The organism is Sphingomonas sp. BK235, from assembly GCF_004345855.1.
In the GTDB taxonomy this organism is placed as follows: Bacteria; Pseudomonadota; Alphaproteobacteria; order Sphingomonadales; family Sphingomonadaceae; genus Sphingomonas.
In genome coordinates this window covers 111,076-333,689 of the sequence record NZ_SLXN01000002.1, presented here as the reverse complement: position 1 = coordinate 333,689, position 222,614 = coordinate 111,076, and the positions used below count along the sequence as shown (strand labels likewise).

Genomic DNA, 222,614 nt, shown 5'->3' with positions numbered 1-222,614 from the left:
CACCGGCGAGGGCGCGCTGCATATCGTGGTGAAGCGCGGCGACTCGACCTATCTGCGCTATCTTCTCGCCAAGGGTGCCGATCCCAACCTGCGCGACCGCGACGGCGAGACGCCGATGATGCTCGCGGTGCAGGGCGGCCAGCCCGAGCTGGTGCAGATCCTCGCCAATGCCAAGGCCAATGCGAACCTCGCCGACAGCAGCGGCGAGACGCCGCTGATCCGCGCGGTGCAGCGCCGCGACATGGCGCTGGTGCGCGCGGTGCTGGCCGCGGGCGGCAATCCGGATCAACCCGACAATCTCGCCGGCATGTCGGCGCGCGATTATGCCAAGCGCGACACGCGGTCGACCGCGATCGCCAAGGTGCTCGACGAGACCCCCGCCAAGACCCAGCGCGCGGTGGCCGGGCCGCGGATGTAAGCGGCGCGGCGCTGGGCGGCGCGGCCGCTCCCGCCGCCGACCGCCCGCTCAGAAGCCCTGTACCGCTTCCGGGTCGTGCGCCGCGATCAGACGTCGCGCGGCGCGGCGCGCGAAGGCGAGCGTGCAGCGCTTGCGGACGTGCGCGGCGAGCGGCTCGGTTCGCGCCTCGCGCACGATCGCGGCGTCATAACGGTCCGCCACGATCAGCCCGGTGCGCTCGGGCAGGAAGGCGGCGCCGTCGATCGGCGCGGCATCGAAGCCCGCCGGCACCGCCCAATAGAAGCGATCGCAATGCGCGAGGTAATCCTGCCACTTGCCGTCACCGAGCAGGTCAGCGCGCGACACCTTGATCTCCACGATCACCAATTGGCCGCGCGCATCCAACGCCATCAGATCGGCGCGGCGCCCCCCGTCGAGCGGGACTTCGGCGATCGCGGTCAGTTCGTGGCGCAGCAGCATCCGCGTGACGCCGCGCGCCACATCCGCGGCGCACAGCACGCCGGGGTCGTCGCGGCAGGAATCGGGTTGGGTCAGCATCGTCGCACGATAGAACATCCCGCGAACGGAGGCAAAGCCCCGCGCGCGCGCCGGATAGCATGCAAGCGGTTGATCGGCCGAACGCTCTCGGGCAAGGACGCGTCATGGTTCCCGTTCCGTTCGCCACGCTCCACTTCGCCGGCCATGCCTGGTGCGTGCTGCCGCAGGGCGCGCTCTACTGGCCGGCGCGGCGCGCGCTGCTGGTGGCGGACCTGCACCTCGAGAAAGCGAGTTGGTACGCGCGCGGCGGGCAGATGCTGCCGCCCTATGATTCGATCGCGACGTTGAGCGACCTCGCCGCGCTGGCGGACGCGCTCGCGCCCGAGGAGATCTGGTGCCTCGGCGACAGCTTCCACGATGTCGCGGGTTGCGACCGCCTGCCCGAGGACGCGCGCGCGCTGCTCACCCGGCTCACCGCGACGACGCGCTGGACCTGGATCACCGGCAATCATGACCGAAGCTATGTCGATCGCTGCGGCGGCGCGGTGGCGGACGAGGCGTTGGTCGACGGCGTGGTGCTGCGCCATGAGGCCGAGCGCGGCGAGGCGCGCCCCGAGCTGTCCGGTCATTTCCATCCCAAGCTGCGCGTGCGCGTGCGCGGGAAATTGGTGGCGCGGCGCTGCTTCGTCGCCACCGCGACCAAGCTGATCCTCCCCGCTTTCGGCGCGCTGACCGGCGGGCTCGACGCCACCCATCCCGAGATCCACCGCGCCGCGGGTCGCCCCGCCGAAGCGCTGGTGGCGCTGCCCGACCGGCTGCTGCGCTTCCCGCTCGCGGCCTGACGCGACTGTCACGACGGCGTCACCGATCACGCCGAGAGCGCGGGCGACACCGCACTCGGGGACACAGGATGACGCTCACCTTTTCCCGCCGCTCGCTGCTCGCCACCGGCACGCTGGGGCTTGGCGCCTTCGCGCTACCGGGATTCGCCGCGGCGCAGACGATCTTGGCGGCGCGCGGTTTCACCCATTCGGTCGCGAGCGGCGAGCCCGCGGGCGACTCGATGCTGCTGTGGACGCGCTACGTGCCGAACGCGGGCGACTCGGCGCGGCTGGTGGCGGAGATCAGCGAGACCGCCGATTTCGCGCGCGTGGTCGCCTCGGGCGCGTGCCTCACCGGGGCGTGGCGCGACTGGACCGCCAAGGTCACGCTCGACGGGCTCACCCCGGGGACCGACTATCATTATCGCTTCGTCGCCGCCGACGGCACGCGCTCGCCCGTCGGGCGCACGCGCACGCTGCCGGGCGATGGCGCGCGCGCCTTCCGCGCCGCGATCTTCTCCTGCTCCAACCTCGGCTATGGCTGGTTCAACGCTTATGGCCATGCCGCCGAGCGCGACGACATCGACCTGGCGATCCACCTCGGCGACTATTTCTACGAATATTCGCCGGACCATTATCCGCCCAAGGAGGCGCAGCTGGCGGGACGCGTACCCCAGCCGCTGGCCGAGACGATCCATCTCGCCGACTATCGGCTGCGGTTCGCCAGCTATCGCGCCGATCCCGACCTGCAGGCGCTCCACGCACGCGTTCCCTGGGTGGTGCAATGGGACGATCACGAGAGCGCGAACGATTCCTGGGAGGGCGGCGCGCAGAACCACGATCCCGCGAGCGAGGGCGACTGGAACACGCGCCGCGACGCCTCGGTCCAGGCCTACCGCGAGTGGATGCCGGTCAGCGACGAGCCGTGGAAGGCCTATGATATCGGCACGCTGGCGACGCTGTGGCGCACCGAGACGCGCCTGTTCGCACGCTCGCGCCAGCGCGAGATCGCCGCGCTGCTCGGCGCGCCCGATCCCGCCGCCGCGCTCGTCGCCTTCCGCGACGGCGCGTGGCAGGACGAGGCGGTGACGATGATGGGGTCGCAGCAGGAGAGCTGGCTCGCGCACGACCTGCGCCGCTCGGTGCGCCAGGGGCAGCGCTGGCAGGTGGTCGGCTTCGGCACGATCATGGGGCATCTTCAGATCCCCGTCGCCGCCGAATCGCTGCTGGGCAGCGCCAACCCGCGCGCGCGCGACTATATCCGCGGCGGGATCGCGGCGACGCGCGCCGGGATCGACTCCAACCTCGATTGCTGGGGCGGCTATCCGGCGGCGCGCGCGCGCTTCCTGCGCTCGGCACAGGCGGCGGAGGCCGAGCTGGTGGTGATCTGCGGCGACAGCCACAATGCCTGGGCGTTCGATCTCGCGCAGGACGGTGCCGCCGGGGTCGAGTTCGCGGGGCAGGCGGTCACCTCGCCGGGCTATGAGGCGTCGCTGACCGCCGACCCCGCGACGGTCGCGCGGCTGATGGTGGCGGGGAACCGCGAGCTGACGTGGTGCGACACGTCGCGGCGCGGCTATATGGCGCTGACGATCACCCCCGAGACCGTCCGCAACGAATGGCTGTTCGTCGATACGATCCGCCAGCGCGATCCGCGCGCGCGCGTCGGCCATGTCGCGACGGTGGCACGCGGGCGGCGGCGGATCGCCGCGGCGTGACGCGGTCGGCTCGGTCGGGTCAGGGCGCGAAGGTGAAGACCACGATCGAGAAGACGATCGTGCCATGTTCGTTGACCAGCTCCACCCGCCAATCCTCACCGCTGAGCAGCGCCGCGGTCTCGTCGCGCATCACGTCGGCGGCATAGCGCACCGCCGCGGCGCGCGCGTCGGCCAGGCTCGCGAACTCCTGGCCGACCGCATCGAGATATGAGGCGCCGTCGCGCACGTTGAAGAAATAGCGCTGCATCGCCGCCTCCTTTTGGCGCGCCCTAGCCTTGATCTGAATCAAGTTCGCCAATGAAGGTTAGGAAGACTCACCTTTTCCGTCCTCCCTCACCGCGCGCGGCGCGCGCTCAGCCGTAGGCGCGCCAGAAGAACACCGCGGTGGTGGCGGCGGTGACCAGGATCGTCCAGCCGCGCACCACGCCCGCGGGCAGTCGCTTGCCGACGCTCGCGCCGGCCCAGCCGCCGAGGATCCCGCCCAGCAGCATCGGCGCTCCGGCCTGCCAGCGCACCAGCCCGGTGGTAATGAACACCAGCGCCGCCGCGGCATTGGCCATCGCCAGCATCAGCGTGCGCGGCGCGAACAATGCGCGCGGGCTGGCGCCGGCGAGCAGGCCGTAGGTCGCGGTCAGCATGATCCCGACTCCGTCGCCGAAATAGCCGCCATAGGTGCCGAGCAGCGCCTGTGCGACGAACAGGCTGCGCCGCCCGATCGTGACCCGCCGCGCCAGCCACGCCGCCCTGGCCGGGCCGAGCACGATCGCAACCAGCGCCACCAGCAGCAGCCACGGTACGATCAGGTCGAAGGCGCGGCTGGGCGTCACCACCAGCAGGGTGCTGCCGACCAGTCCGGCGAGGAAGGTCACCGCCGCCAGCCGGCGCAACGAGACGCCCGCCACCGGGCCGAGCTCGTCCCGGAAGCTCCACACGCTCGCGCCCGCGCCGGGCAGCAGCGCGACGTTGGAGGTGGCGTTGGCGACATTGGCGGGCAGGCCGAGGCCGAGCAGCGCCGGCAAGGTGGCGAAGGTGCCGCCGCCCGCCAGCGCGTTCATCGCGCCGCCGACCGCGCCCGCCCCGGCCGCCAGCGCGACCGCGCCCCACTCAGCCAAGCGCCGCCTGCTTCTCCGCCGCGATCCGGTCGAGCTCGGCGCGGCTCTTCTTCTCGGCCGCGGTCTTGAGCTGGCCGCAGGCGGCGTCGATGTCGCGGCCGCGCGGGGTGCGAACCGGCGCCGAGATGCCGCCCTCGAAGATGATCTCGCTGAAGCGCCGCACGCGCTCGGGCGTCGACGTCTCGTAAGCCGCGCCGGGCCAGGGATTGAACGGGATCAGGTTGACCTTGGCGGGCAGCTGATAGTGGCGCAGCAGCCGCACCAATTCGTGCGCCTCGGCGTCCGAGTCGTTCTTGTCCTTGAGCATCACATACTCGAAGGTGATGCGGCGCGCGTTGTTGGCGCCGGGATAGTCGGCGCAGGCCTGGAGCAGTTGCTCGATGCCGTATTTGCGGTTGAGCGGCACGATCTCGTCGCGCACCTCCTTGGTCACCGCGTGGAGCGACACCGCGAGATTGACCCCGATCTCCTCGCCCGCGCGCGCCATCATCGGCACCACGCCCGAGGTGGAGAGCGTGATGCGGCGCTTGCTGAGCGCGAGGCCATCGCCGTCCATCACCAGCTTGAGCGCGTCGCGCACCGCGTCGAAATTGTAGAGCGGCTCGCCCATGCCCATCATGACGATGTTGGTGAGCATGCGTCCCTCGGGCTGGCTCGGCCACTCGCCGAGCGAGTCGCGCGCCAGCATCACCTGGCCGACGATCTCGCCCGCGGTCAGGTTGCGCACCAGCCGCATCGTGCCGGTGTGGCAGAAGGTGCAGTTGAGCGTGCAGCCGACCTGGCTCGACACGCAGAGCGTGCCGCGATCGGCGTCGGGGATGAACACCGCCTCGTAATCCTGCCCGTCGGGCGAGCGCAGCAGCCACTTGCGCGTGCCGTCGCTGGAGACCTGCGCCTCCACCACCTCGGGCCGGCCGATCACGAAGCGGTCGGTCAGCCACGGGTGCTGTGCCTTGGCGATGTTGGTCATCAGCGCGAAGTCGGTGGCGCCGCGATTGTAGATCCAGTGCCAGACCTGCTTGGCGCGCAGCTTGGCCTGGCGCGGCTCGAGCCCGGCGGCGGCGAGCGTCTCGCGCAGCTGGTCCTTGGACAGGCCGATCAGGTCGATGCGGCCGTCGGGGCGCGTCACCGCGCCACGCGGGACGGGCACGGGATCGATGTGCCCGGGGATGGGCATGGCGGCGGCCGGCTCTGTCAGCATCGCGCGCACATAGGCGATGTGCGTGGGTTTTTCCAGTTCGGTGTGGGTGCCGACTTCTTACCTTGGCTTCGCACGATCGTCGTCTGAACGCCGCGTCGAACCAACCATCGTCATCCCGGCCTTGAGCCGGGATCCATGGCGCCGCCAGAGCAGCCATCGGCGCGCGCGCGACACGATGGATCCCGGGTCAAGCCCGGGATGACGGTTAACGGCTGGGATCATCGAGCGTCGGACGGGCCTATTCTGCTCGATGGCCCTTACCCGCCCGCGCACCCCAGCTGCGCCGCGTCGATCGCGGTAGGGGCGCCGGCGAGCGTGTAGCTGTCCGCGATCACGCGCCCGGCGCGGTCCGCGGTCGTCAGCGTCATCAGCCGCGCCGCGCGCAGCGCCGCGACGATCGCGGAATTGGTCGCAGCGTCGGGCGCGCGCGCGCTCGTCGCGTCCCCCACCAGCGCGAAGCGACGCTCCCCCACCGCCAGCGTCAGCCGTGCGCCCGCGCCGCGCGCGCGCGACAGATGGAAATAGATGCTCGGCCCGCGCGTCGCCCCCGCGCGCGCCACCACGCTGGCGAAGCCACCGCGGCGATCGGTGGTGCCGTCGTCGCGCACGGGCTGCGCGATCGCGAAGCAGCGCGGCGGCGCGCCCTCGCGCAACGCCGCCCAGCGCTCCCACACGCCGAGCGACCCGCGCTCGACCGCGAGCGCCAGCGAAGCCACGATCAGCATGGCTCAGCCCTCATCCGCGCTTCTCATCGCGCATCACCTAAGAACCGCTGTTGCTCGAAGGCAACGGTTTTCGCTGTTTATGTGAGGTTCATGCAACGAGCGCGGCGTTAACTAATTGAGCAGCCACGCCCCAGGGTCGGGGCATGAGACTTGGAGTGAGACATGCGTAAGCTTGCATTTGCCACCGCCGCGGCCGCGTTCGGCCTCGCGCTGGCAACCCCCGCGCTGGCACAGAACGGCGACTTCGGCGGCGGCCGCCTCGAGGCGCTGGCCGGCTACGACAATCTGCAGGACGGCGGCGACGGCGAGTCCGAGGGCCGCGAGGGGTTCACCTATGGCGCGCTGCTCGGTTACGATTTCCAGCGCGGCAACATCGTCTACGGGATCGAGGGCGAGGTCACCGACGCCACCACCAAGAGCCGCAGCTACAACGAGCTGGCGGCGGGCGACCGCTTCTCGCTCGAGGCGGGACGCGACCTCTACGTCGGCGGGCGGCTCGGCTATGTGATCTCGCCGGCGGCGATGGTCTATGCCAAGGGCGGTTACACCAACGCGCGTGTCGAGAGCCGCTATCAGGCGACCACCGGTGCCGAGAACGAGCTGGTCGACAAGGCCGATCTCGACGGCTTCCGCGTCGGCGCGGGGCTGGAGTTCAAGATCACCCCGACCGCCTTCGTCAAGGGCGAGTATCGTTACTCGCATTACGGCGACGTCGATGGCTATGACATCGACCTCGACCGCCACCAGCTGATGGCGGGCCTCGGCATCCGCTTCTGACGATCGTCCTGTGAGGCGAGGCCGGTACCGCGGTGACCGTGCTCCTGCGCAGGCAGGAGCCCAGAGCCGAGAGCGCCGGCCCGCGTGCCCCCGTGTTCCTGCTATGCGGGAACACGGGGCGCACCACGAACTCATATAGACGCGAAGGGTCGGGGCGCTTGCTCCGGCCCTTCACTTTTGGCTAGGACGGGTCGGCCAATTGCCCCTGGTGAGTGACCTGCGGGCCCGGGGGACGTGACGATGAAGGCGACGATCGAACGCGCGACGCTGCTCAAGGGGCTGAGCCACGTGCAATCGGTGGTGGAGCGCCGCAACACCATCCCGATCCTGTCCAACGTGCTGCTCGAGGCCACCGCCGAGGGCCAGTTGCGGCTGATGGCGACCGACCTCGACCTCCAGATCAACGAGAGCGTCGCCGCCGCGGTCGACCAGCCCGGCGCCACCACCGTCTCGGCGCACACCCTGTTCGACATCGCGCGCAAGCTGCCCGAGGGGTCGCAGGTGTCGCTCGCCGCGGCCGAGGGCCGCGTCACGATCGTGGCGGGGCGCGCGCGCTTCTCGCTCGGCACGCTGCCGCGCGACGATTTCCCGGTGATCGCCGAGGGCGAGCTGCCGGTGCAGTTCGAGCTGCCGGTCGATACGCTCAAGCAGATCATCGACAAGACGCGCTTCGCCATCTCCACCGAGGAGACGCGTTACTATCTCAACGGCATCTTCCTCCACGTCGCCGAGGGCGTGCTCAAGGCGGCGGCGACCGACGGCCACCGGCTGGCGCGCGTGACGGTCGACCAGCCCGAGGGCGCGTCGGGCATGCCCGACGTGATCGTGCCGCGGAAGTGCATCGCCGAGCTGCGCAAGCTGCTCGACGAGGTGGACGGCTCGGTCGGCGTGTCGCTGTCGGGCACCAAGATCCGCTTCGACCTGGGCAGCGCGATCCTCACCTCCAAGCTGATCGACGGCACCTTCCCCGATTACAGCCGCGTGATCCCGACCGCGAACGACAAGATCCTCAAGCTCGATCCCAAGAGCTTCATGCAGGGCGTCGACCGCGTCTCGACCATCGCCACCGAGAAGACCCGCGCGGTGAAGATGGCGCTGGATCGCGACAAGATCACGCTGTCGGTGACCAGCCCGGAGAACGGCACCGCCGCCGAGGAAGTGCCGGGCGACTATGCCGCGATGCCGTTCGAGATCGGCTTCAACAGCCGCTACCTGCTCGATATCCTCGGTCAGATCGACACCGACCTGGTCGAGGTCCACCTCGCCGACGCCGCCGCGCCGACGCTGATCCGCGAGAACGACAAGAGCCCCGCGCTCTACGTGCTGATGCCGATGCGGGTGTGACGGGCGGGGCGCGGCCGAAGCCGTCGCGCCTGGACCGACTCACCTCATTGATTTCTATCAGTTTGATTTGCCGGAACGATTCATTGCTGCCGCCCGTATCGACGGCCCTATGCCCGCGCCCGAGACACCCCTCTTCCGCTGGACGCATCAGGCGCAGGACGAGCTCGAATCGCTCCTCCACGCCCATGTCGTCGAGAAGTCCTTTCCCTGCGTCGGCGCCAAGGCGGCGCTGGCGCGCGGCACGCTCGACGTGCTCGCCTGCTCGCGGATCGACAGCGCGTGGGACGACCTGCGCATCCACGACGGTCTGGTGCGCTTCGCCGCCGCCTATCGTGCCGAGCCGACGCTGTTCCGCAGCTACGCCGTGGTGTTCGAAGGCCCCGACGGACTCGACGAGCCCAGGTTCGAGGCGGCCTTGTGGCAACGCATCCAGTCGCTCTCGGACAAGGACGTCTGGCGCGGCCAGCAATATGACCAGCGCGTCAGCCACGACCCCGACAGCCCGCATTTCTCGCTGAGCTTCGGCGGGGAGGCGTTCTTCGTGGTCGGTCTCCACCCGCAGGCCTCGCGCCCGGCGCGGCGGTTCGCGCGCCCCACGATGGTCTTCAACCTCCACGACCAGTTCGAGCAACTCCGCGCCGACGGCCGCTATGAGACGATGCGCGAGGCGATCATGGTGCGCGACGAGAAAGTCGCGGGGTCGCGCAACCCGATGCTCGCCCGCCACGGCGAGACGAGCGAGGCGCGCCAGTACAGCGGTCGCGCGGTCGATGCGGGCTGGCGCTGTCCCTTCCATTATGCCGGGGCGGGTGACCCGGCGTGAGCGAGACGGTGGAGATCGCGCCGCGCAGCGGCACCGCCTTCCGCCTGCGCGCGGGGCAGCGGCTGACGGTGATCGATCCGCGCGGGGTGCAGGTGGCCGATCTGCTCGCGTACAATGCGGAGGACGTGCGCGAGGTGATCTCCTCGGGCCGCACCCTGGATTATGCCGAGACGATCCGGCTCACCGCCGGCCACCTGCTCTATTCGAACCGCTCGCGGCCGATGCTGGCGATCGTCGAGGACACGGTGGGGCGCCACGATTTCCTGCTGACGCCCTGTTCCTATGACACGTTCCACCATTTCTATCCCGAGCTGCCGCCGCACCGCGGCTGCTTCGGCAATCTCGCCGAGGCGCTGGCGCCTTATGGCGTCAGCGAGGATATGATTCCGGTGGCGTTCAACTGCTTCATGAACGTGCCGGTCGACGGTGCCACTGGACGGCTGGAAGTGCTGCCGCCGACCAGCCGCGCGGGGGATCACCTCACGCTCGAGGCGCGGATGGACCTGATCATCGGGCTCACCGCCTGCTCGGCGCCCGCGTCGAACGGCGGCAGCTTCAAGCCGATCCACTATCGCGTGGAGTGAGCGCGGCCGTGCGCGCTCAGATCATCCGCGGCGCGGCGGCCAGCACCTCCGCCTCGGCGATCCGAGCGGCATAACGCGCGGCAAGATCGAGATGGACGCGCCGGATCGGACCGCCGCGGGCATGGCGTGCCGCCTCATGTTCCTGGGCCGCACGGCGTCGAAAATAGTCGATATCGTCTATCACATGCACGGCGTGGTCCTCCCGCTCCGGAAGATGGCTTCACGATACGCTGCGACTCGCCCAACCATTGTGCGCCGATTCGCGCGGCATGCACCAACATTCGTCAGTCCGGGCGCCACGACTCGAAAAGAATCAGCAATTACTTCGGCGCGGCCCGCGACGACTCGGCTCCGCTGCGCGATAACGGACGCAGTGGCGCGTCGACGCCCGCTCCGGCATGGAGGATCGGATGGACCGTGACTTCCGCCGCGTCGCCGCCGACGCCACCGAGTCGCCGCTACGCCGCGCGGTGATCGCCGAGCATCCGGTCGCGATCGAGATCAACGGGCTCGGCTATGCGGTGATGATGGCGACACCCGCCGATCTCGCCGACTTCGCCACCGGTTTCGCGCTCTCCGAGCGGATCGTCGCGGACGCGCGCGAGATCGAGGCGCTCGACCTCGTCGACACCGATCAGGGGATGATCGCGCGGCTCGCGGTGCCGCCCGCGCGGGCCGCGGCGGTCGCCGACCGCGTCCGCCGCCGCGCCAGCGACAGCTCGTGCGGCCTGTGTGGGATGGACAATCTCGACGCGATCCACCGCCCGTTGCCTCGGGTCACCGCCACGCCGGTAGTGCCCGACGCGATCTTCGCCGCGCTGGCGGCGATGCGCGACCATCAGCCGCTCAACCGCGCCACCGGCGCCGCGCATGCCGCGATGCTGTGCGATCGCGCCGGCGCGGTCCGGCTCGCGCGCGAGGACGTCGGGCGCCACAATGCCTTCGACAAATTGATCGGCGCGATGGCGCGCGAGCGGCTGGATTGGGACGATGGCTTCGCCCTGCTGTCGTCGCGCTGCTCCTACGAACTGGTGGAGAAAGCCGCGCTCGCCGGCTGCGCGACGCTGGTGACGGTATCGGCGGCGACCAGCCTCGCGCTCGACCGTGCCGCCGCGGCGGGGCTGACTTTGGTGTCGCTCGCGCGCGCGGATGCGGTGCTCTTTTCCGCGCCCGCGCGTTAGGGGCGGATGACCGAGCAGCACGACGATCGCCCCGATTTCACGCCCTATGACGGCCCCGCCGGCGGCTGGGGCTCGCTCAAGTCGCTCGCGGACATCATCCCGCGCGAGAAGAATGCGGCGCAGACCTCGGCCGAGCTGCTGCGCCAGAACAAGCCCGATGGCTTCATGTGCGTGAGCTGCGCCTGGTCCAAGCCGCACCCGCCGCATACCGCCGAATTCTGCGAGAATGGCGCCAAGGCGACCGCCTGGGAGATCACCAGCCAGCGCGTCACCCCCGACTTCTTCCGGGCGCATTCGCTTTCCGAGCTGCGCAGCTGGCGTGACTATCGGCTGGAGGAAGCCGGCCGGCTGACGCACCCGATGAAGTACGACCGCGCCACCGACCGCTACGTCGTGGCCCCATGGGAGGAGGCGTTCGCCGCGATTGGGGCAAGGCTCAAGGCGCTCGCGCCGCGCTCGGTGGTGTTCTACGCCTCGGGCCGCGCCAGCCTTGAGACGTCATACATGTACCAGCTGATGGCGCGGCTGTACGGCAACCAGAACCTGCCCGACAGCTCGAACATGTGCCACGAATCGACCTCGGTCGGGCTCAAGGCCGCGATCGGTGTGCCGGTGGGCACCACCACGCTGGAGGATTTCGACCACACCGACTGCATCCTGCACTTCGGCCAGAACGTCGCCACCAACAGCCCGCGCATGCTCCATCAGCTCCGCTCGGTCCATAAGCGCGGCGCGCAGATCATCGTGTTCAATCCCTTGCGCGAGCGCGGGCTGGAGCGCTTCACCGACCCGCAGAACCCGATCGAGATGGCGACGCGCAGCGAGACGCCGATCGCGACGCAATACCATCAGGTGAAGGCGGGCGGCGACCTCGCGGCGATGATGGGCATCGCCAAATGGGTGATCGAGCACGGCCATGTCGACCGCGACTTCGTCGCGACCCATACGCACGATTATGCCGCGTTCGAGGCCAGGGCGCGGGCGACCGGCTGGGACGAGATCGAGCGCGAGTCGGGGCTGACCCGCGCCGCGCTCGAACAGGCTGCCGAGGCCTATGCGCGCGCCAAGGCGACGATGGCGATCTACGGCATGGGGCTGACCCAGCACGTCAAGGGCGTCGACAATGTGCGGATGCTGGTCAACCTGCTGCTGCTGCGCGGGAACATCGGCAAACCCGGCGCCGGACCTTGCCCGGTGCGCGGACACAGCAACGTCCAGGGCCAGCGCACCGTCGGCATCACCGAGAAGACCGAACTGGCGCCGGTGGAGAAGCTCAAGGAGATCTACGGCTTCGACCCGCCGACCGAGAAAGGGCTCGACACGGTCGAAGCCACCGGCGGGATCATCGACGGGACGGTGAAGGCGTTCGTCTCGCTCGGCGGCAATTTCGTCCGCGCCGCGCCCGAGACCGAGCTGCTGGAACAGGGCTGGGCCAGGCTCGACCTGTCGGTCCAGATCGCCACCAAGCTCAACCGCAGCCACCTCATCCCCGCCGCGGGCGAGACCTGGCTCCTGCCCTGTCTCGGCCGGATCGAACGCGACCTGCAGGCGAGCGGCCCGCAGCGCGTGACGGTGGAGGATTCGACCAGTGTGATCCACCCGTCGCTCGGCAAGGTCGAGCCGGCGAGCCCGCACCTGCTGTCCGAGCCCGCGATCGTGGCGGGGATCGCCAAGGCGCTGCTGCCGCCCAACCCGGCGATCGACTGGGACGCCTGGGTCGGCGACTATGCGCGGGTGCGCGACGAGATCGCCAAGGTGTTCCCGCACTTCTTCGCGCGCTTCAACGAGCGGTTGCAGGAGGAGAAGGGCGGCTTCTGGAAGGGCAACAAGGCGGCCGGACGCGAGTGGGACACGCCCAGCGGCAAGGCCGAGTTCCTGGTGCCCGACGTGCTCAACGCCACCGGTTTCGGCGAGAGCGAGGGGCGCTACCGGCTGCTGACGCTGCGCTCGAACGACCAGTTCAACACCACGGTCTACGGCTATTCGGACCGTTTCCGCGGCATCAACGGCACGCGCAAGGTGGTGCTGATGAACCGCGAGGACATTGCGCGGGCGGGGCTCAGCGCGGGCGCCAAGGTGACGCTGGCGAGCGACGCCGGCGACAATCACCAGCGCCGCGTCGGCGATCTCATCGTGGTGGAATATGACGTGCCGCCGGGCTGCGTCGCGGCTTATTATCCCGAGTGCAACCCGCTGATCGCGCTGGCCCACCACGCCGAGGAGAGCCACGTCCCCGCCGCCAAGTCGGTGCCGGTGCGAATCCTGGCCTGACCGAGCGGCGCCCGGTGGGGTCGTCACCCCGCCGGGCGCCGCACTCACTCCATAGCGGCGCGGATCGCCGCCCCGGCGGCGACCGGGCCGCCGACCAGCAGCACCAGGCTGGTCGCGGCGAGCAGCTGGAGCCCGCCGCCGTCTCCCGCCAGCGCGCCCGCCCCGAAGATCAGCAGCGGCACCGCGAGCGGCAGCATCACCAGCCCCGCCACCGCGCCCGCGCCACGCACCCCCGCGGTGAGCGCCGCGGTCGCCACCGCGAGTGCGGCCAGCCCCGGCGTTCCCAGCGCCAGCCCGGCCAGCACCAGCAGCAGTCGCTCCGCCGAGAGGTCGAGCAGCGCCGCCGCGACCGGCGCCGCGACCAGCAGCGGCGGTGCGAAGGCGAGCCAGTGCGCGGCGGTCTTGGCCGCGGCGACCGTCACCGGCGTCTGCCCGCGCACGACGAGCTGGTCGATGACCCCCGCCTCCAGATCGGGCGCGATCAGCCGCTCGACCGGCAGCAGCGCGGCGAGCAGCGCCGCGGCCCAGACCACCCCGCCGCCGACGCGCGCGAGCAGCGCGGCATCCGACCCGATCGCGAAGGGGAACAACGTCGCCACCAGCAGGAAGAAGGCGACCAGCAACGTCGCGCCGCCCCCCGCGTAGGACCGCCGCACGTCGCGCCAGATCAGCGCGGTCACAGCGCCACCTCGCTGGCGCCCGCCAGCACGAGCGGCTGGTGGGTCGCCACCACCACCGCGCCGCCGCCGCCGCGATGCCCCTCCAGCAGCAGCTCGAGCCGCGCCACCGCCGCCGCGTCGAGCCCGCTGGCGGGCTCGTCGAGCAGCCACACCGGCGCGCCCGACGCGACCACGCGCGCCAGCGCGGCGCGGCGGCGCTGCCCGGTCGAGAGCAGCCGCACCGGCACATCGGCGAGATCGTCGAGCGCCACCGCCGCCAGCGCCGCGGCGACACGGGTCGCGGCGGCGGGCACCCCGTCCTGCGCCGCCCAGAAAGCGAGCGCGGCGGCGAGCGGGCGATCGGCGTCGAGTGCGGCGGCCTCGCCCATCCAGGCGATCCGCGCGTCGCGCGCTACCGTGCCCGCGGCGGGGGCAAGCAGCCCCGCGAGCACGCGCAGCAGTGACGACTTTCCCGCGCCGTTCGCGCCGGTGACCAGCACCGCCGCGCCGCGCGCCAGCTCGAGCGTGATCCCTTCGGCGAGGACGCGCCCGCCGCGCGCCACCGCCAACCCGCGCGCCGCCAGCAGCGTCAATCCGCCACCGCGTCTTCCAGCGCGTGCATATCGTCGTCGCTCAGCCCGAAGTGATGCCCGATCTCGTGGATCGTCACATGCGCGACGAGATCGTCCAGCCGCACCCCGGTCTCGCACCATTCGGCCAGGATCGCCTGGCGATACAGATGGATGCGGTCGGGCAGCGCGGCGGAGTCGAACGCGCTCTTCTCGCCGATCGGGCGACCGTGGTAGACGCCGGTGAGGTCGAGCGGATGCTCGATCTCCAGCGCGGCGAGCGTCTCCGCGTCCGCCTCTTCCTCGACCAGCAGCACGACCTCGCCGAGATGCTGGCGGAACGCGGCGGGCAGGCGCGCGATCACCGCGCGCGCCTGCGCCTCGATCGCGTCGGCGGAGGGCGCCGCGCCCATCGGGTCTTGCTCGTTCATCCCCAGCGCCATACCGCTCGCGCTCGGGCCACGGCAAGCGCGCCGGCGGGCGAGAGGGAGCGCGACATGGCGGCGATCGAACAACTCAGCGAGGCGGAGCGCGCCGACGCGCTCGATGCGCTGCCCGAATGGGATTATGACGACGCGCGCGACGCGATCACGCGCACGATCGTCTTCACCGACTTCGCCGAGGCGTTCGGCTTCATGGCGCAGGTGGCGCTGCTCGCCGAGCGCGCCGATCATCACCCCGAGTGGAGCAACGTGTGGAACCGGGTGGAGATACTGCTCACCACGCACGACGCCGGCGGCCTGTCCGAGCGCGACGTCGAGCTGGCCACCGCGATCGACGCGATCCTAGGGGGGTGAGATAGGCCCTTCCCCTGCCGGGGAGGATCTACCGCATCACCCGCCGCCGCATCGATCGGCGCAACCGTCCCGGCAGCCAGCGCGCCGCGAAGGCGAGCCGCCGCGCGGTCGGCCCCACGAGCGTATGGACGCGGTCGCCCTGCACCGCCGCCCAGGCCTTGTCCGCCACCACCTCCACCGGGGTGAACTCGAGCCCCGCCGCCACCACCGCCTCGCGCGCGGTGCGGTTGGAGCCTCCGACCGGCGCCGCGAGCAGCGCGGTGTCGATGAACCCCGGCATCAGCGAGCGAACCCGGATCCCGTCGCGCGCCCACTCGCCATCGAGCGCTTCGGTGAGGCCGCGCACCGCGAACTTGGTCGCCGAATAGGCCGCCAGCCCGGACGAGCCGTAGATCGCCGAGGCCGAGGCGGTGTTGAGCAGGCACGATCCCGCCGTCGCGCGCAGATAGGGATAGGCCAGCCGCGCGCCATAGGCCACGCCGCGAAAATTGACGTCGATGACGCGGTCGAGCGCCTCGATCCCGATCTCACCGAACGCGCCGCTCGCCGCCACGCCCGCGTTGTTGAACAGCACGTCGAGCCGGCCGTCGCTGATCGCGGCGAAATCGGCGAGCACATGCTCCCATTCGGCCGGGTCGCGCACGTCCATCTGATGCGTGCTGGTACGGTCGCGCGGCAGCAGCGCCGCGGTCTCGGCCAGTCCGCGCTGGTCGATGTCGGCGAGCCCGACGCTCCAGCCCTCCGCGGCGAAGCGCTGCGCCACCGCGCGACCGATGCCCGAGCCGCCGCCGGTGACGAGTATCGCCTTCATCCCACCCTCTCCCGCTTCTTCACGCTTGTTCGTGGCGCAGGCTTCCCGCATCGTCGCGCGCGATGCCAGCACAATCGCTGCCCCTGCCGGCCAGCGGCCCGGCGATCGCGTTCGAGCGCGTCGCCAAAGTCTATGCCGACGGCACCGTCGCGCTCGACGGCGTGTCGCTGACGGTCGCGCCGGGCAGCTTCGTCGCGCTGGTCGGCCCCTCGGGTTCGGGCAAGTCGACGCTGCTGCGCACGGTCAACCGGCTGGTGGCGCCGAGCGACGGCCGCGTGACGATCGACGGCGAGGATGTGGCGGCCGGGCCACCGCACCTGCTGCGCCGCCGGATCGGCTATGTGTTCCAGGAGGTGGGGCTGTTCCCGCATCTCAGCGTCGCGGAGAATGTCGCGCTGCCGCTGCGCGTGGCGGGAAGGCGCGATCCGGCGCGGGTGTCGGCGATGCTCGACCTCGTCGACCTGCCCGCGGCGCTGGCGTCGCGGCTCCCCGCCGCGCTGTCGGGCGGGCAGCGCCAGCGCGTCGGCGTCGCGCGCGCGCTGGTCACCGGGCCGCGGCTGCTGCTGATGGACGAGCCGTTCGGCGCGCTCGACCCGGTCACGCGCGAGGCGCTGATGCGGTCGGTGCTGCGGCTTCACCGCGAGCTGGCGCTGACGACGGTGATGGTGACCCATGACATGGCCGAGGCGCTGCTCGCCGCCGACCGCGTGCTGGTGATGGAGCGCGGCCGCCTCGTCGCGGACGAGACTCCGGCCGCGCTGCTCGCGGGCGCGGGCGGCGCCACCGCCGCGGCGCTGGTGGCGGTGCCGCGCGCGCAGGGCGAGCGGCTCGCCGCGCTCGCGCGCGGGGCGCAGGCATGAACGCCGCGTTCGCGCGCGTCCCCGCGCTGGCGGCACAGCATCTGCTGCTCGGGCTCGCCGCGCTGCTGCTCGCGCTGGCGCTGGCGCTGCCGCTCGGTCTGCTCGCAGCGCGCCGGCGCCACCTCGGCGCGGCGGTGCTGGGGTTCGCCAGCCTGGTGCAGACGATCCCCAGCCTCGCGCTGCTCGCGCTCTTCTATCCGGCGCTGCTGTGGCTCGGCGCGCTGCTCGGGCGCGCGGTGCCCGCGCTCGGCTTCCTGCCGGCGCTGCTCGCGCTGACGCTCTACGCTCTGCTGCCAATCGTGCGCAATCTCGTCACCGGACTCGCCGGGATCGACCGCGCGCTGCTGACCGCGGCGGACGGGATCGGCATGACCGCGGGGCAGAAGCTGCGCTGGGTGGAGGCGCCGCTGGTGCTGCCGGTCGCGATGGCGGGGGTGCGCACCGCCGCGGTGTGGACGATCGGCGCCGCGACGCTCTCCACCACCGTTGGCCAGCCGAGCCTCGGCGACCTGATCTTCGCCGGCCTGCAGACCCAGGCGTGGACGCTGGTGCTGGCGGGCTGCGTCGGCGCGGCGGCGCTGGCGCTCGCGGTCGACGCGGTGCTGGGCATCGCCGAGCGCGCCGCGGGGCGACGGCAGTGGCGGCGGATGGCGGCGGCGCTCGCGCTGCTGGTCGCGGCGGGCGCCGCGGCGAGCGCCCCGCTGTGGCACAGCGACGGCGGCGAGCGATCGGTGGTGGTCGGCGCCAAGAACTTCTCCGAACAATATATCCTGGCGCGGCTGATCGGCGCGCGGCTGGAGCGCGCGGGCTATCGCGTGAGCTATCGCGACGGGCTCGGCTCGGCGGTGGCGTTCGGCGCGGTGGCGAGCGGCGCGATCGACGTCTACGTCGATTACGCGGGCACGCTGTGGACCGGCGCGATGGCGCGGCGCGAGACGCCCTCGCGCGCGCGGCTGGTGGCAGAGCTGGCGCGCTGGACCGAGACGTCGCGCGGCGTCACTTTGCTGGGGTCGCTCGGCTTCGAGAATGCTTATGCCTTCGCGATGCGCGGCGACGACGCGCGCGCGCGCGGGATCGCGACGCTCGACGATCTGGTCGCGGCGGCGCCGGGGCTGCGGCTGGGCGCCGACCTCGAGTTCCTCGACCGACCCGAATGGACCGCGATCCGCTCGGCCTATCCGCTGCGCTTCGCGGCGGCGACGCCGTACAGCCCGACCTTCATGTATCGCGCGCTGGCGAGCGGACGCGCCGACGTGATCAGCGCCTTCTCCTCGGACGGGCGGATCGCGGCGGAGCGGCTGACCGTGCTCGGCGACCCCCGCGGCGCGATCCCGTCCTACGACGCGGTGCTGCTGGTCGCGCCGGCGCGGCGCGACGACGCGCGCTTCCGCGCCGCCTTGGCGCCGCTGGTCGGGCGGATCCCGGTGGCGACGATGCGCCGGGCCAATTACCTGGTCGATCGCGACGCCGACAAACGCTCGCCCGAACAGGCCGCGGCCTGGCTCGCGGCCGCGGTGGGGCTGAGCGCACGCTGATTACGACCTGACACGAAGGGACGAAGAGTCGTCCTCAGTAGAACAATTTGCGCAGCGACAGCCGCACGGTGCGCCCGATCGGGTCGAGATAGCCCGGCTGGAAGCCGATCGGCACCTCGCCCGCCTGGTCGGTGACGCGCTGGCGCGTGTTGAACAGATTGTCGAGCTGGAGGCTCACGCGCGTGCCGCGCATCCACGGATGCGCGCGGACCCAGTCGATTCGCCCGCCCAGATCGGCGAACAGCCGCAGGTTGGCGGTCGCGATGCTGCCGAAATCGAGCGTCTCCGGTGCCGCCGGGGTACCGCCGTTGACCCGCGTGGCGCTCTGGAAATTGACCGACAGCCGCGCCCCCAGACCGTTGTTGGTATAGCCCGCCTGCCCCTCCAGCTCGTGGCGCGGCTGTCCTCCCGCGCTGCCGATCGCATCGCCGTCGAGCAGGTCCAGCACCGGGCCGGTGTCCGCCACCGTCACGCGCTCGGTGAGGTGCCAGGTATGATAGAGCGCGAACTGGAGCCGCCCGCCCGCCTGCGCGCCGCCGCCGCGGCCGAACCGACCGAAGCCACCCCCGCCGGGTCCACCGGCGCGACCGTTCCCGCCGGCCGCCGGCGCGTCCGCGCCCTGCGTACTTGCGGCCGGCGCGGCGCCCGTGGTGTCGCCACCGCGCGTGGCGCTGCCGTCGGGGCGGGTGCGGTCGCGGTCGCGGTCGCGGTCGCGGTCGCCGCGCCGCTCGCCCGGCGGGCGCATCCCCGCGAAGGGATTGGGTCCGGTACCCGCGCGATAGGCCTCCAGCTCCTTCTGGATCTTCGACTTGAGCCGGAAGGACAAGTTGACGCCGTAGCGGAGCTGCGACGTCTCGCGCTTGGCGAAGTTGATCGGGCGGGTGTCGATCCGCAGCAGATTGCCCTGCGCGTCGCGCGAATAACGGTCGGGGAAGGCCGCCTCGATCGCCGCGGTCGCGCTGGGGAAGCTGGCGATCGGTTCGTCGGTCGACTGGCGCGTGTAATCGGCACGGAAGCGGATGTCGCGCCCGCCCCACGGCTTGACGTCGAGCCCCAGCTTGAGCGCGTGACGATTGTCGCCGATCAAGGTGGGGTTGCCCCCGGTCACCGTCGTCACCGTGGCGGTGGTGCCGCGGACATAGTCGAACACGCGCACGCCCGGGGTGGATACCACCGGATTGCCGAGCTGCGCCGCGCTGGGCGCCTCCTCCTGGTCGGTCACCGAGGCGATCAGCCGCACGCCCTCGATCGGCCGCCAGTTGGCGCCATAGCCGAAGGTCCACAGCGTCCCGAAGTCGGAGAGCCGATCGGCCGCGACATTGCCGTTGAACGACAGGTTCCCGAGAAAGGCGAGCACGCCCTCGGCGCGGCTCGCGATCGGCAGGTCGAGGTTGAGCTGCGAGGAGGCGATGTCGCGCCCGATATCGGCCGCGACGGGCGTGCCGAACCGCACCGAGCGGCTGGTGAAGTCGCTGGTCGAGGCCCCGATGCGCAGGCTGGCATTGGCGTCGCCCGCGGGCAGCGCGAACAGCGGCCCGCTCGCCAGCGCGTCCAGCCCCGCGCTGGTCGCGGTCGAGCGCGCTTTATTGTCGCCGGCGCGCGCGAGCGTCAGCGGCGCATAAGGGTTGGCGAGCGGGTCGAGCGCGGTCAGCCGCGCCTGGAGCGCGCTGCCGTCGAATCCCGTCTGCGTCACGGTGTCACTGGTGTCGCGGTCGAGGTTGCCCGTCACCGACCAGCGCCAGCGCCCCTTGTCGCCGTTGAGCGTCCCGCCGAGGTGGAGCTGGGTGGTCTCGACCTGCTGAGTCAGCGGCGGCAGCGTGTCGAATGCGCGCGTCAGTGTCACCGGCACCGCGAAGGGCGAGAAAGGGCTGCCCACCGGCAACGCGAGGTCGAGCTCGGCGAGCCCGCGCAGCGCCTCGGTTTTGCTATGGTCGACCGTGGCGTTCAGCGTGGCGGCGACGTCGCCGAGGATCGTCGTGGCATAGGTGCCGTTGGCGGAGAAGGTGCGCTGCTCGGGCAGCAGCGTGCGATAGGTCGACTGGTCGGTGACGTTGCGCGTCGCGCTGAACTCGCCCAGCAGCGGCGCGCGGGTCGCCGCCACCGCCGGAACGCCCAGAGAGGTGGCGGCGCCGAACAGCGGATCGATCGCGAGCCGCCCGCGCGTCGCGATATTGCCGTCGATCGCGGCGGTGTTGGTCGCCTGGCGAATGTCGCGCTCGGCCTCGGTGAGCGAGTCGGCGCGGTTATATTCGAGATGGAGGTTGACGCGGCCCTGATCGCGGATGCGCAGCAGGTCGAGTTCGGCACCGGGCGCATTGCGGCCGCCCTCGGTGGCGAAGCGGTCCTCGATCTCGGCGGTCACCGCGCGGAAGCGGCGGCGCAGCACGAAGTTCACCACGCGCTGGTCGGCGCGATAGCCGTATTTGAGCGCGACCTCCTCGGGCAGGATGTCGACGCGCGCGATCGCCTCGGTGGGCAGGTCGCGGATCTCGCGAAAGCCCGAGATGCGCCGGCCGTTGAGCAGCACCACCGGCGCGCCGCCGGCGCCGCGCCCGGAGCGCGTCTGCGGGCTGAGCTCGTTGAGCAATTCGGTGACGGAGCTGACGCCATAGCTGCGGATGTCGGCCTGGGAGAGCTGCTCCTCCGGGGTGATGTCCCCCACCACCGCGCCGCGCTGGCCGCGCGAGCCGGTGACGACGATGTCGGCGGGCTCGTCCTCGCTTTCCCCTTCTGCCGCCGCTTCGGCGGGGTCCGACTCGGGCGTGGCCTGGCTCGACTGCACCGCGGTGGTCGCGGGTGGCGGCGGGGTGGCGGCGGCGCTCCCGGTCGGTGCCACCGTGCCCGCGCTCGCGTCGGGCGGCGGCGCCTGCTGCGCGATGGCGGGCGGCACCGCGCCGGGCAGCGCGGTGGAGGCCAGCAGAAGGTACAACACGCGCATCACTTGCTCCCTCGCGCCGCGATCGGGCGGGACAGCCCGCTACGGCGGATTTGTCGCACAATTATGCCGGGCGGGCGGCGCGGCTCACTCCGAGTCGATCCCCCAGTTGAGCCCGCGCGAGATCGCGGGATCGGCCACGGCGGTCAGCGCATAAGCGACGAACTGCTTGGCCCGCTGCCACCAGCCGGTGGCGGCGCGATAGGCCTCGGGCGTGATCGCGGTGGACTGCGCGATCTCGCCCTCGACATAGGCGCGCACGTGCGCGGCGAAGGCGGCGTCGTCGATCCGCAGCATCAGCTCGAGGTTGATGAAGAGACTGCGCATGTCGAGGTTGGCGCTGCCGATCCAGGTCGCGTCGTCGACGACATAGAGCTTGGTATGCAGCTTGGTGGCGGCATATTCGAACAGTTCGACCCCGCGGCGCAGCAGCCCCGCGTAGGTGAAGCGCGCCGCGGCGATCGTCACATTGTTGTCGGATGTCGCCGCGGTGACCACCCGCACCGCGGCGGCGCGACGCCCGGCGCGTTCGAGCGCGCGCAGCAGCGTCGGACTCGGGGTGAAATAGCCCGCGATCACGTCGATCCGCGCGGCGCGGCGCATGTCGTCGCGGATCGCGCGGGCCCAGGGCGACAGCTCGCGCGTCGGCCCGCCGATCAGCCAGCGCAGCCGCCCCTCGTCCTCGCTCCATCGCGCCAGCGCGCGGTTGAGCCGGCGCACGCGTCCACCGCCGTGGATGCCCTGCTCCAGCGCGTCGAAATAGCCCGCCATCCGCGCCGCCGCGGGCCCTTCCACCAGCAATCCGAGGTCGCGCCACGCCTGCTCGCGCGGCGTGCCGAAATAATCGTCCTCGATGTTGAAGCCGCCGATGATGATCCGCGCGGCGTCGTCCTCGGCGTCGGCGAGCGCCAGCTTCTGGTGGTTGCGCAACAGGTAGCGCCGCCCGAACCGGGCCGAGAAGCGGCACACCGACACCCCCGCCTGCTCGAGCGGCGCGAAGAATTCGGGCTCGGCGGCGTCGCTGCCGAAGCCGTCGACGATCAGCGCGACTCGCACGCCGCGTGCCGCCGCAGCGGCGAGCGCGGCATTGACGCGCCGGCCCGAGGCATCGTCCGCATAGATATAATAGAGCACGCGCAGCGAGCACCGCGCGCCCTCGATCAGCGCGATCAATCCGTCGAGCCGGCGCGGGCCGGTGTCGAGCAAGGTCAGCCGATTGCCCTCCACGGTGAAGGTCGGCTGCGCGGGGGCGTCGTCCATCGCTCCCAGATGCCGGCTCGCGACGGCCCGGGCAAGCGCGCGGGCGACTCGGCGCGGCGGGCGGGTTCCTTGACGGCTGGCCGGTGCTCGACTAGAGGCGCACTCTTCCCTGAGTTACCGACAAGAGGATACGCGATGGCGCGCGTCACCGTCGAGGATTGCGTCGACAAGATCCCGAACCGCTTCGATCTGGTCCTGCTCGCCGCCCAGCGCGCGCGGCAGGTGTCGGGCGGTGCCGAGCTGACGATCGATCGCGATCGCGACAAGAATCCCGTGGTCGCCTTGCGCGAAATTGCCGAGGAGACGGTGCGTCCCGACGACCTGCACGAGTCGGTGGTGCAGAGCCTCCAGCGCGTCCAGATCGACGACGAGGAGGAGGCCGACGCGATCGGCAGCCTCGCCGCCTCGGCCGAAGCGCTGCGTCTCACCGCGGTGGCACCGCCGCGCAACCAGAATCTCGGCGCCGATTACGACGGCTGAGGCCGGACGGGGCACCGCCCCGTTCCTCCTCCCGGGCGACTCGCCGCGGCGATGTCGCCCGCGCGGTCTTCCCCGTCGGGCCGCGATAGGTTAGCGCCGGGTCATGCCCGCCACCCTGAGATGCGACCTGGCGATCGTCGGCGGCGGGCTCGCCGGTGCCCTGATCGCGCTCGCGGTCCATCTCCGCCATCCGCTGCTCGACGTGCGGTTGATCGAGGCGGGTGAGCGGATCGGCGGCAACCATCTCTGGTCCTTCTTCGCGGGCGACATCGCGCGCGCCGACCGCCATCTGATCGCGCCGCTCGTCGCGCATGCGTGGCCCGGCTATGACGTGCGCTTTCCCGCGCACGCGCGCCAGCTCGCCCAGGCCTATTACACCGTCCGCTCGACCGGGCTCGACGCGCACGCCCGCGCCACGCTGCCGCGGCGCGCGCTGATGACCTCGCGCCGCGTGCTCGCCTGCAGCCCGACCGCGGTGGTGTTCGCCAACGGCGAGCGGCTGACCGCGACCGGGGTGATCGACGCGCGTGGCGCGGGCGATCTCGCGCTGCTCGACTGCGGGTGGCAGAAGTTCGTCGGCCACGAAGTGCGCACCACCGCGCCGCACGGGGTGGCGCGCCCGATGGTGATGGACGCGACCGTGCCGCAGATCGACGGCTATCGCTTCGTCTATCTGCTGCCGTTCAGCGGCGACCGGCTGCTCGTCGAGGACACCTATTACAGCGACACGCCCGCGCTCGACGTGCCCGCGCTGGCCGCGCGGGTAGAGGCCTATGCCGCGGCGAGCGGCTGGACGATCGCGGAGACGCTTCACCGCGAACAGGGTGTGCTGCCCGTGGTCCATGGCGGCGATTTCGAGGCTTATTGGCGCAGCGGCGGGAGCAAGCTGGCCAAGGCGGGCGTTCGGGCGGGGCTGTTTCATCCCACCACGGGCTATTCGCTGCCCGACGCGGTGCGGCTGGCGCAGCTGGTCGCGGCGCAGCACGACTTCTCGGGTGCGGCGCTCCACGATCTCACTTACTCCTATGCGGCGCGGCTGTGGGCGGCGCGGCGCTTCTATCGGATGCTCGACCTCATGCTCTTCAAGGCCGCCGACCCCGACCAGCGCTATCGCGTGCTGGAACGCTTCTACCGCCTGCCAGCGCCTTTGGTGGCGCGCTTCTACGCGGCGCATTCGACCGCGCTCGACAAGGTGCGCGTGCTGAGCGGGCGCCCACCGGTGCCGCTCGGCCGCGCGATCGCCGCGTTGCGGGGCGCGGCATGACGCGCGCGGTGGTGGTCGGTGCCGGCTTCGGCGGGCTGGCGCTGGCGATCCGGCTGCAATCGGCCGGGGTCGAGACGATCGTGCTCGAGTCGCGCGACAAGCCCGGCGGGCGCGCCTATGTGTGGCAGCGCGACGGCTTCACCTTCGACGCCGGGCCGACCGTGATCACCGACCCGGCCTGTCTGGAGGAGCTCTGGGCGCTCTCTGGCCAGACCATGGCGAGCGATGTCGCGCTGGAGGCGGTGCAGCCCTTCTACCGGCTTAACTGGCCCGACGGGACCAATTTCGACTATACCAACGACGACACGGTGCTGCGCGCCGAGATCGCCAAGCTCAACCCGGCCGATGTCGCGGGCTACGCGCGCTTCCTCGACTATTCCGCCGGCGTCTACCGCGAGGGCTATGAGAAGCTCGGCCACGTCGCCTTCCTCGACTTCGCGTCGATGATCAAGGCGGCGCCGGCGCTGGCCAAATATCAGGCGTGGCGCTCAGTCTACTCGATCGTCTCCAAGTTCGTTGCCGACGAGCGGCTGCGTCAGGCGCTGTCGTTCCACACCTTGCTGGTGGGCGGCAACCCGATGACGACCAGCGCGATCTACGCGCTGATCCACAAGCTGGAGCGCGACGGCGGCGTGTGGTTCGCGCGCGGCGGCACCAACCGGCTGATCGCGGGCATGGTGGCGCTGTTCGAGCGGCTGGGCGGCACGCTGCGGCTCAACGACGCGGTGACGCGGATCGAGACGCTGGGCGACCGTGTCACCGCGGTGGAGACCGCCAGCGGCTGGAACACGCCGACCGACATGCTCGCCGCCAACGCCGACATCCTCCACGTCTACCGCGACCTGCTGCCCGGCTCGGGCGCGGCCAAGCGGACCGCGGCGCGGCTGGAGCGCAAGCGCTACTCGCCGTCGCTGTTCGTGGTGCATTTCGGCATTCGCGGGACGTGGCCGGGCATCCCGCACCACATGATCCTGTTCGGCCCGCGCTATAAGGGGCTGCTCGACGACATCTACGATCACGGCGTGCTGAGCGAGGATTTCTCGCTCTACCTTCACCACCCCACCGTGACCGACCCGAGTCTCGCGCCCGAGGGCTGCTCGACCTTCTATGCGCTCGCGCCGGTGCCGCACATGGGCAAGTACACCGGTGACTGGGAGACGGTGCGCCCGATCCTGGAGCAGCGCATCCTCGACGAGGTCGGGCGCCGGCTGATCCCCGACATCCACGACCGGATCGTGACGAAGTTCAGCTACGCGCCGAGCGACTTCGCGGCGGACCTCAACGCGCATCTCGGCAGCGCCTTCTCGCTCGAGCCGGTGCTGACGCAGAGCGCCTATTTCCGCGTCCACAACCGCGACGACGCGATCCCCAACCTGTATTTCGTCGGCGCGGGCACGCATCCGGGCGCGGGCATACCCGGCGTGGTGGGCAGCGCCAAGGCGACCGCGGCGCTGATGCTGGGTCGCTAGGCCGAGGTCGCCTCGGCCGCGCGGCAGATGGCGGCGAGCATGCGACGGCGCAGCAGCCCGCTGACCGGGCGGATCACGCACCAATATGGCGCGAAGCGAAGGAGCGCAGCGCGGTCGGCACAGGCGACGCGTGTCTCGGTCACCAACTCGACGCGTCCTTGGCTGATCGGTCTGACGGCGAGGTTCAGCGCCAGCTTGACCGTGCCGGGGTCGCACTGCGCGAGGAATGAGGGCGCATCGGCCAATGGCACCAACTCGATCGTTGGGCGCCACAATCGTCCCGCCAGTCCGTAGACGATCTCGTCCGCCGTCTCCTCGATGAGCGTGAAGTCGTCGATGCCGAAGGACGACGCCCGGCTTCGCGAGGTCCGTCCCGGCTGTGATCGAACGAGACGCGTTATCTCGCGCAGCGCGATCAGTCGCCGGAAGAGTGGGTCGTCCTCGGGTCTGAAGGAACGAGCAGCGGCCATGACCGCGGCCGCGGAAGCCCCGCTTCGCCGGTGGTGGCGTTCCCGGAAGAGGCCGACGGGGACGTAACGGTCGATCAGCGACATACGTCACCTCCGAACCCTCAGCTTAGCGAAGGTCGCGAAGTCCTGCGGATGTGGTCTGACCCGCTTCGGCGAACTGCCCCGCCGACGACATCGCTCGCGCCACTCACGGCCGCTCGCCGCGCGCTCGTCGTTGCGTGACCGACGCGCGGTCCCACCAGGCCCGCTTCAGCAGCAGCGCAATCCGTGCATCGGCGTCGGTGCCGTAGCGCACCAGCACCGCGGGCCAGCCACGATAATGGTCGGTCTCCCAGAAGGTGGCGGGATCGGTCTCGATCAGCACCTCCTTCTCGATCAGCGCGACGTGGAGGACGAAGCTGCCCGGGTCGGGCGCGGTGGTTGCCGCCAGCATCTTGCCGCGCAGCAGCAGCGCCGGCTTGCCGTAGCTGGTGCTGACCACCACCTGCGGCAGCGCGCGCCCGGTCGCGACGACATCGTCCCAGTCCCTCATGGATTACTCTACAAAACTCGTCCGTCATCCCGGACCTGCTCCGGGATCCACCCTTCCACAACGACAACGGGTTAGGAGTGTGCGGCGCGGTAGACCGCGGAACAAGTCCGGGGTGACGGAAGGTGAAGAGCGTTCCGGACGTGTCACAGACGAGTCCTCATGGCGCGCCAATCCTCGGAGAAGGGTATCGATCGACGGCCGCGATCTGGCGACGCCGAGGTGACGAGCGCCGCCGCATCTGCTTCGCTGCGCGCCGAAGGAAACGGTGATGCCGGCCACGCTGTTGTCCGCGATGCTGCTGACGACAACCACCGCCGCGCCGCCCAGCTGCGGCGCGCGCGGTGCCGCGGTCGAGACGATGCGCGCGCTGCCGGCGGCGGCGCGGCTCGAGCTGGCGCGCTACCTCGCCCCGAGCGGCATCGCCGACGCGGGGCCGCGCCATGACGCGATCGACGTCCGCCACCCCGGCGCGCCGCGCCAGCGCTTCATCCGCGCCGATCGACGGGGCGACGAGTGGGTCGTCCGCTACGAGTCAGGCGGCATCGCCGCGTGCTGGCACAATGTCACGCTGGTGCCCGTCGTCGTCGACGGTCGTCCGCCGCGCTACGTCGCGCGCGCGGGTGACGGCTGCCCGGCCCCGCCAGTCGCGACGGCATCGCGCCGCTGAGCGCCGGAGCGGCCGCGCGCGCCATTGCCCCCGGCCCGCGCTTCCCCTAGCGCTCGCGCCATGAAGCGCCTCGCCATCTACTGCGGCTCCGCCACCCCCGCCGATCCCTTCTACCTCGAGCTCGCGCGCGCGGTCGGCCGCGGCCTCGCCGAGCGCGGCATCGGCGTCGTCTATGGCGGCGGGCGGCTCGGGCTGATGGGCGCGATCGCCGACTCGGCGCTGGCGGCGGGGGGCGAGGTGATCGGGGTGATCCCGCAGGCGCTGGTCGATGCCGAGGTGGCGCATCGCGGTCTCACCGAGCTCCACGTCGTGCCCGGCATGCACCAGCGCAAGCAGCTCTTCACCGACCTCGCCGATGGCTTCGTGACTCTGCCCGGCGGCACCGGCACGATGGACGAATTGTGGGAGGCGCTGAGCTGGGCGCAGCTCGGCTATCACGCCGACCCGGTCGGGCTGCTCAACGCGCGCGGCTATTACGACGAGCTCGTCGCCTTCTGGGCGAAGATGGGCGAGGTCGGCTTCCTGCGCGCACAGCACCGCGACCTGTTGATCGTCGGCGAGACGCTGGAGCAGCTGCTCGACGCGATGGCGGCGCACGCGCCGACTCAGCCGATCGTCCGCATGGCCGCCAGCGACCTGTGAGCGCGCGTCGGTGAGGTGGGACGCGTGACCGACGCGCGCGCCGCGCTGGTGGCGACGGCGCGCGAGTCGATCGCGCGCGGCTCGAAGAGCTTCGCCGCCGCGTCGCAGCTGTTCGCGCCCGACGTGCGCGAGCGCGCCTGGCTGCTCTACGCCTGGTGCCGGCGCTGCGACGATCTCGTCGACGGGCAGGATCACGGCCATGACCGCCACGTGGTCGCCGACGCGCCCGCGCGCGTCGCGGAGGTGCGCCGGCTCAGCGCCGCCGCGCTCGCGGGCGAGCCGACCGGCGACCCGGCGTTCGACGCGCTCGGCGTGGTCGCGCGCGAGACGCGGCTGCCGCACCGCTTCGTCACCGACCTGATCGACGGATTCCAGCTCGATGCCGACGACTGGCACCCGCGCTCGGAAGCGGACCTGTACCGTTATTGCTACCATGTCGCCGGCGCGGTCGGCTGCATGATGGCGGTGGTGATGGGGGTGCCGCCCGAGGACGAGGCGACGCTCGACCGCGCCTGCGACCTCGGGCTGGCCTTCCAGCTCGCCAATATCGCGCGCGACATCGAGGAGGACGATCGGGTGGCGCGCTGCTACCTCCCCGACGAGTGGCTCGCCGAGATGGACGTGCCGCCCGGACAGCACATGAAGCCGCCGTTCCGCGACCGGCTGGTGGTGCTGGCGCGTCGGCTGGCGACGCGCGCCGAGCTGCACGAGGCGAGCGCGCGCGTCGGCACCAAGGCGCTGTCCTACCGCTCAGCCTGGGCGGTGCTGGCGGCGGCAGGGATCTACGGCGACATCGCGCGGCGCGTGGCAGCGCGCGGGGCGCATGCCTGGGATCATCGCGTCACCACGAGCAAGCGCGAGAAGCTCGGCTGGATCGCGCGCGCGGCGTGGCAGGCGGCCAGGCGACAGCGGATCGCCGACGTGCCGCGCGACCCGCGGCTGTGGACACGGCCACGCTGACCGCGCGGGCGAGCGGCCCTATGCGGATTGCGGCGATCGACCTGCCACCGCGCGACACGCGCTGACGCGCACCGAGGCGCCACGTCTCGCCATGCTGGGCCAGTCGCCTCGGGCCTTAGGGGGTTGATCGAGGTGAGCGCGGGCGTATGCCGCAGGGCGTCCGCGCACCCCGCGCGCGACTCGGAGAAACGCGCACCGATGCCCCGATCTAGTCCCACGTCCGACGACGGAGACAGTCGAAGCTCCCGCTTCGCCGTCACCGCACGTCAGCGCACGGGGCCGTCGGTGGCTCGCTGGGTCCGCACGCGCTGACCTGAGCCGACCGCCGCCGGGTCCCGTCACCGGAACCCCGATGGAGGTCGCCATGACCCGACATGACCCGCGTGCCGTCGCGCGCGCGCCTGAATTCGACCTGTTCTCGCCTGATGGCCAGCGTGCTGCTGCGCACGCAGGAGCCCAGCGCCCGCGGGACCTTTGTGACACCGTCCGTCATCCCGGACTTGGTCCGGGATCCACGGTGCCGCAGAACGACGGTGCGTTGCCCTCGCGGAAGCGTGGATCCCGGAACAAGTCCGGGATGACGGTAGTGGCGGCGCGTTGCGCGGCTCTTTCAAGGGTGTCGCCTTCACCGAATCATGGCGCGGGCCGGACCGATCCAGCTTCCGCCGCGCACGCGCCCGACCGGCGTCTGCTCGCCCTTCGCGCCGCCGCGCGCGGGCGCGCGATCCGGGCCGCGCTCGCCGCCGTGCCACTCCATCGCGCGCGACTGCTGCGCGCGATGGTGGCGGCGCACCGCCGCGCCGCCTGACAGGACCGCCTGATGCTGTCCCGCCCGTTCGGCCGCGCCGCCACGCCGCCGGGAGCGCGTCGCATCGCGCTCGGCTGGCCCGATCTCGCGCTCTTCGCGCTGCTCGCCGGACTCGGCGCGGCGGTGGCCGCGGGCGCGCATGACGCGGTCGAGCCGCTCCGCCGGCTCCAGCTCGAGCCGATCACGCCCGATCCGCGCGCCTTGCCTTATTATGCGCTGCTCACCACGCTCCGACTGTTCGCCGCGCTCGCCGCCTCGCTGCTGTTCAGCGTCGTGGTCGCCACCGCCGCGGCCAAGAGCCGCCGCGCCGAGCTGGTGATCGTTCCCGCGCTCGACATCCTCCAGTCGGTGCCGGTGCTGGGCTTCCTGACGTTCACCGTCACCGCCTTCATGGGGCTGTTCCCGGGCAGCCGGCTCGGCGTCGAGTGCGCCGCGATCTTCGCGATCTTCACCAGCCAGGCGTGGAACATCGCGCTGAGCCTCTACCAGTCGCTGCGCCAGGTGCCCGACGATCTCGCCGAGGTAGCGCGCGGCTTCGGCCTGTCGCCGCTGCGCCGGCTGCTCCGCGTCGAGTTGCCGTTCGCCGCGCCGGGATTGGTGTGGAACGCGATGCTGTCGATGTCGGGCGGCTGGTTCTTCGTCGTCGCCTCGGAGGCGATCAGCGTCGGGCGGACGCAGGTGATGCTGCCCGGCGTCGGCTCGTGGCTGGGGCTGGCGATCGAGCGGCGCGATCTCGGCGCGGTGGCGCTGGCGGTGGCGACCATGGCGGCGGTGATCCTGCTCTACGACCAGCTCGTGTTCCGGCCCGCGATCGCCTGGGCGGACCGGTTCCGCGTCGAGCAGACCGCCAGCGTCGCGCCGCCGCGCTCCTGGCTGTTCGACCTGCTGCGGCGCGCGCGGCTGCTCCCCGCGCTGGTCGCGCCATGGCGCGCGCTGGCGAGCGCCGTGTTGCTGCTCGATCCCGCGCCGCGCCCGGTCCGCCAGCGCCGCGTCTTCGGCGAGCACGACGTCGCCACGCGACGCGCGGCGCGGGCGCAGCGCGTGTGGCAGGTGGCGGTCGCGCTCGCCGCGGCCGCGGCCGCGCTGCTCGCGGCGCGTTATCTGGCGGCACGGCTGGGGCTCGGCGACGCGCTGCTGGTGGCGCGGCTGGCCTTCTACACGCTGGTGCGCGTCGCGGTGCTGATCGTGGCGGCGAGCCTCGTCTGGGTACCGATCGGCGTGTGGATCGGGCTGCGCCCGCGCTGGACCGCGCGTGTCCAGCCGGTCGCGCAGTTCCTCGCCGCTTTTCCCGCCAACGTTTTGTTCCCCGTCGCGGTGGTGCTGATCGTGCGCTGGCACGCCGACCCCGACATCTGGCTGACCCCGCTGATCGGACTCGGCACGCAATGGTACATCCTGTTCAACGTCATCGCCGGCGCCAGTGCGATCCCGAGCGACCTGCGCGAGGCGGGGCGGCTCTTCGGGCTCAAGGGCTGGGCATGGTGGCGGCGACTGATCCTGCCGGCGATCTTCCCTTATTACGTCACCGGCGCGCTGACGGCGAGCGGCGGCTCGTGGAACGCCAGCATCGTCGCCGAGGCGGTGAGCTGGGGTAGCACGCGACTGACCGCGGCGGGGCTGGGCAGCTATATCGCCGAGGCCACCGCCGCGGGCGACGAGGCGCGCGTGCTGCTCGGCATCCTGGTGATGTCCGCGCTGGTGATCGCGATCAACCGGGCGCTGTTCCGCCCGCTCTACCGGCTGGCCGAGCGCCGGCTGCGGCTGTCGTGAAGGAGGCGCAGATGGCGCAGCAATCCCCCCCGCTCGTCACCGTCGCGGCGCTGAGCCACCGCTATGGCGGCGCCGACGGCCCGCCGATCCTCGACGACGTCGCGCTGACGGTCCACGAGCGCGAGGTAGTGGCGCTACTCGGCCGCTCGGGCTCGGGCAAGTCGACGCTGCTGCGCTCGATCGCCGGCTTGGTGACGCCCGACGCGGGGACATTGGACTTCACGCCAGGCGCGGATGGCCGCCCGCGCTCGGTGGCGATGGTGTTCCAGTCGTTCGCGCTGATGCCGTGGCTGACCGTGCTCCAGAACGTCGAGCTCGGGCTCGAGGCGCGCAAGGTGCCCGCGGCCGAACGGCGCCGGCGCGCGCTCGCCGCGATCGACCTGATCGGGCTCGACGGTTTCGAGAACGCTTTCCCGCGCGAGCTGTCGGGCGGCATGCGCCAGCGCGTCGGGCTGGCGCGCGCGCTGGTGGTGGAGCCGTCGCTGCTGCTGATGGACGAGCCCTTCTCGGCGCTCGACGTGCTCACGGCGGAGACGCTGCGCAGCGACCTGATCGAATGGTGGGGCGACGGGCGGCTCGGCATCGCCGCCATGCTGATCGTCACGCACAATATCGAGGAGGCGGTGCTGATGAGCGACCGCGTGCTGGTGCTCTCCTCCAACCCCGGCCGGATCGTCGCCGAGTTCCGCATCGACCTGCCGCAACCGCGCGACCGGCTCGATCCGGCGTTTCGCGCGCTGGTCGAGCGGATCTATGCGCAGATGACGCAGCGGCCCGCGCCCATGCGCGAGACCGCGCAGGCCGCGGCACCGGCGATCGCGCGCGCGCTCGCACCGGTGTCGGTCACCGCGCTCGCCGGGCTGATCGAGGAGGTCGAGGCGGCGCCCTTCGCGGGAAGTGCGCCGCTCGCGGCGCTGGGTGACACGCTCCAGTTCGAGGTGGACGAGCTGTTCCCGATCGTCGAGACGCTCCAGCAGCTCGGCCTCGTCGCGCTGGCAAACGGCGAGGTGGCGCTCACCGCGGCGGGGGCGACCTTCGCGCAGGAGGACGTCGACCAGCGCAAGGCGTTGTTCCGCGCGGCACTGCTCGGCCACGTCCCGCTCGCGAGCGCGATCCGCGAGGCGCTGGACGCGCGGCCGGGCCATCAGGTGCCGGCGCGGTTGTTCCGCGACACGCTCGAGGAGTCGCTCTCGCCCGATTTCGCCGATCAGACGCTGCGCGCGGTCACCGAATGGGGCCGCTACGCCGAGCTGTTCGCCTATGACGAGGCGGGCGACCTGTTCACGCTCGACGATCCGGGCTGACGCTCGGGTCTTACAGTAAAGCCTCAAGGTAAACGCTAGGTTCATTGTCCTGATACGAAGCAGATCGGGATTTTGTACAAGTCATCGTCGCTTCGGCTGCGCCGCGGTGCGGTGGTAAGGCAATCCTGTCCGGTGAGAGAATCGTCGCACGATTCGACCGCCCGGCGTGCCTGATCTCTGGGGTGGGGAAGCTGCTGTGGTGAGCGACGACGGCCGCGCGAGCGGCACGCCAGGCCATATCGCGCCGCTCGACGGCATTCGCGCCGTCGCGGTGGCGATCGTCATGCTCTCGCACGCGGGGCTGGAGCGGATCGTGCCGGGCGGGCTGGGCGTCTCCGCCTTCTTCTTCCTCTCCGGCTATCTCATCACCACGCTGATGCGGGTCGAGCAGACGCGCACCGCGGCGGTGAGCCTGCGCGGCTTCTACGCGCGGCGGGTGCTGCGGATCGTACCGCCGATGTGGATCACGCTGACCATCGGGCTCGTGCTCACGCTCGCGGGGGTGATCGAGGCGGTCAACCAGCCGGGGCTGTCGGCACCCGCGGTGGCGGCGCAATATCTGTTCCTCAACAATTACACCGACAGCTTCGGCTGGAACGGCGGGATCGCCAGCATGCCGATCTGGTCGCTGGCGGTGGAGGAACATTATTATCTCGCCTTCCCGCTGCTCTATATCGGCGTGCTGCGCAAGTTGAGCCCGGCGCGCGCGGCGCTGCTGTGCGCTGGCCTGTGCGCGGTGGTGCTGCTGGTGCGCGGCGGCCATGCGCTCGCGGGCGACCCGCTCGACCAGCTCTATTACTGGTCGCACACGCGGATCGACAGCATCCTGGCCGGATCGTGCCTCGCGCTGTACCGCAACCCGGTGCTCGACGGCACGGCGGCGTGGCGGCCGCGCCGGCGCGAGGTGGCGGGCGCGCTGCTGCTGCTCGCCGCGACGCTGGTGATCCGCGACGAGCTGTTCCGCCAGACGCTGCGCTATTCGCTCCAGTCGCTCGCCTTTTTCGTGCTGTTCGCCGCGGTGCTCCAGTCGCGCGGCCTGGTGGCGCGGCTGCTCGCCGCGGCGCCGATGAAGCGCGTCGGCGATTATTCGTACAGCCTCTATCTCTCGCACCTGCTGCTGCTGGCAGTGGTGATGCAGCTCACCGGCCTCGGGCGCGGCGCCGGGGCGGCGATCGCCTATCCGCTCTCCTTCGGCTATGCCGCGCTGATGTTCCACTACGTCGACCGCCCGCTCGCGCGGGTGCGGCGCGCGCTGCACCGTGGCGGCTATCGCTGGCGTGGCACGGCGCGCTGCGCCGCCGCCTGAGCGCATTTTGCGGGCCGGCGGTTCGACTCAGGCCGCCGCACGCGATAGCGCAGAGCGGCGCGCGGGCGACGGGCCTCAGCGCGGCGGCTTCGCGCTGCCTCCCGGCACGATCACCTTGACGACATCGTCGGGCGCGTCGTGGAGCTTGAGGTAGAGCGCGCCCGCGACCGGGTGCGGCACCGCCAGCTCGCTGCCGACGAAGCCGAGCGGCACCGTCTGCGCCTTCTGGAACGCCGCGTCGCTCGCCACCGCCGCGATCAGGAACAGCTCCTGCCCGCGGAGCGTGCAGTCGGCGCCCTCGCACGTCACCCCGGTGAGGTCGGGAAGGCGGACCACCCGCGCCAGCGGCTGCCAGTCACCGACCAGCTCGCCCTGCACCAGTCGCATCTTGATCGCCCCCGTCGCCGCGGCGCCCAGCGCCTCGCGCGGCGCGAAGCTGGCGACCGCGACGTCGCTGCCGATCAGCTGGAGCTTGCCGCTCGCCACGCTGAGCTTGGCGCTGGCATTGTCGTCGGCCGTCGCCACCTCGATCAGATCGCCCGCGCTCAGCCGCGTGTTGACCGCGCGCGCCGAGAAGGTGAGCGTCGCCTCGGGGGCGAGCGCGAACTCGGGCAATTCGAGCGCGAGCCGATCCGGCGCGGTGGGCGCGGCGACGCTGCGGTTGACCAGCTCGAGCCGTGGGCGCGGCGGGGTGATCGTCGCGCGGACCTCGGTGGTGCGCCCGTCCTTGAGCGTCACCTTGGCATCCGTCGTCCCGGTCGCGACCATCTCGGTATTGGCGTCGGTGGTGAGCGCGAGCCGGTCGCCGCCGCCCATGTCGCGGGTCAGCGCGCCCGCGGCGAAGCGCAGCCCCGCCACCTCGAGCGAGGCGACCTGATCGAGCCGCGCGCCGACCAGCCGCCCCTCCTTGTCGCCGGTGTAGAGCGTGAAGCCCTCGAGCCGGCTTGCCTCGCTCTGCCCCTTGAGCGTCAGCTGCGCGGGCGCGGCGGCGCCGTAATGCGACACCAGCACGGTAAGGTCTCCCGGACGCGCGCGCTGGAGCGGCAGCGTCGCGGTCAGTTCGTCCGACGCGCTCGCCTTCCACGTCACCGCCCGGACCGATCCCGCGCGGTCGCGCAGCGACACCTGCTCGACACAGGAGGCGGCACCGCCCTGGAGCGTCAGCGGCGCGTCGCGGCCGACCACCACCGTGTCATCGGGCTTGGGCTGCCACGCCGCGGGGGCGCCATTCTGCAGCGGGAAGCGCGGGCCGGTGAAGCTGTCGAAGCCCCATCGCCCGGTCAGCGTCGCCTCGCCGATCGTGCTCGCGCCCAGCTTCTGCGCGTCGGGCCCGACCACCAGCCCGCCGCGCTCGGCATCGGCGGTGACCGGCAGTTCCACCGTCTTGCCGTCGGCCAGCGCGAGCCGCAGCGTCAGCGCGCGCGCGTAATCGGTCGCGAACACCAGCGGCGCGTCCTCCAGCGGCAGCACGAGGCCGGGCTTGGCGAGGCACACCGCGTCCTTGAGCGCGGCGCGCAACGGGGGCGGCGCGGCCGAGCCGATCGGGGGCAGCGGCGCGACCAGCACCGATTTGGGATTCTGGAACGACGGCGGCGTGTTGAGCTGGAGCCGCAGCCGGTCGTTCTGCCCCACCGCCAGCGCGGGGGCATATTGATAGTCGGCGCTGCGGAACACGCCGAACAGCCGCGCGAAATCCCGCGCCAGCGAGATATAGGGGCTGAACTCGCCCGCGCCGCCCTCCTTGGTGGCGGCGAGGCTGTAGGCGAATTGGGTGGTGGTGCCGCCGATCACGTCGATCATCGAGGCCGCGCCGCCGCCGGTCTGGAGCACCATGCCGTCGCGGTTCTGCGTCAGGCACGCGGCCTGGAGCGCGCGGCTGCGCGCGAGGCAATCGGCGTTGAGCTTGATCCCCAGCGTGCTGGCGAGCGCGGTGGAAACGGGGACGAGCCGCTCGGGCGCGCTCTCCTCGGCGCGCGCGACCCCGGTGACGAAGGTCTCCAATCGGGCGCGGTCGAGCGAGGCCTGATACAGATCCTGCGCGGCGCGGACGAACACGCCGGGGCGGCCGCGCACCGCCTTGACCAGCGCGTTGAACCCGCCGCCGGTCTCGGGCGCCATCAGCGCGATCGCCTGCTGCGCGCCCTCGGGCACCTTGACGCTGAGCGTCGCCTTCTTGGGGTTCCACGTCTCGGCCTCGTAGAACCAGTTCTTGGGCGGCGGGTTGGTCGCGCCGCGCAGGAACACGAGGACGAGCAGGTAGCGCGCCGCCTGATCCTCGGGCAGGTCGGCCTTGAGCTCGAGCTGGTCGCCCGCGCGCAGTCCCGGCACCTGGCCGATCGGCAGCGTCACCTTGTCGCGCGTCACCGACATGGTCAGCGCGGGGCCGACGAGATCGAAGCTGTTGCCCTGCGCGCTCGCCGCCACGGCCGAGAACAGGAGCGAGGCGAGCGCCAGCAGCGCCGGCAACCGGTGGAGAAGAAGCCGCATCACCCCTCGCTATAGACCAGCCGCGCGCGACCGCGCCACCGCCACCGTGGGTGGCGCGCGATCTGGGCGGGGATGCGGCGGCGAGATGGGGATGATGGGGCGAGGCTATCGCGGTGTCGATAAGGTGCGAAACATGCTCCCAAAGAGATGCGGCACGGTCATTCTAGAGCGGGACCTAAACCGCTTGAGCCGTGCTCCGGCGAACGCCGGAGCCTAGGGCCGCAGGCGCGACGCTCGCGGCTCTGGGCTCCTGCGGCCGCAGGAGCACCACGCTGGTTCACACCAGAGGGATCGGTGATCGACAATCTGCCCGGGCCCGATGGTGCGATGTGCGAAGACCCGATGCGGCGCGATGGAGTAGAGGATGCCGTCTCCTCGCCAAAAACGGCGGCGGATGCGCGGAGCCTCGGGAAAGCCGCGGCGGCATCGCCCGTCCGGCGCGCGGTCTCGCGCAGTTCGGCGACGAGCGACAGCGCACGCGCAGAATGATCATGAGCGAGCTAAGTCACGACCCAAGCGACCTCCTACGTCGTTAACCGTCCATCAACCAAATTCCGGCATCTCCTCGCCATCACGGGTCACAGGATCGGGCGAGGACGATGGCGGGTTCTGGGGCTGGCGCGACGGGAACGGTGGACGTCGCCATCATCGGTGCCGGTCCAGCGGGGCTCACCGCGGCCTATCTGCTCACCAAGGCGGGCTTTAGCGTCGCGGTGCTGGAGAAAGACCAGCGCTACGTCGGCGGGATCAGCCGTACCGTCGAGCACCAGGGCTTCCGCTTCGACATCGGCGGGCACCGCTTCTTCTCCAAGTCGAAGGACGTGGTCGATCTCTGGAACGAGATCCTGCCGCACGACTTCATCGAGCGCCCGCGGATGAGCCGCATCTATTACGAGGGCAAGTTCTACAGCTATCCGCTGCGCGCGTTCGAGGCGCTGGGGCATCTCGGCATCGTCCGCTCGGCGCTGTGCATGGCCAGTTTCGCCAAGGCGCAGCTGTTGCCGCGACGGCGCGTGCGGAGCTTCGAGGACTGGACCGTCAACGCCTTCGGCCACATGCTCTACTCGATCTTCTTCAAGACTTATACCGAGAAGGTCTGGGGCATGCCGTGCGACGAGATGAGCGCGGACTGGGCGGCGCAGCGAATCAAGGGCCTGTCGCTCGGCAAGGCGGTGATCGACGGGGTCAAGCGCTCGCTCGGGCTCAACAAGCGCCCCAATGACGGGATGCAGGCCAAGACCCTGCTCGAGAACTTCCGCTACCCGCGGCTCGGGCCGGGGATGATGTGGGAGGCGGCGCGCGACCGCGTCGTCGAGCGCGGCGGGCACGTGCTGATGGGGCACGCGCTGCGCCAGATCCACCACCATGCGCCGAGCGGGCGCTGGACGGTGAGCGCCACCACCCAGACGGGCATTACCACGCTCGACGCCGCGCACGTGATCTCCTCGGCACCGATGCGCGAGCTGGCGAGCCGCATCCATCCGCTGCCCGCCTCGCTGCCCGAGGCCGCGAACCTGAAATATCGCGACTTCCTCACCGTCGCGCTGATGATCCGCGCGCCCGAGCTGTTCCCGGACAACTGGATCTACATCCACGATCCCAAGGTGAAGGTGGGGCGGATCCAGAACTTCCGCTCCTGGTCGCCCGAGATGGTGCCCGATCCCACGATCGCCTGCGTCGGCCTGGAATATTTCTGCTTCGAGGGCGACGGGCTGTGGACCTCCAGCGACGAGCAGCTGGTCGCGCTGGCGACGCGCGAGATGGCGGCGCTGGGGCTGTGCGACCCGTCGCACGTCGTCGGCGGCACCGTGGTGCGGCAGGAGAAGGCCTATCCCGTCTACGACGAGGACTATGCGCAGAACGTCGACATGCTGCGGCGCGAGCTGGAGGGGCGCTACCCCACGCTCCACTGCGTCGGCCGCAACGGCATGCACCGCTACAACAACCAGGACCACGCGATGATGACCGCGATGCTGACGGTCCGCAACATCCAGGCCGGCGCGCGCGTGTACGACACCTGGGCGGTCAACGAGGACGCCGAATATCACGAGAGCGGCACCGAGGGCGAGGCCGCCGCGCTCGCCAGCCTGCGCCAGGTTCCCGGCCGGCTCAAGGCGGCGTGACGCGGTGATCGCGACGCTCGGCGGCAGGGTGCGGCGCCACCCCGTCGCCATCGTGCTGGCGGGCTGGGGCGCGATCGCGCTCGCACTGGTGGCGGCGAGCTGGGAGGCGATCGCGGGGCGGCAGTTCATCGACGCCGACGACGCGATGCGGCTGCTCGAGGTGCGCGACTGGCTCGCGGGCCAGAGCTGGTTCGATGTTGCGCAGCACCGCCTCAACCGCGGCGATTTCCCGATGCACTGGTCGCGACTGGTCGACCTGCCGCTGGCGGGCACGATGGCGCTGCTGCACCCGCTGCTCGGCACCGCGCGGGCCGAGACGGTGGCGCTGGTGGCGGTGCCGCTGATGACCTTGCTGGCGGTGATCGCGCTGGTCGCGCTGGTGACGCGGCGCCTCGCGGGGCGCGCGCTGGTGCCGCAGGCGGTGCTGCTCGTCGCGCTCGCCGCGGGGTTGCTGTTCCAGTTCCGCCCGTTGCGGATCGATCACCACGGCTGGCAGATCGCCGCCGCGCTGGCCGCCGTCGCCGCGCTGCTCGGCGCGCCGACGCGGCGCGGCGGGGCGATCGCCGGGGCGGCGCTGGCGGTGCTGCTGACCATCTCGCTCGAGGGGCTGCCGATCGCCGCCGCGATCGGTGCCGCCGCGGCGCTCGCCTGGGCAGGGCGCCCCGCGCGCGGCGCGATGGTGCGCGCGCTCGGCTGGACGCTCGCGCCGCTCGCCACCGCGCTCCATCTCGTCACGCGCGGGCCGCTCTGGGCGCAGCCGGCTTGCGACGCGATGGCGCCCGCGTGGCTCGCCACCTTATGGCTCGCCGCCGCGGCGCTCACCGCGGCCACCGCGCTGGGCGGACGCGGCCTCGCGGTCCGGCTCGCCGGGCTGAGCGCGGCGGGGGCGCTCACCGCGGCGGCGCTGCTCGTCGCCGCGCCGGATTGCCTGGCCGGGCCGTTCGCGACGCTGCCGCCGCTGGTCTATCGCGACTGGTACCTCAAGGTGCTCGAAGGCCGTCCGCTGTGGGAGCAGCCGCACACCCTGGTCGTCGCGGTGCTGGGTCTGCCGGTGGCGGGGCTGATCGGTGGGGTGCTGGCGTGGCGCCGGCTGCCGCCGCGTGCGCTGACCGCCGCCGCGCGCGAGCGCTGGGCCGTATACCTGTTGCTGCTGGTGGCGTCGATCGCGGTGGCGGTCGCGGTCGGGCGCGCCACCGCCACCGCCAACGCGCTCGCGGTGCCCGGCGCGGCGGTGCTGCTCGCGACGATGCTGCGACGCGCGCGCGCGCTCCGCACCGCGCCGGCGCGCGTCGTCGCGACGTTGGCCGCGCTGCTGCTCGCCTCGCCGGGGCAGGTCGCCGGGGTGGCGCTGATCCTGCTGCCCGGCGCGGTCGAGCGCGCACGCCTGCCGGGACATCGCGCGCCCTGCAACGCCGCCAGCGACGTGCGCGCGCTCGCCGCGCTGCCGCCCGCGATCGTCTTCGCCCCGCTCGACGTCACCCCCGAGCTGCTGGTCAGCACGCGGCATCGCGCCGTGGCGGGCGGCTATCACCGCGGCGCGCGCGCGATCGAGCAGGTGCTGCTCGGCTTCACGCTGCCGCCCGAGCGCGCGCGCCGCGCCGTGGCGGCGAGCGGCGCCTCCTATCTGGCGGTCTGTCCGGGGTTGCCCGAGGCCGAGCAGTTCCGCCGCACCGCGCCCGACGGACTGTGGGCGCGGCTGGAACGCGGCGAGCGCATCGCTTGGCTCACGCCGCTGCGGGTGCGCGGGCCGGTGCTGGCGTGGCGGGTGGAGCGCGCGCCCGCGCGCGTCACCGCTCCGCTCACGCCGCCCGCCCCCTTGCCCGCGGGGGTCGCCCGCCACTAAGGCGCTCGCGATGCAGGCAGAGCGGCTCCATTGGTGGCAGACGCGGTGGTTCGTGCTCGCCGCCATGGTGGCGGCGTGCGTGCCGCTGCTGTGGCCCGACATTCCCCCGATCGTCGACCTGCCCGGTCACATGGGACGCTATCGCGTCCAGCTCGACCGCGGCGCGCACCCGTGGCTGACCGACTGGTATCAGTTCCGCTGGGCGCTGATCGGCAACCTCGGGGTCGATCTGCTGATCGAGCCGCTCACGCCGCTGATCGGGCTGGAGCCCGCGGTGAAGCTGATCATCCTCACCATCCCCGCGCTGACCGTCGGCGGGCTGCTGTGGATCGCGCGCGAGGTACACGGCCGCATCCCGCCCACCGCCCTGTTCGCGCTGCCGCTGGCCTATGGCTATCCGTTCCACTTCGGCTTCGTGAACTTCGCGCTGTCGATGAGCTGGGCGCTGTGCCTGTTCGCGCTGTGGCTGCGGCTGGCGCGGCTGGGGCGGTTCACGCTTCGGGCGATCGTGTTCGTGCCGCTGTCGTGCCTGTTGTGGGTGGGGCATACCTTCGGCTGGGGCGTGCTGGGCGTGCTGGCCTTCTCGAGCGAACTGATCCGCCAGCACGACCGGCGCAAGGACCGCCCGAGCGAACCGTCGAGCGGCGGACATTGGCTGGAGAGCTGGGTCCGCGCCGGGCTCGGCTGCGTCCCGCTCGCGCTGCCGATGCTGCTGATGGTGGCGTGGCGCTCGGGCGCCGACGTCACCGGGCAGACCGCCGACTTCTTCTACTGGCGCACCAAGATCGCCTGGATCGTGATGGCGCTGCGCGACCGCTGGCTGTGGTTCGACGTCGCCAGCATGGCGGTGATCTACCTCGTGCTGTTCAAGGCGGTGCGCGATCCGCGGATGGGCTATTCGCGGCATCTCGGGCTGTCGGCGCTGTTCATGCTGCTGGTCTATGTGCTGCTGCCGCGGATCGTCTTCGGCTCGGCCTATGCCGACATGCGGATGGCGCCGTTCATGATCGCGGTGGCGGTGATCGCGATCCGTCCGAAGCCCGGCGCGGACCTGCGCCATGCCGCGCTGCTCGCGGCGGCGGGGCTGAGCTTCTACGCGGCCCGGCTGGGCGCGACGACGATCAGCTTTGCGCGCTTCGACGCTGACTATGACGCCGAGCTGGCCGCGCTGCCGCACGTGCCGGTGGGGGCGCGGCTGATCAGCTTCGTCGGGCACAATTGCGTCAACGCCTGGCGCATGTCGCGGCTGGAGCATCTGCCCGCGATCGCGCTGGAGCGGCGGCTGGCCTATACCGACGATCAATGGTCGATGGCGGGGGCGCAGTTGCTCACCGTGCGCTATCGCGAGGCGGGGCCGTATGCGCACGATCCGACGCAGATCGTGACCTCGATCAAATGCCCGCTCGAATGGTGGCGGCCGATCAACTACGCGCTGGCGCGCTTCCCGCGCGACGCCTTCGACTATGTGTGGCTGGTGCGACCGCCGGCGTACAATCCGCGCTTCACCGCGGGGCTGATCCCGGTGTGGCGCTCGCCGACGAGCAACTCGGCGCTGTTCCGCGTCGACCATGACGCCGCCGCGATCGAGGCCAGCGACGAGGAGCTCGGCGTGCCCAAGTGGCTGATCGCGCGGATGCAGCGTCGCAAGGAGCGGCTCGAGCGGCTGCGCGAGCGGCAGGAGCGAGAGCAGGAGCGGCTCGAGCGGCTGCGGGTCGAGCAAGAGCGGTGACGGGCCGGAACGTGACGCCGCTCGGCCGCTCCTCCGCCTGACCGGGGAGGATCGGGTCACCCGCGGCGGAAGGGGGTCATCTCTCCCAGGAAGGCCTGTTCCTGCGCCACCGCGGCGCGCTCGCGCACGAGGAAGTCGGCCACCGCGCGGCGGAACGACGCGTCCGGGATGTAATGCGCCGACCAGGTCGGCACCGGGACATAGCCGCGCGCGAGCTTGTGCTCGCCCTGCGCCCCCGCCTCCACCCGCGCCAGACCGCGCGCGATCGCGGCGTCGATCGCCTGATAATAACAAAGTTCGAAGTGGAGGAACGGCACCTCCTCGGTGCAGCCCCAGTAACGGCCGTACAGGGCGTCCGCGCCGATCAGGTTGAGCGCCCCGGCGACCGGCACGCCGTCACGCTCGGCCAGGATCAGCAGCACGCGGTCGCCCAGCGCCTGCCCCAGCAGCGGGAAGAAGCCGCGGGTCAGATAGGGGCGCCCCCATTTGCGGCTGCCGGTGTCCTGGTAGAAGCCCCAGAAGGCGTCCCACTCGCGCGTGCCGATCGCGTCGCCGACGAGATGGCGGATCGTCAGCCCCGCCACCGCAGCGGCGCGCTCCTTGCGGATCGCCTTGCGCTTGCGGCTCGCCAACGCGCCGAGAAAGTCGTCGAACGTGGCATAGCCCTGGTTCTGCCAGTGATATTGCGTGCCCTCGCGGATCAGCCAGCCCGCGCGCTCGAAGTCCGCCACCTGATCGTCGACGACGAAGGTGGCGTGCGCGGACGACAGGTCGTGGCGATCGGTCACCGCCTCCAGCGCGGCGATCAGCGCGGGCGCCGCGGCGGCGTCGCGCAGCAGCAGCCGCGCGCCCGGCACCGGGGTGAAGGGCACCGCGACCTGGAGCTTGGGATAATAGGCGCCACCGGCGCGCTCCCACGCGTCGGCCCAGCCATGGTCGAAGACATATTCGCCCTGGCTGTGGCTCTTGGCATAAGCGGGCGCGATCGCCGCGGGGGCACCGTCGGCGCCGTCGACCACCACCGGGATCGGTTGCCAGCCACTGCGCCCCCCGACGCTGCCCGACCCTTCCAGCGCCGTGAGAAAGGCGTGGCCGAGGAAAGGGTTGTCGGGGCCGGCGCAGGCGTCCCACTGGTCGGCGGGGATCGCAGCGACGCCATCGGCGATACGCGCGGTGAGCGGGGTCATCGCGCCCTAGGTAAGCGCGCGCACCGCCGGGTTAAAGCGCGGCTCGTCACCCCGAGTTGCGCAGCGCGGTGGCGATCGCGTTGATCGAGAGCAGGATGCCCTCGCGCACGCGCTCGTCGGCCTCGCCCGAGCGGTGGCGCTTCATCAGCTCGATCTGAAGCAGGTTGAGCGGCTCGATATAGGGCAGCCGCAACCGGATCGAGGCGTCGAGCGCCGCATGCTTCTCGAGCAGGTGCGACTGGCCGGTGACGTCGAGCAACCCGTCGTGGGTCTGCTGCCAGCCGTCGCGGATGCGCCCGAACACGCTGTCGCGCAGCCCCGCGTCCTCGACCAGCCCGGCGTAGCGCGCGGCGATCCCCATATCCGACTTGGCGAGCACCATCTCCATGTTAGCGAGCGTCGCGGCGAACAGCGGCCAGCCCTGCGCCATCTCGCGCAGCAGCGCGCGATCCTCGAAGTCGGCGATCGCCTGGCCGACGCCGTACCAGCCCGGCAGCATCACGCGCGCCTGGGCCCAGCTGAACACCCAGGGGATGGCGCGCAGATCCTCGATCGCGTCCGACTGTTTGCGGCTGGCGGGGCGGCTGCCGATCTTGAGCCCGGCGATCTCGGCGATCGGCGTCATCTGGCGGAAGAATGTGCGGAACCCCTCGGTCTCATAGACCAGCCCGCGATAGGCGCGGAAGGCGGCGCCGGAGAGCCGGTCCATCGCCGCGGCGAAGCTGGCATTGTCGCTGTTCGACAGCTGCTCGGGCTCGAGGCTGGCGAGCAAGGTCGCCGAGGCCATCGCCTCCAGGTTGGTGGTGGCGCTCTCGCGCGTGCCATATTTGCCCGCGATCACCTCGCCCTGTTCGGTGATGCGGATGCGGCCCTGCACCGTGCCCGCGGGCTGCGCGCGGATCGCGGCGAAGCTGGACCCCCCGCCGCGCCCGACCGCGCCACCGCGGCCGTGGAACAGCTGCATGCCGACCCCGGCGGCGTCGAACACCGGCTTCAGCGCGGTCGAGGCGCGCGACAGCTGCCACGTCGAGGTGAGATAGCCGCCGTCCTTGTTGCTGTCCGAATAGCCGATCATCACTTCCTGATGGCCGCGCGCGCGCGCGATGTCGCGCACTTCGGGGATGGCGAACCACTCGGTCATGATCGCGGGCGCGGCCTCGAGATCCTCGATCGTCTCGAACAAGGGCACCGCCATCACCGCGGCGATCGCGGGCGAATCCTCGACGGCCGGGCGGTACAGCCCGACCTCCTTGAGCAGCAGGTGGACCTCGAGCAGGTCGGACACCGACTTGGTCATCGAGACGATATACTGGCGGATGCACGCCGCGCCGTAGGTGGCATGCGCCTCGGCCGCGGCCTGGACGATCGCCAGCTCGGACGCGGTCTCGTCCGAATAGCTGGTGAAGCGGCTGGTCAGCGGGCGCGGCGTCGCCAGCTCCTGGCGCAGCAGCATGACGCGCGCGTCCTCGTCGAGCGCGGCATAGTCGGCGCACACGCCCGCACGGCGCAGCATCTCGGCGACGACGCGCTCGTGCACCGCGCTGTTCTGGCGCAGGTCGAGCGTGGCGAGGTGAAAGCCGAACACCTCGACCGCGCGGATCAGCCGCCCGATCGCGCCGCCGCTGCCGAGCAGCCCGGCGCCTTCGGCCGAGAGCGGGCGCGCGATGGTCACCAGATCGGCGCGCAGCGCGGCGGGATGCGGATAGGGCTCGCCGGCGAGCTTGCCCGGGCGCGGCGCGGGCTCGCCGGTCAGCGCCGCATAGGTCGCCGCGGTGCGCGCGTAGATACCGCTGATCGCGCGGCGGTAGGGTTCGTCGCTGCGCGTCTCGGAGATGTCGCCGCTCGCCTCGGCGAGCGCGAGCACGCCCTCGTCCACCGCGGCGTGATGCGCGGAGATCGACAGCTCGGCGCCCATCGCGTGGAGCTGGTCGAGATAATAGCCCAGCACCGCGCGCGAGGCCCGCGCCAGCGCGGCGCGCAGGCTGTCCGCGGTGACGAAGGGGTTGCCGTCGCGGTCGCCGCCGATCCAGCTCCCCGGACGCAGGAAGGCGGGGACGCGCGCGCCCAGCGCACGGTCCCAGCGCTGGTAGAGCGCGGGGATCACGGGGAGGAAGACGTCGCGCAGATAGCTCAGCGCGGTCTCGACCTCGTCGGTGACGTACAGCCGCTCGCGCCGCAGCACGCGCGTCTGCCACAGCAGCGCGACCTGGCGCACGATCGCCTCGTCGACCTGATCGCCCTCGGGGGTGATGTCGATGCCGCGATCGCGCAGCGCCATCAGCTGTGCGACGCGGTTGCGGTGGTCGATCATGCTCTTGCGCCGCACCTCGGTGGGGTGGGCGGTGAGCACCGGCGCGATCAGCGCGCGGTCGAGCAGCGCGAGCACCGCGTCGCGGTCTACCCCTGCCCCATCGAGCCGCCCGAGCGCGGCGGCGACGTCGGCGCCATCCTCGGCGGCGATCCCCTGGCGATCCTCCGCGAGATTGGCGAGCATCGAGAAGAGCATGAAGCCGCGCACGAAATCGAGCGTCTCGTCGAGGTCGAGCGCCCCCAGCCCGAAATCGGGCGATCCCTGATGGTTGCCGCGGTGACGCTCGACCGAGGCGGAGCGGATCGCCTCGGTCCGCTCGTACAACGTCTCGCCGCCATAAGCGCGGATCACGTCGCCGAGCACGCGCCCGAGATAGCGGACGTCGGGATTGTTGGTGATCGGGGGGAGTGTGGCCATCGCGCGATGCTGCGCTGCGGAAGCCCTGGGGTCAACCGCTTGCGGCGCCGTGGCGACCGCGCATCGGGTCGCGAGAGGATTGATCCGGGGCGCGGCGTGCCGCTACGGAGCGGGGCCGGCGCGCGCGGCGGCGCGACCAAGACGAAGGTGACGAATGACCGATACCGACGAGCTCCAGACCCACCTGCTCGCCGCGATCGCCGCGGCGGCGGGGCTCGACGCGCTCGAGGCGGTGCGGGTCGAGGCGCTCGGCAAGCAGGGGCGCGTCACCGCTCTGCTCAAGACGCTGGGCGCGCTCTCACCCGAGGAGCGCCAGGCGCGCGGCCCCGCGATCCACCAGCTCCGCGAGGCCGTCACCGCCGCGATCGCCGCGCGCAAGGCGGTGCTGGAACAGGTCGCGCTCGACGCGCAGCTCGCCAGCGAGGCGCTCGACATGACGCTCCCGGTCGACCTGCCCGCGGGCGGCACGGTCCATCCGGTCAGCCAGGTGATGGACGAGCTGGCCGAGATCTTCGCCGACCTCGGCTTCGCGGTCGCCACCGGGCCCGAGATCGAGGACGACTGGCATAATTTCGGCGCGCTCAACATCCCGGACACGCACCCGGCGCGCGCGATGCAGGACACGTTCTACGTCGCGCAAGCCGAGGGTGCCGAGAGCGCGCCGCTGGTGCTGCGCACGCATACCTCGCCGGTGCAGATCCGCACCATGGTCGAGGTCGCGCGCCGCCAGAACGGCGCGGGCGCGCCGATCCGCATCATCGCGCCCGGCCGCGTCTATCGCTCCGACTGGGACGCGACCCACACGCCAATGTTCCATCAGGTCGAGGGGCTGGTGATCGACAAGGGCATCACGCTCGGCCACCTGAAGTGGACACTCGAGACCTTCCTCAAGGCCTTCTTCGAGCGCGACGACGTCGTGCTGCGGCTGCGGCCGAGCTATTTCCCCTTCACCGAGCCCTCCGCCGAGGTCGACGTCGGCTTCTCGGTCGAGAAGGGCAAGCGCGTCATCGGCGGTAGCGAGGGATGGATGGAGGTGCTCGGCAGCGGCATGGTCCACCCGCGCGTGATCGCCAATTGCGGGCTCGATCCCGACGAGTGGCAGGGCTTCGCCTTCGGCTGCGGGATCGACCGGCTGGCGATGCTCAAGTACGGCATCGACGACCTGCGCCCGATGTTCGAGGCCGACACGCGCTGGCTCCACCACTATGGCTTCGCCGCGCTAGACGTCCCGACCCTGTCGGGCGGCGTCGGCACCCCCGCCTGACCTTCCTTCAGCTCCGGACGAACCGATGAAATTCACGCTCTCCTGGCTCAAGGACCATCTCGACACGAGCGAGCCGCTCGACTCGATCGTCGCCGCGCTCACCCGCGTCGGGCTCGAGGTGGAGGGGGTCGAGAATCCCGCCGCGCGGCTCGGCGGCTTCCGCGTCGCGCGCGTGCTCACCGCCGCGCCGCACCCGCAGGCGGACAAGCTCCAGGTGCTCACGGTCGAGGCCGGCCCCGAGGTCAACGGCGGCGCGCCGCTCCAGGTGGTGTGCGGCGCGCCCAACGCGCGCGCCGGGCTGGTCGGCGTGTTCGGCACCGCGGGCGCGACCGTCCCCGCCAACGGCATGGTGCTGCGCGTCGCCGCGATCCGCGGAGTCGAGTCGAACGGCATGATGTGCTCGTCGCGCGAGCTCGAGCTGGGCGACGACCATGACGGCATCATCGAGCTGCCCGCCGATGCGCCAGTGGGCACCGCCTTCGCCGATTACGCCGGGCTCGACGACGCGGTGATCGACGTGTCGATCACGCCCAACCGCCCAGATTGCATGGGCGTGCGCGGCATCGCGCGCGATCTCGCCGCGGCGGGGCTCGGCACGCTCGTGCCGCTGACCGTGCCGGACGTACCGGGCGACGGCCCCGGCCCCGACGTGCGGATCGAGGATGGCGCGGGCTGCCCCGCCTTCTACGCGCAGGCGGTCTCAGGCCTCAGCAACGGCGAGTCGCCCGAGTGGATGCGGCGCCGTCTCCGCGCGATCGGGCAGAAGCCGATCTCGGCCCTGGTCGACATCACCAATTACCTCACCGTCGACCTCGGCCGCCCGCTGCACGTCTACGATCGCGCGCATCTCTCCGGCGGCCTCGTCGCGCGCCAGGCGCGCGACGGCGAGAGCGTCGAGGCGCTCAACGGCCGGACCTACGTGCTCGCCGCGGGCATGACCGTGATCGCGGACGACGCCGCGGTACACGATATCGGCGGCATCATGGGCGGCGCGCACTCGGGCGTGTCCGCGACGACCACCGACGTGATCATCGAGTGCGCCTATTTCGCGCCCGACGCGATCGCGCGCACCGGCCAGAAGCTGGCGCTGACCAGCGACGCGCGCCAGCGCTTCGAGCGCGGCGTCGACCCGGCGTTCCTCGACGACGGGCTCGCGATCGCCACCTTCCTCGTCCGGGAATATTGCGGCGGCACCGCCAGCAATGTCACGCGCGTGGGAGCGCCGCCGGTGGCGATGCCGAGCTATGCCTACGACCCGGCGCGCGCCGCGACGCTCGGCGGCCTCGACGTGCCGGCCGAGCGGCAGCGCGCGATCCTCGAGTCGCTCGGCTTCACCGTCTCACCCGAGTGGCAGGTCACCCCGCCGACCTGGCGCCCCGACGTCGACGGCACCGCCGACCTCGTCGAGGAGGTGATCCGGATCGAGGGGCTCGACCGCGTCGAGTCGGTCGCGCTCCCGCGCCTGTCCGGTGTCGCGCGCCCGACCGCCACGCCCGAGCAGAAGGTCGAGCGCTGCCTCCGCCGCGCCGCCGCGGCGCGCGGGCTTGGCGAGGCAGTGACGTGGAGCTTCGTCGCGCAGCGCCACGCCGCGGTGTTCGGCGGGGGCGCCTGGACGCTCGCCAACCCGATCAGCGAGGAGCTCAAGGTGATGCGGCCCTCGCTGCTCCCTGGGCTGCTCGCCGCCGCCGAGCGCAACCTGCGCCAGGGCGCGGAGAGCGTGCGGCTGTTCGAGCTGGGCCGGCGCTATCTGGCGAAGGACGGCGCGCCGCACGAGCGCGCGACGCTTGGGCTCGTGCTCGCGGGCGACCGCCGCGCGCGCGGCTGGCGCGAGGGCAAGGCCGCCGGCTTCGACGCCTATGATGCGAAGGCCGAGGCGCTGGCGCTGCTCGCCGCGGCGGGCGCGCCGGTCGACAATCTCCAGGTGATGGGCGAGGCGGGCGACGCCTTCCATCCCGGCCGCTCGGGGACGCTGCGGCTCGGCCCCAAGACGGTGCTGGCATCGTTCGGCGCGGTCCATCCCGCGGTCCTGCGCGCCTTCGACCTGTCCGGCCCGGCCGCCGCGGTCGAGCTGTACCTCGACTCGCTGCCGGCGAAGCGCGGCAACGGCTTCATGCGGGCGGCCTATGCGCCGCCAGCGCTCCAGCCGGTGCGGCGCGACTTCGCCTTCCTGGCCCCCGCCGCGCTCACCGCCGAGGCGCTGACGCGCGCCGCCAAGGGCGCCGACAAGGCCGCGATCGTGCGCGCGCGCGTGTTCGACGTGTTCACCGGCACGGGCGTGCCCGAGGGGCAGAAGTCGGTCGCGCTGGAGGTGGTGCTCCAGCCGGGCGAGAAGAGTTTCACCGACGCCGAACTCAAGGCGATCGCCGACAAGGTGGTCGCCGCGGCGGGCAAATTGGGAGCGACCCTGCGTGGCTGAGTGGATCCGACTCTCGAACGGGGTGCTGGGCGCGGCGATCGACCCGCACGGCGCGCAGCTCTCGTCGCTGACCGACGCCGACGGGCGCGAGCTGATGACCGACGCCGACCCGCGCTTCTGGAACGGGCGCGCGCCGATCCTCTTCCCGGTGGTAGGCGCGCCCTCGGGCGAGACGATCCGCGTCGACGGCGTCGACTATCCGATGCGCAAGCACGGCTTCGCGCGCCGCAGCGACTTCGCCGTCATCGAGGCGACGCCGACCCGCGCGGTGTTCGCGCTGACCGACGATGCCGCGACGCGCGCGCGCTACCCGTTCGCCTTCCGGCTCGAGCTGGCCTATACGCTCGATGGCGCGACGCTGGCGATCGAGGCGACCGTCGCCAACCCCGCGGACGTGCCACTGCCGGCGAGCTTCGGCTTCCACCCCGCCTTCGCCTGGCCGCTCCCCTATGGCGAGCCGCGCGCCGACCACCGCATCGTCTTCGCCGCGGACGAGCCGGCGCGGCTGCGCAGCATCGCGGCCGACGGCACGATCGCGGCGGAGACGGTGCCCTCCCCGCTCGACGGGCGCGTGCTGCGGCTCGACGACGCTCTGTTCGCGCATGACGCGCTGGTGTGGGACGAGGTAATGTCGCAGTCGGTGCGCTACGGCGCGGACGCGGGTCCGCAGCTCGAGATCGCTTTCCCGGATACGCCCAAGCTGGGGATCTGGACCAAGCCGGGGGCGGCGTTCGTGTGCGTCGAGCCGTGGCACGGCATCGCCGACCCCGAGGGCTATACCGGCGAGTATCGCGACAAGCCCGGCGTGTTCGAGGTCGCGCCCGGCGGCGAGAAGCGCATCACGATGAGCGTGACGTTGGTGGGTTGACCCACCCCCGCACACCTTAGACGCCGTTCATCCCAGCAGGTCGCGATATTCCGGGTGCCGCTCGATGAAGGCGCGAACGAAGCGGCATTGCGGCACCACGCGCAGCCGCTGGTCGCGCGCCGAATCGAGCGCCGCCCGGATCAGCCGCGAGCCCACGCCGCGCCCCTCGATCGCCGGTGGCACCAACGTGTGCGTGAAGACGATCGTGTCGCCCTCGAGCTGATAGGCCGCGACCGCGCGTTCGCCGGCCACCTCCAGCTCGAATTCCTGCTCGGAGCGATTGTCGCGGACGCGCTCGACGCTCATGACACGGGCGCCGCGGCGGGCGCATCGGGTGCGCGTGCGACCGGGGAGGCGGGCGTGCTCTTCGGCCCGGCCCCGGTCGCGCCGGCAGGCTCGCGCTCGCACGCCGCGAGCAGCACTGTCGCACCTAGGGCAATCAGCGCCGCGTGACGGCGCGGGATGGTCGATCGTCCGGGAAACATGCGGGCACTACGCCCCGCCCCCGCCGCGCGTTCCCGCGCGCGCCGCACGATCGCCGTAGCGGGCCGTGTGGTGGCGGCAGCGAACGAGTCGGCGTTTCGTGAAGGACGCGTGCGCCGGCGCGCCGATCAGACTCCCCCCCCGCCCCGTCGCGTCACTGCGCCGGTTGCCCTCTGCGGTGCGCGCGCCTAGGTCGGGCACGCCCATGGCGCTCGACCCGCTTCCCCAGCTCCAGACGATCTTCGGCTTTCCCGCCTTCCGCGGCGTGCAGGAGCAGGTCGTCACGCGCGTGCTCGCGGGCGAGCGAACGCTCGCGGTGATGCCGACCGGCGCGGGCAAGTCGCTCTGCTACCAGCTGCCCTCGGCGATGCTGGAGGGGACGTGCGTGGTGGTCAGCCCGCTGATCGCGCTGATGCACGACCAGCTCCGCGCCGCCACCGCGGTCGGCCTGCGCGCCGCCACGCTGACCAGCGTCGACGAGAACAAGGCCGAGACGCGCGGGCGCTACCTCGATGGCGGGCTCGACCTGCTGTACGTCGCGCCCGAGCGCGCCTCCACCGCCGACTTCCGCGACCTGCTCGAGCGCGGCCGCCCCGCATTGTTCGCGATCGACGAGGCGCATTGCGTCAGCGAGTGGGGCCATGACTTCCGCCCCGACTATCGCCTGCTGCGCCCGCTGCTCGACGCCTTCCCCGAGGTGCCGCGGCTGGCGCTGACCGCCACCGCCGACGCGCACACGCGCGCCGACATCCTCGAGCAGCTCGGCATCCCGCACGACGGCATGATCGTCGCGGGGTTCGACCGGCCCAACATCCGCTACGCGATCCGCCCCAAGGACAACAGCACGCGCCAGATCGCCGACGTGGTGCGCGACACGCCCGGCCCCGGCATCGTCTACGTCCAGACCCGCGCCGCGACCGAGAAGATGGCGGCGCAGCTCACCGCGCTCACCGGCCGCCCGGTGCGCGCCTACCACGCCGGGCTCGATCCCGCGGTGCGCGCGCGCAACCAGGCCGATTTCGTCGCCTCGGAGGACATGGTGATGTGCGCCACGGTCGCCTTCGGCATGGGGATCGACAAGCCCGACGTCCGCTTCGTCGCGCATGCCGGCCTGCCCAAGTCGATCGAGGCTTATTACCAGGAGACCGGCCGCGCCGGGCGCGACGGCGACCCCGCGGTGGCGCATCTCTTCTGGGGCGCGGAGGATTTCGCGCGCGCGCGGCAGCGCATCGGCGAGGTGGAACAGCACCGCCAGCCGGGCGAGCGCCAGCGGCTCGCCGCGCTCGGCGCGCTGGTGGAGACCGCGGGCTGCCGCCGCGCCATCCTGCTGCGCCACTTCGGCGAGCATCCGCCCGAGCGCTGCGGCAATTGCGACAACTGCCTGTCGCCCCCCGCCGCGCTCGACGCCACCGAGACCGCGCGCAAATATCTCTCCGCGGTGTTCCGCACCGGGCAGATGTTCGGTGCGACCTATATCGAGCAGGTGCTCACCGGCCAGTCGAGCGAGCGCAGCCTGATGAACGGGCACGAGCAACTGTCGGTGTGGAACATCGTCGACGGCGAGGAAGTGGCGCTGCTCAAGCCGGTCGGGCGCGCCCTGCTGCTCAAGGACGCGCTGCGCACCAACCATCACGGCGGACTGGAGTTCGGCCCGGCGGCGCGCGCCTTGCTCAAGGGCGAGGCGACGCTGCCGCTGGTCGAGCCGCCCAAGCGCGAGCGCCGTCGCGGCGGGCGCGCGGGGGCGACGCCCAACCCGGTCGACGATCCGCTGTTCGAGGCGCTGCGCGCGTGCCGGCGCGAGCTGGCGAAGGAGGCGGGCGTGCCGCCCTACGTGATCTTCCACGATTCGGCGCTGCGCGAGATGGCGGCGCTGCGCCCGACCTCGCTCGCCGCGCTCGGCCGGATCGCGGGGGTGGGCCAGCGCAAGCTCGACGCCTACGGCCAGGCGTTCCTCGACGTGCTGAAGGGGGCGGGGTGACTCTCGATCCTCCCCTGCAAGGGGAGTGCGGGCTTTGGCTTGCCCCCGGCGAGCCAAGATGGTGTCCGGGGGACACCATCTCGCCCGCACTGTCAGCGCGTCAGCGCTGACGGAGGGGTGACCCGGCGGGCGAGGGTCGGTGGACTCACCACCGGCGACACCCCTCCGTCAGCCCTGCGGGCTGCCACCTCCCCTTGCAGGGGAGGAACGTCAGGCCATGTCCCTCGCGGCGCCGGCATATTTGCGGTGTTGTCTTCCCCCTCACCGACCCCCCGCTCTTGCCCCTCGCCGTCGCGCCCGCTTCGCGCTAAGGCGCCGCTCTCCCGCGACGGGACGATCGGGATCAGTGACGCGGCGATCCGGCCGCGCTAGAGGCACTTTCCTATGTTGCGCATCATCGACGAGACGATCGCGGTCGCGCCGCAGATCCGGCCCGAGGACCTGCCCGCCATCGCCGCCGCTGGCTACAAGGCCGTCGTCAACAACCGCCCCGACGGCGAGGAACCCGGCCAGCCCGCCGGCGAGTCGATCCGTGCCGCGGCCGAGGCGGCGGGGCTGCGCTACACCGCCATTCCGATCACCCATGCCGGCTTCTCGCTGCCGCAGGTCGAGGCGATGAGCGCGGCGCTGGCCGAGGCGGGCGGCCCGGTGCTGGCCTATTGCCGCTCGGGCACGCGCTCGTGCAACCTGTGGGCGCTCGCCGGCGCGGCGCGCGGCGACGACGCCGACTCGCTCACCGCCAAGGCGGCGGCGGCCGGCTATGACCTCACCAACCTGCGTCCCCTGCTCGACGCGGTGGCGCGGCGCGGCTGAGCCGGCACGATGGGGCTGTCGGCATGGCTCGGCCTCGGCCGGGCGCACCGGATGATGCGATCGGTCGACGAGGCGATCGAGGCGGTCGGCGTCGCGCTGCCGCGCTTCGCCGCCTTCGACGCGGTGATCGCGGAGGACGGCCGCGCCGCGCTGGTGATCGACTCGACCGGTGCGATCGCGCTGGTGCTGGTTCGGGGCACGCGGGTGCGCGCGCGCGCGGTCGACTGGGCGATGATGCGCCAGACGCACGCGGGCATCCTGGTCGAGACCGGCGACCGGCGCTTCGGCGAGGTGCTGCTGGCGGGGGTGACCGCGATCGACATCCGCCGCCTCGGCATGCCCCCGCTGCCGCAGCGCGAAGCCGCGACGATCGTGGGCGTGCTGGAGCCGGCCTGACTTCCGTTATGTCACCAGCCGCTTGAGCGCCGCCAGCGTGTCAGCCTCGGCGGCGGGCTTGTCGGTACGGATCCGCGCGATCCGCGGGAAGCGCATCGCCAGCCCGGACTTGTGCCGCTTCGACTCGTGGATCGAGTCGAACGCCACCTCCAGCACCAGCGACTTCTCCACCTCACGCACCGGGCCGAAGCGGTTGAGCGTGTGCTGGCGCACGAAGCGGTCGAGCTGCGCGATCTCCTGGTCGGTGATGCCCTGATAGGCCTTGCCGACCGGCAGCAGCTCGCCCTCCCCGGCCTGCTCCCCGGTCCAGCAGCCGAACGTATAGTCGCTGTACCAGCTCGAGCGCCGGCCGTTGCCGCGCTGCGCGTACATCATCACGCAGTCGGCGGTGAGCGGGTCGCGCTTCCATTTGTACCAGAGCCCGGCGCGGCGCCCGGCGACATAAGGCGAGTCGCGGCGCTTGAGCATCACGCCCTCGATCGCGGCGTCGCGCGCGCCGGCGCGGATCCCCTCCAGCGCGGTGAAATCGTCCGCCGCGATCACGCTGCTTACGTCGAAGCGAGTCGGGTCGAGCCGCGCCGCGAACGCCTCCAGCCGCGCGCGCCGCTCGGTCCAGGGCAAAGCGCGCAGGTCCTCGGCGCCATCGAACAGGATGTCGTAGAGCCGGACGAAGGCGGGCGCCTCGGCGAGCATCTTGGCGGAGACCACCTTGCGCCCGAGCCGCTGCTGCAGCGCGTTGAAGCTGCCCGCGCCCTCGCCCTCCGCGATGCCGCCGCCCTGTGCGTCGCCGCGCACCATCAGCTCGCCGTCGACCACGCCATAGGTCGCGAACGCCGCGGCCACGTCGGGGAAGGCGGCGGTGACGTCGTCACCGGTGCGGCTGTAGAGCCGCGTCGCGCCTGCGACATGGACGAGCTGGACGCGGATACCGTCCCACTTCCACTCCGCGGCATAGTCGGCAAGGTCGACCCGCAGTTCCTCGAGCGGATGCGCCAGCATGAAGGGGCGGAACACCGGTACGTCGGCGGGTGTCGGCTGCGCCCCCCTGCCCTCGGCCCAGGCGAACAGGGTCGGGTAAGGTGGCGCCAGCCCGTGCCACACTTCCTCCACCGCCTCGACGTCGAGCCCGAACGCGTCCGCCAGCGCCTGTTTCGCCAACCGGGCCGAGACGCCGACGCGCAGCGCGCCAGTGGCCAGCTTGAGCAGGGCGAAGCGCTCCTCGGCATCGAGCCGGTCGAGCATCTCCGCCAGCGCCGCGGGCGCGTCCGAGCGCGACAGGTGCATCAGCCGGTCGACCACCGTGCCGACGGTCAGCGGCGTGACGTCGGTCGGCGGCGCGTCCGGCACCGGCCAGAGCAGCGCCACCGTCTCGGCGGTATCGCCGACATAGTCGCGGCTCATGCGGAACAGCACCGGGTCGACGCGCGACTCGATCAGCGCGCGGATCAGTGCCGGCTTGACCGCTGGCAGATCGAGGTCGCCGGTCAGCGCCGCCATCGCCCAGCCGCGGTCAGGGTCGGGCGTGGCGCGGAGATAGTCGCCGATCAGCTTGAGCTTGGCATTGCGCCCGCGGGTGTAGATCAGCGAGTCGAGGAGCGCGGCAAAGGCGTGCATGAAGTGCTAACGCTCGATCCGCCCCGCGCGCCTCAGTCCAGCGTGTCCTTCACCTTCTTGCCCGCGGTGATGCCGAGCACGAGGACGATCAGGAACAGCGCCAGCGCGATGAAGAACAGGATCTTGGCGATGCCGACGAAGGCGCCGCCGATGCCGCCGAAACCGAGCGCGCCGAGCAGCAGCCCGACAACGAGGAAGATCACGGCCAGTTTCAGCATCGCTCGGCTCCTTCTACGATCGGCGGGGGTCAGGCCTTGCGGCTGGCCTCGAACAGGAACCAGGCGCGCTCCTCGGCCTGGTCGGTCCAGTCGTCGACGATGCCGCTGGTGGCATTGTCCTTGGCCTCTTCGGCGGCTTCCTTGACGTCGCGGAAGCGCTGGACGAGCGTGAGATTGTCGTCGCGCAGTTCGGCGAGCATCTGCTCGGGTGCGACGAAATCGGCGTCATTGTCGCGGATCGAGCTGCGGCGCGCGATGTCGCCGATCGAGCGCAATGTGGTGTTGCCGGTCTTGCGCACGCGCTCGGCGATCGCGTCGGTGGCATCGAGGATCTGCGCCGCCTGGTCGTCGAGCAGCAGGTGATAGTCGCGGAAGTGCGGTCCCGAGACGTGCCAGTGGAAGTTCTTGGTCTTGAGATACAGCGCGTAGCTGTCGGCGAGCGCGGCGTTGAGCGCGTCAGCGACGCTGCGGGTGTCGTTACGCGCGAGGTCGGTGGGGGTGTCGAGGGCGGGATTGGTATCGGCCACGAGCGGCTCCGTCGTTTCACTGATCGGGAGCGAAACGATGTGGGGCGCGATTGGGTCCGGTCAAGGCGAGGGATGGGAGTCGTGCGATGCAAATCCACCCGGGTACAGGGAGGGTAATCGCCTATGGCAATCTGAACGGCTTGCGCTCGCCCCATGCCGCCCCGTCATCCCGGGCTTGACCGGGGATCCAAAGCGCCGCGCACGCATGCGCCGTTGGTCTCGCGGAGACATGGATCCCGGCTCAAGGCCGGGATGACGGCGGGGCGTGAAGCCTCGGTGCGTCACACCGTCATAGGCGATAGCCCTCCCCGCGAGCGGTGAGGATCAAGAAGGTCGCCGGCGCCCTACGCCGCCAATCGCACCGCGCAGGCGGCGGCGAAAGCGCGCGACGTGGCCTCGTCCTGCGTGCCGCTGGCGACCGCCTCGCCGAGCAGGCCGAGCCAGTCGTGCACCAGCACGCCGCGCTCGCCGCGCCCGATCGCGGTGCCGAGCGACTGCGCCACGGTGACCACGGGGAGCAGCCGGTGCTGCTCGGCGGCGACGCGGATCTGGTCCAGCTCGGGCGCGAGCCGCGCCGGGCCGGCGCGCCAGTCGATCGCGGCGATGCGCCGCGCCAGAAGCGCCTTGATCGCGAGGATGTCCATGTCGTCCATGTGCCTGATCCCGAAGCGGTGAATGGCTGTTACCGCTGTGCGCCCAGGCATCTTACCTTATGCTTAATGGCGCCCCGCGCTTGACTCCGCGCGCCACATGCGCCAAGCGCCCGCGTCTGACGCGGCGAGGCGAGCTTCGCCGCTTTCTTGTTTCATTCGCTTAGGAACCGGTCATGGCCAAGCCGACCACCGTCAAGATCAAGCTCGTCAGCTCGGCTGACACCGGCTTCTTCTACGTCACCAAGAAGAACCCGCGTACCAAGACCGAGAAGCTGAGCTTCAACAAGTACGACCCCGTCGTGCGCAAGCACGTCGCGTTCAAGGAAGCCAAGATCAAGTAAGCGCCGCGGGGCGGCGTTCCGCCCTGTCCGCTCGCGTGAGTCGTGGGAGCCGCGGGCGGTAGGCGCCGGCGGCTCTTTTCGCGTGCGTGGCGGATCCGCCGCGCGGCGGCGAGCGGGACGGCGGATCCGAGCCCCTGTCGCACATCGACGCGCTTTGCTATCGCGCGCGGACCCGCCACGCTCTCACCTCCGACCCGACTCAACATGCGCGATCGGCGGGTCGGTCCGCCGCGCGACACCATCGAACCAGCGCCACGGCGGCGCGCCGATCTCGCGCCGCGACTCAATTCTCTCCCCATTCGCGCCCCGCGCGCCCGACCCGGATCCCCGCATGACCTCGCCCCGCCGCACCTTCGCGATCATCTCCCACCCCGACGCGGGCAAGACCACGTTGACCGAGAAGCTGCTGTACTTCGGCGGCGCGATCCATCTCGCCGGCGAGGTGAAGGCGCGAGGGCAGAACCGGCGCGCGCGCTCGGACTGGATGAAGATCGAGCAGCAGCGCGGCATCTCGGTCACCTCCTCGGTGATGACGTTCGAGCATGACGGCATCACCTTCAACCTGCTCGACACGCCGGGCCACGAGGACTTCTCGGAGGACACGTACCGCACGCTCACCGCGGTCGATTCGGCGGTGATGGTGATCGACGCCGCCAAGGGGATCGAGCCGCAGACGCGCAAGCTGTTCGAGGTATGCCGGCTACGCTCGGTGCCGATCATCACCTTCGTCAACAAGGTCGACCGCGAGGGACGGCCGGTGTTCGAATTGCTCGATGAGATCGCCGACATGCTCGCGCTCGACGTGTCGCCGATGAGCTGGCCGATCGGCATGGGGGGCGAGTTCGAGGGTGTGCTCGACCTCGCGTCCAACCGGATCAGCCGCCCCGAGGGCGATAGCCGCGCCTTCCTCGGCACGGTCGAGGACGCGCCCGCTCTGTCCGAGCGCTGGCAGGAGGAGATCGAGCTGGCGCAGATCGGCTATCCCGCCTTTGACCCCGAGGCGTATCGCCACGGCGACCTCACCCCGGTCTATTTCGGCTCGGCGCTCAAGGACTTCGGCGTGGCCGAGCTGATCGCGGCGCTGGCCGAGCACGCACCGCCGCCGCGCCCGCAGCCGGCCGAGCCGGCGCCGGTCGCGCCGGAGAATGATGAGGTCACCGGCTTCGTCTTCAAGGTCCAGGCCAACATGGACCCCAACCACCGCGACCGCATCGCGTTCATGCGGTTGTGCTCGGGCACGTTCAAGCGCGGCATGAAGCTGACGCCGACCGGCCATGGCAAGCCGATCGCGGTCCACTCGCCGATCCTGTTCTTCGCGCAGAACCGCGAGGTGGCGGACGAGGCCTTCCCCGGCGACATCATCGGCATCCCCAACCACGGCACGCTGCGGGTCGGCGACACGCTGAGCGAGCGCGCCGACGTGCGCTTCACCGGCCTGCCCAATTTTGCGCCCGAGATCCTGCGCCGCGTCCAGCTCAAGGACCCGACCAAGACCAAGCAGCTGCGCAAGGCGCTCGACGACATGGCCGAGGAGGGCGTGACGCAGGTCTTCTACCCCGAGATCGGCTCCAACTGGATCATCGGCGTGGTGGGGCAGCTCCAGCTCGAGGTGCTGCTGTCGCGGCTCGAGGTGGAATATAAGGTGGCGGCGGCGCTGGAGCCGGCGCCGTTCGATACCGCGCGCTGGGTGTCGGCAGAGGACCCCGCCGCGCTCAAGGACTTCATGGACCTGAACCGCGGCGCGATGGCGAAGGATCGCGACGGCAACCCGGTGTTCCTGGCGAAGAGCGCGTGGGAAGTCGGCTATATCGCCGATCGTTATTCGAAGGTGCGCTTCGCCGCGACGCGGGAGCGATAGGCGACGCTGGTTTCACGTGGAGCCAACGCCGGTGCGTGGAGGCGTGCGTAAACGACGCCCCACTCGCTGCCGTCATCCTGAGCTCGTCTCAGGATCCACCGCGCCGCACGACCAACCGCCCTGGTGCCCGCGGACGGGTGGATCCTGAAACGAGTTCAGGATGACGCCGAGCGGGCGATGCCCGTCGGCGTCAGTCCTTCCAGCCCCAGTAGAGCTGCGCCGGCGGCACGTTCCACCATTCCATGTCGTGGTCGATGCGCGGGAAGTGCGGTGCGATGAAGTCGCGCACCTTGGGGCTGAACTGGTAGACCAGGAAGGCGCCGCCGGTGCGGATCACGCGCTGCGTCGCGGCCGCGATCGCGGGGCCGACCCCGTCGGGCAGCGTCGAGAAGGGCAGGCCGGAGAGAACATAATCCGCCGCCTCATGGCCGTGCTCGCGGACGATCGCCTCGACATCCGCGGCCGAGCCGTGGACCGCGACGAAGCGCGAGTCGGTGATCGTGTGGTTGAGATAGCGGATGAAATCGGGGTTGGTGTCGATCGCGATCAGCGTCGCGTCGGGCGCCATCTTCTCGAGGATTGGGCGGCAGAAGGTGCCGACGCCGGGGCCATATTCGACGAAGAGCTTACAGGTCGCCCAATCGACCGGGCCGAGCATCTTGGCGATCAGCCGGTCCGACGAGGGGATGATCGACCCCACCATGACGGGATGCTTGAGGAACCCGGTGAAGAACATCTGCCAGGGACCGGGCACGCCGGCGGCTCTGCTGCGGCTGCGCCGCATGGCGTTGGTCGAACTAGGCATGTGGAAAGATGTCGCTCCCGAACCCTGTAAGGTGACAGTCGCGTGTCACCCCGATGACGAACGCCTTTCAAGCGCGCGGGTTGCCATAGCGGGGTTGCGGCCTGCCCCCAAGCGCCTATTCGCCCGGCCGTGGGCGCAGCGGGAGCGGGCGAATGCGAGACGGCGAGCGGGTTGGGCAGGTGGTGGTGACGTTCGTGTCGCGCCGCAACGGCCGCGACGTGGCGGGCTATGCCGCGGCGGCAGTGCGGATGGACGCGCTCGCGGCGGCGCAGCCGGGCTATCGCGGGGTCGACAGCGTGCGCGACGCGGACGGGCTGGGGATCACGCTCAGCTTCTGGGCCGACGAGGCGAGCGCGATCGCCTGGCGCGACCATCCCGAACATGCCGCGACGCGTGAGCAGGGGCGGGAGCGCTGGTATGACGACTATGCGGTGACGGTAGCGTCGGTGACGCGGGATTACCGCTGGCGAGCGGGGGACAACTAGATCCTCCCCGCCCGGCGGGGAGGATCTCGAACTCAGTCCGTTCCCTTCGGCCCACGCGGGGTGAGCTGGCCCGGCATGATGAAGCCGAGCGGCTGAATCGCATTGGCCTCCTGCTTCAGCCGCGCCGCCATCTGCTCATAGTCGCGCTCCACCTCGGGCGTGACGCTGGCGCGGCTCTCCTCCAGCGCGCGGTCGAAATGCGCCGCGGTCACCTGCCGCGACTCGAGCGACTCGCGCAGCGCGATCAGGCCGGCGCGGCGCACCACGTCCTCCAGATCGGCACCCGTGAAGCGCTCGGTGCGGCGCGCCACCGCGTCGAGGTCGACGTCGTCGGCGAGCGGCATCTTCTGCGTCTGGATCGACAGGATGCGCCGCCGCCCGGGCTGGTCGGGCACCCCGACATAGATCAGCTCGTCGAATCGTCCCGGTCGCAGCAGCGCCGGGTCGACCAGATTGGGCCGGTTGGTCGCGCCGATCACCACCACCGATTGGAGCTCCTCGAGCCCGTCCATCTCGGCGAGGATGGTGTTGACCACGCGTTCGGTCACCTGCGGCTCGCCCAGACCGCCGCCGCGCGCGGGGACGAGGCTGTCGAGCTCGTCGATGAAGATCACGCAGGGCGCCACCTGCCGCGCGCGCTGGAACAGCCGGGCGATCTGCTGCTCGCTCTCGCCATACCATTTGCTCAGCAGGTCGCTCGACTTGGTGGCGATGAAGTTCGCCTCCGCCTCGCGCGCCACCGCCTTGGCGAGCAGCGTCTTGCCGGTGCCCGGCGGCCCGTAGAGCAGGAAACCCTTGGCCGGGCGGATGCCGAGCCGGCGGAACGCGTCGGGATCCTTGAGCGGCAGCTCGACGCCTTCCTTGAGCCGCATCTGCGCGTCGTCGAGACCGCCGACGTCGCTCCACTGCGTGGTCGGCGCCTGTACCATCACCTCGCGCATCGCCGAGGGCTGGACCCGCTTGATCGCGCCGAGGAAATCCTCGCGCGTCACCGCCAGCGTGTCGAGCACCTCGGGCGGGATGCTGCGGTCCTCGAGGTTGAGCCGCGGCATGATCCGCCGCACCGCCTCGATCGCCGCCTCGCGCGTCAGCGCGGCGAGGTCGGCGCCGACGAAGCCGAAGGTGGTCCGCGCCAGCTCGTTGAGGTCGACCTTGTCGCCCAGCGGCATGCCGCGGGTGTGGATGCCGAGGATCTCGCGCCGGCCGCGCTCGTCGGGCACGCCGACGATGATCTCGCGGTCGAACCGGCCGGGGCGGCGCAGCGCCTCGTCGATCGCCTCGGGGCGGTTGGTCGCGGCGATCACGACGAGATTGGCGCGCGCTTCCAGCCCGTCCATCAGCGTCAGCAGCTGCGCGACGACACGCTTCTCCGCCTCGCCCGAGACCTGACCGCGCTTGGGCGCGATCGAGTCGATCTCGTCGATGAAGACGATCGAGGGCGCCGATTTGGTCGCCTCCTCGAACACGCTGCGCAGCCGCTGCTCCGATTCGCCATAGGCCGAGCCCATGATCTCGGGGCCGTTGATCAGGAAGAACTGCGCGTCCGACTCGTTCGCCACCGCGCGCGCCAGCCGCGTCTTGCCGGTGCCGGGCGGGCCGTGGAGCAGCACGCCCTTGGGCGGGTCGACGCCGAGCCGCTGGAACAATTCGGGGTAGCGCAGCGGCAGCTCGACCATCTCGCGCAGCTGGTCGATCGTCCCCGCCATGCCGCCGATATCGTCGTAGGTGACATCGGCGCGGCGCGCCGCGTCGGGCTCCTCATATTCGGGGCGGAGCTCGATCTCGGTATTCTCGTCGATGTGGACGACGCCCTTCGGGCTGGCCGAGACGACCGACAGCCGGATCTCCTGTAGCGCATAAGCGGGCGCGTTGACGTAGCGCTCCATGCCCGGTGGCATGTTCGACACGCGCTGGTGCCCCGCCGTGGCGACGACGTCTCCCGCGCAGAGCGGGCGGCCGAAGAAAGTGCGCTTGAGCGCGGTGGTCGAACCCTGAAGTCGCAGGTTCTGTTGCGCCGGCGCGAACACCACGCGGGTCGCCGCCTTGCTCTCGACGCGGCGAACCTCGACGAAATCGCCCGACCCCACACCGGCATTGGCGCGCTGGAGACCGTCAATGCGGATGATCTCGAGTCCCTCGTCCTCGGCATAGGGACCGACCGCCCGCGCGGGCGTGGTCTTCTTGCCGACGATCTCGACGACGTCGCCGTCGGTCAGCCCCAGCCCCGCGAGGACGGCGCGCGGCAGATGCGCGATGCCGCGCCCGCTGTCCTCGGGGCGCGCGTTGGCCACCTGCAATTTGATCACTCGGGGTTCGGCGTCCGCCATCCTGCTGCCCTTCCTCGCTCGCGCGGTCGAGCGCTGGAGATAGGGCCAGGGTTCCCGATTGCGAGCCAAACCATCGGCGCGACGATCGCCAGCGGACAAAAAAAAGGCCGCCCAGAAGGACGGCCGTGGAAAGTTTTTAGGAGAGGATGCCTGAAAGGCAGGGCTTATTTGCGATGCGGCCGGTTATTGTGCAAGTGCGAATGTTAGCGCTACACTTGCACAAATTGCAATTTAGGGTGCCGCCGGGGTTGCGCCGCCGCGCGTAGGTTGCATCATGCGGCGCAGCACCAACCATGGATCCGCGATGCGCCGCCTACCTCCCCTCACCGCGATCGAAGCCTTCGTCGCCGTGGCGCGCCTCGGGTCGATCAAGGCCGCGGCGCAGGAGCTGGCGCTCTCCCCGCCCGCGCTGAGCCGTCGCATCCAGACCCTCGAACGCTTCCTCACGCGGCCGCTGTTCGATCGCCGTCATCAGGCGATGGTCCCCAACGCCGACGGAGAGCGGCTGCTCGGCGCCATCGCGCCGGTGCTCGACGGCCTGTCCGACGCGATCGACGCGATGACGAGCGGGCACGAGGTATTGCGGCTGCGACTCGGCGTGCTGCCGCTCTACGCGTCGCAGCGCCTCTTCCCGCGGCTGGGCGAGCTGCGCACCGCGCACCCCGAGCTCCACCTCGACATCGATACCGGGGGCAATGCGCTGGGGCGACTCGGCGAGGGACTCGACGCGGTGATCGTGGTGGCGCGCGACATCGATCCCCTGCTCTATTCGGAGCGACTCGACCGCAACATGGTCTATCCGATCGGCGCGCGCTCGCTGGTGGAGGGGCCGAGCGCGCTCCGGGCGCCGACCGATCTGGCCGGCCACACGATCCTGCTCCACCGCGACATGCCCGATACCTATGCCGCCTGGGCGCAGGCCGCGGGCGTGCCGGTCGTCGATCCGCTCGCGATCGACTATTTCGACTCGGGCGCGCTGATCCTCGAGGCGGCGGCGCAGGGGCTGGGTGTCGCGTTCATGCACGAGAGCCATTTCCAGGACGCCAATGACCCCCGGTTGGTCAAATTGTTCGGCATCGATGTGACGAGCCCGTACAGTTACTGGTTCGCGTGCCGCCCGCGCGCACTCCAGACCCGACCGGTGCGGCTGTTCCGCGATTGGCTGATGCGCACGCTGCGGCAGGCGTGAGCGGCACGCGCCGTTCTGCCGCGGGGAGGGTTCGGCCCCGCTGCGCGACGGGCGATAGCCCGGCATGGCCATTCCCCTGAGAAAAGGGGGCGGCCACCGGCTCGCCCCCCGCGGTGTCTCGACGCGTTACGCCGCCTTCATCGCGACGATCTTGCCCGGGTTCGCGGGCGGCTCGCCCTTGGGCAGCGCGTCGATCAGCTCCATGCCCTCGGTGACCTCACCCCAGACGGTGTACTGGCCGTCGAGAAAGCGCGCGTCGTCGAAGCAGATGAAGAATTGCGAGTTGGCCGAATTGGGGTCCATCGTCCGCGCCATCGAGCAGGTGCCGCGCACGTGCGGCTCCTTGCTGAACTCCTGCTTGAGGTTGGGCTTGTCCGAGCCGTGCATGCCGGTGCCGGTGGGATCGCCGCCCTGCGCCATGAAGCCCGGGATCACGCGGTGGAACACGACGCCGTCGTAGAAGCCGTCATTGGCCAGCTCGGCGATGCGCGCGACATGCTCGGGCGCCAGGTCGGGGCGCAGCCGGATGGTCACGTCACCGCCCTCGAGCGTCATCGTCAGCGTGGAGTAAGTGTCGGCCATGGAAGATCCTTTCGGTACGATGCGGGCGCGTTAGTGGCTGGGCGCGCGGCTGGCAAATGCCGCGAACGCGCGGTAGGGCGGTGCGGTCCGGCACGATCAGGAGAAAGCGGCGCATGAGCGAGAGCGAGCTGGCCGACCCGATCGAGCCCACCGACGATCAGCTCGACGAGGACGACCGGCTCAAGCCCGAGTTCGTGCGCGCGGTGATCGACGCGGTGCAGGCGGGCGACGTCGAGCAGGCGCATGCGCTGGTCGAGCCGCTTCACCCCGCCGACATCGCCGACCTGTTCGAGCTGACCCCCGAGGACTGCCGTCGCGACCTCGCCGCGGCGATCGCCGATCTGGTCGACGCCGACGTCTTCGCGGAGATGAACGACTACGTCCGCGAGAGCCTGATCGACGCGCTCGATCCGCGCCAGGTCGCGGACATCGCGAGCGAGCTCGACACCGACGACGCGGTCGCGATCATCGAGGACATGGAGCCTGAGGACCAGCGCGAGGTCCTCCGCGCGATGGAGCCCGACGATCGCGCCGCGATCGAGGAGGCGCTGTCCTACCCCGAGGAATCCGCGGGCCGCCTGATGCAGCGCGACCTGGTCGCGGTGCCCGAACATTGGACAGTGGGCGACGCGCTCGACTATCTGCGCCACGACGACGCGCTGACGACCGATTTCTGGGAGATCTATGTCGTCGACCCCGCGCACAAGCCGGTCGGCACCTGCGCGCTGAGCTGGGTGTTGCGCGCGCCGCGCTCGGTCGCGATCGCGGACGTGATGCAGCGCGAGCAGACGCTGATCCCGGTCGACATGGATCAGGAGGAAGTCGCGCTCCGCTTCCAGAAATATGCGCTGATCTCGGCCGCGGTGGTCGACGGCGCGGGGCGGCTGGTCGGGATGATCACGGTGGACGACATCGTCCACATCATCCAGCAGGAAGCCGGCGAGGACACGCTGCTGCTCTCCGGCGCGGGCGAGGGCGACATCAACGAGCCGATCCGGCTCACCGTCCGGACGCGACTGACCTGGCTGGTGGTCAATCTCGCCACCGCGATGGTGGCGGCCTCGGTGGTCGGGCTGTTCCAGGGCGCGATCGCGCGCTACGCGGTGCTCGCGGTGCTGATGCCGATCGTCTCGGGCATGGGCGGCAATGCGGGGACGCAGACGCTCGCGGTGGTGGTCCGCGCGATCGCGACCAACCAGCTGACCGACACCAACACCGCGCGGATGATCGTGCGCGAGCTGCGCATCGCCGTGGTCAACGGTGCGACGCTCGGCTGTCTCGTCGGGCTGGGCAGCTATATCGTCTACGGCGACCACGAACTGTCGCTGGTCATGGCGCTGGCGATGGTCATCAACAACCTGCTCGCGGGTCTGGGCGGCGTGTTGGTGCCGGTGACGCTCGATCGTTTTCGCGTCGATCCGGCGGTCTCCTCCGCGGTGTTCGTCACCACGCTGACCGACACGGGCGGCTTCCTCTCCTTCCTCGGGCTGGCCACCTTGTGGGGACTGGGGGGCTGACCCACATCGGCGAGCGAATGCCGCTTCATCTCACCAAGGTCGCGTTCGGCGCGGCGAGCGTCGACCTGCTCGCCGAGCGGCTGCGCGCGCGCGCCGCCGCTGGACCGGTCTTCCTGACGACGCGCTACCTGCCCAAGCGCCACGAGGAAGTGGCGGGGCAGGGATCGCTCTACTGGATCATCAAGCACCAATTGGTCGCGCGCTCGCCGATCCTGCGCTTCGGCGAGGCCGAGGCGGGGCGGGTCGCGATCCACATCGACCCCGAACTGCGGCTGGTGCTGGCGATGCCGCGGCGCGCGCATCAGGGCTGGCGCTACCTCGAGGCGGGCGACGCGCCGCAGGATCTGGGCGGCGCGGCGACCGCCGGGCTGGAGGCGATGCCGTCGACGCTGTTCGCGCAGCTGAGCGCGCTGGCGCTGATCTGAGCTGCCGCGCGCGGGCGCAGGCACGCCATTGCTCGATGATGTCGGATCTCTGACGGGAGAGCGAACCTATTCACGCGGCGGCCGCATCCCTGACGATCAGAAGCGGAAGGCCGTCCCTACATAGACCGCCTGGCTGTCGCGCCGCTCGTCGTCGATCCGCGTCAGCCGGTCGCGCTCGCTCTTCAGCCGCATGCCCGCGGTCAGGTCGAGGTTGCGCGTGATCGAATAGCTGCCGCCGACGTCGAGCGAATAGGTCTGCGGCTCGGCCACCGCGCGCGTGGTGCCGGGCAGCGCGCGGTCGCTGCTCGCACTGACGCGGCCGGTCCATTTGCTCGCCGAATAGCTCAGCGCCACGTCCGCGGCCTCGCGCCCGCCCGGCAGCGCGCCCAGATCCACCTTGGCGAGGTCGCCCGAAACCGCGAAGCGCTTCCAGCCGACCGCGACGCCCAGATTATAGGCGATCGGTGCAACGCCGACCGTCGGTGCCGGAGCGGCGAAGCGCGCATTGTCACGCGCGGCGAGCGACGAGCGCGCGCGCACCGCGACGGTGACCGCGCGATTGCCCGTGCGCGACTCGGCCGGGGTGAAGCGAAGCCCGCTGGCGTCGAGCCCGCCACGCGCGAACAGCGCCGCCAGCTTGGGGTCGGCGGCCGATGGTGTGAACGATCCCGCGAGTCGTGGCAGCGCCGAATCCCGTCGCGCCGACTTGGGCGCGGCGTCGGGAGCGCCGAGCGCGGGGACAGCCGCGATCACGGCGACCAGCGTGGCCCCCGTGACACATGCAGCGATGTGGCGACGTGCGGCCACGATCTTGTCCATCCCCTTTTGCCCGGCGAGTCTCTCGCCGGCTGCTGGAGCGGGCGTAACAGGATTCGGTTCCTTGTCCATCAGGGGCACGGCTCTTTTCGAAGGCCTGTTGCATTATGTCCACAATGTGGCGTGCTTGCTCGCCGCCGGGGGCGCGGGTAGAGCAAGCGCGATACGCTTTCCTGCCCTGAAGGACCTTGCCGATGCTCCGCCCCTCGCGCCTCGCGGTTGGCCTGTTCGCCGCCCTCGCTTTGTCCGCCTGCGGCGGCAAGGCGGCGCGTCCCGAGGGCGATCTCGCCGCCTCGAAGGTGACGACGATCGGCGTCAACAGCTATCTGTGGCGCGCCTCGCTCGACACGCTCAGCTTCATGCCGCTGTTGCAGACCGATTCCAACGGCGGCGTCATCGTCACCGACTGGTACGTCAACCCGCAGGTGCCGACCGAGCGGATGAAGGTGACCGTCTCGATCCTCGACCAGGACCTGCGCGCCGACGCCGTTCGCGTCGCCGCGCTGCGCGAGATCAGCCGCAGCGGCCAGTGGATCGCCGCGCCGGTCGAGGCCGCGACGACGCAGAAGCTGGAGGACATCATCCTCACCCGCGCGCGCGACCTGCGCCGCGGCGCGATCACCGGCTGAGGCGCACCCAGCCGATGGCGTCACGCTTCAACGCGCTCAAGGCCGACACGCACTGGCAGCAGGTGTGGGACGAGTCGCAGACCTTCGCGGCGCGCGACGACAGCCCCAAGCCGCGCAGCTACGTGCTCGAGATGTTCCCCTATCCCTCGGGGAAGATCCACATGGGGCACGTGCGCAACTACACGATGGGGGACGTGCTCGCGCGCTTCCGGCGGATGACCGGGCATGAGGTGCTCCACCCGATGGGGTGGGACGCGTTCGGCATGCCCGCCGAGAATGCCGCGATGGAGAAGAAGGTCCACCCCGGCGAGTGGACCCGCCAGAACATCGCGGCGATGAAGGCGCAGCTCAAGCGGCTCGGCTTCGCGCTCGACTGGTCGCGCGAGCTCGCCACCTGCGACCCGAGCTATTACGGCCACGAGCAGTCGCTGTTCCTCGACTTCTACCGCGCCGGGCTGGTCTATCGCAAGGAATCGGCGGTCAACTGGGACCCGGTCGACATGACCGTGCTCGCCAACGAGCAGGTGATCGACGGGCGCGGCTGGCGCTCGGGTGCGCTGGTCGAGAAGCGCAAGCTGTCGCAATGGTTCCTGCGCATCACGCGCTTCGCCGACGAGCTGCTCGACGGGCTCGGTTCGCTCGAGCATTGGCCCGACAAGGTTCGGCTGATGCAGGAGAATTGGATCGGCAAGAGCCAGGGGCTGCAGTTCCGCTTCAGCTTGAGCGACGGCGACAGCGTCGAGGTCTTCACCACGAGGCCGGACACGATCTTCGGCGCCAGCTTCGTCGCGGTCGCGGCGGACCATCCGATCGCGCAGGCGCTCGCGGCGCGTGATCCCGACGCCGCCGCCTTCGTCGAGCGCTGCAAGCAGGGCGGCACCACCGCGGCCGAGCTCGAGACGCAGGAGAAACTCGGCTACGACACCGGGCTCACCGCGGCGCACCCGCTCGGCGCGGGCGAGCTGCCGGTGTACATCGCCAATTTCGTGCTGATGGAGTACGGCACCGGCGCGGTGTTCGGCGTGCCCGCGCACGACCAGCGCGACTTCGAGTTCGCCAGCAAATATGCGCTGCCGATTCGCCGCGTCGTCGCCGACGGCGAGCGCACCAACCCCGCGTTCGACGGCACCGAGGCCTATACCGGGCCGGGCCATCTGGTGAACTCGCACTTCCTCGACGGTCTCGCGGTCGAGGAGGCCAAGCGCGTCGTGATCGAGCGCGCCGAGCGCGAAGGCTGGGGGCAGGGCTCCACCGTCTACCGCCTGCGCGACTGGGGCGTCAGCCGCCAGCGCTACTGGGGCACGCCGATCCCGATCATCCACTGCGCCGCCTGCGGCGAAGTGCCGGTGCCGCGCGAGCAACTGCCGGTGGCGCTGCCCGAGGACGTCAGCTTCGACGTGCCGGGCAACCCGCTCGAGCGCCATCCGACGTGGAAGCACGTCGCCTGCCCGCAGTGCGGCGGCGCGGCGGTGCGCGACACCGACACGCTCGACACCTTCGCTGACTCGTCCTGGTATTTCATCCGCTTCGCCAGTCAGCCCGACGATCGGCCGTTCGATCGCGAACAGGCCGAGCGCTGGCTGCCAGTGGGGCAATATATCGGCGGGGTCGAGCATGCGATCCTCCACCTGCTCTACGCGCGTTTCTGGACGCGCGCGCTGCGCCATGTCGGGCTGATCGACCTGGCCGAGCCGTTCACCGGCCTGTTCACCCAGGGCATGGTGACGCACGAGACCTACAAGGCGGCGGACGGTCGCTGGCTCGCGCCCGAGGAGATCGGCGGCGGGGTCGAGCTCGCCACCGGCGCGCCGGTGACGGTCGGTCGTGTCGAGAAGATGTCCAAGTCCAAGAAGAACACGGTCGATCCGGCGCCGATCGTGGATCAATACGGCGCGGACGCGGTGCGCTGGTTCATGCTCTCCGACTCGCCGCCCGAGCGTGACCTGGAATGGAGCGAGAACGGTATCGAGGGCGCATGGCGCTTCGTCCAGCGGCTGTGGCGGCTGTTCGACGCTCTAGGCGAGCAAGCGGCCGGCGAGGGCGTGGACGCCGCGCTCGACCGCAAGCTCCACCAGACGATCGCCGGGGTCGCCGCCGACGTCGAGGCGCTGTCCTTCAACAAGGCGGTCGCGAAGCTGTACGAACTGGTCAACGCGATCGAGAAAGCGGCGCCGTCGGCCTCGCGCGACGCCGCGGTGCGCACGCTCGTCCAGCTGGTCGCGCCGATGGTGCCGCACATCGCCGAGGAAGCCTGGGCGCGGCTCGGCGGCGCGGGGCTGGTCGCCGACGCGCCCTGGCCCGCGGTCGACGCCGCGCTGCTGGTCGAGGACGAGGTCACGGTGGCGATCCAGGTCAACGGCAAGCTGCGCGACACGCTGACGCTGCCGAAGGGGCTGGCGCGCGAGGACGTCGAGGCCGCCGCGCTCGCGAATGACAAGGTCGCGCGATTGCTCGAGGGGCGCGCGCCGCGCAAGGTGATCGTGGTGCCCGACCGACTGGTCAACGTCGTCGCATGACGCGTGCGCTGCCCGCCCCTCGTCTGGCGGCCGTGCTCGTCCCGGTGGCGCTCGCGCTGTCGGGCTGCGGGCTCAAGCCGCTGTACGCGGGTGGCAAAGCCAGCCCCGTGGCGGCGACGCTCGGCAACGTTGAGATCGCGCCGATCGAGGGCAAGTCGGGCTGGCTGGTGGCCAATGCGCTACGTGATCGCCTCGGCGCGATGGGGCAGGGCGGCAGCGCGTCGCGCTACCGGCTGACCGTGCGGCTCGCGGACGACATCGTCGGCCTGGGCACGCGCAGCGACGATTCGGTCGCGCGCGAGCGGCGGTCGCTGCGCGCGCGCTACCAGTTGGTCGACGCGGCACAGGGCACGGTGCTGCTCGACGCCACCGCCGGATCAGACGCCGGGATCGACGTGGTCGGCTCCGAATATGCCACGATCGCAGCGGAGAACAGCGCGCTGGAGCGGCTGTCCGAGACGGTGGCGGATCAGATCGTGGCGCGGCTCGCGCTCTACGCGCGGCGGACCCAGCCGCAGCAGCCATGAAGGCGACCGAGGCGCGGCTCACCGCCGCGCTGGACCGCCCGCCCGCCGACCTGCGGCTCTACCTGCTCCACGGCCCGGACGAGGCGACCGCGCAGGCGCATGCGGCGCGGCTGGCGCGGGCGCTGGGCGCCGGGACGGAGCGGGTCGATCTCGACGGCGCGACGCTGCGCGGCGACCCGGCGCGGCTGAGCGACGAGGCCGCCGCCATCTCGCTGTTCGGCGACACGCGCTACATCCGGGTCAGCGCCGCGGGCGAGGAGATCCTCGACGCGGTGCTCGCGCTGCTCGACGCCGACACGGCGGGCAACCCGGTGGTGGTGATCGCGCCGACGATCAAAGCCACCGGCAAGCTGGTGAAGGCGGCGATCGAGTCGGACCGTGCGCTCGCTTTCGCCTGTTATCCCCCTAACGCTCGGGACGCCGCGGCGGTGGTGGGGGAGCTGGGGCGCGCCGAGGGGCTGCGGATCGCGCCGGCGGCGGTGCAACGGATCGTCCGCGCCAGCGACGGCGACCGCGCGGTCATGGCGCGCGAGGTGGAGAAGCTCGCGCTCTTTCTCGACGCGGCGCCGGATCGCCCCGCCGACGCCGACGAGGACGCGCTCGACGTGGTCGGCGCCGACATCGCGGAGGGGGAGATCGGCGACGTGGTGCTCGCCGCGACCGGGGGCGACGTACCCGCGCTGGTCGACGGGCTGCGGCGCATGGCGGGGGCGGACACGTCGCCGATCCCGCTGCTGCGCGCGCTGGGGCGGCGGCTGCTGTCGCTCGCGGAGATGCGGGCGGCGATCGACTCGGGCGAGGGCGTCGATCAGGTGATGAAGCGGCACCGCGTCTTCTGGCGCGAGGAAGCCGCCACTGCCGCCGCGCTGCGCCGCTGGCGGCTCCCCGCGCTGGCGGCGGCGCTGGCGGCGGCGCGGCGCACCGAGCGCGAGGTGATCGCGGCCGGCCCGGCGGGGCGGGTCGTCGCCGAGAGCTTCCTGCTCCGCCTCGCGCAGCGCGCCGCGCGCTGACGCGGCCGGATCAGGCGGGGTTGCCGTCGGTGTCGCGCAGCACCTCGCGGCGCCCGACATGGTCGGGCCGGCTCACCACGCCTTCCTTCTCCATCCGCTCGATCAGCCGCGCCGCCGAGTTGTAGCCGATGCGCAGCTGGCGCTGGAGCCACGAGGTCGACGCCTTCTGGCTGCCGCACACGATCGCCACCGCGGCGCGATATTGCTGGTCCTCGGCCGAGTCCTCACCGGTCGGCGCACCTTCCAGCGCGAAGCTCTCCGCCGGCTCCTCGGTGACCGACTCGATGTAATCGGGCTGCCCCTGCGCGCGCCAGTGATCGGTCACCGCGCGCACCTCGTCGTCGCTCACGAAGGGGCCGTGGACGCGGACGATGCCCTTGCCGCCGGGCATGTAGAGCATGTCGCCGCGCCCGAGCAGCTGCTCGGCGCCCTGCTCGCCCAGGATGGTGCGCGAGTCGATCTTGCTGGTGACGTGGAAGGAGATGCGCGTCGGCAGATTGGCCTTGATCACGCCGGTGATGACGTCGACCGACGGGCGCTGCGTCGCCATGATCAGGTGGATGCCCGCGGCGCGCGCCTTCTGCGCCAGCCGCTGGATCAGGAACTCGACCTCCTTGCCCGCGGTCATCATCAAGTCGGCGAGCTCGTCGACGATGACGACGATCTGCGGCAGCACGTCATAGTCGAGCTGCTCCTCCTCGTAGACGGGCTGGCCGTTCTCGCCATAGCCGGTCTGCACGCGGCGGCCGAGCGGCGCGCCCTTGGCGCGCGCGGCGCGCACCTTCTCGTTGAACGAGGCGAGGCTGCGCACGCCCACCGACGACATCTGGCGGTAGCGGTCCTCCATCGTCTCGACCGCCCATTTGAGCGCGCGCACCGCCTTGGCCGGATCGGTGACGACGGGGGAGAGAAGGTGCGGGATATCGTCGTACATGCTCAGCTCGAGCATCTTGGGGTCGATCATGATCATGCGGCACTGGTCCGGCGTCAGCCGGTACAGCAGCGACAGGATCATGCCGTTGAGCCCGACCGACTTGCCCGACCCGGTGGTGCCCGCGACCAAAAGGTGCGGCATCGGCGCGAGATCGGCGATGACGGGATCGCCCGCGATGTTCTTGCCCAGGATCACGGGGAGCTGCGCCGACTGGTCCTCGAACGCCTGGCTCGCCACCAGCTCGTGGAGTGAGACCATCTCGCGCTTGGTGTTGGGCAGCTCGATGCCGATCACGGTGCGCCCCGGGATCGTCGCGACACGCGCCGAGATCGCCGACATGTTGCGCGCGATGTCGTCGGCGAGCGAGATCACGCGGGTCGCCTTGATCCCCGGCGCGGGCTCGAGCTCGTACATCGTCACCACCGGGCCGGGGCGGACCTCGGTGATGTTGCCCTTGACGTTGAAGTCGTCGAGCACGGTCTCGAGCAGCCGCGCGTTGCGCTCCAGGGCGGCCTTGTCGATCGGGTTGCTCTGGTTGGCGGGGGCGGGGGTGAGCAGGTCGAGGCCCGGCAAGGTGTAGCTGTCGCGCAGGTCGAGCCGCTGCTGTGGCTTGGGCCGTGCCGCCGAGGGCGCGAGCGTCCTGTCGCTGATCACGGGGGCGGGGCGGTCGTTGGGCTCCGCCACCGCGCGCGGCGCGGGGCGCCGTGCCAAGGCGGGCGCGTCGTCGCGCGCGAACGGGGCGTCTGCCTCGTCGAACGCCTCGTCCGCGTCGCCGCGCGCGCGGCGCAGCCCGCCGCGCGGCGCGAGCCGGGCGAAGTCGATCTCTAGGCTGCGCCCCCACAGGAAGGCGCCGCCGATGCCGCTCACCACGCCGAGCGCGACCACGCCCCACCAGCGTACCTGCGCGTCGCCGACCAGCCCGAGTGCCCAGCGCGTCGCCGCGACCACGCCCAGCCCGACAGCGCCACCCCAGCCGAACGGCAGCGCGGGCACCGCGCCGGGAGCGGCGCAGCCGAGCGCCACCGCCATCAGCGCCACCGCCACCGCGGTACCGCGCAGCATCCGCGGCCATGCGCCGGCGGGCTGCTCGCGCCACAGCCGCGCTGCCACCAGCGGCGGGACCGGCAGCAGCAGCGCCACCGCGGGGCCGAACAGCGTCAGCGCGAGATCGGCGAACCAGGCGCCCGGCGCGCCGAGCAGATTGCCCGCGACGCCGCCCGCGGCGGTGTTGAAGGCGGCGTCGCTCGGGCGATAGCTGGCGAGCGCGAGCGCCATCGCCAGCGTCAGCGCGACCAGCGCCACCGCGACGATCAGCGCGCCGCTGCGCCGCACCCCCGCCTTCACCGTCTCGCGCCACAGCGGCGCGTCGGCCCTGCTCGCCATGTCTCCGTCCTCAACGATGTCCGATATGCCCGGCGCGCATTGTCCGCCGCCGGCGAGTCCGCGTCAAGAGAGCCGCCCTTTCGCGCCCGCGCGCGACCCTGTAGGGCAAGGGCCATGGACCACGCAGACGTGCTCATCCTCGGCGGCGGGCTGGTCGGCAGCGCGCTCGCGGTCGCGCTCGACCGCCACGGCCTCTCCGCCATCGTCGTCGACCCCGCCGACCCCGCGGTGATGCTCGCCGCCGGCTTCGACGGGCGCGCCTCGGCGGTGGCGAGCGCGAGCCATCGCATGCTCGACGCGATCGGGGTGGGGGAAGCGCTGCGCGGCCAGGGCTGCCCGATCCGCCACATCCGCGTGAGCGACGGGCTGGCGCCGGGCAAGCTCGATTTCGTCCCCGCCGCCGACGACGCCGCGCTCGGCACGATGTACGAGAATCGGCTGCTGCGCCGCGCTTTGTACGAGGCGGTGTCCGCCGCGCCGCTGATCGACCTCCGCATGAACACGCGCGCGACCGCAGTGGAACGCGACCAGGACGGCGTGCGCGCGACTCTGTCCGACGGACGTACCGTCACCGCCGACCTGCTCGTCGCCGCCGAGGGGCGCCAATCGCCGACGCGCGAGGCGGCGGGGATCGCGGTCGCGCGCTGGCAGTACCACCATGCCGCGATCGTCGGCGCGTTCCACCACGAGCGCAGCCACGAGAACGTCGCCTACGAGATCTTCTACCCCGCCGGCCCCTTCGCGCTGCTGCCGCTGCCCGACGACGAGATCGGCCACCGCTCGGCGATCGTGTGGACGGTCGCGGCCGATCAGGCTGCGGGCATGCTCAAGCTCGGCGACCGCGGTTTCCTCGCCGAGGCGGAGCAGCGCATGGGCGGCTTCCTCGGCGCGCTGTCGCACGCCAGCCCGCGCGCGAGCTACCCGCTCGGCTTCCACCATGCCGCGCGGGTCACGGGCACGCGGCTGGTGCTGGTCGGCGACGCGGCGCATGGCATCCACCCCATCGCGGGGCAGGGGGTGAACCTCGGCTATCGCGACGTCGCGGCTCTGGTCGAGGTGCTGGTCGAGGGGCGGCGGCTCGGCCTCGACGCCGGCGACGCGCAGCTGCTGCGCCGCTACGAGGCGTGGCGCGGGCTCGACACCTTCATGGTGGCGGCGGCGACCGACACGCTGACGCGGCTGTTTGGCATCTCCGGCAAGGCGGCGAGCGCGGTGCGACGTTTCGGCATCAGCGCGGTCGACCGCATCCCGCCGCTCAAGGACCGCTTCATGAGCGAGGCGCGCGGCGAGAGCGGCGACCTGCCCAAGCTGCTGATGGGCGCGACGGTCTGAACGGGGCGCCGCTCTGGCTCGCGGGTCGAAACATATCGGTGAGCCTTAGCGCCTTCAATGTCCCCCGAAGGTGACATCGGCGCTGTCGCGGCCGATCGGCGCGCCGTGACGTCTCAGAGCGAGGGCGCGACCTCGACGATCGCATCGACCTCCACCGCGGCGCCGAGCGGCAGGGCCGCGACACCGACCGCGGAGCGCGCATGCTTGCCCGCATCGCCGAACAGCTTGACCATCAGTTCGGAGGCGCCGTTGGCAACCTTGGGCTGATCGGTGAAGTCGGCGGTGGAGTTGACGAACACGCCGAGCTTCACGATCCGCGTCACTTGCTCGAGATTGCCGAGATGCGCCTTGAGCTGCGCCACCAGCATCAGCGCACAGCGCTGCGCCGCATCCTGCCCCTGCGCGAGCTCGACGTCGTCACCGAGCCGCCCGGTCACGACCGCGCCGTCCTTGAACGGCAACTGCCCCGAGACGTGGAGCAGCCCGCCCACGGCGACGACGGGGACATAGGCCGCCACGGGGGCGGCTGCCTCGGGCAGCGTCAGGCCGAGCTCGGCGAGCGCGCGGTCGATACGATCGGTCATCCGCGCTCCCTGCGGCGCACGACCGGTGCGGTCAAGCCCGCGCCGGCTCATCCTGCCCTGCGGGAGCGGCTAGGCCCTCGGTGAAGCGCGCCGCGATCCAGTTGCGCGCGTCGCGCCAATCGTCGATGCGCGCATGCGCCTGGGGCGCGCGTGGTACGCCCGCCGCGAGCGCGGGCTCGGCGATCATGTGCAGCCGCCACACCGCGGGCGCGTGGCGCGCGACCGATTCATGATGATGCGGCAGATCGTCGACGAACACCGTCACCGGCGCGCCATGTTCCTCCACCAGCCGCGCCACCGGCGCGCCCTTGCCGCCCCGGTTGCACTCGACACGATGCGCGATCCCGAACCGCTCCAGCTGCGCGACGCGGTGTGTGTGACAGGCATCCTCGAGGTTGGTGAGGATGACGATATCGGCGCGTTCGGCGAGCGCGGCCAATGCCTGACCGGCGTGCGGCACCAGCGTCTGGCGCGCCATCTCGGCCGGGAAGAAGCCGCCGAGATAGCCGAACATCTCCTCCTGCGTCAGCGGTGCGCCGCCGCGCCGGCGCATGTTCTTCGCCAATTCCCAGCTATCGTAACGGAACTCGATGTCGTGCGCTTCGTCGAGCCAGGTGGCGAAGTGGCGCACCATGTGCAGCAGCACTTCGTCACAGTCGCTGATCAGCAGCGGCCGGGTCATCGCGCGGCGCCCTCCAGCTGCGCGTGTGCCGCGACGAGCGCGGCCGGACTGGTGCCGATCGCGGTCGCGCAGGCGACGAGATCGGGCTCGTGCGCCGCGAGAAAGGCGAGGCAGGCGGCGAGAACGGCGGGATCGCCGATCCGCGCGCGCAGATCGTCCGGCGCGAGCCCCGTCACGCCGATAAGTCGTTCGGCGCGCAAGGGTTCGTTAAGCGTCCAGGCGAGAGCGTCGAGCGCGATCGTGGCCGCGTCGGGCTGGTTTGGATCGGTTCGGACCATTATCTATCGGGCATCATAGGGAGATAGCGGCGCGTGGCCAAACGGGTGCTCGTTGTCGAGGACAATGAACTCAATCTCAAGCTGTTCTGTGACCTGTTGCGCGCGCACGACTTCGCGGTCGAGCCGGTGCGCGACGGACGCGAGGCGGTGGAGCGTACCCGCGCGTTCATGCCCGACCTGATCGTGATGGACATCCAGATGCCGCACGTGACCGGTTATGAGCTGATCCTCGAGCTCAAGGCCGACGCGGCGTTGCGCCACATCCCGGTCATGGCGGTCACCGCTTATGCCGGGCGCGAGGACGAGGAACGGATCCGCACCGCCGGGGCGGACGCTTATGTGTCCAAGCCGATCACGCTGGCGCGCTTCATCGCCGCGGTAGGTGCCCTCGTCTGAGGCCGACGGCGCTGGCGGGCTCAGTCCGCCGTTTCTTCGCCGCGCCCCTTGAATCCTTGCGCCACGACGAACCATTCCACCGATCCCTTGCGGCTCGACGGCGGCTTGGCGTGCTTCACCGTCGTGAAATTCCGCTTCATCTCCGCCACCAGCGCCGAATCGGCACCGCCCGCGAAGACCTTGGACACGAACGCACCGCCGGGGCGCAGCACGTCGACCGCGAAGGCCAGCGCGGTCTCGACCAGCGCCATCGTGCGCAGCGCGTCGGTCTGCGGATGGCCGACCGTGTTCGCCGCCATGTCCGACAGGACGAGGTCGGGCGCTCCACCCAGCGCCGCCATCAGCTCGCCCGGCGCGGCATCGTCCATGAAGTCCATCTGGAAGATCGTCACGCCGTCGATCGGATCGACCGGCAGCAGGTCGATGCCCACCACCGCCGCGCCCGGCGCCTGGCGGCGCACGACCTGGCTCCACCCGCCCGGTGCGAGCCCGAGATCGACCACGCGCCGCGCGCCCTTGAGCAGCCCAAACCGTTCGTCCAGCTCGATCAGCTTGAACGCCGCGCGGCTGCGATAGCCCTCCGCCTTGGCGCGATGAACATAGGGATCGTTGAGCTGGCGCTCGAGCCAGCGGGTCGATTGCGCGCTGCGATTGCGCGCGGTCTTGACGCGCTGTCGGCCCGCGCCGGTGCCCCTCACGCCTCGGTCTCCATCAGCCGGCGCAGGATGCCCTCCCGGATGCCACGATCGGCCACACCCAGCCGCTCCGCCGGCCAGAGATCGAGGATCCCTTCCAGGATCGCGCATCCTGCCACCACCAGATCGGCGCGCTCGCGGCCGATGCACGGCAGCTGCGCGCGCTCGCCGAGCGACATCGCCGCGAGTTCCTGGCTGATCTGGCGCATCGCCGCGGCGGGGGCGATCAGGCCGTCGACCTGCGATCGATCGTAGCGTTCCAGCCCAAGATGGACGCTCGCGAGCGTGGTGACCGTACCCGAGGTGCCGAGCAGCCGCGGCGGGGTCGCAGGGCGCGGCAGCCGCGCGGCGAAGGGGGCGAAGCTCTCCGCCACCAAGGCGCGCATCCGCTTGTAGGCGCGCTCGCGCTCCTCGGCCGAACTGCCACCGCCCGCGCTCTCGGTCAGCGACACCACCCCCCAGGGGGCGGAATGCCAGTCGCGCACCTTCGGGACGGTGGTGTCGGCATCGACCAGCACCAGCTCGGTCGAGCCGCCGCCGATGTCGAAGACCAGCGCCGGGCCGGTGCCGGGCTCGAGCAGCGCGTGGCAGCCCAGCACCGCGAGCCGCGCTTCCTCCTCGGCCGAGATGATGTCGAGATGGATGCCGGTCTCGGCGCGCACGCGCGCGATGAAATCGGTGCCGTTGCTCGCGCGGCGGCACGCCTCGGTCGCGACCGAGCGCGCCAGCGTGACGTTGCGGCGGCGCAGCTTGTCGGCGCAGACGCGCAGCGCCGCGATCGTCCGCTCGATCGCGGCGTCGGACAAGGCGCCATTATGGGCCAGCCCCTCGCCGAGTCGCACGATCCGCGAGAAAGCGTCGACCACGGCGAATCCGTCCCCATGCGGCCGTGCGATCAGCAACCGGCAATTGTTGGTGCCGAGGTCCAGCGCGGCATAATGGCGTGCGCCGCCGCGCGCCGGGCGCGGCTGGCTTCGGGCCGAACGGGCAGGGGCGGGGCCCTGCCGGCGCGGCAATTGGGCGGGGAAATCCACCATTGCCGTCAACTCTCTCATCTCTTCCGCCGCGGCGGCGCGACGGCGCCACCACCCGGTGCTCGGCAGGAACGCTACACGCTCGCGATATCACCGGCAAGGCAGGCGTTGACACGCACGCGGATCGCTTCTAGTTGCGCGCCCCTGTTGCCCCGTCGTCTAACGGCAAGACTACGGACTCTGACTCCGTCAATCGTGGTTCGAATCCACGCGGGGCATCCAGCCAAACTCGCTCACCGCCGTCACGCGGACGTACTCAGCGCGCCTCGGCGAACAGGCGGTTGAGATAGGCGGCGAGCCGTACCCCGCCCTTCTCGAGCTGACGTTCGACCCGCGGCGTGTTCTCGTAGACGTAGCGATAGGACAGTGCTCTCTCGTCCGCCGCAGGGTAGATCTGATCACGCAGCGCGCTGCTCTCCGCCACCCAGGTCTCGGGCGCAGCCGCGGCCCAGTCGCGGGCCTGCGCGCGCGTGATCCGCGCGCCGAGCCATGTCGCCATCTCGGTGAACGAGAGTTGCTGCTCATCGACGAGTGCGGAGTCCCACACCGTGTGGAGGTTGGTGGCGCGACCGAAGAAGGTGACCTGCCGATCGTTGCCGCCGCGGTCGCTGCCGTTCCCGGCGTGGAGCGGCTGGTGCAGGTCGCCGACGAGGTGGACGACGAACCGCAGCGCCGCCTGCCGCTCGGCGATTGAGGCGCGCTTGTCCCGCAGCGTCGCCGCGAACCGCGCCAGTGCGGTGATCGCGTCGCCCTCGGGCGGGGCGCCGGCCTGCGCGTACGTCTTGCCGGACGGCACGGTGACATAATGCCAGGGCGTCGACTCGCGCTGCCAATAGGGCGCCGGATCAGAGCGCATCGTGTCGGGCCAGTTCGACGCTTCCGCGAGTGTCTCGACCCCCAAGATCGCCGTCACGGCGCGATGCGCCCGCGCGGTCAGCCGCGCGTCGGCGATCTGCGCGACGACGCGGTGCCCGGTCTTGCCCCAGGCGAGGGCGGGCGTGGGGAGGCTGGCCGCGAGCGCGGCGACGAGCGCGACGAACGCGCGCGAGGGGAGGGCGGGCATGCGCCGCCTGTGCCTAGGGTTACGCGCATAGTAAACGTGCTTCGCTTGGACGGGCAGGAGGTTAGCTGAACCTGGCTCAGCTCCTGGACTGCCCGCCGGCGTCATGCTGGACTCGTTTCGGGACCCAGGGTGACCCGTTTCGTTCGCGGCGCAGTGGATCCTGAGACAAGCTCAGGATGACGCCGGGAGGGTGACCGCGAACGATGGGAGCGGAGCAGTAGCGCCGATCAGTTGGGCGACTGCCCCGGCGTCTCCGCCGCCGACACCGCGCCCCGTGCCGGCGGCGCGTCCGAGCGCGCGACTGCGAGCGCACGGTCGTACCAATCCGACAGGTCGCGCTTCATCGCCACCAGCGCCTCGGGGTTGAGGTACGTCATGTGCCCCGCGGGATAATAGACGAAGCGCAGGTTCCCGCGCTGGCTCGGCTCGAGCATCATATGGCCGAGGTCGTTCTCGGTGCCGAAGAAAGGCGTGGCCATGTCGTACCAGCCGTTCATCGAAAGCACCTGGAGATAGGGGTTGCCGCGCATCGCTGCGGCGAGGTCGATCGCGGTGTTGGGGTTGTTCTGCGGCCCCGCCCCGCGCAGCGGCGATTCGTGCTTCCAGTTCCACGTCCAGCCCGCGGCGTCGCGCGCCGAGAGACGATAGGGCATGTCGGTCTCGTAGCCGAGCTGGTGGGTCACATAATCGGTGAAGGTGGCGATGAACGCGCCCGAGATCGCGTCGGACGAGACGTCGGTCTCCGGGCGCTCGCCGGCGGCGTCGCTGTCGGAGCCGATGTAGCGCGAGTCGAAGCGGCCGACCGTCTGGCGCGTGCCGCGCAGCAGCTCCTTCTGGAAGCGCGGCAGGTCGATCCGCAGATTGGCGCGGCGGATGAAGTCGGGGGAGAGGCCGATCAGCTCGCTCATCCGCTGTGCCACCTGATCGCGCTCGGCGTCGGAGATATTCTGCCCCTTGGCCAGCGCGGACATGTACGGCCCCACCGCGAAGTCGCGCGCCTGCTGGACGATCGTGGCGACGTCGGCGGGTCGGTTCGCCAGCCGGTTGTGGTACCAGGCGGTGGCGGCATAGCTCGGCAGATAGTTGAGATAGACCTGGTCGAGCCCGGGCTGGCGATAGCCGTAGTTCATGATCGAGCTGAGCAGCACCACGCCGTTGAGCGCCATGCCGCGGTCCTGCAGCTGATAGGCCAAGGCACCCGAGCGCAGCGTGCCGTAGCTCTCGCCGAAGATGAACTTGGGTGAATTCCACCGACCGTATTTGGTGGCGTAGCGCAGGATCGCCTTGGCGAAGGCGTCGGCGTCCTCGTCGACGCCGTAGAAGGCGCCCGGCTTCATGTCGCCGAGCGGGCGCGAATAGCCCGCGCCGATCGCGTCGAGGAACACCATGTCGGTCTTGTCGAGCAGGGTGTAGGGATTGGGGCCGAAATCATAGGGCGCCGGGCGGATGAACTCGGGGTTGCCGGTCTGCAGTCGCACCGGCGCGAACGAGCCCATGTGGAGCCAGAAGGTCGGGCTGCCGGGGCCGCCGTTGTAGAAGAAGGTGATCGGCCGCTTGGTGCCCGGCTTGGTCCCGTCGAGCGTATAGGCGGTGTAGAACATCGAGGCGGTCGGTTTGCCTTCGAGGTCGCGCAACGTCAGCGTGCCCGCGGTGGCGGTATAGCCGAGCTTGCGGCCGCCGACCGTCACCGCGCCCTTGGAGCGCTCCTCGCGCTCGTCGACCGGCGCATTGGCATAGGCGCCCTCGACCGCGGCCTTCTGCGCCTCGGCGTTGGTCTTGGCAGACTGCTTGGACGGGGCGAGGTCCTTGTCCTGCGCGGCGGCGGGCAGAGCGGCGGCGGCGAGCAGGGCGGCGGCGAGACCGAGGCGCATGGTGTTCCCCCATTTTTACGTGAGCCTCGCTGTCTAATCGGCTGATGAGGGCAGCGGCAAGGTGGAGGAGCGTGTGCTCCGGCGAAGCATCCTCGCGTTCGCGTGATCCTGTCGCGTGCTCCCGCGCACGCGGGAGCCGGGATGATGGCGGGCGACGGTCAATTGTCTGGTGTGATGCTGGCTCCCCGCATCCGCGGGAATACGAGGGTGAAGGGCCGACGCCCCCTCAGTCGTCCTCGTCCTCGAAGCCGGACAGCGCCAGCGCGCGCGCGCGGATCTGGCGCGTCATGCACCAGTGGACCAGCGCCTCCTCGCGGCCGTGCGTCACCCACACCTCCTTCGGCGCGATCTCGGACAACGTCGCGGTCAGCTCGTCCCAGTCGGCGTGGTCGGAGAGGATCAGCGGCAGCTCGACATTCTTCTGCCGCGCGCGCTGACGGACGCGCATCCAGCCGCTCGCCATCGCGGTGATCGGATCGGGCAGGCGACGCGCCCAGCGGTCGTTGAGCGCCGAGGGCGGGCACATCACGACGTGTCCCGCCATCTCAGCCTTCGATGCACCAGTAGCCGGCCGCAGCTCGCCGAGCCGCACGCCGAGCTCCTCGTAGAGGTCGCACAATCGCTGGAGCGCGCCGTGCAGGTAGATCGGCGCCGCATGCCCGCGCGCGCGCAGCTCGGCGATCACGCGCTGTGCCTTGCCGAGCGCATAGGCGCCGACGACGACGCAGCGCTCCGGGTTGGCGTGAAGGCGCTCGATCAGCTTGTCGATCTCGTCCCCGGTGTCGGGATGGCGGAAGACCGGCAGGCCGAAGGTGGCCTCGGTAACGAAGACGTCGCACGCCACCGGCTGGAACGGCGCGCAGGTCGGGTCGGCGCGGCGCTTGTAATCGCCCGAGACGACGACGCGCTCGCCGCGATGATCGAGCACGATCTGCGCCGAGCCGAGCACATGGCCCGCGGGAACGAAGCCCACCTCGACCTCGCCCAGCCGGATCGTCTCGCCGTAGCCGACCGGGCGCCCGGTCTGCTCGCCGTAGCGCGCCGCCATGATCGCGAGCGTCTCGGGGGTGGCCCAGACCTCGCCGTGACCACCGCGCGCGTGGTCGGCATGACCGTGGGTGACGAGCGCGCGCGGCTCGGGCGTGGAGGGATCGATCCAGGCGTCGGCCGGGCGCACGTAGATGCCATTTGGGTGCGGCTCGAGCCAGTCGCCGAGCGTCGGTGCGCGGGTCGCCATGGCGGAACAACCGCGGCGGCGGATCGAAGTTCACCGCGGGGACGTTGGCGGAGGCAAGAAACAGCGAACGGAGAGTGACATGGCGGGCGATGGCCTGTGGAGCTTCGTGGTGATCGTCGGGCCGATCATCCTGGTCGCGGCGCTGTTGTTCGCGATCCTGCGCAACCGTCGCAGTCGCCACGAGGAGGCGCGCACCGAGGACGCCACGCGCACCTTGTACAAGGAACAGTCGGCCGAGGATCGCGCGCGCACGCCGTGACGCGGGTGATGGGGGGCAAGCGGTAGGCGGAGCACCTTGCCCCACCCCGGCGCGTCGCTACATCTCACGCACCTTGGCCGCGCTTCCCCCGCTCCTCTCCGACTGGTTCGCGCGCCGCGGGTGGCAGCCGCGTCGGCATCAGCTCGACATGCTCGACCAGGCGCGCGCCGGCCACCACACGCTGCTGATCGCCGCGACCGGCGCGGGCAAGACGCTCGCGGGCTTCCTCCCGACGCTCGCCGAGCTGATCGAGACTCCGCGCGATGGCCTGCACACGCTCTACGTCTCGCCGCTCAAGGCGTTGGCGGTCGACATCCAGCGCAACCTCGTCACCCCGATCGACGAGATGGGCGCCGACATCCGCGTCGAGACCCGCACCGGCGACACGCCGTCCGACCGCAAGGCGCGCCAGCGCGTCCGTCCGCCGCAGATCCTGCTGACCACGCCCGAGTCGCTGTCGCTGCTGCTGAGCTACCCGGACAGCTTCACCATGTTCGCGGGGCTGCGCACGATCGTGGTCGACGAGGTCCATGCCTTTGCCACCGGCAAGCGCGGCGACCTGCTATCCTTGTGCATGGCGCGGTTGCAGACGATCGCGCCGGCGTGTCGCCGCGTCGCGCTCTCCGCCACGGTCGCCGACCCCGACGGCTATCGCGCCTGGCTCGCCCCCGACGGCGACATCGACCAGGTCGCGCTGGTCGAGGGCGAGCCCGGCCCCGACCCCGACATCGCCATCCTGCTGCCCGAGGACCGCGTGCCCTGGGCGGGCCACTCTGGTCGCTACGCCGCCGAGCAGGTGATGGCCGAGATCGAGACCCACCGCACCTCGATCGTCTTCTGCAACACCCGCAGCCTCGCCGAGCTGATCTTCCAGGACCTGTGGAAGGCCAATGCGATGCAGCTGCCGATCGGCATCCACCACGGCAGCCTCGAGAAAGAGGCGCGGCGTAAGGTGGAGGGCGCGATGGCGGCGGGGCGGCTGCGCGCCTTGGTGGCGACCGCCAGCCTCGACCTCGGCGTCGACTGGGGCGACGTCGATTGCGTGATCCAGATGGGCGCGCCCAAGGGCTCGTCGCGGCTGCTGCAGCGGATCGGGCGCAGCAACCACCGCCTCGACGTGCCCAGCGAGGCGATCCTCGTGCCCGGCAACCGCTTCGAATATCTCGAGGCGCGCGCCGCGCTCGACGCGGTGGAGGCGGGCGAGCTCGACGCCGACGTGTTCCGTATGGGCGCGCTCGACGTGCTGGCGCAGCATCTGATGGCCTGCGCCTGCGCCGCGCCGTTCGACCAGCGCGCGATGCTGGCCGAGGTGCGCTCGGCGCTGCCGTATTCGGCGCTGACCGACGAGCTGTTCGAGCGCGTGCTCGGCTTCATCCGCGACGGCGGCTACTCGCTCAAGGCATACGACCGGTTCAAGCGACTGACGCAGGATGCGGACGGGACGTGGCGCGTCAGCCACCCGCGCTTCGTCGCGCAGCACCGGCTCAACGCCGGGATCATCGTCGAGGCGACGATGCTCAAGGTGCGCTTCCGCAACGGTCGCGCGCTCGGCAAGGTGGAGGAGGGGTTCGCCGCGACGCTGAGCCACGGCGACACCTTCTTCTTCGCCGGGCTGAGCCTCGAGGTCGAGAAGATCGACACCGAGGACTTGATTGTCCGCGCCACCAGCCGGCCGGCGCGGATCCCGACCTACGGCGGCAGCCGTATGCCGCTCTCGACCAATCTCGCCAGCCGCGTACGCCGCTTCCTCGCCGAGCCGGGCGAGTGGCACCGCTTCCCCGCCGACGTGCATGAGTGGCTCGAGATCCAGTCGCGCCGCTCGACTCTGCCAGCGCCCGAGCAACTGCTGGTCGAGACCTTCCCGCGCGAGGGGCGCCACTACATGGTCGCCTATAGCTTCGAGGGCTGGAACGCGCACCAGTCGCTCGGCATGCTGGTGACCAAAAGGATGGAGACGCTCGGGCTCAAGCCGCTCGGCTTCGTCGCCAACGATTATGCGATCGCCTGCTACGGGCTGGAGCGCGTGACCGATCCGGCGGCCTTGTTCTCGGCCGACATCCTCGAGCATGAGTTCGTCGAATGGGTCGAGCGCTCGCACCTGCTCAAACGCGCCTTCCGCGAGGTGGCGGTGATCGGTGGGCTGGTCGAGCGCCAGCACCCGGGCAAGCGCAAGACCGGGCGGCAGGTCACCTTCTCGACCGACCTGATCTACGACGTGCTGCGCCAATATGAACCCGGCCACGTGCTGCTCCAGGCCGCCTGGGCAGATGCGCGCGCGCGCATGACCGACGTCGGCCGGCTCGCCGACCTGCTCGACCGCGCCGCCGACACGATGGTGCACGTCGACCTACCGCGCGTCACCCCGCTGGCGGTGCCGGTGCTGACGCTGATCGGGCGTGAGAAGGTGGCGACGGGCAGCGCCGACGACTCGCTGCTGATCGAGGCCGAGGCGCTGGCGGCGGAGGCGATGCGGATCGATTAAGCGGCGCAGCAGATGGGTGCCGCGTCGCCGATCAAATCCGCTCTCCGCTCAGCCGCTGACACACCATGTCGAGCTGCTCCAACGAGCTGTAATCGAGCGTGATCGAGCCCCTACCATCGTCGTTGAAGCTGATATGGACGCGCAGCCCCAGAAGGTCGGCGAGCTGACGTTCGAGCGCTTCGATGTCGGCGCTGCCCGTGCTTGCAGGCGCGACGCGGCGCGGCTCAGAACGTGTCTCGCCGCTGTCGCGCGTACCGCGTTTGCCTTGGCTTGCCAGCTTCTCGGTCTGCCGCACCGACAGACCCTGGGCGACGACTTGATCCGCCAGCGCGCCGGGATCGTCCGCCCCGATCATCGCCCGCGCATGGCCCATCGTCAGCGTGCCTTCGACGACCCGCGACTGAACATCTTCCGGCAAGTCGAGCAGGCGCAGCAGATTGGCGACATGGCTGCGCGACTTGTGAACCGCACGGGCGAGGGCGTCCTGCGTATGGCCGAACTCGTCGATCAACCGCTGATAGGCGCGTGCTTCCTCGATCGCGTTGAGATCCTGCCGTTGGATGTTCTCCAGCAACGCGATCTGGAGCGTCTCGCTGTCGCTATAGTCGCGGACGACGACGGGCACTTCATGCAGGCGGGCGCGCTGCGCCGCACGCCAGCGTCGTTCACCCGCGACGATCTGGTAATCATGGCCATGCGGACGAACGATGATCGGCTGGATCAGTCCGCGCTCGCTGATCGAGGCGGCGAGTTCGTCGAGCGCGGCCTCGTCGAAATGCCGCCGCGGCTGATCGGGGTGGGGGGCGATCGCCGAGACCGGGATCAACCGTACCGCACCCCTCGTCGGCGCGTCCTTCGCCTCCCGCTCGTCCTGTGCCACGTCGCCCAGCAGCGCGTTCAATCCGCGGCCGAGGCCGCTCTTCGGTCGGCGCGCTCCTGCGTCACTCATGCCGCTACATTCTCCTCTTGGGGTAGTCGTTTGATCAGCTCGCGCGCGAGCGCCATATAGGCCTCTGACCCGCTGCATCGATGGTCGTAGATCAGCGCTGGCAGTCCGTGGCTGGGAGCTTCTGACAGGCGAACGTTGCGCGGGATGACGGTGTCGAACACCACTTTGCCCAGTACGGCGCGGACATCTGCCGAGACCTGCTCCGTCAGCCGGTTGCGCCGATCGAACATGGTGAGCGCCACCCCGAGGATCGACAGCGCAGGGTTGAAGCGTGAGCGGATCCGCTCGACGGTGTTGAGCAACTGACTGAGCCCCTCGAGCGCGAAAAACTCACACTGAAGAGGAACGAGCAGGGCGTCGGCCGCCACCATCGCGTTGATGGTGAGGAGCCCGAGGGAGGGGGGGCAGTCGATCAGCACGACGTCCCATCGATGCTCCGACCGATCGAGCGCGCGGCGAAGGCGGTGCGTACGATCACTCGACTCGACCAGTTCGATCTCAGCGCCGGACAGATCAACGGTCGCTGGGATAACGTCGAGTAGCGGTATACCACTCGCGACCGCGGTCGCCGACAAATCTGCCTCGTCGAGCAGAACGTCATAGCTCGACCGCTCACGTTGCGCCTGGTTGATGCCGAGTCCGGTCGAGGCGTTACCCTGTGGATCGAGGTCGATCAGGAGAACGCGGTGGCCAGAGGCCGCGAGTGCGGTCGCGAGATTGATCGCGCTCGTGGTCTTACCCACGCCGCCCTTCTGGTTGGCAATAGCGATGCAGAACATCAGGCGCGAACTCCATCCGCGACGACAATCAGCGACTCCGGATCAGTGAGGCTATGTTCCACGTGGAACACTCCCTTCCATCGCGCTGCCGCTGCATCGATCTCCGTAGCAGCATTTCGCCCGCGGGGGAGCACGTACCGTGTCCCGCTATGGCGAAGATGCGAGGTGCTCTCGAGCAGGGTGTCGAGTGGCGCGACTGCGCGCGCAGATATGACGTCGACGGCGCCGGTCTCAACCGACTCAACCCGTGCTTTAAGCACGACGGTCTCGCTAAGATTAAACCGCGATATCACAGCGTTCAAGAATTCTACGCGCCGGGCCCGTGGCTCTGCCAACCATATTCTTCCGTTCGTCAGGATGGCGACGACCAGCCCAGGCAAGCCCGCTCCGGTACCTACGTCCAGCCATGTTCCCCAAGATCGCGGCGCGAGCGACAGTAGCTGTGCGGAATCAAGGATATGCCGAGCCCAGATCGTCGGCACCGTCGCCGGAGCAATGAGGTTCTGCTGCTCGTTCTCTTCAATCAGAAGCTGGACATAAAGCTGCAAACGATCGACCGCGCCGTCGCCGAAGCTCCTTCTCAACCAAGCCAGCGCGTCGTCCTCGGTCATGCGATCATCTTGCGCGTATGTAGCCAAAGAGCAGAAAGCGCGGCTGGCGTCACGCCGCGGACGCGCGATGCCTCATCGAGGGTGGTGGGATCGGCCAGTGTCAGGCGATCGATCATCTCGTTTGACAAGCCCGCGATTGCATTCAACGCAGTGCCTCGTGGGATGGGCACGGCGCCATCTCGCCGCATCCGCTCGATCTCGTCCGACTGGCGGGCGAGGTAGGGGGCGTAGCGGCGATCTTCCTCCACCTCTTGGATCAGTGCTGCCTCCATGTCATCGACGTGCCCCGCGCGGATCAACGCTCGGTCGCGCTCCCGCCGAACGAAATGACGTAGGCGTTTTTCCGAGATCAGGCCTCGCTCCAAGCCCAGCGGCGTCAATCTCGTTTCGGCATTATCGGCGCGTAGCAGCAACCTGTATTCAGCCCGAGCGGTGAGCATGCGATAAGGCTCGCTCACTCCCTGGAGAACGAGATCATCGATCATCACTCCAAGGTAACTGGAAGTGCGATCCAGGATCAGCGGCTCAAGGTCACAGGCGCGAGCCGCCGCGTTGGCACCGGCGATCAGGCCCTGCGCGGCAGCTTCCTCATAGCCAGTGCTGCCATTGATCTGACCCGCGCAGAACACCCCGTCGAGTGCCGTTAGCGCCAAGCGTCGATCGAGCGAGCGCGGATCGATGAAGTCGTACTCCACCGCATAACCATGTGCGACGATCTCTGCCCGCCCGAGTCCGTCGATACTCTTGATCATCTGTTCCTGGATGGCTGACGACAACGACGTAGAAATACCATTCGGGTAGATGAGGTGATCATCCAGACCTTCGGGCTCCAAGAAGATCTGGTGCCCGTCGCGATCCCCGAACCGATTGATTTTGTCCTCGATCGAGGGGCAGTAGCGTGGCCCTTCACCCGTGATCGCCCCTGTCAGAAGCGGCGACGATGCCAGGCCATCACGGACGATCGCGTGGGTTCGTTCGTTAGTGCGAGTGATCGCGCAATGAAGCTGGGGCAGTCGGGACGAGCATGGCATGAACGACATGGACCAGTGCTCGCGATCGGAAGGTTGCGGCGCGAGAGCAGCCCAATCGATTGTACGTCCGTCAAGCCGAGGCGGCGTCCCGGTCTTCAACCGCCCCATCGGCAACCCGAGTGCTCGCATTTCAGCGCCAAGGATCGTCGCAGCTCGTTCATCGATCCGACCGCCGACCTGACGATCATCACCCCGAAAAAGTCGCCCTCCTAGAAAGGTTCCGGTCGCTATCACAAGCGCGCGCGTCTGAATTGTATCCCCGTCGTCCAACTCGACGCCAACAAGCACTCCACCTCGAAGCACGAGCTTCGTGGCTTCCCCCTGAACGATCGTGATCGCCGGCATATGCGATAGCTGCTGAATGATGCTGTGGCGATATCGACGTCGGTCGGCCTGGACGCGCGGGCCATGGACGGCCGATCCTTTCGATCGGTTGAGCATGCGCCAGTGGATCGCTGCGGAGTCGGCTGCTCTCCCCATGAGCCCATCCAGCGCGTCGATCTCGCGTACTAAGTGTCCTTTGCCAACGCCGCCAATCGACGGGTTGCATGACATCACTCCGATCGTTGCGGCGGAGTGGGTGACTAGCCCGACTTTCGCGCCGCGTCGGGCCGCAGCGGCGGCTGCCTCCACGCCCGCGTGCCCGCCGCCGATGACGAGAACATCGAATTGTTTCACGTGGAACATCTCACTTGCCGAGGCAAAATCGCCCGAACAGCGCATCCAGCAGCGCTAGGGTCGCGTCTCGCCCGGTTAGCGCGCCAAGCGCTTTCCGTGCAACTCGCAAGTGGTCCGCTTTGATGAGGATGTCAGCCTCGGCCGAAGCCGAGGCAAGCAGCGGAAGAACATGGCTGACGATATCTCGCTGCCGCTGACTCAGGGAAAGATCATCGCCTGCCGACAACATCGATGATCCATGCTCGACCAGTCGCGACCAGAGCGCGGCCACACTCTCTGGCTGATGGATCGACGTCGGCATGCCAGGACCGGTGCAAAGATCAGCCTTGGCAGCGATCAGCCAAGCTCCAGCGGGCGCGTCGGTCACGCTACCCAACCACAGGAGAATGTCAGCTTCCCCAATGAGGCCGCGTGCGCGTGCGATACCGATCCGCTCGACAGGATCATCGGTCTCCTCGACGAGGCCGGCCGTATCGACCAGCCGAAAAGGGACGCCCGCCCTGACCACCTGCGCCTCGAGCGCATCCCGCGTCGTACCGGCGATCGAGGTCACGATCGCTGCCTCGCGTTCTACCAGCGCGTTGAACAGTGAAGACTTGCCGGCGTTGCGCGGCCCCGCGAGGACCACCACCAAGCCATCGCGCAGCCGTTCGGTCGATGGCTGATCCAAGAGGCTCTGCATATCGGCCTGTACGCGGTCGACGATCGCAGTGGTTCGATCCATATCGACCTGGCCAACTTCATCCTCTCCATCATAATCGATCGCGGCTTCTACCATCGCCGCCGCATCGCTCAACGCCGTCATCCAGCGATCGGCTCTCTGGCTCAGCACCCCATCTGACAACGCTAAGGCATTGCGCCGTTGCGCGTCGGTCTCCGCCTCAAGCAGGTCCGCCAAACCCTCCGCCTGAGCGAGATCGATCCGGCCGTTGCTCAGCGCGCGACGGGTAAACTCGCCCGGCTCCGCGCGCCGGAGCCCAGGCATGTGACCGAGCGCCGTCTCGACCGCGGCCACGACGGCACGCCCGCCATGAAGATGCAGTTCGAGCAGATCCTCTCCTGTGGCGCTGCCAGGCCCCGGAAAAAACATCACCAGCGCGCGATCGAGCGCCTGTCCCGCATCATCGCGCAACGTGCGGAGTGTCGCCCGGCGCGGGGAGGGGAGGGCGCCGCTCAACCTAGTCGCGACACGCGCCACGGCCGGCCCGCTGACGCGCACTACTGCGATCGCCGCGGGCGGCCGGCCGCTGGACAGAGCGTAGATCGTATCGTCACTCATCCGCCGGTCTTCGTCACGCCGCCGGACGCGAACATCTGGCGCCAGAAGTCCATACCCGCCTCAGGTGACCAGGTCCGCATCAACGCGGTCACGAGCTCCGGCGACACCTTCCCATCGAGCGCCTCGCGCATCCGATCGACATAAAGATCGTGGAGCGGGGTGAGGTCCGGCAACCCCATCATGCGGCGCGCCTCTTCGGGGGTACAGTCTAGCTCGATCGTCACCTTCATTGCCGCTGCTCCTTGAGTACGCCCGCGACGCGCCTTAGCGTAAGCCTCGCTTATGCCCCGGTCCGCACGCGTGTCGCAACGCCACGACGCACCGGCGCGCGGAGACATGCTGATGACGGCCTCGACCACGATTGCCACCTTGGACGGCGCCACGATGCCCGTGTACCGCGCCGATCCTGGCCGTCCACCGCGCGCCGCGATCGTCGTGATCCAGGAGATCTTCGGGATCAACGCGGGTATCCGGCGCAAGTGTGACACGCTGGCGGAAGCGGGCTATCTCGCGATCGCCCCCGACCTGTTCTGGCGCATCGCTCCCGGAACGGAACTCGACCCCGATATCCCTGAGCAGATGGAAGCGGCGTTGGCCCTGATGGGGCGGTTCGATCAGGACACCGCGATCCGCGATATCGAAGCGACGATCCGCTACGCGCGGTCGGAGAGCAACGGCCGCGTCGGTGCCGTGGGATATTGCCTCGGCGGTCGGCTAGCCTATCTCACCGCGGCGCGCACCGACGTGGACGCGAGCGTCGGCTATTATGCCGTGGGCATCGATCAATTGCTGGGGGAGAGCCACGCGATCGCCCGACCGCTCATGCTGCATATCGCGGGCGCCGACGGCTTCGTCGATGCCAAGACGCAGCGCGCGATGCACGACGGGCTCGGCTCACACCCGCGCGTCACACTATATGATTATCCCGGCGAGGATCACGGCTTCGCGACCGAGTTCGGGCGGCGACGCTCCGATGCGGCGGCGGTAACCGCCGACGCACGAACCGCCGCCTTCTTCGCCGAGCATCTCGACGGAGACGAAGGGAAGGGGCCATCCCACACGTCGATCCCGGCATAGCCGGCGAAACCGAGAGAGCGGAGCCGGCGGAACGAGCGGGGATCCATCCCGCCGAGCGCGATCGGCGTCAGAGGAAGACCGCGGGTAAGCAACGACGCGCGCAAAGGTCCTAGGGTGGATGCACCAGGATGCGAGCGCGTGGCGAACACGGGCGAGACGAAGGCGATCGCCGCTCCCGCACGGGCAGCCGCGATCGCCTCACGCCGATCATGGACGGGCCACGTCACGAGTCCGCGCCCGCGTCGACCATGCGTGCCGTCCTCCCCACGCAAGGCAGTGCGACCCGCGCGAACGAGGATCAATCGACGGCGGCGCGCGATCGCGCGAAGACGCTCGAACAGCCGCGCGCGCTCCGCCGCGGGCGTGGCGTGATGGCGGAAGACGATACCCGCGCCGCGCGGCAACCGATCGACCGCCTCCCATAATCGATCGCCGAGCCGTTCGTCGGTCATCAGCCAGCGGTCGGGGTGGCGGCGGTGCATCCGCGACCGTATAGCGCGCGGCATGATCGACGACGACCTTTCCCGCACCGCCACGGTCACCCAACTCGGCGCGGTGCGCGACCGGATCGCGCATGCCGCCCGTCTCGCGCGCCGTGATCCCGCCGACATCACGCTGATCGCCGTGTCGAAGACGCAGGACGCCGCGGCGATTCGCCCACTGCTCGCCGCGGGCGTACGGGATTTCGGCGAGAATCGAGTCCGGGAAGCGCAGGCAAAATGGCCGGGGTTGATCGCGGACTATCCCGACACCCGGCTCCACCTGATCGGGCAGTTGCAGTCGAACAAGGCAGCCGAGGCAGTCGCTATCGCGCAGGCGATCCACTCGATCGATCGTCGCTCGCTGATCGACGCGGTGGCGCGCGCGATCGAAGCCAGCGGGCGCCAGCCCGATTGCTACGTGCAGGTCAATATCGGGGACGAGCCGCAGAAAGGCGGCTGCGCGATCAGCGACCTGCCCGCGTTGCTCCGGGTCGCGCGCGGCGCGGGGCTGACGGTGGCGGGGCTGATGTGCCTGCCCCCTGCCGAGGTGGAAGCCGCACCCTATCTCGCGCTCTGCGCCAAGCTGGCGCGCGATAACGGGCTGGCGGGGTTGAGCATGGGGATGTCAGGCGACCTCGATACCGCGGTGACGCTGGGCGCGACTCATGTGCGTGTCGGTTCGGCGTTGTTCGGGGCGCGGCCGTGAGCGGGGTCGGACGAGTGGACGCGCTGTTGTTCGACTTCGACGGCGTGCTGATCGAGAGCGAGGCAAGTGGCAACCGCCATCTCGCCGCCTATCTGACCGACATCGGTCACCGGATCACGCCCGAACAGGCGATGGCGACATTCATGGGATTGTCGGGGCGCGATTTCACCGGCGCAGTCGAGCGGTTCATCGGCGGCCCCTTGCCCGATGATTTCCGCGCCGCACGGATGGAGGAAGACGAACGCTGTCTCGCCGAAGGCATCGAAGAGGTCGCCGGTGCGGTGCGCTTCGTGCGCTCGCTGCCGGTGACCTTGCCGCGCGCGGTGGTGTCGTCGAGCCGCGTGCGCTGGATCCGGGCCCATCTCGCCCATCTCGGCTTGGCGGACGCATTCGGTGAACACCTCTATTCCGGCGCCGAGCACGTCGAACACGGCAAGCCCGCTCCCGATCTCTACCTCTACGGCGCGGCCCAGCTCGGCATACCGATCGAGCGCTGCGCGGTGATCGAGGACTCACCCGTCGGTGCGACCGGTGCGGTGGCCAGCGGCGCCTATGTCATCGGGCTCGTCGCGGCGACTCATTGCGGCGCCGACCATGCCGAGCGCCTGCGCGCGATCGGGGTGAGTGCCATCGCGCGTGACTTCGACGAGGTGGCGCGGCTGCTCGCCTGAACGACACGGCGGTCAGAACTGGTGCCCGGTGCGATCGCGTTTGGTCGCGAGATATCGTTCGTTGTGTGGATTGGCCGGCAGCGCATGCGGGACGCGCTCGACGACCGTCACCCCGGCCGCCTCCAACCCCGTGACCTTGGCAGGATTGTTGGTCAGCAGTCGGACCCGATCCTGCCCAAGCAGGACCAGCATCCGCGCCGCCACGCCGAAGTCGCGCGCGTCCACCGCGAAGCCGAGCCGCATATTGGCGTCGACGGTGTCATAGCCTTGATCCTGCAACGCATAAGCACGAAGCTTGTTGACCAGCCCGATCCCTCGACCTTCCTGTCGCAGGTAGAGGAGGATGCCCCAGCCGGCCTCGCGGATCCGGCGGATCGCGGCGTCGAGCTGCGGACCGCAGTCGCATTTGAGGCTGCCGAGCACATCGCCGGTGAGACACTCGCTATGCAGCCGCACCAAAGGCGGCGAGCCATCGGGCTGCCCGATGAGGAGCGCGACATGCTCGTCGGCGCTCTCGGGCGAGCGGAAGGCGACAATCTCGCTATCCTCCACCTGTGCGACGGGAAGTCGCGCACGCACCGCGATCGCGAGTCGGGTCGCGTCCTCGTGCGCGTCGATCGCGGCGACGTCGATCGCTACGGCGGGCTTGACTCCGTTGGTGAAGAAGGCGGGGAGTAGCCCGGCCACCCGCGCTAGCCGCAGCGCCGCGGCGCTCGCGATCGGGCTCGCCAGCGCGGCGGTACGAAAAGGCCCCTTGAGTGGCGTGGCGAGATCGAGCTGCGGGTCGGCGAGGGCGGTGGCCAGTGCCATGCCGAACCATGGCGCGCGCTCGATCAGCACCGGCTGGTCGGGGGCCGCGGCGGCACGCTGGTTGGTCAGCGTCAGCGTCTCGGCGCGCCCGGCCGAGATCAGCACCGCATAATCTTCATCGGGCGCGAAGGCGGCGAGCCGCGCGGCGTCGGCGGTCTCTACCGCGAGCAGCACCAGCGGCGGCTCGCCCAGCGCATGGAGCGCGATCGGCCAGCCGCGCCGCATCGCGTCGATTGCACGCGCCGCATCGCGCGGGTCGGCGCTCGGCTCGTTCACCAGGCGAACTCGGTCATGATCGGGACGTGGTCGCTCGGCTTGAGCCAGCTGCGGCACGGCTCGAAGACGGTGTGCGAGACCGCGGTGCGGGCCACGTCGGCGGTTGCCCACATATGGTCGAGACGGCGGCCGCGATCGTTCTTGGTCCAGTCGGGCGAGCGATAGCTCCACCAGGTGTGGAGCCGCGCCGGGGCGGGATGGAAGTGGCGGCCGAGATCGACCCAGTCGTTCGACACGCGCAGCCGCTCGAGCGCCTCCACCTCGACGGGAGTGTGGCTCACCACCTTGAGCAGCGCCTTGTGGCTCCACACGTCGCTCGGCAGCGGCGCGATGTTGAAGTCGCCGGTGAGGATGGTGGGCACGTTCAGCGTCTCGGACCAACGCGTCATCCGTTCCACGAAGTCGAGCTTCTGCCCGAACTTGGGATTGACGTCCCGGTCGGGCACATCGCCGCCAGCGGGGACGTAGACGTTCTCCAGCCGCACGCCGCCGGGCAGCCGTACGCCGAGGTGACGCGCCTCGCGATTGGCCTGCCAGTCGAGTCGCTCGTCCGCCTCGATCGGGACGCGGCTGATGATCGCGACGCCGTGGTGCATGCGCTGGCCGTTGAGCAGGACATGGTCGTAGCCGAGCGCGCGGAACCCGGCGACCGGGAAGTCCGCGTCGATCACCTTGGTTTCCTGCAGGCACAGGATGTCGGGGGCGGCCTCGCGCAGGAAGCGCTCGACGATGTCGAGGCGGAAGCGGACCGAGTTGATGTTCCAGGAGACGATCTTCACGCCGCGCGACATAGGCGGTCGATCGCGTCGCGCAAACACCTCGCCGGCCGGAACGTGAAAGGCCCCCGCTCCGGGGGCATGGAGCGAGGGCCGACACAGCGTTCATCACGCAAGCGGGGAAGAAGGGCTCAGGGCAACAGGGGGAAAATCCCCGAGGCGTCCGCCCCCGCAACCTTCATTTAGGACAATTTAGCTGTCAGTCAGATGAACGGATTGGAAAAATTATCAGCCGCTGCGACCCTGGCGACGGGGGTCGGTCCAGCGGAACGCGCTGTCATTGACCGGCACGTTGAACTTCTGTCCGCTCAGCCGGATCGTGGTGCGGTTGCCCTGGCTGTCGAGCGCGACCCAGCCTTGTAGCATCAGCCCCGCCGGTGCCGCCGAGTCGCGGGCGAACACCATCGTGATCCGACCGAACTCGGGGTGTTTGGGATCATTCGCCTCGACCGACAGCACGTCGGGGTTGGGCGAAGGCACCACCTTGGCGTAGCGCGAGATGTCGCGGCTGGGGTCGATCAGCACGCCGAGCGGCGAGTTGCCGATCGGCCAGCGCTGCACCTGCTTCACCGAATAGTCGATGAAGGTGAACGCCTTGCCGTCGCTGACGATGAGCAGCGGCACGCCCTTCTGATATTGGAAGCGGATCTTGCCCGGCTTCTTGAGCGTCAGCGCACCGGTCAGGACGCGCCCGTTGCGATCGGTCTGGCTGAAATCGGCGGTCATCGTCTCGGCCGCGGCGAGGAAGCGCTGGACCGCGGCGAGATCGTTGCCCTGCCCGGCGGCCGGTGCGGCGAACATCGCGATCGCCGCCAGCGGCACGAGGAAAGTACGCATCGTCACTCCGTTGTCAGACTGGCCGGTGATGCCGCGGCGGCGTTGAACGCGCCCTGAACCCGACGCGATCCGATCAGCCGAGCAGCGAGGCGATGCCCGGCGTGTTCTCGGCGCCGACCCAGCCCTCGTAGATCATCCGCCCGGCGACGAAGAGGATGACCGCGAGGCCGACATAAGCGATCCAGCGGTAGCGATCGATGATCCGCGCGATGAAGTTGGCTGCCAGCCCCATCAGCGCGACCGACAGCAGCAGGCCGACGACGAGGATGCCGGGATGCTCGCGCGCCGCGCCCGCCACGGCGAGCACGTTGTCGAGGCTCATCGACACGTCCGCGACCGCGACCGCCCAGGCCGCGCCGACGAAGCTGCGCGCGGGCGCGACGGCGGCGTCGCCGTTGCCCTCAGCGTCGGGCTGGTGGCCGCCGGCGCGGATCTCGCGCCAGAACTTCCAGCTCACCCACAGCAGCAGCAGGCCGCCGGCGAAGATCAGCCCGACGATCCCCATCAGCCAGGTGACGATCAGCGCGAAGAAGATGCGCAGCACCAGCGCGGCGCCGATGCCGATCAGGATCACCTTCCTGCGCTGGTCCGAGGGCAGGCCGGCGGCCAGCGCGCCGACCACGATCGCATTGTCGCCCGCCAGCACCAGGTCGATCATCAGCACCGAGCCGAACGCGGCGAGCGCGGCGGGATCGCCGAGGTTCGAGAAGTCGGCGACGATATGCTGCCAGATGTCGCCGAGCGAGCCGGGTCCCTGGGGCGCGACGGCCGCCCCCGCGGCGGCCAGCATGGCGATCAGGCTCACGACGTCACTCCCCTGAAGATACGAACGGGCGGCACGTCCAACCAACGCACCGCCCGCGAAAAGTTACCGCCTGCTACGCAGAGCGAGCCTTCACCCGCCTGTCACGCCCGCTCCGAAGACCGCGGGTGCGACCGCGGCTCACTGGTTCATCGAGTCGAAGAAATCGTCGTTCGTCTTGGAATCCTTCATCTTTCCGAGCAGGAACTCCATCGCGTCGACGGTGCCCATCTGCATCAGGATGCGGCGCAGCACCCACATCTTGCTGAGCTTGTCCTTCTCGACCAGCAGTTCCTCCTTGCGCGTGCCGGACTTGCCGACGTCGATCGCGGGGAAGATGCGCTTGTCGGCGACCTTGCGGTCGAGCACGATCTCGGCGTTGCCGGTGCCCTTGAATTCCTCGAAGATCACCTCGTCCATGCGGCTGCCGGTATCGATCAGCGAGGTCGAGATGATGGTGAGGCTGCCGCCTTCCTCGATGTTACGCGCCGCGCCGAAGAAGCGCTTGGGGCGCTGCAGCGCGTTGGCGTCGACACCGCCGGTCAGCACCTTGCCCGACGAGGGCACCACGGTGTTGTAGGCGCGGCCGAGGCGGGTGATGTTGTCGAGCAGGATCACCACGTCCTTCTTGTGCTCGACCAGACGCTTGGCCTTCTCGATCACCATCTCGGCGACCTGCACGTGGCGCGTCGCCGGCTCGTCGAAGGTGGACGAGACCACCTCGCCGTTGACCGTGCGCGACATGTCGGTGACTTCCTCGGGGCGCTCGTCGATGAGCAGCACCAGCAGGAACACCTCGGGGTGGTTGTGGCTGATCGCGCGCGCGATGTTCTGCATCATGATCGTCTTGCCGACGCGCGGCGGGGCGACGATGAGGCAGCGCTGACCCTTGCCGATCGGCACGACCACGTCGAGCACGCGGCCCGACCGGTCTTTGATCGTCGGGTCCTCGATCTCCATCTTGAGCCGCTCGTCGGGGTAGAGCGGCGTCAGATTGTCGAAATTGACGCGGTGGCGGACGCGCTCAGGGTCCTCGAAATTGACCTGGGTGATCTTCACCAGCGCGAAATAGCGCTCGCCGTCCTTGGGCCCGCGGATCTCGCCCTCGACGGTGTCGCCGGTGCGCAGGCCGTGCTTCCGCACCTGGTTGGGGCTGACGTAGATGTCGTCCGGCCCGGCGAGATAATTGGCCTGCGCCGAGCGGAGGAAGCCGAAGCCGTCGGGCAGCACCTCGATCGTGCCCTCGCCCATGATCTGCTCGCCGTTCTCGGCCTGGACCTTGAGGATGGCGAACATCAGATCCTGCTTGCGCAGGGTCGACGCGCCCTCGACCCCGAGCTCCTCTGCGAGCTGCACGAGGTCGGCCGGGGCCTTCTTCTTCAAATCCTTGAGATGCATGTAGACGTGTCCGATGTGCTCGGGAGTGGGGGGAAGCTCGGCCGGCGAATACGCTCGAGATACGAAGCTGTAGAGGAGGCGGGAGACCGGGACCGATCGCGCCGTAGCCGCGAGGTAAGAGTCGGCCGCGGCTTAGTCAAGCCGGCGCGCGCGGTCTCAGAACGGCTTCACGATCACCAGGATGACGATCAGCACCGCGGCGATCGCGGGCACCTCGTTGACCAGCCGCAGCGCGCGGTTCGAGAGCGTCGCACGGCCAGCGGCGAGCTTGCGCGCATAGCCCACCGCCCAGCCGTGATAGCCCGACAGCAGCACGACCAAAGCGATCTTGGCGTGGAGCCAGCCCAGCCCCGGCGTACCGTCGGCGATGCCGGCGTTGAGCGCGAGCGCGATGCCGAGCACCCACACCAGGATCATCGCGGGCGTGAGGATGATCGCGCGCAGCTTGCCCTCGCGCTCGACCCAGCGCGCCGCCTCGGCCGGGTCGGCGAGACCCTCCTGGTGATAGACGAGGTAGCGCGGCAGCATGAACATGCCTGCCATCCAGAAGATCACGAAGATGAGGTGCGCCGCCTTCACCCAATCGTAGGTCGCGCCGAGGAAACCCGCCATGGTCATGCTCCGCCCTTACGCGCCGCGGACGCGCGCGACCAGATCCTCGACGTGCGCCACCGGCGTGTGCTGGCCGATGCCATGGCCCAGGTTGAACACGTGCGGCCGCTCGGGGAAGGCGGAGAGCACGCGGTCGATCCCGCGGTCGAGCGCGGCGCCGCCGATTCGGAGCGCGAGCGGGTCGAGGTTGCCCTGCACCGGCAGCCCCGGCGGTAGCACGCGGTCGGCCCAGGCGGGGTCGACGGTCTCGTCGAGCCCGATCGCGTCGACGGCCGTGCCGGCGGCATAAGCGGGGAGCTTGCCGCCCGCGCCCTTGGGGAAGCCGATGATCGTCGCGCCGGGGCGGCGCGCGCGCAGGCCGTCGACGATGGCGCGGTTGGGCGCGATCACCCAGCGCTCGAACTGCTCGGGCGAGAGGCTGCCCGCCCAGCTGTCGAACAGCTGCACCGCCTCGACCCCGGCGTCGAGCTGCGTGGCGAGATAGTCGATCGTGAGCGCGACCACCGCGTCGATGATCGCCGCGAAGGCCGCGGGGTCGCGATAGGCGAACAGCCGCGTCTCCTCCTGGTCGCGGCTGCCCTGGCCCGCGACCATGTAGGTCGCCACCGTCCAGGGTGAGCCAGCGAAGCCGAGGAAGGTGGTCGCGGGCGACAGCGCGGCGGCGACGCGGCGCACCGTGGCGTAGACCGGATCGAGCCGCGCCGGCACCGGCGCGAGCGACGCCAGCGCGGCGTCGACCAGCGCGGGCGCGAGCCGCGGCCCCTCGCCCGCGCCGAAGCTGAGCTCCTGCCCGAGCGCCCAGGGCACCATCAGGATGTCCGAGAACAGGATCGCGCCGTCGAAGCCGAAGCGGCGGATCGGCTGCAGCGTCACCTCGGCCGCGGCCTCGGGATCGGTCGCGAGCGCGAGGAAGCCGCCCTTCTCGGCCCGCAGCGCGCGATATTCGGGAAGGTAGCGCCCGGCCTGGCGCATCAACCACAGCGGCGGCCGCTCCTGCCGCTCGCCTCGGAGCGTGCGCAACAGCGGCTTGATGGTCTCGATCGGGGGAGTGGGCACGGGTGAGATCGTCCTCGCCCCCTTCAGAGAAGAGAATCTCGAAGAAGGCTGTTGATGCGGATGGCGCGTGGGTTGCGGTGGCTTAATCCGCCGTCACCGGAAATGCCAACAGCTTGACGGTGCGAGTCCGACGCAGGGTCAGGGATTCGCGGCTCCTCATCCCCGCTATCCACAGGCTGTGGAGGAACATCGCGGCTGCGGACGAGATTGTGGATGGAATCGGATTCATCCACCGTCGAGGCACTCGCTTGGCGGCGCGGGCGAGTTGCGCTAGCCCGCGTCCCCATGTTGTCCACAGTTCGATCCCCAGGCGGCTGAGGATGGTGCGCCTCCACCTCCATCTGCTCTCCGACTCCACCGGCGAGACGCTGGAGAACATCGCCAAGGCGGCGCTGGCGCAATATGACGACGTCGAGACGGTGCGGCATTTCTGGCCGATGGTGCGCACCGAGATGCACCTCGACCGCATCCTCCAGGAGATAGCGCAGAACCCCGGGCTGGTCGTGTTCACGCTCGTGAACCCGGTCACCCGCGCCGCGCTGGAGAATCGCTGCCGCGCGCTCGGGCTGCCGACGGTAGCGCCGCTCGACCCGGTCAACGATGCGCTGTCGATGCTGCTCGGCCAACAGGCCAAGGCGCGTCCGGGCCGCCAACACGTGCTCGACGCCGCCTATTTCGCGCGCGTCGACGCGATCCAGTTCACCATCGCGCACGACGACGGGATCGCGCACGAGGACTGGGAGGAGGCCGATATCGTCCTCGCCGGGGTGAGCCGCTCGTCCAAGACGCCGACCTCGATCTATCTCGCCAATCGTGGCTACAAGACCGCCAACATCCCGATCGTGGTGGAGAGCCCGCCGCCGGCCTCGCTGTTCGCGCTCGACTATCCGCTGGTGGTGGGGCTGACGACCAGCGCCGACCGGCTGATCCAGGTGCGGCGCAACCGGCTGCTCTCGCTCAACCAGGCGCCCGAGACCGATTACGTCGACCAGGACGCGGTGGCGCGCGAGATCGCCTTCGCGCGCCGCATCTTCGCCGACAACGGCTGGCCCGTGATCGACGTCACGCGCCGCTCGATCGAGGAGACCGCGGCGGCGATCATCGCGTTGGTCAACGAGCGCCGCGGTACCGCCACGCGCACCACGGACTGACCGACATGCTGATCCTCGCCTCGCAGAGCGCCTCGCGCACCGCCATGCTCTCCGCCGCCGGCGTGCCGTTCACCGCCGAGCCGGCGTACGCCGACGAGGCCGCGCTCAAGGCGGCGATGGCCGGCGCGCGCCCGCGCGACCTCGCCGACGCGCTCGCTGAATTGAAGGCGCTCAAGGTCTCGGCGCGCCATCCCGGGGCGCTGGTGCTCGGGTCGGACAGCCTCGCGGTGCTCGACGACGGCAGCGTGCTCGACAAGCCGACATCGCGCGACGAGGCGCGCGATCATCTCAAGCGCATGTCGGGGCGTCATCACGATCTGGTCAGCGCCGCCGTGATCGCGGAGAATGGCCGGCCGGTGTGGCGCGTCGTCGACGCCGCGCGGATCGTCGTGCGGCGGCTGTCCGACGCGTTCATCGAGACCTATCTCGACGCCGAATGGCCCGCGATCGCTGGCTGTGTGGGCTGCTACCGGATCGAGGGGCCGGGAGTGCAGCTCTTCGCCAAGGTCTCGGGCAGTCAGTTCACCGTGCTCGGCATGCCACTGCTGCCGGTGCTCGACTATCTCCGCACGCGCGAGGTGCTGCCGACGTGACGATCCCCTATGCCGAGGTGATCGGCGACCCGATCGCGCATTCCAAGTCGCCGCTGATCCACCGTTTCTGGCTGGAGGCGCTGGGGATCATGGGCGACTATCGCGCCGAGCGGGTGGCCGCGGACGATCTCGGCCGCTTCTTCGCGGCGCGCGCGCGCGACCCCGACTGGCGCGGCTGCAACGTCACCGTGCCGCACAAGGTGGCGGCGCTCGACCATGTCCCCGATCCCGGCGGGGTGCGTGGCTCGATCGGCGCGGCCAACACCGTGTTCCGCGACGAGTCGGGCAAGCTCGCCGCGACCAACACCGACGCCGCCGGCTTCCTCTCGCCGATCGCCGACCTCGATCTCGCCGGCGCGGCGGTCACGGTGGTCGGTGCTGGCGGCGCAGCGCGCGCGGTGCTGTTCGCGCTGTCGAAGGTGGGGGTAGGGCGCGTGACCCTGCTCAATCGCACGCCGCTCAAGGGTGCCGCGCTGCTCGCCGGCTTCGGGCTCAAGGGCGATGCGCTCCCGCTCGAGGCGCGGCTGCGCCCCGATACCACGCTGCTGGTCAACACCAGCGCGCTCGGCATGGCCGGGCAGCCGCCGCTGACGCTCGACCTCGATCCGTTGCCCGACGATGCGATCGTCTACGACATCGTCTATGCCCCGCTCGAGACGCCGCTGCTCGCCGCCGCGCGCGCGCGCGGCCTCGACACGGTCGACGGTCTGGAGATGCTGATCGGCCAGGCCGCGCTCGCGTTCGAGCTGTTCTTCGGCGCCGCGCCACCGCGCGAGCGCGACGACCAATTGCGCGCGCTGCTGCTGGCGTGAGCGCGCGATGATCGTGCTCGGGCTCACCGGCTCGATCGGCATGGGCAAGACCACGGTGGCGCGGATGTTCGCCGAGGCGGGCGTGCCCGTGTTCGACGCCGACGCGGTGGTCCACCGCTTGCAAGGCCCGGGCGGCGCGCTGGTCGCGGCGATCGCCGCGCGCTTTCCGGGGACCACCAGCGCGGCAGGGGTCGACCGCGCCGCGCTCGGCGCCGCCGTGCTGGGGGACGAAGTCGCGCTGCGCGACTTGGAGGCGATCGTTCACCCCGCGGTCGCTGCCGAGCGCGCCCGTTTTCTCGCGCGCCACGCCGCCGCGCCGCTGGTGGTGCTCGACGTCCCGCTGCTCTTCGAGACCGGAGGCGACGCCGCGGTCGATCAGGTCGCGGTGGTGTCCGCCGCGCCGGCGGTGCAGCGCGAGCGCACGCTGGCGCGACCCGGCATGACCGCGGCCAAGCTCGACTCGATCCTCGCGCGCCAGCTGCCCGACGCCGAGAAGCGCGCGCGCGCCAACGCGGTGATCGCCACCGACGTGCCGCTCGCCGAGACGCGCGCGGCGGTGCTGCGCCTGATCGCTTGCGCCCGCGCCGCGGCGGGTCGATAACGCTGCGCATGCGCGAGATCGTCTTCGATACCGAGACCACGGGGCTGAGCTTCGTCGGCGGCGACCGGATGGTGGAGATCGGCTGCGTCGAGCTGGTCAACCGCTGCGAGACCGGGCGCACCTTCCACGCCTATTTCCACCCTGAGCGCGACATGCCCGAGGAGGCCGCGCGCATCCATGGGCTGCGCATTGACTTCCTCTCCAAGCACCCGGTGTTCGCGCTCGGGGTCGAGGCGTTGCTCGAGTTCATCGGCGACGCGCCGCTGATCGCACACAATGCGGGGTTCGACTTCTCCTTCCTCAACGGCGAGCTCGAACGCTGCGGCCGCACCGCGGTGTGCCGCTCGCGCATGGTCGACACGCTCCAGCTCGCACGCACGCGCCACCCCGGCGCCAAGCACACGCTCGACGCGCTGTGCAACCGCTACGGCATCGATCGCTCGCATCGCGTGCTGCACGGCGCGCTCCTCGACGCGCAGCTGCTCGCGCAGGTCTATGTCGAGCTTCAGGGCGGTCGGCAGATCGGGCTCGGGCTGGTGAGCGAGCCGATCATGGTGACCGCCGCGACCGCCAGCAGCGTGCCGGCGCCGGCGCGCGCGCGGCCGCCGCGGCTCTTTTCGGCGAATGCGGCGGAACTGGCCGCGCATGCCGCGTTTCTGAAGGGGGTCAAAGAACCCCTGTGGGGGGCCGACGCGTCCGGATGACGCGCTTAGCACCAGCCGGGCAGGGGCTCGACCGGCAACGATGGAGAAGAACGTATGGATATCCGGGTATCAGGTCACCAGGTGGCGATCGGCGACGCGCTGAAGGCCCATGTGCAGGACCGGCTCCAGGGTATCGCTGACAAATATTTCGCGCGCGCCATCTCGGCCGAGACCACCTTCGGCAAGGGCCCGCACGACAATGGCTTCACCTGCGACATCGTCGCGCACGTGACGCGCGGCCTGGTGCTGAAGGGGCGGCACGACGCGCATGATGCGCATCTCTCGTTCGACGGTGCCGCCGAGAAGATCGAGAAGCAACTGCGCCGCTATGTCCGCCGCCTCAAGGATCGCGCCCCCGCGCACGCCGCGGCCGAGGCCGACAAGGACAGCAACGGCTATGACAATGCCGGCTACACGCTGTTCGCCGAGTCGACCGACGAGGACGAGGCCGGCGACGCGCCGCTGGTGATCGCCGAGACCCGTGTCGACGTGCCCGAGGCGAGCGTCTCCGACGCGGTGATGATGCTCGACCTGCGCAACACCCAGGCGCTGCTGTTCCGCAACGCCGGTACGGGTTCGTACAACATGGTCTATCGCCGCGGCGACGGCACGATCGGATGGGTCGAGCCGCAGCGCGCTGGCTGAGGCGCGCGCGGCCACCTACCTGGCACCGATCATGGCGACCGACCTGAGCGACCTGCTCGTGCCCGAGCTCGTCGTCGTGGGACTGCCCGCGGCGTCGAAGAAGGCCCTGTTCACCCAGCTCGGCGCGCTCGCCGCGCCCTGGGTGGGGCTGGACGCGCGTGCCATCGCCGAGGGGCTGGCCGCGCGCGAGAAGGAGGGGTCGACCGGCTTCGGCGGCGGCGTCGCGATCCCGCACGCGCGGCTCGCGGGCATGCAGCGGGTCGCGCTGATCGTGGCGCGGCTGGCGCAACCGCTCGGCTTCGCCGCGGTCGACGACGTCGCGGTCGATGTGGTGGTGGCGATGCTGTCGCCGCCCCACGCCGGCGGGGAGCATCTCAAGGCGTTGGCCCGCGTGGCGCGGCGCTTCCGCGACCGCACCTTGGTCGCCAAGTTGCGCGGTGCGGGCTCGCCCGACGCGATCTACGCGCTGCTCACCGCGGACGACACGCGTGACGCCGCCTGAGGGAGCCGCGGCGCATCACCGCGCGCTGGAGTCGCTGTACGCCGCGGCGCCGATCAACCGCCTGTTCGACTCGCGGCTCGAGATCGTCGAGCCCGGCGTGGCGCGGATCCGCTTCCGCGTCGATCAGCGCCACTTTCACGCCGCCGGGGCGGCGCACGGCACCAGCTATTTCAAGATGCTCGACGATGCCGCCTTCTACGCGTGCAACAGCCTGGTGACCGACCGCTTCCTGCTCACCACCCAGTTCAGCCTGCTGCTCACGCGCCCGCTCGGCGAGGGCGAGGTGGTGGCGGAGGGGCGCTGGGTCAGCGGGCAGCGCCGCGTCTTCGTCGCCGAGGCGCGGTTGATCGCGGTCGACGGCGAGGAGGTGGCGCGCGGCACCGGTACTTTCATGCGCTCGCGGATCGCGCTTGCCAGCCTGCCCGGCTACGCGGCGACCGCGGCGTGAGCGCGCGGCTGCCCACCCATCTCGCGGTCGGCGCGCTGCTCAGGCGAGTCAACGACAGCGGGGGCATGGCGGTGGTGCGTGCCTCAGGTGAGGCGCAGTCCGGGGCGGTGCTGGTGCTGCTGTGCGACGGCCGTTCGATGCGTGCGGTGGAGCGGATGCGCGGGATGGACGACCGCGACGTGCTGATCGCCGCGGGTCCGAGCGATGGCGACTCGGCCGCGGTGGAGGATTACTGGCGTTTGCGACGGCGTCGTGACCCCGACCTATGGGTGATCGAACTGGACATCCCGGACGCCGAACGGTTCGTCGCTGAAACGATGCTGGTCGATTGACGCTGTTAACCCCTCGACCGTAGCGGGGTGGGATCGACAACAGGCGTTGTGCCGATGCGGGGTGCGATCCCGAACGGTGACGCAGTCGGGGGGGCACCCGGTCGGTCATTTGAGCAGCTAACGCTGGTTCAGCGACCGTCTCCGCGTACCCACCGCATAAACAAGACGTGGAATGCCTTTAGGTTCCCGCGCTGCCGCTTTCGCAGCGTTCACTGCCTCGATCGTCTCGCTGGCCCTGCAGAGCGCGCCCGGCCTCGCCGCCGAAGTGCCGACGCTCCCGGGTGTCACCGCGAGCCAGCTCGCTGTCACCGACGCGGTCCCCGCGACGGCGACGCCGGCGTCCGATAACGCCGACCAGATCCTCGACCAGGCCGCCGCCGACCAGGCGGACGAGCAGGTCGCTTATCCCACCCTCGCCGCCGCCGTCGCCGACCAGTCGATCCCGTCGAACACCGACGAGGACCTGCGTTGCCTCGCCGGTGCGATCTATTTCGAGTCGCGCGGTGAGCCGCTGAGCGGACAGCTCGCGGTCGCCGAGGTGATCCTCAACCGCACCAAGTCGCGTCGCTTCGGTGGCAGCGTGTGCGACGTCATCACCCAGAAGGGCCAGTTCTCCTTCGTGCGCGGCGGCGTGATGCCGTCGGCACCGTCGAACGACGACTGGCGCACCGCGATGGCGGTGGCCAAGGTCGCGATGAAGGACGCGTGGGAGACCGACGCGTCGAACGCGCTCTATTTCCACCACCGCAGCATGGGCCGCGCCGCCGGTGTCCGGGTCGCCTCGATCGGCAACCACGTCTTCTTCCGCTGAACGCCGTCGCGCTTGCGAGAGATAGGGTAAGCGGGGCCAGACCTCGCTGATCCGGCCGGATGGGCTCCGACGACATCGTCACCCCGGCGAAGGCCAAGGGTTCAGCTACGGAGCGGTCGTGAGTCTCACCACGGCCTTTGCCGCTCGGTTCCGGCTTCCACCCAGCCTTCTCGACACTCCTGCCGTCATCCCGGACTTGTTCCGGGATCCACCGTTCCGCGCACGCATCGGGCGTTAATCTCGCGGAGGAGTGGATCCCGGAACAAGTCCGGGATGACGAGGGGGAGGCCGTTTGTCATCATCCTGCGCCTTCAACCAGCATACGCCTTCGCCAGGTCGTACAAATAATCTCGCGCGGCATAGAGCGACGCCACCCGGATCCGCTCGTTCAGCCCGTGTACGCCGTTGAAATCGGGATCGAGGAACGTGCCCGGCACGCCATAGACCGGGATGCCGATCGCTTCGAGGAACACGCCGTCGGTGGCCCCCGTCGACATCGTCGGCAATAAAGGCACGCCGGGGAAATGCTTCTTCGCCAGTGCTTCCATCGGGCCGATGATCTTCGGGTCGAGCGTCGGCGGCACCGCGGTGGGGCGGATCGGCTGGTTGGCAATGACGGTCACCTTGCTCCCCGCCAACTCGCGCAGCTTGTCGAGCGTCCCCTCGACCGTCTCGCCCGGGAAGATGCGGCAGTTGACGTTGGCGTTGGCGCGCTGCGGCAGCGCGTTCTCGGCATGGCCAGCGCTCAGCAGCGTCGCCACGCAGGTGGTGCGCAGCGTCGAGTGCATCACTTTGTCGCGGCTGACGATCACGTCGGCGGCGCGGTCCTGCGGATCAGCCAGCAACCGCGTGATCGCGGTCGCCTGCTCGCCGCCGACGCGCTTGGCGGTGGCGGTGAAATAGGCGCGGGTCGTGTCGGTGAAGCGTACCGGAAACTCGTAGTTCTGCACCGCCTTGATCGCGTCGGCGAGCTCGTAGATCGCGTTCTCCGGCACGGGCGTGGAGCTGTGGCCGCCGGGATTGGTCGCCAGGAAGGTGAAGTTCTGCGCCGCTTTCTCGCCGACCTGGACGGCGAGCAGCTGGCGCTTCCCCTGCGAGTCGAGCCGCCCGCCGCCGCCCTCGTTGAGCGCGAACTCGGCCGCGATCAGCTCGGGCCGGTGCTGCGCCAGCCATTGCGCGCCGTTGAAGGCGAAGGTGGTCTCCTCGCCGCAAGTCAGCGCCAGCTTGATCGTGCGCTTCGGCCGGAAGTTCTGCGTCCGGAAGCGGATCATCGCATCGGCCCAGATCGCCGACATGGCTTTGTCGTCCACCGCGCCGCGCGCGTAATAATAGCCATCCTCCTCGACCAGCTTGAACGGGTCGCGTTGCCAGTCGGCGCGCTTCGCCTCGACCACGTCGAGATGCCCGAGCAGCAGCATCGGCTTGAGCGCGGGGTCGCTGCCGCGCAGCAGCGCCACGATCCCGCCGTCCTTGGGATGATCGGGGGTGGAGAACAGCGTGACATCGGCGTCGGCATAGCCCGCGCGCTTGAGCCGCGCCGCGACCTGCTCCGCCGCCTGGGAACAGCTGCCGACGTTCACCACCGTGTTGGTCTCGACCATCTCGCGGTAGAGATCGAAGAATGCCTTCTCGTCCGGACGTGACTGCGCCGACGCGCCGCCCCCCGTCACGGTTCCCGCCACGAGCCCGGCGATCAGCGCCGCCCTACCCAAAATGCGCATTCGTCTCCCCCGATCGTTCCGATGGGAGCCTCGCAGCGATGCGGGCGCGGCGCAACCGCGCTCAGCCGGTGCGGCGCAGGTCGCGCGGCAGGAGGAGCCGCAGCTCGCGATTGGCGAAATCGATGTGGACGCGACGGAACAGCCGCAGCGCGTCCATCCCCAGCATCAGCGCAGGCTTGTCATCGATGCCGAAGACGCGGAACGGCGCGGCGTCGGCGAAGGCGATCGGCAGCGATCGGATCTTGGCGGGGCCGAGCGTCATCTCGGGCAACAGCGCGTAATCGGCGGCGAGCTGGACGCCGAGCACGCTGGTGAGCAGCGTGGTCTCGCGCTTGCGCACCGAGAGCAGGCGGCGCAGCGCGAGATTGCCGAGGCTGACGCTGGTGCCGGTATCGAGCACCACCCGCACGCGCCGCCCCGCGACCGTGGCGCTGGTGACGACGAGCTGGCCGAACAGGCTGCGCGCCTGGATCACGATCTCGCCGGGCTCGCGCTTGAGCCGCTCGCGCTTGCTCGACGGTGTCACCTGCATCCGCTGCGCGTCGAAGTCGATCGTCAGCGCCTGGCCTTGGAGCGTGTCGATGCCAAGCATCCCCGGTGCGCCGAGATGACGCGCCTCGAGCGCGGGCGCCTCGATCTTCGCGCCGCCGACGCGGCCTACCGGCTTGGGACTGACCGAGATGGCCGGGATGATGACCGTGTCGACGTCACTCGTCCCCGCCATCGCGACGAGCCGGACACGGCGCCCGGCGGGGAGGCCAAGATGGGTCGCGAGCTGGCGCGAGATCACGCTGCGTTGCGCGCCGGTGTCGATGATGAAGGGGAAGGGACCAGCGCCCGCGATCTCGACGGGCACGGTCATGCGATCATCGGCGTTGAGGAAGGCGAGTTCGTCCGACGGAGTCGCTGGGGCCTCGGTGGGCAAGTCCACCCGGGTAATCGCAGACGCGTCCGAGGGTATCCCGACCTGCGCCGCCGCGGGCAGGGCCGCGCCCCCCAACAGCAGCGCGAGCAACCTCTCCATGTCGCGGAGAATACGCCCGTTTCGGGTCGAACACCAGCGTGACGCAAGCACAACAAAGGGTATCGACAAATAAAACTACCATGCGGTACAAAAAGGCGGTTGACCAGCGTAGGGCGGCTTTCTATACCAGTCGGTATCGAAAGCATGACGGCTGCGCGCGCCGTCGAGCGTTCGACGGAGCCTTATGGATCCTCCTCTCACCAGGCGGCGCGCCGGGACCTGACCGGTCGACGCCGCATGACGATCTTTCTTCCGCTTGCCCGACGCGCTGCGTCGCGGTGAGCGCCACCGTCCGTCCTCCTTCGGCGTGCCGCGTATCCCGCGCGCCGGGTGCGGCCGGCCGCCCATCGCACAGGACCTTCTCGCCATGGCCCATCGCGCCTGCCTGACCCTCTCTCCCCGTCTGACCGCGGAGACCCGCCGATGAACATGCACAGCACGATCGACCCGGCCGACTCGGTCGAGGCCGCGCCCGCGTCGCGTCCCAGCACCGCCAAGCGCGCCGCCTGGATCGGCGTCCCGCTCGTGGCGGTGATCGGCGCCGCCACCTTGCTCCACCGCGAGCAGCCCGCGGTCGCCGCGCCGCCGGCTCCCACCGTCACCGTCGCGCCGCCGCTGCAGCGCACCGTTGCCGAGTGGGACGATTATGTCGGCCGCTTCGAGCCGAGCCGCTCGGTCGAGGTGCGCCCGCGCGTCTCGGGCGCGATCAGCGCGGTCCATTTCACCGACGGCGCCACCGTCCGCGCCGGGCAGCTGCTCTTCACCATCGACCAGCGCCCCTTCGCCGCCGCGCTCGCCGAGGCGCAGGCGGGTGTCGCCACCGCGCGCAGCGACCTGCTGCTCGCGCGCGCCAACCTCGACCGCGCCGGCCGGCTCGTCGCCGAGGACGCGGTTTCCAAGGGCGAGCTCGACCAGCTCACCGCGCGCGTCCGCGCCGCCAGCGCGCAGCTCGCCGCCGCCGAGGCGCGCGTCCGCGCGCGCGCGCTCGACATGGAGTTCACCCAGGTGCGCGCGCCGATCGCGGGGCGCGTCTCGGACCGGCGCATCGATCCCGGCAACCTCGTCGCCGGCGGCGACACCAGCGGAACGTTGCTCACCACGATCAACGCGCTCGATCCGATCTACTTCGCCTTCGACGGCTCGGAAGCGCTCTTCCTCAAGAACAAGCGCGCGCGCGCCGCGGGCGTCTCGGCGCCCGACGTCGACGTGCGGCTGCAGGACGAGGGCGACTATCGCTGGCACGGCCGGCTCGACTTCACCGACAACGGGCTCGACTCGCGCTCGGGCACGATCCGCAGCCGCGCGGTGCTGCGCAACCCGGACCAGTTCCTCACCCCGGGCATGTTCGGCAACATGCGGCTCGCCTCGGGCGCGACGACGCGCGCGCTGCTCGTCCCCGACGCCGCGGTGCAGACCGACCAGGCGCGCAAGACGCTGCTGACCGTCGGCGCCGACGGTACCGTGACCGCCAAGCCGGTGACGCTCGGCCCGGTGCTCGCCGGCCTGCGCATCGTGCGCAGCGGGATCTCGCCGAGCGACCGCGTCGTGATCAGCGGCACCCAGATGGCGATGCCGGGCACCAAGGTGCAGGTCCGCGCCGGTAAGATCGCGCCGGCGAGCGGCGGCGACGCCCCGCCGGGCGCGGCGCCGATCACCGGCGAGGCCACCTTCACCTCCTGATCACGGCGGCGTCGGCGCCGCCTCCGATCCGCCGCTCCCACAGCGGCCCCCCTCCATCCTCGCATCCGGGGAGCCTGTCATGCGCCTGTCGCGCTTCTTCATCACCCGCCCGATCTTCGCCGGCGTCATCGCGGTGATCATCACCATCGTCGGCGCGATCGCTTATTGGGGTCTCCCCGTCGCGCAATATCCCGACATCGTGCCGCCCACGGTGACCGTCACCGCAAACTATCCCGGCGCCTCGGCCGAGACGGTGGCGGAGACCGTCGCCGCGCCGATCGAGCAGGAGATCAACGGCGTCGACGACATGCTGTACCAGTCGAGCCAGTCGACCGGTGACGGCAATCTGACGATCACCGTCACCTTCAAGATCGGCACCGACCTCGACGCCGCGCAGGTGCTCGTGCAGAACCGCGTCGCCGTGGCGGTGCCGCGGCTGCCCGAGGAGGTGCAGCGGCTCGGCGTGGTGACGCGCAAGACCAGCCCCGACTTCCTCATGGTCGTCAACCTGATCTCGCCCGACAAGTCGCTCGATCGCGGTTACATCTCCAACTACGCGCTGACCCAGGTGCGCGACCGCCTCGCGCGCATCGACGGCGTCGGTGACGTCCGCCTGTTCGGCAGCCGCGACTATGCGATGCGCGTGTGGATCGATCCCGGCCGCGCCGCCGCGCTCGACCTCACCGCGGGCGACATCGTCGCGGCGCTGCGCGCGCAGAACGTCCAGGTCGCCGCGGGCTCGCTCGGCCAGCCACCCTATGGCAACGGCAACGCCTTCCAGCTCAACGTCGAGACGCAGGGCCGGCTGGTCGATCCCAACCAGTTCGCCGACGTGGTGATCCGCACCGACGACAATGGCCGCCAGGTGCGCGTGCGCGACGTCGCGCGGGTGGAGCTCGGCGCGCAGGACTATAATTCGAACACCTATCTCTCGGGCCAGCCGACCGTGATCGCGGCGGTGTTCCAGCGCCCCGGCTCGAACGCGCTCGCCGCCGCCGAGAAGGTGACCGCGGAGATGGAGGCGATGTCCAAGTCCTTCCCCAAGGGCCTGGAATATCGCGTCATCTACAACCCCACCGAGTTCATCGCCCAGTCGGTCGACGCGGTGATCCACACGTTGTTCGAGGCGATGGTGCTCGTCGTGCTCGTCATCCTGGTGTTCCTCCAGAAGTGGCGCGCCGCGATCATCCCGATCGTCGCCATCCCGGTCTCGCTGGTCGGTACCTTCGCGATGCTCGCCGCGGTCGGCTATTCGCTCAACACGCTGTCGCTGTTCGGGCTGGTGCTGGCGATCGGCATCGTCGTCGACGACGCGATCGTCGTGGTCGAGAATGTCGAGCGCAACCTCGAGCAGGGGCTCTCCCCGCTCGAGGCGGCCAAGGTGTCGATGGACGAGGTGTCGGGCGCGCTGGTCGCGATCGTGCTGGTGCTGTGCGCGGTGTTCGTGCCGACCTTGTTCCTCACCGGCCTGTCGGGCGCCTTCTACCAGCAGTTCGCGGTGACGATCGCCACCGCCACGGTGATCTCGCTGGTGGTGTCGCTGACGCTCTCGCCCGCGCTCGCCGCTTTGCTTCTGCGCCCGCACGAGTCGCACGATTCGGGCAATCGCGTCACCCGCGCGCTGCGCTCCGCCGGCGATTCGTTCAACCGAGCGTTCGAGCGGCTGAGCCTGCGCTATGCCAACCTCACCGCGAGGCTGGTGCGCGCGCCGAAGCGGATGATGGCGGTCTATGCCGGGCTCATCGCCGCGACCGTGGCGCTGTTCTGGGCGACGCCGACCGGCTTCATCCCTGCGCAGGACCAGGGCTATTTCCTCACCGTGGTGCAGCTGCCCGCGGGCGCCTCGGTCGAGCGCACCGACGCGGTGGTGCAGAAGGTGGCCAAGCGCATCCTGCCGCTCGCGGGGGTGAAGGGCGTCGTCATGCTCGCGGGCTTCGACGGCCCGTCGCAGACGCTCGCGCCCAACACCGCCGCGGCGTACGTGCCGCTCCAGTCCTTCGCCGAGCGCGAGAAGCTCGGCGTCACCTTCGCCGGCCTGATGCAGAAGACGCGCGAGGTCACCGCCGACATCGACGAGGCGCGCATCCTCGTCGTGCCTCCGCCCTTGATCCAGGGCATCGGCTCGGCGGGCGGCTATCGCCTGATGGTGCAGGACCGCCAGGGCGCGGGCTATCAGGCGCTCGGCGCGGAGGCGGGCAAGCTGATCGGCACCGCCAACCAGACCGAGGGGCTGGCGCAGGTCTATACCTTCTTCAACACCGCCACGCCGCGCATCTTCGCCGACGTCGACCGGGCGAAGTCGGACCTGCTCGGCGTGCCCCCGGCGCGCGTGTTCGAGGCGCTCCAAGTCTATCTCGGCAGCGCCTTCGTGAACGACTTCAACCTGATCGGCCGCACCTACCGCGTCACCGCCCAGGCCGACGCGCCGTTCCGCTCGACCCCGGCGGACATCGCCAACCTCAAGACCCGCTCGGCCTCGGGCGCGATGGTGCCGATCGGCTCGGTCGCGACCTTCCAGGACCGGACCGGCCCGTATCGCGTCACGCGCTACAACCTCTACCCCGCGGTCGAGGTGGATGGCGACACCGCGCCCGGTTACTCCTCGGGCCGCTCGCTGGTGACGATGGAGAAGCTCGCGCACGACACGCTGCCCTCGGGCTATGGCGCCGAGTGGACCGGGATCGCCTTCCAGCAGAAGGCGGCGGGCAACACCGCCGGGATCGTCTTCGCGCTGGCGGTGGTGTTCGTCTTCCTGGTGCTCGCGGCGCAATATGAGAGCCTGCTGCTGCCGCTCTCGATCGTGCTGATCGTGCCGATGTGCCTGCTCGCCGCGATGGCGGGGGTGAACCTGCGCGGCATGGACAATAACGTGCTGACGCAGATCGGGCTGGTCGTGCTGATCGCGCTCGCCGCCAAGAACGCGATCCTGGTGGTCGAGTTCGCCAAGCAGGCGGAGGAGCGCGACGGCCTCACCCCGGTCGAGGCCGCAGTGCAGGCGGCGCAGGTGCGGCTGCGGCCGATCCTGATGACCAGCTTCGCCTTCATCCTCGGCACCGTGCCGCTGCTGATCGCGACCGGCGCGGGCGCCGAGCTGCGCCAGGCGCTGGGCACCGCGGTGTTCTTCGGGATGATCGGGGTGACCGGCTTCGGGCTGATCTTCACGCCGACCTTCTACGTGGTGTGCCGCGCGCTCGGCGCGCGGCTCGCCCGCCGCCGGCCGGCGCGCCGCGACGACGACGCCGCGCTCCAGCCCGCCGAGTGACTCCTGCTACGGAAACGAGAGAGACGATGATCAAGCATTGGCTCGCCGCCACCGCCACGCTGGCGCTCGCCGCCTGCGCCGCCGGCCCCGACTATCGCGCCCCCGCCACCGCGGCGAGCGCGGCCGCTCCCTTCCTCGGCACCGGCGGGCCGACGCTCGCCGCCGCGCCCGACGATCACTGGTGGCGGCTGTACGACGATCCTGTGCTGAACGGGCTGGTCGAGGCGGCGCTCGCCGCCAACACCGACGTGCGAGTCGCCACCGCGCGGCTCGAGCGCGCGCGCGCGTCGCTCCGCGAGGTGCGCAACGATCGGACGCCGCAGGCGACGCTCGGCGCCAGCGGCACCTACAACCGCTTCTCGCTGGCACAACGCCCGCCGGGGGTGAGCGGCGAGACCTGGCTGATCGACGGCGGGTTCGACGTCTCCTACGAGGTCGACCTGTTCGGCCGTGTCTCGCGCGGGGTCGAGGCGGCGCGCGGTGACGTCGCCGCCGCGGCGGCCGACGCCGACGCGGTGCGGGTCGCGGTGGTGGCGGACACCACGCGGGCTTATGCCGACGCTGCCGCCGCGGCGGCGCGGATCGCGGTGGCGGAGCGGATCGTCGCCTTGCTCGACCGCCAGGTCGGCACCACCGAGCGCCGCACCGAGGCCGGGCTGACCACCCCGCTCGACACCGCGCGGATCGCCGCGCTGCGCGACCAGCGCCGCGCCGACATCCCCTCGCTCGTCGCCGAACGCCAAGCGGCTTTGTTCCGACTCGCGACGCTGACCGGGCGCACCCCGCAGGAGTTGCCGCCGGTGGCGGGCGAGCGCGCCACCGCGCTGCGGATCGAGCAGGCCATCCCGGTGGGCGACGGCGCGGCGCTGCTCGCGCGCCGCCCCGACGTGCGCGCCGCCGAGCGCCGCCTCGCCGCCGCCACCGCGCGGATCGGGGTCGCCACCGCCGACCTCTACCCGCGCATCACGCTCGGGGGGTCGGTCGGGCAGACCAGCACCGGCTTCGGCAACCTCTTCGGCGCGGGGCCGCTCAACTTCCTGCTCGGGCCGTTGCTCAATTGGGCGGTCAACCCGGGCAAGGCGCGCGCGCGAGTCGCTGGCGCCGAGGCGGACACGCGCGCCGCGCTCGCCACCTTCGATGGCACGGTGCTGACCGCTTTGGGCGAGACCGAGACCGCGCTGTCCAATTACGCGCGCTCGCTCGAGCGGCGCGCCGCGCTCCAGCAGGCGCTGGGCCAGGCCGACCGCGCCGCGCGGATCACGCGCGCGCAGCGCCGCGAGGGGCAGATCGACAGCCTGTCGCAGCTCGACGCCGAGCGCACCCTCGCCGACGCCCAGGCCGCGCTCGCGCTACAGGACCAACTGGTCGCGGACGCGCAGGTCGACCTGTTCCGTGCGCTCGGCGGGCGCTGGACGGCGGCTTAAGGAGACGCGAGCCGGCTCAGTCGTCGCTCGTCTTGCCCAATCTGGCGCGCAGGCCGGCGAGCGCGCCGAACGGGCCTGCCTCCTCCTCGCTCATCACGCCCGCCTCGCGCAGCACGGCCTCCGCGCGTGGGCTACGGGGAAAGGGGTCGAGCGCGAGCGCCATCGTCTCCGCAGCGGTCTCGCCGAGATCGACTCCGCCGCCCTCCAGCTCGACCGTATCGATCGAGTCGCTGCCGAGCTCGATCTCGTCCTCCCCGCCCGTGCCGGGCGCGACGAAGCGCAACGCGACCGGCTCGTCGATCGTCGCGGGCAGCGGGTCGCCGGTGACCGAACAGGCCTGGATCACCGCGGCGCGGACGGAGCCATGCACCAGCACGCCGGCGGCGTCGCGCCGCACCGCGAACTCGCCCTCCAGCCGGTCCACCGCGATCAGGTCGAAGCGCCGCGCCAGTGCGGCGCGCTCCTCGGCGTCGGCCGCGATCGTCACGCGCCGATCCTCTCCGCCGATCGTGTCGAGTCGCTCGACGCGTGAGAATTCGATGGTCACGCCAGCCGTCCCTTCATCATCTCGCCGAGGTTTAGACCGTCGAGCGCGGCTCGTACGGCGATCAATTGCTGCCGCACGTGCGTCAGCGCTGCCTGATCCGGTGCGCTGCCGCGATACAGGTTGCGTACCAGCGCGGCGTCGAGCGCGGCGGGATCGGTCGCCGCCAGGCCGTCGCGATAGGCGCCGAGCCGCCCGCCCAGCATCCCCATCATGCGGCCGACATGCTTGCCCACGACCATGTCGCCGAAGCCGATCTGGCGCACTTGCGCGTCCATGTCGTCCACGAACCGCTCGGTGAGGCGGATCGAAGCATCGGTCGCGTCGCGCATCTGCTCCAGCCGCAGCAGCACCATCGCGAGCACCGCCGCGACCATGTCGAACCGGCCGTCGAGCGTGTCGGGGACCGCGCCGTCGAGATACCAGTGCGGCGCACGCGCGCGCGCCACCACCGCGTCGTACAGCGGCAGTGCCTCGTCCCGTGATCCTCGCGGCCGCAGCCACCCGCTCAACCAACCCACCTGTCGCGCTTCCTCTCAGCCGTCCGGCGCGGCGCTTGTCTCGCCCCGCGCGTCGGCATATTGAGGCGCGAGGCCGCAATGTCCACGCGCGCGTGACGCACGGGGTCCGGCTGGGTTTCCGCGGAGTATCGATGCGCCCCCTTCTTCCCCTCCTTCTGGCTGCCGGCACGCTTGCCGCCGGGTGCACGCCGCTGCGGTCGCACCAGGGCTATATCGTCGACGCCGATCTGGTGAATTCGGTGCAACCGGGGGTGGACAACCGCCAGTCGGTGCTCGCCACGCTCGGCACGCCGAGTTTCGCGAGCCAGTTCAACCAGGGCGACTGGTATTATGTGTCGCGCGACAGCCGCAATCTGGCGTTCACGCCGCCCAAGGCGCGCGATCAGCTGACGATGCAGATCAGCTTCGACCAGGCCGGCAACGTGACCGCGGTGCGCAAATCGGGCGCCGAGCAGATCGCCGCGGTCAAACCGGACGGGAAGACGACGCCGACGCTCGGGCGCAAGCGCGGCTTCTTCCAGGATCTGTTCGGCAACATCGGGACGGTCGGCGCCGCGGGCGCGGGCGCGGGCGGCGGCGGGGGGCCGGGCGGAAGCGGCCCTTGATCGCGTCATAACGGGCCACCTTTCCGCTCTCGCCGCGAGTCGGCGCGGCTGACCCGTCTATCCAGAAGAGGTGGGGGAGCGAACGGCGAGCCACATAGCCGATAGGCTCGGTTCGGCCGCGTCGCCACGAACGCCGCGACGCGGCCAGTACCGGCTTGGGGTCGGCACCGGTCCCGAAAGGGGGAAAGGGACCGCCGCGGCAAACGCCCGGTGCGCGACTTTGTTCGGCGCGGCTACCGCTTCTTCGCCGCCGTTGCCGATCGGCCACACTATGTCGGTCAGGGCGGACGCGAGCGGGGTGACAGCATGACCCTCGCGCTCGCTCTGCTCGACGGAGTGCGGGGCGAGCTTCTGCTGTTCGCGGCAGTGACGATAGCGTTGCTCGGGCTGGACGATGCGCTGCTCGACTTGATCGCCGCCATGGTGCGGCGGCGCGATTGCGCGATCGACGGCGCCGCGCCGGTACCGCGGCTTCGCTTCGCGATCTTCGTGCCCGCCTGGCGCGAGGAGCGGGTGATCGGCGCGATGATCGCGGCGACGCTGGCGCGCTACGATCATCCTGCCTATCGCCTGTATGTCGGTTGCTACCCGAATGATCCTGCGACCGCGGCCGCGGTGGCCGCCCTGAGCGACGAGCGGGTGAGGCTCGTCATCGGGCGAAGCGACGGGCCGACCACCAAGGCGGACTGCCTCAACACCTTATGGCGCGCGCTGCGGGCCGACACGCGCTTTGCGGCCGACGCGGTCGTGCTCCACGACGCCGAGGACCTCGTCCATCCCGCCGAGCTGCGCGCGCTGGAACAGGCGATCGCAACCGCCGCGCTCGCGCAACTGCCCGTCGTCCCGCTGATCGACCCCCGGCGCTCGCTCGTGTCCGGCCATTATGCGGACGAGTTCGCCGAGGCGCATGCGCGCGACCTGGTGGTGCGGCAGGCGCTGGGTGCCGCGCTGCCGCTGGCGGGGGTAGGGTGTGCGATCCGGTGTGAGGCGCTCGCGCTGCTCGGCGGGGACGAGGACGCGCCCTTCGCCGCCGACAGCCTGACCGAGGATTACGAACTGGGTCTGCGCCTGGGCGCGCTGGGACGGACGGGTCGGTTCCTCCGCGTGCGCGACGCCGATGGTACGCTCGTCGCCACTCGCGCTTACTTCCCCGATACGTTGCGCGGCGCGGTGCGGCAGAAGGCGCGCTGGGTCGGCGGGATCGCACTGGCGGGCTGGGATCGTACCGGCTGGAGCCGCGGGATCGCCGAGCGCTGGATGCGCTGGCGCGACCGTCGTTCGCCACTGGCGGCGGTTGCGCTGGCGTCGGGTTATGCGAGCGCTGTGGTGGAGGGGATCAGCGTTCTCGGCCATCGTTGGTTCGGCACCTCGCCACCCGCGCCGGGAAACATCGTCATCTGGCTTCTGACGCTCAATGCGGTGCTGCTCGGGTGGCGCCTGCTCGTGCGCGCGGGGCTGACGGCCGCGTCTTATGGCGGCGCCGAGGGGCTGCGCGCCATCGTGCGGGTACCGGTCGCCAATCTCGTCGCGGTCCTGTCGACCTGGCGCGCGCTGCGTCTGCACGTCGGCGCCTTGTCGGGCACGCCGGTGCGCTGGGAGAAGACCGCGCATCGTTTCCCCGATTTGCCGTGATCCGGGGGCGGGCCTTGCGCTGCTGGGGCATCGGTCTGGCGCTCTGGGTGGGCGCGCGCGTGCTGTGGCTGTGGCCGCGCGAGCATGAGCGCGTGGAGCGCATCGCCGCGCTGGCGGGGCGACATCCCAGCGGACCGACTCGCGCGCACCCCCTGGCACCGCCACCGCGCGGGGTGGACGAGCGCCAGCCGATCGACAGGTCGGCGCCGCGCCCGTCGGCGGCGCTGATCGGGCGCGCGGTCAAGGACGTGCCGGTCCGCCACGACGCGGCGGCGGCTGTCGCGATGCTCCAGACCGCCAGCGAGGTGTCGCCGCCGGCGTCGGCGCGTGACGACGACCGCATCGTCGTCACGCCTGAACCCCTGATGCTCACCTCCCTCCCGCCGCTCGACCGTGATGCGGTTGACGCTCCCGCGGCCCCGCATTGGTCGCAGAGCGGTTGGATGTTCCTGCGCGCGACCGGGCCAGCGCGGATCGCGACACCGCAGCTCGGAGGGTCGCAGCTCGGCGTCCGGCTCGCCCGCGCGGTCAACGCGTCCGGTCGGCTGACGGCATCGGTGCGGCTCGTCTCCACCCTTGAGGCGTCGGAGCGCGAGGCGATCGGAGCGCTCGAATGGCGCCCGACCGCACTCCCCGTCCGCCTGCTCGCCGAGCGGCGTTTGGACCTCGCGGGATCGCAGGGCGGCTGGGGCGTCGGTGCGGCCGGCGGCCTGGACGAAGTCGCCATCGGCGGTGATTGCGTCGGCGAGGCCTATGCGCAGGCGGGCGCGATCGAGCGGCGCGGCGGCTATGTCGATGGCGCGATCGGCGCCGAGCGCAGGATAGGATTGCCGGGGCATGCGCGGCTGGGGCTCGGGCTCGGCGCCTGGGGCGCGGCGCAGCGAGGTGCGGCGCGGCTCGACCTGGGACCGACCGCGACGATACGGCTGGGAGCCGCGCGCGCGACGCTCGCTTGGCGCACGCGCGTCGCCGGAACGCCAAGGCCCGGATCGGGGTTGGCGCTGACGATCGGAGTCGCGCATTGACCGCTTGCGATCGGGCGATCGCGGGACGGCCCCGCGCGATCGTCGCTGTCGCCACGCTGACCCGGTGGCTAGGATCGGTGGCGTCGCGGTGGCGTCATCGCGTCGAACCGGCTAGCGGCTGGGAGCGAGATGGACATCTACCTGCCGATCGCGAATCTGTCGGTGAACGCGCTCGTGATGATCGCGCTCGGAACGGGCGTCGGGCTGCTCTCGGGCATGTTCGGCGTCGGCGGCGGCTTTCTCACCACGCCGCTGCTGATCGTCTACGGCATTCCGCCCACCGTCGCCGCCGCCTCGGCCGCGACCCAGGTCACCGGTGCGAGCGTGTCGGGGGTGTTCGCGCACTTCCGCCGCAACGGCGTCGACACGCGCATGGGAACGGTGTTGGTGATCGGTGGCGTGCTCGGCTCAGTGTTCGGCGCCTGGCTGTTCCGCCTGCTCCAGCGCTGGGGCCAGATCGATACCACGATCGCGATCACCTATGTGATGCTGCTCGGCTCGATCGGGCTGATGATGCTGCGGGAGGCGGTGATAGCGATCCTCGTCGCGCGCGGCCGCCGCGCCGCGCCACCACGGCGGCGGCGACATCATCCGCTGGTCGCCGCGCTGCCGTTCCGCATGCGCTTCTATGGCTCGGGGCTGTACATCTCGCCGTTGGCGCCGCTGCTGCTGGGGTTCTTCACCGGCATCCTCACGATCCTGCTCGGCGTCGGCGGCGGCTTCGTGCTGGTGCCCGCGATGATCTATCTGCTGGGGATGGCGACCGCGGTGGTGGTCGGCACCAGCCTGTTCCAGATCCTGTTCGTCACCGCGGCGGCGACCATGGTACACGCGACCACCACCCGCGCGGTCGATATCGTGCTCGCGGGTCTGCTTCTCGTCGGCTCGGTCGTCGGCGCGCAGGTCGGTGCGCGCTTCGCCGCGCGGGCGAAGCCCGAATATCTGCGGCTGGCACTGGCGCTGATGGTGCTGCTGGTGGCGGGACGGATCGCGCTGGGGCTGGGCTGGCGCCCCGACGAGATCTATTCGGTGGAATTGTCGTGAGGCACCGCCGCCTCGCCGCGGCGCTGCTGCTCGCCGCGCCGCTGCTCACCGCCCAGACCAAGCCCGTCCTCGTGCCCGACGTGTCGCAGCGCGATATCGAGATCGCCTATAGCTTCACCGGGGCCGAGCTGCTGCTGTTCGGCGCCATCCTCTATCCCGGCGGGCGGGTGCCGACCGGTGAACGACCCGCCGACATCGTCATCGTGGTGAAGGGCCCGACCCAGTCGATCACGATCCGCGAGAAGGAGAAGGTGGCCGGCATCTGGGTGAACGCCGGGCGGCTGCGCTATCGATCGGCACCGTCCTTCTACGCACTGGCCTCGTCGCGGCCGCTCGGCGAGTTGGTCGACGCGCGCACGCGTGCGATCTACGAGCTCGGGCTCGACAGCCTGCAGCTGTCACCTGCCTCGGCCGCGCCGACCGAGGTGCAGGATCGCTTCACCCGCGGCCTGGTCGAGCAACGTCGCCGCGCCGGGCTGTTCTACGAGGCGCCCGGCGCGGTCGAGATCACCGACGGGGTGCTCTACCGCGCGCGCGTCGCGATCCCGGCGCGCGTGCCGGTCGGGCGATTCACCGCCGAGACCTTCCTGATCCGGGACGGCCGCGTCCTCGCCGCCGCGGTGCGCGACATCGACATCCGCAAATCGGGTTTCGAGCGGTTCGTCGCCGCGGCGGCGCAGCGCCATGAGATCCTGTACGGGCTGGCGGCGGTGACGCTGTCGGTGCTGCTCGGCTGGGGGGCAGGGCGGCTGGCGCGGCGGAGCTGACCGCCTCCATCCAATCTTTACGAAGCGATCGTACCGCTGGTCCCGCTGAAACGCAGGGAAAAGCACCGCAGATGAACGACATCACGGGTCAGGGTGAGTTTCGCGCGGCGCTCGCGGCGGCCTTTCCGGACGCGTCGCCGGCGCGCGCGGCCGGGCCGGAGCCGATCGGCTATGTGCTCGAGATCGCGGGCGGCCAAGGCGAATTGGTGCTCGATGCCACCGCGCTCGCCGCACTGGCGGGGCACGCCGACCCGCTCGTCGCCACCGCGGGGCAGGTCGGAGGCCAGCTCAAGGTGCGCGCGGGCATGACCTGGCTGGTGGCGACGGTGCGCTCGGTGCGGCTGGCGCGCGGGCAGGCCGATCAGATCATCGTGGCGGTCGACTTCATCGGGGAGGGCGAGGTCGAGCGACTGACCGGCCACCTCCACCATTTCCGCCGCGGCGTCACGGCCTATCCGCTGCCGGGCACCGAGGTGTTCGCGATCACGGGCGCCGATCTCGAGCAGGTCCATGCCGCTTCCGGGCGCGCCTCGATCGCGATCGGCACGGTCCATCCGACGCGGGACGTGCGCGCCGCCCTCTATGTCGACGCGATGCTGGGCAAGCATTTCGCGCTGCTCGGCTCGACCGGCACCGGCAAATCGACCGCGACCGCGCTGATCCTCCACCGCATCTGCCGCCTCGCGCCACAGGCGCATGTCGTGATGATCGACCCGCATGGCGAATATGGCGCCGCCTTCGCCGACGAGGGCGCGCTGTTCGACGTGACCAATTTGCAGATGCCTTATTGGCTGATGAACTTCGAGGAGCATTGCGAGGTGCTGCTCACCAGCACCGGGGCGGAGCGCCAGGTCGACGCCGACATCCTCGCCAAATGCCTGCTCGCCGCGCGCGGCAAGAGCCGGCTCGGGCAGGAGATCGCGCGGCTGACGGTGGACGCGCCGATCCCCTATCTGCTCAGCGACCTCACCCAGATCCTGTCGCAGGAGATGGGCAAGATGGACCGCGCCGGCGACACCGCGCCCTATCTGCGACTCAAGAACAAGCTGGACGAGCTCAAGGCCGACCCGCGTTACGGCTTCATGTTCTCCGGGCTGCTGGTGGCGGACACGATGGCGGCCTTCGTCCAGCGCATCTTCCGCCTGTGCGGCGACGGCAAGCCGATCTCGATCATCGACGTCTCGGGCGTGCCGAGCGAGATCACCGCGGTAGTGGTGGCGGTGCTCAGCCGCATGGTGTTCGACTTCGCGATCTGGTCGCGTCACGAGCCGCAGCGTCCGATCCTGCTCGTCTGCGAGGAGGCGCACCGCTACGTCCCCGCCGGACGCGAGGATCGCACCGCGGTAGGGCGGATACTCGGGCGGATCGCCAAGGAAGGGCGCAAATACGGCGTGTCGCTCGGTCTCGTCACCCAGCGCCCGTCCGATCTCGCCGAGGGCGTGCTCTCGCAATGCGGCACGATCATCTCGATGCGGCTCAACAACGAGCGCGACCAGGCCTTCGTCCGCGCGGCGATGCCCGAGGGCGCGCGCGGCTTCCTCGATGCCTTGCCCGCGTTGCGCAACCGCGAGGCGATCGTCTGCGGCGAGGGCGTGGCGATCCCGATCCGGGTCGCCTTCGACACGCTGGAAGACGGCAAGCGCCCCGCGTCGGACGATCCGATGTTCTCCGCGCTGTGGCGCGAGAGCGGCGGGGAGGAGCAGATCGTCGCGCGGACGATCCAGCGCTGGCGCGGCCAGGGACGGTGACCGCCGCCTGCGCCGCTTGGCGCGGGATCGCGCTACGGCGCGATCAGGCGCAGCGTCGCTGGATCGGGTGAGTCGAAGAAGGCGTCCAGCGTCTCGCGCACGGGGTGCGGCGCACCCGCGCGGTCGAACAGGGTCAGCGAGGAGCGCAGCTTGATCGCGTCGATGCCGCCCATGATCGCGGTGGCGTCGCGGCCGCGGTGCGACAGCAGCGCCGCGCAGCACGCCAGATAGCGCGGGCCGAGCAGCGGATGCGCGAGATAGGCACGCGCCTCTGCCATGTCGCGGATCGCATAGCGCCGTGCCATGTCGCTGTGGCCGAGCCCGGCGATCTGCGGGAAGACGTACCACATCCAGTGGCTCCGCTTGGCGCCGGCATGAAGCTCGGCGAGCGCGGTGGCATAAGCGGTCGCCTGGGCGGTGACGAATCGGTCGAGGGAAAGGTCGTTCGTGGCGGGATCCATGCCGCGGGCAACGCCTGCCGCGCGGCGCGGTGCCGTGATCAGGCGATCACGGCACTCGCGACGTCGACGTAGATCAGCAGCGCGGTGGTGGCGAAACTCGCGGCGGTGAGCAGCAGCGAGTGGCTCAGCGAGGGCAGGCGGGCCATTGTCGTGTCTCCGCTCAAGCGATCGGCAGGACGGGGACGGCGGCACCGACCATCATCGCGGCGACGGTGAAGGCCGCCACGACAGTGAGGAGCGGGCGGGCGAGATCGGTGAAGCGAGCGGTCATCTGAGGTCTCCTGGCAGTCGGCGGCGGGACCGTCCCGCCGATGCCAGGGTCTCTGCAGCTCGCGTGCCAAATGAGGATTTCGGCGGAAATCCGAGCATCTTGCGCCAGCATCCGCGAAGGTTGGCGCGTCTTACCAGCGCCGCCGCGCGTCATCCGCCAACTGTTGGCGCGGCCGCGGTTCAGCCAAGCCGGTCGCGCAGGTCGAGCAGCGCCAGCGCCGCCTTGGCCGCGGCGCCGCCCTTGTCGAGCTGCGCGGGATCGGCGCGAACGATCGCCTGCGCCTCGTCCTCGGTGGTCAGCACGCCGTTGCCGATCGCCACGCCGTCCATCGTCAGCGCCATGATGCCGCGCGCGCTCTCATTGGCGACGATCTCGAAATGATAGGTCTCGCCGCGGATCACCACGCCGAGCGCGACGAAGGCGTCCCAACGACCGCGCTCGGAGGCCAGCGCGATCGCGCCGGGCACTTCGAGCGCGCCGGGTACGGTGAGAACCTCGCAGCTGTGCCCCGCCGCCTCGATCGCGCCGCGCGCGCCCGCCACCAGCAGGTCGTTGAGATGGTCGTAGAAGCGTGCCTCGACGATCAGGATATGCGCCACGCCGGGCCTCCGTCCGCAGTGAGAAGAAAAAGTCAGTCGATCTCGCGCTCGCCGACGATCGACAGGCCATAGCCGTCGAGCCCGACCAGCGTGTGATGCGTGTTGGTGAGCAACACCATGTCGTGGACGCCGAGCTCGGCCAGGATCATCGCGCCGACGCCATAGTCGCGCAGTTCCTCCATATCGACCGTCACCGCCTCGCCCGCCTTCATCCGCACCGCGGTGGTGAAGGCGTCGGCGCGCTGGCGGTTGATCACCACGATCACCCCCGCGCCGGCCGTGCCGATGAGCTCCATCGAGCGCGACAGCAGGTGGCTGCGCTGGCTATCCTCGCCGAACATGTCGGCGAAGGGGGACAAAGCGTGCATCCGCACCAGCGTCGGCTTGGTCGGGTCAACGCGGCCCTTGACCAGCGCGATCTGCTCGGTGCCGGTCGCCTTGTTGCGATAGGCGCGCACCGTCCAGTCGCCGCCCCAGCGGCTGGTGAAGGGCGCCTCGCTGACCAGCTCGACGAGATGGTCGTGGCGGCGGCGATAGGCGATCAGGTCGCGGATCGTGCCGATCTTGAGATGGTGGAACTGCGCGAAGGTGACGAGATCGTCGAGCCGCGCCATCGTGCCGTCCTCGTTCATGATCTCGCAGATCACGCCCGAGGGGTTGAGCCCGGCGAGCCGCGCGACGTCGACCGCCGCCTCGGTATGGCCGGCGCGCACCAGCACGCCGCCGTCGCGCGCCACCAGCGGGAAGACGTGGCCGGGCGTGACGATGTCGTCGCGCGCCTTGGTCGAGTCGATCGCCACCGCGATCGTGCGCGCGCGGTCGGCGGCGGAGATGCCGGTGGTGACCCCCTCCTTCGCCTCGATCGAGACGGTGAAGGCGGTCTCGTGGCGGGTGCCGTTGTTGCGGCTCATCAGGTCGAGCCCGAGCTGCTCGACGCGCGACTTGGTGAGCGCGAGGCAGATCAGCCCGCGGCCGTATTTGGCCATGAAGTTGATCTTCTCGGGCGTCGCCATCTGCGCGGGGATGACGAGATCGCCCTCGTTCTCGCGGTCCTCGTCGTCGACCAGGATGAACATCCGGCCGTTGCGCGCCTCGTCGATCAGTTCCTCGGGTGAGGAGAGATAGCCGTGGCGCAGCCGCGCCAGCGCCGCGGGCTCAGCGACCACGATAATGCTCCATCCGCTGGAGATAACGCGCGAGCACGTCGATCTCGATGTTGACCGCCTCGCCCTCGGCGAGCGCGCCGAGCGTGGTGACCGCCTGGGTGTGCGGGATCAGGTTGACGGTGAAGCGCGTGCCGCCGGCCAAATCCTCCACCGCGTTGACGGTGAGCGAGACGCCGTCGACCGTGACCGAACCTTTGGGGGCGAGGAACGGCGCCAGCTCGCCCGGCACGCGGAAGGCGATGCGGCGCGAGTCGCCGTCGGCGGTGATCGCCTCCACCGTCGCCACGCCGTCGACATGACCGGTGACGATATGCCCGCCGAGCTCGTCGCCCAGCTTCATCGCGCGCTCGAGGTTGAGGCTGCGCCCCTCGGCCCATTGCGCCGGAGCGGTGCGGCTGCGCGTCTCGTGCGACACGTCGACCGCGAACCAGCCGCCCGCGCCGCTCTCGTGCGGCGCCTTGTCGACGACGGTGAGGCACACGCCCGAGCAGGCGATCGACGCGCCCAGCTCGATCGTGGCGACGTCATAGGCGGTGTCGATCACCGCGCGGGTGTCGCCGCGCTGCGCGATCTGGCGGATGGTGCCGATGTCGGAGACGATGCCGGTGAACATGATGACCTCTCAGCCGCGCTCGTAGACTTCGAGCCGATCGCTGCCAAGCTGGCGCGAGTCGGCGAGCCGCCAGCGCGCGTGCGCGTCGCGGAGAGTGGCGAGGCCGATGTCGGGCAACGTGCGGCCGCCGCCGATCAGGATCGGCGCGCGGTAGAGCAGCAGGCGGTCGACCAGGTCGGCGCGCAGGAAGGCGGCGGCGGTGCGCGCGCCGCCCTCGATGAGCAGGTGATCGGCGGGGAGCGAGGCGATCTGCGGGGGGGTATCGATCCAGCGCGGGTTACGCTCGTCCGCGGGGAATGCCTCCGTTGACAGCACCACCCGCAGGGGTACCCTCGCCTCCAGCCCCGCGAGCCGGACGTCGAGCCGCGGCCGGTCCGCTTCCCAGGTGCCGCGCCCGACCAGGATCGCCTCGTGGCGGGCGCGCTCGAGATGCGCGTGCGCGCGCGCTTCCGGCCCGGTGATCCACTGGCTGCGCCCGTCCGCCATCGCCGCCGCGCCGTCGAGCGACAGCGCCAGCTTGAGCGTCACATGGGGCCGCCCCAGCGCGCGCCGCGTGAGGAAGCCCGCCATCGCGCGCCGCGCCGCCTCCGCGCCTATGCCCACCGCGACTGCGATTCCCGCTCCGCGAAGCCGCGCGAGGCCGCTGCCGTCGGTGCGCGGGTCGGGATCGCCGAGCGCCACCACCGCGCGCGCGACCCCCGCCGCGACGAGCAGGTCGGCGCAGGCGGGGCCGCGCGGGCTGGCGTGGGCGCAGGGCTCGAGCGTGACATAAGCGGTGGCACCGCGGGCGCGCTCCCCTGCCTGATCGAGCGCCATCGCCTCGGCGTGGGGCCGGCCGTCCGGCTGGGTCCAGCCGCGGCCGACCGCCGCGCCGTCGCGGACGAGGACGCAGCCGACGTTCGGATTGGGGTAGGTGCGCGCGCGCGTCCGCTCGGACAAAGCGAGCGCGGCGTTCATCCAGCGGCGGTCGGCGGCGGGGGAGTCAGTGGGGAGCATGCGCGGTCAGTGAGTCATCGTGCGCTGTCGTGCGCCCCGTGCCACAGGCTCCCCACCCAATCGGACTCGTTCCCCGGCGAAGGCCGGGGTCCAGTTGGGGAGCGGCAGTAGGTTCCACGATGTTCCCCCACCTGGACCCCGGCCTTCGCCGGGGAACGAGCATCCGCCGACAACAGCAAACACCACACCCCGCTCAGCTCAGATCCCCATCGCGTTGAGCTTGTCGTCGAGTCGCTTGAAGCCCTGGCGCAGCTTCTCCTCGCGCGCGCGCTGCTCGCGCTGGGCGATCTCGCGCTTGGCCTGGTCGATCTTCTGCTGCGCGATGATCTGCGCGTCGGTGCGATCGAGCGTCCATTGCTCGAAATAGACGATGTTGGGCTTATACTCCTTCTCGAAGTAGGAATCGTGGAAGAACGCCCAGACGAAGAAGCCCGTGATCGCCACCGACAGCGCCAGGAACCCCCATTCGTAGCGCTCGCGCGTCTGGAAGAAGAAGCGGAGGTCGCGCGCGGCGCGCAGCGGCGACAGTCGGGCGAAGAACTGCATCGCGTGGATATAGGGCCTCAGCCGCCGCGGTTCGAGTCCGCCGCGGCGTCGAGCCGTGCCAGCGCGCGGTCGCGCCCGATGAGCGGCAGCAGCGCGGCCATGTCGGGGCCGTGGTCGCGCCCGGTCAGCGCGCGGCGCAGCGGCAGGAACAGCGGCTTGCCCTTGCGCCCGCTCTCCGCCTTGAGCCGCCCGGTGAGCGCGTGCCACGGGTCGCCCGTCCAGTCGATCGCGCGCGCCGCGGCCGCGGCCTGAGCGAGATAGGCGCCATCCTCGGCGGCGGCGGGTGGGTCGATCGGCCCCTCGATCACGCCCCACCAGTCCGCCGCCTCGGCGACACTGGCGAGGTTGGGCCGCACCGCGTCCCACGCCGCGGCGTCCATCCCTGCGGGCAGCCGATCGGCCACCGCCTCGAACGGCAACTGGTGGACGATCCGCGCGCTCACCTGCGCCAGCTCGGCCTCGTCGAAGCGCGCCGGCGCGCGGCCGAACTGCGCGAAGTCGAGCGATTCGATCAGCGGCGTCGGGTCGACGAGCGGCTCGACCGGCTGGCTGGTGCCGATCCGCGCCAGCAGCGACAGCACCGCCGCCGGCTCGATCCCGCTCTCGCGGAAATGGTCGACCCCGAGCGATCCGAGCCGCTTGGACAATTTGCCCTCGCTCCCGGTCAGCAGCGCGGCGTGCGCGAAGGCGGGTGCGGGCGCCCCCATCGCCGCGAACATCTGCAGCTGCAGCGCGGTGTTCGAGACATGGTCCTCGCCGCGCACGACGTGGGTGATGCCCAGGTCGGCGTCGTCGATCGCCGAGGGCAGCATGTAGAGCCACGAGCCGTCGGCGCGGCGCACCACCGGGTCGCTCATCGTCGCCGGATCGAAGCGCTGCGGCCCGCGCACCAGATCGTCCCACTCGATCGCCGAGTCGTGGTCCAGCTTGAAGCGCCAGTGCGGGCGCACGCCGTCCGCCTCCAGCGTCGCCCGGTCGGCGTCGGAGAGGCGCAGCGCGGCGCGATCGTACACCGGCGGCAGTCCGCGGCCGAGCAGCACCTTGCGCTTCAGGTCCAGCTCCTGCGCGCTCTCATAGGCCGGGTAGATCCGCCCCGCTTCGACCAAAGCGTCGAAGCGCGCCTGATAGAGCGCGAACCGCTCCGACTGGCGCACCTCCTGGTCGGGCACCAGCCCGAGCCAGGCGAGGTCGGCGCGGATGGAGTCGACGTAGCGCTCCTCGCTGCGCTCGGCGTCGGTGTCGTCGATGCGCAGCACGAAGCGCCCGCCGTCACGTCGCGCCAGCATCCAGCTGTGCAGCGCGGTGCGGATGTTGCCGACGTGGAGCCGGCCGGTCGGCGACGGCGCGAAGCGGGTGACGACGGGGAAGGAAAGGCTGGTCATGGCCCGCCCGCGCTTACGCGCCGCCCCTTCCCCTCGCCAGCCCCCCAGCCTAGAGCAACGAGCGCGAAAGGGTGTTCTCGATGAAATTGATGACCGGCAATTCCAACCTGCCGCTGGCGCGCGCGATCTCGGACTATCTCGAGGTGCCGCTGACCGAGGCGCTGGTACGCCGCTTCGCCGACGAGGAGATCTTCGTCGAGATCATGGAGAATGTGCGCGGCGAGGACGTCTTCGTCGTCCAGTCGACCAGCTACCCGGTCAACGACAATCTCATGGAGCTGCTGATCTCGATCGACGCGCTCAAGCGGGCGTCGGCGAAGCGGATCACCGCGGTCCTCCCCTATTTCGGCTATGCGCGACAGGATCGCAAGCCGGGTCCGCGCACGCCCATCTCGGCCAAGCTGGTGGCCAATCTGGTCACCACCGCGGGCGCCGACCGCGTGCTGTCGGTCGACCTGCACGCCGGGCAGATCCAGGGCTTCTTCGACATCCCGACCGACAATCTCTTCGCCGCGCCGGTGATGTCGCAGGACATTCGCGCGCGCTTCGGCGAGAAGAACCTGATGGTGGTGTCCCCCGACGTCGGCGGCGTGGTGCGCGCGCGCGCGCTGTCGAAGCGGCTCGACAATGCTCCGCTCGCGATCGTCGACAAACGCCGCGAGCGCGCCGGCGAGTCCGAGGTGATGAACATCATCGGCGACGTCGAGGGGCGGTTCTGCATCCTGATCGACGACATCGTCGACTCGGCGGGCACGCTCTGCAACGCCGCCGCCGCGCTGAAGGAAGCGGGCGCGGAGGACGTCGTCGCCTATGTCACGCACGGCGTGCTCTCGGGCGGCGCGGTGGCACGGGTCGAGGGCTCGGCGCTCCACGAGCTGGTGATCACCGATTCGATCGGTAACCACGAGGCGATCGGCGCGGCCGCCAAGATCCGCCACCTCACCATCGCGCCGCTGCTCGCCGAGGCGATGCGCCGGATCGCGGACGAATCGAGCGTCAGCAGCCTGTTCGACTGACGTCGCGCGCGGTCACGCCGCCGCAACGGTGCGCGCGCGGCCCTGCTCCTTGGCGCCGTACAACGCCGCGTCGGCGCGCGCCACCAGCGCGGCGCGCCCCTCGCGCGCGAGACCCACGGTGATCCCGGCGGAGAAAGAAACGGTGCCGATCGGTTCGCCGGTCTCGCGCACGCGCAGTCGCCGCGCCCCGATGTGACCGCGTACCCGGTCGATCCGCGCCACCGCCTCGTCGATCGAGACGTCCTCGAACAGCATCGCGAACTCCTCGCCGCCATAGCGGGCCACGAGGCAGCCGCCCTCCTCGGCCAGTGTACGCGCGACCGTGCGGATCACGCGATCGCCGACCGGATGGCCGAAACTGTCGTTGATCCGCTTGAAATGGTCGATGTCGCACATCGCCACCGCGACGCGCGCGCCGGGTGCCAGCGCGGCGAAGGCCTCGTCGAAGGCGCGGCGGTTGGGTAATTCGGTCAGCGGATCGGTACGCGCCGATCCGCGCGCCTCGTCGAGCGCGGCGCGCAATTCCTCGGTCTCGCGCCGCGTGCTCTCCAGCTTGGCCTCGGCGTGCTGGACGCGCTCGATCATCGCCGCGGTGAGCCGGCTGATCTCCTCGACCCCCGCATCGGCGCCGACATCGCGCATCTGCGCCGCCGAGCGCGCGAGGTCGCGGCCGAAATCATTGGCCTCGGCGTGCGCTATTCGGACGGTATCGCCGAAGCCGTCGAGCTGATGGAGCATCCGCTCGATCATCGCCTCGTGCGTGGCGGCGTCGGCGGCCATCTCACCGTCGGCGGGCAGCGCTGGCCGCGCGCCGCCGATCGCGGCGCCGCCGAGTTGCTCGATATCGCGTGCGGTCAGTCGCACGCCACCGTCGGTCAGCTCCGCGACGCGCCGCGCGATCAGGCCATCGGGGCAGGCGATCACCTCATAGGCGAACGCGTAATGCGCCGGATCGGGACTGAGCCGATGCGCGGACAGGAACGCGCCGACGCGCGTGAACAAGCGGTCGCCTGCCGTCGCCTGCCGCACGTCGACTGCCTTGCTCGCCACCCGTCTGCCCCCTCTCGGCCGCTCGGCCGCCGCCGCCCGCGCCGCCCCCGCGACGCGGGCGCGCGGCGACGCGACCCGTCATGGAGGGAACGCTACCGTCCGACTCGCTAAGATATGGTGACTCGGGATTGACCGCGCCCGGTGAGACGCGATCAGCCCTGCTTGAGCTTCTGCACCGCGGCGAGCGTCAGCGCGACATGCTCGGCCGGGTTCATGTCGTCGTGGACGAACACGACCTTGCCGTCGCGGCCGATGACATAGCTGGTGCGGCTGGTGACGCTCTTCCCCTTCACCGCACGGCCGAGCGCGACATCATAGCCGGCCACAACCTTCGGCCCGGCGCTCGCCACCGCGAACTTGCCCGCGCATTCGCTCGACGAGAAGCGCTGGAGATCCGCGACATTGTCCGCCGACATGCCGATCACGGTTGCGCCCGCGGCGCGGAAGGCGTCCACCTTCTCGGCGAAGGCGCGCGCCTCGGCGTTGCAGCCCGAGGTGAAGGCGGCGGGGAAGAAATAGAGCACCACCGGACCGCGGCGGAGCTGCTCGCGCAGGCTGATCGGCACCACCTTGCCCGCGATCGCGCCGCGCGTGGTGAAATCGGGCGCGGCGGCGCCGGGGGCGAGCGTCGCCGCGGCGGGCGTGGCCAGCGCCAGCATGGCGGAGAAAGCGGCGAGGACGGCGATGCGCATGACGAGCGGCTCCAACGGGTTGGTCCGCAAGCTTGTAGCGCGCCGCGAGACACTCGCCCAGAGGCGCGCGTGCCGGCGTCACGATCCGTCGACCGGTCCCGCTACGCTTCGGTGTCCGCGGGCAAAGGCTCGGCCGCGACGCTCGGGCCGCTCGGCGACGCCGTCAGGCGGCGCGCGCCATCCGCCAGGCCGCGGCGATCTCCTCCAGCTCGCCCGCGACGGCGCGGAACGGCTCGCCGTCGGTGCCGATGCTGGCGTCCACCACCTGGCGGCGGCAGCCGGCGTAGAAGCGCGCCAGCGTGCGCGAGACGTCGCCGCCGCGCTCGAAGTCGAGGTTCGCCTCCAGCGCGAACAGGATCGCGGTGGCGCGCGTCACGCGCTCGCTGCGCGTGGCGAACTGGCGGTTGTCCGCCGCCCAGGCGGCGACGCGCAGCGCCTGGGTGAGCTCCTCGTACAATAGCTGGACGAGCGCGGGCCCGTCGGCCGCGGCGGTGCGGCCGGCGAGGTCGATCTCGCGATAGGTGCGCGCCGGATCGCGCAGCAGGGCGGAAGCATAGGCCATGTTCGTCTATCTCTCGCTCAACCCGTCGACTTCGTCCAATTGTCGATCTGCTGCTGCATGAACGACTGCGTGGCTTTGTAGGCGGAGACGCGCGCGTTCATGCTGGAGAACTGCTGCGTCAGCCGCGTCGTCATCTTTGTCGCCTGGTCGTCGACGTTGCTCTTCTGCTTGCCCAGGTCCGACTGCGCCTGGAGGAAGCGCTTGGACGAGGCGCCCAGGCCGTAGATCGTGCTGCCGGTGTTGAGATCGAGCGACTTCATCGCGGCGTACAGCCCGGTCGCGCCGCTGCTGCTCTTGGTGAACATCGCCTCGACCGCCTCGGGCGCATTCTTCATCGCGCTGGTCAGCGCGTTGTCGTCGACCTCCAGCTCGCCGGTGCGCGTGGTGCGCACGCCGATCGCGGCGAGCGTCGCGGGCGTACCCGTCGCGGCGCCGGGCAGCAGCACGCGGCTGGTCAGCCCCTGCAACGTGCGCAGCAGCGTCTTGGCGGCGGGGTCGGCGCGGAGCTGGCCGTTGATCGCGTCGGTCTGCTCCTTCACCACGCTGAGCACCTGGTTGTAGGTGTCGACGAAGTCCTTCACCGCGCTCGACAGCGCGCTGTCGGGGCGGGTCGAGGTGAGGTTGGTGGTGCCGGTGCCGGTGAGGCTGAGCTTCACGCCCGCGATCAGGTCGCTGACCTCGTTGCTGCCGCGCTCGACCGCGACGCCGTCCACCACCAGCTTGGCGTTGCCCGCCTGGCTCGAGACGGTCGTCTTGTTGCCGGTGCCGAAGCCGGTGTCGAACTGCGCCAGCGCGCTGCCTGAGTCGCTCGCCGCCAACGTGAAGGCCTGCGCCGCGCCGGTGGTGCCCTTGAGCGAGAGATAGGCGCCGCCGTCGGCGTCGTTGATCACCGTGGCGGTGACCCCCGCTTTCTTGGCGTTGATCGCGGCGGCGATACCCGACAGCGAGTTGTTGCTCGAGTCGATCGAGATCGCGAACGACTTGGCCGCGCCGTCGCTGTTGGTGCCCGCGGCGAAGCCGGTCATCGCGCCGCCGCTGGTGGTGGCGGTGCCGAGCGTCAGCGTCAGCGTGCCGGTGCCGAAGGTGGCGGTCGATGGCGAGGCGATCTTGGCGCTGGTGGCGATCTGCGCGGTGGCGAGCGCGTTGACGGTGACGCTGCTGTTGAGCCCCGAGGCCGAGGTGCCCGCGATCGGGCTGGCGGTGGCGACGCCGCTCATCGAGCTGTTGGGCTGGGTCGCCAGCGTGCCGCCCTCGACGAGGTTCTCCAGCGCCTTGGTGAAGTCCGAGATGGTGCTCTTGAGCGTCGCCACGCCCGAGATCTGCGCGGTGAGCGTGTCGCTCTTCGAGGTGAGCTGCGCGCGCTTCTGCGCGAACTGCGCGTCGACCAGCTGGGTGACGAGCGCGCCGGTATCGACCCCCGAGCCCGAGCCGAGCGAGGTGAGGACCGAGTTGGCCGCCGACTGGTTGACCGACGAGGTCGACGACGTCTTGGTCGTCGACGTCGTGGCGGTCGTCGCCGTGCTGCTGCTGGTGCTGCTGATCGTCGCCATGATGCCTCTCTAAACGACCGCGGCCGGCGGAGCTTTACCCCTGTTTCTTGCCGTTCTCGTCGAACCGCGCGGTGAGCGGCACGTCGACCGGCGGCAGGCGTCCGCCGGCGCGCTCGTTGAGGCCGAAGACGAAGGCGAGCACGGTGGCGATCGCGACATAGAGGTCGTCGCGCACCTCCTGCCCCTCGCGGCTGGTGTAATAGACCGCGCGGGCGAGCGCCGGATATTCGAGCACCGGCAGGCTCATCTCGGCGGCGGCCTCGCGGATCGCCAGCGCGGTGGCGTTGCGCCCCTTGGCCACCACCACCGGCACCTGGTCGCGCCCGCGGTCGTAGCGCAGCGCCACCGCGAAGTGCGTCGGGTTGGTCAGCACCACATGCGCCTCGGTCAGCGCCTGGCGCATGCCGCCCGAGAGCATCGCGCGCTGCTTGGCGCGCAGATGCCCCTTCATCTCGGGGTTGCCCTCGCTCTCCTTGTGCTCGTCGCGCACCTCCTGCTTGGTCATGCGCAGCTTGCGCAGCAGCTGGAGGATCTGCGTCGGCACGTCGACCAGCGCGATCGCGACCAGCCCCATCGCCATGACGAGCAGCACGTTCGTCATCGTCGCGCCCAGCCCGGCGAGCGCCACGGGCAGGTTGGAGGCGGCGAGGCCGAAGCTGAAGTGCGCGGTCTTCCACAGCATCCAGGCGCCGATGGTGCCGAGCAGGATCACCTTGAGCAGCGACTTGCCGAGCTCGATCCAGCCCGACATGCCGACGATGCGCTTCAGCCCAGAGGCCGGGTTGATGCGCGACGCCTTGGGCGCCATCAGCGATCCGTTCCAGCCGAAGCTGCCGAGCCCCGCCTGGCTCACCACCGCGGCGACCATGCTGATCGCGAACAGCGAGCCGAGCGGCACCGCCAGCTTCCACCCGGCCTCGACCAGCGGGCGCCACGGCGCGAAATCCTCGACGTCGGCGCGCCCGAAGGTGAAGCTGGACGCCATCACCGCGCGGCAGGCGGCAAGCAGGCCGGGGCCGAAGAACAGCAGCCAGGTCACGCCCGCCAGCACCACCAGCGCGGTGGCGAGGTCGCGGCTCTTGAGGATGTCGCCCTTCTCGCGTGCGTCCTTGCGACGCTTGTCGGTCGGGGCTTCTGTCTTGTCGCCACCCTCCGACATCAGCGCGCCCCCGCGAGCACGAGGCTCTGCGCCGCGGCGAGGCCCTCGCGGATGATCACCTGCATGTAATCACCCATCGCCGGCAGCGCGATCGCGAGGCTCACCACGCCGACCGCGAGGCTGACCGGCAGGCCGACCGCGAACAGGTTGAGCGACGGCGCCGAGCGCGACACCATCCCCATGACGAGGTTGAGGCACAGCAGCAGGAAGCCGACCGGCAGCGCCAGCAGCAGCCCGGCGAGGAAGGCGTAGCCGCCGAACAGCGCGATGTCGCGCAGCTGGCCGGCGGCGAGCCAGGAGGCGCCGGGCGGCAGCGCGCGGTAGCTGCGCACCACCAGGTCGACCAGCACCAGGTGCCCGTCGAGCGAGAGGAAGAGGAGCGTCAGCAGGATCGACAGGAACTGGCCGATCGCGGGGCTGGAGCGGCCCGAATTGGGGTCGATCATGTTGGCGAAGCCGATCCCCATCGAGCCGCCGATGATCTCGCCCGCCACCAAAGGCGCGGCGAAGGCGACCTGGAGCACGAAGCCGAGCGCCAGCCCCACCAAAGCCTCGGCCGCGACCGCGACGAAGGTGGCGAGCGCGAACACGGTCTGCGGCACCTGCACCGGCGTGGTGCCGAGCACCAGCACCGCGATCGCGCCCGAGAGCGCGACGCGGACGGTGAGCGGCACCGAGACGTTGCTGAACACGGGCGCCGCGACGAACGCCGCGCCGACGCGGATCATGACGAAGATCATCGCCCACAGCTGGGGCTCGATCGCGAGGCCGAAGCCGAGCATCTAGCGCGCGGCCTCGACCTGCCGTGTTCCTGCGCACGCAGGAACCCAAGTCCGCGAGCGGTGCGCTGTGCGGCCCTGGGCTCCTGCGTCCGCAGGAGCACGGCGCCTGCGGCGGAGCGCGCGCGCCCCACGCACGCCGTTCCCCGGCGAAGGCCGGGGCCCAGTCGGGTGGAGCGGCGTGGCTGACACGCGACGTCCCCCACCTGGGCCCCGGCCTTCGCCGGGGAACAGGAAGAGGGAAGGGGAGCGCATCGCCGGTTCCTTCACCGCACCAGATCGGGGATGCGCGCGAAGATCTCGGTGGTGAAGTCGCTCAGCAGCCCCAGGATCATCGCGCCGAACACCATGATCGACACCGCCACCACCACCAGCTTGGGGACGAAGCTCAGCGTCTGCTCGTTGATCGAGGTGGCGGCCTGGACCATGCCGAGGATCAGCCCCGACAGCAGCGCCGGGATCAGCAGCGGCGCGGCGACGAGCGCGAGCACCCACATCGTCTGGTTGGCGACGGTCAGGAAATAATCGGCGTCGACGAGCGGGTGCATGCGGGCTCTCTATGGCGTCACCCCGACGGCGGGGTGTGGGACAGGTACGCTATGGCGGAACTTGGTTAACGCACCTCTACCGCTAGGTGGCGAAACTGTTGGCGAGGCTGCCCATCGTCAGCGCCCAGCCGTCGACCAGGACGAACAGCAGCAGCTTGAACGGCAGCGAGATGATCGTCGGGCTCAGCATCGCCATGCCCAGCGCCATCAGCACGGTGGCCACGACCAGGTCGATCACGATGAAGGGCAGGAAGACGAGGAAGCCGATCTGGAAGGCGGTCTTCAGCTCGGAGGTCACGTACGCCGGGAGCAGCACCGAATAGGGGATGTCGCGCGGGCTGGCATAGGGGCCGGACTTGGCCATCTCGGCGAACATGGTGACGTCCTTCACGCGCGTCTGCTTCTCCATGAAGGCGTGGAGCGGCGCGCCGGCGGCCTGGATCAGCTGCGTGCCGCCGATGCGCCCCTGCGAATAGGGCTGGATCGCGGTCGTGTTGATCTGGTTGATCGCGGGCGCCATCACGAAGAAGCTGAGGAACAGCGAGAGGCCGATCAGCACCTGGTTGGGCGGGGTCTGCTGCAGCCCCATCGCCTGGCGCAGGATCGACAGCACGATGATGATGCGGGTGAAGCTCGTCATCATCAGCACGATCCCGGGCAGGATCGTGAGCAGCCCCATGATGATGAGCACCTGCAGCGACAGCGACAGCGAGCCGTTGCCGGGCGTGCTCGAGGCGTCGCCGCGCGAGAGCTGGCCGAGCGCGCGGTCGACCGCGTCGCCGACGCCCGGCGCGGGCGCCGCGGGCGCGCCCGGGGGCGGCGCGGCGGGTCCCGTCTGGGCGAGCGCGGGGAAGGCGACGCACAGCATTACCGCGATGGCGGCGAGCGCGAGCAACACGCGCCAGGCGTGCTGGCGCTTGGCCGCGCGCGCGCGGATCAGCGCCGCGGTGCCGCCGATGCGCGTGACGGTGTAATTCTGTTGCATCAGTGGCATCCGCGTCCTCCCCCCCAGCGTCATCCTGAACTCGTTTCAGGATCCACGTCGCCGATTATGCCGCGGCTTCGATCCCTGCGGCACGGTGGATCCTGAAACGAGTTCAGGATGACGGAAGGAGAGGGCGCGCATAAGATCCTCCCCGCTTGGCGGGGAGGGGGACCGCCGCGCGTCAGCGCGGTGGTGGAGGGGGCTCGCCACGAAGCACAGCGTCTGCGGAAGCCCCCCTCCACCACTCGCTGCGCGAGCGCGCGGGCTTTGGCGTGCTGCCAGCACGCCAAGATCGTGTCCGGGGGACACGATCTCGCCCGCACGCCCCTTCCCCGTGCCGGGGAGGATTTGCTCGGATCCGCCTGCCACGCTCGCGCCCCCGCTCACCGGCGGAACTCCCGCGCCAGCGCGCGCGCCGCCTCGACCGGGTCGGCCGGCGCGGCGGCGGCCTCGCCGGTCGCCGGCGTCTTGTCGACCAACGTCACGCCGCCGCGCCCGACCGAGACGAGCAACCGGCTGCCCTCGAAGTCGATCACCGCGAGTCGCAGCCCCGGCGAGATCATCATCGTCTCGCGCACCGCGATCATCCGGGTCGCGGTCTTGCCCGGCAGCCGCGTCTCGAGCCGCCGCCACAGATACAGGCACCCGATCATCAAGCCGCAGACCAGCGGCAGCAGCACCACCAGCTTGAGGATATAGGTCCACATCATACGCGCGTCGCCCTTCAGCCCCGCTTCTCGGGCGCGACCAGCTCGGTCATCTTCACCCCGAAGCGGTCGCCCACCGTGACGACTTCGCCGCGTCCGATCAACGTGCCGTTAACCAGAACATCCAGCAATTCGCCCGCCTGGCGGTCCAGCTCGATCACGCTGGCCTCGCCGAGCGCGAGCAATTCGCGCAGCGACAAGGTGGTGGAGCCGATCTCCACCGTCAGCTTGACGTCGACGTCCTGAAGCATGCGCAGGTTGGCGGCGACCGCCGCGTCGATCGTGAAGCCGCTCGTCATGTCGTTCATAGCAGGGGTCCTTCGAGCTTGGAGATGCGGATCGCGGCGCGTCCGTTGGAGGTGCCGACCGTGCCCATGCCGAGCGCGACGCCGCCGATCACGATCGGCACGTCGGGGCCGAAGCTGATCGGGATGACGTCGCCTTCCTTGAGATCCATCAGCTTGGCGAGCGAGATGGTCGGCTCGGCCAGCACCGAGCGCACCGGCAGCCGCACGCCCATCGCGGCGCGGGTGAGCTGGGTGCGCCACTCGGCGTCGACCTCGGCGGGCTTGGCCACCACCTTGCCGGTGAGCGCGACGGTGTGCGGCTTGAGCGTGGCGACGGGATAGAGCACGTCGACGAACAGTGGCTTGGCGCTGCCGCGCGCGAGGCCGAAGCGGGTGGAGATCACCACGTCGTCGCCCTCGATCCCCTGGATCAGGTTGGAGCCCAGCTCGCAGCGCTCGGCGCCGAAGCGCGCGCGCGCCAGCGGCTCCCACGCGGCCTGCAGCGTGCGCGCCATCGCGGCGGCGACTCGCTGCGCCAGCACGTCGGCGGCGGGGGTGAACTCGAGCGCGAGCATCGGCGAGACGTCGCCGGTGCCGCCGAAGAACAGGTCGAGCAGCTCGGCGACGAACTGCGAGTCGAGCACCACCAGCACGGGGCGCCCGTCCATCGTCAGCGGCAGATAGGCGGTCAGCTTGTCGCCGCGTGCGGCGCGATAGTCGGCGAGACGCAGCACCTCGAGCGGCTCGGCCCAGGTGCGCGTCTCGCTGCGCCAATAGCCCTCGAACACCTGGCGCACCCCGCGCGCGGCGCGCGCCGAGAGATGTTGCAGCGTGTGGAGGTCGCCGAAGGGATGCAGCTTGCCCGCCGCCCCCGACCCGGCGCCGAGGTTGGTCACGCCGACGGGAGAGTCGGTGCGCCCACGCCCGCGCCGCTCGGTGGCGTCGGGCTCCAGGCCGAAGTCGGAGAGGTCGGGCTCGTTAACCATGCCAGGTCACTGAACCACGAAGTTGGTAAAGTAGACGTTAGCGATGCCGCCGAATCCCTCTTTTTCGCGCAGAGTCTGATTGATCGATGCGACCAGCCGCTTCTGGAGCTGCTGCTTGCCCGCGCTGGTGAAGACCTGGTCCTCGGTGGTGTCGCCCAGCGTCATGAGAATCGCCGAGCGAATCGCGATGTCGTTGGTCTTCAGGTTGTTGATGACCTTGTCGTCATAGGGCGTCGACACCGCGATGCCGACCTGGACGAAATGCACCGAGTCCTGGAGGTTGGAGGTGAACTCCTTGTCCATCGCGTAGTAGTTGGAGGCATAGGGCTCGCCGCCGGCGCCCTCGGGGGTGGGGGCGCCATGGTCCTCGCTCTTGGCCTCGCCGTCCTCGGCGCTCTCGCCGCCGCCGTGGTCGCCCTCGCCGCCCTCGCCGCCTTCACCGTGCTCGCCGCCCGCGCCGGAACGCTTCTGCTCGCTCTTGGGGACGAGATGGGGCTTGTTGGGGTCTTGCTTGAGCGCGGGGTGCGCGCTGCCGCCGCCCATCAGGCCCGAGTTGGCAGCATAGAGGCCAGCGCCGACGCCGCCGCCCAACAGGACGACAACGCCGACGGCGCCGACCAGGATCATCTTCATCTTGCCCTTCTTCTTGGGCGCGGCGGCTTCGGTGTCACTCATCGGTCAAATCCTCGATCTCAGGCGATACGGTCGTCGGTGGAGGCCGCGTCATCGACGCGGCGCGCGGAAACGGGGGCACGCGGCGGCGCGGCGCGCTGCTGCTGCGCCTGCGGCTGCGATTGCTGGCGGTCGGGTTGCTGGCCGGCGGTGCTGCCGTGCGACGGCGTGGACGCCGACTGGCCCGCGGACGACGCGCCCGGTTGCGACGGGCTGGACGACGATCCGCCAGCGGTCGAGCCGGTCGCCGTGTTCCCGCCGGTCTGCTGGAGCTTGATGCCACGCTGCTCGGCCATCTCCTGCAGCCGCGGCTGCGCCTCGGCGAGCAGCGCGCGGGTCTGCGCCTGCTCGGCGACGAGCTGGACCTGGACGGTATCGCCGTCGCGCTTGAGCGACACGTCGATCGCACCGAGCGCGTCGGGGACGACGCGGATCCGCATGTCATGGGCATCGGCCATGTCGCGCAGCATCTCGATCCGCTGGATCATCGCCTCGGGCCAGCGCTGGTGCGTCATGTCGAGCGGCGACTGGCTGGCGGCCTGCGGCGCGGCGACGGCGGCGGCGGTGATCGCACCGGTCGCAGGCTGCGCGAGCGTGGGGCCGGCGGGCGACTCGGCCGCCGCGCGATCCTCCGCGGTGATCGCGCGATGGATCGCGTCCGCGAAGGTGCGCGCGGCGCTCGCGATCGCGGGCTGCGCGGGGAGGGCAGGCGCCGCCGCCGTCGGGGCGCTCCGCGCCGCCGCGCCGTCACGCCCAGGTGCCGCGACGGCGCCGCCAGGGTCGCGTGCGATCGTGTCCACGGCTGCCGCCATATCGGGCGTCGCGGTGGTGACGGGCGCGGCCGTCGTCACCGGCACGTCGAGCGGTGCCGGCGCCGCGGTCGCGAGGGGTACGTCGACCCGCGCGGGCGCGGACGCCGCGATCACCGGCGATACCGGTGCAGCGTTCGTCGGCGCGGCGAGCGTGGTCGGCGCCGCGGGGGCCTGCGCGGCGGCCGTGGATACGACGGTCGGCGCCGGCGCGATGCGGTCGGTGAATCGGACGGTGGCGTTCTGAGGTGCAGCGTCCACGGCCGATACGCCGCCCGCGATCGCGCGCGCATGGACCGGCTGTGCAGCCGCGCGGTGATCGGGCGCCTTGGCGACGGGGAGCACGGCCGAATCGGTTATGGCCGACCCCGCTTTCGGCGGGGTCGACGCGACCGGCGCGTCAGCCGCCCGAGCCGCGACGATCGGCCGCGCTGCCGCAGCCAGGGTCGACGTCGCGCCGACCGGCACCACGATCGCGTCGGCCGCGGGCGGGGCAGCGACGGCGGCGGACGCTGCCGGTGGCGTGGGAACGGGCTGGCCAGCGCCAGCCAAGCTCGCCGTGAGCCGGTCGCGCGCCACGGCCGTCTCTGCTCGAGCGGCGCGAGCTGGCGACGTCGGGACCGCGACATCGACGGTCTCGCCGTCACGCGCGGGCGACGAGCGTCCGCGCGACGGCGTGGGGAGTGCCTCGGGCGCGGGCAACGTCACCCCAACGGCGGCCGCGGGCGCGTCTGACGAGGGAGTCGGGACGGTCACGGCCGGTTCGGGCCGCGCCCCGGGCGCCGACGCGCGGCTGCGAGCGGGTCGGGTCGCCGGGCTTGGGCTGGCGCCCTCGACGCGTCCGATCGCGGCCGCTGCCTGCTGCTCTTCGCGCGATGTCGCAGGCGTCGGTGTGGTGGAAGCCGTCGGCGGGACAACCGCGGGCGCGCCCGTGACATCGACGGGCGGCGCGATGTCCGTCTGCTCGGCCTTGGCGCTGGGTGCCGCCTTCTCGCCGGCCGTGGCGGACAGCGGCGACGCGACGGCGACACTCGGCTTGCCCGCGTGCGAACGCTGCGGCGCCGTCGCGGCGGCCACGTCCGGCACCTTCTCCTGTGGCGTCGCGGCACGTGGAGCTGTCGGGAGAGGCGATGGCGCGCTCGCCGCCGGGCTCGGGCGCACGAGTGGGTCCACGCTGGAGACCGGGCTCGCCGCGGCGCCGGCCACGAGGGCGAGCGACTCCTCGTCCTCCTTGCCCTCGCTGGCGGACTCATCGAGCGGTATCGATCGCGCCGGCCGCTCGCCGCGACCGATCGGCAGCGTCCGCACGGGCTCCGGCGCCGCGTTGCGCGAGGCCAAGGCGGTGACCGGGGCGTGGGCGTCGACGTCGGCAGGATCGGGCAGGGTGATCGCGGGGGGAGCGGGGGGCACCTCGATCCCGGTCGCGTCGGCGAGCCAGGCCAGCGCCGCAGCGCCGGCCGGATCGGCGCCGGCGTCCGGCAAAGCGGTGCCGGCGGCGGCAAGCTCCTGCCGTGCGGCCATGGGCGCGAGCGCGCCCGGCGCGGTATCGGGTGCGGGGACGACGAGGTCGAGGAAGGCGCCGTCGACCGCGGCGCGCTTGGTGCGCCCGCCCGAGCCCGCGGGCGAGTCGCCCACCGACACGCCAGGCGTCGCCAGCGCGCCCGGGGCGGTGGTCAGCAGCAGGCTCGCGATCGTGGTCAAGACAGGCTCCGGGCGCTGGTGAAGGATGTGCGTGTGAGGCTCCGCAAGAAGCGTGCCGTTTCGGCTGTGCGGCGGTCGGGGTTTGCCTCGGCGGTGCAGCACGGCCGGGGGCGGGCTCGGAAAGGGCGGCGTTGGGAGACGCGCCGAGCGCGCTGGCGCGCATCGGCCGGCGCTCCGTTCGATCGCGAAAGCCGCTTCGGGCGAGGCGATCGAAGCGTCCGCTAGCTTGTGATCCACCCGGTTTGAACCAGCGGAGTGCTCCTGCGGACGCAGGAGCCCAGAGCCACGAGCGTCACGCCTGCCGCGCTGGGCTCCTGCTTCCGCAGGAGCACGGCACGCCTCGTTCGCCCTTCGGCGCTTGCCCGCGCCGCCACAGGGGGGTCAGCGCCGCGGCAGCGGCGCGGGCGCGTCCTCCAGCGCCTTCATCTCGGCGCGCACGTCCTCGGCGCGCTGGCGGTCGATCAGTTTCTCCACCGCATTCTGGTCGCGCCTGGCCGATCGGGTGGCCTCGCCGCTGCGCTCGGCGTGCTGCTCGGCCATGCGCACGCGGTTCACCGCCGCCTCGGCCGAGCGCTGCAGCCGCTCGCGGAAATGCGCCGCGGCGGCGAGGTTGACCGCGCCCGTCGCCGCGGTCGGCACCGGCGCCACCGCGTCGACCAGCTGGCCGATGCGGTGCGCCAGCTGAGTCTCGCTCGTCAGCTGCGCCCGCGCGCGCGCCTCGTCCGCGCGCGCCAGCCCGAGCTGGAGCGTGCGCACGCGGTGCAGCCGCTTGAGCCGCGCCGCGTCAGCCATCGCCGAACACGCCGACCAGCTCGGCCGCGGCGTCGGCCAGCGGCACCACCTGCGAGGTCTCCTGGCGGATGAACTCGGTGATCGCGGGGTGATAGGCGATGGCATTGTCGATCGCGGCGTCGCTGCCCGAGCGATAGGCGCCCATCAGCACGAGGTCGCGATTCTCCTCATAGGTGGCGAGGTGGCGGCGCAGCGCGCGCGCGGCCTGCTGGTGCTCGGCGGGCACGATGTCGTTCATCACGCGGCTGATTGACTTGGAGACGTCGATCGCGGGATAGACCGCGCGCTCCGCCATCGCGCGGCTCAGCACGATATGGCCGTCGAGGATCGAGCGCGCCGAGTCGACCACGGGGTCGTTGCCGTCGTCGCCGTCGGCCAGCACGGTGTAGATGCCGGTGATCGACCCGCCGGTGTTCACGTCCGAGCCGGCGCGCTCCAGCAGGTTGGGCAGCATCGCGATCGCCGAGGGCGGATAGCCGCGTGCCGAGGCGGGCTCGCCCAATGCCAGCCCGATCTCGCGCCCGGCGTGCGCGACGCGGGTGAGCGAGTCGATGATCAGCAGCACCTTCTTGCCCTCGGCGCGGAACGCCTCCGCGATCGCGGTGGCGCGCAGCGCGCCGCGGATGCGCAGCACCGGCGAGTGGTTGGCGGGCACCGCGACGACCACCGCGCGCTTCCGTGCCTCGCCCGCCACCTTGGTCTCGAGGAAGTCGGCGACCTCGCGCGAGCGCTCGCCGATCAGCCCGATCACGATCACGTCGGCCTGCGCGGCGCGCACCATCATGCCGAGCAGCACCGATTTGCCGACGCCCGAGCCCGCCATGATGCCGACGCGCTGGCCTTGGCCGACGGTGAGCAGCCCGTTGATCGCGCGCACGCCGACGTCGAGCGGGGCGAGCACGCGGCCGCGGTCGAGCGGCGACTGCATATGGCCCGCGAGCGGCCAGCGCCCGGCGCCGCGGATCGGGCCGAGCCCGTCGATCGGCGCGCCCGAGCCGTCGACCACGCGCCCCAGCAGCGCCGCGCCAACCTCGGCCTCGCCCGGCGCGCCGAGCGGGCGCACCGGCGCGTTGGGCAGCAGCGCGGCGGGGCCGCCGAGGTTCATCATCAAGGTGCGGCCGTTGCGGAAGCCGATCACCTCGGCCTCGACCTGCGCGGTGCCCGCGGCGCCGATGCGGCACACGGTGCCGACCGGCAGCGACAGGCCGACCGCCTCCATCAGCAGCCCGTCGTAGGACGACAGCCGCCCCGAGACCTTGGCGGCGAAGCGCGGCGCGGCCTCCGCCAGCGTGGCGAGGTAATCGTCGGCGAAACGGTTCAGCACGCCGGCACCGCCGCGCGCTCGATCGCCGCCGTCAGCTGCTCCATCCACAGCGCGGGGCCGTCCTCGACAATCGTCGAGGCCGCTTCCATGACGAAGCTGCCGCGCGCCACCGCGGCGTCGCCGACTGGAAAGATCGTGTCGGGGAGCAGCCCGGCGAGCAGCGCGACGTCCTCGGGGTTGACCCGCAGCATCGCCGACTCGCTCGCGTCGGCGAGCAGGTCGACCGCGGCCTCGACGCGCGCGGCGAGCAGCGGACCCGAGACGCCGGTCTCGCCCACCACCGCGGTGACGAGCGTCAGCACGGTGCGGCGCAGCGTCTCGGCCAACGCGGCGCGGTCGATCGCGCCGCCGGCGCGCAGCTGCGCGGCGACGCCGTCCAGCAGCGCGCGGTCGCGCGCCGCCTCGGCCTCGGCGGCATGCGTCGCCGCGGCGAAACCTTCCTCATAGCCCTCCGCGCGCGCGGCCTCGACCTGCTCGAGGCAGGGCAGCGGCTCCGCCGCGGGATCGAGCATGTCCCAGCCCGCGGTCGGGTCGCTCGCCGGATCGGCCGGCGCGAAGTGGCGCGGCTGCTCCGCGGTCGCGGCGGTCTCGGGCGGGCGGGCGCCGAAGGCCTGCTCGATCCGCGCGATCAGGTCGGCCGGGGTGAAGCCGCCGGTGGACTCGGACTGCGCGCGCGCGCGCGTGGTGGCGGCCGCGTCGGCACGTGCCGGCAGCCCGATGACGAACGTCGCCTCAGACATAATCGTCGTCACCTGCCCCCATGTTGATCGTACCGTCCTTGGCGAGGTTGCGCGCGATCTGGATGATCACCTTCTGCGCCTCGAGCACCTCGCTCAGCTTCATCGGGCCGCGCGCCTCCATGTCGTCGCGGATGCCGTCGGCGGCGCGCGCCGACATGCAGCCGAGGATGCGGTTGCGCGCCGCCTCGTCCACGCCCTTGAGCGCGCGCGTCAGCGTGTCGCCGTCGACGTTGCGGATCAGCGTGCCCAGCGACTTGTCGTCGAGCTCCAGCAGGTTGTCGAAGACGAACATCGCCTCCTCGATCTGGCGCGCGATGTCGCGGTCCATCTTGAGCAGCTTGGGCATCACGCGCTGCTCGGTCGCCTTGCGCGCGCCCTGCAGGATCTTGGCCGCCTCGCGCGCGCCGCCGAGCTGGAGCCCGCCGACCGGGCCGCCGCCGCTGCCGCCGCCGCCGCGCGACGCGATCAGCGTGCGCAGCGTCTCGACCGCCTCGGGGGTGATCGGACCGAGCTTGGCGATGCGGTGGAGGATGTCGGGCTGGACCGCCTCGGGTAGCAGTTCGAGCACCTGGCCGCCGACCGCGGGGTCGAGGTTGGCGATCAGCACCGCGGCGATCTGCGGGTGCTCCTTGTCGAGCATCGTCGCGATCTCGCTGGCGTCGAGCCAGTCGAGCAGGTCGATCTCGCACACCGCCTCGGGCGGGGTGATCTGCGCCAGCACGCTCTCGGCCTTCTCGCGGCCGAGCGCGCGCGTCATCACCGCCTCCACCTTGGGGCCGGGGTTGAAGGTGATGCCGGTGCGCTCGCGCGCGCGCCCGACGAAATCGTCGAGCACCAGCTCCACTTCCTGCTCGCTGACGTCGGCCACCGCGAACATCGCGCTGCCCAGCTTGCGGACTTCCTCGGGATCCAGCTTCTGCAGGATCGCGGCGGCCTCGTCCTCGCCGACGAGCATCATCAGCACCGCGGCGCGCTCGACGCCGGTGAAGGTGCGCGGGGCGGCGGCGACCGCGCTCACGACTTGGCCTCGGCGGTGATCATGTCACGCACCGCCAGCGCCGCGCGCGCGGGGTTGTCGCGGGTGAAGCCGCGCACCGCGCCGATCCGCTCCTCGTAGCTGCGGCTGGTCTCGATCTGGTCGAGGCTGACCGGCGGCGCCACCGCGATGCCGGCGTCGCTCATCAGCGGCTGCCCGTCGGCGCCGAGCAGCGGCTGGCCGTCCTCGCCGAGCAGCGGGGTGCCCGCGGTGGCGGCCTGCGCCGCGATCGCCGCGGGGCTGGCGTCCTCGCGCTTCTTCATCAGCGCCTTGGCGATCGGGCGCACGCCGAGCAGCAGCACCAGCAGCGCGATGATCAGCGCGGTGACGTTGCGCGCCAGCACCGGCAGCCAGGCATTGTCGTACCACTTGGGCGCGTCGTTCGCGTCGGTGGCGTCGGCGAACTTGCGGCTGATCACGGTGACATTGTCGTTGCGGGTCTGGTCGAACCCGACCGCGCTCTTCACCAGATCGTTGATCTGGTTGATCTCCATCGCGGTGCGCTTGCCCTTCTCGGGGTCGCGCAGCAGCACCGCGACCGACAGCCGCTTGATGTTGCCCGGCGCCGCGCGGGTGACCGAGACCTCCTTGTTGAGGTCATAGGCGCGCTGGAACGAGTCGCTCTGCTTGGCCGGGTCGGGCGCGGGGCCGCCGGCGACGGGCTGCGCTTGCGGCGTACCGGGCGCGCCGGTGGCGGGCTGCGGCGTCGACAGCTGCGAGGCCGGCGGCGGCGTGTTGCTCAGCGCGCCGGGGATGCCCGCGGGCGCCTGGCCGGTCGCCATGTTGCCGGTCCAGTTGCCGGTCTCGGCGCGCAGGCGGCCGTCCTTGTCATAGCTCTCGCGCGTCGCGCTGGTCTCGTCGAGGTTGACGTCGGCCTGCACCTCGGCGGTGAAATTGCCCGCGCCGACCAGCGGCGTCAGCAGCTGGATCAGCTGCTGGCGGTACTTGTCCTCGACGCGGCGCTGGAACTCGATGCGCTTGTCGTTGGCGGCGTCGGCGCCGTCGCCCGACTTGGTGAGCAGACCGCCGAGCTGGTCGACCACGGTGACCGCGTCGGGCTTCATCCCCGGCACCGAGGAGGCGACCAGGTTGACGATCGAGCGGACCTGCGCGTCGCTCAGCGAGCGCCCGCCCTGCAGCTTGAGCACCACCGAGGCCGAGGGCGCGGCATTGTCGCGCACGAACACGCTGGCCTCGGGCATGGCGAGGTGGACGCGCGCCTCGGCGACCGAGTCGATCTCCTGGATCGAGCGCGCGAGCTCGGTCTCGCGCGCCTGGCGCAGCCGCTCGCCCTCCACCGCGCGGCTGACGCCCATCGGCAGCTGGTCGAGGATGGCGTAGCCGCCCGGCGCCGCCTTGGGCAGGCCCTGGCCGGCGAGCAGCATCCGCGCCTTGCTGAAATCCTCCTCGTTGACGGTCAGCGCGTCGGACGAGGAATCGATGTGGCTGGTGATGTTGGCGGCGCTCAGCGCGCTGGTCACCGCGGCCTTGTCCGAATCGGGCAGGCCGGAGAACAGCACCTTCTGCGGCGGGGTCGACAGCGCCGACCAGGCCAGGCCGGCGGCGCCGATCAGGCCGACCATCAGCGCCATCGGGCCGGCGCGGCGCACCGCGGGCTGCGCGAACACGCCCTGGATCTGGCGCAGCGGGTTGGCGAACTTCTCCGGCACCAAGGTGATCGGCGCGGGGTTCTGCGGCGAGGGGGTGAGAGCGTTGCTCATATCAGACCGGCATGCTCATGATGTCCTTGTAGGCGGACAGGATCTTGTTGCGGACCTGCAGCGTCGCCTCGAAGCCGACCGAGGCTTCCTGGCGCGCCAGCATCACCTTGGCGATGTCGACGGTCTCGCCGCGCTCGTACTGTTCGCTCAGCGCCGAGGCCTTCTGCTGGCCGTCGTTCACCTTGGCGAGCGCGGTCTGCATCGTGTCGGCGAAGCTGGTCGCGTTGGCCGAGGCGCTCTGCGGCGCGGCGGCCGGCGCGGCGGCACCGGCGCGGCTCAGCGCGGCGTTGCGCTCGAGGATCTGCGCGCGCAGCGCCATCACGCGGTCGATGCCGCCGACGCCTCCCACCGCGCTCATGCCGAGATCGCCCGCTGCGTGCCGGACGCGAGATCGTCACCCTGCTCGCGCGCCTTGGCGAGGCGGTAGCGCAACGTCCGCTCGGAGATGCCGAGCCGCTTGGCGGTCTCGATCCGGCTGCCGCCGCACGCCGCCAGCGTCTCGCGGATCGCGGCGAACTCGGAGAGCTGGACCACCTGGCCGAGCGTGGCGTCGTCGACCGGCGCCGCCGCGGCCGCGAGCCGCGGCGCGCTCGGGCGGTCGAACACGATGTGCGCCGCCTCGATCGTGTCGCCGCCGCAGAACAGCAGCGCGCGCTGAATTACGTTCTCGAGCTCGCGGACGTTGCCGGGCCAGTCGTGCGCGACCAGCGCGGCGATCGCCTCGTCGCTCGGCCACGGCACCACCGCGCGGTTGCCGGCGTGGCGCAGGATCATCGTCGCGGCGAGCGCGGGGATGTCCTGCGCGCGCTCGGCCAGCGCCTTGGTGGTGAGCGGGAAGACCGACAGGCGGTAGTAGAGGTCGGCGCGGAAGCGGCCCGCCGCCACCTCCTCCTGGAGGTCACGGTTGGCGCAGGCGATGACGCGCACGTCGACCGGCTGCGGCATGGTCGCGCCGATCGGCACGACCTCGCGCTCCTGCAGCACGCGCAGCAGCTTGGCCTGGAGGTTGAGCGGCATCTCGGCGACCTCGTCGAGCAGCAGCGTGCCGCCGTTGGCGGCGCGGAAGAAGCCCTCGCCGCCCGAGGAGGCGCCGGTGAAGCTGCCCTTCTGATGACCGAACAGCATCGCCTCGAGCATCGTCTCGGGCAGCGCGGCGCAGTTGATCGCGATGAACGGGCCGTCGCGCCGCTCGGACTGGAGGTGGATGGTGCGCGCCAGCACTTCCTTGCCGGTGCCGGTCGGGCCGTTGATCAGCACGGTGATGTCGGCCTGGGCGACGCGCTCGGCCAGTGCCAGCAGCGCGAGCGACTCGGGGTCGGTGGCGGTTGGCAGCTCGGGGCCGCCGATCAGCGCGCGGGCGAAGGCGTTGCCGACCGCGGCGTCGTCATGGCCGTAGGCGATGCGCGCGGGCTGACCGTCGCGGAAGGGAAGTACCTCGCGCGCGCCGCTGCCGACGATCAGCGTGCGCGCCGGCGCCGGGATCGGCTCGCCGGCGGCGACGAGGTAGCTCACGCCCGCCTGCGGACGGGCGGCGGCGGGCTGGATGGCGAAGCCCTGCGCGCGCAGCGAGGACACGAGCGTCAGGTGCTCGCGCTCCACACTGACTGACGGCATGATCGAACGCATCGGAAATATCCCTCGAATCTCGAAGGCTTGAATGCGCCGCCAGTGGTTAACGCGGAGTATAATTGCCGGTGGCCGGCAGGTTTTTTCCGGGGGCGCGAGCGTCCGCGCCACGCGCGCGCGTACGTAGGGGAGGGGATCGGGGCGCCGGCGGCGGCTCGCCGATCGGGGCCGAAGTTTTTCGCTAAAGGTCCGGCGATGGCGGTCGTTTGAGGCGGTGACGGCGCGGCCACCTGCTCATTCGGGGGCGGCGGGACGGGCCGAGCAGACGGAGATTTTGCCATGACCGTGATCAACTCGAACACCTCGGCGCTGCGCGCCACCACCGCCTCGAACAGCGCGAACAAGGCGCTGTCGGTCTCGATGGAGCGCCTGTCGACCGGCAAGCGCATCAACTCGGCGAAGGACGACGCCGCCGGCCTCGCGATCAGCAACTCGATGACCTCGCAGATCCGCGGCATGAGCCAGGGCATCCGCAACTCGAACGACGGCATCTCGATGGCGCAGACCGCGGAAGGCGCGCTCGGCGAGGTCTCGAACATGCTGCAGCGCATGCGCGAGCTGACCGTGCAGGCCGCCAACGGCACCTATTCGTCGACCGACACCGACTCGATCCGTGCCGAGCAGTCGGCGCTGAAGGACCAGATCAGCTCGATCGTCACCACCACGTCGTTCAACGGCAAGAAGCTGTTCGACGCGACCGCGGCGACGGGCTTCTCGATCCAGACCGGCGCCAACACCGGCGACACCGTCACGCTGAAGTCGGTCGACTTCTCCGCCACCGGCAGCTCGAAGCTGAAGGACGTGACCGCGCTGACCTTCGCCGATGCCGCCACCAGCGCCACGCTGGCGAACTATGACGACGCGATCGCCGAGGTCTCGGGGGCGCGCGCCTCGCTGGGTTCGGCGCAGAACCGCCTCGAGTCGGCGGTGAACAACGCCACCGCCAACGTCACCAACCTGACCGACGCGCGCAGCCGCATTGAGGACGCCGATTTCTCGACCGAGACCACCGCGCTGGCGAAGTCGCAGATCCTCAACCAGGCCTCGACCGCGATGCTGGCGCAGGCCAACCAGTCGCAGCAGGGCGTGATGAAGCTGCTCGGCTAAACGCCGACGCCCGGCGCCGGCCCCTCGCCCCCGAACATGGCGGGGCCGGCGCCGGGTTGAGATGAGCGACATCGCGGAACCCCCGTCAGCGCGGCTGGCGGGGGTTCTCGCTTGTGGCGGGGGAGACGAGGGCAGCGGCAGGCAATCCTCCCCGGCACGGGCAGGGCGATCGCATATGCCTGTCGCGTAGTGGTTCGGCGCGTGAGACCTGTTTCGTCATCCCGGGCTTGACCCGGGATCCATCGCGCCGCGAGAGCCGCCCGCGTTGCTCTCGCGGCACCATGGATCCCGGCGCGAGGCCGGGATGACGGTGATGAAGAGCAAGCCGCCTTTTGGGTCCGTCCTAATGGATCCCGGCTCAAGCCTGTCCTGAGCGACGCCGCAGGCGGCGCCGAAGGGGCCGGAAGGACGGCGTAACGCCGCGGTCGGACACAAAGCCGTATGCGATAGCCCTGCCGGCACGGGGAGGGGGACCGCTCGCGCAGCGAGTGATGGAGGGGGCTTTCCGCTCACGCACCGGCTCGTATGCGCGCCCCCCTCCACCACGCCGCTGCGCGTCGCGGTCCCCCTCTCCGTGAGCGGGGAGGATCTGCGAGTTCCCCCACGAAAGCGCTAAATCTCCTGCCGCATCGGTCGTTTGAGTGAATGACGGCACGGCCACCTGCGGTTTCGGGGGCGGCGAGCGGGCCGGGCAGATGGAGATTTTCCCATGACCGTGATCAACTCGAACACCTCGGCGCTGCGCGCCACCACCGCCTCGAACAGCGCGAACAAGGCGCTGTCGGTCTCGATGGAGCGCCTGTCGACCGGCAAGCGCATCAACTCGGCCAAGGATGACGCCGCTGGCCTCGCGATCAGCAACTCGATGACCTCGCAGATCCGTGGCATGAGCCAGGGCATCCGCAACGCCAACGACGGCATCTCGATGGCGCAGACCGCGGAAGGCGCGCTGGGCGAGGTCTCGAACATGCTGCAGCGCATGCGCGAGCTGACGGTGCAGGCGAGCAACGGCACCTATGCCGCGACCGACGTCTCGTCGATCCGTGCCGAGCAGGCCGCGCTGAAGGACCAGATCAGCTCGATCGTCACCACCACCTCGTTCAACGGCAAGAAGCTGTTCGACGCCGCCGCGGCGACCGGCTTCGACATCCAGACCGGCGCCAATACGGGCGACAAGGTCACGCTGAAGTCGGTCGACTTCACCGCCGCGGGCGGCCTGAAGACCGTGACCGACCTCAGCTTCGCCGACGCCACCGCCGCCAACAACGCGACGCTGGACCAGTATGACACCGCGATCGCGCAGGTCTCGAGCGCGCGCGCCGCGCTGGGTTCGGCGCAGAACCGCCTCGAGTCGGCGGTGAACAACGCCACCGCCAACGTCACCAACCTGACCGACGCGCGCAGCCGCATCGAGGACGCCGACTTCTCGACCGAGACCACCGCGCTCGCCAAGTCGCAGATCCTCAACCAGGCCTCGACCGCGATGCTGGCGCAGGCCAACCAGTCGCAGCAGGGCGTGATGAAGCTGCTCGGCTAAGACCGCGAGCGGACAAAGGGTGTAAAGGGGAGAAGCCCCGTCGGCCACGCGGCCGGCGGGGCTTCGTTCATCGGCTCACCAATCGCCTGCGGCCGCCATCCACAAGGCGACCGCCGCCGCGGCGGCGGTGTCGGCGCGCAGGATGCGCGGGCCGAGCGTGATCGCCACCGCCTGGGGCAGCGCGCGGATGGCGGCGCGCTCCTCGTCGTCGAAGCCACCTTCGGGGCCGATCAGGATCCCTGCCGGCCCCGCGTGCGCGCGCATCGCCGCGGCGGCGGGAGCACCGCCGGTCTCGTCGGCGAAGAACAGCGTGCGCCCGGCGGGCCAGTCTCGCAGCAGCGCGGGCAGCTTCACCATCGCCGCCAGCTCGGGCAGCGCGGTGCGGCCGCATTGCTCCGCCGCCTCGATCATATGCGCGCGCAGCCGCTCGGCATTGGGCTTGTCGACGACGGTGCGGCGAGTCACCACCGGCACCAGCCGCGCCACCCCCAGCTCGCAGGCCTTCTCCGCGAGCCAGTCGACCCGGCCTTTCTTGAGCGGCGCGGCGGCGAGCCACAGGTCGGGCACCGGCTCGCGTTCGGCGAGCCGGTCGGTGACGTCGAGCATCAGGTCGCGCTTGGCGACGCTCGCCGCGGTGGCGAGCCACTCGCCGCTGACGTCGTCGAACAGCCGCACCGGATCGCCGACGCGCAGGCGCATCACCGCGATCAGATAATGCGCCGGCGGTCCGCTCAACGCGAGCGTCCCGGGCGCGAGCGGCTGTTCGACGTAGAGCCGCGGGGTCGAGCGCGGCGGCCAGGCCGGGGTGGCGACCATCAGCGGCGCCCGCGCGCGAGCAGCAGCCGCGCCACCAGGAAGGCCACCGCGCCCACCGCGGCGAGTGCGATCACGGTCAGCGCGATCGTCCCGGCGACGCGCAGGATCGCGTAGAACAATGCCTCGAAGAATCGGCCCAGCGCGACCGAGAGATGAATCACCGCCCCGCCACGCGGGTCCAGCGTTGCTCGCGACAGCCGAACCCGGCGAACAGGCAGCCCTCCGCCACCAACGTGTCGCGCCCCTCGAGCCGGAGCGTGCCGTCGACCTCGCTGCCGATGTCGGGCACGAACACGCTGCCCGCCCAGCTATCGTCGTCGCCGCGCTCGAAGCCGCGGAACAAGGTGGTGCCGACGAGCCGGTCGGTGCCGCCCGCGGCGGCGTCGGCGCGCGCCTTCTCGTTCGCGCTCACCACGGTGCCGCACATGCCGCGCGCGCCGCGACAGGGCGCGACGCGGATGCGCACGCTGTCGCGTGCGTTGCGCCAGACACCCGCGAGCGGGTCGGCCGCGGCGGCGGGAGCAGGGGCGAGCGCGAGGAGCAGGGCGAGCGGGATCATGCGGTCAAGGTAAGCGAGGAAGCGGGCGGTTGTAAGTCCGCCGCGCAGGCGCCCGGCGTCAGGCGGCGATCCGCAGCGCCACCGCCTCCGCCACCTTGATCCCGTCGACCGCGGCGGAGAGAATGCCGCCGGCATAGCCCGCGCCCTCGCCCGCGGGATAGAGTCCCGCGGTGTTGAGGCTCTGGAAATCGGCACCGCGGGTGAAGCGCACCGGCGACGAGGTGCGCGTTTCCACCCCCGTCATGACGGCGTCGGGATGGTCGTAGCCGCGGATCTGGCGCCCGAACACGGGCAGCGCCTCGCGCATCGCCGCGATCACGAAATCGGGGAGGCAGGCGGCGAGATCGGTCGGCGTCACGCCCGGACGGTAGGAGGGCGTCACGCTGCCCAGCGCGGTGGAGGCGCGGCCGTCGAGGAAGTCGCCGACGCGCTGTGCCGGAGCGCAATAGTCGCTTCCGCCCGCGACGAAGGCGCGTTCTTCCCAATGGCGCTGGAGCGCGATCCCCGCGAGCGGCGTGCCCGGATAGTCGCGCGCGGGATCGATCGCGACGACCAGCCCCGAATTGGCGTTACGCTCGTTGCGCGAATATTGGCTCATGCCGTTGGTGGCGACGCGCCCTTCCTCCGAGGTGGCGGCGACCACGGTGCCGCCCGGGCACATGCAGAAACTTAGACCGTCCGCCCGTTCGAGCAATGGTGGGAGATATGATATTCGGCGGCGCCGAGCACCGGGTGGCCGGCATCGTCGCCGAAGCGCGCGCGATCGATCCAGGATTGCGGATGCTCGATCCGCACGCCGAGCGAGAAGGGCTTGGCCTCGGCATGGACCCCCGCCTCGACCAGCATTGCGAACGTGTCGCGCGCGCTGTGCCCGACCGCGAGCACGACATGCTCCGCCGCCAGATAGGAGCCGTCGTGGAGGTGTAGTCCACGCACGCGCCGCACCCCCTGCGCGTCGGGTTCGAGGTGAAGCCCGTCGACCCGCGTCGAGAAGCGATACTCCCCGCCGAGTGCCTCGATCGACGCGCGCATCGTCTCGACCATCGTCACCAGCCGGAAGGTGCCGATATGCGGGTGCGCCTCGGTGAGGATATCCGCCGGCGCGCCGGCGGCGACGAATTCCTCCAGCACCTTGCGGTTGAGGTGCCGCGGATCCTTGATCCGGCTGTAGAGCTTGCCGTCGGAGAAGGTGCCCGCGCCGCCCTCGCCGAACTGGACGTTCGATTCGGGCACCAGCACGCTGCGACGCCACAGACCCCAGGTGTCCTTGGTCCGCTCGCGCACCACCTTGCCGCGCTCGAGCACGATCGGGCGGAAGCCCGCCTGCGCCAGGATCAGCGCGGCGAACAGCCCGCACGGGCCAGCGCCGATCACCACCGGCCGCTGCCGCGCCTCGCCCGGCGGCGCGGAGACCGGCGCGCGATAGCGCGTGTCGGGCGCGGGGCGGACGTCGCCATCGCCGCTCAGCCGCGCCAGCACCGCGGCCTCGTCGCGCAGCGTCACGTCGACCGAATAGACCAGCGCGATGCGCCCGCGACCGCGCGCGTCATGCCCGCGCCGCGCCACCTGCCAGTCGAGCACCTCGGCGGGGTCAACCCCGAGCCGCGGCGGGATCGCGGCGGGCAGCGCCTGGTCGTCGTGGCGCAGCGGCAGCCGCAGATTGGTGAGCCGGATCATCCGCGGCGCCTTACACCGCGTTCTGATCCTTGGGGAGTCGCGCGCGCGCCGGGGTCAGACCAGCGCGTCGAGCAGCAGCACGAACACCAGCCCGAACGTCCCCACCAGCGTCTCCATCAGTGACCAGGAGCGGAAGGTGTCGCGCAGGCTGAGCCCGAAATACTCCTTGAACATCCAGAAGCCCGAATCATTGACGTGGCTGCACATCAGGCTGCCCGCGCCGATCGCCAGCACCATCAGATTGGGGTTGGCGTGGCTGGTGGCGAGCAGCGGCGCGACCAGCCCGCCCGCGGTGAGCCCCGCCACCGTCGCCGAGCCGAGCGCGATGCGGATGACGCAGGCGAGCAGCCAGCCCAGCACCAGCGGCGGTACCGGCAGCGTCGCCAGTTCGGCGGCGAGGACGCGGTCGGCGCCGCTCTCCACCAGCACCTGCTTGAGCGCGCCCGCGCCCGCGATGATGAGCAGGATCGGCGCGATGTCGCGCGTCGCGCCCGCGAAACTCTCCATCATCTTCGGCACCGGCAGGCCGTTGCCGAGGCCGAGCGCGAGCATCGCGATCGCGATCGCGACCAGCAGCACCACGGTGGGGTTACCGACGAAGCGCACCGCCGCACCGACCTCGGGCGAGAGCGCGAGATAGCCCAGCGCGGTGGTCCCCGCGATCAGCCCGACCGGCAGCAGCGCGCACAGGAAGCTCACCGCAGTCCCCGGCAGCGCCCGACCCGTCTCCGCCGCGGTGCCGAACAGCGTCGAGGGCGGTGATTCGATGCGCTTGAGCGTCATCGCGAACAGCGGCCCCGCGATCAGCAGCGTCGGCACGCCGACGATCAGGCCGTAGATCAGCGTCTGGCCGAGATCGGCGCCGAGCTGGCTCACCAGCGCGGTGGGCGAGGGGTGCGGCGGCAGGAAGCCGTGCGCGATTGACAGGCCCGCGAGCAGCGGCATGCCGACATGGACCGGCGGCAGCTTGGCGCGCGCGGTGATCGAGAAGATCAGCGGCACCATCAGCACGAAGCCGACATTGTAGAACAGCGGTATGCCGACCAGGAACCCGGTCGCCGCCATCGCCAGCGGCAGCCGCGACGGACCGAACAAGGCGATCAGCGCGTCCGCGATCCGCCGCGCCGCGCCGCTGTCGGCGATGAGCTTGCCCGCCATGGCGCCGAGCACCACGATCACGACGAGCGGCCCGATCGTGTCACCGATCCCCTTCTCGATCGCCTTGGGGATCGATTCGAGCGGCACGCCCAGCAGCACGCCGGCCGCGAGCGCGGCGATCACGAAGGCGACGAGCGGGGGCGTCTTGGCGAGCGCCACCAGCAGCACCAGCAGCACGATGACGGCGACGATGGCGAGCAGCGTCATGCCGGCCGGGCGACCATGATTGTTCCTCTCCCGCGGGGGACGTTCCCGACGACCATGGCGCCGGCGCGCGCGCACGGCAACCACGGCTTTCGTCGCGGGGGCAAGCCGCGCTACAGCGCGCGCGTGACCGACATCGTTCCCGACAGCCAGCATCGCGGCCTAGTCGCCGCGCTCCCGCCGCTGCCGCGCGCGCTCGCGCTGCTCGCGCGGCTCGACCGGCCGATCGGCTGGTGGCTGTTGTTCTGGCCCGGCGCGTGGTCGGTGGCGCTGGCGGGGGGTGCGGTGACGCGCTGGCCGCTGTTGCTGTGGCTGCTGCTCGGCAGCGTGGCGATGCGCGGTGCGGGCTGCGTCTACAATGACATCGTCGACCGCGAGCTCGACGCCAGCGTCGCGCGCACGCGCCACCGCCCGCTCGCCAGCGGACAGGTGTCGCTTCTCGCCGCCTGGGCGTGGCTGGTGTTCCTCTGCCTGATCGGGCTGGTGGTGCTGCTCCAGCTCCACCTCTATGCCGCGATCGTCTCGCTCGCCGCGCTCGCGCCGGTGGCGGCCTATCCCTTCATGAAGCGGATCACCTGGTGGCCGCAGGCGTGGCTCGGGCTGGTCTTCTCCTGGGCCGCGCTGGTCGGCTGGAGCGAGACCTGGGGCTGGCTCACCGCGCCGGGGCTGCTGCTCTACGCCGGATCGGTCTTCTGGGTGATCGGCTATGACACCATCTACGCGCTGCAGGATCGCGAGGACGACGCGCTGATCGGGATCGGATCGTCGGCGCTGGCGATGGGGCGGCACGTGCGCGGCGGGATCGCCGCCTGCTACGCCATCGCGCTGGCGTTCTGGGCGGCGGCCTTCTGGCACGTCCGCGCCGACCCGCTCGCGCTCGCGGCACTGCTCCCGGTGGCGCTCCATCTCGGCTGGCAGGCGGCGACGCTGCACCCCGACGACGGGTTGGGCGCGCTGCGGCGCTTCCGCAGCAATCGCTTCGCGGGGCTGCTGATGCTGCTCGGCTGCGCGGTGGTGGGGACTCCGCTGTAGCGCGCATCCAATCGCGTGCGCGCGGCGTTGGCCGGGGACTAGCAACGCACCGGACCCCAGGCCTACAGGATCGACATGCTCACTCCCGACCAGGCGCAGGATCGCGCCGCCGACATCGTCCGCCGCGCGCGTGCCGCCGGAGCCGACGCCGCCGACGCGGTGTTCGCCGCCAACGCCTCGAGCGAGGTGTCGGTGCGGCTGGGCGCGCTGGAGGACGTCGGCCGCTCGGAAGGGTCGGATCTCGGGCTGCGCGTCTTCGTGGGGCAGCGATCCGCGAGCGTCTCGACCTCGGACCTGTCGGCCGACGCGGTCGCGACCTTGGTCGACCGTGCGGTGGCGATGGCGCACGAGGCGCCCGAGGATCGCTGGGCCGGACTCGCGCCCGAGGGCCGGCTGCTCCGCGGCACCGCGCCGCTGCTCGACCTCGCCGATCGCGACGAGCCCGAGCCGCCCGCGCTGCGCGACGCCGCCGCGCGCGCGGAGGAGGCCGCGCGCGCGGTCGCGGGAGTCACCAACAGCGAGGGCGCGGGCGCGGCCTGGGCGCGCAGCGTCTGGGCGCTCGCCACCAGCCACGGCTTCGCGGGCGCCTATGAGGCGACCAGCCACACGCTTTCCGCCAGCGTGATCGCGGGCGGTGCGGGGTCGGGCGACGGCTCGATGCAGCGCGACTATGCGTTTCACGCCACGCGGCACCGCGCGCATCTCGACTCGCCCGAGCTGATCGGCCAGACCGCGGGTGAGCGCGCCGCGGCGCGCGTCGGCGCCGGCCGCGCGCCGAGCGGGACGATGCCGGTGGTGTTCGACCCGCGCGTCGGCGCCAGCCTGCTCGGCCATCTCAGCGGCGCGATCTCGGGCAGCGCGGTGACGCGCCGCACCAGTTTCCTGCTCGACTCGCTGGGCCAGGCGATCCTTCCGCCGGGCGTCACCGTGATCGACGATCCGCACCGCCCGCACGGGCTGCGCTCACGCCCGTTCGACGGCGAGGGGCTGCCGGTGTCGCCGGTTTCGATCGTCAGCGGGGGGATGCTCGAGACGTGGCTGCTTGACAGCGCCTCGGCGCGTCAGCTCGGGCTCGAGCCGACCGGTCATGCCGCGCGCGGGATCGCGGGGGCACCGGGGGTGTCCACCACCAACCTTTATATGGAGGCGGGGCATGTCCCGGTGGAGACGCTGATCGACGACATCGCCGAGGGCATCTATGTCGTCGAGCTGATCGGCCAGGGGGTGAACCCGGTGACCGGCGATTATAGCCGCGGCGCCGCCGGCTTCCTGATCGAGCGCGGCGCGATCACCCGCCCGCTGGCGGAGTTCACGATCGCGGGCAATCTGAAGGACATGTTCCGCGCGCTGACGCCGGCGAACGATCTCGTCTTCCGCCACGGCGTCAACGTGCCGACGCTGCGGATCGAGGGCATGACGGTGGCGGGTGGCTGACGCCGCGCTGGCCGAGGCGGTCGCGGCGGTCGCGCGCGAGGCGGGGCAGATGGCGTTCGCGCGCTGGCGCACCGACTTCGCGCGCTGGGAGAAGTCTCCGGGCAGCCCGGTGTGCGAGGTCGATCTCGACGTCGATCGCATGCTCCACGCGCGGCTCGGCGCGCTGTTGCCCGACGCCGGCTGGCTATCGGAGGAGACCGCCGACCGCCCCGACCGGCTCGCGCGCGACCGCGTCTGGGTGGTCGACCCGATCGACGGCACGCGCGACTATATCCGCGGGCGCGCGGGATGGTGCGTGTCGATCGCGCTGGTGGAGCACGGCCGCCCGGTGATCGGCGTGCTCGACGCGCCCGCGCGCGGCGAGGTCTGGCGCGCGCGCGATGGCGCGGGCGCGACGGTGGCGCGCGAGGACGGCAAGCGCTTCGACCTGGCGGCGGGTGACCGGCGCGACTTCGAGGGCGCGCGCGTGCCGGTGGACGCGTTGCCCAAGACCGATCGCACCTTGGTCGCGGTGGAGAAGCCCAACTCGATCGCGCTGCGCATCGCCATGGTGGCGAGCGACCGCGCCGACCTCGTCGCCACGCTGCGCTGGGGCAACGAGTGGGACATCGCCGCGGCGGTGCTGCTGGCGAGCGAGGCCGGCGCGACGGTGAGCGACGCGCTCGGCGCGCCGATCCTGTTCAACAAGCCCGACCCGCGCGCTTATGGCGTGCTGGTGACCGCCCCGGGCATCCACGCCGCTTCGGTGAAGCATCTCGCCGGGCGGGCGCGCGCGGTGATCGGGTAGCGGCGGTCGGGTCGGTCCGCGAAGGGGGAGTGAGACGCCCTTACCTACACTGCCGTCATCCCGGACTTGGTCCGGGATCCACTCCTCCGCAAGAGCAACCGGTGCAGAGCACGCGGAACGGTGGATCCCGGACCAAGTCCGGGATGACGGTAGAAAAGGGGGATGACGGTAAAGGAGGGGGGAAGCGGGCGCTCGTCCCTCCTCTACCGTCTCACCGCCGCTGATCGCGCCGGTGCATCGGGCGCCAGCGTACCGCGACACAGATCACGGTCGGCCAGAACAACGTGTTGATCACGTCGGGGATCGTGTCCCACCACCGCCACGAATGATAATGGAGCCGGTCGAGCACCTCGTTGGCGAGCTCGGCCAGCGCCACCACCGACAGCGGCACGAAGGTGCCGAGCGAGCGCCGCGTCACCACGCGCGCGAGGATCAGCACCGCCATTCCGGCATGGATGTGGAGCACCGTGTCGGTGGTGCCGGTCCCGTCGCCGATCGAGGTGACCAACCGCGCGTAGAGCGCCGGGACATCGATCATCGCGACGGACCCTGGACGAGTCCGCTCAGCCCTGCTTCTGGCACGCGACGATCGCGGTCACCACGCTGATCGTCTCCTGCGGGTCGCGCACGCGGACGCAGTCCACCCCGGCCTCATGCGCCGGATAGTCGTTGCCGCCCGGGAAGATCGCATCGCCGATGAAGAGCATCTCGCCGAGCTGGATGCCGCTCTCCGCCGCGAGCTTGCGCAGGCCATAGCCCTTGTCGACGCCCTCGCGGGTGATGTCGATCGAGGTGGCGCCGCCCATGTTGATCGCGAGGCCCGGCAGCCGCTGGCGCAGGTCGGCCTGGATCACCTTGCGCTTGGCGAAATCGGGATCCCAGGTCTCCTTCGCCTCGAGCGGGGCCTGCTGGCCGAGCGCGGAGAAGGTGATCTGGCTGCCGCGGTCCTCGATCCGCTCCCCCCAGGTCTGCTCGGGGACGAAGCCGGTCGCCTCGAGCGACTGACCGAACGCGTCGATGATCTTCCGCTTCTCGGCGTCGTCGAACAGCTCGGCGTAGACCGTCTTCCACGCGCCGTCGCGGTGGACGTACAGCTTGGTGCCGGTGGTCGGCATCAGCCACAGCCGGTCACGGTCGGCGCGCTCGGGCAGGCGGCTCGCCACCTGCTTCTCGAACTGCGGCCAGTCGCCGCCCGAGATCACCGCGACGTCGGCGACCGTCAGCAGGTCCGCCAGCGTCTCGCCCATATCGTCCTTGAGCGCCTGTTTGCTGAGCGCGAGGGTGCCGTCGAGATCGAAGGCGACGAGCTTCTTCATTCAGTGTCTCCGCGGCAGAACAATCGTTTCGATGGCGTGCGCTACGCCATCCTGGTCGTTCGCGCGAGTCACCTCGTGCGCCGCCTGTCGCACCGCCTCGGGCGCGTTGCCCATCGCGATCGGCAGGCCGGCGCGGCGCAGCATCGGCAGGTCGTTGGCCTGGTCGCCGATCGCGGCGGTGTCCTCCAGCGCGATGCCGAGCGCGCGGCTGAGCGCGGCGATGCCGTCGCCCTTGTTGGCGCCCTTGGCGGTGACGTCGAGATAGTAGACCTGCGACTGCGCCACGGTGGCCCGGTCGCCGATCGCGGTGTGGACGCGCGCGTAGAGCGCGTGGAGCATGGCCTCGTCGTCGCTGACGAAGGTGAGCTTGTCGGCGCGGTCGAGCAGCGCGACGAGGTCCTCGGCCACCACCGGCTCCTGCGCCGAGCTGCGCCGCTCGCTGCTGGTGTGCGGCCCGTCGGGGTCGGTGGCGTACCAGCGGTCGTCGGCGAACAGCCAGGTGTCGACCTCGAACTCGGCCGCGATCGTCAGCGCCTCGCGCGCGACATCGACGGGCAGCGTCTCGTGGTGGACGATCGTGCCGTCGCGCCGGAAAATGATCCCGCCGTTGAAGGCGGCGACGTCGCCGTCGAAGCCGAGCTGGTCGAGCAGCGGGCGGATGCCCGACATCGGCCGCGCGCTGATCAGCGTGAACGCGACCCCCTCATCCTGCAGACGCTTCACCGCGGCGATGGTCGCCGCGGTGAGCTGCTTCTCCTTGTCGACGAGCGTGCCGTCGACGTCGGACACCAGCAATCGGACCGGCATTATTGCGGCATCTCGACGTGGCCGCCGAAGCCGAAGCGCATCGCCGACAGCGCCTTCTCGCCGAACGTATGCTCGACGCGGCTGCGATAGCGCGCGAACAGAGCGGTGGTGAGGACGTTGACCGGCACGGCCTCCTCCATCGCCGCCTCGATCGTCCACTGACCCTCGCCCGAATCGGCGACATTGCCGCTGAACTTCTCGAGATGCGGGTCGCTCGCCAGCGCCTGCGCGGTGAGGTCGAGCAACCAGGACGAGATCACGCTGCCGCGCCGCCACACCTCGGCGATGTCGGCGAGGTTGAGGTCGTAGCGCTCGTCCTCCGGCAGTTTCTCCGAGGCCTTGCCCTTGAGCACGTCGAAGCCCTCGGCATAGGCCTGCATCAGGCCATACTCGATGCCGTTGTGGATCATCTTGACGAAATGGCCCGCACCCGCCGGGCCGGCATGGATGTAGCCGCGCTCGGCGCGGTCATCGATCCCCTCGGCGCGACCGCGCGTGCGTTCGATCGAGCCCGCACCCGGCGCCAGCGCGGAGAAGACGGGATCGAGATCGCGCACCACCTGGTCGGGACCGCCGATCATCATGCAATAGCCGCGATCGAGCCCCCAGACGCCGCCCGAGGTGCCGACGTCGACATAATGGACGTTCTTCTCGGCGAGTGCCTTGGCGCGGCGGATATCGTCCTTGTAGAAGCTGTTGCCGCCGTCGATCACGACCTCGCCCGCGCTCGCGCCGCCGGCGATCTGATCGATCACGCCGTCGGTCACCGCGCCGTGCGGCAGCATCACCCACCAGATCGCGGCGGCACCGCCCTCCTGGCAGCGCGCGCGCGCCGCATCGAGCGAGTCCGCCGCGATCGCGCCGTCCGCCACCAGCTTGGCCACCGCATCGGCATCGCGGTCATAGGCGACGATCTCATGTCCCGCGCGCATCAGGCGGCGTGCCATGTTGCCGCCCATCCGGCCGAGGCCGATCATCACCAATCGCATCCGTCTGTCTCCTCGCTCGCCGCTGAATCGCGCGGCACGCCTGCTAGGTTCCGCGCCGCAACATGCATCCTCCCGCTACAATAAGAGGACATGCGCGCGGCGCCCCGCCTCCTGCTCTTATTCGGTACGCGACCCGAGGCGATCAAGATGGCACCGGTGATCGCCGCGCTGCGGCGCCGTCGCGGCCTCGAACTGCGCATCGCGTCGACCGGCCAGCATGGCACCCTGCTCGACGGGGCGCTCGCCGCGCTGGAACTCGCGCCCGACGTCGATCTGAGGCTGATGCGGGCCGGGCAACCGCACCGCCAGCTGCTCGGTGCGATGATCGACGCGGTCGGCGCGCTGCTCGCTGAGGAGCGCCCCGCGCGGCTGGTGGTGCAGGGCGACACCTCGACCGCCTGGGCGGGGGCGATGGCGGCCAATCTGTGCGGCGTACCGGTCGCTCACGTCGAGGCGGGTCTGCGCAGCGGCGATCTCGCCGCGCCGCGGCCCGAGGAAGGCTGGCGCAAGGCCATCACCGCGGTCACCGACTGCCATCTCGCGCCCACCGCGGTCGCCGCCGCGGCGCTCGCCGCCGAGAACGTGCGGCCGGACGCGATCCACGTGACGGGCAACAGCGGCGTCGACTCGGTGCTCGCGATGGTGGCGCGGGTCGCCGCTACGCCCGCGCTGGGCGGTGCGGTCGCACCCTTCGTCGCGGCCGCATCGGATCGGCGGATCGTCACGGTCACGTTGCACCGTCGCGAGCAGGGGCAAGCCGCGGTGGCGCGGGTGGCGCAGGCGATCGCGGTGCTCGCGCGGCGCGATGACGTGGCGATCGCGCTGCTCACACATCCCGCGCCGGCGTCGCGCGCGCTCGCGCATCGGCTCGCGCGCGAGCCGCGGGTCACGCTCTTCCCGCCGCTCGACTATCCCGCGATGGTGCGGTTGCTGGCGATGAGCCACCTGCTGCTCACCGATTCGGGTGGACTGCAGGAGGAGGCGCCCGCGCTCGACCTGCCGGTGCTGGTGCTGCGCGACACCACCGAGCGGCCCGAAGGCGTCATGGCGGGCTGTGCGCGGCTGGTCGGCACCGATCCGGCGCGCATCGTCGCGACCGCGACATGGCTGCTCGACCAGTCGGCGGCGCACGCGGCGATGGCGCGTGCGCGCAACCCCTATGGCGACGGTCGCGCCGGCGACCGTATCGCCGCGGTCATCGCCCGGCTGCACGGCGGCTGAGCCTCGGCGCGCCGGCCGGCAACGCGCGCCGACGGCTTGAGCGCGCCACCATCCCGCGCCGGTGATGCGCCCGGCGCCACGGCCGGCCCAAGCATTTCTGCGCTTGCCGGCCGGCCCCTCGGCGTCGCACAGCGGGTGCGATGACGCCGGGACATGCGACAAGGGGACGCGCGACGTGGACTGGTTGAGCACGCTCGCGGGATTTCTCGTCGGGGCCATCGTCGGGTTGACCGGGGTCGGCGGCGGGTCGCTGATGTCGCCCGTGCTGATCCTGCTGTTCGGCGTGGCGCCCGCCACCGCGGTAGGCACCGATCTCTGGTTCGCCGCGATCACCAAGCTCGTCGGCGGCACGGTCCACCATCGGCAGAACAATGCCGACTGGGCGGTGGTGCGGCGGCTGTGCCTCGGCAGCCTGCCCGCGGTGGCGGTGACGCTCTGGTGGCTGTGGAGCCACCACGAGCGCGCCGAGAGCGGTGGGCTGATCGTGCGCGTGCTCGGCGCGACGCTGGTGATCTCGGCGGTGCTCACGCCTTTTCGCGCCGCGCTGGCGCGCCGTCTCGCGCGGCGCGACGGGGCGCGGACCGAGACGATGCTGCGCTATCAGCCGGCATTGACGGTGGCGGCGGGGGCGCTGCTCGGTGCGCTGATCACGCTGACGTCGGTCGGCGCCGGCGCGCTGGGCGCGACCTTGCTGCTGCTGCTCTATCCCTTTCGGTTGACCGCCAAGCGGCTGGTCGGGACGGACATCCTTCACGCCGTCCCGGTCGCGTTGCTGGGCGGGATCGGCCATGCCGTGATCGGCAACATCGATCTGCGGCTGCTCGGCGCGCTGCTGCTCGGTTCTGTCCCCGGCGTGATCCTGGGCGCGCGGCTGACCGACCGGCTGCCCGAGCGCATCGTCACGCCCGCGCTGGCGCTGGTCCTGCTGATCGTCGGCGCACGATTGTTCCTCTAAACGCTCGGTCCACGGCGGCACGACGAACGGCGCGCGGCGGATTCGCCGCGGCAGCGGGACGGTGCCTTCTGCGCCACGGCTCGCGGATGGAATGCGATCGGGGCGGAGTGGCGGCGCCCGCGCGGGCCGCTGGCGCCACGCCCTGCGGGGGAGACAATGGCGCCGCGGTCCGGCCGCGTCAGGCGAGGGCCAGGCCGACGTCGATGTTGCCGCGGGTCGCGTTCGAGTAAGGGCAGATCTGGTGCGCCGCCGCGACGAGCTTCTCGGCCGCGTCGCGATCGATCCCGGGAAGGTCGACGAGCAGGTCCGCGGTAATCCCGAAGCCGCCTTCGGAACGCGGCCCGATGCCGACCGTCGCGGTCACCTTGGTGTCCGCGGGCACCTTCACCTTGAGCTGTTGCCCCGCTACCTTGAGCGCGCCGAGGAAGCAGGCCGAATAGCCCGCGGCGAACAATTGCTCGGGGTTGGCGCCGTCGCCGCCCGCGCCGCCCAGCTCCTTCGGCGTCGCGAGCGACACCGCGAAATTGCCCTCGATAGTCCGTGCCTCGCCGTCGCGACCGCCGGTCGCGGTGGCGCTGGTGCGATATTTGACGTCGACCGCCATGATCTGCTCCTACTTCTAATCACGCGATAGATTATCGCGATAACAAATAGGTAGGATGGCCGACGGTGTCTGTCCAGCATTATTTGTATCGCGATATCTAAATCGCTATATGCCGGAAAACGGAGGTCTTCGTGCCCGTGCCGCTGCCGCTCGACCAACAGCTCTGCTACTCGCTCTATGCCGCCAGCATGGCGGTGGGCCGCGCCTACAAGCCGCTGCTCGACTCGCTGGGCATCACCTACCCGCAGTATCTCGTGCTTCACGCGCTCTGGGAGGAGGACGGCCGCAGCGTCGGCGCGATCGCCGAGCGGCTCGCGCTCGAGTCGAGCACGATCACCCCGCTGGTCAAACGGATGGAGGCGGCGGGGCTGGTCGACCGGCGGCGCAACCCCGACGACGAGCGGCAGGTCCGCGTCTTCCTCACCGAGGCGGGACGCGGGATGAGCGAACGGTGCGGCTGTCTCGGCGAGCGGCTGATCGCGCGCTCGGGCATGGCCCCGGCGCAGCTCGCCGCGCTCAACGCGCAGGTGCGCGCGCTGCGCGACGCGCTGGGCAGTGCCGCGATGGAAGAGCCGGGCGCGGCCGCGTGACGCGACCGCCGCGCCTCAGCGCAGATAGGTGAAGAGCGAGAGCTGCGACAATTTGGAGAAGCTCGCCTGCGTCGCCGACAGGATCGTCATCGTCTTGGACAGCTCGGTATACGCTTGGGTGACGTCGGTGTCCTCCAGCGTGGAGCGCAGCTCGGCGCGATCGACGCCGGCGTTGGTCAGCAGGTTCTGCTGCAGGTCGACCCGCGCCGCGCGCGCGCCGACCGAGGCCTGCACGGTCGAGACCTGGTCGCTCGCCGTCTTGAGCGAGTCGATCGCGGCGCGCGCCTTCTCGCCGGTCGGCTCGCCCGCCTGCAACGCGGTGGCCAGCGCCGACAGCATCGCCAGCGTGTCGCCCTTGCTCGACGTGAAGATGCGCGCGGCGGTCTCGGTCGGCTGGATCGACAGACCGTTCTCGCCGATCGGCACCTCCGACAGGCTCGGCGCGGTATTGTAGGTGAAGGTGCCGTCCTTGTTGTCGATCACCGCGGGCGTGCCCGCCGCGCTGCCGAACAGCGGCTGGCCGCGCAGGTCGTTGGTGTTGCCGAGCGACACCAATGTCGCGATCACCGACTGGAGCTGGTCGCCGATCACCTTGCGGTCGGAGGCGCCGAGCGTGTCGGTGGCGGCGTTGTTCACCAGCTCGGTGGCGCGCTGCATCTGCTCGGTGATCGAGTTCATCGTGCCGTCGGCCTGCTGGAGCAGCGAGCCGGCGAGGTCGAGGTTGGTCTTGAACGCGGCGGCGTCGGCGTCCTTGCGGTCGAACTCGGCGAGCTGCTGCGCCACCGCGACATTCTCGGACGGCGAGCTGATCTTCTTGCCGGTCGCGATCTGGGTCTGCAGCTTGGTCGCGGTCGTCATCAGCGCGCCCATCCGGGCGGCGGAGCGATCGTAGAGGAGGTTGCTGGAGATCTGCATGGCGGCTTACCTGATCTCGAGGATCGACTGGAAGGTCTCGCGCGCGACCTGGATCACGCGGCTGGACGCCTGATAGGCCTGCTGGAAGCGGACGAGGTCGACCGCTTCCGAGTCGAGGTTGACCCCCGAGGCCTCGGACCGCGCCGTCACCGCGCCGTCGTAGATCGCGGTCTGCGCGTCGCCCACCAGCCGGCGCTGCTTGAGCGTCGCGGCATTGTCGGTGGTGAGCGCCTGGACCTTGCTCTCGAACTGGTTGCCGGTGCGCAGCGCGGCGAGCGCGGCGAGGTTGGAGGAGTCGCGCACGCCCCCGCCGGCCTTGGCCGCGGCGATCTGGCTGCCGTCGGTCAGCGCCACCGAGAAATCGGCGGGGTCGCTGGTGTTGGCGAAGAAGGGCTTGCCCTGCGCGCCGGTGAGATCCTGCCCCTGAGTCTGCAGGTCGTTGACGCTGGTGGTGAGATCGGTGGCGATCGCGCCGAGCTGGTCGCGCGTGGCGGCGATTCGCTGCGCGCCCTCGATCATCCCCGCCAGCGCGCCGCCCTCGGGATTGGCCTGGACCGCGACGCCGCTCGGCTTGAGCACGTTGAGCACCGCGTTGCCGCCGGTGCGCGCGTAGCTCATCTCGCTCGCTTCCTTCGGATCGACCAGCACCGGGCCGTTGCTGGCGCCGGCGCGCACGGTGGCGCGGCCGAAATCGTCGACCTGGACGTTGACCTCGGTCAGCGCGCTCATCTGCTGGAGCAGGTCGTCGCGCTGGTCGGCCAGCCCCGCCGCCGCGGCCGAGCCCGGCTGCGACTTGACGATGCCCTGGTTCACCTTGAGCAGCGCCTGGCTCAGCCGGTTGAGCTCGCCCACCGTCTGCTGCGCCTTGGTGTCGAGCTCGGCCATGCCGTCGTCGAGCGCCTTGGCGGTGACTTTGAACGAATCGGCCAGCGTCGCGGCGCTGCCCAGCATGCCGGCGCGCAGCGCGCTCGAGGTCGGCTCGGCCTGGAGCGCGGTGCTCGCCGCGAAGAAGCCGGTGAGATTGGTGGACAGCGCGCCGCCGGTCATCGCCGACTCGATCCGCTCGAGCCAGACCGTGCTCGCCTCGGTCTTCTTGGCGTCCGAGCTGGCGCTGCGCACCGATGCTTCGAGATACGGGCTGCTGTTGCGCGCGATCCCGTCGACCACCGCGCCCATGCCGTTGAGCGACGAGTTCCAGCCGTTGCTGGTCTGCACCTCGCGGATCGTCGCGCTGCGCCGCACGTAGGACGCGTTGCCGGCGTTCGCGATGTTCTCCGACGTCGTCGTCAGCGCGGTCTGGTACGCGCGGACGCCCGAAGCGCCGATGGAGAGCAGATCACTCATTCCACCGGCGTGCCATGATTCCCGTTAAGATCCGGTTGAGATTGCGCCAGGAACTTGCTCATCGCGGCGCCGATGCCGATCGGTTTGTGGCTCGCCATCTCCTGCACCACCTTCTGGTCGGACATGTCGCGGAAGGTGGTGAGCGCCTTGCTGTCGAAGAGGGGATCGGCCAGCTTGGCCTGGCGCATCGACTTCAGCATCATGCCGGTGAAGACCGATTCGAACTGCTGCGCGGCCTTGTCGAGGTTGGCCTTGGTCGCGGTGCGGCCAAGCCCGGTGTCGAGCCCCGTCTTGCCGGTGATCGCGACGCCGACTCCGCTGGTTGGGGTGTCCGCCATCAGAGCACCACCAGCTCGGCCTTGAGCGCGCCGGCCTCCTTGAGCGCCTCGAGGATCGCCACCAGGTCGGCCGGGCTCGCGCCGATCGCGTTCACCGCTTTCACCACGTCGGCCAGCTTGGGGCCGGGGTTGAGCAGGAACATCGGCTTCTTCTCCTCCGACACCTGCACGTTGGAGCGGTTCTCCAGCGCGGTCTGGCCCTGGCTGAGCGGCGCGGGCTGGCTGATGCGCTGGTTCTCGTCGATGCGGACGGTGAGCTTGCCGTGCGTCACCGCCGCGGCGCCGACGCGCACCGCCGAGTTGATCACCACCGTGCCGGTGCGCGCGTTGACGATCACCTTGGCGGGCGGCTCGGCCGAGGCGACGTCGAGGTTCTCGATCTCGCTCATCAGCGTGGCGCGCACGTCCGCGCCGGTCGGCGCGCGCACCGCGACCGACACGGCGTCGATCGCCTGCGCGGTGCCGGCACCGAACTTGCGGTTGATCGAGGCGGCGACGTTCTGCGCGGTGGTGAAGTCGGCGCGCTGGAGATTGTAGGTGACGAAGGGCGTGTCGGCGAAACCGGTCGCGACCGCGCGCTCCACCGTCGCGCCCTCGGGGATGCGGCCGGTAGAGGGAATGTTGACGACGATCTTGGAGCCGTCCGCGCCCTCGGCGCCAAGCCCGCCGACCGCGAGATTGCCCTGCGCCATGGCGTAGACCTGCCCGTCGGCGCCGAGCAGCGGGGTCAGCACCAGGCTGCCGCCGCGCAACGACTTGGCCTTGCCCATCGAGGCGACGGTGATGTCGATCCGCTGGCCCGGCTTGGCGAAGGCGGGCAGCTCGGCGGTGATCATCACCACCGCGGCGTTCTTGAGCCCCGGGTTGACGCCCGCGGGCAGCTGGAGCCCGAAGCGCGACGCCACCGCCTTCACCGACTGGACGGTATATTCGAGATTGTCGTCGCCCGTGCCGGGCAGGCCGACCACCACGCCATAGCCGGTCAGCTGGTTGGCGCGAATGCCCTGGAAGCCGCCGAGATCCTTGATCCGGTCGGCGTGGGCGGGGCCGGCGATGGCGGCCGTGAGCGCGGCGAGCGCGAGGAGCAGCTGGCGGATCATCAGAACGGGCTCACGACCTGGAAGAAGCGGGACAGCCAGCCCTGCCGGCTGGAGCGCGCGACGTCGCCCTTGCCGGTATAGGCGATCTGCGCGTCGGCGACTCGGGTGGAGGGCACGCGATTGTCGCGGTCGACGTCGGCGGTGCGGACGATACCCTTGATCTGGACGAACTCGTCGCCGCGGTTGAGCGTCACGCGCTTCTGCCCGCGCACCAGCATCGTGCCGTTGGGATAGACTTCGGCGACGGTGACCGAGACCTCGCCCGAGAGCGAGTTGGCCTGGTCCGCGGTGCCGGTGCCGTTGAAGCCGCGCTTGCCGCTCGAGCCCACGTCGGTGCCGCTGACGATCCCGCCGAGCGGGCCGGTCGACGGCGGGGTGAGCGAGAAGCTGCCGTCCGAGGCGAGCTTGGACGAGGCCGACTTGGAGGCGGCGGTGCGCTCCACCAGCACGATCGTCAGCGGGTCGCCGACGCGGCGCGCGCGCCAGCCCTCGTAGAGCGCGGCATAGCCGTCGGCGACCTGGAAGATCGAGCCGTTGGCGGCGGGCGGCGCGGGCGGCTGGGCGGGTGCATGAACCGCGGAGAAATCCTCCGCCGGCTTCTTCTTGAGCACCTTGCCGAGCAACCCGGCGTGCGCCGGAGCAGGCACCAGCGCCGCGGCGGCGATCGCCCCCAGAGCGAGGTGCAGCGCGACCCGCGCGCGGCGGCGGAGAGACATGGTCGAGGTCATCGCCGAGTCTATGACAGATTTTGGTTAACGTATTTCAGCATGTCGTCGGTGGCCGAGATCATCTTGGAATTGACCTCATAGGCGCGCTGGGTCTCGATCATGTCGACCAGCTCTTCCACCACGTTGACGTTGCTCGCCTCCAGCGTGCCCTGGCGGACGCGACCGCGGCCGTCCTCGCCCGGCACGCCGAGGTTGGCGGCACCGCTGGCGGCGCTCTCGGTGAGGAAATTGTCGCCGGCGGAGGTCAGCCCGGCCGGGTTGGGGAAGCTGGCGACCTGGATCTGGCCGAGGTTCTGCGCCTCGTCCTGCCCCGGCACGGTGGCCGAGACGGTGCCGTCGAGCCCGATCGTGATCTGCGTCGCATTGGCCGGCACGGTGATGCCCGGCATCACCTGATAGCCCTGGCTGGTGATCAGCAGCCCCTCGGGCGAGCGCGAGAAATTGCCCGCGCGCGTGTAGCCGAGCTGGCCGCCGGGCATCTGCACCTGGAAATAGCCGCCGCCGTCGAGCGCGAGGTCGAGGCTGTTGCCGGTCTGGTTCATCGAACCCTGCGTCTCGGTGCGCGACGTGCCCTGCACGCGCACGCCGGTGCCGAGATTGAGCCCGGTGGCGTAGCGGCTCTCCGCGGTCGACTGCGCACCCGCGGCGGTGACGACCTGGTAGGACAGGGTCTCGAACGAGGCGCGGTCGCGCTTGAAGCCGGTCGTGCTGACGTTGGCGAGGTTGTTCGAGATGACTCGCATGCGCGTGTCCTGGGCGTCGAGCCCGGTACGCGCGATGTGCATGGCGGACGTGGTCATGGTCTAATCCTTCCTCAGCCCGGCAGGCGCATCACCGATGCGCTCGACTCGTCCATGGATTTGGCCTCCTTGAGCAGGTTGGCCTGAAGCTCGTAGCTGCGCTGGTTCTCGATCATGTCGACCAGCGCCTCGGTCATGTTGACGTTCGATCCCTCGAGCGCGCCCGCGGTGACCTTGCCGTCGAGGTTCTCCGGCAGCGTGCCGCCGCCGCGCACGTGGAGTAGGTTGTCGAGCCCCTTCACCGTGTCGGACCCGGCCGAGGAGACCAATTTGAGCCGGTCGATCACCTGCGGCTGGCCGCTCTTGTCGCCCTGCGGCACGATCGAGACCGAGCCGTCCGAGCCGATCGACACCGACTCGTACGGCGGCAGCGTGATCGGGCCGCTCGCCCCCATCACCAGGAAGCCGTCGCCGGTCTGGAGCGTGCCCGATTCGGAGACGGTGAAGTCGCCGCGGCGGCTATATGCCTCGCTGCCGTCGGCGCCCTGGACGGTGAGCCAGGTGTCGCGGTCGCCCAGCGCGACGTCGAGCGGGCGGCCGGTCTGCTGCATCGCGCCCGGCGCGCGGTCGGCGTCGCGCACTTCTTCCGAGGTGGGCGCGCGCGCCGACAGCTGCGACGTGCCGTCGGAGAGGATGATGCGGTCGAACGAGACGCGGTCGGCGCGGAAGCCGGTGGTGGACGCGTTCGCCATGTTGTTGGCGATCGCGGCCTGCGCCTGCATGTGCGCGCGCAGTCCGGTCGCCGCGGTGTAGACCAGCTTGTCCACTTACGTCCTTCCTTATCCGCTTCTCCGTCATCCCGGCCTTGAGCCGGGATCCATGGCGCCGCACGAGCTGCGGCCCGTGCGTGCGCGGCACCATGGATGCCGGGTCAAGCCCGGCATGACGGAAGGTCTTACGACGGCCCTTCGTCGCTCGACCCCGCCCCCGCGCTTACGCGCGGATGTTGAGGATCGACTGCGACACCTGAGTCGCCGTATCCAGGGCCTTCGCGTTCGCCTGGAAGTTGCGCTGTGCCGCAATAAGGTTAACAAGCTCTTCGGTGATATCGACGTTGGAGCCCTCGAGCTGGCCCGACTTCAGGCTGCCGAAGCCCTCCGCCGCGGCGAAGCCGAGCGTCGCCTTCCCCGAGATGCCGGTCGCCTGCCAATAGTTGCTGCCGGCCTGGCGCAGCCCGGTCGGCGCCGAGAACTTCGCGATCGCCACCTTGCCGAGCGGCACGATGTCCGAGTTCGAGTAGCTCGCCTTGATGATGCCCGCGTCGTCGACAGTGATGCCGACCAGCTGGCCGACCGCGACACCGTCCTGCGTGCGCGCGCTCACCGCCGCCGCGGCCGCGGTCTGGGTCGAGCCGGTGAGGTCAAGCGAGATGCCCTGCGCCGCGGCGCCCGAGGCGGGGATGAAGTCCTCGAACTGGATCGTCTGCGCGCCGGTCAGCGCGCCCTTGGTGTCGTACACCTGGGTGATCGGCCCGGCCTGCGCCTGGCCCTGCGGCGTCAGCATCTGGTCGCCGACGTACGTGAAGACCTGCCACGTGCCGGTGTTCGGCGGCGTCGCGTTGGGCTGTCCCTCCGCGGTGCGGACGTAATAGCTCGTCATCGTCATCGGGTTGCCGTTGGCGTCGTAGATGCGCGTGGCGACCGAGTTGTTGTACGTGGTGGTGTCGGTGCGCTTGAACTCGGCCGGATCCTTCACCGTGGCGGTCGACGGGATCTGCACCTTGGTGGCGACGTTGTTGGTCATCTTGGGCGTGCCGCTGGTCGGCTGGATCTGCAGGTTGGTCAGCGACTTGTCGCCGGTCGCCGTGACGTTCCCGTCATTGTCGACCGGGTAGACCATCAGGTAGCTGCCCTGCGCGTCGATGACGTTGCGGCTCTCGTCCACGGTGAAGGCGCCGGTGCGGGTGTAGTTAACCTGGTCCGACAGGCCGGTCGACTTCACCACGAAGAAGCCCTCGCCCAGGATTTGCATGTCGAGCGCGCTCTTGGTCTGGTTCGACGAGCCGTCGCTGAACTGCTGCACCGTGCCCTTCACCGACACGCCCGAGCCGACCATCTTGCGCGGGTCGGTCGACACGTTCGACGAGATCACGTCAGCGAAGGCGGTCCGGCTCTTCTTGAAGCCGTTGGTGGAGACGTTGGCGAGGTTGTGGCTGATGACCGACATGTCGGTCTGCATGGCCTGGAGACCGGAGAGCGAGGTGAAGAAGGACATGGTGCGTGCTCCTGGGGAATGGGGAAGGAGAGGAAGAAGGGGTTAGGCGACCTTGCGGACCGCGGCGGGATCGACCGTGCCGAGCCCGGTGACGTTGAGGACGGGCGCGCCGCCGGCGGGCAGGCTGGCGCTCTCGACCGGCGCCCACACCAGCGAGGTGGCGTCGACCAGCGTCGAGCCCTTCGCCGCCTCGACCGAGATCGTGTACGGGCCGTTCTCGATCTTGTTGCCGGCGTCGTCGGTGCCGTCCCAACTGTAGCTGGCCTCGCCCGCCGCCTGGGCGCCGAGCTGGATGTTCTTGACGACGCGGCCGTCCTTGTCGGCGATCGAGACGTCGACGTCGGTCGCGTCGCCGGCCAGCTCGACCGCGCCGGCGATCCCGCCCGACGTGCGCTCATAGGCGGTCTTGCCCGCGGTCAGCACGGTGCGGCCGACATAGCCCATCGCGTCGGTGGCGGTGGTGGAGTTGAGCCGCCCGCTGATGCCCGACAGCGTCTGGTTCATCTCGCTGATGCCCGCGACCGACGAGAATTGCGCCATCTGCGCGACCATCTGCGTGTTGTCGACCGGGTTGAACGGGTCCTGATAGGCCAACTGCGCGGTCATCAGCGCGATGAAGTCCTTCTGCCCCAGCGTCGACTTGCCGGTGGTGGCGCTGACGCCCGCGGCGGTGGTGGTGTTGGAGCGCGCCACGCCGGCCGAGGCGAAGATCGCGTCCTGCGTGGCCTTGTCGGTGGCGGAGGTGTTGGCGGTGATGCTGGTCATGATCAGCGGCCCATCTTGAGGGTGTCGAGGATCAGCGTCTTGGCGGTCTGCATGACCTCGACGTTGTTCTGGTAGGTGCGCGCGGTCTCCATCATGTCGACCAGCTCGCGCGATTCATCGACCGCGGCGTCGAAGACGTAGCCGTCCTTGTTCGCCATCGGGCTGCCGGGGTCGTAGCGCTTGGTCGGCGCCTCGCCCGCGGTGACGATCTGCTGCACGTCGGTGGTGGAGAGCCCGCTGGCCGCGTCGAAGCTGGTGCGGAACACCGGCTTCATCGTCTTGTACGCGGCCTCCTCCGAGCCGGCGACGCCGCCGGCGTTGGCGAGGTTCGAGGCGGTGGTGTTCATGCGCGTCAGCTGCGCCGACATGGCGCGGCCGGCGACCTGGAAGATGGTGAGCGGCGAGCCGGACATCGTCTTACTCCCCCTTCAGCGCGCGCGTGATCTGGCCGATGCGCCCGTTGAGGAACGAGAGCGTCGTCTGATACTGGACCGCGTTCTCGGCGAAGGCGGTCTGCTCGGTGGAGAGTTCCACCGTGTTGCCGTCCATCGAGGGCTGGGTCGGCACGCGATACTTCAGTGCGTCGCCGACACCGTCCGCGCCGCGCTGCTCGACCGCGCCGAGCGCTGCCTGGAAGTCGATGTCGCGGGCCTTGAAATTGGGCGTGGACGCGTTGGCGATGTTCGACGCGAGCACGCCCATGCGCTGGCTGCGCACCTCCAGGGCTGCTCCGTGAACTCCGAACAAACTCTCAGCCACTGGCCGAACCTCCATGCGAGACGGGGATCGCCCGTCGCCTCGCGGGAATGTGAGCAAGCGGCGTGCCAATTGCTTCGTGTGGGGCGGAACGGGGCCGGAGAAGCACGGAGCGGCAAGGGCTTGCCGGTTGGCGGCGGGGTTTGCCGGCAAGTGGCGTTGCCGGGTGGTGGGTGGTGGTCGGGTAGCTGTCGGATAGGTGTCGGCGGCGCGTGGCCGGTGGCCAGGAGTTTGCAGGGCCGCGAACGCTACCGTGCTCCGGCGAAGGCCGGAGCCCAGTTGGGAGGCGGTGGTGAGACCCACGAAGGTCCGCCCAACTGGACCCCGGCCTCCGCCGGGGCACGCGGAGGATGGGGGTCCCCTCACTTCCCTCCCTCCCTCCTTCCGTCATCCTGAGCTCGTCTCAGGATCCACCCTGCCACCTACTCAGACGCCGAGGCGCCTGCGGACCGGTGGATCCTGAGGCGAGCTCAGGATGACGCTGGTGGAGAGGGTGATCTCTCCCCGCTCGCCGCCACCCCGGCGAACGCGGGGATCCAGTTGGGGGACGCTGGTGGATCTCACCGCGGCTCTCCCACCTGGACCCCGGCGTGCGCCGGGGTGGTCTCAGGAAACGGGTGCTCCTATCCTCCGCCACCCCCAATCTGGCCCGCCCCTTGCATCACAGGCGGGCATGACTCCCGGCATGTTCCTCGACCCCGCCGCGCTCGCCATCGTGTTCGGCGGCACCGCGCTCGCCGCGGCGCTGCGTACCCCCGCGCGCGACCTCGGCCGCGCCGCGCTCGCGCTGCGCGTGCTGCCGCGCCGCCGCTTCCGCGCCGACACGCGGCTCGACCAGATCGCCGCGCTCAGCCGCATCGCCGCGCGCCACGGCGTCCACGCGCTCGACCGCAGTGTGATCCACGACAAGGACGTCGCCGCCGCGGTGGCGCTGATCGTCGACGGCGCGCAGCCGCAGGCGGTGATCGACTCGCTCGACACCGCGCGCCGCGCCCGCATCGAGCGCCACCGCCTCGTCACCGACTGCTGGACCGGCGTCGCCGAGGCCGCGCCCGCGCTCGGCATGGTCGGCACGTTGGTCGGGCTGGTCGCGATGTTCACGCGGATGAGCGACCCCAGCGCGATCGGAGCGGCGATGGCGGTCGCGCTGCTCGCTACCTTATATGGCGCGCTGCTCGCCAACCTTGTCGCCATGCCGATCGCCACCCGGCTGCGCGCCGCCGCGCGCGCCGAGGCGATCGAGCGCGCCCGCCTCATCGCCCCGCTGGCCGAACTCGCCGCGCGCGAGGCGCCGCGCGTGCGCGCCGGCGCGCGGCTCCATCCCGCGCCCGAGCCGGTCGCCGTCGCGGACGACGATCCCGAGGACGCCGAGCCCGCGCCGCACGAGCGCGCGGCATGAGCGACGACGAGCTCCTCGCCGACGAGGCACCGGCGCGCGCGCTCTGGCTGATGACGCTGGCCGATCTCGCGCTGCTGCTGGTCGGCTTCTTCGTGCTGCTTCAGGCCAACCAGCAGCTCGATCCGCGCGCGCTCGCCGCCGGGCTGGCGGAGGGCTTCGGCGCCGAGGCGCCCGCGGCGATGCCGGTGGCGAGCTACGGCGTCGCCGGCTTCGCGCCGGGCAGCGCGACGCCCCCCGGCACCCCCGCCGGGCTCGCCGCCTGGGCGCGCGCCGAGCTGCGCGACCCGCGCGTGAGCCTCACCGTCACCGGCGCGACCGACGGCACCGCCGCCGACGTCGACCCGCGCTCGCGCAGCGCCACCCTCCTCGCCGCCGATCGCGCGCGCGCGGTCGCCGCGCCGCTGGCCGCCGCGGGCGTGCCCGACGCGCGGCTCGGCCTCGCCACCGCGGTGCGCCCCGGCCGCCGCCAGGTACTCGTCACGCTCGCCTTCGCGGGCGAACAAGGGAAAAAGCCATGATCGCCGCCCTCCTCCTCGCCGCCGCCGCGACCGGCGCCGGCTTCCAGGACACCGACGCGCTCGACCGCGCCGTCGCCGCCTTCACCGCGCGCCCGATCGGCAGCGAGGGCGGCGCGCGCGCCCCGGTCGACGCGCGGCTGCGGCTCGCCGCCTGCCCGATGGTGGCGATGTCGTGGCGCACCGAGGCGCATGACGCGGTCGTGATCGCCTGCGCCGGCCCGTCGTGGCGGCTGTTCGTCCCCGTGATCGCGCCGCCGCGTGTCGCCGGCGCGGTCGCACCGCGCACCGCCGCCGCCGTAGTGCCGGTGCGCGCCGACCCGGTGATCCGCCGCGGCGACGCGGTGACGATCGAGGCGGGCAGCGACGGCTTCGCGATCACGCGCGAGGGCGTGGCGATCGGCGACGCCGCGCCCGGCGCGCGCGTGATGATCAAGGTCGACGACGCGCCGCGCGCGGTGCAGGCGGTGGCGGTCGAGGCGGGGCGCGCGACGCTGCCCGGCTGGTCCGAATGAGCCCCGATAAAAAAATGCTAAAGTCGCGCCACGGCCTGTCGTTTTCTCCGATGTCAGCGGAGGCCGACAGGTGCAGTCATGGTGGAATCGGTAGGACCCTCAACGATCAAGGCGAACGACCTGCGGGTCGCCAGCGTGGCGCGCGTCAGCGCGCCGGCGCCGGCCGCCCCGCTGGCGGCGAACAATGCGACGACCGCCACCGCGGCGCCGCAGACGCTCGCCAAGTCGCTCGCCGCCGAGCCGCCGGTCGACGGCGACCGCGTTCAGCAGATCAAGACCGCGATCGCCAACGGCACCTTCCCGCTCTCGCCCGCGACCATCGCGGACCAGTTCATCGCACTTCGTTTCGACTGGATGGCCAATGAACAGGCGTGACGCGCTGGTGCGCGTGATCGACATGCTCCACGCCGAGATCGCGGCGCTGAAGGCCAACGACATGGCCGGGCTGGAGCGCGCCACCGGCAACAAGCTGCGCGCGATCGAGGCGTTGCGCGCGCTCGGCGACGGCCCGGCCGACGCCGAGCTGCGCGGGCTGGTCGAGGAGGCCGACCGTCTCAACGACACCTGCCGGATCTACGTCAACCTGATGGCGGCAAATGTCCGCCGCCGCCTGCAACTTCTTTCCGGCCAGAGCGGCGGCGCCTACGGCCGCGCCGGCGTGGCGTACGCGTAAGGGGCGCGCGCCTTTATATCACACGCTGTTCCCCGGCGAAGGCCGGGGCCCAGTTGGGTGAACCTCAGCGAGATCCACGACGGTCTTCCCAGCTGGACCCCGGCCTGCGCCGGGGAACACGTTAGCGCTCGGGGCGATCCGCACCCTCCCCCATCTGGCACGCCTCTTGCTCCAAGCCGGGCATGACCGTCTCCGCGCTCACCCCGGCCACCGGCCGCGTTACCTCCGCGATCCAGCGCGCGGCGCAGCGCACCGGCGTCGACTTCAACTATCTGCTCGGCCAGGCCAAGATCGAGAGCGGGCTCAACGCCAGCGCGCGCGCCAGCACCTCCTCCGCCTCGGGCCTGTACCAGTTCGTCGAGCAGAGCTGGCTCGCGGTGGTGAAGAAGCACGGCAGCGAGCATGGCCTCGGCTGGGCGGCGGACAGCATCCAGCAGTCGGGCGGGCGCTTCACCGTCACCGGCGGCAACCGCGCCGCGGTGCTGGGGCTGCGCAACGATCCCGAGGTCGCCTCGCTGATGGCGGCCGAGCATGCCAGCGACAACAAGGACGCGATCGAGGCGTCGACCGGCCGCGCCGCGACCGGCACCGACCTCTATATGGCGCACTTCCTCGGGCTGGGCGGCGCGCGCACCTTCCTCTCGGCGATGCAGAGCAACCCCGAGCGCAGCGCCGCCGCGCTCTTCCCCGCCGCCGCGCGCGCCAACCGCGGCGTCTTCTTCGACAGCGACGGCTCCGCGCGCTCGCTCGGCGAGGTGTACCAGCGCTTCGCCGGCAAGCTGGGCGACGGCGCCGCGTCGATGGGCGCGACCACGCCGTCCGACCGGCTGCAGTTCGCCGCGCAGGCGCTGGCGATGGGGGACGAGAACACCGTCATCACCGGCGCGGGCGAGAGCGCGACCGACGCGCTCGCCTGGGCCAAATCGACGCTCGGCCAGATCAAGGGCGCGCAGGCGCAGCAGGCCAGCCTGCTCCGGCCGACCCCCGCCAACGCGCGGCTGGCCTACATGATGCTCGCGCGGATGGGGAACTGATCCGATGAAGCTGCTCGCCAACGCGCGCCAGGCCGCGCTGCCCGCCGCGATCCTGCTGCTCGTCGTCCTCATGGTGGTGCCGATCCCGGCCTTCATGCTGGACGTGTTCTTCATCATGAACATCACGATCAGCCTCGCGGTGCTGATGGTGGCGCTCAACGCCGAGAAGCCGCTCGACTTCTCGTCCTTCCCCACGGTGCTGCTGTTCGCGACGCTGTTCCGGCTCGGCCTCAACGTCGCCTCGACGCGCATCGTGCTGGTCCACGGCCACACCGGCTCGGCCGCGGCGGGGCATGTGATCGAGGCGTTCGGCTCGTTCGTGATCGGCGGCGACTATGTCGTCGGCCTGTTCGTCTTCGCGATCATCGTCATCATCAACCTGATCGTGGTCACCAAGGGCGCCGGTCGCGTCTCCGAGGTGTCCGCGCGCTTCACGCTCGACGCGCTGCCCGGCAAGCAGATGGCGATCGACGCCGACCTCAACGCCGGCCTGATCACCCCCGACGACGCCAAGAAGCGCCGCGTCGAGGTCGCCACCGAGGCTGATTTCTACGGCTCGATGGACGGTTCCTCCAAGTTCGTGAAGGGCGACGCGGTCGCCGGCCTGTTGATCCTCGCGGCGAATATCGTCGGCGGCCTGATCCTCGGCCCGGTCAGCCACGGGCTGACGATCGCCAAGGCGGCGCAGAGCTACACGATGCTGGCGATCGGCGACGCGCTGGTGGCGCAGGTGCCCGCGCTGCTGCTGTCGATCGCCGCCGCCTCGATCGTCACCCGCGTCAGCTCGGAGAAGGACCTCGCCGGCCAGATCGGCGGCCAGTTCGGCTCGGCGCGTACCTGGGCGCCGGTGGCGGTGATCCTGACACTGCTCGGGCTGCTGCCCGGCATGCCGCATCTCGTCATCCTGCCGCTCGCCGCCATCGCCGGCTTCGCCGCCTGGAAGCTGCACCAGAACGCCAAACGCCCGCAGATCGTCGAGGCCCCGGTCGCGGTCGAACAGCCTGATCCGTCGAAGATCGGCTGGGACGAGGTGACCGAGGCGATGATGGTCAACCTCGACGTCGGCTACGGCCTGGTGCCGCTGGTCGACGAGCGCCGCGGCGCGCCGCTGATGAGCCGCCTCACCGGCGTGCGCCGCCAGCTGAGCAAGGAGCTGGGCTTCGTGGTGCCGCAGGTGCGCGTGCGCGACGACATCAACCTCGCGCCCTACACCTATCGCGTGATGCTCGGCGGCGTCTGCGTCGGCGAGGACCAGGTCTCGCCCGACGAGATGCTGGCGCTCGACACCGGCCAGGGCTTCGGCGAGCTGATCGGCAAGAAGACCAAGGACCCGACCTTCGGGCTCGACGCCACCTGGATCTCGCCGGGCGACGCCGATGCCGCGACCGGCCAGGGCTATCTCGTGGTCGACGCCGGCACGGTGATGGCGACGCATCTCAACCACGCGCTCGGCGCCAATGCCGCCGACCTGCTCGGTGCCGACGAGGTGCAGTCGCTGCTCGACGGGCTCAAGGAGCGCGCGCCGCAGCTGGTCGCCGCGCTCGCCCCGCTGCCGCAGACCGCGCTGGTGGCGGTGCTCAAGGGGCTGCTGTCCGAGGGCATCCAGCTGCGCGAGTTCCGCCGCATCGCCGCCGCGATTTCGATGGCCGCGCAGAAGACGCACGACCCGGTCGAGCTGATCGAGCTGATCCGCCCCGAGCTGGGCCCGCTGATCATCGCCAAGCTGGCCGGCGTGCGCGAGCCGCTGCGTGTCATGACGCTCGAGGGCGGGCTGGAGCAACTGCTCGGCCAGGGCCTGCGCAGCGATCCCAGCCGCCAGGTGATCGAGCCCGAGCTCGGCCGCCGCATCGTCGACGCGCTCCAGGCCGCGGCGCAGCCGCTGATGGCCGAGGCCAAGCCGTTCGCTTTGGTCGTGCAGCCGGCGATCCGCGTCGCCGTCCGCAAACTCATCCGCACCGTTCTCCCGGATACCCCTGTCATGAGCTTCTTCGAAGTGCCCGAGGACAAGCCCGTCGAGGTCGTCGCGATCATCGGTGGCCAGCACCAGCCGCAGGCGCTGGCGGCATGAGCGCCGAGCCGATGCGCGGCACCTTCGCCGCGGCCCAGCCCGCTCCCGCCGCTCCGGTGACGGCGCCGCTGACCTACTCGCGCCCGCGCAAGCGCGACGAGAACGCGCTGGTGCAGCAGCACCTGCCGCTCGTCCGCCGGCTGGCGTGGCACGTCCACGGCTCGGTCTCGACCGCGATCGAGGTGGAGGATCTGGTCCAGGTCGGGCTGGTCGCTTTGGTCGAGGCGGTCGCCGCCTTCGAGGATCGCGGGCAGGTGACGCTCAAGCAATATCTCGTGACGCGGCTGCGCGGCGCGATGATCGACGAGCTGCGCCGCCACGCCGCGATGACGCGCGGCGCGATCCGCCGCAAGCGCGAGTATGCACGCGCGGTCAACCAGCTGAGTCACGAGTTCGGCCGCGCGCCGACCGACCGCGAGGTCGCCGCCAAGCTCGAGGTCACCCCCGAGAAGCTGCGCACCGATTATGCCGCCGCCGAGGCGGTGCGGTACGAGTCGATCGACGAAGTCTATGCCGACGACCAGCCGTGGTTCGCCAGCGACACGCCCGACGCCTTCGAGCAGCTGTCCGAGGCGCAGACGCGCGACCGGCTGATCGCCGCGATCGCCTCGCTGCCCGAGCGCGAGCAGGTGGTGATCCAGCTCTACCACGTCGAGGAGCTCAATCTCGAGGAGATCGGCCAGGTGCTCGGCGTCGGCGCCGCGCGCGTGTGCCAGATCAAGTCGAGCGCGCACGCCCGGCTGAAGAAGGCGATGACGCGCGGCTGAGGCGGGATCGCGGCGGGATCCGCGCCTGGGCGCGGGCGTTGCTCCGCCACCATGTCCACAGGAGCCGCCGATGACCGACTCACGCCAGCCCGACCACGCCGCCGCGCCGCTCACCGAGCCGGAGCGCGACCGTGACGCCCCGACCGACCCGAGCCTCGACCAGCTCCCGGACAGCGAGCCGGAGGACAATCCCGACGACCTCACCGTTCAGGGCGCGGAGTGACAGGGGCGCCACGGCTCAGCGCGGGCGCAGCACCACCTCGGTCGGCGCCGCACCGAGCGCGATCGTATAGCCGCCGCGCTCGGCGGTCCCGGCGGCCGGCGCGTAGCCGCGGTGACCGGGCGTGACGACGGCGACGAACAGCCGCGCCGCGGGCGTGTCGGCGCGCGCGGGATCGAGCGTCAGCGTGATCGCGCCGCTGGTCGGCTCGTAGCGCGCCGTCGCGATCTTCCCCGCCTCCAGCGTGATCCACGCCCCCGCCGGCGCCACGAACAGCCGCGCGCGGGCACCGTCGCGCGGGATCGCCGTGACGCTCCCGTCCTGCTCGCGCAGATTGCCGCCGAACGCCAGCCAGCCCAGGCCCGGATCGCGCACCACATAAGTGGCCGCGGCATAAGCGTGGCCGAACAGTCCCATGCCATAATCGCCGCTATAGGCATCCCAGCGCATCATGTCGGGCGCCGAGTGGAAGGCGGCGGCGGCGAAGCCCTCCCGGTCGATGTTGGTGATCCCCCCGAGCAGCCCGCCATAAGCGACGCGCAGCAGGTGGAGGTCCGCCGGGTCGCGGCGGAAGGAGTCGAATAGCGGCACGGCGTTGAGCGTCGAGCCGTAGTGATGCACCTGGCGCTCGATCCGGGCGACCTTGCCGCCATAGAGAAAGTCCCAATAGCGCCGCGCATTGCCGTTATACGCCCAGCTCGGGATCGTCGGGTCGTAACCGAGGATCACCTCGCGGGTCACCGCTGCGGCGCGGGCGTGGCCGAAGTATCGCATCCACGCATAGACTTCCGGCTGACCGGTCGAGTCCCACGCCATCTCGCTGCCGAACGGGTAGCGCAGCCCGGTCCAATGGTCGGCGCGCGCGCGCATCAGCCGCTCCATGTCGGCGGCCTCGCGCGTCATGCCCTCGCGCTTGAGGTCGTCGAGCACGTCGACGAACACGTCGCCCTCCATCAGCCCGAACTGCGCGTAATAAGGCGCGTCGCGCATCATCGCGGCAACGGTGCGATAGGCCCAGCCGAGATACCAGCGCCAGTCGTGCGCGCGGACCAGCCCGGGATGGTTGCGCGCGGTGCGGTACAAGACCCAGTGGCCGATCGCGACGTGCGGGTAATTATAGGCGCGGCCGAGGTCCTCCGCGTCCTTGCGCGACCAGGAGGTCCAGCTCGTCCAGTCGCCGGTCGCGTCATAATAGCCCGGGTGACGCTGGGGATCGTAGTAGAACAGGCTCTTGCGCACCGCGCCCGGGTGCGGTCCGTCCGCCACCTGCAGCCGGCCGACCACGGTGGTGCCGACGAGCCGCTCCAGCTTGGCGATCTCGCCCGCGTCGGGATGGTCGAGCTGCTTCATCGTCGCGGCGACCCAGCTGCCCGCGCCGCCCTCGTCGCTCATCCCCGCGATCCACACGCGCGGCTCCTGCGTCACGATCGCGTCGCGCGCGCGATCGTAGGTGAGGATCGCGGGCGAGCGGCCGAACGGGTCACCCTGTCCCTCGAACCATTGCCGCGTGGTGGCGAAGCGGCCGAGATCGGCCATCACCTGATCGAGCGGCTTGGTGACGAAATAGCTCACCGTCTGCACGCTGTCGTCGTCGTAGCGGATCGAGACGCGCGCGCGGCCCCAGCCGCGCCCGCGCACGGCGAGCCGCTGCCAGGCGCCGCGGCGGCCGGCGGGCGTGATCGTCAGCGCGTCGGCCGGGGTGACCTCGATCGCGCGGATCGCGCGCGGCGCCTTGACGAAGAGCTGCGCGTCCATGTCGGTGGGCACGACATAGCCCGGCACGCCGACCGCGACCGGCCGACGCTTCGCCGCGAGCGTGTCCTCGATCGCGCGGATCGTCGGCGCCGCGACCAGCCGCACCCCGATGTGGCGCACCTCGCCCGGCGCCAGCGTGATGCTGGTGGGCGCGTTCCACTGCGCGTCCGCCTCCGCCCATTCGCGCTCGGCGAACGCCTTGCTCGCGACGGTCCAGTCGTAGAAGCCTTCGGCGGTCTGCGCGCGCGGGCTGCGGTCGGTGAAGGCCGCGCCGCGGCCCGGGTTGGGGATCGGCCGCCACGCCTCCAACGGGGTGCCGCGCTCGGGCAGCACCAGCAGCGCCGGCCCCGCGCCGTTGAGCCGCGTGACCTGGAGATAGCCCGCGTCGCGCGCGATCGCGGGATCGACGAAGCTCGCCTGCGCGTGCGCCTGGTCGAGGTCGCGCCCGGTGATGATGTTGTCGAACACCATCGGCAGCCCGAGCGCGCCGATCTCGACCGGCGTCGCCTGGGTGTTGGTCAAGGTGAAGCGGAGCACCGGTGCGCCATCGATCGCGAGCCAGCGCCGCTCGACGCGGAGCGGCAGGCCGTCGCCCAGCGTCGCGCTGATGTCCGCGCCCGCGATCAGTCCCGGTGACGCGGGCAGCGGCGTGATCGGGCGCCGCGCCGCCGCGGAGGCGAAGTCACGCCACGGCCCACCCGGCACGCGCAGCCGCAGGTGGAGGTCGCCGAGATGGACGTAGCCGTCGCCCGCGCGCTCCGCCTCGCGCGCGGCGGGGAGGAAATCGAAGCCTGTCGCCCCGTCGGGGCGGAGGCTCGCGAGCGTCTGCGTGTCGCGGCGCAGCGCCAGCGTAAAGCCGCCGACGCGATGCGTCTGCGTCGCGGGCGCGGCCGGATTAGCAGGCGCGGTGGCGGCGACCGGCGCGCGCGGTACCGCCGCAGAGGGCACCGTTGCCAGAGCCGCCATTGCCACGACGCGCGTGCGACCGGGAGACAGACGATGACGCATCCGGCACATCCTTATATCGTATACGTTACTTTGCCGCGCCGCGTGGCGCGGATCAAGTCGGTCGTGGTGACAGGGTGATGCCGGTGGGCGATCGGCTCTAGCGCGGCCGTTCATCCGCGCGTAAGCGCGGCGCCATGACGACGAAGACCGTTTCGGACAGCAATGCGGCGGTCATCGAATCGCGCGACCAGCTCATTGCCCATCTCGCCTCGGGCGAGAAACCCGCGACGCGCTGGCGCATCGGCACCGAGCACGAGAAGTTCGTCTACGCCACCAGCGACCATCACGCGCCGTCCTACGACGAGCCCGCGGGCATCCGCGCGCTGCTCGGCGAGCTGACCCAGCATGGCTGGCGTCCGGTGGAAGAGGGCGGCCAGGTGATCGCGCTCAGCGGCGCGGACGGCAGCGTCAGCCTCGAGCCCGCGGGCCAGTTCGAGCTGTCGGGCGCGCCGCTCGACAATCTTCACCAGACCTGCGCGGAGACCGGGCGCCACCTCGCGCAGGTGAAGGCGGCGGGAGAGAAGCTCGGGCTCGGCTTCCTCGGGCTCGGCATGTGGCCGGACAAGGCGCGCGTCGAGCTGCCGATCATGCCCAAGGGCCGCTACGCGATCATGCTGCGCCACATGCCGCGCGTCGGCACGCTGGGGCTCGACATGATGCTGCGGACCTGCACGATCCAGGTCAATCTCGACTATGCGAGCGAGGCCGACATGGCGCAGAAGTTCCGCGTCGGGCTCGCGCTCCAGCCGCTCGCCACCGCGCTGTTCGCCAATTCGCCTTTCACTGAAGGGCGGCCCAATGGCTATCTCAGCTACCGCAGTCACATCTGGTCGGACACCGATCCGGCGCGCACCGGCATGCTGCCCTTCGTGTTCGAACAGGGCTTCGGTTATGAGCGCTACGCCGACTATATGCTCGATGTGCCGATGTATTTCGTCTACCGCGATGGGCGATACATCGATGCCGCGGGGCTGAGCTTCCGCGATTTCCTGCGCGGCGAGCTGAGTGTGCTGCCGGGCGAGAAGCCGACGATTGACGACTGGAACGATCACCTCTCCACTGCCTTCCCCGAGGTGCGGCTCAAGACCTTCCTGGAGATGCGTGGCGCCGATGGGGGGCCGTGGAACCGCATCTGCGCGCTGCCCGCGTTGTGGGTCGGGCTGTTGTACGATCAGGGCGCGCTCGACGCGGCATGGGATCTGGTGAAGGGCTGGTCGCTCGAGGCGCGCCAGGCGCTGCGCGATACGGTGCCGGCGCGCGGGCTGGATGCGCCGCTGCCGGGCGGGGGACGGCTGCGCGATCTCGCCGGCGCGGTGCTCGACATCGCCACCGCGGGGCTGCGCGCGCGCGCGCGGACCAACGCCGCGGGCGACGACGAGACCGGCTTCCTCGAGCCGCTGCGCGAGATCGTCCGCACCGGCAAGGTGCCCGCCGAGCAGCTGCTCGATCGGTATCACGGCATCTGGGGCGGCGACGTCGCCAAAGTGTACGACGAAGCCAGCTTCTAGAATCTAATTCATCGACGTCAAAGCGTGCTCCGGCAAGCGCCGGAGCCCAAAGTCACCGGCGCGACCGCCTGCCGCTCTGGGCTAACGCGCGCGCGGGAGTACGGGTGGGCTTGAATGAATCAGCTTTTAAACGAAAAGCCGAGTTAGCCGCCCACCTCGACGACCGAGACGATCGGCTCGCCTCCCCGCCCGCCGAAACGACGCGGGGCGCCGGTGTCACCACCGGCGCCCCGCGCGCATCGACCGTGTCGCTGGCTCAGGCGGCCTGCGGCAGCGCGGCCTTCGCCTGGGCGATAATCGCGGAGAAGGCGGCGCCCTCGTTCATCGCGATATCGGCCAGCACCTTCCGGTCCAGCTCCACGCCCGCGAGCTTCAGCCCGTGCATGAACTGGCTGTAGGTCAGACCCTCGGCGCGGACGCCGGCGTTGATGCGCTGGATCCACAGGCCGCGGAAGGTCCGCTTCTTCACCTTGCGGTCGCGATAGGCGTACTGGCCGGCCTTCTCGACCGCCTGCCGCGCGACGCGGATGGTGTTCTTGCGACGGCCGCGATAGCCCTTCGCCTGCTCCAGGATATTCTTGTGCTTGGCGCGAGTGGTAACGCCCCGCTTGACGCGTGCCATATCTTAGTCCTCCTCGTCGCTCAGTTCAGGCCGTACGGCGCCCAGGCCTTCACCGTCGCGGTGTCGGCCTTCGACAGCACCGTGGTGCCGCGGTTCTGGCGGATGTACTTGGCGTTGTGGCTGATGAGGCGGTGGCGCTTGCCGGCGACGCCGTGCTTGATCTTGCCGGTGGCGGTGAGCTTGAAGCGCTTCTTGACGCCGCTCTTGGTCTTGAGCTTGGGCATTTTCGTCCTTTCTGCTGGAGCGTTCGGCTGAAACGGCCGCGGCAGCCCTGGATGGCCGGGCCGTTCGTCACCGCCGATCGCTCGGAGAAGCGCGCGCCTTAGCCGCGCTGCCCGCGAAAAGCAACTGCCCCGATCCGCACCTGTCCGAGCCCGGCGGCGCGGAACCGCACAACGGGGTCGCGCGATTGGACCGTTATGGCAACGATCCCGCCCGCGCCGGTTCCCGCCGTGCCCGCTCCACCGGCCGGCGCGCCGGAGCCAGCCGGGAGTGGACAGGGCGGGAGCGGAGCGGGCCGGAGCGGGGCAGGGGACGGCCCACCCCCGTCTCCACCCCCCGCCGCACGACGGCGCGCGCGTGGCTGGCGGATCGCGCGCAACGTGCTGCTCGGGCTGGTGGCGCTGCTCGTCGCGATCTGGCTGGTGCTGTATGTCACCAAGGGGCGTTTCCTCAAACGCCCGTTCGAGAACGTCGTCGGCAAGCTGATCCACCGGCAGGTGACGGTCGGCGGCGACTTCCAGCTCTATTTCGCGCCGCTCCAGATCAAATTCTACGCCGAGAGGCTCGCGATCGCCAACCCGGGGTGGGCGACCCGGCCCAACCTGTTCGCCGCGGAGCGGATCGACTCGCGGATCGCGCCGCTGTCGCTGCTGTTCGGCAAGCGCCGGCTCTACTGGCTGGACCTCGTGAATGGCGCGGTCGATCTCGAGTGGGATCCCGCGCACACGCGCAACACCTGGACCTTCAGCGAGGACAAGGGCTCGGGCAAGCCGCTCGACCTGCCGCGGATCGATCACGCCACCGTCACCGGCACGCAGGTGCGTTACCGCGATCCGCGGATGCGGTTGCTCGCCGACCTCAAGCTCGACACGATCCGTTCGACCGACGCGCGGGTCGGCCAGGCGGTGGGGCTGACCGGTACCGGCCAGCTTCGCGACACCCCCTTCACGCTGGCGGCGCGGCTGCTCTCGCCCGACGCGACCGTGGCGCGCGGCCGCAACGCGCTGGTGGCGCGCGCGCGCGCGGCGGGCAACACCGTCGACGTCGCCGGCACGCTGCCCAGCCTCGCCGAGTTCCAGAACGTGCCGCTGGCGGTGCGCGCCACCGGGCGCAACCTCTCGACCCTGCTCGACGTGATCGGCGTGGCGATCCCCAATACCCGCACCTACCGCCTCCGCGCGCAGCTGGTGCAGAGCGGCGACGCGTATCGCTTCACGCGGCTGCGCGGCACCTTCGGGGACAGCGACGTCGCCGGGCGGCTGACCATCACCAACGGCACGCGGCTCCACCTCGACTCGGAACTGACGACGCGCCGGCTCGACATCGTCGATGCCGCGCCGTTCATCGGCTACAATCCCGATATCGTCGCGGAGAAGGGCGCCGTCGCCGCCGCCGCCGCGACCGGGGCGGCGCCCGCGCGCATCCTGCCCGACGCCGCGCTGCCGGTGGCGACGATGCAGCGCTTCGATGCCGACCTGAAGTGGCATATCGGCGTGGTGCGCTCGCGCCGCGTGCCGATCTCCGACATCGACATGGTGCTCGATCTCGAGCGCGGCCGGCTGGCGCTATCGCCGCTCACCTTCGCGATGGCGCGCGGCAACGTCGCCGCCGACGCGGTCTTCGACACGCGCGCGCGGCCCAGCGCAGTCAGCTACGACATCCGCCTCGCGCCGACGCCGATGGGGCGGCTGCTCGCCGGCTATGGCGTCGCCGAATCGGGCACCTCGGGGACGATCCGCGGGCGGGTCCAGCTCGCCGGGCGCGGCGACACGATCCACGACTCGCTCGCCAGCGCGCGCGGGCGGATCGCCTTCGTGATGCCCGCGGGGACCTTGTGGACGCGCAACGTCGAGCTCGCCGAGATCGACCTCGGCACCTTCGTGCAGAAGATGTTCGAGCAGGAGCTGAAAGAGCCGGTGCAGATCAACTGCGGTCTGGTCGCCTTCACCGTGCGCGACGGCGTCGCCGCGACCGACCCGATCCTGATCGACACGAGGAAGAACGTCATCCTGGCGCGCGGCGGATTCAGCTTCAAGACCGAGGCGCTCGATCTCGCCTTCAAGGCGGACGCGAAGAAGTTCAGCCTGTTCTCGGGCCAGTCGCCGGTCGGGCTGGGCGGACATTTCGCCAAGCCCGAGCTCGACGTGATCTCGCCCCAGCTGGTGGCGCGCGCCGGCGTCGGACTCGGGCTGGCGGTGGTGGCGACGCCGGTCGCGGCGCTGCTGGCGTTCGTCGACCCGGGTGACGCCAAGGCGGCGCAATGCGGCCCGATCCTCGCGGGCAAGACCGCCGCGGCACAGCGCGACGACAAGGGCGAGCCGCGCACCGACGTCGGCACCGGCACCACCAGCAAGACGGCGGCGCCCAAGCGAAAGAAGTTCCTGGGGATCTTCTAGCGCGTGATCGGCCTGGCATGAACCAGCGGGGTGCTCCTGCGGACGCAGGAGCAGGGTTCACCGGGGCGAACCAGCCTCTGGCAAGCGATCACCGCCACGACCCCTCGGGCAGATCGACGTCGCGCTCGGCGGCGTCCAGTGCGGCGACGAGCCCGGCGCGATCGTGCGGCACGCAATAGGCCGGCTTGGCGCGCTCGAAGCGCCATCCCTCGGCGAGCGGCCCGGCGTCCACCGCGGCATAGCCGATCGAGCCGTGGAGCGCGGCCACCTGCGCGCACGCCCCCTCGTCGTCACCCGCGAGTGGCAGGGCGCGCCGCGCGCCGCCCGGCAGCAGCGGCGCCGCACGCAGGTCGCGGGCGAGGATGGCGTTGAACGCCTTCACCACCGTCGCCGCGGGGAAGTGCCGCGCCACCATCTCGCTGGTGGTGGTGGAGCGTGAATCGAGCGCGGCGATCTGCCCGTCGCGTGCGGGATAGTAATTGTTGGCGTCGGCGATCACCCGGCCGGCGAGCAGCTGCGGCGCGAGCGCGAACACCGCGGCGAAGGGGATGGCGAGGACCACCAGCTCGGATAGCGCGGGCACGTCCGCCGCGCGCGCGGCGGTGCAGCCGATCGTCGCGGCGAGATCGTAGATCGTCTCGGGCGCGCGCGAGTTGGCGAGCGTCACGTCATGCCCCGCCACCACCGCGCGCCGCGCCAGCGCCTGGCCGACCTGGCCCGCCCCGATGATCCCGACCCGCACGCTCGTTCCCTCCGCGCCGCTCTTCGACGCTTTATAGGCGCGTGCCGGCGACCGCGGTGCGACGGCTCAATGATCGTGCGCGTGATCCGCGTCATGGTCGTGCGCGCCGTGGAGCGCCTCCAGCACGTCGTCGGTGCGCGCCGGGTCGCCGATCGCGAGGACGTGGCCCGCGCTCGCGCTGGTCAACGGGTCGCCGTTCCAGTCGCACATCCGCCCGCCCGCGCCCTCCACCACCGGGACCAGCGCGGCGAAATCGTAGAGCTGCAGCCCCGATTCGCACACCACGTCGAGGTGTCCGCTCGCCAGCAGCCCGTAATTGTAGCAGTCGCCGCCATAGACCGGCCCCTGCCGCGGCGCGCCGCCGCTCGCCGCCGCGACCAGCGCCATGTAATGCGGCACGTCGCCCTCGGCGAAGAGGTGCGGGCTGGTGGTGGCGACGATCGCCCCTTCCAGCGCGGCGCAGGCGCGCGCGCGCGCCGGCGCGCCGTTGAGCAGGGTCGGCTGGCCGGTGACGCCGATCCAGCGCTCGCGCTGCACCGGCTGGTCGATGATGCCGAGGATCGGCCAGCCGTCCTCGACCAGCGCGATCAGCGTGCCGAAGATCGCGCGCCCCGCGGTGAAGCTGCGCGTGCCGTCGATCGGGTCGAGCACCCATTGCCGCCCGGTGACGCCCTCCTTGGTGCCATGTTCCTCGCCGACGATGCCGTCGCCCGAGCGCTCGGCGTCGAGCAGGCGGCGCATCGCCTCCTCGGCCTCGCGGTCGGCGCGGGTGACGGGCGAGCGGTCGGCCTTGAGCTCCAGCCCGGCCGGCTGGCGGAAATAGGGCCGGATCACCGCGCCGGCGGCGTCGGCGAGGCGGTGGGCGAGCGCGATGTCATCGGGGCGGACGGGCATAGACCCTGCCTATCGCGCGCGGCGGCGCTAGGCTAGAAGCCGCGGCCATGGACGCGATCGTGGCTATCCTGCTGTCGGCGCTGGCGATGACCCTCATCGTCGGGGTGCGCTACCTGCTCGCCAGCGGCGGCTTCGCGCTCGCCACGCGCTGGCGCCATCGCGATCTCTACGCCGGGCTCGACCCGCAGATCCGCCGCGAGATCGGCTGGAGTCTCGCCTCGGCCGCGATCTATGGCGTGCCCGCGGGCATCGTCGCCTGGGGATGGCGCACGCACGGCTGGACGCGGATCTATTCGGACGTCCATGCCTTGCCCTTGTGGTACCTCCCGCTCTCCGTGCTGCTCTACCTGATCGCGCACGACAGCTGGTTCTATTGGACGCACCGCTGGATGCATCGGCCGCGCGTGTTCAAGCTGGCGCATGCGGTCCATCACGCCAGCCGCCCGCCCACCGCCTGGGCGGCGATGGCCTTTCACCCGATCGAGGCGGTGACCGGCGCTGTTGCCATTCCGCTACTGGTCTTCGTGATTCCGATCCATGTCGCCGCACTCGGTCTGGTGCTGACGATCATGACCGTTATGGGGGTAACCAACCACATGGGGTGGGAGATGTTCCCGAGGTTCATGTGGGGGGGGCGCGTCGGCGGCTGGTTGATCACGGCCAGCCATCATCAGCGGCATCATGAGCGATACGGGTGCAATTATGGGCTATACTTCCGCTTCTGGGACCGTGTCTGCGGCACGGACGACGGGCTCGGCGATTTCACGCGTGCGCATCGGCAGGCACGGGCGCGCGCTGGTCGCGGCCCTGTTGCTGGCGCCGCTGGTGAGCAACGCGCCGGTCGGCTCGCTGGACGTGGAGATCGCGCAGATGCGCTCGGCCAAGGGCATGATCCGCGTCTGCCTGACCGCTGACCCCGCCAATTTCCCCAATTGCGTCGACGATCGCGACGCGGTGACGCGCTCGATCCCCGCGGGCCAGCATAGCCTGCGCTTCGCGGCGCTGCCGCGCGGCGATTATGCGGTGGCGGTGATCCACGACGAGAATGGCAATGCCAAGCTCGACACGTTCGCGGGCATCCCCAAGGAAGGCTTCGGCTTCTCGAACAATCCCGCGATCCGCTTCGGCCCGCCGCGCTTCAAGGCGGCGCGCTTCACGCTCGCCAGTGATGCAGAATCGCAACAGGTACGGATGCGTTACATCCTCTGACGCGACGCGCGGACCCAAATCGGCCCCTGGCAGTTACGCGCCCAGCATAAGAACATCAGGGGTTTCCATCTTGCGCGTCCTTCATCACGCGGTTCTCGCCGTGGCGCTCGCGGGCGGCGGTCTTCTCGCCGCGCCGGCGGCGCTGGCCCAGAGCGTCCCGGCCGAGCCCAACCCCACCCCCGATCCGGGGGCGGTGGGCGACACGGTCACCGTCGCGCTGGCGGGCGCCTATCTGCCCGATTACGAGGGGTCGAACGACTATCGCCTCGTCCCCGGTCCCGCGGCGATCGGCTCGATCCACAATTTCTCGTTCACGGTGCTGGGCAATCGCGCCTCGGTCGACCTGCTCCCCAATCCGACCGGCCCGAGCTGGGATATCCAGGCGGGGCCGATCGGCGTGATCAACTTCAACCGCAGCAACGACAAGGCGATCGACGACCGCCGCGTCCGCGCGCTGGGCGAGCGCGACACCGCGGTGGAGCTGGGCGGCTATGTCGGGCTCGGCAAGACCGGGGTCCTCACCAGCCCCTATGACAAACTCTCGGCCTCGCTGAGCTATCGCCACGATGTCAGCGGGGTTCACCGCAGCGGCATCTGGTCGCCCTCGGTCAATTACTTCACCCCGCTCAGCCTCAAGGCCGGCGTCGGCCTGTTCGCCTCGGCCGAGCGCGTCGAGCGCGGCTTCGCGCGGACCTATTTCGACGTCGACGCGGCGGGCGCGGCGGCGAGCGGGCTGCCGCAGTTCCGCACGCGCGGCGGGTGGAAACATTATACGCTCGGCCTCGCGGGCACCTATTCGCTGACGGGCAACCTGCTGCACGGCTGGAAGGCGATCGGCGGCGTCACCTACAAGCGCATGCTCAACGACTTCGGCGACTCGCCGGTGGTGTCGGTGGCGGGCTCGCGCAACCAATGGCTCGCCGCGCTCGGGATCGGCTACACCTTCTGAGGGGCGGGTTGGGCTCCCGCGGCGGAGGTGGTTCGCTACTCCACGCGCGGACCCGAACGACGCGGCCCACTCGATACTCTGTCCCTCCGTCATCCCGGCCTCGAGCCGGGATCCATTTCTCCGCAAGAGCAACGGCTTCGTCGTGCGCGGCGTCATGGATCCCGGGTCAAGCCCGGGATGACGAAGGGTGAGATCGACGGCGTCGTGCGTAATATCAGGCGATATGCACCGCCTTGGTGACGAGGTGCGCCGCGATCCCCTCGGGGCCGTCCTCCGAGCCGAAGCCGCTGTCCTTCACCCCGCCGAACGGCGCGTCGCCCCAGCTCAGCCGGACGGTGTTGATCGCGACCATCCCCGCCTCGATCTCGTCGCCGAGCCGGTTCTGCAGGCGGCCGTTCTCGGTGAAGCAATAGGCGCCCAGGCCGTAGGGCAGGCGGTTGGCCTCGGCGATGGCGTCGTCGACGCTGGCGAACGAGCCGATCAGCGCGACCGGGCCGAACGGCTCCTCGTTCATCGCGCTGCTCGACAGCGGCACGTCGGCCAGCACCGTGGGCGTGAAGAAGAAGCCCTCGCCCTCGCCGCGCGCGCCGCCGGTGAGCAGCTTGGCGCCGGCGCCGACCGCCTGCTCGACCAGCCCGGCGATCGCCTCGGGGCGGCGCGGGTTGGCCATCGGCCCCATCTGCGTCGCCTTGTCGAGCCCGTTACCCAGCTTCAGCGCCTTGGTGCGCTCGGCGAAGCCCTGCGCGAACCGCTCGTAGATGCCCTGCTGGACGTGGAAGCGCGTCGGCGCCACGCAGACCTGGCCGGCGTTGCGGAACTTGTGCGCCACCAGCGTGTCGAGCGTGCGCTCGAGGTCGCAGTCGTCGAACACCAGCACCGGGCCGTGCCCGCCGAGCTCCATCGTGCTCTTCATCACCGTGTCGGCGGCGAGCTTGAGCAGGTGCTTGCCCGCCGGCACCGAGCCGGTGAAGCTGAGCTTGCGCGTCACCGGCGAGGCGAGCAGGTGGCGCGACACCGCGTCGGGCACGCCGAAGACCAGCTGCGCGACGTCGCCCGGCAGGCCCGCGTCCTGGAAGCAGCGCAGGATCGCCACCGCGGCGCCCGGGGTCTCCTCGCTCGGCTTGAGGATCACCGAGCAGCCCGCCGCGATCGCGGGCGACAGCTTGCGCACGGGGTTCATCACCGGGAAGTTCCACGCGCAGAAGGCCGCGACCGGGCCGACCGGCTGGTGCAGCACCAGCGAGCGCGTGCCGGTCGGGCGCGGCAGCACGCGGCCGTAGATGCGCACCGCCTCGCCGGCGTGGAAGTCGAGCAGCGCGGCGGTCGCCAGCACCTCGCCCTTGGCCTCGGCGAAGGGCTTGCCCTCCTCCAGCGTGGCGAGCCGCGCGAGCTGGTCGGCGCGCTCGCGCACCAGCACGGCGGTGCGCGCGAGGACCGCGGCGCGCTCCTGCGGCGCGGTCGCGCGCCACGCGCGGAAGCCGCGCTCGGCCGCCTCGAGCGCACGGTCGAGGTCGGCGGCGGTGGCGAGCGGCAGCGCACCGATCGCCATACCATCGGCGGGGTTGAGCACCTCCTGCGTGTCGCGTCCGGCGGTGATCCACTCGCCCGCGATATAGAGGCCGAGCGGGATGTCGTAGGGGGAGTCGGTCATCGTCGCTTCCGTCCGCGTGAGGGGGATGCGCGTGCTATAGCGATGCGTCGCGCCGCCGTCGCGCCCTCAGCCCTCGGCCAGCGCCCCCGCCGCGACCACCGGCCCCGTCGGTGCGGTGCCCGGCGACCCGCCCGGCGGCTCGATCGACACCGCCAGCGTGGTGCCGGGGCGCAGCAGCGCGCGCCGCGCCGGTGCGACGGTCAGCCGCGTCGGCGCGTCCGGCGCGAGCAGCCCCAGCGCGACCGGCGCGCCGCCTGCCGCGATCGCCCACAGCTCGGCGCTGCGCCCGCGCGGCACGGTCGCGGCGGCGACGCGGATCTCGCCGCTCGTGCGATCGACGGTGGCGGCGAGCGGCGCGCGCCCCGGCGCTTCCGCCCCGGCGGGCACCACCAGAGCGGCGAGCAGCGGCGCCGCGCGCGTCGGCGCGGGCGGGGGAAGCGGCGGGGGCGCGCGCAGCGGCCCGAGCAGCAGCGCGACCAGCGCTGCCGCCAGCCCCGCCAGTGCGGCGAGACCGCGGCGGCGCCAGCGCGTCCGCGGCGCGGCGTCGCGCGGCGTCGCGCCGGGAGACTCGATCGCGGCGAGGACGCGCGCCTCCAGCGCGGCGGGCGGCGCCACCTCGGGATAGGCCAGCGCGAGCGGTGCGAGCCACGCGGTCCAGCGCGCCACCTCCGCGGCGAAGGCCGGATCCGCGGCGAGTCGCGCCTGCGCCGCGACGCGCTCTGCGCCGTCGAGCACCCCGAGCGCCAGCTCGGCCGCGAGCGCGCGATCGTCAGGCGTCATCGCTGAGACACTCGCGCAGCCGCAGCAGCGCGCGGCGGATCAGGCTCTTCATCGTCCCCAGCGGGGTGTCGGTCCGCGCCGCCAGCTCGGCATAGGTCGCGCCGTCGAAGAAGGCGGCGCGCACCGCATCGCGCGGGCGCTGGTCGAGCGACTCGAGGCATTCGGCGATCCGCGCCTGCTCCTCGGTCGCGAGCAGCAGCGCGTCGGCGCGCGGCGCTGGGTCGGTCGGCGCCTTCGCCTCGTCGAGCGCAGCGTGCGGGTGCTGGCGGCGGCGCCAGTCGACCGCACGATTCCGCGCGATGGCGGCCAGCCAGGTGATCGGGCTCGATCGGCCCGGCTCATAGCCCGCGGCACGGCGCCACACCTGGACATAGACGTCCTGCAACACGTCCTCCGCCGCCTGTTGATCGCCGCAGATACGCACGCAGATGCCGAACAGCTTCGCCGAGGTCAGCCGATACAGCCGTTGAAAGGCGTCGCGATCCTCGGCCGCGACCGCCAGCATCACGCGTACCAGCTCGGCACGCCGTGCCGCCGCGTCGGCAGGTGCGGCCGTCACGGCTTGGCAGCGCCCGAATAATCCGCCACTCGCTGCATCTTTCGGGTCGCTCCGCTGGTACCTTGTCCATCCTGATGTCGGTCAGGACGCGTGGCAAGGGGCGGCGTCGGGACAATTAGGAAAGGGCCTGTCATGCCGGATCGTCAACCGTTGATGGAGACGCTCGAGGCGCGCGCGCGCCGCCGCGACTCGCGCCGCGATTTCTTCGCGCAGGTCGTGGGCGCCGCGGCGGTGGGTGCCACCGCGATCGCCGCCAGCGCGCAGGCGCAGACCACCCCCTCGCCGACGCCCACCGCGACCTTCACCGAGGCGGATGTGCTCAACTTCGCGCTCAACCTCGAATATCTCGAGGCGAACTACTACGCCTTCGCCACCACGGGTGCTGCGCTGGCGGCGGCGGACATCGGCGGCAGCGTCGGCACCGCGGGCACTGCCACGGGCGGGCGCGCGGTCACCTTCAGCGATCCGCTCGTGGCGCAATATGCGCGCGAGATCGCCGCAGACGAGCTGGCGCACGTGCGCTTCCTGCGCAGCCAGTTCAGCGACGTCACGCGGGTCGCCCAGCCCGCGATCGATCTCGGCACCGCGGCCAACGGTGCGTTCAGCAACGCCGCGCGCGCCGCCGGGCTGGTCGGTGCGGGCGTGAGCTTCGATCCTTATGCGTCGGACGAGAACTTCCTGCTCGGCGCCTTCCTGTTCGAGGACGTCGGCGTCACCGCGTACAAGGGCGCCGCGCCGCTGCTCTCCAACGCGACCTATCGCGAGGCCGCCGCGGGGATCCTCGCGGCCGAGGCCTATCACGCCTCGATCATCCGCTCGGTGCTGTACCGCAAGGGATTGCAGGCGCCGTCGCGTCAGCTGATCGAAGCCACAACCGGGATCGCCCAGGCGCGCGACCGGCTCGATGGCGCCCCCACCGCCGACCCGGTCCGCGGCATCGCGCCCAACGACGACCAGGGTATCGCGCCCACCACCAGCGCCGACGGCGACGTGTCGAACATCATGCCGCTCAACGAGAATGGCATCGCCTACAGCCGCTCGGCGCCGCAGGTGCTCAACATCGTCTACCTCAACGCGGCGGCGGTGAGCAGCGGCGGCTTCTTCCCCGCCGGGGTCAACGGCAACATCAAGACGAGCGCGGCATCGGGCTGAGCCACATGCGTGCCCCCGCTCGCCTTCACTTCATTGCCCTGTCAGAGGGACCGTCATCATGATCAAGGACTCCGTCTTCGCCGCGCTCGAGCTCGCCAATGCGCGACGCGCCGAGCGCCGCCGTTTCCTCAAGCTCGCCGGCGCGGGCACTGCCGCGGTCGGCGGGCTCGCGTTGCTGTCCGCCTGCGGTGGCGACGACGACGACGACACGCCGTCGCCCACCCCGTCGCCGACGCCGACTCCCTCCACCAGCGGGGTCGCGACCGACGTCGGCATCCTCCAGCTCGCGCTCAACCTCGAATATCTCGAGGCGCAATTCTACTCGATCGCGGCGTTCGGGCGGCGCCTGCCCGAGGCGAGCCTGACCGGCTCGATCGGTACGCGCGGCGACGTCACCGGCGGGCGGCAGGTGACGTTCAGCGACCCGGTGATCGCCTCCTACGCGCGCGAGATCGCGGGCGACGAGATCGCGCACGTCAACGCCTTGCGCGCGGTGCTCACCGCGGCGGGGTCGACGCTGGTGATCGCGCAGCCCGCGATCAACATCGACGGCGGCGCCACCGGCGCCTTCACCGCGGCGGCGCGCGTGGCGGGGCTGGTCGACAAGGACACGGGCGTGTTCGATCCCTATGCCAGCGACGATAACTTCCTGCTCGCCGCCTTCCTGTTCGAGGATCTGGGCGTCACCGCCTATAAGGGCGCCTCGCCGCTGATCAGCAGCGCGACCTATCTGGAGGCGGCGGCGGGGATCCTCGCGGCCGAGGCCTATCACGCCGGGCTGATCCGTACCGAGCTGTTCGCGCGCGGCATCCCGGCGCGCGCGGCGGCCAACGCGATCTCGAACGCACGTGACTCGTATGATGGATCGCCGCGGCCGACCGACACCGACCGCAAGGACCTCGACCAGGGCATCACCACCAACCCCGATGGGTCGAACGACGCCACCGTCAATGGCAGCGGCGTCGCCAATCTGGTGCCCACCGATACGAACGGGATCGCCTTCAGTCGCTCGTCGGCGCAGGTGCATAACATCGCCTATCTGCGCCGCGACGCCGGCATCGGCGGCGGCTTCTTCCCGGCGGGGACGAACAATTCGATCGAGGCGCTGCGCACCAGCGGCACTTTCCCGCTGCCGACCACCTGACCGGCGATCGCGTCGAACGGGGGCGGTGCGTCGGTTCGCCGACGCGCCGCCCTTTTTGCGTTGGAGCCGCGCGCGCGAGCCGCTATGATCGCCACTTCCCCGGGGGACCGCCGATGCCGCGGTTGAGAGGAGGGTGGCAACCCTCGACCCGCCGAACCTGATCCGGTTGACACCGGCGTAGGGAGTGGAGCGGCGTCCCCTCGGGCCAACCGTCTTCCCCCACGATGAGAGGAGAAGACGCATGGCCGACGTCCCCGCCCGTACGGAAATCGGTGTCACCACCGGCCCGATCCGCGGCTCGCGCAAGATCCATGTCGGGCCGCTCGGCGTGGCGATGCGGCAGATCCAGCTCGAGCCCGGTTGCGGCGAGCCGCCGCTCAACGTCTACGACACTTCCGGCCCGTACACCGATCCGGCGGCGGCGATCGACATCATGGCGGGCCTGCCCGCGCGCCGCACCGCCTGGATCGAGGCGCGCGGCGACGTCGAGCGCTATGACGCGCGCGAGATCCGCCCCGAGGACAACGGCCAGCTCGGGCCGGACCGCTCCGGCGGCGTCCAGCCCTTCCCCAACGTCAACAAGCGCCCGCTGCGCGCCAAGGCGGGCGGCAACGTCAGCCAGATGCATTACGCCCGCCGCGGCATCATCACGCCCGAGATGGAATATGTCGCCACGCGCGAGAATCTCGGGCGCGAGATGCTCGCCGAGTACGTCCGCGACGGCGAGAGCTTCGGCGCCGCCATCCCCGACTACGTCACCCCCGAGTTCGTCCGCGACGAGGTGGCGCGCGGGCGCGCGATCATCCCCTCGAACATCAACCACCCCGAGAGCGAGCCGATGGCGATCGGGCGCAACTTCCTGGTCAAGATCAACGCCAACATCGGCAACAGCGCGGTGGCCTCGAACGTGGCCAGCGAGGTCGACAAGCTCGTCTGGTCGATCCGCTGGGGCGCCGACACGGTGATGGACCTCTCCACCGGGCGCAACATCCACGACACGCGCGAGTGGATCATCCGCAACTCGCCGGTGCCGATCGGCACGGTGCCGATCTACCAGGCGCTGGAGAAGGTCGGCGGGATCGCCGAGGAGCTGACCTGGGAGATCTTCCGCGACACGCTGATCGAGCAGGCCGAGCAGGGCGTCGACTATTTCACCATCCACGCCGGGGTGCGGCTGCCGTACATCCCGATGACCGCCAAGCGAGTCACCGGGATCGTCTCGCGCGGCGGCTCGATCATGGCGAAATGGTGCCTCGCGCATCACAAGGAATCGTTCCTCTACGAGCGGTTCGACGAGATCACCGAGATCATGAAGGCCTATGACATCGCCTATTCGCTGGGCGACGGCCTGCGCCCCGGCGCGATCGCCGACGCCAACGACGAGGCGCAGTTCGCCGAGCTCTACACGCTCGGCGAGCTGACCAAGCGCGCCTGGGCACAGGACGTGCAGGTGATGATCGAGGGCCCCGGCCACGTGCCGATGCACAAGATCAAGCAGAACATGGACAAGCAGCTCGAGGCGTGCGGCGAGGCGCCGTTCTACACGCTCGGGCCGCTCACCACCGACATCGCGCCGGGCTACGACCACATCACCTCGGGCATCGGCGCGGCGATGATCGGCTGGTACGGCACCGCGATGCTCTGCTACGTCACGCCCAAGGAGCATCTGGGGCTGCCCGACCGCGACGACGTCAAGGTCGGCGTGGTGACGTACAAGCTGGCGGCGCACGCGGCGGATTTGGCGAAGGGCCATCCGGCGGCGAAGCTGCGCGACGACGCGCTGTCGCGGGCGCGCTTCGAGTTCCGCTGGCGCGACCAGTTCAACCTGTCGCTCGATCCCGACACGGCCGAGTCGTACCACGACCAGACGCTGCCCGCCGAGGGGGCGAAGACGGCGCATTTCTGCTCGATGTGCGGGCCGAAATTCTGCTCGATGAAGATCACGCAGGAGGTTCGCGATTTTGCGGCGAAGCAGAACGCACCGGTGGCGAGCTTCGTCGCGGCGGAGGACGCCGAGGCGGGGATGGCGGCGATGAGCGAGCGGTTCAAGGAGACGGGCGGGGAGGTTTACGTCGGCGCGGGCGGGCGCGAACACGACTGATGCTATCCGCGGCCGGACCTCCTCCGGCCGCGGGACGGTTTCATCGATAGTGATAGCGACAGCTCAGTATCTCGAGTGCCTGTGTCGCACCGCTACCGCTTACCCGATAGACCAGTCGGTGCTCGCCGCTAATCCGGCGTGACCACCAGCCCTTGAGGCTCTGCTTGAGCGGCTCCGGCTTACCGAGCCCCGTGAAGGGATGGCGCCTCGCATCCTCTACCAGTGCATTGATGCGCTGCGCTGTCGCGGCGTCCTCGTGCTGCCACGCGACATAGTCGAGCCACGCCTCGCGATCGAACACGCTCCTCAAGGACGGAGCAACTCGTGCTCCTCGCCCTCGCCAGTGGTGAAGCGGGCGATGCCGTCCAGCAGCCGCCTCGCATTCTCCGGCGAAGAGAGCAGGTGCATGGTCTCTTGCATGCCTTCCCACTCGCTTTGCGCCACCAGCACCACACCCTCGCCGGCGGGACGAACAATCTGCAGCGGCGCCTTGTCGGCGACGACCCGGTCCAGCACGGCCTTCAGGTTCGCACGCGTCTCGGAGACGGTCAGTGTTTCCATGCTCAAGGCGTACAACATCCTGTACAAACCTACAACACGCACTCAGCTCGCCCAGGCGATGCGCCCCTGCCCGCGCGCCTCCAGGAACGCGTTCGCCTGGCTGAACGGCTTCGCGCCGAACCAGCCCTTGTACGCCGACAGCGGCGAGGGATGCGGCGCACACAGCACCAGGTGGCGCCCCATCGCATCCACCGCGCGCACCAGCCCCACCTTGGCCTGGGCGTGCGCGCCCCACAGCAGGAACGCCACCGGCTCCTCCTTCGCCGCGACCGCGCGGATCACCGCGTCGGTGAACGCCTCCCAGCCGCGCGCGCGGTGCGAGGCGGCGCGGCCGCTCTCCACCGACAGCACCGTGTTGAGCAGCAGCACGCCCTGCCGCGCCCAATGCTCGAGCGAGCCGTCGCGCGGCGGCGCGGCGCCGAGGTCGCTCGCCAGCTCCTTGTAGATGTTGACGAGGCTCGGCGGCGGCTTCACCCCCGGCGGCACCGAGAAGGCCAGACCATGCGCCTGACCCGGCCCGTGATACGGGTCCTGCCCGAGGATCACGACGCGCACCGCCGAAAGGGGCGTCAGCTCCAGCGCGCGGAAGCGCGCCGCCGCCGACGGGAAGATCGCCTTGCCCGCCGCCGCCTCGTCGCGCAGGAACGCCTGGAGCGCGGCCATCGTCGGGCAGGCCAGCGCGGCGGCGAGCGGCGCCTCCCAGCTCGGATCGAGGCGCGGCGGCCAGCTCATCTCAGCGCTTGCGCACGAACTCGGCGCGCAGCACCAGCCCCTTGATGCCGTCGAACTTGCAGTCGATCTCCTGCGCGTCGCCGGTCAGCCGGATCGACTTGATCAGCGTGCCGCGCTTGAGCGTCTGGCCCGCGCCCTTCACGTCGAGGTCCTTGATCAGCGTCACCTGGTCACCGTCCGCCAGCAGGTTGCCGACCGAGTCGCGCACCTCCACCGTCGTCGCGGCGGCCTCCTTCTCCGCCAGCGCGGCGGCGCTGACCCATTCGCCGCTCTCCTCGTCGTAGACGTAGTCGTCGTCGCTCATGCTCGGTCCTTCTTCCGTTCGTGCTCCTGCGGGAGCAGGAGCCCAGAGCCGCGCGCGTTACGCCCAGCAACACTGGGTTCCTGCGTGCGCAGGAACACGGGCGCGCTAGCACGCACGCCCCACCACCTCAGTGGCGGAAGTGGCGCATCCCGGTGAACACCATCGCCAGCCCGGCGGCGTCGGCGGCGGCGATCACCTCCTCGTCGCGGATCGAGCCGCCCGGCTGGATCACCGCGGTGGCCCCCGCCTTGACTGCCGCCAGCAGCCCGTCGGCGAAGGGGAAGAAGGCGTCCGACGCGACCGCCGAGCCGATCGTGCGCGGCTCGGCCCAGCCGGCCTTGTCGGCGGCGTCCTTCGCCTTCCACGCAGCGATCCGCGCCGACTCCAGCCGGTTCATCTGCCCGGCGCCGACGCCCGCGGTAGCGCCATGCTTGGCATAGACGATCGCGTTGGACTTGACGTGCTTGGCCACCGTCCAGGCGAACAGGCAGTCGGCCAGCTCCTGCTCGCTCGGCTGACGCTTGGTCACCACCTTGAGGTCGGCGCGCGCCACCGCGCCGCCGTCGCGCGACTGGACCAGCCAGCCGCCCGCGATCGATTTGGCGGTCAGTCCGTCGCGGCGCGGGTCGGGCAACGCGCCGGTGAGCAGCAGCCGCAGGTTCTTCTTCGCCGCGAACAACGCCAGCGCGTCGTCGTCGGCGTCGGGCGCGACCACCACCTCGGTGAAGATGCCGGTGATCGCCTCGGCGGTGGCGCGGTCGAGCGCGCGGTTGACCGCGATGATGCCGCCGAACGCGCTGACCGTGTCGCAGGCGAAGGCGGCCTGATAGGCCTCGGCCAGCGTCGCGGCGGTGGCGACGCCGCACGGGTTGGCGTGCTTGACGATGACGCAGGTCGGCCCCGCCTCACGGAACTCGGCGACCAGCTCCAGCGCCGCGTCGGCGTCGTTGTAATTGTTGTAGCTCAGCGCCTTGCCCTGGACCTGCCGGGCCTGGCCGATGCCCGCGACGCCGTCGGACGACGCGTAGAAGGCGGCCTGCTGGTGCGGGTTCTCGCCGTAGCGCAGCGCCTCGCCGGCGCGGCGCAGCGTCAGCGGCAGCGTGGCGGGGAAGGCCTCGCCCTGATCGGTCCCTGCGAACCAGCGCGCGATCGCGCCGTCATAGCCGGCGGTGAGCGCATAGGCCTTGGCGGCGAGCCGCTTGCGCTCGGCCAGGTCGGTCTCGCCGCGCGCCACCAGCGCGTAATCGGCGGGATCGGTGACGATCGCGACATAAGCGTGGTTCTTCGCCGCCGAGCGCACCATCGAGGGGCCGCCGATGTCGATATTCTCCACCACCTCGTCGCGGCCGGCGCCCTTCGCCACGGTCTGCTCGAACGGGTAGAGGTTGACGACGACGAGGTCGATCGCGCCGATGTCATGCTCGCGCATCGACTGGGCGTGCGCCGCATCGTCGCGCACCGCGAGCAGCCCGCCATGCACCTTGGGGTGGAGCGTCTTGACGCGCCCGTCCATCATCTCAGGAAAGCCGGTCAGGTCGCTGATGTCGCGCACGTCGAGCCCGGCGTCGCGCAGCGCCTTGGCGGTGCCCCCGGTCGAGACCAGCTCGACCCCCTTGGCGGCGAGCGCGGTGGCGAGGTCGACGATGCCGCTCTTGTCGGAGACGGACAGGAGCGCGCGGCGGATCGGGATGATGCTCATGCGCGCGCGCTTACGCGGGCGGGCGCGGTGGCTCAAGCGCTTGTGCGGCGGCTTCGTGCACTCAGTTCGCGGGCGGGGGCGCGGGCTCGGCGACACCGTCGCCCGCGGCGCCGTCGGGCGCCGCGGCGGGCGGTATCGCCCCGCCGGCCGCGGTGGCGGCGCCGGTGATCGCGGCCGACTCGAGCGAGTCGAGCGCCGCGCGCGCCTCGACGTAGCGCCGCGCCGCCGCGGTCCAATTGCCCGCATTGGCCGCGCCGGGCAGCCGCTCGACCTCGGCCAGCGCGGTCTCGACATTGCCGCTGCCGAGCTGGCGCCGCGCGCGCGCCAGCCGGTCCGACGGCAGCGGGGAGGGCGTGCCGGCGCGGTGGATCACCACCAGGCTGCGCAGCTCGCTGCCGATCCCGGCCCACCAGTCGCTCTGCGTCGCGAGCAGCGTCGGCGCGGCGGCGTTGAGCCCTTCGCGCAGATCCTCCAGCGTCACCGGCGTGCGCGCGTTGCGGATCACATTGTTGACCTCGCGCGGGAAGCTCGCACCGAAGCGGCGGCGCAGCTCGCCCTCGAGATAGCCCAGCCCGACCCCGCGCTCCAGCGCGCGCCGCGCCGCGAAGGTGATCAGGATCGCCTCGGCGCGTCCGGCATGGCCCTCGGCCTGCGCGCTCTCGCCGTCGATCCGCGCCGCGCGCGCCTCCAGATTGGCGAGCTGCGCCGCGAGTGCCGCCTCGCGCAAGGCCAGCGTCGCGAGGTCCGGGGTGATCGGCGCGGGCGCGGGGCTAGGCGCGGCGGTCGGGGTCGAGGTGCGACCCCACAGGCCGTCGCGCATGGCATAGGCCATCAGCCCGAGCCCGATCGCGAAAGCGATCAGCGCGATCACGATCACCGGACCCATCCGCGATCGCTGCGCGTCGCGCGCCGTGTCCATCACCTCGCTCATCGCGCTTCCTCGCCGTCGAGCGCCCTTATCCCCACGCGCGCGTCACGGGTCAATCGCGAGGCGCACTGCCGCCTCGACCAGCGCCAGGTCGGTCGGCGCGGCGGCGATCTCCGCGCTGTGCCAGCCCACGCCCGCCGCGGCGAGCACCGCCGCACTCAGCGCCGCGAGCCGCACGCGCTCGCGCGGCAGCGCGGCGGCCAGCGCGGCGAAGCGCGCGGCCGCGCGCGGCGAGTGGAGCAGCACCACCGCGTCGCGCGCGGCGTCGAGCGCGGCGGGGGGCGGCACCACCGCGACGCTGGCGTAGACGACCACCGCGGGCAAGCTCAGTCGCCCGGCGCGGTCGCGCCCGGTGAGGTGGAGCAGCCGCGGATAGGCGCCCGCCTGCGCCACCGCCGCCTGCGCGTCGCCGCTGCCCACCAGCGCGACGGTCAGCCCCGCGGCGCGCGCGGCGCGGGCGGTGGCGGCGCCGACCGCGACCACCGGCAGTTCGGCGAGCCGCGCCAGCCCCGCGCCGGCGTGGCGCGCCGCATTGGCGCTGGTGATCAGCAACGCGTCATAGTCGCGCGGGTCGGGCACCTGCCAGGCGCAGGGGGTGACGCGGAACAGCGGCAGCGCGTGCGCGACGATCCCCGCCGCGGCGAGCGCGGCGCAGGTGTGCGCGTTGCCCGGCTCGGGGCGGAGCACCAGCGCGGCGCGCGGCATCGCCGTTCAGCCGAACAAGCTGCGGATCGAGGCGGGCGCGCGCGCCAGCAGATCGGCGGCGAGCCGGGCGCCGAGCGCGACCGGGTCGTCGCCGCGCGCCTCGCCCGCGACATGCTCGCCGCCGTCGGGACGGAGCAGCTCGGCGCGCAGGCGCAGCCCGTCGCCGTCATGGACCGCCAGCGCCGCGACGGGCGAGTGGCAGTCGGCGGCGAGCGCGGCGAGCAGCGCACGTTCCGCGGTCACCGCGCGATGCGTCGGGGCGTGATCGATCGCGGCCACCGCGTCGCGCGCGGCGCCCTCGGCGCGCGTCTCGACCCCGATCGCCCCCTGCGCCGGCGCGGGCAGCATCTGGTCGAGCGGGACCGCCACCCCGGTGTCGTGCCGTCCGAGCCGGTCGAGCCCCGCCGCGGCGAGCAGCGTCGCGGTCACCTCGCCCGCGGCGAGCTTGCCCAGCCGCGTGTCGACGTTGCCGCGGAACACCACCGGTACGAGGTCGGCGCGCAGTCGGCGGAGCTGCGCGGCGCGGCGCGGGCTGCTGGTGCCCACCCGCGCGCCGGGGGGCAGCGCCGCGACGTGATCGGCACCGATCAGCCGGTCGCGCACGTCCGCCCGCGCCAGCATCGCCGCCACCGCGATCGCGGCGGGGCGCAGCGTCTCGACGTCCTTCATCGAGTGGACGCAGGCATCGACCTCACCCGCGAGCAGCGCGCGGTCGAGCTCGCGCGTCCACAGCGCCTTGCCGCCGATCTCGGCGAGCGCGCGATCCTGCACGCGGTCGCCGGTGGTGCGGATCACGACGATCTCCACCGCGTCCCAGCCGTGCGCCACCGCCAGCGCGTCGCGCACCATGCCCGCCTGGGTGAGGGCGAGCGGCGAGCCGCGGGTGCCGAGCTTGAAAACGGTGGACAAAATAGCGTGGTTCCGGGCGGGAGCGGCGACGTCGCGGTCGTTAGAAGAAAGCGGCCGTGGTTCACAAGCGCCTCGCGACGAGCCGCGCGCGACGCCGCCTTCGACAAGCGCGCGCGCAGCCGCTAGAGCCGCGCGCATGCTGATCCTCGGGCTCGAATCCTCGTGCGACGAGACCGCCGCCGCGCTCGTCACCGGTGACCGCCAGGTGCTGGCGCATCGCCTCGCCGGGCAGGAGGCGGCGCACCGGCCGTTCGGCGGCGTGGTGCCCGAGATCGCGGCGCGCGCGCACGTCGAGGCGCTCGAGCCGCTCGTCGCCGCCGCGCTGGCCGACGCGGGCGCGACGCTCGCCGACGTCGACGCGGTCGCCGCCACCGCCGGCCCGGGGCTGATCGGCGGGGTGATGGTCGGCCTCGTCACCGGCAAGGCGCTGGCGCATGCCGCGGGCAAGCCGCTGATCGCGGTCAACCATCTCGAGGGCCATGCGCTGAGCCCGCGGCTCGCCGACGCCGATCTCGCCTTCCCCTATCTGCTGCTGTTGGTCTCGGGCGGACACTGCCAGCTGCTGCTCATCGAGGGGGTGGCGCGCTATCGCCGGCTGGCCACCACGATCGACGACGCCGCGGGCGAGGCGTTCGACAAGACCGCCAAGATCCTCGGGCTCGGCTTTCCCGGCGGCCCCGCGGTGGAGGCGGCGGCGCGCGACGGCGACCCGCGCGCCGTGCCGCTGCCGCGCCCGCTCAAGGGCTCGGTCGAGCCGCATTTCTCCTTTGCCGGGCTGAAGGCCGCGGTGGCGCGGATGGCGCCGCTCCACTCCGCGGCGGACGTGGCGGCGAGCTTCCAGGCGGCGGTGGTCGACTGCCTGCTCGACCGCACCCGCCGCGCGATGTATCGCGCCGAGGAGGCCAGCGCGCTGGTGGTGGCGGGCGGTGTCGCCGCCAACGGGGCGGTGCGCGCGGCGCTGGAGCGGCTCGCGGGCGAGCGCGGGCTGCGCTTCGTCGCGCCGCCGGCGTGGCTGTGCACCGACAATGCCGCGATGATCGCCTGGGCCGGCGCCGAGCGCTTCGCCGCCGGACTGACCGACCCGCTCGACGTCGCCGCGCGCGCGCGTTGGCCGCTCGACCCCGACGCGGAGAAGGTGCGCGGCGCGGGGGTGAAGGCATGAGCACGATCGGCGTCATCGGCGCGGGCGCCTGGGGCACCGCGCTGGCGCAGGTGGCGGCGAGCAACGGCCATGAGGTGCGGCTGTGGGCGCGCGACCCCGCGCTGATCGCGGCGATCAACGCGACCCACGAGAACGCCGCCTACCTGCCCGGCGCCGCGCTGTCGTCGCGGATCCGCGCGACGACCGATCTCGCCTGGGTGGCCGAGGCCGAGGTCAACCTGATGGTCACCCCGGCGCAGGCGACGCGCGCGGTGCTGGCGGCGCTGCCCGCCCACGCGCAGCCGCTGGTGGTCTGCTCCAAGGGGATCGAGGCCGAGAGCCACCGTCTGATGAGCGAAGTCGCCGCCGCCGAGCATCCGGACTCGCCGGTGCTGGTGCTGTCCGGGCCGACCTTCGCGCACGAGGTCGCGCGCGGGCTTCCCACCGCGGTGACGCTGGCGGGGGAGGATGCCGCGGCGCGCGCGCGCGTCGCCGATCTGATCGCCGCGCCGCACTTCCGCCCTTATGCCAGCGCGGACGTGATCGGCGCCGAGATCGGCGGCGCGATCAAGAACGTGCTCGCGATCGCCTGCGGCGTGGTGGACGGCGCGGGGCTGGGCCAGAATGCGCGCGCCGCGCTGATCGCGCGCGGCTTCGCCGAGATGACGCGCTTCGGCCTCGCCAAAGGGGCGCGCGCCGAGACGCTCGCTGGCCTTTCCGGGCTGGGTGACCTGGTGCTGACCTGCTCGTCCCCGGCGTCGCGCAACTTCTCGCTGGGTGCCGGGATCGGCCGCGGCGAGCCGGTGGCCGCGCTGATGGCGGAGCGCCGCACCGTGGCGGAAGGCGCCTTCACCGCGCCGGTGCTGCGCGAGGCCGCGGCCGCGGCGGGCGTGGAGATGCCGATCACCGCCGCGGTGTGCGCCTTGCTCGGCGGCGCGGAGGTGCGCGGGGTGATCGACGCGCTGCTCGCGCGCCCGCTGCGCGACGAGGGCTGACGGCGTCGAGGGCTGACGCGCGCGCGGGAGCGCTCGGCGGCGCCCCGACGCTCAGCCGCCGCGCAGCCGCTGCTCTTCCGCCATCATGTAATCGCGCGTCAGCGGCAGCGCGAGCCGGTCGCGGCTGAACTGGATCTGGTAGTTCACCAGCGGCCCGTTGGTGAAGGACACGATCGCGCCCGCCAGATAGAAGGTCCACATCCGGAAGAAGCGCTCGTCATAGAGCGCGACGATCGCATCATGCTCGGCGACGGTGCGCGCGTACCAGGCGCGCAGCGTCATCGCATAATGCATCCGCAGCACCTCGACGTCGGTGACGAACCAGCGGATGAACTCGTTGGCCTCCAGCACCTCGGACAGCGCGGGGATATAGCCGCCGGGGAAGATGTATTTGTCGGTGAACTTGTCGGTGAAGTTGGGCCCGTCGGCGCGCCCGATGGTGTGGAGCAGCATCACGCCGTCGGGGGTGAGCAGGTCGCGGCACTTGCTCAGATAGGTGCGGAAGTTACGCACCCCGACATGTTCGAACATGCCGACCGAGACGATGCGGTCGAATGGCCCCTCCAGCGCGCGATAATCGATCAGCTCGAACGTCACCTTGTCAGCGACGCCCGCGTCCGCGGCGCGGCGGCGCGCGACCTTGAGCTGCTCTTCGGAGAGCGTGATGCCCAGTACCTCGGCGCCCGTCTTGGCGTGGATGTACAGCGCCATCCCGCCCCAGCCGCAGCCGATGTCGAGCACGCGCATCCCCGGCTCGATCGCCAGCTTGGCGACGATATGCGCCTTCTTGTCGGCCTGCGCCTGTTCCAGCGTGTTGTTGGGGTCGGTGTAATAAGCGCAGCTGTACTGTTTGTCGGCGTCGAGGAAGAGGTCGTACAGCCGGTCCGACAGATCATAGTGATGCGCGACATTGCGCTTCGACGCCCTGGCCTGGTTGCCGGTGAGGCGGTGGCGGATCTGCCCCTTGAGCGTGCGCCAGCGATTGGCGGCGAGACGGTTGACGCCATTCTCCCAGCGGCTGTTGGCGGTGGCGAGCAGCAGCAGGTCGAGGATGTCGCCCTGCTCGACGATCAGCTTGCCGTCCATGAACGACTCGCCCGCGCCCAGCGCCGGGTCGGCCGCGAGCGCGCGATACACTGAACGATCGGTGATGCGGATCGCGACCTTCTTGAGCGCGGGATCGTCGCTGCCGAAGCTGGCGGTGCTGCCGTCGGGCTTCGTGAGGGTGAGGCGCCCGCGCTTGATCGCGCGGCTGAGGAAGACGTCGATGAGTGCCATACAACGCCTGCTAATAAGGTTGCATCGCGCAATCCATAGCCTCGATGAGTCGGCGAGCGTTGCGCGCGCGCGCGCCGCGCTCTAGGCGACCTTTCCCATGCGCTACGTCAGCACCCGCGGCACCGCCCCCACGCTCGACTTCGCGGCCGCGACGCTCGCCGGCCTCGCCGCCGATGGCGGTCTCTACGTACCCGAGAGCTGGCCGACGCTGTCCGAGGAGCAGATCGCCGCACTGGCGGGCAAGAGCTACGCCGAGACCGCGGCGGCAGTGATGGCGCCGTTCGTCGCAGGGTCGCTCACCGCGGACGAGCTGCGCGCGCTGTGCGACACCGCATACGGCCGCTTCGCGCACGACGCGGTGACCCCGCTCGTCCAGCTCGACCACGACCAATGGCTGCTCGAGCTGTTCCACGGGCCGACGCTGGCCTTCAAGGACGTCGCGCTCCAGCTGCTCGGGCTGCTGTTCGAGCGCTTCCTCACCGGCACCAGCGAGCATCTGACGATCATCGGCGCGACCAGCGGCGACACCGGCTCGGCCGCGATCGACGCGGTGGCGGGGCGCGCGGGCATCGACATCTTCATGCTCCATCCCGAGGGCCGGGTGAGCGAGGTGCAGCGCCGCCAGATGACCACAGTGGGCGCGCCCAACGTCCACAATATCGCGATCCGCGGCGACTTCGACACCGCACAGGCGCTGGTGAAGGCGATGTTCAACGACGCCGCCTTCGCCGGACGCTTCCGCCTCTCCGCGGTGAACTCGATCAACTGGGCGCGGCTGATGGCGCAGGTGGTCTATTATTTCTACGCCGCGGTGCGGCTCGGCGCGCCGGCGCGCGCGGTGGCGTTCAGCGTGCCCACGGGCAATTTCGGCGACGTCTTCGCCGGCTATGTCGCGGCGCGGATGGGGCTGCGGCTGGCGAAGCTGGTGGTCGCCACCAACGTCAACGACATCCTCGCGCGCGCGCTCACCACCGGTGACTATTCCAGCCGCGAGGTCGTGCCCACCGCGACGCCCTCGATGGACATCCAGGTCTCGAGCAATTTCGAGCGGCTGCTGTACGACCTCGGCGGGCGCGACGGCGGCGCGCTGGCGACGCAGATGCGCGGCTTCGAGGCGGAGCGCGCGATGCGGCTGAGCAACGCGCAGCGCGAGGGCGCCGCCGGGCTGTTCGCCGGCGAGCGAGTCGACCCCGACGGCATGGCGCTGGCGATGCGCCACGCCTGCGAGCGCGCCGGCCAGGTGATCGACCCCCACACCGCGATCGCGCTGGCGGCGGCGCGACGTCACCTCACGCCCGACGTGCCGATGGTGACGCTCGCCACCGCGCACCCCGCCAAGTTCGGCGACGCAGTGGAGCGCGCGACCGGGGTGCGCCCGTCGCTGCCGGCGCGCGTCGGCGACCTGTTCGAGCGCGAGGAGCGCTGCGTCACGCTCGACGCCACCTACGCCGCGGTGAGCGCGCATGTCGCCGCGCACGCGGTGCCGCGCGGCTGAGGCGCGCATGGACCTCGTCACGCTCACCGGCGAGCCCTGGGCCGATTACGGGCTGATCGACTCAGGGAGCGGGCGCAAGCTGGAGCGCTACGGCCGCTTCCGCTTCATCCGCCCCGAACCGCAGGCGCTGTGGTCGCCCGCGCGCGACGACTGGCGCGCGCACGGCGCCTTCGTGCCGGGCAGCGACGAGGAGGGCGGGGGCCGCTGGGACTTCAGCGAGCCGGTGCCGCGCGAGGGCTGGCCGCTGGCGTGGGACAAGGTGCGCTTCACCGCGCAGACCACGCCGTTCCGCCACCTCGGCTTCTTCCCCGACATGGCGCCGGTCTGGACGTGGATGCGCGAGCGCGTCGCCGGGCTCGACGCGCCCGAGTGCCTCAACCTGTTCGGCTATACCGGCGTGGGCACGCTGGCGCTGGCGAGCGCGCGCGCGCGGATGGTGCATGTCGACGCCTCGAAGAAGTCGGTCGAGGCGGCGCGGGGCAATGCCGCTCTGTCGGGGCTGGCCGACGCGCCGGTGCGCTGGATCATCGACGACGCCGCCAAGTTCGTCGCGCGTGAGGTGCGGCGCGCGCGGCGCTACGATGCGATCCTGCTCGATCCGCCCAAATATGGCCGCGGGCCGACCGGCGAGATCTGGCGGCTGGAGGAGGATCTGCCGGGGCTGATCGCGGATTGCCGGCGGCTGCTCGACGCCGAGTCGCGCTGCCTGTTCCTCACCGTCTATGCGGTGCGCATGTCGGCGCTGGCGATCGGTGAGATGCTGCGCCAGGCCTTCGCCGACCTGCCCGGCACGGTCGAGGCGGGCGAGCTGGCGGTGCGCGAGGAAGCGCGCGGGCTGGCGCTGCCCACCGCGATCTGGGCACGCTGGTCGCGCTAGCCCGTGATCCACCCGGTGTGAACCAGCGGGGTGCTCCTGCGGACGCGGGAGCACGCGCGTGTTGCGAACGTGGCGGATCTCACCTTCGTCAGCGGCGGCGCGTCCGGCGGGAGGAGGCACGCTCCCTGCTGCGGTGCCCCAGCCTAGGCGCGCACCCAGCGGCTGTACGCCGGGCGCAGGACGCCGACTCCCGCCGGCGCCCGGCGCCGCGCTGTCCTCAGCGATCGCGCCGCCCGAGCAGGCGCAGCCGCAGCGCGTTGAGCTTGATGAAGCCCGCCGCGTCGCGCTGGTCATAGGCGCCCTGATCGTCCTCAAAGGTCACCACCTTCTCCGAGTAGAGCGAGTGCGGCGACTTGCGGCCGGTCACCACCGCCTGGCCCTTGTACAGCTTGAGCCGCACCGTGCCGGTCACCTTGGCCTGCGAGTGATCGACCGCGGCCTGGAGCATCTCGCGCTCGGGCGAGAACCAGAAGCCATTGTACACCAGCTCGGCGTAGCGCGGCGCCAGCTCGTCCTTGAGGTGCGCGGCGCCGCGGTCGAGCGTGATCTGCTCGATGCCGCGATGCGCCAGCGCGTAGATTGTGCCGCCCGGCGTCTCGTACATGCCGCGGCTCTTCATGCCAACGAAGCGGTTCTCGACCAGATCGAGCCGGCCGATGCCGTGCTTGCGCCCGAGCTCGTTGAGCTTGGCCAGCAGCGTCGCGGGCGAGCACGCCTCGCCGTTGACTGCGACGCCGTCGCCGCGCTCGAAGTCGATCGTGATCGTCTCGGGGGTGTCGGGCGCGTCCTCGGGGTTGACCGTGCGCGAGTAGACGTAATCGGGCACCTCGTCCCACGGATCCTCCAGCACCTTCCCCTCGGACGAGGTGTGCAGTAGGTTCGTGTCGGTGGAGAAGGGCGCCTCGCCGCGCTTGTCCTTGCTCACCGGGATCTGGTGCGCCTCGGCGAACTCGATCAGCCTGGAGCGGCTGGTGAGATCCCACTCGCGCCACGGCGCGATCACCTTGATGTCGGGGTTGAGCGCGTAATAGCCGAGCTCGAAGCGGACCTGGTCGTTGCCCTTGCCGGTGGCGCCGTGGCTCACCGCATCGGCGCCGACCTGCGCCGCGATCTCGATCTGGCGCTTGGCGATGAGCGGGCGCGCGATCGAGGTGCCGAGCAGGTACAGCCCCTCGTACAGCGCGTTGGCGCGCATCATCGGGAAGACATAGTCGCGCACGAACTCCTCGCGCAGGTCGTCGATGAAGATATGCTCGCGCTTGATCCCCATCAGCTCGGCCTTGGCGCGCGCGGGCTCCAGTTCCTCGCCCTGACCCAGATCGGCGGTGAAGGTCACCACCTCGCACTGATATTCGGTCTGGAGCCATTTCAGGATCACGCTGGTGTCGAGTCCTCCGGAATAAGCGAGGACGACGCGCTTGATCTGGTCGGTCATGGGGCAGGCTCCTTTCGCGCGCGGGCGCTACGCCAGCGTGCCGCGCGAGGCAACCGTGTCGGCGCCGCGCGCGACCGTTCACCGCGCGTACAAGCGCCCGCGGCCAAGCCCCCACCATGTTCAGGACGCCTACCACGCTCGCCGCCGCGCTCGTCGCGCTGCTCGCCACGCCGGCGCTGACCGTCGCCGCGCTGGGGCAGGAGACGCGCGCCAGCGCCACGGCGAAGCTCGATACCGAGTTCGCCGCCTCGGACGCGAACAAGGACGGATATCTCTCGCTCCCGGAACTGGAGGCGCGGATGGCCAAGATGAAGGTGCGCGGCAAGGCGCTCGACCCGGTCCATGCCAAGCGCGTCGCCGCGCTGGTGATGGCGCGCGGCGATCTCGACAAGGACGGCAAGCTGAGCCGCGCCGAATCGGACCAGCTGATGGGCGCGGTCTTCTCGGCCTATGACCTCAATCACGACGGCAAGGTCGACGCTGCCGAGGCCGCGCGCGCCCGCGCCGCCGCGAACGGCGTGGCGAAAGGCGCGACACCGAAGCGATGAGCGCCGGGGGCGGCGCGGGCGCTTCCGCCGCGTGCGGAGGCCGAGCGCGCTCGGCCGGGCAAAGCCCCTGCCTACGTCCGACCGCCATCCCGGCCGCGCGCCGGGATCCATCCTTCCGCGGGAGCAACGCCGGCGACGCTCGCGGCACCATGGATACCGGGTCGAGCCCAGGATAACGGGAGCGACGCGACGATGCTTCGTAGGGGAGGGGAGGAAGCTCCTGTCACGCCGTTGCGATCGGGCGTCGCTAGAAGTCGATCGCGATCCCGTCGCGCTCCCAGTCGCCGTAGCGCACCGGGTCGCGACCGAGCGGGTCGTGCTCGGGGCGATGGAGCGGCTCGGGCGTGGGTACCGGCGGGTTGGGGCTGAGATGCGCCGGCGGCTTCACGTGGTCGGGGCGCTGGCCCATGCGACGTCCTTCCGATTGATCGCTCGCGTCGACAGGCACATATGCGCGCGCATGACCCCCTTCAACCCGCGCGCGCCCGGCTGACATGGCGCGACCCGTTTCCCGCACCGGCGCGCGCGCGCCTTCGCGCGGCCCCGACCCGCTCGGCACCGCCGCCCGCCGCGCCGCGCTGCGCCTGCTCGACGCGGTACTCCGTCGCGGCGAACCGCTCGAGTCCGCGCTCGCGCTCGCGACGCGCGCGCTGCCCGGCGGCCCCGACCGCGGGCTCGCGCACGCCATCGCGGCCGAGACGCTGCGCCGCCTGCCCGATCTCGACGCGCTGATCGACTCGGCGACGCGCCAGCGCCTGCCCGACGATGCCAAGGCGCGCTTCGTGCTGCGCGTCGCGCTGGTCCAGGCGCTCGCGCTCGGCACGCCGCCGCATGCCGCGATCGCGACCGTGCTGCCGCTGGTCGACGGCGGGCCGAAACGGCTGGTCCATGGCGTCTTCGGCACGCTGATGCGCGGCGGCGCGACGCTGCCCGAGGTGCCGACCCTGCCCGCCGCGGTGGCGACGCGCTGGGACGAGCATTGGGGAGCGGACGCCGCCGCGGCCGCGGCCCGCGCGATCGCCGCGCCGCCCCCGCTCGACCTCAGCCTGCGCGACCCCGCCGCCACCGCCGAATGGATCACGCGGCTCGGCGGCACCAGCCTCGCGCCGGGGCACGTCCGCCTGCCCGCGGGCGCGGGCGCGGTGGCCGATCTGCCCGGCTATGCCGAGGGGCAATGGTGGGTGCAGGACCTCGCCGCCTCGATCCCCGCGCGGCTGCTCGCCGCCGCCGCGACGCCGGGCGCGCCGGCGCTCGACCTGTGCGCCGCGCCGGGGGGCAAGACGCTCCAGCTCGCCGCGCAGGGCTATGCCGTCACCGCGGTGGAATTGTCCGAAAGTCGCGCCGCGCGACTTCGCGAGAATGGCGCGCGCACCGGGCTGGCGTTCGACACCGCGATCGCGGACGTGCTCGACTGGGCGCCCGCGCGTCCTGCGGACGCGGTGCTGGTCGACGCGCCGTGCAGCGCCACCGGCATCTACCGTCGCCATCCCGACGTGCTGTATCGCGCGGGCGCGGCGACCGTCGCCGAGATGGCGGCGCTGCAGGCGCGCATCCTCGACCGCGCCGCCGACTGGGTCGCGCCGGGGGGGACCCTGGTCTATGCCACCTGCTCGCTCGAGCCCGAGGAAGGCGAGGCGCAGCTCGCGCGCTTCCTCGCCGCGCGCGGCGATTTCGCCCTCGTCCCGCCGCGGGACGGGGAATTGCCCGACGGCATCGCCGCCGCGCCCGAGGGCTGGGTGCGCACCCTGCCCGGAACGGTCGAGGCGGTGGGCGGGTGCGACGGCTTCTTCGTCGCGCGCGTCTCGCGTGCTTTAACCTGAGGCCGCATCGCGCTAACCCCGCGCGCATGACCAGACCCGTGCGCATCGCCCCCTCGATCCTCTCCGCCGACTTCGCGCGGCTGGGCGAGGAGGTGCGCGCGATCGACGCGGCGGGCGCCGACTGGATCCACATCGACGTGATGGACGGCCATTTCGTCCCCAACATCTCGATGGGGCCGGCGGTGGTGAAGGCGCTGCGCCCGCACACCGCCAAGCCGTTCGACGTCCATCTGATGATCTCGCCGGTCGACGCCTATCTCGACGCCTTCGCCGAGGCGGGCGCGGACACGATCACGGTCCATCCCGAGGCGGGGCCGCACGTCCATCGCACGATCCAGCACGTCAAGTCGCTGGGCAAGCGCGCCGGCGTCGTGCTCAACCCCGGGACGCCGGCCAAGATGCTCGATTATCTGATCGACACGGTCGATCTGGTGCTGGTGATGAGCGTCAATCCCGGATTCGGCGGGCAGCATTTCATCGACAGCCAGCTGCGCAAGATCACCGCGATCCGCAAGATGATCGACGCCACCGGGCGCGCGATCGACCTGGAGGTGGACGGCGGGATCGACCGCGACACCGCGCGGCGTGCGGTCGAGGCGGGCGCGGACGCGCTGGTCGCGGGCACCGCCACCTTCCGCGGCGGGCCGACCTGCTACGCCGACAACATCCGCGCGCTGCGGGGCGACTGAGCGGATGAGCGGTGACGGACGCGGGCCGGCGACCAACGGTCACGAGGCGCAGGACGAGATCGATCCGGGCAAGCGGCTGGTCCGCGCTGCCCCGGGTGCCGGCGCGCCGCTGGCGCATCAGGTGGCGCGCTGGTTCGAGCGGCTGACGTGGCGCACCCCGCTCCACGACCGCCGGCTCGACGGGCAGCACCCGCCCAAATTGCTCGCGGTGCCCGCCGATCCCTTCCCGGGCGACGAGCTGGCGGGCGAGGCGCTGCTCGAGGGCTGGCTGTTCGCGGCGGGGGAGCAGCGCGCGATCGCCGAGCTCGATCCGCTCGCCCCGGCGCGCGCGGGCTTCCTCGACTATCTCCACGGTTTCGCCTGGCTGCGCGACCTCGCCGCGACGGGCGAGCGCGAGCGCGCCGCGGCGGCGGCGGAGACGCTGGCACAGCGCTGGCTGATGGCGCACGGCGACCGCCCGACCGAGCCGGCGTGGCGCCCCGAACTGGCGGCGCGGCGGCTGCTGATGCTGCTGTTCCACGCGCCGCTGCTGCTGTCGTCGAGCAACATGGTGGCGCGCTCGCGCGTGCTCACCGCGGTGGCGCGCGGCGCGCGCTACCTCGATCGCGCCGCGGACAAGGCGCCCGCGGGCGCGCCGCGCGTGCTCGCCTGGGGCGCGGTGACGGCGGCGGGGCTGCTGCTGCCCGGCGGCGAGACGCGCCGCGCGGTGGCGGAGGAGGGGCTGGCGCGCGCGCTCGGTACCGCGCTGTTCGACGATGGCGGGGTGGTCAGCCGCTCGCCCGCGCAACTGCTCGCGGTGATGGAGGCGATCGGGCTCGTCCGCGCGGCCTATGACGCGCGGCGCGAGCCGCTCCCCGCCTTCGCATCCGGGGCGCTGGCGCAGATGACCCCCGCGCTGCTCGGCTGCGCGCTGGGCGACGGCGGGCTGGCGAGCTGGCAGGGCGGGCTGCCGCTCGACGCGACGCGCGTCAACGACGCGTTGCAGGCGAGCGGCGCCTTCGGTCGCCCGCTGCGCCAGTCGCGCAACTGGGGCTATCAGCGGCTGTGCGCTGGCGCGACCGTGCTGCTGGTCGATGCCGCGCCGCCCCCCGCGGCGACGGTGGCGGACGGCGGTTGCGCCTCGACGCTCGCGATCGAGCTGTCGGACGGGGACGAGCGGCTGCTGGTCGGCTGCGGCGGCGCGGGCCAGGCGCGCGCGCGCGGCAACGACGCGATGGCGCAGGCGCTCCGCACCACCGCGGCGCATTCGACGCTGGTGATGGCGGACACCAACTCCACCGCGCTCAACCCCGATGGCACGCTCGGGCGCGGCGTCACCGCGGTGGAGCTGGCGCGACAGGAATCGGAGGCGGGCAGCCGGATCGAGGCGCGTCACGACGGCTATGCGCGCCGTTTCGGCTTCGTCCACCAGCGCACCTTGCTGCTCACCAGCGACGGGCGCGAGCTGCGCGGCGAGGATGCGGTGCTGCCCGCGCCGCAGCCGCCGCGCTGGGGGCGCCGCGTGGAGGGGGCGATGACACCGCTGGCGCTGCGCTTCCATCTCGGGCCGGGGGTCGACGCGGTCGCCACCGCGGACGCGCAGGCGGCGATGCTGCGCACCCCGCGCGGCGTCTTCTGGCAGCTGCGCGCGCGCGCCGACCGGCTGACCGTGGAGGACAGCGTGTGGACCGATCCGAGCGGCCGGCTCGTGCCGACCAAGCAGATCGTGATCGACTCGCTCGCCCCCGCCGGCGGCGCGACGATCGCCTGGGTCCTCCGCCGCGCGCGATAGCGGGGCGGGGGCGCTGGCGCCTAGGCCTGCGCCAGTGCCTCGGCGATCAGGCGGCGGCTGTTCTCCACGCCGTACAGCGCGATGAAGCTGCCCATGCGCGGCCCCTGGCTGGTGCCGAGCAGCGTCTCGTACAGCGCCTTGAACCAGTCGCGCAGCTCGGCGAAGCCGCCCGCCTCACCGAACGAGGCCTTGCCGATCTCGTAGACGATGTTCTGAATGTCCTCGGCGCTCGCCCCTTCGGGCAGCGCGGCGAGCTCGGCGTCGAGCCGCTGGAGCGCGGGCACCTCGACCCCGACCGGCGCGCGGCGGTGGAGCGTCGGGGCCACGAAGTCGCGCGCATAGGCCAAAGCATGGCCGATCAGCCGGTCGAGCGCGGGATAGGTCGCGGGCGAGGCGTCGGGCACGTAATTGGCGAGATAGCCCCACACCTGCTCGCGCGTGGCGTCGCCCCCCATCACGCCGACGAGGTTGAGCAGCAGCCCGAAGGTGATCGGCAGCGTCTCCTCCGGCACCTTGCCGTCGTGGATATGGTGGACCGGATTGCCGAGCCGCTGCGCGATCGGCTGCGTCGGGTAATTGCCGCGGAACTGCCAGTAATCGTCGACCGCGCGCGGGATCACGCCGAAGTGCAGCGCCTTGGCCTTCTTGGGCTCGCGATAGGCGAAGAAGGCGAGGCTCTCCTCCGGCCCGTAGGTGAGCCACTGGTCGAGGCTGAGCCCGTTGCCCTTCGACTTGGAGATCTTCTCGCCCTTCTC

220 protein-coding genes, 1 tRNA gene, 4 pseudogenes and 1 riboswitch (2 of these 226 only partly in view) are annotated in these 222,614 nt (G+C 71.1%); of the genes and pseudogenes, 104 read left to right on the top strand and 121 right to left on the bottom strand.

Features of this window, described 5'->3' with window-relative positions; genetic code table 11:
• Nucleotides 1-418, top strand: the 3' portion of a protein-coding gene (locus EV292_RS07140; protein ID WP_132908516.1) for an ankyrin repeat domain-containing protein. 191 nt of this gene lie to the left of the window's left edge; the window shows 418 of its 609 coding nt (coding positions 192-609); its start codon lies beyond the left edge, outside the window; it ends in the stop codon at nt 416-418.
• 48 nt (nt 419-466) lie between these two features.
• On the opposite strand, the gene EV292_RS07135 is transcribed toward EV292_RS07140, so the two are convergent.
• Complete coding sequence (locus EV292_RS07135) at nt 467-955, bottom strand: MmcB family DNA repair protein (protein ID WP_132908515.1); 489 nt, start codon at nt 953-955, stop codon at nt 467-469.
• Nucleotides 956-1,059: 104 nt separating this feature from the next.
• Between EV292_RS07135 and pdeM the strand changes: the two genes are divergently transcribed.
• On the top strand, nt 1,060-1,737 hold the full coding sequence (pdeM, locus tag EV292_RS07130) for a ligase-associated DNA damage response endonuclease PdeM (RefSeq protein WP_132908514.1): 678 nt from the start codon (nt 1,060-1,062) through the stop codon (nt 1,735-1,737).
• A gap of 68 nt (nt 1,738-1,805) precedes the next feature.
• Nucleotides 1,806-3,434 (top strand): alkaline phosphatase D family protein, encoded by a 1,629-nt coding sequence (locus tag EV292_RS07125; protein WP_132908513.1) that lies wholly within the window; start codon nt 1,806-1,808, stop codon nt 3,432-3,434.
• 19 nt (nt 3,435-3,453) lie between these two features.
• Here EV292_RS07125 and EV292_RS07120 read toward each other — a convergent pair whose 3' ends face one another.
• The 4 genes from EV292_RS07120 to EV292_RS07105 form a co-directional block, all read right to left on the bottom strand.
• Nucleotides 3,454-3,681, bottom strand: coding sequence for a hypothetical protein (locus tag EV292_RS07120; RefSeq protein WP_132908512.1), 228 nt, complete (start codon nt 3,679-3,681; stop codon nt 3,454-3,456).
• Nucleotides 3,682-3,787: 106 nt separating this feature from the next.
• The gene (locus EV292_RS07115) at nt 3,788-4,546 is read right to left on the bottom strand and encodes a sulfite exporter TauE/SafE family protein (RefSeq protein WP_132908511.1); all 759 of its coding nucleotides are present in this window, start codon (nt 4,544-4,546) and stop codon (nt 3,788-3,790) included.
• Nucleotides 4,539-5,747: a 23S rRNA (adenine(2503)-C(2))-methyltransferase RlmN gene (rlmN, locus tag EV292_RS07110; RefSeq protein ID WP_165927041.1), complete on the bottom strand. Its 1,209-nt coding sequence runs from the start codon at nt 5,745-5,747 to the stop codon at nt 4,539-4,541. Before rlmN ends, EV292_RS07115 begins: the two co-directional genes overlap by 8 nt.
• Nucleotides 5,748-6,004: 257 nt before the next feature.
• Entirely contained in the window at nt 6,005-6,472 is a 468-nt protein-coding gene (locus EV292_RS07105) for a hypothetical protein (RefSeq protein WP_132908510.1), read from the bottom strand.
• A gap of 162 nt (nt 6,473-6,634) precedes the next feature.
• Here EV292_RS07105 and EV292_RS07100 point away from each other — a divergent pair, with 162 nt between their 5' ends.
• From EV292_RS07100 to EV292_RS07085, 4 genes are all read left to right on the top strand, one after another.
• Nucleotides 6,635-7,249, top strand: coding sequence for an outer membrane beta-barrel protein (locus EV292_RS07100; RefSeq protein ID WP_132908509.1), 615 nt, complete (start codon nt 6,635-6,637; stop codon nt 7,247-7,249).
• A gap of 240 nt (nt 7,250-7,489) precedes the next feature.
• Nucleotides 7,490-8,593 (top strand): DNA polymerase III subunit beta, encoded by a 1,104-nt coding sequence (gene dnaN / locus EV292_RS07095; protein ID WP_132908508.1) that lies wholly within the window; start codon nt 7,490-7,492, stop codon nt 8,591-8,593.
• A 109-nt stretch (nt 8,594-8,702) separates the two neighbouring features.
• Nucleotides 8,703-9,416, top strand: coding sequence for a guanitoxin biosynthesis heme-dependent pre-guanitoxin N-hydroxylase GntA (gene gntA, locus EV292_RS07090; RefSeq protein ID WP_132908507.1), 714 nt, complete (start codon nt 8,703-8,705; stop codon nt 9,414-9,416).
• Nucleotides 9,413-10,000 (top strand): urea carboxylase-associated family protein, encoded by a 588-nt coding sequence (locus EV292_RS07085; RefSeq protein WP_132908506.1) that lies wholly within the window; start codon nt 9,413-9,415, stop codon nt 9,998-10,000. The genes gntA and EV292_RS07085 overlap by 4 nt, the downstream gene beginning before the upstream one ends.
• A gap of 16 nt (nt 10,001-10,016) precedes the next feature.
• Here EV292_RS07085 and EV292_RS22550 read toward each other — a convergent pair whose 3' ends face one another.
• On the bottom strand, nt 10,017-10,190 hold the full coding sequence (locus EV292_RS22550; protein ID WP_165927040.1) for a hypothetical protein: 174 nt from the start codon (nt 10,188-10,190) through the stop codon (nt 10,017-10,019).
• Between the two features lie 220 nt (nt 10,191-10,410).
• Here EV292_RS22550 and fdhD point away from each other — a divergent pair, with 220 nt between their 5' ends.
• The gene (gene fdhD, locus EV292_RS07080; RefSeq protein ID WP_243693649.1) at nt 10,411-11,181 is read left to right on the top strand and encodes a formate dehydrogenase accessory sulfurtransferase FdhD; all 771 of its coding nucleotides are present in this window, start codon (nt 10,411-10,413) and stop codon (nt 11,179-11,181) included.
• Nucleotides 11,182-11,187: 6 nt separating this feature from the next.
• A complete protein-coding gene (locus EV292_RS07075) occupies nt 11,188-13,452 on the top strand; it encodes an FdhF/YdeP family oxidoreductase (protein WP_132908504.1) in 2,265 nt (754 codons plus the stop codon).
• A gap of 44 nt (nt 13,453-13,496) precedes the next feature.
• Here EV292_RS07075 and EV292_RS07070 read toward each other — a convergent pair whose 3' ends face one another.
• The 3 genes from EV292_RS07070 to EV292_RS07060 are packed head-to-tail and all read right to left on the bottom strand — an operon-like array spanning nt 13,497 to nt 15,111.
• Nucleotides 13,497-14,132: a heme exporter protein CcmB gene (locus EV292_RS07070; protein ID WP_132908503.1), complete on the bottom strand. Its 636-nt coding sequence runs from the start codon at nt 14,130-14,132 to the stop codon at nt 13,497-13,499.
• Nucleotides 14,129-14,704: a heme ABC exporter ATP-binding protein CcmA gene (gene ccmA / locus EV292_RS07065; protein WP_165927031.1), complete on the bottom strand. Its 576-nt coding sequence runs from the start codon at nt 14,702-14,704 to the stop codon at nt 14,129-14,131. The genes EV292_RS07070 and ccmA overlap by 4 nt, the downstream gene beginning before the upstream one ends.
• Nucleotides 14,701-15,111, bottom strand: coding sequence for a metallopeptidase family protein (locus EV292_RS07060; RefSeq protein WP_207913366.1), 411 nt, complete (start codon nt 15,109-15,111; stop codon nt 14,701-14,703). The genes ccmA and EV292_RS07060 overlap by 4 nt, the downstream gene beginning before the upstream one ends.
• A 66-nt stretch (nt 15,112-15,177) precedes the next feature.
• Between EV292_RS07060 and EV292_RS07055 the strand changes: the two genes are divergently transcribed.
• Nucleotides 15,178-15,477, top strand: coding sequence for a 4a-hydroxytetrahydrobiopterin dehydratase (locus EV292_RS07055; protein WP_132908500.1), 300 nt, complete (start codon nt 15,178-15,180; stop codon nt 15,475-15,477).
• Between the two features lie 28 nt (nt 15,478-15,505).
• Here EV292_RS07055 and EV292_RS07050 read toward each other — a convergent pair whose 3' ends face one another.
• Complete coding sequence (locus tag EV292_RS07050) at nt 15,506-16,288, bottom strand: SDR family oxidoreductase (protein WP_132908499.1); 783 nt, start codon at nt 16,286-16,288, stop codon at nt 15,506-15,508.
• Between the two features lie 62 nt (nt 16,289-16,350).
• Here EV292_RS07050 and EV292_RS07045 point away from each other — a divergent pair, with 62 nt between their 5' ends.
• The gene (locus EV292_RS07045; protein ID WP_132908498.1) at nt 16,351-17,148 is read left to right on the top strand and encodes an ATP-binding cassette domain-containing protein; all 798 of its coding nucleotides are present in this window, start codon (nt 16,351-16,353) and stop codon (nt 17,146-17,148) included.
• Nucleotides 17,145-18,683, top strand: a complete 1,539-nt coding sequence (locus EV292_RS07040; RefSeq protein WP_132908497.1) for a glycine betaine ABC transporter substrate-binding protein — start codon at nt 17,145-17,147, stop codon at nt 18,681-18,683. Before EV292_RS07045 ends, EV292_RS07040 begins: the two co-directional genes overlap by 4 nt.
• Nucleotides 18,684-18,717: 34 nt before the next feature.
• On the opposite strand, the gene EV292_RS07035 is transcribed toward EV292_RS07040, so the two are convergent.
• Both EV292_RS07035 and EV292_RS07030 read right to left on the bottom strand, forming a co-directional pair.
• Nucleotides 18,718-21,621, bottom strand: a complete 2,904-nt coding sequence (locus EV292_RS07035; protein ID WP_132908496.1) for a TonB-dependent receptor — start codon at nt 21,619-21,621, stop codon at nt 18,718-18,720.
• Between the two features lie 84 nt (nt 21,622-21,705).
• Nucleotides 21,706-22,878 (bottom strand): phospholipase D-like domain-containing protein, encoded by a 1,173-nt coding sequence (locus EV292_RS07030; protein WP_132908495.1) that lies wholly within the window; start codon nt 22,876-22,878, stop codon nt 21,706-21,708.
• Between the two features lie 135 nt (nt 22,879-23,013).
• On the opposite strand from EV292_RS07030, the gene rpoZ reads away from it, so the two are divergent.
• From rpoZ to EV292_RS07015, 3 genes are all read left to right on the top strand, one after another.
• Entirely contained in the window at nt 23,014-23,358 is a 345-nt protein-coding gene (gene rpoZ, locus EV292_RS07025; protein ID WP_132908494.1) for a DNA-directed RNA polymerase subunit omega, read from the top strand.
• 103 nt (nt 23,359-23,461) lie between these two features.
• Nucleotides 23,462-24,622, top strand: coding sequence for a lycopene beta-cyclase CrtY (crtY, locus tag EV292_RS07020; protein ID WP_132908493.1), 1,161 nt, complete (start codon nt 23,462-23,464; stop codon nt 24,620-24,622).
• Nucleotides 24,619-26,091: a phytoene desaturase gene (locus EV292_RS07015; RefSeq protein WP_132908492.1), complete on the top strand. Its 1,473-nt coding sequence runs from the start codon at nt 24,619-24,621 to the stop codon at nt 26,089-26,091. The genes crtY and EV292_RS07015 overlap by 4 nt, the downstream gene beginning before the upstream one ends.
• Here EV292_RS07015 and EV292_RS07010 read toward each other — a convergent pair.
• Both EV292_RS07010 and EV292_RS07005 read right to left on the bottom strand, forming a co-directional pair.
• The gene (locus tag EV292_RS07010; RefSeq protein WP_132908491.1) at nt 26,088-26,645 is read right to left on the bottom strand and encodes a hypothetical protein; all 558 of its coding nucleotides are present in this window, start codon (nt 26,643-26,645) and stop codon (nt 26,088-26,090) included. The two genes, EV292_RS07015 and EV292_RS07010, sit on opposite strands and share 4 nt — an antisense overlap.
• 103 nt (nt 26,646-26,748) lie before the next feature.
• A complete protein-coding gene (locus EV292_RS07005; protein WP_132908490.1) occupies nt 26,749-27,093 on the bottom strand; it encodes a hypothetical protein in 345 nt (114 codons plus the stop codon).
• Between the two features lie 268 nt (nt 27,094-27,361).
• On the opposite strand from EV292_RS07005, the gene EV292_RS07000 reads away from it, so the two are divergent.
• From EV292_RS07000 to EV292_RS06975, 7 genes are all read left to right on the top strand, one after another.
• Nucleotides 27,362-27,760 carry a hypothetical protein gene (locus EV292_RS07000; protein WP_132908489.1) on the top strand — a complete coding sequence of 133 codons (399 nt, stop codon included), beginning with the start codon at nt 27,362-27,364 and terminating at the stop codon, nt 27,758-27,760.
• 60 nt (nt 27,761-27,820) lie between these two features.
• A complete protein-coding gene (locus EV292_RS06995; RefSeq protein ID WP_132908488.1) occupies nt 27,821-28,402 on the top strand; it encodes a TIGR00730 family Rossman fold protein in 582 nt (193 codons plus the stop codon).
• Nucleotides 28,403-28,426: 24 nt separating this feature from the next.
• The gene (locus EV292_RS06990; RefSeq protein ID WP_132908487.1) at nt 28,427-29,362 is read left to right on the top strand and encodes a phytoene/squalene synthase family protein; all 936 of its coding nucleotides are present in this window, start codon (nt 28,427-28,429) and stop codon (nt 29,360-29,362) included.
• Nucleotides 29,363-29,726: 364 nt separating this feature from the next.
• A complete protein-coding gene (locus tag EV292_RS22545; protein ID WP_165927039.1) occupies nt 29,727-30,170 on the top strand; it encodes a hypothetical protein in 444 nt (147 codons plus the stop codon).
• Between the two features lie 12 nt (nt 30,171-30,182).
• Entirely contained in the window at nt 30,183-31,940 is a 1,758-nt protein-coding gene (locus EV292_RS06985) for an ABC transporter permease subunit (protein WP_132908486.1), read from the top strand.
• Between the two features lie 11 nt (nt 31,941-31,951).
• Nucleotides 31,952-33,244 (top strand): nitrate/sulfonate/bicarbonate ABC transporter ATP-binding protein, encoded by a 1,293-nt coding sequence (locus EV292_RS06980; protein WP_132908485.1) that lies wholly within the window; start codon nt 31,952-31,954, stop codon nt 33,242-33,244.
• A gap of 199 nt (nt 33,245-33,443) precedes the next feature.
• Nucleotides 33,444-34,550, top strand: a complete 1,107-nt coding sequence (locus tag EV292_RS06975) for an acyltransferase (protein WP_132908484.1) — start codon at nt 33,444-33,446, stop codon at nt 34,548-34,550.
• Nucleotides 34,551-34,625: 75 nt separating this feature from the next.
• On the opposite strand, the gene EV292_RS06970 is transcribed toward EV292_RS06975, so the two are convergent.
• Nucleotides 34,626-37,037, bottom strand: a complete 2,412-nt coding sequence (locus EV292_RS06970) for a hypothetical protein (protein WP_132908483.1) — start codon at nt 37,035-37,037, stop codon at nt 34,626-34,628.
• A gap of 294 nt (nt 37,038-37,331) precedes the next feature.
• Between EV292_RS06970 and EV292_RS22540 the strand changes: the two genes are divergently transcribed.
• The 4 genes from EV292_RS22540 to EV292_RS06955 all read left to right on the top strand — a co-directional run bounded on the left by EV292_RS22540 (nt 37,332) and on the right by EV292_RS06955 (nt 42,732).
• The gene (locus EV292_RS22540) at nt 37,332-37,526 is read left to right on the top strand and encodes a hypothetical protein (RefSeq protein ID WP_165927038.1); all 195 of its coding nucleotides are present in this window, start codon (nt 37,332-37,334) and stop codon (nt 37,524-37,526) included.
• A 110-nt stretch (nt 37,527-37,636) separates the two neighbouring features.
• On the top strand, nt 37,637-39,160 hold the full coding sequence (locus tag EV292_RS06965) for an NAD(P)/FAD-dependent oxidoreductase (RefSeq protein ID WP_132908482.1): 1,524 nt from the start codon (nt 37,637-37,639) through the stop codon (nt 39,158-39,160).
• A 4-nt stretch (nt 39,161-39,164) separates the two neighbouring features.
• The gene (locus EV292_RS06960; protein ID WP_132908481.1) at nt 39,165-41,003 is read left to right on the top strand and encodes a hypothetical protein; all 1,839 of its coding nucleotides are present in this window, start codon (nt 39,165-39,167) and stop codon (nt 41,001-41,003) included.
• A 10-nt stretch (nt 41,004-41,013) separates the two neighbouring features.
• Nucleotides 41,014-42,732, top strand: coding sequence for a hypothetical protein (locus EV292_RS06955; RefSeq protein WP_243693648.1), 1,719 nt, complete (start codon nt 41,014-41,016; stop codon nt 42,730-42,732).
• Between the two features lie 56 nt (nt 42,733-42,788).
• On the opposite strand, the gene EV292_RS06950 is transcribed toward EV292_RS06955, so the two are convergent.
• Both EV292_RS06950 and ppc read right to left on the bottom strand, forming a co-directional pair.
• Nucleotides 42,789-43,919: a GNAT family N-acetyltransferase gene (locus EV292_RS06950; protein WP_132908480.1), complete on the bottom strand. Its 1,131-nt coding sequence runs from the start codon at nt 43,917-43,919 to the stop codon at nt 42,789-42,791.
• A gap of 46 nt (nt 43,920-43,965) precedes the next feature.
• The gene (gene ppc / locus EV292_RS06945) at nt 43,966-46,647 is read right to left on the bottom strand and encodes a phosphoenolpyruvate carboxylase (RefSeq protein WP_132908479.1); all 2,682 of its coding nucleotides are present in this window, start codon (nt 46,645-46,647) and stop codon (nt 43,966-43,968) included.
• A gap of 154 nt (nt 46,648-46,801) precedes the next feature.
• Here ppc and pheS point away from each other — a divergent pair, with 154 nt between their 5' ends.
• Genes pheS through EV292_RS06930 form a run of 3 tightly spaced genes read left to right on the top strand, consistent with a single transcriptional unit; the run spans nt 46,802 to nt 51,195 of the window.
• Nucleotides 46,802-47,911, top strand: coding sequence for a phenylalanine--tRNA ligase subunit alpha (pheS, locus tag EV292_RS06940; protein ID WP_132908478.1), 1,110 nt, complete (start codon nt 46,802-46,804; stop codon nt 47,909-47,911).
• A gap of 25 nt (nt 47,912-47,936) precedes the next feature.
• Entirely contained in the window at nt 47,937-50,327 is a 2,391-nt protein-coding gene (pheT, locus tag EV292_RS06935; protein ID WP_132908477.1) for a phenylalanine--tRNA ligase subunit beta, read from the top strand.
• Nucleotides 50,320-51,195 carry an aldose 1-epimerase family protein gene (locus EV292_RS06930; RefSeq protein WP_132908476.1) on the top strand — a complete coding sequence of 292 codons (876 nt, stop codon included), beginning with the start codon at nt 50,320-50,322 and terminating at the stop codon, nt 51,193-51,195. The genes pheT and EV292_RS06930 overlap by 8 nt, the downstream gene beginning before the upstream one ends.
• Nucleotides 51,196-51,222: 27 nt before the next feature.
• Here EV292_RS06930 and EV292_RS06925 read toward each other — a convergent pair whose 3' ends face one another.
• Nucleotides 51,223-51,501, bottom strand: a complete 279-nt coding sequence (locus EV292_RS06925; protein ID WP_132908475.1) for a GNAT family N-acetyltransferase — start codon at nt 51,499-51,501, stop codon at nt 51,223-51,225.
• A gap of 382 nt (nt 51,502-51,883) precedes the next feature.
• On the opposite strand from EV292_RS06925, the gene recQ reads away from it, so the two are divergent.
• The 3 genes from recQ to EV292_RS06905 all read left to right on the top strand — a co-directional run bounded on the left by recQ (nt 51,884) and on the right by EV292_RS06905 (nt 54,865).
• Nucleotides 51,884-53,656, top strand: a complete 1,773-nt coding sequence (gene recQ, locus EV292_RS06915) for a DNA helicase RecQ (protein WP_132908473.1) — start codon at nt 51,884-51,886, stop codon at nt 53,654-53,656.
• Nucleotides 53,657-54,040: 384 nt separating this feature from the next.
• Entirely contained in the window at nt 54,041-54,469 is a 429-nt protein-coding gene (locus EV292_RS06910) for a TIGR01244 family sulfur transferase (RefSeq protein WP_132908472.1), read from the top strand.
• Between the two features lie 9 nt (nt 54,470-54,478).
• Nucleotides 54,479-54,865 carry a hypothetical protein gene (locus EV292_RS06905; protein ID WP_132908471.1) on the top strand — a complete coding sequence of 129 codons (387 nt, stop codon included), beginning with the start codon at nt 54,479-54,481 and terminating at the stop codon, nt 54,863-54,865.
• 6 nt (nt 54,866-54,871) lie between these two features.
• On the opposite strand, the gene EV292_RS06900 is transcribed toward EV292_RS06905, so the two are convergent.
• From EV292_RS06900 to EV292_RS06885, 4 genes are all read right to left on the bottom strand, one after another.
• A complete protein-coding gene (locus EV292_RS06900; protein WP_132908470.1) occupies nt 54,872-56,479 on the bottom strand; it encodes a cisplatin damage response ATP-dependent DNA ligase in 1,608 nt (535 codons plus the stop codon).
• A 32-nt stretch (nt 56,480-56,511) separates the two neighbouring features.
• Complete coding sequence (locus EV292_RS06895) at nt 56,512-56,697, bottom strand: DUF1328 family protein (RefSeq protein ID WP_132908469.1); 186 nt, start codon at nt 56,695-56,697, stop codon at nt 56,512-56,514.
• A 29-nt stretch (nt 56,698-56,726) separates the two neighbouring features.
• Nucleotides 56,727-57,224, bottom strand: coding sequence for a DNA starvation/stationary phase protection protein (locus tag EV292_RS06890; RefSeq protein ID WP_132908468.1), 498 nt, complete (start codon nt 57,222-57,224; stop codon nt 56,727-56,729).
• 344 nt (nt 57,225-57,568) lie between these two features.
• Nucleotides 57,569-57,877 carry a hypothetical protein gene (locus EV292_RS06885; protein WP_243693647.1) on the bottom strand — a complete coding sequence of 103 codons (309 nt, stop codon included), beginning with the start codon at nt 57,875-57,877 and terminating at the stop codon, nt 57,569-57,571.
• Between the two features lie 173 nt (nt 57,878-58,050).
• Here EV292_RS06885 and rpmG point away from each other — a divergent pair, with 173 nt between their 5' ends.
• Nucleotides 58,051-58,218 carry a 50S ribosomal protein L33 gene (gene rpmG / locus EV292_RS06880; protein WP_022687989.1) on the top strand — a complete coding sequence of 56 codons (168 nt, stop codon included), beginning with the start codon at nt 58,051-58,053 and terminating at the stop codon, nt 58,216-58,218.
• 331 nt (nt 58,219-58,549) lie between these two features.
• Nucleotides 58,550-60,076, top strand: a complete 1,527-nt coding sequence (locus EV292_RS06875) for a peptide chain release factor 3 (protein ID WP_132908466.1) — start codon at nt 58,550-58,552, stop codon at nt 60,074-60,076.
• A 190-nt stretch (nt 60,077-60,266) separates the two neighbouring features.
• Here the strand turns inward: EV292_RS06875 and EV292_RS06870 are convergent, their stop codons facing one another.
• Nucleotides 60,267-60,881, bottom strand: a complete 615-nt coding sequence (locus tag EV292_RS06870) for a methyltransferase (protein WP_132908465.1) — start codon at nt 60,879-60,881, stop codon at nt 60,267-60,269.
• A gap of 152 nt (nt 60,882-61,033) precedes the next feature.
• On the opposite strand from EV292_RS06870, the gene EV292_RS06865 reads away from it, so the two are divergent.
• Complete coding sequence (locus tag EV292_RS06865) at nt 61,034-61,366, top strand: antibiotic biosynthesis monooxygenase (RefSeq protein ID WP_132908464.1); 333 nt, start codon at nt 61,034-61,036, stop codon at nt 61,364-61,366.
• A 32-nt stretch (nt 61,367-61,398) separates the two neighbouring features.
• Here EV292_RS06865 and EV292_RS06860 read toward each other — a convergent pair whose 3' ends face one another.
• Entirely contained in the window at nt 61,399-63,693 is a 2,295-nt protein-coding gene (locus EV292_RS06860) for a CDC48 family AAA ATPase (protein ID WP_132908463.1), read from the bottom strand.
• 304 nt (nt 63,694-63,997) lie between these two features.
• Here EV292_RS06860 and EV292_RS06855 point away from each other — a divergent pair, with 304 nt between their 5' ends.
• Complete coding sequence (locus tag EV292_RS06855) at nt 63,998-64,882, top strand: LysR substrate-binding domain-containing protein (RefSeq protein ID WP_132908462.1); 885 nt, start codon at nt 63,998-64,000, stop codon at nt 64,880-64,882.
• A gap of 126 nt (nt 64,883-65,008) precedes the next feature.
• Here EV292_RS06855 and EV292_RS06850 read toward each other — a convergent pair whose 3' ends face one another.
• Nucleotides 65,009-65,464 (bottom strand): peptidylprolyl isomerase, encoded by a 456-nt coding sequence (locus tag EV292_RS06850; protein ID WP_132908461.1) that lies wholly within the window; start codon nt 65,462-65,464, stop codon nt 65,009-65,011.
• A gap of 113 nt (nt 65,465-65,577) precedes the next feature.
• Here EV292_RS06850 and mgtE point away from each other — a divergent pair, with 113 nt between their 5' ends.
• Together mgtE and EV292_RS06840 are read left to right on the top strand one after the other, a co-directional pair.
• The gene (gene mgtE / locus EV292_RS06845) at nt 65,578-66,981 is read left to right on the top strand and encodes a magnesium transporter (protein ID WP_132908460.1); all 1,404 of its coding nucleotides are present in this window, start codon (nt 65,578-65,580) and stop codon (nt 66,979-66,981) included.
• A 17-nt stretch (nt 66,982-66,998) separates the two neighbouring features.
• A complete protein-coding gene (locus EV292_RS06840) occupies nt 66,999-67,406 on the top strand; it encodes a DUF1489 domain-containing protein (protein ID WP_132908459.1) in 408 nt (135 codons plus the stop codon).
• A 96-nt stretch (nt 67,407-67,502) separates the two neighbouring features.
• Here EV292_RS06840 and EV292_RS06835 read toward each other — a convergent pair whose 3' ends face one another.
• Entirely contained in the window at nt 67,503-68,225 is a 723-nt protein-coding gene (locus EV292_RS06835; protein ID WP_243693646.1) for a hypothetical protein, read from the bottom strand.
• Between the two features lie 191 nt (nt 68,226-68,416).
• Here EV292_RS06835 and EV292_RS06830 point away from each other — a divergent pair, with 191 nt between their 5' ends.
• From EV292_RS06830 to holA, 4 genes are read left to right on the top strand one after another with little or no spacing between them, the layout of a single operon-like run.
• Complete coding sequence (locus EV292_RS06830) at nt 68,417-68,851, top strand: DUF3576 domain-containing protein (RefSeq protein WP_132908458.1); 435 nt, start codon at nt 68,417-68,419, stop codon at nt 68,849-68,851.
• 14 nt (nt 68,852-68,865) lie between these two features.
• The gene (gene leuS / locus EV292_RS06825; RefSeq protein ID WP_132908457.1) at nt 68,866-71,367 is read left to right on the top strand and encodes a leucine--tRNA ligase; all 2,502 of its coding nucleotides are present in this window, start codon (nt 68,866-68,868) and stop codon (nt 71,365-71,367) included.
• A complete protein-coding gene (gene lptE / locus EV292_RS06820) occupies nt 71,364-71,894 on the top strand; it encodes an LPS assembly lipoprotein LptE (RefSeq protein WP_132908456.1) in 531 nt (176 codons plus the stop codon). Before leuS ends, lptE begins: the two co-directional genes overlap by 4 nt.
• Complete coding sequence (holA, locus tag EV292_RS06815; protein ID WP_132908455.1) at nt 71,891-72,904, top strand: DNA polymerase III subunit delta; 1,014 nt, start codon at nt 71,891-71,893, stop codon at nt 72,902-72,904. The genes lptE and holA overlap by 4 nt, the downstream gene beginning before the upstream one ends.
• 10 nt (nt 72,905-72,914) lie before the next feature.
• On the opposite strand, the gene EV292_RS06810 is transcribed toward holA, so the two are convergent.
• Nucleotides 72,915-75,221, bottom strand: coding sequence for a DNA translocase FtsK 4TM domain-containing protein (locus EV292_RS06810; RefSeq protein WP_132908454.1), 2,307 nt, complete (start codon nt 75,219-75,221; stop codon nt 72,915-72,917).
• A 114-nt stretch (nt 75,222-75,335) separates the two neighbouring features.
• On the opposite strand from EV292_RS06810, the gene EV292_RS06805 reads away from it, so the two are divergent.
• On the top strand, nt 75,336-76,553 hold the full coding sequence (locus EV292_RS06805; protein WP_132908453.1) for a UbiH/UbiF/VisC/COQ6 family ubiquinone biosynthesis hydroxylase: 1,218 nt from the start codon (nt 75,336-75,338) through the stop codon (nt 76,551-76,553).
• Between the two features lie 113 nt (nt 76,554-76,666).
• On the opposite strand, the gene EV292_RS06800 is transcribed toward EV292_RS06805, so the two are convergent.
• Genes EV292_RS06800 through EV292_RS06790 form a run of 3 tightly spaced genes read right to left on the bottom strand, consistent with a single transcriptional unit; the run spans nt 76,667 to nt 78,097 of the window.
• Nucleotides 76,667-77,137, bottom strand: a complete 471-nt coding sequence (locus tag EV292_RS06800; protein ID WP_132908452.1) for a RidA family protein — start codon at nt 77,135-77,137, stop codon at nt 76,667-76,669.
• Nucleotides 77,138-77,168: 31 nt separating this feature from the next.
• Nucleotides 77,169-77,819 (bottom strand): HAD family hydrolase, encoded by a 651-nt coding sequence (locus EV292_RS06795; RefSeq protein ID WP_132908451.1) that lies wholly within the window; start codon nt 77,817-77,819, stop codon nt 77,169-77,171.
• Nucleotides 77,816-78,097 (bottom strand): DUF3572 family protein, encoded by a 282-nt coding sequence (locus EV292_RS06790; RefSeq protein ID WP_132908450.1) that lies wholly within the window; start codon nt 78,095-78,097, stop codon nt 77,816-77,818. Before EV292_RS06790 ends, EV292_RS06795 begins: the two co-directional genes overlap by 4 nt.
• Nucleotides 78,098-78,130: 33 nt before the next feature.
• On the opposite strand from EV292_RS06790, the gene EV292_RS06785 reads away from it, so the two are divergent.
• Nucleotides 78,131-78,493, top strand: a complete 363-nt coding sequence (locus EV292_RS06785) for a response regulator (protein WP_132908449.1) — start codon at nt 78,131-78,133, stop codon at nt 78,491-78,493.
• Nucleotides 78,494-78,513: 20 nt separating this feature from the next.
• Here the strand turns inward: EV292_RS06785 and EV292_RS06780 are convergent, their stop codons facing one another.
• Both EV292_RS06780 and EV292_RS06775 read right to left on the bottom strand, forming a co-directional pair.
• Nucleotides 78,514-79,191 carry an RlmE family RNA methyltransferase gene (locus EV292_RS06780; protein WP_243693645.1) on the bottom strand — a complete coding sequence of 226 codons (678 nt, stop codon included), beginning with the start codon at nt 79,189-79,191 and terminating at the stop codon, nt 78,514-78,516.
• Nucleotides 79,188-80,225 carry a Ppx/GppA phosphatase family protein gene (locus tag EV292_RS06775; protein WP_132908848.1) on the bottom strand — a complete coding sequence of 346 codons (1,038 nt, stop codon included), beginning with the start codon at nt 80,223-80,225 and terminating at the stop codon, nt 79,188-79,190. Before EV292_RS06775 ends, EV292_RS06780 begins: the two co-directional genes overlap by 4 nt.
• Nucleotides 80,226-80,370: 145 nt before the next feature.
• On the opposite strand from EV292_RS06775, the gene EV292_RS06770 reads away from it, so the two are divergent.
• Nucleotides 80,371-80,444 (top strand) — tRNA-Gln (locus tag EV292_RS06770).
• A 34-nt stretch (nt 80,445-80,478) separates the two neighbouring features.
• Here the strand turns inward: EV292_RS06770 and EV292_RS06765 are convergent.
• The 3 genes from EV292_RS06765 to EV292_RS06755 all read right to left on the bottom strand — a co-directional run bounded on the left by EV292_RS06765 (nt 80,479) and on the right by EV292_RS06755 (nt 84,393).
• Entirely contained in the window at nt 80,479-81,285 is an 807-nt protein-coding gene (locus EV292_RS06765) for a S1/P1 nuclease (protein WP_132908447.1), read from the bottom strand.
• A 227-nt stretch (nt 81,286-81,512) separates the two neighbouring features.
• Nucleotides 81,513-83,156, bottom strand: a complete 1,644-nt coding sequence (locus tag EV292_RS06760; protein ID WP_132908446.1) for a peptidase S10 — start codon at nt 83,154-83,156, stop codon at nt 81,513-81,515.
• A gap of 226 nt (nt 83,157-83,382) precedes the next feature.
• Entirely contained in the window at nt 83,383-84,393 is a 1,011-nt protein-coding gene (locus tag EV292_RS06755; protein WP_132908445.1) for a ligase-associated DNA damage response exonuclease, read from the bottom strand.
• Between the two features lie 79 nt (nt 84,394-84,472).
• Here EV292_RS06755 and EV292_RS06750 point away from each other — a divergent pair, with 79 nt between their 5' ends.
• Nucleotides 84,473-84,652, top strand: coding sequence for a hypothetical protein (locus tag EV292_RS06750; protein WP_132908444.1), 180 nt, complete (start codon nt 84,473-84,475; stop codon nt 84,650-84,652).
• Between the two features lie 73 nt (nt 84,653-84,725).
• The gene (locus EV292_RS06745; protein ID WP_132908443.1) at nt 84,726-87,134 is read left to right on the top strand and encodes a ligase-associated DNA damage response DEXH box helicase; all 2,409 of its coding nucleotides are present in this window, start codon (nt 84,726-84,728) and stop codon (nt 87,132-87,134) included.
• Nucleotides 87,135-87,165: 31 nt separating this feature from the next.
• Here EV292_RS06745 and EV292_RS06740 read toward each other — a convergent pair whose 3' ends face one another.
• Genes EV292_RS06740 through EV292_RS06715 form a run of 6 tightly spaced genes read right to left on the bottom strand, consistent with a single transcriptional unit; the run spans nt 87,166 to nt 92,691 of the window.
• The gene (locus tag EV292_RS06740) at nt 87,166-88,083 is read right to left on the bottom strand and encodes a ParB/RepB/Spo0J family partition protein (protein ID WP_132908442.1); all 918 of its coding nucleotides are present in this window, start codon (nt 88,081-88,083) and stop codon (nt 87,166-87,168) included.
• A complete protein-coding gene (locus tag EV292_RS06735) occupies nt 88,080-88,862 on the bottom strand; it encodes a ParA family protein (RefSeq protein WP_132908441.1) in 783 nt (260 codons plus the stop codon). Before EV292_RS06735 ends, EV292_RS06740 begins: the two co-directional genes overlap by 4 nt.
• The gene (rsmG, locus tag EV292_RS06730) at nt 88,862-89,473 is read right to left on the bottom strand and encodes a 16S rRNA (guanine(527)-N(7))-methyltransferase RsmG (RefSeq protein ID WP_132908440.1); all 612 of its coding nucleotides are present in this window, start codon (nt 89,471-89,473) and stop codon (nt 88,862-88,864) included. The genes EV292_RS06735 and rsmG overlap by 1 nt, the downstream gene beginning before the upstream one ends.
• Nucleotides 89,470-91,191, bottom strand: coding sequence for a tRNA uridine-5-carboxymethylaminomethyl(34) synthesis enzyme MnmG (mnmG, locus tag EV292_RS06725; protein ID WP_132908847.1), 1,722 nt, complete (start codon nt 91,189-91,191; stop codon nt 89,470-89,472). The genes rsmG and mnmG overlap by 4 nt, the downstream gene beginning before the upstream one ends.
• A gap of 1 nt (nt 91,192) precedes the next feature.
• The gene (gene mnmE, locus EV292_RS06720) at nt 91,193-92,461 is read right to left on the bottom strand and encodes a tRNA uridine-5-carboxymethylaminomethyl(34) synthesis GTPase MnmE (protein ID WP_132908439.1); all 1,269 of its coding nucleotides are present in this window, start codon (nt 92,459-92,461) and stop codon (nt 91,193-91,195) included.
• Nucleotides 92,458-92,691: a DUF6489 family protein gene (locus EV292_RS06715; protein WP_132908438.1), complete on the bottom strand. Its 234-nt coding sequence runs from the start codon at nt 92,689-92,691 to the stop codon at nt 92,458-92,460. Before EV292_RS06715 ends, mnmE begins: the two co-directional genes overlap by 4 nt.
• 112 nt (nt 92,692-92,803) lie before the next feature.
• Between EV292_RS06715 and EV292_RS06710 the strand changes: the two genes are divergently transcribed.
• Nucleotides 92,804-93,538: a dienelactone hydrolase family protein gene (locus EV292_RS06710; protein ID WP_132908437.1), complete on the top strand. Its 735-nt coding sequence runs from the start codon at nt 92,804-92,806 to the stop codon at nt 93,536-93,538.
• A gap of 47 nt (nt 93,539-93,585) precedes the next feature.
• Here the strand turns inward: EV292_RS06710 and EV292_RS23430 are convergent.
• Nucleotides 93,586-93,732: pseudogene (locus EV292_RS23430) on the bottom strand (thiamine phosphate synthase); the annotation flags it as partial.
• On the opposite strand from EV292_RS23430, the gene EV292_RS23425 reads away from it, so the two are divergent.
• The 3 genes from EV292_RS23425 (at nt 93,667) to EV292_RS06695 (ending at nt 95,397) form a co-directional block, all read left to right on the top strand.
• Entirely contained in the window at nt 93,667-93,963 is a 297-nt protein-coding gene (locus EV292_RS23425) for a hypothetical protein (protein WP_165927030.1), read from the top strand. The pseudogene EV292_RS23430 and the gene EV292_RS23425 sit on opposite strands and share 66 nt — an antisense overlap.
• A gap of 79 nt (nt 93,964-94,042) precedes the next feature.
• Entirely contained in the window at nt 94,043-94,726 is a 684-nt protein-coding gene (locus tag EV292_RS06700; RefSeq protein ID WP_132908435.1) for a YggS family pyridoxal phosphate-dependent enzyme, read from the top strand.
• Between the two features lie 23 nt (nt 94,727-94,749).
• On the top strand, nt 94,750-95,397 hold the full coding sequence (locus EV292_RS06695) for an HAD family phosphatase (protein ID WP_243693676.1): 648 nt from the start codon (nt 94,750-94,752) through the stop codon (nt 95,395-95,397).
• Between the two features lie 12 nt (nt 95,398-95,409).
• Here the strand turns inward: EV292_RS06695 and ribA are convergent, their stop codons facing one another.
• From ribA to hemE, 7 genes are all read right to left on the bottom strand, one after another.
• Nucleotides 95,410-96,432, bottom strand: coding sequence for a GTP cyclohydrolase II (gene ribA / locus EV292_RS23060; RefSeq protein WP_132908846.1), 1,023 nt, complete (start codon nt 96,430-96,432; stop codon nt 95,410-95,412).
• Nucleotides 96,433-96,479: 47 nt separating this feature from the next.
• Entirely contained in the window at nt 96,480-97,274 is a 795-nt protein-coding gene (locus tag EV292_RS23055; RefSeq protein ID WP_243693644.1) for an exodeoxyribonuclease III, read from the bottom strand.
• A gap of 213 nt (nt 97,275-97,487) precedes the next feature.
• The gene (locus EV292_RS06680; protein ID WP_132908432.1) at nt 97,488-98,096 is read right to left on the bottom strand and encodes an outer membrane lipoprotein carrier protein LolA; all 609 of its coding nucleotides are present in this window, start codon (nt 98,094-98,096) and stop codon (nt 97,488-97,490) included.
• A 73-nt stretch (nt 98,097-98,169) separates the two neighbouring features.
• On the bottom strand, nt 98,170-98,886 hold the full coding sequence (locus EV292_RS06675) for a TerC family protein (protein ID WP_207913379.1): 717 nt from the start codon (nt 98,884-98,886) through the stop codon (nt 98,170-98,172).
• A 153-nt stretch (nt 98,887-99,039) separates the two neighbouring features.
• Complete coding sequence (gene rho, locus EV292_RS06670) at nt 99,040-100,296, bottom strand: transcription termination factor Rho (RefSeq protein ID WP_132908431.1); 1,257 nt, start codon at nt 100,294-100,296, stop codon at nt 99,040-99,042.
• Between the two features lie 156 nt (nt 100,297-100,452).
• Entirely contained in the window at nt 100,453-100,908 is a 456-nt protein-coding gene (locus EV292_RS06665; RefSeq protein ID WP_132908430.1) for a CopD family protein, read from the bottom strand.
• Nucleotides 100,909-100,923: 15 nt separating this feature from the next.
• Entirely contained in the window at nt 100,924-101,964 is a 1,041-nt protein-coding gene (gene hemE / locus EV292_RS06660) for a uroporphyrinogen decarboxylase (RefSeq protein WP_132908429.1), read from the bottom strand.
• 320 nt (nt 101,965-102,284) lie between these two features.
• Between hemE and EV292_RS06655 the strand changes: the two genes are divergently transcribed.
• From EV292_RS06655 to EV292_RS06610, 10 genes are all read left to right on the top strand, one after another.
• The gene (locus tag EV292_RS06655) at nt 102,285-103,115 is read left to right on the top strand and encodes a pyruvate, water dikinase regulatory protein (RefSeq protein WP_132908428.1); all 831 of its coding nucleotides are present in this window, start codon (nt 102,285-102,287) and stop codon (nt 103,113-103,115) included.
• A gap of 5 nt (nt 103,116-103,120) precedes the next feature.
• Nucleotides 103,121-103,708: a nucleoside triphosphate pyrophosphatase gene (locus EV292_RS06650; RefSeq protein WP_132908427.1), complete on the top strand. Its 588-nt coding sequence runs from the start codon at nt 103,121-103,123 to the stop codon at nt 103,706-103,708.
• 2 nt (nt 103,709-103,710) lie between these two features.
• On the top strand, nt 103,711-104,520 hold the full coding sequence (locus tag EV292_RS06645; RefSeq protein WP_132908844.1) for a shikimate dehydrogenase: 810 nt from the start codon (nt 103,711-103,713) through the stop codon (nt 104,518-104,520).
• A 7-nt stretch (nt 104,521-104,527) separates the two neighbouring features.
• Entirely contained in the window at nt 104,528-105,121 is a 594-nt protein-coding gene (gene coaE / locus EV292_RS06640; protein WP_132908426.1) for a dephospho-CoA kinase, read from the top strand.
• A gap of 8 nt (nt 105,122-105,129) precedes the next feature.
• Nucleotides 105,130-105,825: a DNA polymerase III subunit epsilon gene (gene dnaQ, locus EV292_RS06635; protein WP_132908425.1), complete on the top strand. Its 696-nt coding sequence runs from the start codon at nt 105,130-105,132 to the stop codon at nt 105,823-105,825.
• 54 nt (nt 105,826-105,879) lie between these two features.
• Nucleotides 105,880-106,470 (top strand): ribosome-associated translation inhibitor RaiA, encoded by a 591-nt coding sequence (gene raiA, locus EV292_RS06630; RefSeq protein WP_132908424.1) that lies wholly within the window; start codon nt 105,880-105,882, stop codon nt 106,468-106,470.
• A 31-nt stretch (nt 106,471-106,501) separates the two neighbouring features.
• Nucleotides 106,502-106,972: a PTS sugar transporter subunit IIA gene (locus EV292_RS06625; RefSeq protein ID WP_132908423.1), complete on the top strand. Its 471-nt coding sequence runs from the start codon at nt 106,502-106,504 to the stop codon at nt 106,970-106,972.
• Nucleotides 106,959-107,420, top strand: coding sequence for a PaaI family thioesterase (locus tag EV292_RS06620; protein WP_132908422.1), 462 nt, complete (start codon nt 106,959-106,961; stop codon nt 107,418-107,420). The genes EV292_RS06625 and EV292_RS06620 overlap by 14 nt, the downstream gene beginning before the upstream one ends.
• Nucleotides 107,417-107,752, top strand: a complete 336-nt coding sequence (locus tag EV292_RS06615; protein ID WP_132908421.1) for a DUF1491 family protein — start codon at nt 107,417-107,419, stop codon at nt 107,750-107,752. Before EV292_RS06620 ends, EV292_RS06615 begins: the two co-directional genes overlap by 4 nt.
• 172 nt (nt 107,753-107,924) lie before the next feature.
• A complete protein-coding gene (locus tag EV292_RS06610; protein ID WP_132908420.1) occupies nt 107,925-108,563 on the top strand; it encodes a cell wall hydrolase in 639 nt (212 codons plus the stop codon).
• 311 nt (nt 108,564-108,874) lie between these two features.
• Here the strand turns inward: EV292_RS06610 and EV292_RS06605 are convergent, their stop codons facing one another.
• Nucleotides 108,875-110,284: a M20/M25/M40 family metallo-hydrolase gene (locus EV292_RS06605; protein ID WP_132908419.1), complete on the bottom strand. Its 1,410-nt coding sequence runs from the start codon at nt 110,282-110,284 to the stop codon at nt 108,875-108,877.
• A gap of 61 nt (nt 110,285-110,345) precedes the next feature.
• Nucleotides 110,346-111,215 carry an aspartyl protease family protein gene (locus EV292_RS06600; protein WP_243693643.1) on the bottom strand — a complete coding sequence of 290 codons (870 nt, stop codon included), beginning with the start codon at nt 111,213-111,215 and terminating at the stop codon, nt 110,346-110,348.
• Nucleotides 111,216-111,731: 516 nt separating this feature from the next.
• Between EV292_RS06600 and EV292_RS06595 the strand changes: the two genes are divergently transcribed.
• The 3 genes from EV292_RS06595 (at nt 111,732) to EV292_RS06585 (ending at nt 117,674) form a co-directional block, all read left to right on the top strand.
• Complete coding sequence (locus EV292_RS06595) at nt 111,732-112,988, top strand: efflux RND transporter periplasmic adaptor subunit (protein ID WP_132908417.1); 1,257 nt, start codon at nt 111,732-111,734, stop codon at nt 112,986-112,988.
• Between the two features lie 79 nt (nt 112,989-113,067).
• Nucleotides 113,068-116,250 (top strand): multidrug efflux RND transporter permease subunit, encoded by a 3,183-nt coding sequence (locus EV292_RS06590; protein WP_132908416.1) that lies wholly within the window; start codon nt 113,068-113,070, stop codon nt 116,248-116,250.
• A 26-nt stretch (nt 116,251-116,276) separates the two neighbouring features.
• A complete protein-coding gene (locus EV292_RS06585; RefSeq protein WP_132908415.1) occupies nt 116,277-117,674 on the top strand; it encodes a TolC family protein in 1,398 nt (465 codons plus the stop codon).
• Nucleotides 117,675-117,690: 16 nt separating this feature from the next.
• Here the strand turns inward: EV292_RS06585 and EV292_RS06580 are convergent, their stop codons facing one another.
• Together EV292_RS06580 and EV292_RS06575 are read right to left on the bottom strand one after the other, a co-directional pair.
• Complete coding sequence (locus EV292_RS06580) at nt 117,691-118,221, bottom strand: DUF177 domain-containing protein (RefSeq protein ID WP_132908414.1); 531 nt, start codon at nt 118,219-118,221, stop codon at nt 117,691-117,693.
• Complete coding sequence (locus EV292_RS06575; RefSeq protein ID WP_132908413.1) at nt 118,218-118,739, bottom strand: ubiquinol-cytochrome C chaperone family protein; 522 nt, start codon at nt 118,737-118,739, stop codon at nt 118,218-118,220. Before EV292_RS06575 ends, EV292_RS06580 begins: the two co-directional genes overlap by 4 nt.
• Before the next feature lie 131 nt (nt 118,740-118,870).
• Between EV292_RS06575 and EV292_RS06570 the strand changes: the two genes are divergently transcribed.
• The 6 genes from EV292_RS06570 to EV292_RS06545 all read left to right on the top strand — a co-directional run bounded on the left by EV292_RS06570 (nt 118,871) and on the right by EV292_RS06545 (nt 125,560).
• Nucleotides 118,871-119,344 (top strand): outer membrane protein assembly factor BamE, encoded by a 474-nt coding sequence (locus tag EV292_RS06570; protein WP_132908412.1) that lies wholly within the window; start codon nt 118,871-118,873, stop codon nt 119,342-119,344.
• Nucleotides 119,345-119,554: 210 nt separating this feature from the next.
• On the top strand, nt 119,555-120,976 hold the full coding sequence (locus EV292_RS06565) for a glycosyl transferase family protein (protein ID WP_243693642.1): 1,422 nt from the start codon (nt 119,555-119,557) through the stop codon (nt 120,974-120,976).
• A gap of 14 nt (nt 120,977-120,990) precedes the next feature.
• On the top strand, nt 120,991-122,001 hold the full coding sequence (locus EV292_RS06560) for a hypothetical protein (RefSeq protein WP_132908410.1): 1,011 nt from the start codon (nt 120,991-120,993) through the stop codon (nt 121,999-122,001).
• 129 nt (nt 122,002-122,130) lie between these two features.
• Complete coding sequence (locus EV292_RS06555) at nt 122,131-123,045, top strand: sulfite exporter TauE/SafE family protein (protein WP_132908409.1); 915 nt, start codon at nt 122,131-122,133, stop codon at nt 123,043-123,045.
• Nucleotides 123,042-123,812, top strand: coding sequence for a TIGR02186 family protein (locus EV292_RS06550; RefSeq protein WP_132908408.1), 771 nt, complete (start codon nt 123,042-123,044; stop codon nt 123,810-123,812). The genes EV292_RS06555 and EV292_RS06550 overlap by 4 nt, the downstream gene beginning before the upstream one ends.
• Before the next feature lie 71 nt (nt 123,813-123,883).
• Nucleotides 123,884-125,560: a DUF87 domain-containing protein gene (locus EV292_RS06545; RefSeq protein ID WP_132908407.1), complete on the top strand. Its 1,677-nt coding sequence runs from the start codon at nt 123,884-123,886 to the stop codon at nt 125,558-125,560.
• Nucleotides 125,561-125,592: 32 nt separating this feature from the next.
• Here EV292_RS06545 and EV292_RS06540 read toward each other — a convergent pair whose 3' ends face one another.
• The 7 genes and pseudogenes from EV292_RS06540 to EV292_RS06510 all read right to left on the bottom strand — a co-directional run bounded on the left by EV292_RS06540 (nt 125,593) and on the right by EV292_RS06510 (nt 131,594).
• Nucleotides 125,593-126,021: a DUF1810 domain-containing protein gene (locus EV292_RS06540; RefSeq protein ID WP_132908406.1), complete on the bottom strand. Its 429-nt coding sequence runs from the start codon at nt 126,019-126,021 to the stop codon at nt 125,593-125,595.
• Nucleotides 126,022-126,471: 450 nt separating this feature from the next.
• Entirely contained in the window at nt 126,472-126,891 is a 420-nt protein-coding gene (gene ribH, locus EV292_RS06535) for a 6,7-dimethyl-8-ribityllumazine synthase (protein ID WP_132908405.1), read from the bottom strand.
• Between the two features lie 32 nt (nt 126,892-126,923).
• Nucleotides 126,924-128,057 (bottom strand): 3,4-dihydroxy-2-butanone-4-phosphate synthase, encoded by a 1,134-nt coding sequence (gene ribB, locus EV292_RS06530; RefSeq protein ID WP_132908404.1) that lies wholly within the window; start codon nt 128,055-128,057, stop codon nt 126,924-126,926.
• Nucleotides 128,047-128,670 (bottom strand): riboflavin synthase, encoded by a 624-nt coding sequence (locus tag EV292_RS06525; RefSeq protein ID WP_132908403.1) that lies wholly within the window; start codon nt 128,668-128,670, stop codon nt 128,047-128,049. Before EV292_RS06525 ends, ribB begins: the two co-directional genes overlap by 11 nt.
• Before the next feature lie 15 nt (nt 128,671-128,685).
• A pseudogene (gene ribD, locus EV292_RS06520) lies at nt 128,686-129,666 on the bottom strand (bifunctional diaminohydroxyphosphoribosylaminopyrimidine deaminase/5-amino-6-(5-phosphoribosylamino)uracil reductase RibD); the annotation flags it as partial.
• A 198-nt stretch (nt 129,667-129,864) separates the two neighbouring features.
• Nucleotides 129,865-130,212, bottom strand: coding sequence for a hypothetical protein (locus tag EV292_RS06515; protein ID WP_132908402.1), 348 nt, complete (start codon nt 130,210-130,212; stop codon nt 129,865-129,867).
• Between the two features lie 17 nt (nt 130,213-130,229).
• Complete coding sequence (locus tag EV292_RS06510) at nt 130,230-131,594, bottom strand: glutamate--tRNA ligase (protein ID WP_132908401.1); 1,365 nt, start codon at nt 131,592-131,594, stop codon at nt 130,230-130,232.
• Nucleotides 131,595-131,674: 80 nt separating this feature from the next.
• On the opposite strand from EV292_RS06510, the gene EV292_RS06505 reads away from it, so the two are divergent.
• The gene (locus EV292_RS06505) at nt 131,675-132,610 is read left to right on the top strand and encodes a ribose-phosphate pyrophosphokinase (protein WP_132908400.1); all 936 of its coding nucleotides are present in this window, start codon (nt 131,675-131,677) and stop codon (nt 132,608-132,610) included.
• A 12-nt stretch (nt 132,611-132,622) separates the two neighbouring features.
• Here the strand turns inward: EV292_RS06505 and EV292_RS06500 are convergent, their stop codons facing one another.
• The 20 genes from EV292_RS06500 to EV292_RS06390 all read right to left on the bottom strand — a co-directional run bounded on the left by EV292_RS06500 (nt 132,623) and on the right by EV292_RS06390 (nt 152,336).
• Entirely contained in the window at nt 132,623-133,660 is a 1,038-nt protein-coding gene (locus EV292_RS06500; protein WP_132908399.1) for a sensor domain-containing diguanylate cyclase, read from the bottom strand.
• 152 nt (nt 133,661-133,812) lie between these two features.
• Nucleotides 133,813-134,352: a peroxiredoxin gene (locus EV292_RS06495; RefSeq protein ID WP_132908398.1), complete on the bottom strand. Its 540-nt coding sequence runs from the start codon at nt 134,350-134,352 to the stop codon at nt 133,813-133,815.
• 163 nt (nt 134,353-134,515) lie between these two features.
• Entirely contained in the window at nt 134,516-134,914 is a 399-nt protein-coding gene (locus EV292_RS06490) for a flagellar protein FliS (protein WP_132908397.1), read from the bottom strand.
• A gap of 17 nt (nt 134,915-134,931) precedes the next feature.
• Nucleotides 134,932-136,464 (bottom strand): flagellar filament capping protein FliD, encoded by a 1,533-nt coding sequence (fliD, locus tag EV292_RS06485; RefSeq protein WP_132908396.1) that lies wholly within the window; start codon nt 136,462-136,464, stop codon nt 134,932-134,934.
• 34 nt (nt 136,465-136,498) lie between these two features.
• Complete coding sequence (locus EV292_RS06480; RefSeq protein ID WP_132908395.1) at nt 136,499-137,623, bottom strand: flagellar type III secretion system protein FlhB; 1,125 nt, start codon at nt 137,621-137,623, stop codon at nt 136,499-136,501.
• A complete protein-coding gene (gene fliR, locus EV292_RS06475) occupies nt 137,623-138,405 on the bottom strand; it encodes a flagellar biosynthetic protein FliR (RefSeq protein ID WP_132908394.1) in 783 nt (260 codons plus the stop codon). The genes EV292_RS06480 and fliR overlap by 1 nt, the downstream gene beginning before the upstream one ends.
• 263 nt (nt 138,406-138,668) lie before the next feature.
• The gene (gene fliQ, locus EV292_RS06470) at nt 138,669-138,950 is read right to left on the bottom strand and encodes a flagellar biosynthesis protein FliQ (RefSeq protein ID WP_132908393.1); all 282 of its coding nucleotides are present in this window, start codon (nt 138,948-138,950) and stop codon (nt 138,669-138,671) included.
• Nucleotides 138,951-139,032: 82 nt separating this feature from the next.
• Nucleotides 139,033-139,944 carry a flagellar type III secretion system pore protein FliP gene (gene fliP / locus EV292_RS06465; RefSeq protein ID WP_132908392.1) on the bottom strand — a complete coding sequence of 304 codons (912 nt, stop codon included), beginning with the start codon at nt 139,942-139,944 and terminating at the stop codon, nt 139,033-139,035.
• 374 nt (nt 139,945-140,318) lie between these two features.
• On the bottom strand, nt 140,319-140,645 hold the full coding sequence (locus tag EV292_RS06460) for a flagellar biosynthetic protein FliO (protein WP_132908391.1): 327 nt from the start codon (nt 140,643-140,645) through the stop codon (nt 140,319-140,321).
• A gap of 14 nt (nt 140,646-140,659) precedes the next feature.
• Nucleotides 140,660-140,950: a flagellar motor switch protein FliN gene (fliN, locus tag EV292_RS06455; protein WP_132908390.1), complete on the bottom strand. Its 291-nt coding sequence runs from the start codon at nt 140,948-140,950 to the stop codon at nt 140,660-140,662.
• Complete coding sequence (locus tag EV292_RS06450; RefSeq protein ID WP_132908389.1) at nt 140,947-141,915, bottom strand: flagellar motor switch protein FliM; 969 nt, start codon at nt 141,913-141,915, stop codon at nt 140,947-140,949. The genes fliN and EV292_RS06450 overlap by 4 nt, the downstream gene beginning before the upstream one ends.
• A gap of 6 nt (nt 141,916-141,921) precedes the next feature.
• A complete protein-coding gene (locus tag EV292_RS06445; RefSeq protein WP_132908388.1) occupies nt 141,922-142,590 on the bottom strand; it encodes a flagellar basal body-associated FliL family protein in 669 nt (222 codons plus the stop codon).
• Nucleotides 142,591-142,607: 17 nt separating this feature from the next.
• Entirely contained in the window at nt 142,608-145,097 is a 2,490-nt protein-coding gene (locus EV292_RS22530) for a flagellar hook-length control protein FliK (protein WP_165927037.1), read from the bottom strand.
• Between the two features lie 381 nt (nt 145,098-145,478).
• Entirely contained in the window at nt 145,479-145,889 is a 411-nt protein-coding gene (locus EV292_RS06420) for a hypothetical protein (protein ID WP_132908383.1), read from the bottom strand.
• Nucleotides 145,882-147,213 carry a FliI/YscN family ATPase gene (locus EV292_RS06415; protein ID WP_132908382.1) on the bottom strand — a complete coding sequence of 444 codons (1,332 nt, stop codon included), beginning with the start codon at nt 147,211-147,213 and terminating at the stop codon, nt 145,882-145,884. The genes EV292_RS06420 and EV292_RS06415 overlap by 8 nt, the downstream gene beginning before the upstream one ends.
• A complete protein-coding gene (locus tag EV292_RS06410; protein ID WP_132908381.1) occupies nt 147,207-147,953 on the bottom strand; it encodes a flagellar biosynthesis protein FliH in 747 nt (248 codons plus the stop codon). Before EV292_RS06410 ends, EV292_RS06415 begins: the two co-directional genes overlap by 7 nt.
• Nucleotides 147,946-148,971, bottom strand: a complete 1,026-nt coding sequence (gene fliG / locus EV292_RS06405; RefSeq protein ID WP_279432404.1) for a flagellar motor switch protein FliG — start codon at nt 148,969-148,971, stop codon at nt 147,946-147,948. The genes EV292_RS06410 and fliG overlap by 8 nt, the downstream gene beginning before the upstream one ends.
• A complete protein-coding gene (gene fliF / locus EV292_RS06400) occupies nt 148,968-150,710 on the bottom strand; it encodes a flagellar basal-body MS-ring/collar protein FliF (protein ID WP_132908380.1) in 1,743 nt (580 codons plus the stop codon). The genes fliG and fliF overlap by 4 nt, the downstream gene beginning before the upstream one ends.
• 1 nt (nt 150,711) lies before the next feature.
• On the bottom strand, nt 150,712-151,068 hold the full coding sequence (gene fliE, locus EV292_RS06395) for a flagellar hook-basal body complex protein FliE (RefSeq protein ID WP_132908379.1): 357 nt from the start codon (nt 151,066-151,068) through the stop codon (nt 150,712-150,714).
• A complete protein-coding gene (locus EV292_RS06390; protein ID WP_132908378.1) occupies nt 151,065-152,336 on the bottom strand; it encodes a sigma 54-interacting transcriptional regulator in 1,272 nt (423 codons plus the stop codon). The genes fliE and EV292_RS06390 overlap by 4 nt, the downstream gene beginning before the upstream one ends.
• Before the next feature lie 279 nt (nt 152,337-152,615).
• Here EV292_RS06390 and EV292_RS06385 point away from each other — a divergent pair, with 279 nt between their 5' ends.
• Both EV292_RS06385 and EV292_RS06380 read left to right on the top strand, forming a co-directional pair.
• Nucleotides 152,616-153,443: a flagellin gene (locus EV292_RS06385; RefSeq protein WP_132908377.1), complete on the top strand. Its 828-nt coding sequence runs from the start codon at nt 152,616-152,618 to the stop codon at nt 153,441-153,443.
• Between the two features lie 709 nt (nt 153,444-154,152).
• Nucleotides 154,153-154,980, top strand: a complete 828-nt coding sequence (locus tag EV292_RS06380) for a flagellin (protein WP_132908376.1) — start codon at nt 154,153-154,155, stop codon at nt 154,978-154,980.
• Between the two features lie 75 nt (nt 154,981-155,055).
• Here EV292_RS06380 and EV292_RS06375 read toward each other — a convergent pair whose 3' ends face one another.
• The 5 genes and pseudogenes from EV292_RS06375 to EV292_RS06355 form a co-directional block, all read right to left on the bottom strand.
• On the bottom strand, nt 155,056-155,796 hold the full coding sequence (locus EV292_RS06375) for a 16S rRNA (uracil(1498)-N(3))-methyltransferase (protein ID WP_132908375.1): 741 nt from the start codon (nt 155,794-155,796) through the stop codon (nt 155,056-155,058).
• Complete coding sequence (locus EV292_RS06370; RefSeq protein ID WP_207913365.1) at nt 155,796-155,957, bottom strand: hypothetical protein; 162 nt, start codon at nt 155,955-155,957, stop codon at nt 155,796-155,798. The genes EV292_RS06375 and EV292_RS06370 overlap by 1 nt, the downstream gene beginning before the upstream one ends.
• Nucleotides 155,954-156,355, bottom strand: a complete 402-nt coding sequence (locus EV292_RS06365; protein WP_132908373.1) for a DUF2147 domain-containing protein — start codon at nt 156,353-156,355, stop codon at nt 155,954-155,956. Before EV292_RS06365 ends, EV292_RS06370 begins: the two co-directional genes overlap by 4 nt.
• A 58-nt stretch (nt 156,356-156,413) precedes the next feature.
• Nucleotides 156,414-158,032: pseudogene (locus EV292_RS06360) on the bottom strand (NAD(P)/FAD-dependent oxidoreductase).
• Nucleotides 158,033-158,086: 54 nt separating this feature from the next.
• Nucleotides 158,087-159,397, bottom strand: coding sequence for a gluconate:H+ symporter (locus tag EV292_RS06355; protein ID WP_132908372.1), 1,311 nt, complete (start codon nt 159,395-159,397; stop codon nt 158,087-158,089).
• Nucleotides 159,398-159,451: 54 nt separating this feature from the next.
• Between EV292_RS06355 and ubiA the strand changes: the two genes are divergently transcribed.
• From ubiA to EV292_RS06340, 3 genes are all read left to right on the top strand, one after another.
• On the top strand, nt 159,452-160,426 hold the full coding sequence (gene ubiA, locus EV292_RS06350) for a 4-hydroxybenzoate octaprenyltransferase (protein WP_132908371.1): 975 nt from the start codon (nt 159,452-159,454) through the stop codon (nt 160,424-160,426).
• A gap of 75 nt (nt 160,427-160,501) precedes the next feature.
• Nucleotides 160,502-161,860, top strand: a complete 1,359-nt coding sequence (locus EV292_RS06345; protein ID WP_132908370.1) for a TldD/PmbA family protein — start codon at nt 160,502-160,504, stop codon at nt 161,858-161,860.
• Nucleotides 161,853-162,647, top strand: a complete 795-nt coding sequence (locus tag EV292_RS06340) for a 3'(2'),5'-bisphosphate nucleotidase CysQ (protein WP_132908369.1) — start codon at nt 161,853-161,855, stop codon at nt 162,645-162,647. Before EV292_RS06345 ends, EV292_RS06340 begins: the two co-directional genes overlap by 8 nt.
• Nucleotides 162,648-162,858: 211 nt before the next feature.
• Here EV292_RS06340 and EV292_RS06335 read toward each other — a convergent pair whose 3' ends face one another.
• The 4 genes from EV292_RS06335 to gnd are packed head-to-tail and all read right to left on the bottom strand — an operon-like array spanning nt 162,859 to nt 165,759.
• Entirely contained in the window at nt 162,859-163,185 is a 327-nt protein-coding gene (locus EV292_RS06335) for a hypothetical protein (RefSeq protein ID WP_132908368.1), read from the bottom strand.
• A gap of 25 nt (nt 163,186-163,210) precedes the next feature.
• Entirely contained in the window at nt 163,211-163,963 is a 753-nt protein-coding gene (locus EV292_RS06330; RefSeq protein ID WP_132908367.1) for an HAD-IIB family hydrolase, read from the bottom strand.
• Nucleotides 163,964-164,770, bottom strand: coding sequence for a Cof-type HAD-IIB family hydrolase (locus EV292_RS06325; protein WP_132908366.1), 807 nt, complete (start codon nt 164,768-164,770; stop codon nt 163,964-163,966).
• Nucleotides 164,770-165,759: a phosphogluconate dehydrogenase (NAD(+)-dependent, decarboxylating) gene (gene gnd / locus EV292_RS06320; RefSeq protein WP_132908365.1), complete on the bottom strand. Its 990-nt coding sequence runs from the start codon at nt 165,757-165,759 to the stop codon at nt 164,770-164,772. The genes EV292_RS06325 and gnd overlap by 1 nt, the downstream gene beginning before the upstream one ends.
• Nucleotides 165,760-165,849: 90 nt before the next feature.
• On the opposite strand from gnd, the gene wecB reads away from it, so the two are divergent.
• Both wecB and EV292_RS06310 read left to right on the top strand, forming a co-directional pair.
• The gene (gene wecB, locus EV292_RS06315; protein ID WP_132908364.1) at nt 165,850-166,980 is read left to right on the top strand and encodes a UDP-N-acetylglucosamine 2-epimerase (non-hydrolyzing); all 1,131 of its coding nucleotides are present in this window, start codon (nt 165,850-165,852) and stop codon (nt 166,978-166,980) included.
• A gap of 175 nt (nt 166,981-167,155) precedes the next feature.
• Nucleotides 167,156-167,935 carry a sulfite exporter TauE/SafE family protein gene (locus EV292_RS06310; protein ID WP_243693640.1) on the top strand — a complete coding sequence of 260 codons (780 nt, stop codon included), beginning with the start codon at nt 167,156-167,158 and terminating at the stop codon, nt 167,933-167,935.
• Nucleotides 167,936-168,113: 178 nt separating this feature from the next.
• Here EV292_RS06310 and EV292_RS06305 read toward each other — a convergent pair whose 3' ends face one another.
• A complete protein-coding gene (locus EV292_RS06305) occupies nt 168,114-168,539 on the bottom strand; it encodes an organic hydroperoxide resistance protein (protein WP_132908362.1) in 426 nt (141 codons plus the stop codon).
• Between the two features lie 131 nt (nt 168,540-168,670).
• Here EV292_RS06305 and EV292_RS06300 point away from each other — a divergent pair, with 131 nt between their 5' ends.
• On the top strand, nt 168,671-169,129 hold the full coding sequence (locus EV292_RS06300) for a MarR family transcriptional regulator (protein ID WP_132908361.1): 459 nt from the start codon (nt 168,671-168,673) through the stop codon (nt 169,127-169,129).
• A 15-nt stretch (nt 169,130-169,144) separates the two neighbouring features.
• Here the strand turns inward: EV292_RS06300 and EV292_RS06295 are convergent, their stop codons facing one another.
• From EV292_RS06295 to EV292_RS06245, 11 genes are all read right to left on the bottom strand, one after another.
• A complete protein-coding gene (locus tag EV292_RS06295; protein WP_132908360.1) occupies nt 169,145-170,044 on the bottom strand; it encodes a flagellin in 900 nt (299 codons plus the stop codon).
• 6 nt (nt 170,045-170,050) lie between these two features.
• Nucleotides 170,051-171,388, bottom strand: a complete 1,338-nt coding sequence (gene flgK / locus EV292_RS06290; RefSeq protein WP_132908359.1) for a flagellar hook-associated protein FlgK — start codon at nt 171,386-171,388, stop codon at nt 170,051-170,053.
• Nucleotides 171,385-171,726, bottom strand: a complete 342-nt coding sequence (locus EV292_RS06285) for a rod-binding protein (protein WP_132908358.1) — start codon at nt 171,724-171,726, stop codon at nt 171,385-171,387. The genes flgK and EV292_RS06285 overlap by 4 nt, the downstream gene beginning before the upstream one ends.
• A complete protein-coding gene (locus EV292_RS06280; RefSeq protein ID WP_132908357.1) occupies nt 171,726-172,826 on the bottom strand; it encodes a flagellar basal body P-ring protein FlgI in 1,101 nt (366 codons plus the stop codon). The genes EV292_RS06285 and EV292_RS06280 overlap by 1 nt, the downstream gene beginning before the upstream one ends.
• A complete protein-coding gene (locus EV292_RS06275) occupies nt 172,826-173,542 on the bottom strand; it encodes a flagellar basal body L-ring protein FlgH (RefSeq protein ID WP_132908841.1) in 717 nt (238 codons plus the stop codon). The genes EV292_RS06280 and EV292_RS06275 overlap by 1 nt, the downstream gene beginning before the upstream one ends.
• Before the next feature lie 20 nt (nt 173,543-173,562).
• Nucleotides 173,563-174,354, bottom strand: coding sequence for a flagellar basal-body rod protein FlgG (gene flgG, locus EV292_RS06270; RefSeq protein WP_132908356.1), 792 nt, complete (start codon nt 174,352-174,354; stop codon nt 173,563-173,565).
• A gap of 14 nt (nt 174,355-174,368) precedes the next feature.
• Nucleotides 174,369-175,121: a flagellar basal body rod protein FlgF gene (flgF, locus tag EV292_RS06265; protein ID WP_132908355.1), complete on the bottom strand. Its 753-nt coding sequence runs from the start codon at nt 175,119-175,121 to the stop codon at nt 174,369-174,371.
• Nucleotides 175,122-175,287: 166 nt separating this feature from the next.
• A complete protein-coding gene (locus EV292_RS06260) occupies nt 175,288-176,568 on the bottom strand; it encodes a flagellar hook protein FlgE (RefSeq protein ID WP_132908354.1) in 1,281 nt (426 codons plus the stop codon).
• 42 nt (nt 176,569-176,610) lie between these two features.
• A complete protein-coding gene (locus EV292_RS06255) occupies nt 176,611-177,333 on the bottom strand; it encodes a flagellar hook capping FlgD N-terminal domain-containing protein (RefSeq protein ID WP_132908353.1) in 723 nt (240 codons plus the stop codon).
• 2 nt (nt 177,334-177,335) lie between these two features.
• Nucleotides 177,336-177,746: a flagellar basal body rod protein FlgC gene (gene flgC / locus EV292_RS06250; RefSeq protein ID WP_132908352.1), complete on the bottom strand. Its 411-nt coding sequence runs from the start codon at nt 177,744-177,746 to the stop codon at nt 177,336-177,338.
• Nucleotides 177,747-177,750: 4 nt separating this feature from the next.
• On the bottom strand, nt 177,751-178,107 hold the full coding sequence (locus EV292_RS06245) for a flagellar basal body protein (RefSeq protein WP_132908351.1): 357 nt from the start codon (nt 178,105-178,107) through the stop codon (nt 177,751-177,753).
• Nucleotides 178,108-178,774: 667 nt separating this feature from the next.
• Here EV292_RS06245 and EV292_RS06240 point away from each other — a divergent pair.
• The 9 genes from EV292_RS06240 (at nt 178,775) to EV292_RS22525 (ending at nt 185,283) form a co-directional block, all read left to right on the top strand.
• Nucleotides 178,775-179,488, top strand: a complete 714-nt coding sequence (locus EV292_RS06240) for a MotA/TolQ/ExbB proton channel family protein (RefSeq protein ID WP_347812575.1) — start codon at nt 178,775-178,777, stop codon at nt 179,486-179,488.
• Nucleotides 179,485-180,006 (top strand): hypothetical protein, encoded by a 522-nt coding sequence (locus EV292_RS06235; RefSeq protein WP_132908349.1) that lies wholly within the window; start codon nt 179,485-179,487, stop codon nt 180,004-180,006. Before EV292_RS06240 ends, EV292_RS06235 begins: the two co-directional genes overlap by 4 nt.
• The gene (locus EV292_RS06230) at nt 180,003-180,518 is read left to right on the top strand and encodes a flagella basal body P-ring formation protein FlgA (RefSeq protein ID WP_132908348.1); all 516 of its coding nucleotides are present in this window, start codon (nt 180,003-180,005) and stop codon (nt 180,516-180,518) included. The genes EV292_RS06235 and EV292_RS06230 overlap by 4 nt, the downstream gene beginning before the upstream one ends.
• Nucleotides 180,519-180,596: 78 nt before the next feature.
• The gene (gene flgM, locus EV292_RS06225; protein ID WP_132908347.1) at nt 180,597-180,893 is read left to right on the top strand and encodes a flagellar biosynthesis anti-sigma factor FlgM; all 297 of its coding nucleotides are present in this window, start codon (nt 180,597-180,599) and stop codon (nt 180,891-180,893) included.
• Nucleotides 180,880-181,191, top strand: coding sequence for a flagellar protein FlgN (locus EV292_RS06220; RefSeq protein WP_132908346.1), 312 nt, complete (start codon nt 180,880-180,882; stop codon nt 181,189-181,191). The genes flgM and EV292_RS06220 overlap by 14 nt, the downstream gene beginning before the upstream one ends.
• A 182-nt stretch (nt 181,192-181,373) precedes the next feature.
• Entirely contained in the window at nt 181,374-182,225 is an 852-nt protein-coding gene (locus EV292_RS06215) for a lytic transglycosylase domain-containing protein (RefSeq protein ID WP_132908345.1), read from the top strand.
• A 4-nt stretch (nt 182,226-182,229) separates the two neighbouring features.
• The gene (gene flhA, locus EV292_RS06210) at nt 182,230-184,293 is read left to right on the top strand and encodes a flagellar biosynthesis protein FlhA (protein ID WP_132908344.1); all 2,064 of its coding nucleotides are present in this window, start codon (nt 182,230-182,232) and stop codon (nt 184,291-184,293) included.
• Nucleotides 184,290-185,060, top strand: a complete 771-nt coding sequence (locus EV292_RS06205; RefSeq protein ID WP_132908343.1) for a FliA/WhiG family RNA polymerase sigma factor — start codon at nt 184,290-184,292, stop codon at nt 185,058-185,060. Before flhA ends, EV292_RS06205 begins: the two co-directional genes overlap by 4 nt.
• 70 nt (nt 185,061-185,130) lie before the next feature.
• Nucleotides 185,131-185,283 (top strand): hypothetical protein, encoded by a 153-nt coding sequence (locus EV292_RS22525; RefSeq protein ID WP_165927036.1) that lies wholly within the window; start codon nt 185,131-185,133, stop codon nt 185,281-185,283.
• 15 nt (nt 185,284-185,298) lie between these two features.
• Here the strand turns inward: EV292_RS22525 and EV292_RS06200 are convergent, their stop codons facing one another.
• Complete coding sequence (locus EV292_RS06200) at nt 185,299-188,043, bottom strand: DUF5695 domain-containing protein (protein ID WP_207913364.1); 2,745 nt, start codon at nt 188,041-188,043, stop codon at nt 185,299-185,301.
• 134 nt (nt 188,044-188,177) lie between these two features.
• Between EV292_RS06200 and EV292_RS06195 the strand changes: the two genes are divergently transcribed.
• Nucleotides 188,178-189,551 (top strand): glutamate--cysteine ligase, encoded by a 1,374-nt coding sequence (locus tag EV292_RS06195; protein ID WP_132908342.1) that lies wholly within the window; start codon nt 188,178-188,180, stop codon nt 189,549-189,551.
• A gap of 256 nt (nt 189,552-189,807) precedes the next feature.
• On the opposite strand, the gene rplT is transcribed toward EV292_RS06195, so the two are convergent.
• Both rplT and rpmI read right to left on the bottom strand, forming a co-directional pair.
• Nucleotides 189,808-190,173, bottom strand: coding sequence for a 50S ribosomal protein L20 (gene rplT / locus EV292_RS06190; protein ID WP_132908341.1), 366 nt, complete (start codon nt 190,171-190,173; stop codon nt 189,808-189,810).
• A gap of 20 nt (nt 190,174-190,193) precedes the next feature.
• The gene (rpmI, locus tag EV292_RS06185) at nt 190,194-190,397 is read right to left on the bottom strand and encodes a 50S ribosomal protein L35 (protein WP_058755056.1); all 204 of its coding nucleotides are present in this window, start codon (nt 190,395-190,397) and stop codon (nt 190,194-190,196) included.
• Between the two features lie 378 nt (nt 190,398-190,775).
• Between rpmI and EV292_RS06180 the strand changes: the two genes are divergently transcribed.
• Nucleotides 190,776-192,791 (top strand): AsmA family protein, encoded by a 2,016-nt coding sequence (locus EV292_RS06180; RefSeq protein WP_243693675.1) that lies wholly within the window; start codon nt 190,776-190,778, stop codon nt 192,789-192,791.
• A gap of 88 nt (nt 192,792-192,879) precedes the next feature.
• Here the strand turns inward: EV292_RS06180 and EV292_RS06175 are convergent.
• Nucleotides 192,880-193,548: pseudogene (locus tag EV292_RS06175) on the bottom strand (NAD(P)-binding domain-containing protein); the annotation flags it as partial.
• 51 nt (nt 193,549-193,599) lie between these two features.
• Nucleotides 193,600-194,427: an inositol monophosphatase family protein gene (locus EV292_RS06170; RefSeq protein ID WP_132908338.1), complete on the bottom strand. Its 828-nt coding sequence runs from the start codon at nt 194,425-194,427 to the stop codon at nt 193,600-193,602.
• 47 nt (nt 194,428-194,474) lie between these two features.
• Here EV292_RS06170 and EV292_RS06165 point away from each other — a divergent pair, with 47 nt between their 5' ends.
• The 3 genes from EV292_RS06165 (at nt 194,475) to EV292_RS06155 (ending at nt 196,585) form a co-directional block, all read left to right on the top strand.
• Nucleotides 194,475-195,341 carry a sterol desaturase family protein gene (locus EV292_RS06165; protein WP_132908337.1) on the top strand — a complete coding sequence of 289 codons (867 nt, stop codon included), beginning with the start codon at nt 194,475-194,477 and terminating at the stop codon, nt 195,339-195,341.
• A complete protein-coding gene (locus EV292_RS06160; RefSeq protein ID WP_132908840.1) occupies nt 195,298-195,636 on the top strand; it encodes a DUF2141 domain-containing protein in 339 nt (112 codons plus the stop codon). Before EV292_RS06165 ends, EV292_RS06160 begins: the two co-directional genes overlap by 44 nt.
• 70 nt (nt 195,637-195,706) lie before the next feature.
• Nucleotides 195,707-196,585, top strand: coding sequence for a MipA/OmpV family protein (locus EV292_RS06155; protein WP_243693639.1), 879 nt, complete (start codon nt 195,707-195,709; stop codon nt 196,583-196,585).
• 214 nt (nt 196,586-196,799) lie between these two features.
• Here EV292_RS06155 and EV292_RS06150 read toward each other — a convergent pair whose 3' ends face one another.
• The 3 genes from EV292_RS06150 to EV292_RS06140 form a co-directional block, all read right to left on the bottom strand.
• Complete coding sequence (locus EV292_RS06150; protein WP_132908335.1) at nt 196,800-198,236, bottom strand: NAD-dependent succinate-semialdehyde dehydrogenase; 1,437 nt, start codon at nt 198,234-198,236, stop codon at nt 196,800-196,802.
• Nucleotides 198,237-198,302: 66 nt separating this feature from the next.
• Nucleotides 198,303-199,016, bottom strand: a complete 714-nt coding sequence (locus EV292_RS06145) for an anti-sigma factor (RefSeq protein WP_132908334.1) — start codon at nt 199,014-199,016, stop codon at nt 198,303-198,305.
• Entirely contained in the window at nt 199,006-199,575 is a 570-nt protein-coding gene (locus EV292_RS06140; RefSeq protein ID WP_347812574.1) for a sigma-70 family RNA polymerase sigma factor, read from the bottom strand. The genes EV292_RS06145 and EV292_RS06140 overlap by 11 nt, the downstream gene beginning before the upstream one ends.
• A 132-nt stretch (nt 199,576-199,707) precedes the next feature.
• Between EV292_RS06140 and EV292_RS06135 the strand changes: the two genes are divergently transcribed.
• The 3 genes from EV292_RS06135 to thiC all read left to right on the top strand — a co-directional run bounded on the left by EV292_RS06135 (nt 199,708) and on the right by thiC (nt 203,972).
• Nucleotides 199,708-200,727 (top strand): ferritin-like domain-containing protein, encoded by a 1,020-nt coding sequence (locus tag EV292_RS06135; protein WP_132908333.1) that lies wholly within the window; start codon nt 199,708-199,710, stop codon nt 200,725-200,727.
• 58 nt (nt 200,728-200,785) lie between these two features.
• Entirely contained in the window at nt 200,786-201,871 is a 1,086-nt protein-coding gene (locus tag EV292_RS06130) for a ferritin-like domain-containing protein (RefSeq protein ID WP_132908332.1), read from the top strand.
• A gap of 90 nt (nt 201,872-201,961) precedes the next feature.
• Nucleotides 201,962-202,073: riboswitch (TPP riboswitch) on the top strand.
• A 39-nt stretch (nt 202,074-202,112) separates the two neighbouring features.
• On the top strand, nt 202,113-203,972 hold the full coding sequence (thiC, locus tag EV292_RS06125; RefSeq protein ID WP_132908331.1) for a phosphomethylpyrimidine synthase ThiC: 1,860 nt from the start codon (nt 202,113-202,115) through the stop codon (nt 203,970-203,972).
• 40 nt (nt 203,973-204,012) lie between these two features.
• Here thiC and EV292_RS06120 read toward each other — a convergent pair whose 3' ends face one another.
• The 8 genes from EV292_RS06120 to hemC all read right to left on the bottom strand — a co-directional run bounded on the left by EV292_RS06120 (nt 204,013) and on the right by hemC (nt 209,810).
• A complete protein-coding gene (locus EV292_RS06120) occupies nt 204,013-204,282 on the bottom strand; it encodes a Txe/YoeB family addiction module toxin (RefSeq protein ID WP_132908330.1) in 270 nt (89 codons plus the stop codon).
• Entirely contained in the window at nt 204,279-204,533 is a 255-nt protein-coding gene (locus tag EV292_RS06115) for a type II toxin-antitoxin system prevent-host-death family antitoxin (protein ID WP_132908329.1), read from the bottom strand. The genes EV292_RS06120 and EV292_RS06115 overlap by 4 nt, the downstream gene beginning before the upstream one ends.
• Nucleotides 204,534-204,575: 42 nt before the next feature.
• Nucleotides 204,576-205,265, bottom strand: a complete 690-nt coding sequence (gene ung / locus EV292_RS06110; RefSeq protein ID WP_132908328.1) for a uracil-DNA glycosylase — start codon at nt 205,263-205,265, stop codon at nt 204,576-204,578.
• Between the two features lies 1 nt (nt 205,266).
• Nucleotides 205,267-205,569 (bottom strand): alkylphosphonate utilization protein, encoded by a 303-nt coding sequence (locus EV292_RS06105; protein ID WP_132908327.1) that lies wholly within the window; start codon nt 205,567-205,569, stop codon nt 205,267-205,269.
• Between the two features lie 127 nt (nt 205,570-205,696).
• Nucleotides 205,697-207,268, bottom strand: a complete 1,572-nt coding sequence (purH, locus tag EV292_RS06100) for a bifunctional phosphoribosylaminoimidazolecarboxamide formyltransferase/IMP cyclohydrolase (protein ID WP_132908326.1) — start codon at nt 207,266-207,268, stop codon at nt 205,697-205,699.
• A 61-nt stretch (nt 207,269-207,329) separates the two neighbouring features.
• Nucleotides 207,330-208,199 (bottom strand): hypothetical protein, encoded by an 870-nt coding sequence (locus EV292_RS22520; RefSeq protein ID WP_165927035.1) that lies wholly within the window; start codon nt 208,197-208,199, stop codon nt 207,330-207,332.
• Between the two features lie 42 nt (nt 208,200-208,241).
• Nucleotides 208,242-208,901 (bottom strand): uroporphyrinogen-III synthase, encoded by a 660-nt coding sequence (locus EV292_RS06090; protein ID WP_132908324.1) that lies wholly within the window; start codon nt 208,899-208,901, stop codon nt 208,242-208,244.
• Nucleotides 208,902-208,907: 6 nt separating this feature from the next.
• Nucleotides 208,908-209,810, bottom strand: coding sequence for a hydroxymethylbilane synthase (gene hemC / locus EV292_RS06085; protein ID WP_279432403.1), 903 nt, complete (start codon nt 209,808-209,810; stop codon nt 208,908-208,910).
• 136 nt (nt 209,811-209,946) lie between these two features.
• Here hemC and tsaD point away from each other — a divergent pair, with 136 nt between their 5' ends.
• The gene (tsaD, locus tag EV292_RS06080; protein ID WP_132908322.1) at nt 209,947-210,972 is read left to right on the top strand and encodes a tRNA (adenosine(37)-N6)-threonylcarbamoyltransferase complex transferase subunit TsaD; all 1,026 of its coding nucleotides are present in this window, start codon (nt 209,947-209,949) and stop codon (nt 210,970-210,972) included.
• Nucleotides 210,969-211,946 (top strand): NAD(P)H-dependent glycerol-3-phosphate dehydrogenase, encoded by a 978-nt coding sequence (locus EV292_RS06075; RefSeq protein WP_132908321.1) that lies wholly within the window; start codon nt 210,969-210,971, stop codon nt 211,944-211,946. The genes tsaD and EV292_RS06075 overlap by 4 nt, the downstream gene beginning before the upstream one ends.
• Nucleotides 211,947-211,997: 51 nt before the next feature.
• On the opposite strand, the gene EV292_RS06070 is transcribed toward EV292_RS06075, so the two are convergent.
• Nucleotides 211,998-213,224 carry a cyclopropane-fatty-acyl-phospholipid synthase family protein gene (locus EV292_RS06070; RefSeq protein ID WP_132908320.1) on the bottom strand — a complete coding sequence of 409 codons (1,227 nt, stop codon included), beginning with the start codon at nt 213,222-213,224 and terminating at the stop codon, nt 211,998-212,000.
• Between the two features lie 97 nt (nt 213,225-213,321).
• Here EV292_RS06070 and thrC point away from each other — a divergent pair, with 97 nt between their 5' ends.
• Nucleotides 213,322-214,719, top strand: coding sequence for a threonine synthase (gene thrC / locus EV292_RS06065; RefSeq protein ID WP_132908319.1), 1,398 nt, complete (start codon nt 213,322-213,324; stop codon nt 214,717-214,719).
• Between the two features lie 7 nt (nt 214,720-214,726).
• The gene (locus EV292_RS06060; RefSeq protein WP_132908318.1) at nt 214,727-215,596 is read left to right on the top strand and encodes a class I SAM-dependent methyltransferase; all 870 of its coding nucleotides are present in this window, start codon (nt 214,727-214,729) and stop codon (nt 215,594-215,596) included.
• 217 nt (nt 215,597-215,813) lie between these two features.
• On the opposite strand, the gene EV292_RS06055 is transcribed toward EV292_RS06060, so the two are convergent.
• Nucleotides 215,814-217,031 carry an argininosuccinate synthase gene (locus EV292_RS06055; protein WP_132908317.1) on the bottom strand — a complete coding sequence of 406 codons (1,218 nt, stop codon included), beginning with the start codon at nt 217,029-217,031 and terminating at the stop codon, nt 215,814-215,816.
• Nucleotides 217,032-217,147: 116 nt separating this feature from the next.
• Here EV292_RS06055 and EV292_RS06050 point away from each other — a divergent pair, with 116 nt between their 5' ends.
• Complete coding sequence (locus EV292_RS06050; RefSeq protein WP_132908316.1) at nt 217,148-217,579, top strand: hypothetical protein; 432 nt, start codon at nt 217,148-217,150, stop codon at nt 217,577-217,579.
• 247 nt (nt 217,580-217,826) lie between these two features.
• Here the strand turns inward: EV292_RS06050 and EV292_RS06045 are convergent, their stop codons facing one another.
• On the bottom strand, nt 217,827-217,988 hold the full coding sequence (locus EV292_RS06045) for a DUF1674 domain-containing protein (RefSeq protein WP_132908315.1): 162 nt from the start codon (nt 217,986-217,988) through the stop codon (nt 217,827-217,829).
• An 85-nt stretch (nt 217,989-218,073) separates the two neighbouring features.
• Here EV292_RS06045 and EV292_RS06040 point away from each other — a divergent pair, with 85 nt between their 5' ends.
• Genes EV292_RS06040 through EV292_RS06030 form a run of 3 tightly spaced genes read left to right on the top strand, consistent with a single transcriptional unit; the run spans nt 218,074 to nt 221,859 of the window.
• On the top strand, nt 218,074-219,399 hold the full coding sequence (locus EV292_RS06040; protein WP_132908314.1) for an RsmB/NOP family class I SAM-dependent RNA methyltransferase: 1,326 nt from the start codon (nt 218,074-218,076) through the stop codon (nt 219,397-219,399).
• Between the two features lie 26 nt (nt 219,400-219,425).
• On the top strand, nt 219,426-220,088 hold the full coding sequence (gene rpe, locus EV292_RS06035; RefSeq protein WP_132908313.1) for a ribulose-phosphate 3-epimerase: 663 nt from the start codon (nt 219,426-219,428) through the stop codon (nt 220,086-220,088).
• 4 nt (nt 220,089-220,092) lie between these two features.
• Complete coding sequence (locus tag EV292_RS06030) at nt 220,093-221,859, top strand: heparinase II/III family protein (RefSeq protein WP_132908312.1); 1,767 nt, start codon at nt 220,093-220,095, stop codon at nt 221,857-221,859.
• Nucleotides 221,860-221,879: 20 nt separating this feature from the next.
• On the opposite strand, the gene EV292_RS06025 is transcribed toward EV292_RS06030, so the two are convergent.
• A protein-coding gene (locus EV292_RS06025; RefSeq protein WP_132908311.1) for a lysine--tRNA ligase crosses the window boundary here: on the bottom strand, nt 221,880-222,614 show its 3' portion. The gene runs 873 nt beyond the window's last position; the window shows 735 of its 1,608 coding nt (coding positions 874-1,608); the start codon falls outside the window, past its right edge; its stop codon occupies nt 221,880-221,882.

Excerpts from the sequence above, each read along its gene's own strand:
- EV292_RS06980 (WP_132908485.1), top strand. The coding sequence starts at position 31,952 with ATGGCGCAGCAATCCCCCCCGCTCGTCACCGTCGCGGCGCTGAGCCAC.
- EV292_RS06275 (WP_132908841.1), bottom strand. The coding sequence starts at position 173,542 with ATGTCTCTCCGCCGCCGCGCGCGGGTCGCGCTGCACCTCGCTCTGGGG.
- EV292_RS06355 (WP_132908372.1), bottom strand. The coding sequence starts at position 159,397 with ATGACGCTGCTCGCCATCGTCGCCGTCATCGTGCTGCTGGTGCTGCTG.
- EV292_RS06870 (WP_132908465.1), bottom strand. The coding sequence starts at position 60,881 with ATGCCTAGTTCGACCAACGCCATGCGGCGCAGCCGCAGCAGAGCCGCC.
- EV292_RS06410 (WP_132908381.1), bottom strand. The coding sequence starts at position 147,953 with ATGTCTGAGGCGACGTTCGTCATCGGGCTGCCGGCACGTGCCGACGCG.
- EV292_RS07000 (WP_132908489.1), top strand. The coding sequence starts at position 27,362 with ATGCCGGCCACGCTGTTGTCCGCGATGCTGCTGACGACAACCACCGCC.
- EV292_RS06905 (WP_132908471.1), top strand. The coding sequence starts at position 54,479 with ATGGGGCTGTCGGCATGGCTCGGCCTCGGCCGGGCGCACCGGATGATG.
- EV292_RS06055 (WP_132908317.1), bottom strand. The coding sequence starts at position 217,031 with ATGACCGACCAGATCAAGCGCGTCGTCCTCGCTTATTCCGGAGGACTC.
- EV292_RS06460 (WP_132908391.1), bottom strand. The coding sequence starts at position 140,645 with ATGATGTGGACCTATATCCTCAAGCTGGTGGTGCTGCTGCCGCTGGTC.
- EV292_RS06130 (WP_132908332.1), top strand. The coding sequence starts at position 200,786 with ATGATCAAGGACTCCGTCTTCGCCGCGCTCGAGCTCGCCAATGCGCGA.
- EV292_RS06045 (WP_132908315.1), bottom strand. The coding sequence starts at position 217,988 with ATGGGCCAGCGCCCCGACCACGTGAAGCCGCCGGCGCATCTCAGCCCC.
- EV292_RS06490 (WP_132908397.1), bottom strand. The coding sequence starts at position 134,914 with ATGGCCTATGCTTCCGCCCTGCTGCGCGATCCGGCGCGCACCTATCGC.
- gntA (WP_132908507.1), top strand. The coding sequence starts at position 8,703 with ATGCCCGCGCCCGAGACACCCCTCTTCCGCTGGACGCATCAGGCGCAG.
- ung (WP_132908328.1), bottom strand. The coding sequence starts at position 205,265 with ATGAGCTGGCCGCCGCGCCTCGATCCGAGCTGGGAGGCGCCGCTCGCC.
- EV292_RS06335 (WP_132908368.1), bottom strand. The coding sequence starts at position 163,185 with ATGATCGATGTCCCGGCGCTCTACGCGCGGTTGGTCACCTCGATCGGC.
- EV292_RS06595 (WP_132908417.1), top strand. The coding sequence starts at position 111,732 with ATGAACATGCACAGCACGATCGACCCGGCCGACTCGGTCGAGGCCGCG.
- EV292_RS07060 (WP_207913366.1), bottom strand. The coding sequence starts at position 15,111 with ATGAACGAGCAAGACCCGATGGGCGCGGCGCCCTCCGCCGACGCGATC.
- EV292_RS06800 (WP_132908452.1), bottom strand. The coding sequence starts at position 77,137 with ATGACCGATCGTATCGACCGCGCGCTCGCCGAGCTCGGCCTGACGCTG.
- EV292_RS06390 (WP_132908378.1), bottom strand. The coding sequence starts at position 152,336 with ATGCGTTCGATCATGCCGTCAGTCAGTGTGGAGCGCGAGCACCTGACG.
- EV292_RS06200 (WP_207913364.1), bottom strand. The coding sequence starts at position 188,043 with ATGCGTCATCGTCTGTCTCCCGGTCGCACGCGCGTCGTGGCAATGGCG.
- EV292_RS07075 (WP_132908504.1), top strand. The coding sequence starts at position 11,188 with ATGACCGAGCAGCACGACGATCGCCCCGATTTCACGCCCTATGACGGC.
- EV292_RS06345 (WP_132908370.1), top strand. The coding sequence starts at position 160,502 with ATGCTCACTCCCGACCAGGCGCAGGATCGCGCCGCCGACATCGTCCGC.
- EV292_RS06445 (WP_132908388.1), bottom strand. The coding sequence starts at position 142,590 with ATGAGTGACACCGAAGCCGCCGCGCCCAAGAAGAAGGGCAAGATGAAG.
- EV292_RS06145 (WP_132908334.1), bottom strand. The coding sequence starts at position 199,016 with ATGACGCCTGACGATCGCGCGCTCGCGGCCGAGCTGGCGCTCGGGGTG.
- EV292_RS06810 (WP_132908454.1), bottom strand. The coding sequence starts at position 75,221 with ATGGCGAGCAGGGCCGACGCGCCGCTGTGGCGCGAGACGGTGAAGGCG.
- EV292_RS06040 (WP_132908314.1), top strand. The coding sequence starts at position 218,074 with ATGGCGCGACCCGTTTCCCGCACCGGCGCGCGCGCGCCTTCGCGCGGC.
- EV292_RS06590 (WP_132908416.1), top strand. The coding sequence starts at position 113,068 with ATGCGCCTGTCGCGCTTCTTCATCACCCGCCCGATCTTCGCCGGCGTC.
- dnaQ (WP_132908425.1), top strand. The coding sequence starts at position 105,130 with ATGCGCGAGATCGTCTTCGATACCGAGACCACGGGGCTGAGCTTCGTC.
- EV292_RS06385 (WP_132908377.1), top strand. The coding sequence starts at position 152,616 with ATGACCGTGATCAACTCGAACACCTCGGCGCTGCGCGCCACCACCGCC.
- EV292_RS06895 (WP_132908469.1), bottom strand. The coding sequence starts at position 56,697 with ATGCTGAAACTGGCCGTGATCTTCCTCGTTGTCGGGCTGCTGCTCGGC.
- EV292_RS06830 (WP_132908458.1), top strand. The coding sequence starts at position 68,417 with ATGCTCCGCCCCTCGCGCCTCGCGGTTGGCCTGTTCGCCGCCCTCGCT.
- wecB (WP_132908364.1), top strand. The coding sequence starts at position 165,850 with ATGCGCGCGGCGCCCCGCCTCCTGCTCTTATTCGGTACGCGACCCGAG.
- flgG (WP_132908356.1), bottom strand. The coding sequence starts at position 174,354 with ATGACCACGTCCGCCATGCACATCGCGCGTACCGGGCTCGACGCCCAG.
- EV292_RS06285 (WP_132908358.1), bottom strand. The coding sequence starts at position 171,726 with ATGGCGGACACCCCAACCAGCGGAGTCGGCGTCGCGATCACCGGCAAG.
- EV292_RS06970 (WP_132908483.1), bottom strand. The coding sequence starts at position 37,037 with ATGCGGCTTCTTCTCCACCGGTTGCCGGCGCTGCTGGCGCTCGCCTCG.
- EV292_RS06850 (WP_132908461.1), bottom strand. The coding sequence starts at position 65,464 with ATGGCCGACACTTACTCCACGCTGACGATGACGCTCGAGGGCGGTGAC.
- EV292_RS06075 (WP_132908321.1), top strand. The coding sequence starts at position 210,969 with ATGAGCACGATCGGCGTCATCGGCGCGGGCGCCTGGGGCACCGCGCTG.
- EV292_RS06985 (WP_132908486.1), top strand. The coding sequence starts at position 30,183 with ATGCTGTCCCGCCCGTTCGGCCGCGCCGCCACGCCGCCGGGAGCGCGT.
- EV292_RS06625 (WP_132908423.1), top strand. The coding sequence starts at position 106,502 with ATGGCGACCGACCTGAGCGACCTGCTCGTGCCCGAGCTCGTCGTCGTG.
- EV292_RS07105 (WP_132908510.1), bottom strand. The coding sequence starts at position 6,472 with ATGCTGATCGTGGCTTCGCTGGCGCTCGCGGTCGAGCGCGGGTCGCTC.
- EV292_RS06710 (WP_132908437.1), top strand. The coding sequence starts at position 92,804 with ATGACGGCCTCGACCACGATTGCCACCTTGGACGGCGCCACGATGCCC.
- EV292_RS23055 (WP_243693644.1), bottom strand. The coding sequence starts at position 97,274 with ATGTCGCGCGGCGTGAAGATCGTCTCCTGGAACATCAACTCGGTCCGC.
- rlmN (WP_165927041.1), bottom strand. The coding sequence starts at position 5,747 with ATGCTGACAGAGCCGGCCGCCGCCATGCCCATCCCCGGGCACATCGAT.
- EV292_RS06515 (WP_132908402.1), bottom strand. The coding sequence starts at position 130,212 with ATGCAGTTCTTCGCCCGACTGTCGCCGCTGCGCGCCGCGCGCGACCTC.
- EV292_RS06505 (WP_132908400.1), top strand. The coding sequence starts at position 131,675 with ATGAAATTGATGACCGGCAATTCCAACCTGCCGCTGGCGCGCGCGATC.
- mnmG (WP_132908847.1), bottom strand. The coding sequence starts at position 91,191 with ATGTTCCACGTGAAACAATTCGATGTTCTCGTCATCGGCGGCGGGCAC.
- EV292_RS06205 (WP_132908343.1), top strand. The coding sequence starts at position 184,290 with ATGAGCGCCGAGCCGATGCGCGGCACCTTCGCCGCGGCCCAGCCCGCT.
- EV292_RS07040 (WP_132908497.1), top strand. The coding sequence starts at position 17,145 with ATGAACGCCGCGTTCGCGCGCGTCCCCGCGCTGGCGGCACAGCATCTG.
- raiA (WP_132908424.1), top strand. The coding sequence starts at position 105,880 with ATGGATATCCGGGTATCAGGTCACCAGGTGGCGATCGGCGACGCGCTG.
- EV292_RS06240 (WP_347812575.1), top strand. The coding sequence starts at position 178,775 with ATGTTCCTCGACCCCGCCGCGCTCGCCATCGTGTTCGGCGGCACCGCG.
- EV292_RS06245 (WP_132908351.1), bottom strand. The coding sequence starts at position 178,107 with ATGGAGGTTCGGCCAGTGGCTGAGAGTTTGTTCGGAGTTCACGGAGCA.
- EV292_RS06700 (WP_132908435.1), top strand. The coding sequence starts at position 94,043 with ATGATCGACGACGACCTTTCCCGCACCGCCACGGTCACCCAACTCGGC.
- EV292_RS23425 (WP_165927030.1), top strand. The coding sequence starts at position 93,667 with ATGCGAGCGCGTGGCGAACACGGGCGAGACGAAGGCGATCGCCGCTCC.
- EV292_RS06765 (WP_132908447.1), bottom strand. The coding sequence starts at position 81,285 with ATGCCCGCCCTCCCCTCGCGCGCGTTCGTCGCGCTCGTCGCCGCGCTC.
- EV292_RS06090 (WP_132908324.1), bottom strand. The coding sequence starts at position 208,901 with ATGCCGCGCGCCGCGCTGGTGCTCCGCCCCGAGCCGGGCAACGCGCAC.
- EV292_RS06655 (WP_132908428.1), top strand. The coding sequence starts at position 102,285 with ATGGTGCGCCTCCACCTCCATCTGCTCTCCGACTCCACCGGCGAGACG.
- EV292_RS07120 (WP_132908512.1), bottom strand. The coding sequence starts at position 3,681 with ATGCAGCGCTATTTCTTCAACGTGCGCGACGGCGCCTCATATCTCGAT.
- EV292_RS06230 (WP_132908348.1), top strand. The coding sequence starts at position 180,003 with ATGATCGCCGCCCTCCTCCTCGCCGCCGCCGCGACCGGCGCCGGCTTC.
- EV292_RS06965 (WP_132908482.1), top strand. The coding sequence starts at position 37,637 with ATGGCGGGTTCTGGGGCTGGCGCGACGGGAACGGTGGACGTCGCCATC.
- EV292_RS06545 (WP_132908407.1), top strand. The coding sequence starts at position 123,884 with ATGAACGACATCACGGGTCAGGGTGAGTTTCGCGCGGCGCTCGCGGCG.
- EV292_RS06570 (WP_132908412.1), top strand. The coding sequence starts at position 118,871 with ATGCGCCCCCTTCTTCCCCTCCTTCTGGCTGCCGGCACGCTTGCCGCC.
- EV292_RS06450 (WP_132908389.1), bottom strand. The coding sequence starts at position 141,915 with ATGGTTAACGAGCCCGACCTCTCCGACTTCGGCCTGGAGCCCGACGCC.
- EV292_RS06925 (WP_132908475.1), bottom strand. The coding sequence starts at position 51,501 with ATGAGCGTCGAGCGCGTCCGCGACAATCGCTCCGAGCAGGAATTCGAG.
- EV292_RS06420 (WP_132908383.1), bottom strand. The coding sequence starts at position 145,889 with ATGGCTGACGCGGCGCGGCTCAAGCGGCTGCACCGCGTGCGCACGCTC.
- coaE (WP_132908426.1), top strand. The coding sequence starts at position 104,528 with ATGATCGTGCTCGGGCTCACCGGCTCGATCGGCATGGGCAAGACCACG.
- EV292_RS06865 (WP_132908464.1), top strand. The coding sequence starts at position 61,034 with ATGCGAGACGGCGAGCGGGTTGGGCAGGTGGTGGTGACGTTCGTGTCG.
- EV292_RS06805 (WP_132908453.1), top strand. The coding sequence starts at position 75,336 with ATGGACCACGCAGACGTGCTCATCCTCGGCGGCGGGCTGGTCGGCAGC.
- fliQ (WP_132908393.1), bottom strand. The coding sequence starts at position 138,950 with ATGCACCCGCTCGTCGACGCCGATTATTTCCTGACCGTCGCCAACCAG.
- rpe (WP_132908313.1), top strand. The coding sequence starts at position 219,426 with ATGACCAGACCCGTGCGCATCGCCCCCTCGATCCTCTCCGCCGACTTC.
- EV292_RS07135 (WP_132908515.1), bottom strand. The coding sequence starts at position 955 with ATGCTGACCCAACCCGATTCCTGCCGCGACGACCCCGGCGTGCTGTGC.
- EV292_RS06955 (WP_243693648.1), top strand. The coding sequence starts at position 41,014 with ATGCAGGCAGAGCGGCTCCATTGGTGGCAGACGCGGTGGTTCGTGCTC.
- EV292_RS06775 (WP_132908848.1), bottom strand. The coding sequence starts at position 80,225 with ATGGTGGATTTCCCCGCCCAATTGCCGCGCCGGCAGGGCCCCGCCCCT.
- EV292_RS06235 (WP_132908349.1), top strand. The coding sequence starts at position 179,485 with ATGAGCGACGACGAGCTCCTCGCCGACGAGGCACCGGCGCGCGCGCTC.
- EV292_RS06295 (WP_132908360.1), bottom strand. The coding sequence starts at position 170,044 with ATGCAGATCTCCAGCAACCTCCTCTACGATCGCTCCGCCGCCCGGATG.
- crtY (WP_132908493.1), top strand. The coding sequence starts at position 23,462 with ATGCCCGCCACCCTGAGATGCGACCTGGCGATCGTCGGCGGCGGGCTC.
- ubiA (WP_132908371.1), top strand. The coding sequence starts at position 159,452 with ATGGCGCCGGCGCGCGCGCACGGCAACCACGGCTTTCGTCGCGGGGGC.
- pdeM (WP_132908514.1), top strand. The coding sequence starts at position 1,060 with ATGGTTCCCGTTCCGTTCGCCACGCTCCACTTCGCCGGCCATGCCTGG.
- EV292_RS06135 (WP_132908333.1), top strand. The coding sequence starts at position 199,708 with ATGCCGGATCGTCAACCGTTGATGGAGACGCTCGAGGCGCGCGCGCGC.
- holA (WP_132908455.1), top strand. The coding sequence starts at position 71,891 with ATGAAGGCGACCGAGGCGCGGCTCACCGCCGCGCTGGACCGCCCGCCC.
- fliN (WP_132908390.1), bottom strand. The coding sequence starts at position 140,950 with ATGAACGACATGACGAGCGGCTTCACGATCGACGCGGCGGTCGCCGCC.
- lptE (WP_132908456.1), top strand. The coding sequence starts at position 71,364 with ATGACGCGTGCGCTGCCCGCCCCTCGTCTGGCGGCCGTGCTCGTCCCG.
- EV292_RS06215 (WP_132908345.1), top strand. The coding sequence starts at position 181,374 with ATGACCGTCTCCGCGCTCACCCCGGCCACCGGCCGCGTTACCTCCGCG.
- EV292_RS06750 (WP_132908444.1), top strand. The coding sequence starts at position 84,473 with ATGGCGGGCGATGGCCTGTGGAGCTTCGTGGTGATCGTCGGGCCGATC.
- EV292_RS06650 (WP_132908427.1), top strand. The coding sequence starts at position 103,121 with ATGCTGATCCTCGCCTCGCAGAGCGCCTCGCGCACCGCCATGCTCTCC.
- EV292_RS06740 (WP_132908442.1), bottom strand. The coding sequence starts at position 88,083 with ATGAGTGACGCAGGAGCGCGCCGACCGAAGAGCGGCCTCGGCCGCGGA.
- EV292_RS06610 (WP_132908420.1), top strand. The coding sequence starts at position 107,925 with ATGCCTTTAGGTTCCCGCGCTGCCGCTTTCGCAGCGTTCACTGCCTCG.
- EV292_RS07010 (WP_132908491.1), bottom strand. The coding sequence starts at position 26,645 with ATGTCGCTGATCGACCGTTACGTCCCCGTCGGCCTCTTCCGGGAACGC.
- EV292_RS07055 (WP_132908500.1), top strand. The coding sequence starts at position 15,178 with ATGGCGGCGATCGAACAACTCAGCGAGGCGGAGCGCGCCGACGCGCTC.
- EV292_RS06050 (WP_132908316.1), top strand. The coding sequence starts at position 217,148 with ATGTTCAGGACGCCTACCACGCTCGCCGCCGCGCTCGTCGCGCTGCTC.
- flhA (WP_132908344.1), top strand. The coding sequence starts at position 182,230 with ATGAAGCTGCTCGCCAACGCGCGCCAGGCCGCGCTGCCCGCCGCGATC.
- EV292_RS06605 (WP_132908419.1), bottom strand. The coding sequence starts at position 110,284 with ATGCGCATTTTGGGTAGGGCGGCGCTGATCGCCGGGCTCGTGGCGGGA.
- EV292_RS06835 (WP_243693646.1), bottom strand. The coding sequence starts at position 68,225 with ATGGACAAGATCGTGGCCGCACGTCGCCACATCGCTGCATGTGTCACG.
- flgK (WP_132908359.1), bottom strand. The coding sequence starts at position 171,388 with ATGAGTGATCTGCTCTCCATCGGCGCTTCGGGCGTCCGCGCGTACCAG.
- EV292_RS07045 (WP_132908498.1), top strand. The coding sequence starts at position 16,351 with ATGCCAGCACAATCGCTGCCCCTGCCGGCCAGCGGCCCGGCGATCGCG.
- EV292_RS07030 (WP_132908495.1), bottom strand. The coding sequence starts at position 22,878 with ATGGACGACGCCCCCGCGCAGCCGACCTTCACCGTGGAGGGCAATCGG.
- EV292_RS06755 (WP_132908445.1), bottom strand. The coding sequence starts at position 84,393 with ATGGCGACCCGCGCACCGACGCTCGGCGACTGGCTCGAGCCGCACCCA.
- ppc (WP_132908479.1), bottom strand. The coding sequence starts at position 46,647 with ATGGCCACACTCCCCCCGATCACCAACAATCCCGACGTCCGCTATCTC.
- EV292_RS06790 (WP_132908450.1), bottom strand. The coding sequence starts at position 78,097 with ATGGTCCGAACCGATCCAAACCAGCCCGACGCGGCCACGATCGCGCTC.
- EV292_RS06260 (WP_132908354.1), bottom strand. The coding sequence starts at position 176,568 with ATGTCCTTCTTCACCTCGCTCTCCGGTCTCCAGGCCATGCAGACCGAC.
- EV292_RS06280 (WP_132908357.1), bottom strand. The coding sequence starts at position 172,826 with ATGATCCGCCAGCTGCTCCTCGCGCTCGCCGCGCTCACGGCCGCCATC.
- EV292_RS06115 (WP_132908329.1), bottom strand. The coding sequence starts at position 204,533 with ATGGAAACACTGACCGTCTCCGAGACGCGTGCGAACCTGAAGGCCGTG.
- dnaN (WP_132908508.1), top strand. The coding sequence starts at position 7,490 with ATGAAGGCGACGATCGAACGCGCGACGCTGCTCAAGGGGCTGAGCCAC.
- EV292_RS06150 (WP_132908335.1), bottom strand. The coding sequence starts at position 198,236 with ATGACCGACTCCCCCTACGACATCCCGCTCGGCCTCTATATCGCGGGC.
- EV292_RS22520 (WP_165927035.1), bottom strand. The coding sequence starts at position 208,199 with ATGAGCGAGGTGATGGACACGGCGCGCGACGCGCAGCGATCGCGGATG.
- mnmE (WP_132908439.1), bottom strand. The coding sequence starts at position 92,461 with ATGAGTGACGATACGATCTACGCTCTGTCCAGCGGCCGGCCGCCCGCG.
- EV292_RS06675 (WP_207913379.1), bottom strand. The coding sequence starts at position 98,886 with ATGCTGGCCGCCGCGGGGGCGGCCGTCGCGCCCCAGGGACCCGGCTCG.
- gnd (WP_132908365.1), bottom strand. The coding sequence starts at position 165,759 with ATGCGATTGGTGATGATCGGCCTCGGCCGGATGGGCGGCAACATGGCA.
- EV292_RS06170 (WP_132908338.1), bottom strand. The coding sequence starts at position 194,427 with ATGCCCGTCCGCCCCGATGACATCGCGCTCGCCCACCGCCTCGCCGAC.
- flgC (WP_132908352.1), bottom strand. The coding sequence starts at position 177,746 with ATGTCCGGCTCGCCGCTCACCATCTTCCAGGTCGCCGGCCGCGCCATG.
- fliP (WP_132908392.1), bottom strand. The coding sequence starts at position 139,944 with ATGCCACTGATGCAACAGAATTACACCGTCACGCGCATCGGCGGCACC.
- fdhD (WP_243693649.1), top strand. The coding sequence starts at position 10,411 with ATGGACCGTGACTTCCGCCGCGTCGCCGCCGACGCCACCGAGTCGCCG.
- EV292_RS06220 (WP_132908346.1), top strand. The coding sequence starts at position 180,880 with ATGAACAGGCGTGACGCGCTGGTGCGCGTGATCGACATGCTCCACGCC.
- EV292_RS06305 (WP_132908362.1), bottom strand. The coding sequence starts at position 168,539 with ATGGCGGTCGACGTCAAATATCGCACCAGCGCCACCGCGACCGGCGGT.
- EV292_RS06840 (WP_132908459.1), top strand. The coding sequence starts at position 66,999 with ATGCCGCTTCATCTCACCAAGGTCGCGTTCGGCGCGGCGAGCGTCGAC.
- thiC (WP_132908331.1), top strand. The coding sequence starts at position 202,113 with ATGGCCGACGTCCCCGCCCGTACGGAAATCGGTGTCACCACCGGCCCG.
- EV292_RS06165 (WP_132908337.1), top strand. The coding sequence starts at position 194,475 with ATGGACGCGATCGTGGCTATCCTGCTGTCGGCGCTGGCGATGACCCTC.
- rpmI (WP_058755056.1), bottom strand. The coding sequence starts at position 190,397 with ATGCCCAAGCTCAAGACCAAGAGCGGCGTCAAGAAGCGCTTCAAGCTC.
- rpmG (WP_022687989.1), top strand. The coding sequence starts at position 58,051 with ATGGCCAAGCCGACCACCGTCAAGATCAAGCTCGTCAGCTCGGCTGAC.
- EV292_RS06380 (WP_132908376.1), top strand. The coding sequence starts at position 154,153 with ATGACCGTGATCAACTCGAACACCTCGGCGCTGCGCGCCACCACCGCC.
- EV292_RS06680 (WP_132908432.1), bottom strand. The coding sequence starts at position 98,096 with ATGCGTACTTTCCTCGTGCCGCTGGCGGCGATCGCGATGTTCGCCGCA.
- EV292_RS06950 (WP_132908480.1), bottom strand. The coding sequence starts at position 43,919 with ATGACCCCGCTCACCGCGCGTATCGCCGATGGCGTCGCTGCGATCCCC.
- pheT (WP_132908477.1), top strand. The coding sequence starts at position 47,937 with ATGAAATTCACGCTCTCCTGGCTCAAGGACCATCTCGACACGAGCGAG.
- EV292_RS06525 (WP_132908403.1), bottom strand. The coding sequence starts at position 128,670 with ATGTTCACCGGCATCGTCTCCGACATCGGCACCATCCGCCAGATCGCG.
- ribA (WP_132908846.1), bottom strand. The coding sequence starts at position 96,432 with ATGCGGCGCGGCTGGCCGATCGCGCTCCATGCGCTGGGCGAGCCGCCG.
- EV292_RS06495 (WP_132908398.1), bottom strand. The coding sequence starts at position 134,352 with ATGCGCATCGCCGTCCTCGCCGCTTTCTCCGCCATGCTGGCGCTGGCC.
- EV292_RS06070 (WP_132908320.1), bottom strand. The coding sequence starts at position 213,224 with ATGGCACTCATCGACGTCTTCCTCAGCCGCGCGATCAAGCGCGGGCGC.
- EV292_RS06760 (WP_132908446.1), bottom strand. The coding sequence starts at position 83,156 with ATGCGCCTCGGTCTCGCCGCCGCCCTGCTCGCCGCCGCCGCTCTGCCC.
- EV292_RS06995 (WP_132908488.1), top strand. The coding sequence starts at position 27,821 with ATGAAGCGCCTCGCCATCTACTGCGGCTCCGCCACCCCCGCCGATCCC.
- EV292_RS06860 (WP_132908463.1), bottom strand. The coding sequence starts at position 63,693 with ATGGCGGACGCCGAACCCCGAGTGATCAAATTGCAGGTGGCCAACGCG.
- EV292_RS06365 (WP_132908373.1), bottom strand. The coding sequence starts at position 156,355 with ATGATCCCGCTCGCCCTGCTCCTCGCGCTCGCCCCTGCTCCCGCCGCC.
- EV292_RS06330 (WP_132908367.1), bottom strand. The coding sequence starts at position 163,963 with ATGAAGAAGCTCGTCGCCTTCGATCTCGACGGCACCCTCGCGCTCAGC.
- fliF (WP_132908380.1), bottom strand. The coding sequence starts at position 150,710 with ATGAGCAACGCTCTCACCCCCTCGCCGCAGAACCCCGCGCCGATCACC.
- EV292_RS06375 (WP_132908375.1), bottom strand. The coding sequence starts at position 155,796 with ATGGTCGCCACCCCGGCCTGGCCGCCGCGCTCGACCCCGCGGCTCTAC.
- fliD (WP_132908396.1), bottom strand. The coding sequence starts at position 136,464 with ATGGCGACGATCAGCAGCACCAGCAGCAGCACGGCGACGACCGCCACG.
- leuS (WP_132908457.1), top strand. The coding sequence starts at position 68,866 with ATGGCGTCACGCTTCAACGCGCTCAAGGCCGACACGCACTGGCAGCAG.
- EV292_RS06735 (WP_132908441.1), bottom strand. The coding sequence starts at position 88,862 with ATGTTCTGCATCGCTATTGCCAACCAGAAGGGCGGCGTGGGTAAGACC.
- EV292_RS07050 (WP_132908499.1), bottom strand. The coding sequence starts at position 16,288 with ATGAAGGCGATACTCGTCACCGGCGGCGGCTCGGGCATCGGTCGCGCG.
- EV292_RS06665 (WP_132908430.1), bottom strand. The coding sequence starts at position 100,908 with ATGGCGGGTTTCCTCGGCGCGACCTACGATTGGGTGAAGGCGGCGCAC.
- EV292_RS06875 (WP_132908466.1), top strand. The coding sequence starts at position 58,550 with ATGACCTCGCCCCGCCGCACCTTCGCGATCATCTCCCACCCCGACGCG.
- EV292_RS07035 (WP_132908496.1), bottom strand. The coding sequence starts at position 21,621 with ATGCGCGTGTTGTACCTTCTGCTGGCCTCCACCGCGCTGCCCGGCGCG.
- fliR (WP_132908394.1), bottom strand. The coding sequence starts at position 138,405 with ATGCTCGGCTTCGGCCTCGCGATCGAGCCCCAGCTGTGGGCGATGATC.
- EV292_RS06885 (WP_243693647.1), bottom strand. The coding sequence starts at position 57,877 with ATGGACGACATGGACATCCTCGCGATCAAGGCGCTTCTGGCGCGGCGC.
- EV292_RS06855 (WP_132908462.1), top strand. The coding sequence starts at position 63,998 with ATGCGCCGCCTACCTCCCCTCACCGCGATCGAAGCCTTCGTCGCCGTG.
- EV292_RS06060 (WP_132908318.1), top strand. The coding sequence starts at position 214,727 with ATGGACCTCGTCACGCTCACCGGCGAGCCCTGGGCCGATTACGGGCTG.
- EV292_RS07100 (WP_132908509.1), top strand. The coding sequence starts at position 6,635 with ATGCGTAAGCTTGCATTTGCCACCGCCGCGGCCGCGTTCGGCCTCGCG.
- EV292_RS22545 (WP_165927039.1), top strand. The coding sequence starts at position 29,727 with ATGACCCGACATGACCCGCGTGCCGTCGCGCGCGCGCCTGAATTCGAC.
- rsmG (WP_132908440.1), bottom strand. The coding sequence starts at position 89,473 with ATGACCGAGGACGACGCGCTGGCTTGGTTGAGAAGGAGCTTCGGCGAC.
- EV292_RS07005 (WP_132908490.1), bottom strand. The coding sequence starts at position 27,093 with ATGAGGGACTGGGACGATGTCGTCGCGACCGGGCGCGCGCTGCCGCAG.
- EV292_RS06715 (WP_132908438.1), bottom strand. The coding sequence starts at position 92,691 with ATGAAGGTGACGATCGAGCTAGACTGTACCCCCGAAGAGGCGCGCCGC.
- EV292_RS06255 (WP_132908353.1), bottom strand. The coding sequence starts at position 177,333 with ATGACCAGCATCACCGCCAACACCTCCGCCACCGACAAGGCCACGCAG.
- EV292_RS06480 (WP_132908395.1), bottom strand. The coding sequence starts at position 137,623 with ATGTCGGAGGGTGGCGACAAGACAGAAGCCCCGACCGACAAGCGTCGC.
- flgM (WP_132908347.1), top strand. The coding sequence starts at position 180,597 with ATGGTGGAATCGGTAGGACCCTCAACGATCAAGGCGAACGACCTGCGG.
- EV292_RS06540 (WP_132908406.1), bottom strand. The coding sequence starts at position 126,021 with ATGGATCCCGCCACGAACGACCTTTCCCTCGACCGATTCGTCACCGCC.
- rplT (WP_132908341.1), bottom strand. The coding sequence starts at position 190,173 with ATGGCACGCGTCAAGCGGGGCGTTACCACTCGCGCCAAGCACAAGAAT.
- mgtE (WP_132908460.1), top strand. The coding sequence starts at position 65,578 with ATGAGCGAGAGCGAGCTGGCCGACCCGATCGAGCCCACCGACGATCAG.
- EV292_RS06795 (WP_132908451.1), bottom strand. The coding sequence starts at position 77,819 with ATGACCCGGCCGCTGCTGATCAGCGACTGTGACGAAGTGCTGCTGCAC.
- thrC (WP_132908319.1), top strand. The coding sequence starts at position 213,322 with ATGCGCTACGTCAGCACCCGCGGCACCGCCCCCACGCTCGACTTCGCG.
- EV292_RS22525 (WP_165927036.1), top strand. The coding sequence starts at position 185,131 with ATGACCGACTCACGCCAGCCCGACCACGCCGCCGCGCCGCTCACCGAG.
- EV292_RS06910 (WP_132908472.1), top strand. The coding sequence starts at position 54,041 with ATGTTGCGCATCATCGACGAGACGATCGCGGTCGCGCCGCAGATCCGG.
- tsaD (WP_132908322.1), top strand. The coding sequence starts at position 209,947 with ATGCTGATCCTCGGGCTCGAATCCTCGTGCGACGAGACCGCCGCCGCG.
- EV292_RS06195 (WP_132908342.1), top strand. The coding sequence starts at position 188,178 with ATGACGACGAAGACCGTTTCGGACAGCAATGCGGCGGTCATCGAATCG.
- purH (WP_132908326.1), bottom strand. The coding sequence starts at position 207,268 with ATGAGCATCATCCCGATCCGCCGCGCGCTCCTGTCCGTCTCCGACAAG.
- pheS (WP_132908478.1), top strand. The coding sequence starts at position 46,802 with ATGACCGATACCGACGAGCTCCAGACCCACCTGCTCGCCGCGATCGCC.
- EV292_RS06160 (WP_132908840.1), top strand. The coding sequence starts at position 195,298 with ATGCGCTCGGCCAAGGGCATGATCCGCGTCTGCCTGACCGCTGACCCC.
- EV292_RS06900 (WP_132908470.1), bottom strand. The coding sequence starts at position 56,479 with ATGCACGCCTTTGCCGCGCTCCTCGACTCGCTGATCTACACCCGCGGG.
- EV292_RS06030 (WP_132908312.1), top strand. The coding sequence starts at position 220,093 with ATGAGCGGTGACGGACGCGGGCCGGCGACCAACGGTCACGAGGCGCAG.
- EV292_RS06555 (WP_132908409.1), top strand. The coding sequence starts at position 122,131 with ATGGACATCTACCTGCCGATCGCGAATCTGTCGGTGAACGCGCTCGTG.
- recQ (WP_132908473.1), top strand. The coding sequence starts at position 51,884 with ATGGCGCTCGACCCGCTTCCCCAGCTCCAGACGATCTTCGGCTTTCCC.
- rpoZ (WP_132908494.1), top strand. The coding sequence starts at position 23,014 with ATGGCGCGCGTCACCGTCGAGGATTGCGTCGACAAGATCCCGAACCGC.
- EV292_RS06105 (WP_132908327.1), bottom strand. The coding sequence starts at position 205,569 with ATGAGCGACGACGACTACGTCTACGACGAGGAGAGCGGCGAATGGGTC.
- EV292_RS06325 (WP_132908366.1), bottom strand. The coding sequence starts at position 164,770 with ATGCCGGTCCGATTGCTGGTGTCCGACGTCGACGGCACGCTCGTCGAC.
- EV292_RS06585 (WP_132908415.1), top strand. The coding sequence starts at position 116,277 with ATGATCAAGCATTGGCTCGCCGCCACCGCCACGCTGGCGCTCGCCGCC.
- rho (WP_132908431.1), bottom strand. The coding sequence starts at position 100,296 with ATGCATCTCAAGGATTTGAAGAAGAAGGCCCCGGCCGACCTCGTGCAG.
- EV292_RS07125 (WP_132908513.1), top strand. The coding sequence starts at position 1,806 with ATGACGCTCACCTTTTCCCGCCGCTCGCTGCTCGCCACCGGCACGCTG.
- EV292_RS06510 (WP_132908401.1), bottom strand. The coding sequence starts at position 131,594 with ATGACCAGCCTTTCCTTCCCCGTCGTCACCCGCTTCGCGCCGTCGCCG.
- EV292_RS07015 (WP_132908492.1), top strand. The coding sequence starts at position 24,619 with ATGACGCGCGCGGTGGTGGTCGGTGCCGGCTTCGGCGGGCTGGCGCTG.
- fliE (WP_132908379.1), bottom strand. The coding sequence starts at position 151,068 with ATGAGCGCGGTGGGAGGCGTCGGCGGCATCGACCGCGTGATGGCGCTG.